Origin of the sequence: Paraburkholderia saeva (genome assembly GCF_907164555.1) — a bacterium.
In the GTDB taxonomy this organism is placed as follows: Bacteria; Pseudomonadota; Gammaproteobacteria; order Burkholderiales; family Burkholderiaceae; genus Paraburkholderia; species Paraburkholderia saeva.
The window spans coordinates 1-173,650 of the sequence record NZ_CAJQZC010000011.1; the positions used below are offsets into that span (position 1 = coordinate 1).

Consider the following 173,650-nt stretch of genomic DNA (forward strand, 5'->3'; position numbering starts at 1 on the left):
CCACCCGCAAAGCCTTGCCACAACTGGCTTCCCGCTTCCCCGCGCCTTCTTCTGAAAGCGCGAAAGAACGAGATTCTAGCCACCTCATCCGCGCCTTGCAAGCGTTATTTTGATAAGCCTGCTTAGCGGTGCTTGAATACGGGTTTGCGCTTCTCCACGAACGCAGCCATCCCTTCCTTTTGATCCTCGGTTGCAAACAACGAATGGAACAGGCGGCGCTCGAAATGCACGCCTTCTGCCAGCGTTGTTTCATACGCGCGATTCACCGATTCCTTCACCATCATCACTGCGGGCAACGGGAACTCGGAAATGACGGCCGCGGCAGCCACCGCTTCGTCAAGCAATGAGGCCGCGGGAATGACGCGCGACACGAGGCCCGCACGCTCCGCTTCGACAGCATCCATGAAGCGCGCCGTCAGGCACATATCCATTGCTTTCGCTTTAGATACGGCACGGGGCAGGCGTTGTGTACCTCCGGCGCCGGGCATGACACCGAGCTTGATCTCCGGCTGACCGAACTTTGCGGTATCGGCGGCGAAGATGATGTCGCACATCATCGCCAGTTCGCAGCCGCCACCCAGCGCGAAGCCCGCAACCGCGGCAATGACCGGTTTGCGGATCGAGCGAACGGCCTCCCAGTTACGAGTGATGTAGTCGCCTTTGTAGACGTCCATATAGGTGTACGTGGCCATCATCCCGATATCGGCGCCCGCAGCAAACGCCTTTTCGCTGCCCGTCACTACGATTGCGCCAATCGCATCGTCGGCGTCGAACGCCTTGAGCGCCGCTCCAAGCTCGTCCATTAATGCGTCGTTCAGGGCGTTCAGCGCCTTCGGACGATTCAATGTCACCAGCCCAACCCGCCCGCGCGTCTCCACCAGAATGTTTTCGTAAGCCATGAATCCTCCTTGTTTTGAATGAAAAGCAAAAACGCTTCTCGGGACCATCTCAATAATGCTAACATTCCCCAACCAACCGGTCGGTCAATTATTCGACAACCGCCTCCTCTAACGTTCAGCATCCCTTCCGCCATGACATATCCCCTATTCACGAAGCACGAAGACACGCTGCAGAAGGCTCTCGCCGCCATTGAGACACGCGGATACTGGAGCCCCTTCACTGAAATGCCCAGTCCGAAAGTGTACGGGGAAACAGCGAACACGGATGGAGAGGCGGCGTTCAAGTCACACCTGAACAGGACGTTCGAACTTGACCAGCCGGCCACCACGGAGACAGTCGGCGCCGAAGTATCGCCATTCGGATTCCCGCTTGGCATCCGTTACCCCAAGGCCGACGTCAACGCCCTCATTGCGGCGTCGACCCGCGCGCAGCGCGACTGGCGTGCAGCCGGTCCGAAGGCCTGGGTCGGCGTGAGCCTCGAAATCCTGTCGCGAGTCAATCGCGCCAGCTTCGAGATCGGTTACGCCGTGATGCATACAACTGGCCAGGCCTTCATGATGGCCTTTCAGGCAGGCGGCCCACATGCGCAGGATCGCGCACTCGAAGCCGTTGTGTACGCCTGGGACCAGTTGCGCCGCATTCCGGCTGACGCGCACTGGGAGAAGCCCCAAGGCAAGAATCCGCCGCTGGCGATGCGCAAGCGCTATACCGTTGTGCCGCGCGGCACGGGCCTCGTGCTCGGTTGCTGCACTTTCCCCACGTGGAACGGCTACCCCGGCCTCTTCGCCGACCTCGCCACGGGCAACACAGTCATCGTCAAGCCGCACCCGGGTGCAATCCTGCCGCTCGCGATTACCGTTCGCATCGCACGCGAGGTGCTGCGCGAAGCGGGTTTTGACCCGAATGTAGCGACCCTCCTTGCGACCGATCCGAACGACGGCGCGCTCGTACAGGATCTCGCCCAACGCCCGGAAATCAGGCTGATCGACTTCACCGGCAGTTCGCAAAATGGCACATGGCTGGAGCGAAATGCCCATCAGGCGCAGGTGTTCACAGAAAAGGCCGGGGTCAACCAGATCGTTATCGATTCCGTCGACGACATCAAGTCCGCCGCCCGCAATATTGCCTTTTCGCTTGCGTTGTATTCCGGCCAGATGTGCACGGCACCGCAGAACATCTACGTTCCACGCGACGGCATCCGGACGTCCGAAGGCCCGCTGAGCTTCGACGCAGTCGCCGGGGCGATCGCCGGCGCAGTGCAAAAGCTCGTGGCCGATCCGGCGCGGGCCGTCGAGTTGCTTGGCGCAATCCAGAACGAAGGCGTCACGCAGCGTATCGACGAAGCCCGCACGCTTGGACGCGTACTCGCCGAGAGCCAGACGCTCGAGCATCCAGCCTTTGCTGGCGCGCGCGTCCGCACGCCGCTGCTGCTGCAACTCGATGCCGCCACCGATGGCGCGCAGTTCACCCGCGAATGGTTCGGTCCGATTTCGTTCGTCATTGCGACTGACTCGACCGCTCAATCGCTCGAGCTTGCAGGAGAGATCGCAGCCGGACATGGCGCGCTCACGCTCTCGGTTTACAGCATTGACGACGCTGTGCTCGAAGCGGCTCACGAAGCATCGATCCGCGGTGGCGTGGCGCTTTCGATCAACCTGACGGGTGGCGTGTTCGTGAACCAGTCCGCAGCGTTCTCCGATTTTCACGGCACGGGCGCCAACCCTGCAGCGAACGCGGCCCTCGCAGACGCCGCTTTTGTCGCAAACCGTTTCCGTGTGATTCAGAGCCGGGTTCATGTTGAACCGAAGGCGGTTCCGGCGTAAGCCGGCCAGACGGCATATGCCATCCGGCCGACTGGAGTCGGAACCGACGTCCCCATAACATGAGTTGACGGTGCGGCCTGCAACACCGGCCGCCATTCACTGGAATCGAACATGACCGACGCCTTTATCTGCGACGCAATTCGCACCCCGTTTGGCCGCTACGGTGGCGCCCTGAAAGACGTCCGCGCTGACGATCTCGGCGCCGTGCCCATCAAGGCACTGATGGAACGCAATCCGGACGTCGACTGGCGCGCGCTCGACGACGTCATCTACGGCTGCGCCAATCAGGCAGGCGAAGACAACCGCAACGTCGCACGCATGTCGGCGCTGCTCGCCGGCCTGCCAATCGACGTACCCGGCGCGACGCTGAACCGGCTTTGCGGATCCGGCATGGACGCCGTCGGCTCCGCCGCCCGCGCGATCAAGGCGGGCGAGGCGCATCTGATGATTGCGGGCGGCGTAGAAAGCATGACCCGCGCGCCGTTTGTCATGGGCAAAGCCACAAGCGCGTTCGCGCGTCAGGCGGAGATTCACGATACGACGATCGGCTGGCGCTTCGTCAATACGTTGATGAAGCGCGACTTCGGCGTCGATTCGATGCCGGAAACGGCGGAGAACGTGGCGGTCGAATTCGGCATCAGCCGCGCGGATCAGGATGCATTTGCGCTGCGCAGCCAGCAAAAGGCCGCACGCGCGCAGCGCGACGGCACGCTGGCGCAGGAAATCGTCGCGGTCGAAATTGCCCAGAAAAAAGGTGACGCCATTCGCGTGAGCGTCGATGAGCATCCGCGTGAGACATCGCTTGAATCATTGGCCAGGCTCAAGGGCGTCGTGCGCACCGACGGCACTGTCACCGCTGGCAACGCTTCGGGCGTGAACGACGGCGCGTGCGCGCTTCTGCTGGCAAATCATGAAGCATCTGAGAAGTACGGGCTGCGCCGGCGCGCACGTGTCGTCGGCATGGCAACAGCAGGTGTGGAACCACGCATCATGGGCATCGGGCCCGCCCCCGCAACCTTGAAACTGCTGAAGCAGACGGGCATGTCGCTCGACCAGTTCGACGTCATCGAACTGAATGAAGCGTTCGCGTCGCAGGGCCTCGCTGTGCTTCGCGCACTCGGTCTGCAGGACGACGACCCGCGCGTCAACCCGAACGGTGGAGCAATCGCGCTTGGGCACCCGCTCGGCGCATCGGGCGCGCGCCTCATCACAACTGCGCTCCATCAACTGGAACGTACGAACGGGCGGTTCGCCCTGTGCACAATGTGCATCGGCGTGGGTCAGGGTATTGCGCTCGCGATCGAGTGCATCTGAACACCTCGGCGTTTGCATTTGCAGTTGCAGGTCGTGGAGACAAACAGGAGACAACCAATGTCCTATGAAACGATCCGTGTCGAGATTGATGCACCGTCCCGCGTCGCCAAAGTGACGCTGAACCGCCCGGACAAGCTCAACAGCTTCACACGGGTGATGCATAAGGAACTCAGTGCAGCACTCGACGAAGTCGAGGCCGCGGGCACGCGGGCGCTGGTACTGACAGGATCAGGCCGCGGGTTCTGTGCAGGACAGGACCTCGCCGATCTCGATTTCACGCCAGGTGCGATGACAGACCTCGGTGGTCTGATCGACGAACACTTCAACCCGCTGATTCGCCGGCTTCAGGCGTTGCCGATGCCGGTCATCGCGGCCGTCAACGGCACCGCCGCTGGTGCCGGGGCCAACCTCGCACTTGCCTGCGACCTTGTCATTGCAGCCCGCTCGGCCAGTTTCATTCAGGCGTTTGTGAAAATCGGCCTCGTTCCTGATTCAGGCGGAACGTGGTTCCTTCCGCAGCGCGTCGGTATGGCGCGCGCGCTTGGGCTCGCCATGACCGGCGACAGGCTTCCCGCCGAAAAGGCCGAAAGCTGGGGCCTTATCTGGCAGACCGTCAACGATGCCGATCTGCAGGAAACCGCAGCGAAGCTGGCCACGCAACTGGCGCAGCAACCCACGCGCGCCATCGCCGCCATCAAGCGCGCCATGCGCGAAGGCGTTACGCAGATGCTCGACGCACAGCTCGATCTCGAGCGCGATCTGCAGCGTGATCTGGGTGCATCGCACGACTACGAGGAAGGCGTGCGCGCCTTCATGGAAAAACGCACACCGCGCTTCGAGGGCCGTTGATATGTCCACCCACCCGCAACACGACGCCACGATGTCACCGGACCAGCTCGCCCGCGCCACCGCTCAGGCGATGTACGAAGCGGATGCCTGCAGTCGCGCGCTAGGCCTCGAGCTTCTGGAGGTGCGCCCGGGATACGCAAGCATGCGAATGCAGGTCCGCCCTGACTTTCTGAACGGGCATCAGATCTGCCACGGCGGCCTGATCTTCACCCTGGCCGATTCGACTTTCGCCTTCGCGTGTAACTCGTACAACATCAACACGGTGGCGTCGGGCTGTTCGATCGAGTTCCTGCGCCCGGTTCCTGGCGGCGAAGAGCTGACCGCCGAAGCCGTCGAGCAGACATTGAGCGGACGCAACGGTATCTACGACATCCGGATAACGAATCGCGCCGGAGAAACTGTCGCGATGTTCCGGGGCAAATCGGCGCAGATTCGCGGCACGGTTATTCCTGTTGCCGACTAACTGAGGCGCCAGGCCGAACACCCGCCGCAGCCTGGCGCTTCGTGGTTCGTTATCCGCAGCACATCTATTCTGAAAAGCAGCAAAGGAGACATTCGCATGACGACCAATCTACCGCTCGACCCGATCGAAACGGCGAGCCGCGACGAACTCGCCGCCCTCCAGTTCGAACGACTGAAATGGTCGCTCACGCATGCATACGAAAACTCGCCCGTGTACCGGCGCAAGTTCGATGAAGCAGGCGTCCATCCGTCTGAGGTGAAAACGCTGGCGGATCTGGCACGCTTCCCGTTCACCACGAAGAAGGATCTGCGCGACAGCTATCCCTTCGGCATGTTTGCCGTGCCGCAGGAGCAGATATCGCGAATTCACGCGTCGTCGGGCACGACTGGCAAGCCGACTGTCGTCGGCTACACCGCGCGTGACATCGACACCTGGGCAAACCTTGTCGCCCGTTCGATCCGTGCGGCCGGCGCCCGACGCGGCGACAAGGTGCACGTCAGCTACGGGTACGGTCTCTTCACCGGCGGACTCGGCGCGCACTACGGCGCCGAACGCGCCGGCCTCACGGTGATTCCATTCGGCGGCGGTCAGACTGAAAAACAGGTCCAGCTGATCCAGGACTTCCGTCCGGACATCATCATGGTGACGCCGAGCTACATGCTGTCGATCGCGGATGAACTCGAGCGGCAAGGCGTCGATCCGGCGAACTGCTCGTTACGCATCGGCATCTTCGGCGCGGAACCGTGGACGAACGATATGCGCCTCGCAATCGAGCAGCGCATGGGGATCGACGCCGTCGATATTTACGGCCTCTCCGAGGTCATGGGGCCAGGCGTCGCATCGGAGTGCGCGGAAACGAAAGACGGCCCGACGATCTGGGAAGATCATTTCTACCCCGAAATCATCGATCCGGACACAGGCGAAGTGTTGCCGGAAGGCGAATTCGGAGAGCTTGTCTTCACATCCCTGACGAAAGAAGCGCTGCCAATCATCCGCTATCGCACGCGCGACCTGACGCGTCTGCTGCCGGGCACCGCACGCACGATGCGGCGTATGGAGAAGATTACCGGCCGCTCGGACGACATGATGATCGTGCGCGGCGTCAACGTCTTCCCGACGCAGATCGAGGAGCTGCTCCTGAAACAGCACGCACTCGCGCCGCACTATCAGATCATCCTCACGAAGGAAGGTCCGCTTGATGTGCTGACGCTGAACGTCGAACCATGTCCGGAAACCGCGCCGGATACAAGTGCGCTCCATACCGCGAAACAGGCGCTCGCCTACGACATCAAGGCGTTGATCGGCGTGAGTGCAGTGGTGAACGTACTGGCGGTAAACGGTATCGAACGCTCGGTCGGCAAGGCCCGACGCGTCATCGACAAACGGTTTTCCGGGCGCTGAGCACCCTGACTAAAAGCTGTGCCGGGGTCGCCAGCGCAAGTCTTATCGACTCGTCCCGTGGCAAATATGTAGAAGCGATCCGCGGCGCCACGCCGCGGATCGAGATGCAAACATGCTGCGCGGCCTCGCGCCCGGTCAGGCGCACGAGTGTCACGCAACACCCGTCCACCCGATCACGAATTAGGCAACAGCAGCCACATGCGACCAGCCTGCTTCATCTTGCCGGCGAGGTCCCCGGCGTCGTCGCCGAGACCCCAGAAATAGTCTGCGCGCACACCGCCCTTGATCGCCGAGCCGGTGTCCTGTGCAAACACCAGACGATTCATCGGCGAATTGGTCAGTGGGCGCGTCGTTTGCAAAAACACGGGTGTTCCGAGCGGAATCGAAGCCGGATCGACAGCAATCGAACGCTCCGGCGTGAGCGGTACGCCCAGCGCGCCAATCGGGCCATCGGCGCCAGCCTGCGACGCCGGATCGCTTGCGGGCATTTCGCGGAAGAACACAAAGCGCGGATTCGTATCAAGCAACGCGTCGACCTTCGTCGGATTAGAACGCGCCCAGCCCTTGATACCCTGCATCGTCGCCTGCGCTGGCGTAATCTCGCCGCGATCCAGCAACGAGCGACCAATCGACTTGTACGGCTGGTTATTCGTGCCACCAAATCCGACGCGCATCACGCTGCCATCTTCCATCACGATTCGCCCCGACCCCTGCACCTGGAGGAAGAACGCTTCGATTGGATCGTCGACCCACACGAGCTCGTTGCCTGTCAGCACGCCCGAGCGCTCAAGCTGCGCGCGTGCCGGCAGCGCGGCGCCAGCGCGGTAGCCCGCCGGCCAGCGATACAGCGCTGTCTGATAGACGCCATGCCTCACCCGCGAACCGCGCAACAGTGGCTCGTAATAGCCGGTCACGAGACCATCGAGCGTGCCGTCGGTATTGGCGAACTGGAACGGCGTGAAATACGTTTCGAAGAACGTGCGCGCACTGGCGACATCGAGATCGTCGAGTTGCATTGCCGCGGCGCAGGCCCGCTGCCAGTTCGGCTGACGCGCGAGCCGCGCGCAGTTCTGCCGGAGCGCCGCGGCTGCACCGATCAGCGAATCGTCCTGCCAACCCGGCACCTGCTGCCATGCGACGGGCGTGAGCCGCGTCGAGGCAATCTGACCCGGAATGATCGCGGCGCCCGTCGGCGGCGAGAGAGGTCTCACCGAGGCACCGCCACCGCACGCAGCCAGCATCGCCGCTACCGCCACCGCGCTGACCCAGCCTGCGGCCGTGCGGACAATACGCATACAATGTTCGTTCTTGATGGAAACCGCCATGTCTGATCTGTTCGACGAATACCCGATGCTGATATTTGCGCTGGAGTCGCTTCTGGCGCTGTTCCTGCTGATTTTCATCGTTGTCTGGACGTCATCCGGCAAGAAGAAGCACGCCCGAAACGCACAACGTGTACAAAAGGCAGCGGGCGATTCCAGCGACAACCAGCAGTCGCAGCCGTAGCAAGCCCTGCGGCTGGAGGCCGGGCCGCCGGCCGGTTCAATGCAGCGTGCGCGGCATGCGCAACATGAACTCGGGCACGGCCGCCTCGAAGCGTTCGCCGTCTTCCGCGACGCAGAAATATTCCCCGCGCATCGTGCCGACGGGCGTTGCGATCAACGCCCAGCTCGTATATTCGAACTGCTCGCCCGGTTTGAGGAGCGGCTGGTGGCCGACCACGCCGAGACCTTTCACCTCCTGCACATGATCTTCGCTGTCGGTGATGACCCAGTGGCGTGCGATCAGCTGAGCCGGCACCTGCCCGCTGTTGCGGATGGTCAGCGTGTACGCGAACGCATACTTGCGACGCTCGGGGTCCGATTCTTCGGGCAGATACGCGACCTGCGCCGATACGCTGAATTCGTACTGGCTCATCCTGGTTCCGGTGTGAAGACGACCTGCGGGAAGCCCACGCGCCAATGGTTTGCGGCCTGTCGGCGGGAAGCGGCTCTGGTTTCGCATTCTGCTTGATGCAGCGAGCGCCCGCAACCAACTATCCCGTCCGGACAGGCGTTTCCCGGCGTGCAAACCGGTAAAATAGCAATTTTCCGGCTGCCACTCCCCACGTCATGACGCAATTCAAAATCGCACCCAGCATCCTGTCCGCCGATTTCTCGCGGCTTGGCGAAGAAGTTCGCAACGTCGTCGCCGCTGGCGCCGACTGGATTCACTTCGACGTGATGGACAATCACTATGTGCCGAACCTGACCATCGGGCCGCTCGTGTGCGAGGCAATCCGCCCGCACGTCCAGGTGCCGATCGACGTGCATCTGATGGTGCGTCCGGTTGACCGCATCGTGCCGGACTTCGCAAAAGCCGGCGCCAACGTGATCAGCTTTCACCCGGAAGGCTCGGACCACATTGACCGCACGCTGTCATTGATCCGCGATCACGGCTGCAAGGCGGGCCTCGTGTTCAATCCGGCCACGTCGCTCAGTTACCTCGATCACGTGATGGACAGGGTCGATCTCGTGTTGATCATGTCGGTGAATCCGGGTTTCGGCGGCCAGTCGTTTATTCCCGAAGCGCTGAACAAGCTGCGCGAGGCGCGCGCCCGTATCGACGCGTACACGGAAAAAACCGGCCGCGAAATCCATCTCGAAGTGGACGGCGGCGTGAAGATCGACAATATTGCGGAAATCGCAGCGGCCGGCGCGGATACGTTCGTCGCGGGTTCGGCCATCTTCGGCAAACCCGACTACAAGACCGTCATCGACCAGATGCGTGCGGCGCTTGTCCAGGTCGAGCATCCGTCGCGCAGCAAATGAGTTTTCACGTATGAAGGGCGCGTGGTTCACGTGCGTGCTTCATGCCCGTCTGCCACGCATTTCCAGCGAGTTCCGAACATGACTGTGACGCCCTCCTTTCCCGCACCGGTTTTCAGCGGCCCCCGCATCGAGGCTGCGATCATCGATCTCGACGGCACGATGATCGATACGGCTGACGATTTCACGGCCGGATTGAACGGCATGCTCGCGCAGCTCGACGCGGCGGAAACGTCGCGCGAGGAAGTGGTCGAATACGTCGGCAAAGGTTCGGAACACCTGATTCGCAGCGTGCTCGCGCCGCGTTTCGAGGCCGGGCACGCGCAGGATCGCTTCGACGAGGCGCTCGCGATCTATCAGGAAGAGTACTCACGGATTAACGGCACGCACACGCGCCTCTATCCCGATGTCGAAGCGGGCCTGAAGGCGATGCGCGACGCCGGCCTCAAGCTCGCGTGCGTGACGAACAAGCCGCGTCGTTTTGCGGTGCAACTGCTCACGCAATACGGGCTGATCGGCTATTTCAGCGTCGTGATAGGCGGTGACACGCTCGCGAAAAAGAAGCCCGATCCGCTGCCAATGATCACCGCGTGCGCCGAAATGCAGGTCGCACCGCAGGCAGCGGTGGCAATCGGCGACTCGGAAAACGATGCGATGGCCGGCCGCGCCGCCGGTCTCGCCACGTTGACCGTGCCGTACGGCTACAACCATGGTCAGTCTGTACAAACAATAAAATCGGATGGTATAGTTGCTTCGCTGCTCGAGGCCGCCAAGGCCATCGCAGCGCACCAATCACCGACTTTATAAGTCCATCATCTTCATGTTTCTGAATAAAAAACGGAGTCTGAGCAGCATCGACCGGGGAGCCTGGCCCTGGCGTCGCTGGTCGCGCTAACCTCGCCTGAGGTACGCTGAAGCCTGGCTTCGGCAACCGTTTTTTACTTCGCTGCGCTTCTCGCGCGCTTCCCGAGTCTTACGCTGGCAACCGTTGCATCGCTTCATCTGGCCTTCGTGTATCCATCGCGGTACCGTTGCGTCATGTGAGCTTGCACGCGTTCCCGGGACAGCACGCACCGGTCGGCCTCTCCCTGTAAGACACAGAAAGCCTGGCCGGCAAGCGCAACGCCCCCGTCTTATCCGAAGCACACCTACGCTGTGCCGGACGCACGAACAGGATCGGAACATGACCGAACTCGAATTTCAGTCCCTCGCGAACGAGGGCTTCAATCGCATCCCGATGATCGCCGAGGCGCTCGCCGACCTCGAAACCCCGCTTTCGCTGTATCTGAAGCTCGCGCAGTCGGAGCGCAACGGCGCCAACTCGTTCCTGCTCGAATCGGTGGTGGGCGGCGAGCGGTTCGGCCGCTATTCGTTCATCGGCCTGCCGGCGCGCACACTCCTGCGCACGCGCAACAGCGTGTCCGAAGTGGTGAAAGACGGCAAGGTCGTGGAGACGCACGAAGGCGATCCGCTCGCGTTCATCCAGCAGTTTCAGGCACGTTTCAAGGTGGCCCAACGCCCTGGTCTGCCGCGGTTTAGCGGCGGTCTGGCCGGCTATTTTGGCTATGACGCGGTGCGCTACATCGAGAAAAAGCTCGCGAACACCGCGCCGCCCGACGATCTCGGCCTGCCTGACATCCAGTTGCTGCTCACCGAAGAAGTCGCGGTCATCGACAACCTCGCCGGCAAGCTGTATCTCGTGGTCTACGCCGATCCGGCCGTGCCGGAGGCGTACACGAAAGCGAAGCAGCGTCTGCGCGAACTGCGCCAGCGTCTGCGCACGACCGTTCAGCCGCCGGTCACGTCGGCAAGTGTGCGCACCGAGATTTTCCGCGAGTTCGCGAAAGATGATTACCTTGCCGCCGTACGCAAGGCGAAAGAATATGTCGCGGCCGGCGAACTGATGCAGGTTCAGGTCGGCCAGCGTCTGACGAAACCGTATCGCGACAATCCGCTTTCGCTGTATCGCGCGCTGCGCTCGCTGAATCCCTCGCCGTATATGTATTACTACAACTTCGGCGAATTCCATGTAGTCGGCGCTTCGCCGGAAATCCTGGTGCGCCAGGAAAAGCGCGGCGAAGACCGCATCGTGACGATTCGTCCGCTCGCGGGCACGCGTCCGCGTGGCAACACGCCCGAGCGCGACGCCGAACTCGCCACGGAACTGCTGAACGACCCGAAGGAAATCGCCGAACACGTCATGCTGATCGACCTCGCGCGTAACGACGTCGGCCGTATCGCGCAAATCGGTTCGGTGGTGGTGACCGACAAAATGGTCATCGAAAAGTACTCGCACGTGCAGCACATCGTGAGCTCGGTCGAAGGCAAGCTCAAACCCGGTGTCACGAATTTCGACGTGCTGCGCGCGACGTTCCCGGCGGGCACGCTTTCGGGCGCGCCGAAGGTCCGCGCGATGGAACTGATCGACGAACTCGAACCTGTGAAGCGCGGGCTTTACGGCGGCGCCGTCGGCTATCTGTCGTTCACGGGCGAAATGGATCTGGCGATCACGATCCGCACTGGCGTGATTCACAGCGGCAATCTGCACGTTCAGGCGGCCGCGGGCATCGTCGCGGATTCGGTGCCGGAATCCGAATGGCAAGAGACCGAAAACAAGGCGCGCGCCGTGCTGCGTGCTGCAGAGCAGGTGCAGGACGGCCTCGATAGCGACTTCTGACCGGAGACAGACCATGCTGCTGATGATCGACAACTACGATTCGTTCACCTATAACCTGGTCCAGTACTTCGGCGAACTCGGCGAAGACGTACGGACTTACCGTAACGACGAAATCACCCTCGACGAAATCGCGAAGCTCAACCCCGAGCGCATCTGCCTTTCGCCCGGGCCGAGCAATCCGCAACACGCCGGCATCACGCTCGACGTGCTGCGCAAGTTTTCCGGCGAGATTCCGATTCTCGGCGTGTGCCTCGGCCACCAGGCGATCGGCGAGGCATTCGGCGGGCGCGTCGTGCGCGCTCAGACGATCATGCATGGCAAGGTGAGCGAGATCGAAACCGACTGCAAAGGCGTGTTCGCCGACCTGCCGAAGCATTTCACCGTCACGCGCTACCATTCGCTCGCGATCGAGCGCGAATCGCTGCCGGATTGCCTCGAAGTGTCCGCGTGGACCGACGACGGTGAAATCATGGGCGTGCGCCACAAGACGCTCAAGGTCGAAGGCGTGCAGTTCCACCCCGAATCGATCCTGTCGGAACACGGCCACGCGCTGCTCGAAAACTTCGTGAAACAGTCGAAGCTGGCTGACACCGCGCATCGCAACGCCTGAACGAGCGAGAAAAGAACATGTCCATCACTCCGCAGGAAGCGTTGCAGCGCACGATCGAGCATCGCGAGATTTTCCACGACGAGATGCTGCATCTGATGCGCCTCATCATGCGCGGCGAGCTTTCGCCCGTGATGTCGGCGGCCATCATCACGGGGCTGCGCGTCAAAAAAGAGACCATCGGTGAAATCGCGGCCGCCGCAACCGTGATGCGCGAGTTCGCCCGGCACGTCGAAGTGGCGGACAACTCGAACTTCGTCGATATCGTGGGCACGGGCGGCGACGGCTCGCACACGTTCAACATTTCCACCGCGACGATGTTCGTCACGGCCGGCGCCGGCGCGAAAGTCGCGAAACACGGTAACCGCGGCGTGTCGAGCAAATCGGGCAGCGCGGACGTGCTCGAAGCGCTTGGCGTCAACATCGACCTGCAACCGGAACAGGTTGCCGCATCGATCGCGGAAACCGGCATGGGTTTCATGTTCGCGCCGAACCATCATCCGGCGATGAAGAACATCGCGCCCGTGCGCCGCGAACTCGGCGTGCGGACGATTTTCAACATTCTCGGGCCGCTGACGAACCCGGCCGGCGCGCCGAACCAGCTGATGGGCGTGTTCCATCAGGATCTGGTCGGCATCCAGGTGCGGGTGATGCAACGGCTCGGCGCGAAGCACGTGCTGGTCGTGTACGGCATGGACGGCATGGACGAAGTGTCGCTTGGCGCCGCGACCACGGTCGGCGAACTGCGCGATGGTCAGGTTCACGAATACGAGATTCATCCGGAAGACTTCGGCATGCAGATGGTGTCGAACCGGACGCTCAAGGTGAACGACGCCGGCGAATCGAAAGTCATGCTGCTCGAAGCACTCGACAACAAACAGGGCGTCGCCCGCGAAATCGTCGTGCTGAACGCGGGCACGGCGCTGTATTCGGCAAATGTGGTGGCATCGATCGCGGACGGCATCCAGCTCGCGCGCGAAACCATCGCGAGCGGCCGTGCACGGGCAAAGGTCGACGAACTGATCCGCTTCACACAGCAATTCAAGAAATAACTTCTGTATCGAGATACCCATGAGCGACATTCTGGAACGCATCATCGCGGTCAAGCGCGAAGAAATCCGCGCTGCGCAAATGAGCGCGCCGCTTGAAGAATTGCGGCTCGAGGCGTCGGCGCGCGACCGGCGCGACTTCGTCGGCGCGTTGCGCGCGAAGCACGCAGCCGGCCTCGCGGCAGTCATCGCCGAAGTGAAAAAGGCCAGTCCGTCGAAAGGCGTATTGCGCGAACACTTCGTGCCGGCCGATATCGCGCGCTCTTACGAGAGCCACGGCGCGGCGTGCCTTTCGGTGCTGACGGACGTGCAGTTCTTCCAGGGCAGCGCGGCATATCTTGAAGAAGCGCGCGCTGCCTGCGCGCTGCCGGTGCTGCGCAAGGATTTCATCATCGATCCGTACCAGATCGTCGAGGCACGCGCGATGGGCGCGGACGCGATCCTGCTGATTGCCGCGGCGCTCGAAACATCGCAGATGCAGGATCTCGAAGCGTTCGCGCATTCACTGGGGCTGGCGGTGCTCGTCGAAGTGCACGACAGCAACGAACTGATGGAAGCGCTCACGCTCAAGACACCGCTGATCGGTATCAACAACCGCAATCTGCGCACCTTCGAAACGTCGATCGAGACGACGATCGGCATGCTCGAATCGATTCCGGACGACCGTATCGTCGTGACCGAATCGGGCATTCTGTCGCGCGTCGACGTCGAGCGGCTGCGCGCGATGGACGTGCACACATTCCTCGTCGGCGAGGCATTCATGCGCGCGGAGCAGCCGGGCGCGGAACTCGCGCGGATGTTTTTCTGAGCGCAGAAAGCGGATCGAAGCGGGCGTGTACGTCGGAGCACCTTCCAGGCCGCCGGGCCGGATCGAATGAGGCACAGCGTGGGCATCGAAAGTGAAATCAAGCTGGCGCTTCCGGCCGGACAGGTCGACGCAGCGACCGCGTTTTTCGTCGCACGCACGGGCGACGCCGGGCGCGACGTCGCGCTCGATAACATCTATTTAGACACGCCCGAACTAACGCTGGCGCGCTCGAAAAGCGCGCTGCGGCTTCGACACACGCCCGACGGCTGGCTGCAGACGTTCAAGACCGCCGGTTCCGCGAAGGGCGGCCTGCACAGCCGTCATGAATGGGAAATGCCCGTCGCGGGCAACGCGCTGGAAATCGATGCGCTGCTGCGCGCATGCGAAGTGCCCGAAATCGCAGAGGCGTTGCGTGAGGCCGCAACAGACCTCATCGAGCTGTTTCGTACGAACTTTACGCGCACGATATGGCACGTGCATCACGAAGGCGCCGACATCGAAGCGGCAATCGATCAGGGCGAAGTGATTGCGGAAGTGAACGGCGAAACGCGTCGCGCGCCGGTTTCCGAAATCGAGCTCGAACTGAAGAGCGGCGAGGAAGCCGCGCTTCACACGCTGGCTCAGGCGTTGTCGGCGAACATTCCGGGGCTCGCGCCGGATGACGTCAGCAAGGCGCAGCGCGGCTACACACTGCGCGAGCAGTAACCAGCCCGGGCTATCGCCCCGCGAAGCGACACGCGGCAAACGCCACCTTGAGCTACACGTCGTTTGCTGCGACACTTCCCCGCCATGACCTCCGCCACCCGCTCCCGCTCTTCTTCGTCGCAGGCTCCGCTTTTCGGCGATGCGCCCGCTTCGCAACCTGCACCGTCCACGCAGCCGGCACCGGCCGCCGCCGCGCTCGAAGCCCAGTTCGACGCATTGCCGCCGGCGTGGCGTCAGCATCTGAAGCCGTTCACCGAAAGTGACGCCTACGTGCTGTTGTGTGCGTTCGTCGACGCTGAGCGCGCGGCCGGCAAAACCGTGTATCCGGCCGACGTGTTTCGCGCGCTGCGCCTGACGAGCCCCGACGACGTCAAGGTCGTGATTCTCGGGCAGGACCCGTATCACGGGGAAGATCGCGGCACGCCGCAGGCACACGGACTCGCGTTTTCGGTGCCGCCGGCCGTGCGTCCGCCGCCGTCGCTACGCAACATCTTCAAGGAAATCGCCGCGAATTTTGGCTATGAACCGCCGCGCCACGGCTGCCTCGACACGTGGGCGCGACAGGGTGTCCTGCTGCTGAACACAGTACTGACGGTGGAGCGCGACTCGGCCGCGAGCCACGCAAAGCGCGGCTGGGAAAAATGCACCGACACGCTGATTCATGAACTCGCGATGCGTCACGAGGGGCTCGTCTTCATGCTGTGGGGCGCGCATGCGCAGGCAAAGCGTGCGTTGCTCGGCGGCCGTTCGCACTACGTGCTCGAAGCGCCCCATCCTTCACCGCTTTCGGCGCACCGCGGCTTTCTCGGTTGCCGCCATTTCGCGCTGGCTAACGAATACCTCGAACAGCACGGCCGGCCGCCGATCGACTGGCGCCTGCCCGACGAAGCGGCCACGCTGGCCTGACTGCACACACTAACGTGCCCGCCGCCTCAATTCGCGCGCAGAAACACAGCCATCCACCCGCTTCAGACGCAAAAAAGCCACGAGGTCGAAAACCCGTGGCTTTTTTATTCCAGCAAGACCAGACATCAGTCTCGCACGGAAGTTGAATCCTTACGCTGCGGCGATCGCTTCGCGCGCGCCAGCGAGTGCTGCGTTCGCGACGTCCGGACCCATGTTCAGGCCTTCAGCGTAGATAAAGTTCACATCGGTCATGCCGAGGAAGCCGAGGAACGTCTTCAGGAACGGCGTCTGGCTGTCGCCCGGCGTGCCAACGTACTTGCCGCCACGTGCCGAAACGACGTGCACCTTCTTGCCGGTCACAAGGCCTTCCGCACCGTTCGCGCCGTACTTGAACGTGATGCCGGCGCGTGCGATGAAGTCGAAGTACGTCTTCAGTTGCGACGACACGCCGAAGTTGTACAGCGGAGCCGCGATAACAACGACGTCAGCAGCCTGCAGTTCGGCGATCAGCGCTTCGCTGCGCGCGGCGATAGCGCTCTGTTCCGGCGTACGTTGCTCGGCCGGCGTAAAGAACGCGCCGAGGATCGCGTCGTCCAGGTGGGGCAGCGGTTCAGCCTGCAGGTTACGGACGACGACTTGCGCGCCCGGGTTCGACTGTTGCAGCTTTGCGGTCAGTTCGTTAGCAAGCAGCGTCGAGTTCGCGCCTTGCGAGCGGGCTGCCGAGTTGATTTGCAGAATCGTGGTCATGGTTGACTCCAGTTGGGGCGCGCAGTGTTGCGCGAGTGCAGCCATTGTGTTTTTTTACCCGCCCGGGAAAAAGTACCTTGCGGGCGACGGATTGTTGCATGGGTAGAACAATCCGCCGTCGTCAAGCCGGAATTTCGTCACTTTCAGGACGCCTGCGGCGCGCCGCTGGCCAGGAGCGCGTTACTTCCCGAGCCAGCGCTCGCGCCAGTTCCGCGCCGCAACGCGCTTGTCCGTGACCGTAAGCGAATAGCGCGCGACGTCCGGCGCATCCAGCTTCACCTGCGTGCTTCGCAGTTCGTCGCGGCGGAACGCGTGCACTTCGACCTTCGCGCCGGGCAGATAACGCGCCAGCAGCGCGTCGAGATTCGAGCCCGTGACGCGCAGGCCGTCGATCGCGATCAGCACGTCGCCGGCCGAAAGACCTGCCTTCTGCGCCGCGCTGCCTTCGTGCACCGCGGCGAGCGTGCAGTCCGCGCCGCCGCGCACGCGCACGCCGAGCGACGGCTTGCCGTTCTTGTCCGGCTCAGGCGCGATGCTCACGCCGAACGGCGCGAGCATCGCCTCGAGCGGCAGGTCGCGCGTGCCGTACGCGGCCTGATCGATGAGACGCGCGACGTTGACGCCGGTCGCCTCGGCGAAAAGCGCCTCGATTTCCGTCTCCGGCACGCCGACCGGCTTGCCGCGGTAGAAATCGCGACCGAAGCGTTGCCACAGCAGGCGCATCACATCGTCGAGCGATTTGCGGTTGCTGGTCTGCGCGCGGATCTCCAGATCGAGGCACAGCGCGACGAGCGAACCTTTCGTGTAATAACTGACGATCGCGTTCGGCGCGTTTTCGTCCTGCCGGTAGTATTTCACCCACGTGTCGAACGAACTTTCGGCGACCGACTGTTTCAGACGCCCGCTGCCGCGCAGCACCCCGCCCACCACCCTGCCGACGAGCCCGAAATATTCGTCCGGCGTGATGAGGCCGGTGCGCACCAGAATCAGGTCATCGTAATAGGACGTGAAGCCCTCGAAAAGCCACAGCAGCGACGTATGGTTCTCGCGCGTCAGATCGTACGGCGCGAACGCGGCCGGCTTGATGCGCTTCACGTTCCAGGTGTGGAAATACTCGTGGCTGCACAGGCCAAGGTACGTCCGGTAGCCTTCGGACGTTTCCGGGCGGCCCGTCACCGGCAGATCGGTGCGGTTGCAGATCAGCGCCGTCGAGGCGCGATGCTCCAGACCACCGTAACCGTCGGTGACCACCTGCGTCATGAACACGTAGCGATCGACCGGCGCCTTCTTCGACTTCGGCTCGAAAAGCGCGATCTGCGCTTCGCAGATCCGCTTCAGGTCGGCGGCAAGGCGCGCCATATCGACGGAGACAGCGCGCCCTGCGATCACGATGTCGTGCGGCACGCCGTGCGCGTCGAACGTGGAAAGCGCGAATTCGCCGAGCGTGACGGGATGGTCGATCAGCTCGTCGTAGTTCTGCGCGCGATACTCGCCGAACCCGTAGCGCTTCGTGCCGCGCGCCTCGGGCAACGCCGTCGCCACGCGCCATTTGCGATACGACTCGCCCGCCGGCTTCTGGATGTCGACCACGCACGGCGCCGCTTCATGGCCAAGCGGCGACAGAAACACGCTCGTGCCGTTGAAAAAGCCTGTTGTATCGTCCAGATGCGCGGCGCGCACCGACATGTCCCACGCATACACCTCGTAGCGCAGCGTCAACTCGCCGTCGACGGGTGCAGCCCGCCACGTCTGCTTGTCGATTTTCTCGACTCGCACCTTGCGTCCCGCCTCGCTGGACGCGCGCAGCGTCACGATATTGCGGGCGAACTCGCGGACCATGTAGCTGCCCGGAATCCAGACCGGCAGCATGAAGGACTGCCCGGCCGGATCGGGATCGGCAACAGTCACAGTCACTTCGAACAGATGGGCGGCGGGTTGCTTCGGGACGATGGTGTAGCGGATCGGCTTCATCGGCGGGACATCCAGACAGTGAACGGAGCGTTAAAACGGCAGGAGGCGCACCATGCGCCTCCTGTTCGACACGTGAAGTGCAATCAATGAACGGCGGACAATTCCTTGTCGAGCCGGTCCGCCGGCACGGCGCCCGGCAGGCGGCGGCCGTCGGCGAGGAACACCGTCGGCGTGCCGTTGACGTTCATCTGCTGGCCAAGCGCGAGGTTCCTGTCGATCGCCGTGGTGTCGCAACCTGTGGCGGCGGTCGGCGCCTGGTGGTCGAGCATCCACGATTCCCACGCCTTCGCGCGATCGGTCGAGCACCAGATCGACTTCGACTTCACCGTCGAATCCGGCGAAAGCACCGGATACAGGAATGTGTACACCGTCACGTTATCGATCGACTTGAGCGTCGTTTCGAGCTGCTTGCAATACGGACAGTTCGGATCGGAGAACACGGCGATCTTGCGCGCGCCGTTACCCTTCACGACCTTCACCGCATTGCCGAACGGCAGGCTCGCGAAATCGATCTTGTTGGTTTCGGCGAGACGCGCTTCCGTGACGTTCGTGCGCGTTTTCGCCTCGACGATGTCGCCGAGCACGAGATAGTCGCCATTGGCATCGCTGTAGAGAATCTGCGAGCCGAGGTTCACTTCGTAAAGGCCGGCAATCGGCGATTTCGAGACGCTCTTGATGGTGGCGTCGCCAAGCCGCGGCTGCAGCGTGGCCTTGAGCTTGTCGGTGGTCTGGTCGGCCTGCGCGGAGCAGCCGAGTGCGGCGGCGGCGACAGCCAGAGCCAGCGTCGCGATGCGGATACGTTTTTGCATGTTCAATTCCTGAGTCGGTTGCACGCGGGCGTGGCGTGCCATTCAAATGTAGGGTGCGGACCGTAAGCGATAGCGCCTTTACCCGAGCGCGGCGGAAACAAGCCAGCGCTTGAGCAGCGGCTGCGCGCCGACGAACGCCATGCCGGTATTGCGCACGGCCCGGGCCACGGTGCCCGGCACGGAAAAGAGTTTCTGCAGGCCATCGGTTGCGATCATCAGCGCGCTGATGTCTTCGCGGCGCGCCCGCTCGTAGCGACGCAGCAGCACGGTGTCGCCGAGATCGCGGAACGCTTCCTTCTTCGCAATGACATCGGCGAGCGCGTCGACGTCACGCAGCCCGAGATTCATACCCTGACCTGCGAGCGGGTGGATCAGATGTGCGGCGTCGCCCACCAGCGCCACGCGCGGCGCGATCAACCGGTCGACCGTTTGCAGCGCGAGCGGAAAGCCCTGCGCCGGCGTCACGCACTCGAGCGGGCCGAGCAGGCTTTGCGTCACGCGCTCAACCTCGGCCGCGAGCTGCGCGGGCGCGAGTTCCAGCAGTTCACGCGCGTGCTCCGTCTGCGCCGACCAGACAAGCGACACGTGTCCGTCAGGCAACGGCAGCAGCGCGATAATCTCGCCTTCCCTGAACCATTGATACGCCGTGTCGCCGTGCGGCCGGCCTGCCTTGAAGTTCGCGACGACGCCCGTCTGTTTATAGTCGCGGCGATCGACCTTCGAGCCGATCTGCGCGCGCACCCACGAGTGCGCGCCATCCGCGCCGACGACGAGATCGGCTTCCAGCACGCTGCCGTTCGCAAGCCCGATGGACGCGGCGTCGGGTTTCACCTCGAGCCCCTGGGCGCGCGAATCGATCCACGTCAGGTTCGGCTGGAAGCGCAGCGCGGCGTCAAGCGCGCGCTCGATCAGCGACGATTCGGCGATCCAGGCCAGTTGCGACACCGAGGCCTGGAACGCGGAGAAATGGAGCTCGGCCGCCGCATCGCCAAAAACGCGCATGTCGTAGACGGGCGCGAGCCGCGCGAGGTCGAGCGCCTGCCAGACGCGCAGACGTTCAAGCAGGGTTTGCGAACTCGCGGAAAGCGCATAGACACGCGCATCGAAGGCTGCGCCGGCGGGAAGCGACGCGCAGGTCTGCGCGAGCAGCGCGACGCGTCTGCCGCCTTGCGTCAGCGCGAGCGCGGCGGTCTTGCCGACAAGCCCGCCACCGATCACGGCAACGTCGAAGGTCTGATGGTGAACAGTCATCCGCTCATTATAGCTGCGGGTGTTCACGGGGACGGATGCGGCACGCACGGCATTTGCCTTGCGTCCTGGGCGCGCATCGCCCGTTCCGTTCCAGCGGCGGATTCGCGCGCGGGCGCTCGAGAAGCGGCACGCGCGGCGGCAGCCGCGCTGACAAGGGTTACAATTGCGGTTTTCGGCGACAGCCGTCACCGGCACAAGACGTCCCGCTTACGCCGTATTGTCCGGCGCCGTCCCGTCCGTGGACGCCCGCCGGCATGCGAAGCCGCTACTGGCTGACCTTCCGCCTGACGGCTGCGCCTGTAATGCACATCATCACCTGCTTTTTAGAGAACCTTCATGAGCCTCCAATGCGGCATCGTCGGCCTGCCTAACGTCGGCAAGTCCACCCTGTTCAATGCGCTGACCAAGGCGGGCATCGCCGCCGAAAACTACCCGTTCTGCACAATCGAGCCGAACGTCGGCATCGTCGAAGTGCCGGATGCGCGTCTGCAGGCGCTGGCTGATATCGTCAAGCCGGAGCGCATCCTGCCGGCGGTGGTGGAATTCGTCGACATCGCGGGCCTCGTGGCCGGCGCGAGCAAGGGCGAAGGACTCGGCAACCAGTTTCTCGCGAATATCCGCGAAACCGACGCGATTACGCACGTCGTGCGCTGCTTCGAAGACGAAAACGTGATCCACGTCGCGGGCAAGGTCGATCCGCTGTCGGACATCGAAGTCATCAACACGGAACTCGCGCTCGCCGATCTCGCGACTGTCGAGAAATCGCTGACGCGTTACTCGAAGGCCGCGAAGTCCGGTAACGACAAGGAAGCGGCAAAACTCGTCGCGGTGCTCGAAAAGGTCCGCGCGCAGCTCGACCAGGCGAAACCGGTACGTGCGCTGGATCTGTCGGAAGAAGAAAACGCGCTGCTCAAACCGTTCTGCCTCATCACCGCGAAGCCGACGATGTACGTCGCGAACGTGAAAGACGACGGCTTCGAGAACAACCCGTACCTCGACGCAGTGAAGAAGTTCGCCGATGCCGAAGGCGCGCCGGTCGTCGCCGTGTGCGCCGCGATCGAAGCGGAAATCGCCGATCTCGACGAAGAAGACAAGGAAGTGTTTCTTGCCGACATGGGCATGGACGAGCCGGGCCTCGACCGCGTGATCCGCGCCGGCTTCAAGCTGCTCGGCCTGCAGACGTATTTCACCGCGGGCGTGAAGGAAGTGCGTGCGTGGACGATCCATATCGGCGACACGGCACCGCAGGCGGCCGGCGTGATCCACACCGATTTCGAGCGCGGTTTCATTCGTGCGCAGACGATCGGCTTTAACGACTTCGTGACCTACAAGGGCGAACAGGGCGCGAAGGAAGCCGGCAAGATGCGCGCCGAAGGCAAGGAATATGTGGTTCATGACGGCGATGTCATGAACTTCCTGTTCAACGTCTGAGGGCTGCGCGGCGCGTTCGCCGCATCCGTGCCAAACCCCGTTTGTCCCTGTGACAGCGGGGTTTTTTCATGCCGCAGCAAACGGCACATCGATGCTCATGAAGGGTAATTGCCGAAGTCATCGACAAAATAAAACCTGACAGGGGACCGCCCGAACCACCATTTTCGGCCGCATAAGAACATGGCCGATGCGGTCCATCTGGATGTCAAATTCCGTTGCGTCAGCAACCGCCCCTTCTGTCGGGGCGCTTCAATTTCGCGGTTGCCGGTGTTAAATTGCCCGTTCCGCCGACCTTACACGCTGAAGGATTACCACCGCGTGACTGTCATCGAACATAACTAGAATCGCGCAACCTCAGTTTGCGCATGATCCGGTCAAGGAGACAATCGATGAGTTGCAAGCCCCTGTTCCGTTCGCTTTCCATTGCCGCGGCACTGGCGTTCGGCGTCAGCACCACGGCCCATGCCGCGACGGAGATCCAGTTCTGGCACGCGATGGAAGCCGCACTGGGCGAACGCCTGAACGACATTGCGAACGACTTCAACGCATCGCAAAGCGACTACAAGATCGTGCCGGTATTCAAGGGCACCTACGACCAGACGCTTGCAGCGGGCATCGCGGCCTACCGCAGCGGCAACGCGCCCGCGATCCTGCAGGTCTACGAAGTGGGCACGGCGACCATGATGCAGGCAAAGAAAGCCGTGATCCCGGTCTCGGACGTGTTCAAGCAGGCGGGCGTGCCACTCGACGAAAAGGCGTTCGTTCCCACCATCGCCAGCTACTACAGCGACTCGAAGAGCGGCCAGCTCATTTCGATGCCGTTCAACAGCTCGACGCCGGTGCTGTACTACAACAAGGACGCGTTCAAGAAGGCCGGCCTCGATCCGAACAAGCCGCCGAAAACCTGGGACGAACTGCAACAGGATGCACAGAAGCTGAAGGCATCGGGCATGTCGTGCGGTTATTCGTCGGGCTGGCAGAGCTGGATCCAGCTCGAAAACTACAGCGCGTGGCATGGCGCACCGTTCGCATCGAAGAACAACGGCTTCGACGGCACCGACGCCCAGCTCGAATTCAACAAGCCGCTGCAGATCGCGCACATCCAGTTCCTGCAGAACATGGCGAAGGAAGGCACCTTCACCTATGTCGGCCGCAAGGACGAACCGGTATCGAAGTTCTATAGCGGCGACTGCGGAATCATCACGAACTCGTCGGGGTCGCTGGCCACGATCAAGAAGTTCGCGAAGTTCAACTTCGGTACCGGCATGATGCCGTACGACGCAAGCGTGAAAGGCGCGCCGCAGAACGCGATCATCGGCGGTGCGAGCCTGTGGGTGCTGGCAGGCAAGGATCCGGCCGTCTACAAGGGCGTGGCGAAATTCCTCGCCTATCTGAGCTCACCGCCCGTCGCGGCCAAATGGCATCAGGACACGGGTTACCTGCCAGTCACCACCGCGGCCTATCAGCTGACGCAGCAACAGGGCTTCTACGAGAAGAACCCCGGCAGCGATACCGCGATCAAACAGATGCTCAACAAGCCGCCCCTGCCGTTCACCAAGGGGCTGCGTCTTGGCAACATGCCGCAGATCCGCACGGTCGTCGACGAGGAACTCGAGCAGGTCTGGACGCAGAAGAAGTCGCCGAAAGAGGCGCTCGACTCCGCGGTATCGCGCGGCGACGAGTTGCTGCGCCGCTTCGAGAAGGCCGGCAGCTAGGCGGCCGGCTGGTTCCTGCGGGCGCCCGTTAAAAAAACAGGCGCCCGCGTGCATCACCCACGGGAAACATCGATGGAAAAGCGATCCCGCTTCGGCGCAGGCGTGTTGCCCTATCTGCTGGTTGCGCCGCAACTCGCGATCACGCTGCTGTTCTTTCTGTGGCCGGCCGGCGAGGCGTTGTGGCAGTCCACGCAAAGTCAGGACGCGTTCGGTACGTCGAGCGAGTTCGTTGGCCTCGCCAATTTCAAGCAGCTCTTCGCCGATCCGCTCTATCTGTCGTCGTTCAACACGACGCTGATTTTCTGCTCGCTCGTCACGGTCGGCGGCCTCGTGGTTTCGCTCGTGCTCGCCGCCTGCGCCGACCGCGTGACGCGCGGGGCAAAGACGTATCAGACGCTGCTGATCTGGCCGTACGCAGTCGCGCCCGCGATCGCCGGCGTGCTGTGGTCGTTCCTCTTCAATCCGAGTATCGGGCTCGTGACCTATGCGCTCGCGAAGAGCGGCATCGTGTGGAATCACGCGCTCAACCCAGGGCAGGCGATGTTCCTCGTCGTGCTCGCTTCCGTCTGGAAACAGGTCAGCTATAACTTCCTGTTCTTCTATGCCGGCCTGCAGGCGATTCCGCGTTCGCTGATCGAAGCGGCCGCGATCGACGGCGCCGGCCCCGTGCGCCGCTTCTTCGGCATCGCGCTGCCACTGCTGTCGCCGGTGAGTTTCTTTCTGCTCGTCGTCAACATCGTCTACGCGTTCTTCGATACGTTGCCCGTGATCGACGCGGCTACCGGCGGCGGCCCCGCGCAATCGACCCGGACACTGATCTACAAGATTTTCGCCGAAGGCTTCCAGGGGCTCGATATCGGCAGCTCGGGCGCGCAGTCCGTGGTGCTGATGGTGATCGTCGTCGCGCTGACTGTCGTGCAGTTCCGTTTCATCGAGCGGAGGGTCCAGTACTCATGATCGAGAACCGACGCGGGTTCGACCTCTTTTGCCACGCGGTACTGATCGCGGGCGTCGTGCTGGTCGTATTTCCGGTGTACATCGCGTTCTGTGCCGCAACGATGAACGAGCATGAAGTGTTCAGCGTGCCGCTTTCGCTCCTGCCCAGCACGCATCTGTTCGAAAACATCGCGAACGTCTGGACGCACGGCAGCGGCAACGCCGCGAGTCCGTTCGGGCGGATGCTGATGAACAGCCTCGTGATGGCGCTCGTCATTTCGATCGGCAAGATCGCCGTGTCGATGATCTCCGCGTACGCGATCGTGTTCTTCCGCTTTCCGTTCAGGAACCTCGCGTTCTGGCTGATCTTCGTCACGCTGATGCTGCCGGTCGAAGTGCGTATTTTTCCGACCGTGCAGGTCGTGTCGTCGATGCATCTGAGCAATACCTACGCCGGCTTGACGCTGCCGCTGATCGCCTCGGCCACCGCGACCTTCCTGTTCCGCCAGTTTTTCATGACGCTGCCGGACGAACTGATGGAAGCGGCGCGCATCGATGGCGCGGGACCGTTGCGCTTTTTCTGGGACGTGGTCATCCCGCTGTCGAAGACCAACATGGCCGCGCTTTTCGTGATCACGTTCATCTACGGCTGGAACCAGTATCTGTGGCCGATCCTGATCACGAGCCAGCAATCGCTGACCACGGCGGTGGTCGGCATCAAGAGCATGATCGCGTCCGGCGATACGGCGACGGAGTGGCATCTGGTGATGACCGCGACGCTGCTTGCCATGCTGCCGCCGCTCGCCGTCGTGCTGACGATGCAGCGCTGGTTCGTGCGCGGCCTCGTGGATGCCGAAAAATAAGCCGACCGGGACAGGTTAAGTACCGAACACCATACAAGACAATTCAACGCGATGGCGCGCGACGCGTGACGCTTGACGCGACGCCCGCGAATGCACGGAAAGGCAAAACGAATGGCTGCGCTGACCCTGAAGGGCGTGAAAAAGACGTACGACGGCAAACAGATGGTGCTGCACGGCATCGATGTCGATGTCGCCGATGGCGAGTTCGTCGTGATGGTGGGGCCCTCCGGCTGCGGCAAGTCGACCTTGCTGCGGATGGTGGCCGGGCTCGAAGGCATCTCCGAAGGCACGATCTCGATCGCGGACAAGGTCGTCAACACGCTGGAACCGAAGGATCGCAACATTGCGATGGTGTTCCAGAATTACGCGCTCTATCCGCATATGAGCGTCGCGCAGAACATGGGCTACGCGCTGAAAATCGCCGGCGAGGATCGCGCGACGATCGACCGGCGCGTCGACGCCGCCGCGAAGATTCTCGAGCTCGAACCGTTGCTCGCCCGCAAGCCGCGTGAACTGTCCGGCGGGCAGCGACAGCGCGTCGCGATGGGCCGCGCGATCGTGCGCGAGCCTGCCGTGTTCCTGTTCGACGAACCGCTATCGAATCTCGATGCGCGGCTGCGCGTGCAGATGCGTCTGGAAATCCAGCGCCTGCATGCGCGTCTTGCAACCACGAGCCTGTACGTCACGCACGACCAGATCGAAGCGATGACGCTCGCGCAGCGGGTGATCGTGATGAACAAGGGCCACGCGGAGCAGATCGGTGCGCCAACCGAGGTCTACGAGCGGCCCGCGACGGTATTCGTCGCGAGTTTCATCGGCTCGCCGGGGATGAATCTGCTGGACGGCGGCGTGTCCGGCGATGGCGCGTTCTTCGAAGTCGCGGGCAACGGGCCAAGGCTGCCGCTCGCAGGCGTGCCGTGTATCGGCCGCGAGGTGGCGGCCGGACGCGAGTGGACGCTGGGCATCCGGCCCGAGCACATGACGCCGGGGCTGACCGACGCCGCGCCCGCGACCCTCACCGTCGATTCCTGCGAGTTGCTGGGCGCAGATAACCTTGCGCACGGCCGATGGGGCAATCGCGATGTGGCGGTGCGGCTGCCGCATGCGCATCGCCCGGCGCGCGGTGAAGCGCTGCAGGTGGCGCTGCCCGGCCAGCACCTCCATTTCTTCGATCCGTCGACGGGCAGGCGCGCTAACTGACGGCACCGATCCATAACAGTGCGGTGTTGTGTCATGTAGCGGCGCGATACATCGAAAAATAACAAACGGTTCTGACCATGACCCCCGGCATTGCTCTGCCTCACCTGCGGCGTAAGACGGCATTCATCGGCGCCCTTGCCGCGAGCCTGCTGCTGGCAGTCATGCCCGCGTGGGCTTACGTGGCGCCCGCTTCCACGCCTGACGAGGCCAGTCTCAGCAACCACAACACGTATCAGAACCGCGACGGCGAGACCGTTCACGCGCCGGCCCGCTCGCTGTCGGGCAAGATTCCCGAAGGCGCCACCGCGCGCTGCCGCGACGGCTCCTGGAGCTTCAGCCGGCATCGTAGCGGAACGTGTTCGCGTCATGGTGGCGTCGCTGAGTGGCTATAGTGCGACTTCGCTGAGCTCGCGTCACCCTGGCCGGATGGCATAGCGACGGCCCGCGACGGTGCTTTCGCCCTGGAGGGCGAAGTACAATGCCAGTTCTCCCTGCGCGCCGGTCGCCGGCGCCGTCCGGGAAACGCATACCCATTCACCCACGCCCGCCCGCCCTTTTCAGTGCGGCCCGCGGCGTCAACGCCTGGTTTTCAAGCAAATGGCCCAATACGTCTTCACCATGAACCGGGTCGGCAAGATCGTGCCGCCCAAGCGCCAGATCCTGAAGGACATCTCGTTGTCTTTCTTTCCCGGTGCAAAAATCGGTCTGCTCGGCCTGAACGGCTCGGGCAAATCGACATTGATCCGCATCATGGCCGGTGTCGACAAGGACATCGAAGGCGAAGCCACGCCGATGCCGAATCTGAACATCGGCTATCTGCCGCAGGAGCCGCAGCTCGACCCGCAGAAAACCGTGCGGGAAGCGGTCGAGGAAGGCCTGGGCGATGTTTTCAATGCGCAGAAGAAGCTCGATGAAATCTACGCCGCGTACGCCGAGCCGGACGCCGACTTCGACGCGCTCGCCGCCGAACAGGCGAAGTACGAAGCGATTCTCGCCACGGCCGACGGCGGCAGCCCCGAGCAGCAGATCGACATCGCGGCCGACGCGCTGCGCCTGCCGCCGTGGGACGCGAAAATCGAGCATCTGTCGGGCGGCGAAAAGCGTCGCGTCGCGCTGTGCAAGCTGCTGCTCGAAAAGCCCGACATGCTGCTGCTCGACGAACCGACCAACCACCTGGACGCGGAATCGGTCGACTGGCTCGAACAGTTCCTCACGCGCTTCCCGGGCACAGTGGTTGCTGTAACCCACGACAGATACTTCCTGGATAACGCCGCCGAGTGGATTCTCGAACTTGACCGCGGTCATGGCATTCCGTGGAAGGGCAACTACAGCAGCTGGCTCGACCAGAAGGAAGAGCGGCTGAAGCAGGAAGAAGCAACGGAATCGGCGCGTCAGAAAGCGATCAAGAAGGAACTGGAGTGGGTGCGCCAGAACCCGAAGGGACGCCAGGCAAAATCGAAGGCACGTATTGCGCGATTCGAGGAACTGAGCAGCCAGGATTACCAGAAGCGCAACGAAACATCGGAAATTTTCATCCCCGTTGGCGACCGTCTCGGCAACGAGGTGATCGAGTTCAAGAACGTATCGAAGGCATACGGCGACCGTCTGCTGATCGACGATCTGAGCTTCAAGATTCCGGCGGGCGCGATCGTCGGCATCATCGGGCCGAACGGCGCGGGCAAGTCGACGCTGTTTCGCATGTTGACCGGCAAGGAGCAGCCGGATTCGGGCGAAATCGTGCAGGGCCCGACCGTGAAGCTCGCGTATGTGGATCAGAGCCGCGATGCGCTGGATGGCTCGAAAACCGTTTTCGAAGAGATTTCCGGCGGTGCGGATGTACTGACCGTGGGTAAATATGAAACGCCGTCGCGCGCGTACATCGGGCGCTTCAACTTCAAGGGCGGCGACCAGCAGAAGAACGTCGGCAACCTGTCGGGCGGTGAGCGCGGCCGGCTGCATCTGGCAAAAACGCTGATCGCGGGCGGCAACGTACTGCTGCTCGACGAACCGTCGAACGACCTCGACGTCGAAACGCTGCGCGCGCTTGAAGACGCGTTGCTGGAGTTCGCGGGCTCGGTGCTGGTGATCTCGCACGATCGCTGGTTCCTTGACCGTATCGCGACGCATATTCTGGCGTTCGAAGGCGAATCGCAGGTGACGTTCTTCAACGGCAACTATCAGGAATACGAGGCGGACAAGCGTAACCGTCTCGGCGAAGAAGCTGCACGGCCGAAGCGCCTCCGCTACAAGCCGATCACGCGATAGGTTTCGCGGGCACGGCGCAGCGGATCGGCTCCGGTCGAAGTCGATGCGTGCGCACCAGCCGGTGGAGGTGCGGGCGGGCCGGGCCCGGCCTCGCTCGCCTCTACCGCGAGACGCCCATCGATCCACACAACAAGGTGCATCGTCCGGTTGCGCGCACGGCGCGGCAACGAGGAGGCAGGCATGCCGATGTCGAAAGGCAGTCGCGTGGCCGTCGCACTGACGGGCCTGGTGGCGATGCTGCTTGTCATGGTCGTGGCTGGTGTTCTGTTCATCCAGCACGAAGTGAAGGAACGCGTCATCGCCGCCCTCGGTCCACTCGGGAGTGCCGACACGATCGATGTTGGCCTCAAAACCATCCGCCTCACCAACGTGCGTCTACGCGCCCCCGCCAACTGGCCCGCCGCCGATCCGTTTCGCGCCGACACGGTTACGCTGGAACCCGACGTTCGCGAACTGATCCAGCGGCGGATTCACGTGCGCAATGTCGAGGTCACCGGATTCAACATGACCGTGCTGCGCACGAAGGATGGCACCGTCCAGTTGCTGCCGAATCTCCGGCAGACACTGAACGAGACCGCGAACACCGGTGCGAGCGATGCCAGTGCCAGCGAAGCAGCACCGCTGCCGCGGGAAAAAATTGTCGATCACGTCGAATTCCAGCGCGGCACGTTCGTGTTTTACGATCTGACGGTCAGCAATCCCGCCTACCAGGTCGCCATTACGGATGCGAGCGCGACAATCGATCACATCCATCTGCCGGATCTGAACGAACCGACGGCGCTCGCTGTCAACGGCTCGATCAAGGGGCCGTCGCATACCGGCACCGTTTCATTTGGCGGCTGGATAAAAATCGCGAGCAAGGATTCGCAGACCACCACCACGATGCGCGGCGTTGACGTCAGGACGCTCGATCCTTATCTGCTCAGGAAAGCCGGCGCGAAGGCGCAGGTGACGGGCGGCACGCTAGACCTGAAAGTGGATTCGACCGTGCGCAATTACCACCTCCACGCGCCTGGCGTCGTGACGGTACACCATCTGCAACTCGCCGATACCGGCAACCCCGTCGACACGTTCCTTTCAATCCCGACCAAAGCAGCCGTCGCCGCACTCAAGAAACATGGCGACGACATCACGCTGCATTTCGTGCTCGAAGGCAATCTGCGAGACCCAAAGTTCTCGCTTAACGAAAGTCTGCTGACGAAAATGAGCAACGGCTTTGCGGAGGCGCTCGGCGTGAGCGTCGCCGGAGTCGCAAAAGGCGCGGGCGAAACGGTTAAAGGGATCGGCAACGCGCTCCTGAACCTGATCGGCAAGGAACCCGCGGATGCGCAGCATCCGTCGCGATCGTCACCGTAACGGCATGACTTGCAGGATGCGCGGCACACCGCTGCGCATCATTGCGCCTTGATCAGACGGGCAAGCCCAGTTCGCGCAGCTTCGCTTCAGTGTGCGCTGCGTCGGTGTGATGCACGCCATGCCAGCCAAGCGAGGTCGCGGCCTCGGCGTTCTTCAGGTTGTCGTCGATAAAGACGAGTTCCGCTGGCTGGATGCCTGGCAGATGGGACTCGATGCGCGTCATCATCTCCGCGAAAATCGCCGGGTCGGGCTTCACGAGTTTCACGCGCCCCGAGACGACGATGTCCCGAAAGCGCCGTAAAACAGGGAAGTTCTCCCATGCATACGGAAACGTCTCAGCCGACCAGTTCGTCAGCCCGAAAAGCGGCACGTTGGCCGCTTCGAGTTTTTCCATCGTCGCGATGCCGTCTTCGAGCACGCCGCGAATCATCTCGTGCCAGCGCTCGTAGAACGCGCGAATCAGTGTCTCGTGTTCCGGAAACTTCGCGACCCGTTCAGCCGTGCCTTCTTCGATCGTCTGGCCGCCGTCCTGCTGGATGACCCAGTCCATCGCGCAGACGTGCGTGAGAAACCAGCGGCGCTCCGCTTCGTCGGGAATCAGCGTGCGGTAGAGGTACTGCGGGCTCCAGTCGATCAGTACGCCACCGAAATCGAAAACGACTGCCTTTATCGCCATGCATACTCCCATGCCAGTGGTCCGGAAAGCGGGCGAGCTGCAACGCAGCCGCCCGCGCAGGCTGTGTGACGTGTTGCGAAGCGCCGTGCGTCAGATCGCCTGCGTGCGCGTTTCGAGCCACGCCTTCGCGTCGCCCGAGACATGCGGCGAAACGCGCGCACGCACCATCTCGTGATACGCGTTGAGCCACGAGCGCTCGTCATCCCGCAATAGCGCGAGATCGACGCAGCGGGTATCGATCGGGCACAACGTCAGCGTTTCGAACTTCAGGAAATCGCCAAACACGGTCTTTTCCGCCTCGCGGTTCAGCACGAGGTTTTCGATCCGGATGCCCCACTTGCCCGGACGGTAAATGCCCGGCTCGATCGACGTGATCATGCCCTCTTCCATCGCCGTCCACGCTTCGGCCGGCGCGTAGTGCGAGATCACCTGCGGGCCTTCGTGCACGTTCAGGAAGTAGCCCACACCGTGCCCCGTGCCATGACCGTAGTCCGCGCCGGCTTCCCAGATCGGCGCGCGGGCGATCGCGTCGAGCATCGGCGAGCGGATACCGCGCGGAAACTGCGCGCGAGAGAGCGCCATCGTGCCTTTCAGCACGGTCGTGAAATCGCGGCGATGCTCGGCGTTGATCGTGCCGATCGGCACGACACGCGTGATGTCCGTCGTGCCGCTCAGGTACTGGCCGCCCGAATCGATCAGCAACAGGCCGTTGCCCTCGATTGTTGCGTGCGAAGCCTGCGTGGCGCGGTAATGCGGCATCGCGCCGTTCGCGTTGAAACCGGCGATCGTGCCGAAGCTCAGCGTGACAAAGCCCGGACGACGCGCGCGCGCCGCGGTCAGACGTTCGTCGATGGTGAGCTCGGTGATCGTTTCGCGACCGAGCGCGCCCTCGAACCACGCGAAGAATTCAGCGAGCGCCGCGCCGTCCTGCTCCATCGTTGCACGCACATGCTCCGCTTCGGCGGGTGTCTTGCGCGACTTCAGGAACGTCGAAGGATTCACGGCTTCGACAATTTTCACGTTCGACGGCACCGCCTGCAACAGGCCGAAAGTAATACGCCGCGGGTCGATCAGCAGCGTCGAACCGGACGGCAGCGCGGCGAGCGCATCGGCTGCTCCTGCGTATGGCTTCACCTGGATGCCGTCGCGCGCCAGCGCATCGGCGAGCGCCTGCGGCACCTTGCCGTCGGCAACAAACAGCGACGCGCCGTCGAGTCCGATCAGCGCATGCGCGACGAACACGGGGTTGTAGCTCACATCCGCGCCCCGCAGGTTCAGGAGCCACGCGAGGTCGTCGAGCGTCGAGATGAAGTGCCACTGCGCGCCTTTTTGCTGCATCTCGCGGCGGATCTGGTCGAGCTTGTCGGCGCGCGTGACGCTCGCGTGCGGTGCCGCGTGCTCGTAGACGGCTTCGACCGGCAGTGTCGGGCGCTGCGGCCAGATCGTGTCGAACAGATCGACGTCGGTTCGCAACGCAACACCGCGCGCCGTCAACGCATCGTTCAACGCGCGCGCCACGGCCACGCCGAGCACGGCGCCGTCGACGCCCACCGCCGCGCCGCCTGTCACGTTCTGCGCGAGCCAGTCGATGTGCGGCGCGGTCTGCTGGCCGCCCATCATCTTCATCAACCGCACGCCGGTGCCGGCGAGTTGTGCCTCGGCCTGCACCCAGTAGCGGCTGTCGACCCAGAGGCCGGCGAAATCTTCGGTGACGACCAGCGTGCCGACCGAGCCGGTGAAACCGGAGAGCCACTCGCGCCCCTGCCAGCGGCCTGGCAGATATTCGGAAAGGTGAGGATCGGCGGACGGCACCAGGTAAGCAGCGAGGTTTTCGCGCTTCATGGCGCCGCGCAGCACGGCAATGCGTTCGGGAATGGACGAAGTTTCGGGAAGTCGGGCGTTCATTGTTTCACCTGCGGGGAATTCATCTTATCGACGGGATAAAAGGCCGACCGTCACGGCGACGGCGATCAGCGCGACGGAGGTACAGGCCAGCCATTCGAGCGTATCACCATCATGGAAGAGACCGGTGACGTTGCCAGCCATCGCGGCGACAACCGCCCCGACGATGCCGGCAACCAGCGCCACCACGATACGCCCGCGGCCCGCGCGTCGCAGCGGATGCAGCCATCCGCCGACCAGCCCCACCACCGCGCCCAGTATTGCGATACCAGCCCAACCCATCAGCGACGGACCTCGAATGATTTAAGACCGCTCTTATAGGGTCGAAGCGTTTGCACAGCTAGCATTTTTGTCTCGTTAACTAACAGGTCAGCACGGCGCCGTGCGCGTAGCGGTTGAGTTTAGGGGCCGGGGTAGCACAAGGCAAGCCGCGGGCCTCGCCTGCGCATATGCCTGGCCGGAATCGCGACCGCATCCCCGACCTCCGGTCGTCCGGGCAGCGGAATGCGCCAGATATGCTGAACGTGCCCCTTATGCGTATTGCGCTCGTCGAGCCCGACCGAAGTCAGGCCAATCTGATTGGTCGCCTGCTGCTTGCCGGCGGCCACGCCTGCGAGCACTTCCCAGCCAGCACGCCCTTTCTGGCGAGCGCCGCCAGCCAGACCTTCGACCTGCTTCTGGCGGACGTCTGGTCTGGCGACCTCGCCGCCGAGGACGTCATCCCGCTTGCCCGCAAGGTGCTGCCCGGCCTGCCCGTCATGGTGCTGATCACCGCGCCCCGCGAAAGCGAAATCGTCTCGATCCTGCACGCCGGTGCCGACGACTGCCTGACCAAGCCCGTGCGCGGACCGGAAATGCTGGCACGCGTCGACGCGCTGCTGCGGCGCGCGGGCGTGCGCCGGCCACGCAACCGGCTGCGCAGCGTTTTCGGCGACTATGCTTTCGACACGGCGCACGATGTCGTCACGTTCCGCGGCCAGCGCGTGGAACTGACGCCAAAGGAGTTCCGGTTCGCCCTGCTGCTGTTCACGAACCTGTCGCGGCCGGTCTCGCGCGCGCACATTCTGGAGGCGGTCTGGACACGCAGCCGCGACGTAAGGTCGCGCACCCTCGACACCCACGCGTCGCGGCTGCGCTCGAAACTCCAGTTGCGCCCCGAACTCGGCTACGCGCTCACGCCCCTTTATGGCTACGGTTACCAGCTTGACCGCGTCGTGTCCTGACCCTGCGCCGGGGCTTCATCCCGGGTATCAGGCACGGTCAATGAAAGATCCCTGGAAACGCTATAATATTGGGCTACACCATAGCGCCGCCCACGCCGCCTACAACAGCGCCCCATGCAGCTTCTAACGATCGGAATCAACCACCACACCGCGCCTGTCGCCTTGCGCGAACGCGTGGCGTTTCCGCTCGAACAGATCAAGCCGGCGCTCGCGACGTTCAAGGACATCTGGCTCGGCCCCGCCGCCCGCCAGGCGCCGGAAGCCGCCATTCTGTCCACCTGCAACCGCACCGAACTCTACTGCGCCACCGACGATCACGCCGCGCGCGAAGCCGCCATCCAGTGGCTCTCGCGCTATCACAACCTGCCGGCTGGTGAACTGGCCCCACATGTGTACGCGCTGCCGCAGTCCGAAGCCGTGCGCCACGCGTTTCGGGTCGCCTCGGGGCTCGACTCGATGGTGCTCGGCGAAACGCAGATCGTCGGCCAGATGAAGGATGCGGTGCGCACGGCGTCCGAAGCCGGCGCGCTCGGCACCTATCTGAACCAGCTGTTCCAGCGCACGTTCGCCGTCGCGAAGGAAGTGCGCAGCACGACGGAAATTGGCGCGCAATCCGTTTCGATGGCCGCGGCGGCCGTGCGGCTGGCGCAGCGCATCTTCGACAAGGTCTCGAACCAGCGCGTGCTGTTTATCGGCGCGGGCGAAATGATCGAGTTGTGCGCAACCCATTTTGCCGCGCAGCAGCCGCGTGAACTCGTGGTCGCCAACCGCACCGCCGAGCGCGGCTCGCGGCTCGCCGAACGCTTCAACGGCCGGGCGATTCCGCTCGCAGATCTCCCCGCGCGCATGCACGAATTCGACATCATCGTGTCGTGCACGGCGTCCACGCTGCCGATCATCGGCCTGGGCGCCATGGAGCGCGCAGTGAAGGCGCGCCGTCACCGCCCGATTTTCATGGTCGACCTGGCCGTGCCGCGCGACATCGAACCCGAAGTCGGCAAGCTCGAAGATGTGTTCCTGTACACCGTCGACGACCTCGGCGCGATCGTCCGCGAAGGCAATGCATCGCGTCAGGCAGCCGTCGCGCAGGCCGAAGCGATCATCGAGACGCGCGTGCAGAACTTCATGCAGTGGCTCGACGCGCGCAGCATCGTGCCGGTCATCCGTCACATGCACACGCAGGCTGACTCGCTGCGTCGCGCCGAACTCGAACGCGCACACAAGATGCTCGCGCGTGGCGAGGATCCGGCCGCCGTCCTCGAAGCACTTTCGCAGGCGCTGACGAACAAGCTGATCCACGGCCCGACGCACGCGCTCAATCGCGCCAGCAGCGAAAACCGCGACAAGCTCATCGAACTGATGAGCGGCTTCTATCACCACGGCGGCGCCTCCGGCCCCGTCGAGCCGTCAGACCCGTCCGACTCTTCGGACCGTTAGCGACGCTGTCGTCGCAGGCGGCACGTCCGCCGCATGCCGGTCATGCCTCGCGCCCGGCATCCGCGAATTTCCCGAATTTTCCATTAGCAGTCGTCCTTTCCGGAGCCCGCTCCGACCCGTCCGATGAAAACGAGCATGCAAAGCAAGCTCGACCAGCTCACCACCCGGCTGGCCGAACTGAACGACCTGTTGAGCCGCGAAGACATCACCGCGAATCTCGACCAGTACCGCAAGCTGACGCGCGAACACGCGGAACTCGGGCCGGTCGTCGAGCAATACGCGCTATGGCGCCAGGCGCTCACCGACGAAGCCACCGCGCAGGGGCTGCTGTCCGACGCGTCGATGCGCGACTTCGCCGAAGAGGAAATCCGCGCCGCCCGCGAGCAGAAAGCGAAGCTCGAAAGCGAACTGCAGACCATGCTGCTGCCCAAAGACCCGAACGACAGCCGCAACATCTTCGTCGAAATCCGTGCGGGTACGGGCGGCGACGAATCGGCGCTGTTCGCGGGCGATCTGCTGCGCATGTATCTGCGCTACGCGGAGCGCAACCGGTGGCAGGTCGAGATGATGTCCGCGAGCGAGTCGGACCTCGGTGGCTACAAGGAGGTGATCGTACGGATCGCCGGCGAAGCGGCATATTCGAAGCTGAAGTTCGAATCCGGCGGCCATCGCGTGCAGCGCGTGCCGGCTACCGAAACGCAGGGCCGTATCCATACGTCGGCATGCACGGTCGCGGTCATGCCGGAAGCGGACGAGATCGCTGAAGTGCAGATCAATCCGGCGGACCTGCGGATCGACACGTTCCGCGCGTCCGGCGCGGGCGGCCAGCACATCAACAAGACCGATTCGGCCGTACGGGTGACCCATCTGCCGACCGGCATCGTCGTCGAATGTCAGGACGACCGCTCGCAGCACAAGAACAAGGATCGCGCGCTCAAGGTGCTCGCCGCGCGCATCATGGACAGGCAGTCGCAGGAACAGCACGCGAAGGAAGCCGCCACGCGCAAGAGCCTGATCGGATCGGGCGACCGGTCGGAGCGGATTCGCACGTACAACTTCCCGCAGGGGCGTCTCACCGATCACCGGATCAACCTGACGCTCTACCGCCTCGACGCGATCATGGACGGCGATCTCACTGAACTCATCGCGGCGCTGGTGAGCGAACACCAGGCGGAACTGCTCGCCTCGCTCGGCGACGCCGACTGACGCACGCCCACGCCGCCGCCATGCAAAATGCCGATACCGCTGCCGCCCTGCTACGCGCTTCCACGCTACCCGTGCTCGAAGCGCGGATCCTGCTCGGGCATGTGCTGGGCTGGCGCCGGACGGAACTGATCACCCGCAGCGACGAACCGCTCGGCGCAGCGTTGATCGAGCGTTATCGGGCGCTGGAGGCACGGCGCCTTGCGGGCGAACCCGTTGCGCAACTCGTCGGCGCGCGCGAATTTTTCGGGCTCGAATTCGACGTCACGCCGCATGTGCTGATTCCGCGGCCCGAAACCGAGTTGCTGGTCGAAACCGCGCTCGAAGCGCTCGAGGGCCTGAAGAAGCCGCGTGTGCTCGACCTCGGCACCGGCACAGGCGCGATTGCCGTCGCGATTGCTTCGGCGCGACCTGACGCGCAGGTCTGGGCGGTCGACCGCTCATCCGAGGCGCTCGCCGTCGCCGTTCGAAACGCCGGCAAGCTGCTTGACGCAGCGCGCCCTGGCGGCGCACCGGTATTTTGGGAAGGCGACTGGTACGATGCGCTGAATGCGAGCGAGGCGCTTCACTTCGACGTCATCGTGAGCAACCCGCCCTATATCGCTAGCGGCGATCCCCATCTGTCACAGGGCGATCTGCGTTTCGAACCGCGCGGCGCGCTCACCGACGAAGCCGACGGCCTCTCCGCCATCCGCGCGATCGTATCTGGCGCGCCCGCATGGCTTGCGCCTCGTGGCGTGCTGTGGATGGAGCACGGCTACGATCAGGCGCAGGCCGTGCGCACATTGCTCGAAGACCGCAGCTTCGGTGAAGTCCGCTCTGCGTGCGATCTCGCGGGCATCGAACGCATCAGCGGCGGGCGGCGTGCGGCGACCTGAACCGCCTTCCCTGATACACGAATCGCCCGTACGAACCGCAAGGCGACGCCCAGCCTGCGCCATCGAATTCCGCTATCATCTGGGTCTATCCCGCAATTTACGGAACCGCAAGGTCAGTCATGGATACGCAACAACGCATCAAGCAAATCGTCGACGAAAACAACGTCGTGCTCTTCATGAAGGGCAACGCGCAGTTCCCGATGTGCGGCTTCTCGGGCCGCGCCATCCAGATCCTGAAGGCGTGCAACGTCGGTGAATTCAAGACGGTCAACGTCCTCGACGACGAAGGCATCCGTCAGGGCATCAAGGAATTCTCGAACTGGCCGACCATTCCGCAGCTTTACGTGAAGGGTGAGTTTGTCGGCGGCTCGGACATCATGATGGAGATGTACCAGTCCGGCGAACTGCAGCAACTGTTCGCGGCTGCGTAATCCTGCTCGCGTGGCGCACGCCATGGAAACCCAGGCTGCGCCCGCCCCGGCCACGCGCCGGCTGATCGTCGCCATTACCGGCGCGACCGGTGCCGTCTACGGCATCCGGCTGCTCGAAACGCTGCGCCGTCTGGGCGGCGTCGAGAGTCATCTACTGATCTCAAGTGCCGGCTGGCTGAACGTCCAGCACGAACTCCAGTTAAGCAGGGAAGACGTGCATCCGCTCGCGGATGTCGTCCATTCGGTGCGCGATGTCGGCGCGAGCATCGCGTCCGGCTCGTTCGCCACGGACGGCATGATCATCGCGCCCTGCTCGATGAAAACGCTCGCGAGCATTGCACACGGTTTTGCCGATAACCTCATCACCCGCGCCGCCGACGTCACGCTCAAGGAGCGCCGCCGGCTCGTGCTGATGGTGCGCGAAACGCCGTTCAACCTTGCGCATCTGCGCAACATGACGGCCGTCACCGAAATGGGCGGCGTGATCTTCCCGCCGCTGCCGGCGTTCTACAACCAGCCGGCGTCGATCGACGAAATGGTCGACCAGACCGTCGCGCGCGTGCTGGATCTGTTCGCGCTCGGTCCCGCACTCGCGCCTGCATGGCCAGGACTGCGCGGAACGCACGACTGAGCGACGGGTCGCGCGTGGCGCGTTCGCTTCCGCGATTACCTACATCCGCGAGACAATCAAATCCGTTTCGCCCTGTTTATCAAACGGCAGTGCGCCTCTATAGTGGTAGCAACGAAACCTTCTGGCCGCTGACCACGCGGCTTCGCTGCCATGACCCGCTTACCCACGCTGTACCTGTCGCACGGTGCACCTACGCTGCCGATCGATCCGACGCTGCCGTCGGCGGAATTCGCGTCGCTTTCGACCCAGCTGCCGCGTCCGCGGGCTGTTCTGATGCTGTCCGCTCACTGGGGTACGGCGCAACCGGTCGCAAGCACGTCGGACGCGCCGGAAACCATCCACGATTTCTACGGCTTCCCACGTCAGCTGTATGAGATCCAGTATCCGGCGCCCGGCGCGCCGGATGTCGCCCGTCAGGTGGCGGCGCTGCTGGGAGAACACGGCATTGCAACGGCGACGCAGCCGCACGGGCTCGATCACGGCGCCTGGGTGCCGATGCTGCTGCTGTTCCCGGAAGCTGACGTGCCCGTCGCCCAGCTGTCGATCCAGCCGCGCATGGACCCGGCGCATCACTTCCGCGTAGGCCGTGCGCTGCGGGCATTGAAGGACGAAGGCGTGATGGTGATCGGCTCCGGCCAGATCACCCACAATCTGCGCGCGGCCGATTTCTCGGCGCGTCCGGAAGACGCGGATCCGCGTGTGACCGAGTTCACCGACTGGTTCGAATCCAAGCTCGCCGCCCGCGACATCGACGCGCTGCTCGATTATCGCGCGCAGGCGCCGCACGGCGTGCTGATGCATCCGACCGACGAGCACCTGCTGCCGGTCTTCTCGGCGCTCGGCGCCGCCGACGACGACTTCACGCTGTCGATCCAGTCGCTCGGCACGTATCAGCGCTCGCTCGCGATGACGAACTACGTGTTCGGCAACGCCTGATCCGTCGCCTTCCAGCCGGAAAAGAAAAGCCCGCCTGAGGTCACCCAGGCGGGCTTTATCGTTGCGTCGGCGCCCCGCACATTCCGCGCGGGGCACCCGTCCAGCTGAAGAGAGCAACCGCGTTACGCGCCGATGCCTTCCAGAATCTCGTCGTGCGATTCGCGCTCGTCGAGGTATTCGGTGCGGTAACCGGTGTGCACGCCCCAGTAGTAGAACACGAGCGAAAACGCGATCACGACGACCATGTCCCAGCCGTACGGCAGAATGCCGCGGCCGCCGAACTGCTTGCTGCCGATCAGCGAAAGCAGCGCCATGATCGGCAGATACGCGACGAGCCACCACGCGGCTTTCAGGTCACGTCCCCAGCCGCCGAAGCCCGACTTCGACTGGAAGTAAAAATAGACCGGCAGCGCGACGATCATCAGCAGAATGATTTCGCCTGTCAGCGGCCACCTCGCCCAGTACAGGATCAGCGACGCACACACGAACGCGAACGGCGCGATTACCGACATCCCGGGAATGTGGAGCGGACGCTCGAGGTCCGTTGCCGCGCGGCGCAGCGACATCAGGCTGATCGGGCCCGTCAGGTACGAAATCACCGTGGCGACCGAGATCACGGCCGCGAGCGAACTCCAGCCCCGGAAGAAGAACAGGAAGATGAACGAGACCAGCAGGTTGAACCACATCGCCTGACGCGGCACACCATAGAGCGGGTGCACGTTGCCGAAGATCTTCGGCATCGTGTTGTTGCGCTCCATCGCGTAGATCATGCGCGTCGTCGTGGCCATGTAGGTCGTCCCGGTGCCGCTCGGGCTCACGAACGCATCCACATACAGCAGGAATGCGAGCCAGTTCAGGTTCAGCGCAAGCGCCAGTTCCGCGAACGGCGACGCGAAGTTAAAGTGGCTCCAGCCTTTCATGACGTCAGACGGGTTTACCGCGCCGATGTACGCGATCTGCAGCAGCACGTAAATGACGAGCGCCAGCAGGATCGAGCCGATCACCGCGAACGGCACGCTCTTCGCGGGGTTGCGCGCTTCGCCCGCAAGGTTGATCGGGCTCTGGAAACCGTTGAATGCGAACACGATGCCGCTCGTCGCGACCGCAGTCAGCACGGCTGACCAGCCGTACGGCGCGAACGAACCAGCGTCGCCGAAGTTTTCCTTGTGGAAGCCGGTCAGCATCAAGCCGAGGATCGTCGCGCCCGGAATGATGAACTTGAAGACCGTAATCGCCGAGTTTGCCTGCGCGAAGAGCTTCACGCCCCAGTAGTTCAGCAGGAAATACACGATCACCAGCGCCGCCGAGAGCAGTAAGCCGGGTGTCGTCAGCGAGCCGTTCACAAAGAGCGCGTGCGCCCAGTCGTATGGCCAGGTGCTCATGTACTGGATCGACGCTTCGGCTTCGATGGGGATCACCGAAACGATCGCGATCCAGTTTGCCCACGCGCTGATAAAGCCGACCAGCGCGCCGTGCGAGTAGCGGGCGTAACGCACCATGCCGCCTGATTCGGGGAACATCGCACCCAGTTCCGCATACGTCAGCGCGATGGCGAGAATGACGATGGCGCCAATCACCCATGCACATATTGCCGCCGGTCCTGCAATTTTTGCCGCCTTCCATGCGCCAAACAACCAGCCCGACCCGATGATGGATCCGAGGCCTGTCAGTAGCAGCGCAACCGGCCCGATGTTCCTCTGAATAGAACTTTTCACGTCTTCTCCTGTTTCGAAAGCATGTGAAGCGCTGTATGGCGAGGCAAACAGCTGAAAATATACGCTTCATTACCCGCACAGGCCGGCTGACAGTCAGACGAAAGGTGCAACCTCTGCACGGGCGCGTAGTTTAGCGGTTGCACCCGGTTAGTGCACCTTTACGCGCTATGACCCCAAAACTGCCACCGCAAACAGGATGTTCAGAGAGCAACAAGCGGACCATTCCGAAAAAACCTGCGAAGAATGGGGGAATTGGGTTGACCTTCGTAAGAAATCGCCGTATAACGTTCGGGCAGGATTTCAAGCGGCGAGTGAAGGTCTTTCGTAGTTCGCCCATCAACGGTACTCCGGTTGGTCCCATTGCCCCTTCCTTGATTTTCATGCACACCCGGGCTTCGGCCTTATTCACCATCTTTAGGAACAAGTAATATGGAAACCGGTACCGTCAAGTGGTTCAATGACGCAAAGGGCTTTGGCTTCATCACGCCGGACGGCGGTGGCGAAGATCTGTTCGCGCATTTCTCGGAAATCCGCGCAGAAGGCTTCAAGTCGCTGCAAGAAAACCAAAAGGTCACGTTTGAAGTCAAGACGGGCCCGAAGGGCAAGCAAGCTGCTAACATCAAGCCGGTGTAAGCAGTACGCTTCCTTCTGGACGCAAAAAAGCCCCGCCTCGGCGGGGTTTTTTTATGCCTGCGTTTTCATGCGCAAACGGCGTTAATCGCGTAATACCGATTATCCGAAAATGCGTCGTGCATGAATCCCGAGACCGGTCGCCACGCTGGCGAGTCGATCGCCGAATACGGCTTCGGCGCCCGGAAAGGCCGCAGCCAGCGCGTTCGACAAAAACGCGAGGCCCGTTGAGCCACCCGTGAAGTACACGGCCGTCACGTCGCGCGGTGCAATGCCCGCAGCCTGCACGGTGTCGCGCGCGGCCTGAACGATGCGGTGCATGTCGTCGTTTCCGGCTGCAACGAGTTGCGCTTCGTCGAATGCGAGACGCAGATCGTCTTCTACCTCATCCAGATCGATCACAGTTTCGCCGCCTGCGGCCACGCCGATCTTTGCTTCTTCGGCGTGCGCGGCCAGCGCGTGCCCCAGACGGCGCTCGACGACGCGCATCAGCCGGTCGTGTTGACGTGTCTCGATATAAAGGTGCCGCATCAGACTGAGTTCGCTCACGCGCTTCGGCGAATAGACCGTGTTGATCAGATGCCACGTCGCGAGATCGAAGTAGACGCGGTTCGGCAGTTCGCGGCCTTCCGGATCGAGCGACTGGTAGCCGAGTTCGCGCAGGATGGTCGCAAGTTCGACGCGCCGGTCGAAGTCGGTGCCGGCAACGTGCACGCCGTGATGCGCGAGTACGTCGTCCTTGCGCTCGATGCGATGCATTCGGTCCGGCCCCACCCGCACGAGCGAAAAGTCCGACGTACCACCGCCGATGTCAGCCACCAGCACCAGTCCTTCCGCAGTCAGATGCGACTCGTAGTCGAACGCGGCCGCAATCGGCTCATACTGGAAATGGATGTCGCGCAGACCCACCGAGCGCGCCGCCGCTTCCAGCTGTTGCTGCGCGAGCTGATCGGCGCGCGGATCGTCGTCGACGAAAAACACGGGGCGGCCCAGCACAGCGCGCTCGATCGATGCGCCCGCGACCTTTTCGGCCTTGCGTTTCAGGTGATCGAGAAAAATACCGATCACGTCGGTGTAGCGGATGGCGGAGCCGTCGCCGAGATCCGTGGTCGTATCGGCAAGCGCGGAGCCCAGAATGCTCTTCATCGAGCGCATCAACCGGCCGTCGAAGCCGTCGATATAGGCTTCGAGCGCTGCGCGGCCGAATTCGCGGGTGTTCTCGTCGGTGTTGAAGAAGACGGCGGTCGGCAGCGTCGTGTAGTCGCCCTCGACGGGAGCCAGGCGCGGCGTCGCACCGTCAGGCAGCGCAACAGCCGAGTTCGAGGTGCCGAAGTCAATCGCGCAGTAGGTCATGGCAGGAATCGCTCACGGTTGGCGCGGACGGAAAGACGGAAATGGACGGGCTTTGTAACACGAAGCGCCCTCAGTATCAACCGGCGCAGCGCGACTTTGCACGGAATGGAATTTGCTGCCGCAATGTCCCAACTCATGCAGGTTAAGCAGGATATGTCGTCAATTTTCGGGAGATCTTGAGGGATGACCGGGCCATCGTCCGCTTCGACACACGAACGGGCCGCCTCGCCGGGCAGCCCGCCGCTGCATGATGACGCGCCTCGCGCCCCCGACGCCCACGCCGGACGGCCGGCGGTCATCGAAACCGATCTGCCGTCGCGGCTCGACCGGCTGCCGTGGGGCCGCTTCCATACGCTGATCGTCTTCGCGCTGGGTGTCACGTGGCTGCTGGATGGTCTCGAAGTGACGCTGGCCGGCGCCGTGGCGAGCGCGCTGAAAACCAGCCCGACGCTACATTTTTCCAACGCCGACGTGGGGCTGACCGGCAGCGCGTATATCGCGGGCGCCGTGCTCGGCGCGCTCGGTTTCGGCTGGCTCACCGACCGGCTCGGGCGCCGGAAGCTCTTCTTCATCACGCTTGCACTCTATCTGGCCGCCACGGCTGCGACGGCGCTCTCCTGGAATCTGGCGAGTTTCATTGTGTTCCGGTTTCTGACCGGCGCGGGGATTGGTGGCGAATACACGGCGATCAATTCGACGATCCAGGAATTCACGCCCGCGCGCGTGCGCGGCTGGACCGATCTCGGCATCAACGGCACGTTCTGGGTCGGCGCCGCGCTCGGCGCGACGGGCTCGCTGGTGTTGCTCGACAACAGCCTGCTGCCCGCCGACTGGGGCTGGCGCGCGTGTTTCTTCATTGGCGCCGCGCTGGCGCTCGTGATCCTGCCGATGCGCGCGTGGATCCCCGAGAGCCCACGCTGGCTGCTGACGCACGGCGAACACGACGAAGCGCGGACCATCGTCGAAGGCATCGAAGCGCGTTTTCGACGTGAGGGGCATACCTTACCGGAGGATGGTCTTCAGCGCCTGCGTCTGCGTTCGCGCGAGCGCACGACGTTACGCGAGGTCTTCCACACGCTCTTTGCGCTGCACCGACGGCGCGCGCTGGTCGGAATGTCCTTGATGACCGCGCAGGCGTTCTGCTACAACGCGATCTTCTTCACCTACGCGCTGGTGCTGACCGACTTCTACGGCGTGCCGGGCGATCACATCGGCTGGTATCTGCTGCCGTTCGCCCTCGGCAATTTTCTCGGACCGTTGCTGCTGGGACGCCTCTTCGATGTAATCGGCCGCCGCCGGATGATTGCGTCGACCTATGCGATATCGGGCGTACTGCTCGCGGTGAGCGGGTATCTTTTCGAGCAGCAGTGGCTCAACGTGACGGAGCAGACGATCGTCTGGATGGTGATCTTCTTCTTTGCATCGGCGGCGGCGAGTTCGGCCTATCTGACCGTCAGCGAATCGTTTCCGCTCGAAATCCGCGCGCTTGCGATCGCGGTGTTCTATGCGTTTGGTACGGCCCTCGGCGGCGTCGCCGGGCCGGCGTTTTTCGGGCGCCTGATCGATACGCATGAGCGTGCGCAGGTATTCACCGGGTATCTGGTCGGCGCGGCGCTGATGGTGGCCGCTGCCGTAATCGCAGCGATATGGGGCATCGATGCGGAAAGAAAATCGCTGGAAACCGTCGCGTCGCCGCTTTCGGCGCTCGATGTGGACCGCTGAGGCCGACTGCAACAACGGCAACTCCGAAAATCAAAACGCGCGGTCATCAAGGCCGCGCGTTTTCGCTGGTAAAGCGTAGCCGAACGCTTACGCCGATATCAGAACGCCTTCTTCCACGCGCCGCCATAAGCGATCTCGCCCAGCGGCTGACGCTGCCGTACCGACTTGTCCCGCTCGCGCAACACCGGGTCGAGCTTGTCGACATCGCCGTAGTGGCCGAGCGAGATCATCGCGATCACGTCGACATCGGCGGGAATCGCAAACGCGCTACGAAACGCGGGGACATCAAAGCCGCTCATCTGGTGTGCAGCGAGACCCAGCGCGTGAGCCTGCAAAACGAGTGCCATTGCTGCCGCGCCCGCATCGTACGCTGCACAGCGGTTGATTTCGCCTTTGCTCGTCAGCTTCTGTGTCGTGACTGCGATCAGTACCGGCGCTGGACCGTTCCATCCCTGGTTGAACGGCACCAGTGTCGCAAAGGCACGCTTGAACGCGACTTCGTCCGTGGTGCGGTCGAACACGATGAAGCGCCACGGCTGCGCGTTATATGACGAAGGCGCCCAGCGCGCCGCTTCGAGCATCGTATGCAACTGGTCGCGGCTCAACGGTTCGCTCGAATACGCGCGCGGGCTCCAGCGGCCAGCAAGAAGTTCGTGGATGGGGACAGTTGTTGGAGCGGGTTTTGTAATCATGCGCTTCTCTCAGTCGTGATCCAGTCGACGGGCAAACGCCCGGGGCCACATAGCATAACCGGCCTTTGTGCCGCGCGCCGCTTGCACTCGCGCATAAGACAGATTGCGTTACCCAGAAAAAACCGGAGCGACATAATCGTCGCTCCGGTTTTTTCGTGTGATGTCCGCTGCGTGGCCGTCGAAGTGCTGAATCGGCCTTACATCATTTAACGCAGTGATGACCGCCTGGAAAGCGTCAAGCCGCCTGCGCGGCAACCGGCCGCTCGCCGCGATTGATTCGCAGCACGATGACGGAGGCCACGAGACACAATCCGCCCGAAATCATCGACGCCACGGTGTAAGTGCCGAGGCTTGCGCGCAGCATGCCGGCGCCAAGCGCCGCGAACGCCGCGCCGAGCTGGTGACCGGCCACGACCCAGCCGAACACGACCGGTGCCGCTTCTTTGCCGTAGACGTCGGTCGCAAGACGCACGGTCGGCGGCACGGTGGCAATCCAGTCGAGGCCGTAGAACACGGCGAAAAGCGGCAGCCCGAAGAAGTCGATGCCAAACGCATGCGGCAGATACATCAGCGACAGCCCGCGCAACCCGTAGTACCAGAACAACAGCACGCGGCTATTGAAGCGATCCGACAACCATCCGGAGAGCGTCGTGCCGAACAGATCGAAGATACCCATCGCGGCGAGCAGCGATGCACCCTGCACTTCGGTCATGCCGTAGTCGCCGCACATCGCGATCAGATGGGTGCCGACGTAACCATTCGTACTCGCGCCGCAGATAAAGAAGCTGAAGAAGAGCAGCCAGAAGTCGCGCGTCTTGCTGGCCATTGCCAGCGTGCCGAACGCGATCGCCAGCGGATTCTGCTTCGTCATGTTCGAGGTGACCGGCGCGTCGTGCGGCTCGCCGTACGGGCGAAGCGCCATGTCGGCGGGACGCTCAGGAAGCAGAAATGCGACGAGCGGCAGCACGATGGCTGCGGCAGCCGCCACCGTGAGCACAACCGGCTGCCAGCCGTGATGTTGCGCGATCGCGGCGAGAAGCGGCAGGAACACGAGCTGGCCGGTCGCCGAACTCGCGGTCAGGATGCCCATCACGAGACCACGATGCGTCGTGAACCAGCGCGTCACCACGGTCGCCGACAGCGACAGCGCCGCCACACCCGTCGAGCCGCCGACCATCACGCCCCAGATCAACACCATTTGCCACGGATGCGTCATCAGCGACGAAAGCGCGACGCCGCCCGCCATCGTCGCAAGCGCGACGAGAAGCGTGGGCCGGACGCCGAACCGTTGCATCGCCGCGGCCGCGAATGGGCCCATCAAGCCGTATAGCGCGATATTCACCGAAATCGCGAGGGAGATCGTCGCGCGGCTCCAGCCGAACTGATGTTCGAGCGGCACCATCATCACGCTCGGTGTCGCCCGCGTGCCAGCAGCCGCAAGCAGCACCAGAAAAACCACCGCCACGGTCAGCCATCCATAGTGGAAGCGCCCCCCAATCAGTCTCGCAGCCCAGTTCATCGGTTTTCTTCTCCAGCCGGGGCGCGGCGCCCGTTTTTGCCGCCCGCGCAAATTGTTACGGTTTCAGTAAAGGACTTGTGACAGATCAGTCACAATGTGTTGCGATCTTAGTTACTGGTCGGTAACATGTCAAGCGTAAGCAACGGGAGGTAGTACGCCATGTCACAGCGCGAAACGGAAAAACGCACGGCGAATCGTCGTGCGCGCACCCAGACGGCGGGCCCCGACGCGCAGGCGCATCTGCTGCGCGCGGCGGATGAACTGTTCTATCGCGACGGCGTGCGGGCTGTGGGTGTCGATACGGTTGTGGAGCGCGCGGGCGTCAACAAGATGAGCCTCTACCGGCAGTTCTCGTCGAAAGACGATCTCGTGCTGGCGTATCTCGACCGCAAGGACGAACAGTTTTTCAGTTACGTCGAAAAGAGCTTCGCGAAGCATCCGGGCGAGCCGGCAAGGCAGCTGCAGCAGTACTTCGACGATCTGGTCGTGCGAGCCTCGGTGGATGACTATCGCGGCTGCCCGTTCGTGAACATCGCCGTCGAGTTTCCCGACGTGACGCATCCTGCGCGCCAGTTCGTCATCGACAACAAGGCGAGGCTGATGGCACGACTCCTTTCGCTCGCAACGGAAGCAGGTGCGGACGATCCCGAAGCGCTCGCCAACGCGCTCGGACTCGTGATCGAAGGTGTCTATGCGGCGAGCCAGACGTATGGCCCGGGCTGTGGGCCCGTGCGCGCCGCGCCGAACGTGGCGGCACAGCTGATCGCCGCGGCCTGCAAAGGCGCGGCCGGCTGAAGGCCGCCCGCACAGATCCGCAGGAGATCGATCCAGCGCCGCAACGCCCGCGCGAACACTGCCGGCGACGCCGTTAAAATACGGCTTTCCACGTTGCCCTTCCGCCATGCCGCTGTCTGCCGAAACCCGCGAATCGATTCTTTCCGCCACCCGTCACTGGCTGACGCGGGCGGTCATCGGGCTGAACCTGTGTCCGTTCGCAAAGAGCGTGCATGTGAAAGGCCAGATCCGCTACACAATCAGCGAAGCCACGAACATGGAAGGTGTGCTCGTCGATCTGGAAGCCGAACTGCAGACGCTGGCGGACACCGATCCCGCCGACATCGACACCACGCTTCTGATCATTCCGGACGCGCTCGGCGATTTCCTCGAATACAACGACTGCCTGTTTTTCGCGGACCGGATGTTGAAGCAGATGCGTCTCGAAGGCGAATTGCAGATCGCGAGCTTTCATCCGCAGTATCAGTTCGAAGGCGCCGGGCCGGACGATATCGAAAACTACACGAATCGCGCGCCGTATCCCGTTCTGCACCTTCTGCGCGAAGCGAGCATCGAGCGGGCCGTCGATGCGCTTCCCGACGCGGCCGATATCTACGAACGCAATCAGGAAACGATGCAGCGGTTGGGCCTTGAGGGCTGGCGCAAATGGATGAGCGAGCCGGCCAAAGACTGACGTCCGGAATGCCGGAGCGCATCACCCGAGCGTGAACGCATGCACCCGACGCGCCTGCTCACGGTACACGCCACGCAGATCAAACCACTTCCGGCACAAAGAACCGCTCACGCAGCTCACCGAGCCCGAGCGTCTCCATGACTTCATTGAGCCGTTCCGCCGGCCGGCGGCGCGGCAGATCCTTATAGTGGGCAATGATGAGTTCGTTCTTCATCGAATGTTCCCAGCCGACGAGTTCCGTCACGCTCACCTGATAGCCATGCGCTTCGAGTTGCAGGCAGCGCAGCACGTTCGTGATCTGGCTGCCGAACTCGCGCGTATGCAGTGGATGGCGCCAGATTTCCGTCAGCGCATGCCCGAGCGAGCGGCTCTTGTTGCTGCGCAGCACGCCCGCCACTTCCGCCTGACAGCACGGCACCACGACGATGTACTTTGCCTTTTTCTCCAGCGCGAAGCGGATTGCATCGTCGGTGGCGGTGTTGCAGGCGTGCAGCGCCGTGACGATGTCGATTGCGGCCGGCAGACGCTCCGACGTGATCGACTCCGCCACCGACAGATTCACGAACGACATCCCGCCGAAACCTAGCCGCGCCGCCAGTTCTTCCGATTTCGTGACGAGGTCTTCGCGCGTCTCGATGCCGTAGATGTGCGATGCGTCCTGTTGTTCCTTGAAAAACAGGTCGTACAGGATAAAACCCAGATAGGACTTCCCCGCGCCGTGATCGACGAGCGTAAGGCTGCCCTGCGAATCCTTCAGATCTTTCAGGAGCGGCTCGATGAACTGGAACAGGTGATAGACCTGCTTCAGCTTGCGCCGGCTGTCCTGATTCATCGTGCCGTCGCGCGTGAGGATGTGCAGCTCCTTCAGCAACTCGATCGACTGATTCGGACGGATTTCGTGAGTTTTCGCCGCTTTCGGCGGCTTTGCGGAACTGGCGGATCGGGTAGACATCGAATTTGTGCAGCGCCAACTGCACCGCGAACGTGCGACAGATGACGGAAGGATTGAAAAGATACTGCCAGTTTACCGAAAAGCGCAGACAGGAACCGGGTGCGTCCGCGCGAAGAGCGAGAAAACCGCCGCAGACACATCGTGCGCCGGGAACGCTTCATGCCGAATGTGACGTATCGCGCGCGTAGAACGCGGCGACGCGCCCACGGTCGGCATTTCCGCTTCGCCCTGACGGGGAGCGGCACAAATCATCAACACAAGCAGCTGCTCTGAGCGGAACAGCTAGCGGGTGGGAGGTCGGTACCGGAATCCCGGGCCGGACGTTACGTAACCTGCAGCGCGCCGTGACCGGACAAGAAGCACGCTCAGACGAAAATGAGGCTGCAATGGACGCGATACCGAACGGAAACGCGGAGCAGAAGTTCCAGGAGATGATGACGAAACTCCTGACCACGCCCGCGTGGACAGAGAAACAGCAGATCGAACTCGAAATGGCGCGCGACATCTCGGTGGAGATGCTGCGAATTGCCGAGTTGATGCGTGATGGCGCCGTCGACATGGAAACCTGTCTGACGCTGCTCAAATACGCAAAGGTACTCGACTTCGTCATGACGACGCTGGCTTCGCGGCGTGACATCAAACCCCAGACACTCCGCGTGATCTTCAAGCTCGCCGGCCTGAAGGTCGATGAGGAGTACCCGGGTTGACGGAACTGACCGTTTCGATCTGCCCCTGAAGGCGGCGCGCGGCGGGCTGCCTTCAGCCTCAGGTTTTCATCGTCGTACGCGCGTCATCAGACGCGCGTACGACGCTTTCAGATGTCGCTGGACTGCCGCATGCGCCTGCACGGGATCGCGTGCTTCGAGCGCTTCCAGAATGGCGCGGTGTTCATCGAGCGCGGCCGCCCACGTATCTTCCCCTTCAAAATGCACCCGCAGCTTCGACGACAACGGGCTGTGCCGTTCGTCGAACAGCTCGGCGATCGTCTTCACCAGCACGTCGTTATCCGACATCTGCGCGATGCACAGGTGAAATTGCCGGTCGGCTGCGAGCGGAATCTGGCCGGCGGCGACTTCCGACGCCATCCGCTCGTACAGGGCGCGCAGCGTCCGGAGCGCCTTCGGTTTCGCGAACGGCGCGACGCTCGCCGCGATTGCGCCTTCGATCAGCGAGCGGGCGTCCATGATTTCGCGCGGGCTTTCGCCGAGTGCGCCCGAATCGGATGTGAGCGCGGCCGCTGTAACGGAGGCCGGGCGCGAACTGACATACACGCCCGACCCCATGCGGATTTCCACACGCCCTTCCAGCTCCAGCGCAACGAGCGCCTCGCGCACCGACGGACGCGACACGCCCAGCGTCTGCGCCAGTTCGCGCTCGGACGGCAGGCGTCCGTTCGGCGCAAATCCCTGCTGGCCGATCAGGTCGCGCAGCTTGTCAGCGATCTGGAGATACAGACGACGCGTTTCGAGGGGTTTGACTGACAAGCGTGGCTCCGGGCGGCTAGACGGTTCGATGGCGGCAAAGCGTGGATTGTAACCAGCGAGACGACGGGCGATCTGGCGCTTCGCCATCCCGTGTATGCGCAGATCAAACTGGCTTGACCAGATTAGCAACACACTTCTATGATCGGCAACTGGTCAGGCCGAAATAACGTCCCGCTGGTATCCGGTACTGCTCGGTCCCACGATCAAAAAGTCCAGCTGGCGATGAGCCCCGCCCGGACACAACGCGCTCCGTCCCCCGCATAGACGAAACAACAGAGGTTTCCCATGTCGAGCCCAACGCTTGCAACCCCCGGCAGCGCCACCGCGCACGCCGTGATCCGCCTGCATCCAAACGACGACGTCGTGATTGCGACACGTCAGCTCGTCTCAGGCACACGGATCGACGCCGAAGATCTCGTCGTCTCGGGGCTGATTCCGCCGGGCCACAAGATCGCGACGCGCGCGATCACGAAGGGCGAACCGGTCAAACGCTACAACCAGATCATCGGCGTCGCGCGGGAGAACATCGCGCGCGGTCAGCACGTGCACGTGCAGAATCTCGGCATGGCGGATTTCTCGCGTGATCACGCGTTTGGCGTCGACCAGCATCCCACGGCATATACAGGCGAGCCGGCGCACTTCATGGGCATTCGCCGCGACGACGGCCGCGTCGCGACGCGCAACTACATTGGCGTCTTGACGAGCGTGAACTGCTCGGCGACGGTTGCACGCGCGATCGCCGATCATTTCCGGCGCGACGTGCATCCGGAGGCGCTCGCGGATTTTCCGAACGTCGACGGTGTGATCGCGCTCACCCACGGTCTCGGCTGCGGCATCGACATGCAGGGCGAAGGCATCCGCATCCTGCGCCGCACGCTCGCGGGTTATGCGATGCATCCGAACTTCGCGTCGGTGCTGTTCGTCGGCCTTGGCTGCGAGACAAACCAGATCGGCGGCGTGCTTGAAGCCGGCGGACTGCGCGACGACAAGCCGCGTCTGCGCAGCTTCACGATCCAGGACAGCGGCGGCACGCGCAAGACGATCGAGCACGGTATCGCGATGGTCCGCGAGATGCTGGTCGACGCGAACCGCGCGACGCGCGAACCACTGCCTGCGTCGCACATCGTCGTCGGCCTGCAATGCGGCGGCTCGGACGGCTATTCCGGCATTTCGGCGAACCCGGTGCTCGGCGCGGCTGTCGACCGTCTGGTGCAAAACGGCGGCACGGCGATCCTGTCGGAAACGCCGGAAGTTTATGGCGCCGAGCATCTGCTCACGCGGCGCGCGGTGAGCCGCGAAGTCGGCGAGAAGCTGCTCGCGCGCATCGCCTGGTGGCAGGACTATTGCGAGCGCAACGGCGCGGCGCTCGACAACAATCCGTCGGCGGGCAACAAGGTCGGCGGCCTCACGACGATCCTCGAAAAATCGCTCGGCGCGGTTGCGAAAGGCGGCACGACGAATCTCGTCGAAGTGTACGAATACGCGCAGCCAGTCACGGCGAAAGGCTTCGTGTTCATGGATTCACCGGGTTATGACCCGATGTCGGCGACGGGCCAGGTGGCGTCGGGCGCGAACCTGATCTGCTTCACGACCGGGCGCGGTTCCGCGTACGGCTGCGCGCCGTCGCCATCGCTAAAGCTCGCGACGAACACGCCGCTGTGGGAGCGTCAGGAAGACGACATGGACATCAACTGCGGCGGCGTGATCGACGGCACGGCGAGCATCAACGAACTCGGCGAAGCGGTGTTTCGCATGATGCTCGACTGCGCGTCGGGCAAACCGTCGAAGAGCGAACTGCACGGATATGGCCAGAACGAGTTCGTGCCCTGGCAGGTGGGCGTCGTGACCTGAAACCGTCTGGCAGGCGCGACGCGCCGCTGCCCGCGCGTTTGCTCCGCTTCGCCGTGGGTGTGAAAATGGCGCACCTCGCGTCCTCGCACGCTTCTCTCTCTTCTTCGCCCCCGCTGCATGTCCCCTTCGCACGATTCTGTTTCTGTCGCCGTCATCGGCGGCGGCCCGGCCGGTTTGATGGCCGCCGAGGCGCTCGTCCGGCGCGGCGTGCGCGTCGACGTGTATGACGCGATGCCTTCCGTCGGCCGCAAGTTCCTGATGGCCGGCAAAGGCGGTATGAACATCACGCACGCCGAGCCGCTCACACCGTTTCTCGGCCGCTATGGCGCGCGCCGCGAGCAGATCGCGCCGCTTCTCGGCGCGTTCGGCCCCGACGCGCTGCGCGCGTGGCTGACGGAACTGGGCGTTTCGACGTTCGTCGGCAGCTCCGGACGTGTGTTCCCGACCGACATGAAGGCGGCGCCCATGCTGCGCGCGTGGCTGCACCGGCTGAAAGAAACCGGCGTGCGGTTCCACATGCGCCACAAATGGACAGGCTGGGACAGCGACGCACAGTCGCCCGGCACGCCGAAGCACGTGCTGCGCTTCACGACGACCGGCGACGACGGCGAGCATCACGTAACAGCCGATGCGGTCGTCTTCGCGCTCGGAGGAGGCAGCTGGCCGCGGCTTGGATCGGACGCTGCGTGGGTGCCGCTGATGCAGGCACGCGGCGTTTCGATCGCGCCGCTGCTCCCGTCGAACTGCGGCTTCGACGCCGACTGGAGCGTGTATTTCCGTGAACGTTTCGCCGGCCAGCCGGTGAAACCCGTCGCCATTTCCGCTATCGATATAGACAAAAAAGTCCATTATCGAAAAGGTGAGTTCATTTCGACAGAAACCGGGATCGAGGGCAGCCTGGTGTACGCGCTTTCGTCGGTGATCCGGGATCGTCTGCTGGCGGATGGCGAGGTCGTCATTCACCTCGATCTCGCGCCCGCACACTCCGCCGAACGCGTCGCGGACGAGGTCACGCGGCCGCGCGGATCGCGCTCGATGTCGACGCATCTGCATGGCCGGCTCGGCATTTCGGGCGTCAAGGCGGGTTTGCTGCGGGAGTGTCTGTCGAAGGAAGCGTTCGCCGATACACACATTCTTGCGCACGCGATCAAGGCGCTGCCGCTGCGCCTGACACGCGCGCGGCCCATCGACGAAGCGATCAGCAGTGCGGGCGGCATTCCGTTCGAGGCGCTCGATGCGCACCTGATGCTGCAGCAGATTCCGGGCGCGTTCTGCGCCGGCGAAATGCTCGACTGGGAAGCCCCGACGGGCGGCTACCTGCTCACGGCCTGCTTTGCGAGCGGCCTCGTCGCCGGGCAAGGCGCGGCAGATTATGTCCGGGCACCGGCATCAACGCCGGAGTAAGAACCCGACGCCGCAACACTCGACATCAGCGCGCCTGCAGACGCCACAACGACGTGACCTCTTTCGCGCGTGCCGCGTGCAGCGGATCGTTCGCGTCGGTCGACTTCGGATGTCGCGGCTTGATGTCTTCGCGTCCAACGAGCTTGAGCCCCGCCTGATCGATCGCCGCGAGCAGGCTTTCGCGCGTGCGCAGACCCAGATGTTCGGCGAAATCGGACAGGATCAGCCAGCCTTCGCCGCCTGGTGAAAGATGCGCGGCGAGCCCGTTCAGGAAACCGAGCAGCATGCGGCTGTCCGGATCAAACACCGCGTATTCGATCGGCGATGCGGGCCGCGCCGGCACCCACGGCGGATTGCAGATCACGAGCGGCGCACGGCCTTCGGGAAAGAGATCGGCCTGCACCACCTTGACCTGGGCGTCGTAGCCCATGCGCTTCAGGTTTTCGGTGGCGCATGCGAGCGCACGCGGATCCGAATCGGTCGCGACGATCTTCTTCACGCCGCGCTTTGCCAGCACTGCGGCCAGCACGCCGGTCCCGGTGCCGATATCGAACGCCTTTTCAAGCGTCGGCAACGGCGTGCGCGCCACCAGATCGACATACTCGCCGCGCACCGGCGAGAACACGCCGTAATGCGGGTGGATGCGATCCGCGAGCACGGGAATCTCGACGCCCTTCTTGCGCCATTCGTGCGCACCGATCAGGCCGAGCAGTTCACGCAGCGAAACCACCGAAGCCTCGCCGGTCACGGCACCATACGTCTCGGCGCACGCCTCGCGCACTTCCGGCGCGCGGCGCAGCGGGATCGTGTAATCGCCTTCCAGCGGGATCAGCACCATGCCGAGCACGCGCGCGCGTTGCGACTGCGCCTGACGGTGAAAGTTGAACGCCTCTTTCAGCGAGGTTGCCGCCTTGCGCGGATTGCGCTCGACCCGCCGCGTCATCGCCTGCAACAGCTGACGCGCGTTCTGAAAGTCGCCGCGATACAGCAGCGCCGTGCCTTCACACGCGAGGCGGTAGGCGGCATCGGCGGTGAGCCGGTCGTCGGCGATGGTCACGCGCTTTGGCGGCGGCACGGCCGCCTCGGAACGCCAGAGGACGACGCGCGGGCCGTCGTCTTCGGGAAGGGTGATCGTGGCGGAAGTGGTCATGGATAAGCGAGGAAGAAACGGGGCGGCCGCAATACGGTCTGCGCCGGCAGCGGTATGGCCGCTCACAGCTTTGGCGCGATAGTACCGCTCACCTCGACGCGCGTCTTGCTGTATTTCCGCCCGCGACGGATTCCGCACGGCGCGTCGCGCGTCTATTTCCGCTGATGTGCATGAGCGCGCGTCATCACCCGCCTGGGTCGCGCGCGGGCAGCAGCGTCGCGGCGTGCGTCGAATGCGTCTGCATGGCGATGTCCTGCGCCGTCAGTCCGCGATTGTCGCGCAGCGCCGGATTCGCGCCACGGGCGAGCAACAGCTGGATGGTGTCCGCGCGATCGTAGCCCGCAGCCCACATCAATGCCGTGAGGTCGTTCTTGTACAGACGGTTGACGTCGACGCCCGCATCGAGCAGCAGCTGCACTGCCGCCGTTGCGCCCTGACCAGCGGCATATTCCATCGCGGTTTTGCCGATGCGGTCGGTGGCCGTCGTGTCCGCCTTGTGTTCCAGCAGCAGCTTCACGATCGCGTCGGAGCCGCCATACGCAGCGGCCATCAGCGGCGTGATGCCGGAGACGTCGGCCTGGTTCACATTTGCGCCGTGATCGATCAACGTGCGCGCCATGCTGAGCGAGCCTTTCTTGCAGGCCGTAATTAACGCGGTATCGCCGATGCGGTTGCGCGAATCCGTCGACGCCCCGGCGGCAAGCGCAGCGTTCACGCCGGCTTCGTCGCCGCTTCGCGCTGCGTTCAGCAATTGCTGGTTGATCCCCACGTCGTCATCGGCGACGCCCGGCGCAGGCGCGCCGCCGAGCGCGACCGCGATCACCGCGGCACCCACCGCTGTCCACGCACGCTGCGTTCTTTTCATCGTCGTGTCTCCCCTCGAAGCGCTGTATCGATTGTGTGGCGACCGTTATTCGCATCCGCACGGGCGTTACTGCAGGTTCGCGATGTACGCCGCCAGATTCATGATGTCGTCGTCGGTCAGGCCTTTCGTGACGCTCGTCATGTTGCCGGCGTCGTTCGTGCGCCGGCGTTCGCGGAAGTCCTGCAACTGTTTGACGATGTACGCATACTGCTGCCCGGCGACACGCGGAATCTCGTTCTGCCCGGTGAAGCCGCCCAGATGACACATCGTGCACAGCACCTCGGCCGCCTTGCGACGCCCCGCTTCGACGCGCACCGGGTCAGCCTTGTAGGGCATCGCCGCGGGCTTCTGCGCGGCAAAATAGTCGGCGAGATCGAGCATGTCCTCGCGCGACAGGTTCGCCGCCATCGGCGACATGCGCGGGTCCGAGCGGCGGTCCTCCTTGAAGTCGCGCAGTTCGAGATAGATATAGCGCGCGCTTTGCCCCGCGAGAATCGGGTAATCCGAACTCGTCGAATTACCCATCGGCCCATGACACGCCGCGCAAACCTGCGCCTTCGCCTGGCCGGCTTCGGCGTCGGCATGCGCGACGCCCGGCAGCGCGCTTCCGAGGCCGGCGCACACCATCGACGCGGCGGCCCACGCGCGCCAGGGAAGGCGGCGTGGGCGGATCACTGCGATAGCGATCACCATGCGCGTCACTGCAACGCGAACACGATGACGGAATTACCCCGCTTGAAGTCGAGTTGCGTATTGCCGCCCGCCGCGACGGCCACGTACTGCTTGCCGTGCACGGTGCCCTGGTGGCGCTCGTTACTGATGCGGTAACTGGCGAACCGATGAGCCTGCATCGGACGTGGATCTGCGCCGATGGTCGCAAAGCCGACATTGACCCGCAGCGTCTGCTACTGGGCGGGCATCGCAAACAAGGTGGCGTGATCCGTATGTGGCCGGACGAAAGCGTTACGACCGGCCTGGGCATCGCCGAAGGCATCGAGACGGCGTTGTCTCTCGCGTGGGCCTATGCACCGGTGTGGGCGTGCATTGACGCTGGAAACCTGAAGGCGTTGCCAGTCCTGCCGGGAATCGAGAGCCTCGTTATTGGCGCGGACAACGACCCCGCTGGAATTGACGGCGCTCACGCGTGTGCTCAACGGTGGGCCGCCGATGGCGTCGAAGTGCACATGACAAAGCAGACAGAAAACGACCTTAACGACGTGCTCAAGGAGGTCGCATGAATGCGCCTGCCGAGATCATGCGTGATGTGCTCGCAAACGCCGAGCGAATCGTGAAGCCTGAGGTTCCGCGCGATGGTGTCCTCTTGGTCAATGGCTCTGAACTGAAACCTGTGCCTGTACGCTGGCTGTGGGATGGCTGGCTCGCAATGGGAAAGGTGCACATCCTGGCCGGCGCCCCTGGGCAAGGCAAGACCACTATTGCCATAGCCTTCGCTGCAACCGTAACGAGCAGCGGGCGCTGGCCCGATGGCTCGCGATGCGCGCGGGGGAACGTGTTGATTTGGTCCGGCGAGGATGACCCCGCCGACACATTGTTACCGCGGTTGCTGGCATCTGGCGGCGACCCGAGCCGGGTTTATTTCGTGACCGGTGCGCGCGTCAATGGCGAGGTCGATTCGTTCGACCCGAGCCGCGACATGCTGGCGTTGCAGGAGCAGGCCGAGCGCATCGGGAACGTACGGTTAATCATCGTTGACCCGATTGTGTCCGCCGTCACTGGCGACTCACACAAGAACACGGAGACCCGTCGGGCGCTGCAACCGCTCGTTGATCTCGCCGCAAGTATGAACGCGGCGTTGGTCGGTATCACTCATTTCAGTAAAGGCGGGCAAGGCGGCGAAACGCTGGTGAGATCGTCATGGATGGCGCTCTCGTCGACGTCGAGGCGACGCACGCGAAGATGGCGCGATACCGAAGAGGCGGGTCACCGTTGACGGGAAAGCGCGTGAGCGGGGTGCTGCTTGGCGCCGCCGCGCCGGAAGAGAAAGTGATCCTGCCCGATGAATCACCCGAGCAGGCAGCGGAGCGGATTATTGTCGCGCTCGGGCCGAACATGGACTTCGAGGAGGCGCGCCGGGTGAAGGAGAACTATCTCGCCCTGAAAGCCCAGCTGGAGTACGACCGGGACTCCGGCCAGGTTGTTTTGGTCGAGGACGTCACGAGGGCTGTCGGAGCGGAGTATGCGAAGGTGCGCACCCGGCTTCTGGCAATCCCCTCCAACCTGGCGCCACACCTAACCAGGCTTAACTCGGCCAACGAGATGTGCGACGCAGTAGAGAAAGCAATCGTTGCGGCGCTGGAAGAACTGACAGTCGCTGCGAGCGAGCACTAGACCGAATAGCCCCGGCCGGAGGTGGGCAGAAACACCGGCACTTGCCGACGAAACGTAAGCGGAGACCTCTCCCGTGCTCATACGGGCTCAACCGCGACGGGCGGCAATCAGATAACCGAACAGATGGGGCACGATAGAAACTAAAAAGCCGGCGAATCTGCCGCCGCTCGTGCCGCGCTTCGAAACGTAAATACCCGATTTGCGGGTATTAAGATGAATCGCACACTTTTCGGAACAACCATACTTTGCGCACAGGACGCTTAATGTGCTGTCCCGGCGTTATCCCAGCCAACGCCGCAACTGATCAATGCGAACGCCATACGAGTGGCGCAGGCAATTGAGATCACCGGCACAGTCTCGACGTACAGCGTGCCAATCGTTCTGATCCGATTCCAACTTCGCCGGATTGGCGGTGCGTTTCGCCGCCGCAGCATATTCTGCCGCCATCTCGACGTCCACGGCTGCTAGTCCCGCATCGCCGCAGATTGCTGCGAGCGATATTCCCGGTCGCCGTGGTCACCGGCTAGCGATGCCGTTTAAGTCAGCTACCGGTTAGCGGACGAATTGTGGTCATAGGGCTGTATAGCCGCGTTACACCGACATGCACAATGTCGTGTAACGGCCCCAATGTTCGAATATCGGTAGATACCGATACGGCTAGAAAGCCACTCGGGGCGCCTACGATGCCCCCACGGGCGCCCCTTGCAACTGTCCGCTATCACCCCCTCAACTCTTCGCCGGTTACTCGGGAGCGAATTGCGCGACTCCTTGTACCAAGAAGCTGATCGTGAGCAGAAGCAACCCGGTACGTTGAAGCAATTGTCTCCGATCGTTGCCCTTCTTCACCTCCGCCAGCAATGCCACACTCATATACGCTCCAGGTGCCACCAGGCCGAACGTCCCCCGGTACATCAGGGCAGTTCCGAGGCAACCAGCTACTGCGCTGGCGATATTCAAGGCTTTGGTGAGATTCATAGGCTGGGGTGTCTCGGGCTGGCCGGGCTACTTGCACTGCGGCGTGACTGTTGGCTTAGGCTTTGGCTTCGGTGCTGGCGGCGTTGGAACTGCACAGCACCTAATGCAGCAGCATCTGGGTGCAATCGTCTCCTTCATCAGCGCAGTGTTTTGCTGGACGATTGCGATCACCTCGCTCGCACCGTTTTGCGCTAATGCCTTGCTGAGATCGGTGTTTTGTTGAACGAGGGACAAGATATGCGATTTTGCGAAATCTAATACAGCAATACGCTCACTCGACAATCGGTCGCCCTCGCCCCTTTGCCTGTCCCGCTCGTGATCCCACGCATTCATTGCGACGTAGCACACGAGCAGCGCCAACAAGACTGGAAGTATCAACGTGCCTTGAATCAACCCTCGAATATAGTTTAAGCGACTGTCTGGTTTTGCGTCGCCAGCGCTCGAGGACCCACCGCGCGCGCCGGCGCCGACGAAGTTCGCTCGCGCTGATTCAAAGCCGGATGCATTCGCAATGATCGAGCCCTCCGGAAGCATAAACGTTTCTTGAAATCCGGAAGCGACATACGTTTCCGTCAGAGCTATAAAGAGATCGAAATTTTTATCAAGTAGCTGGGCAAGGTCGTTGACCCCGGTGGCGGTAATGGAAAGGAGCGCGCTCCCGTAGTCGACGACGCGAACTTTGAATGCGTACTCAGCTTCCGCGTCCAGTGCTGCAGTGGTGTTGTATTCGGAGATTCGGCGACGGCGCGAACTAAAACTGCGCGTCAGCCGACTTGGCAACGCAGTTTCAATGATGGATTCACCTTGGTCAGGAGTAATCCCAGAAACGCTTCTTGCGACTCTTTCGACTTGCGCCCAGAATCGCGTGCGCCGATCCACTTCGCCCCGGCGCCCGAACGGTACCGAAATTGTATCGTCATCATTTCTTGGCCTGACAGTCACGCGCACATAGAACGTGCATGAGTTTGGTCGTTCATCTTCCTGCGCATCGCCGACCATGTCTGCTCCCGTTTTCGGTTTCAGACGACCACCGTAATAGGGCTGAGAGTAGCGCTCTGTGCAGTGGCAAACGCTTGAATGTAAGAACTCTTTCTGAGAACGGAGGAAAAGAGCCACCCAGCATTCAAGAGACGGAGCCGGTGATTACGCTTCCGATCCACGATCTTGAAATTTATACCGTACCTTGCATATAACTAAAAAATGGGGCGCCATTAATATTACAAATTCGTAAGACGAAACGTCGCCGTGAACAATTCCGTGGCCGGACCGGACTAAAGGAGAAGAAATGAGCGCCGTCACGCTATACGCCTGGGCCGTTCCGGCATACTTTCAAGGGTCGGTCGTCGATCATACGTGGGTAACCACGTACGACAGTCGTGTTAAGGTATTTTCCAAGATTGCGGACGTGCTCGCCGCGGGTGAGCACTACTGGTACAGCTGGGGTAGCTTTCATGCACAGGGTGGAACGCCCACCATACCTGATGGTTTTCTGGCGCTCGGGCCAGCGAATCTGCCCTATGCTTGTTGTCTATGTAAGCCCGACGTCGACTCGAACCTGGACCGTGCCGCGAGGGGAACGATTTTTAACTATGGTCGCGATGGCGTATGTCACCAGTTGGCGAACCAGATTTTATGGGCGACAGGCCAAAGTGGCATGAGTCCTGCGACAGTTCGGCGGGCGCGGGGCTATTGGTTGAGCAATGCGCTGTTCGGAACGTATGGTAAACAGCACGCAGCTTGGGCCAGCAGGAAGCTTCAGTGCGCAAGCTCAAGCGGGAGTATCACGATGAACACAGGACATGCGGACCCAGATGTAGATGACTTTCAAGAGCATCTCGAAACCACCTTGAAAGGCAGGGGCGCGGACGGCAAGATTAAATCGTTGATGGACCATCGGCGCGCCTTCATGGTGCAGGTCGAGCGGATGCAATATGCCGCGCCCGCCGGCGACGCGCCATCTGCCTCCGAACTCAACCGGCTATATTCATCTTTTCTCCATGACGCTGCGAGCATTCTTGGAGAAAAAGACTTCGAACTCGTTTTCGGCGAACCCCCGCAAGGTGAGATGAACGTAGTCAACCCTTCGATATACGAAGCAAGCGTTCAACGCCCCCAAGAGCAGTAGTGCATCGCGTGCGTTATGCGGCGGACGCACTTTGCGCCGTATAACGCCATCGAACAGCGCTGGCCCGGCAACCATCTCAATTACCCGCCATCAATCCGCCAACGTTAAGCAGTTGGCAATTTCGTTGATTGTTCGCGCTCGTTAAGGGCAGGCAGTTCTACCGCTTCCAAAATGACGTCGCCCGCCTCCATTATGAGCTTCCAATTCTCACGGACAGTTGCCGCAGTTGACTCCTCACGATCCGGAACATTCACCAACGACCTGTGGCTGGCGGCGGCGAAATATGCGCGATTAAAGGCCTCTCGGACCTGCGGCTCCAGATATAGCGCGTTATGTTCCCACCATGTTTGGCACTCGACAATAACTTCTCCGACGCGCTCACTATGTGCGAAGGCCATCAGGCCACGCCATAGGGTGAATGCCTCCTGATGAGCTTGCAGGCGCTTATCTATAGCCGCTACACGAAGTTGCTGGCGCGACTTCAGTTGTTCGAGCAAGAGGCCGTTTTGATGTGTCAGATTCGCGAGCGAGACTGCGTTCTCAGTCTTAATTGACTCAACCGTCCGAGTAAGCCGATCGATGTCTTCGGCTGTCGCGCGGTTCTTGCCCTTTTCCTGCCAGTAGGCAACGCCGTACCCGCCGGCGACGATCAGTAGTGTGATGATCGGCGAAGCGAGCGATAGCCAATCTGTGCGATGGAAGGAACTCATGCGCTGCGCGGCTTCTTTTTCTTTTCCCGCGTATCCAGTACCTGGCCGACCTTTTCTGCGAATAGGTCTAGGGTGTACTCGTCGATCGGTGGCGCCTTTTCTGCCTTCTGACCGCCGAAGCTCTCTTCCAAACGTGCAACCACCTCCGCGGTCATAGATCGCTTGTTTTTCTCCGCCGCCTTATCGATCCGGTCTTTCAGATCAGCGGGGATACGCAAATTAACTTGGGGTTCGTCTCGGGCCATGCGTACATCATCGCATAGCACGGTGCTTGCAATCAATAGAGCACGGTGCTACATTGAATGTGTGCATCGCGATCAACGTCGATCAACCGAGGGAACCACCATGAACCGAATTGATGCCGTGAAACCCGTTTCATTCCCCGCAGCAGGCGTCGAGGCTGCACGCCGCTGGCTGCTCTGTCCGAGCGCGAGCATGGCCGACTACCGCGACAGCGTCCTGGCCGATTTGCTGAATGCATGCGATAAGGCGCAGCACGTCGCAGAGCACACGCGTGAGTTCCGCGACGGCTTTGCCGCGCGTATCGCGCAAGAGATTGCAATCCGGTCGACCGACGTCCACTGTCGGGCTCGGAAGGTTCCGCAGAGCTCCAGCCGATCGACTCGTCTGTGTTCGCCCCATTCAGCAGCGGGATGCGGGAAAGTCCCAAATACCTCAATTCACCAAGGCGATCGCGTCCGGAGCATATGGCTTCGCCGCATGGGAACCGCGGTCAAGATCTATTCAGACGGTTCTGCTGCTGTCTGTTGGGACGATGGCGACCCGCAGCCAGAAGGCCTTGCACACGGAAGGATGCCGCGACGCCTGCTCGAACTGATCGAGCCGCTGGCCCCCGCGCGGCAGGCGCAGTTGGCGGCAGTCAGCTGAGGCGTAGCGTAGGAACCGCGCCGGTCTTCGGCGCGCGTCTTAGCCTGATAGGAGAAATACCATGGACAAGAAATATGATGCGATTGCAGAGGACAAGAAAGAAGACGCACGGCGGGCGCCCCGCCAACTCACTGCACTGCTGCTCAATTTCAGCGGTGATCCGTCGATGCTTGAGGACCATCTCGATGGGCGAAGGGAGGCAATGTACATTTTGCTGTCGGACCTCAGCATCAAAGTTGAAGCTGCACTTGTGGAGGCCCTAAATGACTGAAACCCTGAACAGCGAATTGCGAGCGGCCGAGTCCACGACTGCCGTTGGACTGGCGATGCGCGCACAGCAAGAGTTGGCGGCCGCAATGGTTGCTCTGCAGCACGCTGGGGCATTGTTTGCTGCCATCGAAGAAGCTGCCGGCCCAGATGCGAACTTTAGCCAGGCGTTTTTGCTCGCACAGATCGGCGTTGAAACAACTGGCTATCAGATGGAGCGCGCTGAATCGGGAAGCGACTTCTTCAGGAGGGAGACGGGTCATGGCCGGTAACCAGTACGAATACGCTATCGGTCAGGCTAGCAGCGACCTGCACAACGCATCTTTGCTTTTTCTGAACCTCAGCACGCTCATGGGGTGTGCGTCCGACCTACTTGAGAAGGAAAATCAGAACGACATCCACAAAGCACAGGCGCTCATTCAGATCGCGCAGGAACTGGCCGGCGTGAAGTCAGAATTTATCTCGGCAACAGTGGATCACCTGAAGGAGGTTCGTCATGCATAAGGCTCCAGTTATAAGACTCATTCCGCGGTCAGATCGCAGTGGTCCGACACCGGTTTCCTCGTCGATTACCGTGACGCTCCACGACAACGGTCTCATCGATCACGAAATAGACATCGATCCGAAGCATGTCGAGCAGCTCACTGACGTTCTTCTTGTGCTGATGCGAAAAATGCGGAAGCTTTCGGCGACTGAGCCGGTCGCGGAGCAGCGAAAGGCCGATGCTGCAACCTACATCGAATATGTGCTGAGCAGCTCCGCCGCATTCGTCGAGGAGGCGCGTCATGTTTAATCTCGACCACCAAGATCGCGCAGATGCGATCGTTCAGAAGTTGAGCGCGATGCTTACGGTGACATGTGGTGAATGTGGTGAGTCTTTTCGGATGATGGCCGACCGCATTCAAGATAACTACATGTGGGCATGCGCTGACATGGCGCGCGAGCTGCAGCATTTGATATTGGACACAAGTGCAGCGCAACAAGCGACCCCGGAGAACGACCATGCATAACGATGCCAAACATTTCACAGAACACGAAACGTCGGTTGTGGGCGGAGAGCGGCCTAGCGAAACTCACGATGCAGGTGGCCTTATCCAATTCCTTTGGAATCAGACGGATGCAAGTAAATCGACTGACAAAGAACTGGAATGGCTCTCTTACACATGCGACCAGACCGAGTTGATGGCTTTAAATCTACGCAAAACGCTTTCCGGGGTCGCTTCGTTGCTAGCTTGGGAGATCGACAGCAAGGGAATGAAGAGCGGGGCCTTTCAACCACACGATTTACCCGAACTCCTGTATGGCGCTGCCGACATGTTGAAGGTCATTGAGGAAATGACTCACATTGGTATAGATGCGAACTTTGAACTCAGGGAGCGATACAGGAAGCGCGCCGAACAGAATGGAGGCGAACGGTGAACGATAGCGTGAAGATCGGTCGTCGCGCTTGCGACGCTGCAATGGAAGCTGCCGACAAGATGGAAAGTCTGTTTTCTGCGATTGAACGTCTAGCCGACGACGACGCAGATAAAGCGACCATGTCCGGCCTTGCAGGCATCGGCAGGGCTATTGCAACGGAGTTGTCCACGCGCATGGATAACGACGAAACCGCCCTAATGCGTTTGGATCGATCGCCGGGAGAAGCGCCCGGCACTAGCTAGAGGAAATCACCGTGCAAGAAGAACAATTTCTCATCCGCGATCGTGCATACGGTGTATGGCATCGACCGCGATCGATTAATCGTTTCCTCGGTCGTCGTACTGCACAGTCGCTCACGATGGCCGATCTGGACAGCGTGCTGTTCGTCGAATATGGCTACTCCGGCAAGTTGCCGTTAGCGCTCGTCGAAGTCGCACAGGACATCGGCCAGGAGAAACCAACCGGCGTGATTCGCGAACTTGCGAAGATGGCAAACCTGCCGGCGTACGTCTCGCTATACACGCCCGCTGCACGAGCCAATCCAGCAAGCCCTGCGTGGCACGACATCGAGCACTTCAGGGTGAAGCGGGTTTGGCCAAAGCCCGAGCCAAGTTGGCGCACCTTGTCACCCGGCGAATGGGCTAACGCTCTCGTACAGATCCGTGACTGGCAATTGCGGCGCTTCTCGTCGATGCCAGCCGCAAACGATGGAGCCTATTAACTTCCGCTCGAAGAGATCGCAAGATATTCTGCGGCATCTGCGGCCTCTTTTGTCCGTCCGACGATATATCTCGCCCGATCGCGCAGACTGGCGAAGTCAAGGTTGTCGTCACCTATCGCCTGGGGCTCACCGAACTGCCCAATAAAATGTCTGCGCAACGTTCTCGCATTGGCGCGAAGATCAAATATCATGCCGAGACGAAGTGCATTTGTCTCATCCCCCTCCACGGCGCGCAGGCGGGCCATGAGGTCTTCAAGCGCGAGCCCATCGAGTCGGTAGTACTGGTTACCGCGCCCTCCGGACTGCTTCCCCATCTGCTCAAGCATAAACAGATAATCATGCGCTAGCGCGTTTATACGTCGAGCGATCGCAGCGTTTCGCTCTGCGTCTTGGACTCGCTTGACGGCGGCTTCATTGTGCCTTTGACGCGCCGGAATGATGAAGGCTGCGGCGATTGCCAATCCCGCGCCAATAGCTTGAATCCAGGCAGCGGTACCTTGATGAATATCGACCCAATCGATGAAGCCCATCAGGACAACTCGCCGGGATCACCGCCCAGCGCCCGCAGCAGGTCCTCCAGATAGTCTTCCTCTACCGCTTGCCATTCAAGCGACCCGTATGAGCAGTCTTCTGGGTTCTTTTTGCCCTGCGCCTTTCGGACGACTCGCACCATATTTTCGAGCGCCTGCGCCTCGTCATACCGAGGATGTTCAGGGCCGAGCGGGATGTCTTTTTCGTTTTCCATGCTTCAGATGTCGGCCGCCCGCTCGCGAACTTTAACGGCTGGTCAATTGCTCTGAAGGGGCTTCCGCTCGCTCGCCATTTTCAGTGGCCGTGTCCGCCTCCTCCGTGTCCACCGTGTCCACCGCGTTCTCCACCGCCTCCTTCCCAATGGCTGCCTCCGTGGCCGTAGCCATGGCCATAACCACCGTGGTAGTAGCCACCGCGGCCGTGGTAATACGGACTACCGTATCCGCCGCCGCCCGCCCACACGTTGATACTTCCATAGCCATACGCAGGTACATAGCCAGGGCCATAAGCGTATCCCGGGTCGGCGTACCCATACCCCGCGGGATATGCGACGCATCCAGACAGCGCGGCGAATATTCCGGTTATTAACGCGAGTCGGATCATGATGTGCTCCTATTCTCATTGGAATAGGTTCACGTGATCGAAGTTCGTAAGGATTTGTGACCGCAGTTTACGCGGCCCTCACGATTCTCCGCACTTGCGCTGAAGAAGACGTGCCACGCAGACATCATGAATACCGCGAACAACGAATGATCGATAGCATGACGGCTTTCTACGAGGTGCAGCCTGACTAATGCTGCCCTGCATTCAACAACATCCAGATTTGGCGCGCCGATGGACTAGTCAGAGGCGCCCGACTCGACGGCTCTGAGCGCACTAATAGCCTCATCGTTGAGATTGTTTGCGATTTGCCGCCACCGATCGCTGTTTTGTTCGAGTTGCACATCCAAGCGCTTGCTTTCTGCATTCCATCTAGGACCTTGCCGGTCGTGTTGCCGCACAAGTTCCCGAACTTCAGTCAACAAGGCGCGCATGCCAAACAAAATGGCAAGCCGATGTTTGTTGAATTCGTTTTGCTCTACGGCAACGACACGCTGACTGAGATCGGAGAAGGGTTCTACTTCTGCACCAACGCCGCCCTTGTTCCAATTTTCCGGGGCGCGCGCAATGCTGTTGTGTATGAGTATCGCCGTGTCTGCCGCCAGCGTTCTAACCTGTTCCGCCTGTTGCCGCGAACGGGCAGCCCGTTCGTCTGCGAGTCGCTTCTCGGTTGCACGTCGCTCTCTCAGGGGCACCCATACAGCAATACCGATTGCCGCGAGGGACCCTAATGCCTGGACCCAAGAAGCGGCAGAGGCGCTATCGGTCGGGGGATATTTGACAAACCAACCAACCGCAATTCCTGCAAAAAAACCTGCAGCAAAAAGCGTAGCCCCAGTGAGGCGCCCCATGTGTAATCTCCCGATTTTGTTTTATTGGGCGATGGTGCGTCGCTCGACGGCCGCGCGCATGACGAATTTCCGGAGATGGAATGAGCCGTGCTTCACTACTCCTGAAAGGCATTCGCTTCGTCGCGAATTTTCTTCGCCGCTTCCGCCAGGCGCGCCTCCCATTTCGTCCAGGGAGCACCGTACTCTTGGTTGCCGGGACCATCGATGCCTCGGTCGCGGGACGCCTCGTGGCAAGCAGCGGCAAGTTCGCTCCTCGCGCGGATCAATTGCTGAGCAGCCTTGAATGTCGGAATGGTATGGATCGGCAGGCTAACCAGTGCGTCCATCGCTTCTGTCAGGTCGCTCCGATGTTTTTTGCGATCGGCATCTCGCTCGACGCGCGCGACGTCGTTTCTAGCATCGGATATGTCGGCGACGACTCTGTACGCCCTTCCCACGAACGCAGTCGCAATGTTCAGCACCCGGCGCGCCTCGGTACGTTCCTTTTCTGCTGCACGGCGCCTTTCCAAGCGGTGCTGCAAGAAGACAACTCCAAAGGCCCCAATGACCGCAGCAGTGGAGGCGACGGCTTGCGCGAACGACAACCAATCTTGGTGATTCCAGCTCATGCGTGAACTTCCGATCTTATTTCTGGCGCGATGGTACGTGCACCGCTTGACGGCCGCAAGACGCCGAAGCTGGGGCGCCGCTCGTTATCGCGGGTGACGTGCACCGGGCTGTTCAATTGGCATGAGCCACCCATGGACTTCAACGTCGAGTGCGGGCGTCACGCCGGGAAAAGAAAACCTCCAGGAGACGGGGGGAAATCAGAATCGGCTGCGGCTGGACCGTTCGCGGCGCCAGCGATTGAACTTGCTGGTGACGAGATAGGCTACGAACGCAAGCCCAAACGCCAGAAGGCCGACGAGTAATCCAATCGGATGGCATCGACGGTCGCAATGGTAGCCACTTCCGCGCGCGAAGACATCGAGGCCATACAGAAGAACGCAAATACCCCAGAGGCTGCGAAGGGCAACCATCCACCCGCGCCTTCTCATCATTGCCAGCCGGCGGTTTGTCTTCACGTACATGCGAAGATGAGTTCGGCCTCCTGTGGCGTCCAGCCGCGAACACCATGCGTTTGCATGTCGACCTGATGCATCTGCTTGCCGTGCTGCCGGCAGTATTCGTCAGCCTGCTTCAGGCTAGAAGCCGTGATTTCGCCCCACGACGTCATACCGCCGCGAACCTGAGTGGTGACCGTGTAATGTCCGTCGCCGGCTGGCGTAATGTCCGATACCGTCGTGCACCCGGCGAGCGTCGCCAACACTAACAGTGTCATTGTCTTTCTCATTCTTCCCCCGATTTGGCCTTGTTCGTTTTTCCCGGCTTGCTCTGGCGTCTGCGCTGTGCAGCTTAGACGTCCGAAACCCGGGATGCAGGGGCGATATTTTGACACCTTTCACTACGATTTCGCCTACTGATTCTCCCTCAGCCGCACCCGTTTCTTCGGGCGTTACATTTTGCGAAAACGTGTGCTCTCCGCAAGGGAAGCGCGACCTCCTAACGATTTTCCTCTGATTGCCGATATATGAGATGGCTGCGAAAGACCTCTCTTTCGCTCCAATTTCCCTCTGCAAAACCACCACCCATGCCGAAGACCACGAAAAAGCTTAAGCAAATCTATAGGTTTCTCGAAAAAAACCACTCATGGAATGAAGCATTCCAACTCGCCGAATACAAGAAGGCTCTCACGTCTTGTTTGACCGCAGAACAGCGATTGATAGCCCTGATGCATATGGTCGTGCACTCACAGTCGTCCCCGCCGCTCACTCTGCTTGCTCCATTTTGGGAGCATATGCATCGTGCGCCTTGGCAAGAGCGGCGACCAACCCTGCTTGAACTGACAACGTATATCGAGAGCCTGAGCCCCCGTCGCTCTGCGAGTGTCGGCCCTTGGGATCGTCTGTTTCGTTCGTTGGAGAGCGTGAAAGGATGGGGGCCGAAAACGGCCGCCCTCTTCGTGAAATGCGTGGTGAAGTTGCACCGCTCTGATCTTTCCGATCTTTACTTTCTTCAGGATCCACAAACGGCCTGCGCGATCGAAAGCAACGACCGGTTGTACCTTCCTGTCGACAAGGTGATCCTTAAGATTTTCGATTCAATCAACGTCACCGACCTCGGAGACAAACTGCATCCGATAAACGACTCCCTACACGCCGCAGGCTACGGTGTCGAAGAAACACTGGTGTGGGACGACCTATGGTTCTGGGGCTTCTTCACGCAGAACTCAAGCGCGGCAGGGAGAGTCTTCGGCTGGAACGCTGGTCGCTTCTGGGGACAGCTATCTTCGCCGAAATCCGACATCGTCACGATTCAGAAAAAGTGTCAGCAGTTCCTGGGAATGCTTCAAGAATGAAAGTCTAAGTGGAAGGCGAAGCTCGGCCGAATCCGGTTACACAGCGGTTACACGGAAGCCAGAAACGAAAAGGGGTTACAAGCGAAAACGCTGTAACCCCTTGATATTACTGGTGCCCCCTGTCTGATTCGAACAGACCACCTCATGATTACAAGTCAAGTGCTCTACCAAATGAGCTAAGGGGGCATCGGACGGCGATTTTACTTCATTTCACGACCTTGAGGTGACCTCTTCCGCCACCTTTTGATCCGTCGTCGTCTGGTTTCGGTGAATCGACCGCGTCGTCGGACTTTTGCGCCGCAGCAGCGTCCTGCAAACCGGCCGGAACCGCCGCCGGCGCACCGCCGCCGATCGTCACAGGTGCATCGACTGCCGATCCCGCGTCATCTTCTTCGCTGGAATCCGCCGCTTCGCCACCCGGGGAATCGACCGGGAACGCCATGCCCTGCCCGTTCTCGCGCGCATAGATCGCAAGGACGTTCGCGACCGGCACTTCGATCCGGTGCGACTTCCCCGAAAAACGCGCGTTGAACTCGACGAGTTCATTGCCCATCTGCAGCTGGCTCGTGGCCTCGAAACTGATGTTCAGCACGATTTCGTTGTCGCGCACGAACTGGCGCGGCACGCGTGTCTGGTTATCTACCCGTACAGCGATGTGCGGCGTGTAGCCGTTATCCGTGCACCATTCGTACAACGCGCGCAGCAGGTAAGGCTTCGTGGAAATCTCTTGCATCAACATTCCTCGTACCGGATGAAAGACGCCGCGCAATCAGCACGACACCACGACGCTTTCACCCTGGAGCCAGACTCAACGACGCATCACCTTTTCCGAAGGCGTCAGCGCTTCGATATAGGCCGGACGGCTGAAAATGCGTTCGGCGTACTTCATCAGCGGTGCGGCGTTCTTCGACAGTTCGATGCCATAGTGATCCAGACGCCACAGCAGCGGCGCGATCGCCACATCGAGCATCGAGAACTCCTCGCCGAGCATGTACTTGTTCTTCAGGAAGATCGGCGCGAGTTGCGTCAAACGGTCACGAATCGCGATACGCGCCTTTTCGTGATTCTTCTCGGCGGCCTTGCCCTTTTCGTTTTCCAGCGTGCCGACATGCACGAACAGCTCCTTCTCGAAGTTGAGCAGGAACAGACGCGCGCGCGCACGTTGCACCGGATCAGCCGGCATCAGCTGCGGGTGCGGGAAGCGTTCGTCGATGTACTCGTTGATGATGTTCGATTCGTACAGAATCAGGTCCCGTTCGACGAGGATCGGCACCTGACCATACGGATTCATCACCGCGATGTCTTCCGGCTTGTTGAACAGGTCGACGTCGCGAATCTCGAAGTCCATGCCCTTTTCGAACAACACCAGCCGGCAGCGCTGGGAGAAGGGACAAGTCGTGCCAGAGTACAGAACCATCATGTTTACATTTCCTCAAAAAGCTGAAGGGCCAGCGCGGAAAAACCGCCTCGCGGTTTTTCCTTGCGCCGGCCCCACGCCGGTCAGGGCGTGATTATTTGATATCTTTCCAGTACGCGGCGTTCAATCGCCAGGCGAAAAAGCTCAGGATGCCGAGGAACATCAGCACCCATACGCCGAGGCGCTTGCGCGTCTGCTGCGCGGGTTCGGACATCCACGACAGGTACGACACGAGGTCGGCAACAGCAGAATCATAATCTACTGGAGACATCGTTCCCGGCGTGACCTGCTGGTAGCCGACAAACTTGCGGATCTTTTCGCCCGTCCTTTCGTCAGTGTCGTCCTCGAACTTCGCGGTTCGCTGGCCCTGAAGCTGCCACAACACGTGCGGCATGCTCACGTTGTCATACACCATATTGTTCCAGCCTGTCGGCCGTGTGTCATCGCGGTAAAAACTGCGCAGGTACGTATACAGCCAGTCCTTGTTGCGCGCCCGCGCTTCCACCGACAGATCCGGCGGCTGCGCCCCAAACCACGCCTTCGCGTCGTCAGGCCGCATCGCCACAGACATCGTGTTACCGACCTTGTCGGTCGTGAACAACAGGTTCTTCTCGATTTCCTTCTGCGAAATGCCCAGATCCTGCAGGCGGTTGTATCGCATCAGGTTCGCACTATGGCAATTCAGGCAATAGTTTACAAACAATTGCGCGCCATGCTGCAGGGAGGCGAAATTGTCCGCGTTATCGGGCGCGCGGTCGAGCGGGAAATTCTCGTCCGCGTGCGCCGGACTCACCATCAGCGCGAAAGCCATGGTCGAAGCGGCGCCGAAGAGCGCGAGCGTCGAAAGCAGTTTTTTCATTGTGGGTTCTCCTGGCGCGCGTTAGTGAGGCTTGAACCGGACCCGTTCGGGCGGTTGTTTGAACCGTCCGAGCCGTGTCCAGAACGGCATGCCGAGGAAGAACGCAAAGTAAACCAGTGCACAGATCTGCGCGATCAGCGTCGACGCAGGCGACGGCGGCTTCGTCCCGAGGAATCCCAGCGTCAGGAACGCCAGCACGAAGATCCCGTAGAACACCTTGTGGAAGAACGGCCGGTAGCGGATCGACTTCACCGGCGACTGGTCGAGCCACGGCAGGAAGAACAGCGACACCACCGCCGTTCCCATCACGACGACACCCCAGAACTTCGATTCGGTGAACGCCATCGCCAGAATCACCAGCACGGCGAGCACCGGCAGGCCGAGCTTCCACTTGCCGCGCGCACGCACCAGCGCAAGCAGGCCCAGCAACGCGATCACGACCATCAGGACGATCTTGAACGGATCGGTCGTGGCACGCAGCATCGCGTAGAACGCGGTGAAGTACCAGACCGGCGCAATTTCGGGCGGCGTCTGCAGCGGGTTCGCCGGGACGAAGTTATTCGCCTCGAGGAAGTACCCGCCCATTTCCGGCGCGAAAAAGATGATCGCGGCGAAGATTAACAGAAACACGGCGACGCCCAGAAAATCGTGGACCGAGTAATACGGATGAAACGGGATGCCGTCGAGCGGGACGCCGTTCGCGTCCTTTTTCGCCTTGATCTCGATGCCGTCCGGGTTGTTCGAGCCCACTTCGTGCAGCGCCACGAGGTGAGCGACCACGAGCCCGAGCAGCACGAGCGGAATCGCGATCACGTGAAACGCGAAGAAGCGGTTCAGCGTGACGTCGGACACCACGTAGTCGCCGCGAATCCACAGCGAGAGATCCGGCCCGATAAACGGAATCGCCGAAAACAGGTTGACGATCACCTGCGCGCCCCAGAACGACATCTGGCCCCACGGCAGCAGGTAGCCGAAAAAGGCCTCGGCCATCAGGCACAGGAAAATCGCGCAGCCGAAGATCCACACCAGTTCGCGCGGCTTGCGGTACGAGCCGTACAGCAGCCCGCGAAACATGTGCAGATACACGACGACGAAGAACATCGACGCGCCCGTCGAGTGCATATAGCGGATCAGCCAGCCCCACGGCACCTCGCGCATGATGTACTCGACCGAAGCGAACGCGAGCGTTGCGTCGGGCTTGTAGTTCATCGTGAGGAAAATGCCGGTGACGATCTGGTTCACCAGCACGAGCAGCGCGAGCGAGCCGAAGAAGTACCAGAAGTTGAAGTTCTTCGGTGCGTAGTACTCGGAGACGTGCTGCTTCCACGTCGAGGTCATCGGAAAACGGCGGTCGATCCAGCCGACCAGCCCGGTCGTCTCTACTTCTTTTTCGATCGCCATTTTTACGCTTCTCCTTTCTCGTCCTTACCGATCAGGAGCGTGTTGCCCGTGAACATATAAGGCGGAATGTCGAGGTTCTGCGGAGCCGGTTTGTTCTTGAAGACGCGGCCGGCCATGTCATAGGTCGAGCCGTGGCACGGGCACAGGAAGCCGCCTGGCCAGTCGTCGGGAAGATTGGGCTGCGCGCCCTCCTGGAAGCGCGGCGTCGGCGTGCAGCCCAGATGGGTGCACACGGCAACGGCGACGAAGATGTTCTTGCGATCGGCGCGGGAGCGGTATTCGTTTTTGCAGTAATCCGGCTCCGGCATCGTGAAGGGTTTTTTGCTGTCCGGATCAGCGACTTCCTGATCCGCTTTCTTGACGTCGGCGAGCATCTTGTCGGTGCGGTTGATGATCCATACCGGTTTGCCACGCCATGCCACGGTCATCATGTCGCCGGGCTTCAGGTTGCTGATATCGACTTCGACCGGGGCGCCTGCTGCCTTGGCCTTTTCAGATGGTGCAAACGAACTAACAAAGGGCACTACAGTGGCAACTCCTCCTACACCACCTGCTACGGTCGTCGCAATCAGCCAGGTACGACGGCTGCCGTCGACGCGTTCATCTTCCTTGTCTCGCATCACACGCCCCACTTCTGAGTTGGATTTTTCCGTCAAGCCAGTTCTACCGCCGCTAGTTTGCTCGAATGGAGTCGGCATTTACAAGGGCCGAATACCAAAAAGCGTGCGAAGTCTTTGATAAATCAGGGTATTCCCGCACGAATCGCAAACATTTTTATGCGGTTTCTTAAGCGTTCCCTCCGTTATCCAGCCTTTTTGTTCACTAATTAGCCAAAAATCAGACCGGATTATGGATATCGATAAAGAGATGTTCGAGATCGAACGTCTCCGACAGATGCGCGCCGATGGCCTGGACGCCGAAGCGCTCAGTGGCGTGATGGCCCGCGGCGAGGAACGCGACGCCACTCTCGGCGGCCGCGTGGGTGGTCGATTCCGAGATCTCGCCGGTGAGGAAGACGTCCGCGCCGGCCTCGATCGCGGCGTCGAAGTAGCTTTGCGCGGCGCCCGTGCACCACGCGACGCGGCGCAATTCGCGGTCCGGGTCACCCAGCACGAGCGGCGTGCGGCCCAGCGTCTGCTCGACCTGCGCGGTGAAGTGCGCGAGCGTGACTGGCGTCGGCAGCGTGCTCAGCCAGCCGAGGTTCGAGTCGCCGAAACGGGCTTCGTCGGGGATCCAGCCCATTTTTGCGCCCAACTGCGCGTTATTGCCGAAATCCGGGTGATCGTCGAGCGGCAGATGGTAGGCGAACAGGTTCAGGTCGTTCTGGATCAGCAGCTTGATGCGGCCGTGTTTGCGACCGGTAATCTGTGGCGCTTCATTGCGCCAGAAGTAGCCGTGATGGACGAAAACGGCATCCGCGCCCCACTCGATTGCCGCCTCCAGAAAGGCCGCCGAGGCGGTCACACCGGTCGCGATCTTTTTTACGCGGCGGCGCCCTTCAACCTGTAGGCCATTAGGGCAATAGTCCTTGAACCTCGCGGTTTGCAGAAGATTGTTCAAGTACAATTCCAGTTCGATCCGATCCATATAAACCTCTAATATCTTCAGATGCTTAGACGCTTTTGGCTGTTCTTCGCCCAGGCGGTGACGGTACTGCTGGCGCTGATGTTCATCATTGCGACACTCAAGCCGCAATGGCTGCAGCGCCAGGGACAGTTCGGCAAGCAGCTCGCCGAACCGATCGTCGCCCTGCGTGAAGTGGCGCCAGGCATCGGCGGGGGCAGCGGCCCCGCGCAGGCTTCGTACGCCGATGCGGCGCACAAGGCCATGCCGGCGGTCGTCAACGTGTTCTCCAGCAAGGACGGCTCGCTTCCCCCCGACCCGCGCGCGAAAGATCCACTCTTTCGCTACTTCTTCGGCGACAGGAACAACAACCGCAAGCAGCAGGAACAACCCGCGGCCAATCTTGGCTCGGGTGTCATCGTGAGTTCGGAAGGTTACATTCTAACGAACCAGCACGTCGTGGACGGCGCGGATCAGATTGAAATTGCGCTCGCCGACGGCCGCACGACGAACGCCAAGGTGATCGGCGTCGATCCGGAGACGGATCTGGCCGTGCTGAAGGTCAACATGACCAACCTGCCGACGATCACGCTCGGCCGCATGGACCAGACGCGTGTGGGCGACGTGGTGCTCGCGATCGGCAACCCGTTCGGCGTTGGCCAGACGGTCACAATGGGCATCGTCAGCGCGCTTGGGCGCAATCACCTCGGTATCAACACGTTCGAAAACTTCATCCAGACCGATGCCGCGATCAACCCGGGTAACTCGGGCGGCGCGCTGGTCGATGTGAACGGCAACCTGCTGGGCATCAATACAGCCATTTATTCGCGCTCGGGCGGCTCGCTCGGCATTGGCTTCGCGATTCCGGTTTCGACGGCGCGCAGCGTGCTGGAAAGCATCATCACGACGGGTTCGGTGACGCGCGGCTGGATCGGCGTCGAACCGCAGGACGTCACGCCGGAAATTGCGGAATCGTTCGGGTTGCAGCAAAAATCGGGCGCGATCGTCGCGGGCGTGCTGCAGGGCGGCCCCGCCGACAAGGCCGGCATCAAGCCAGGCGACATCCTGCAAAGCGTGAACGGCGAGGACATCACGGACACCACGCGCCTTCTGAACGTCATCGCGCAGATCAAGCCGGGGACGAACGCGAAGGTCCATCTCGTGCGCAAGAACAGGGAGCTGGATGTCGACGTGATGATCGGCAAGCGCCCCCCTCCACCAAAGCAGCCCGCCGAAGAAGGCGACGATCAGGGCGACGATGGCGGTTGAGCGGCGATAAACGGCCATGACCCTCGCGGCCGTTCAATTCAGACCGACCAAAGCAAAAGGGCAACCGCTAGTTGCCCTTTTGCTTTTCAGCCAACGCCGCGCTGGCGCCCTGGACCAACTGGATCAGCTCGTCGGCGAGCCTTCCTCTTCCTTCGCGACCGTCTGCTTGCCGACGATCAACCGCGCCGCGATGATCCCGGCTTCGTACAGGACGATCAGCGGAATCGCGAGGATCAGCTGCGAAAACACGTCTGGCGGCGTCACGACCGCCGAAACCACAAACGCGCCGACGATCACATACGGACGGATTTCCTTCAGCTTCTTGATCGACAGAATGCCCATCCGCACGAGCAGCACCACGACAATCGGCACCTCGAACGTCACGCCGAACGCGATAAACATCGTCAGCACGAAGCTCAGGTAGTTGTCGATGTCCGTGGTCATTTCGGCGCCGAGCGGCGCGTTGTAGTGCGCCATCACGCGGAAAATCGTCGGAAACACGACGAAGTACGCAAACGCCATCCCGCACAGAAAGAGCGCATAGCTGCTGCCGACGAGCGGCATCACCAGCTTCTTCTCGTGCTGATACAGCCCCGGCGCGACGAACGCCCAGATCTGGTACAGCACGACCGGCAGCGCGATCACCAGCGCGACGAGCATCGTCACCTTCATCGGCACGAAGAACGAGCCGGTGACGTCGGTGACGATCATCTTGCCGTCCTTCGGCAGGTTCTGCATCAGCGGACGCGCGAGCAGCCGGAAGATATCCGGCGCCCAGTAGACCAGCCCGAGAAAGACGACGATGACCGAGATGCCCGCCCGGATGATGCGATCGCGTAATTCGACGAGATGCGAGATGAAGGTTTCTTCAGGGGCTTCGCCCTGGTTTTGCTGGGGGTCGCTCACGCCGGCCCTCTGTTGAAGTGTTTCGCTGGGAACATCAGAAGAAGCGGGTCGGACGACGCAGGCTCACCGGCGTGTGCCGCGCGACGCGCGCCGCGCCCGACTGCACGCGTGTGCGGCGCAAGGTGGCGCGCTTGTACCACGTCGGCGCCGCCGACTGCTTGACGCGCCAGTTCTTGCGTTTCGGGCTGGAAGTGATCGTGCTGCGCCACGAGCTGTTACCGGCGGAAGCCGCGTCGTACTCCGACGCGCCGCCGGCGATGCTCGGCGACACCGACGTGCCGGCGTTCCACGCGTCGTTCAGTTCGGATTCGTGCTTGCGCAGATTGTCGTGAATGGTGGTCTCGACGTTGCTGGCAGCCGATTCGAACTCCGTCTTCATGCGACGCAGTTCGTCCAGTTCGATCTCGCGCGTGACTTCGGACTTCACGTCATTGATGTAACGCTGCGCGCGCCCGAACAGCGCGCCCGCCGTGCGTGCGACACGCGGCAGGCGTTCCGGCCCGAGCACGACCAGTGCGACGACGCCGATCAGCGCCATCTTGGTTAGACCGAGGTCCAGCATGGGATGAGCTTTCCGTCAGTGCGGGGCTGCCGCGTTTTTAGCGGGAGTCGCCGGAATGCGGCGCTTTTTCCTTGGCGTCGACATCGACGGTGCCCGTACGCGGCAGTTCGCGTGCCTGCGCATCGGCGGGCGTTTCGGCTTCCTTCATGCCTTCCTTGAAACCCTTCACCGCGCCGCCCAGATCGGTACCAATGTTGCGCAGTTTCTTCGTGCCAAACACCAGCGCCACAATCAGCAACACGATCAGCCAGTGCCAAATACTCAACGAACCCATGAAAACTCTCCTTAACCCCGTCGCCGCTTCTGTACGCTCATCCGCGGCGAACACCGTCTGCCTTACGGCATGATTCGAAGCGCTCGCGCCCCATGTCTACGATACCGCCGAAAACCGCTGGCAGCACGCTGCGCCTCATTATGAATGGATCAACACGTCCGCGTTATTACATTCCGGCATGTTGAGCACCACTTTAGCCCGCCCGCCATTGTGCGCGGCCAAAATCCCGCCGCGAAGCGCGATTGTGGCCTGGCGGCGCGTTCACCCCATGCGTTGCCAGGGGCGCGGCCCAGCCAGAATGTGCGCATGCAGGTGATACACCTCCTGTCCGCCGCCGGGGCCGGTATTGATCACCGTGCGAAAACCGGTTTCGCCGCCGGTGTACGCGACCCCCAGCTTGTCGGCAAGCCGCGCGACCAGAACAAGCATTCTACCAAGCAGGGCCGAGTCGTCCTCCGTGCAGTTCGACAACGTATCGATGTGCTTGCGGGGAATGACGAGCACATGCGTTTCGGCCGCCGGACGGATGTCGCGAAACGCGACGAATTCGTCGTCCTCATACACTTTGGTCGAGGGAATATCGCCAGCGGCGATCTTGCAGAAGAGGCAACTAGAAGTGTCGTGGCTCATGGTCTCTATGAAACGCTGACGCGGGTGGCCTTAAGGACGGATACGGTCAGAACCACGCGCGCGGATTCGTCAATGGCTTGCTGTCGTACAGATACAGCCAGCCTTTGATAATACGGTACAACATCCAGATGGCGACAGCCCACAGGATCGGCACGCCGATCAGCACGATGAAAAGCGCCACGCCGATCACATGACCGAGCACGCCCCACCAGAAAGTGCGAATCTGCCAGTCGAAGTGAGCTTCGAAGGGCGTGCCGGCCACGTCGGACCGTTTCACATAGTTGATGATGATCGCGATCAGCGCGGTGAGCCCGCCGGTCAGCCAGTAGATTGCGTAGAGGCCGTACAGGATATGCGTGAGTGTACGGAGGCTCCGCTGGCGATCGATTTCGGTTGCTCTCTGGTAAGACGGAGGCGGATATCCGCCCTGCGACTGTTCCATCTCTGCGTCTCCTTCTCAGTCCAACTGGCCAGCGCCGGCACATGCCGGCCGCGTGCTGCGGGTCTGACTACGATCCCTGGCTGCGGATCCTGCCGTCCTAGTCGCCGTTCTGCTCGCGCTCGCGGCTTTTCCGCAGTGCTTTTTCCTCGATACCCGAGGTGCCTTCGCGACGCTCGAGTTCAGCGAGCACATCCGCCGGGCTCAGATCGAAATGCGACAGCATCACGAGACAATGAAACCACAGATCGGCCACTTCGCCGACGAGCGCCTTCGGCGCGCCGCCGTGCCGTGTGTCCTTGGCGGCGAGCACGACCTCGGTCGCTTCCTCGCCGATTTTCTTCAGCACCGCGTCATCGCCCTTGTCGAACAGGCGCGAGACGTACGACGTGTCCGGGTCGCCGCCCTTGCGGCTGTCGATGATGGCAGCGAGGCGCAGCAGCGTATCGGTCGTCGTGGGGGATTGCGTGGATTGCGTCATTTGTAGATGTGTTCGGGATCTTTCAGCACCGGTTCGACGGCAACCCACTCGCCCTCGTCAGCCGAGCCTTCGAATTTCTGGAAAAAGCACGAATGGCGGCCGGTGTGGCACGCGATGCCCGACACCTGCTCGACCTTCAGCAGCACGACGTCTTCGTCGCAGTCGAGCCGCACTTCGTGCACGTTCTGGACGTGCCCTGACTCCTCACCCTTGAACCACAGACGCTGGCGCGAGCGCGAGAAATACACGGCGCGGCCCAGTTCGATGGTTTTGGCGAGCGCCTCGCGGTTCATCCACGCGAACATCAGCACGTCGTTCGTCGTGGCTTCCTGGGCGATGACCGGCACGAGGCCGTTCGCGTCCCATTTGACTTTATCCAGCCAGTTTTCTGCGGACGCGTTCACGTCAACCTCACCGAAATGCCCTGATCGGCCATGAAGCGCTTGGCTTCGCCGACAGTATGTTCGCCATAATGGAAGATGCTGGCGGCCAGCACGGCGTCCGCATGGCCATCCGTGATGCCGTCGGCCAGATGCTGCAGCGAACCGACGCCGCCCGAAGCGATCACCGAAACCGGCACCGCGTCCGATACCGCGCGCGTGAGCGCCAGGTCGAAGCCGCTTTTCGTGCCGTCGCGGTCCATGCTGGTCAGCAGGATCTCGCCCGCGCCGAGTTCGGCCATCTTGCGCGCCCATTCAATCGCGTCGAGCCCGGTGGCCTTGCGTCCGCCGTGTGTGAACACTTCCCAGCGCGGCGCCTCGCCTTCCAGTGAGACGCGCTTCGCGTCGATCGCGACGACGATGCACTGCGAGCCGTATTTGTCCGTCGCGTCGCGCACGAGCTGCGGGTTCGCGACCGCCGACGAGTTCATGCTGATCTTGTCCGCGCCCGCGTTAAGGAGCCGCCGCACATCTTCGACCGCGCGCACGCCGCCGCCGACCGTCAGCGGGATGAACACCTGCGACGCAACCGCCTCGATGATCGGCAGGATCAGGTCGCGCTGGTCGGAGGTCGCGGTGATGTCGAGGAAGGTGAGTTCGTCGGCGCCCTGATCGTCGTAGCGACGCGCGATTTCGACGGGATCGCCCGCATCGCGCAGTTCGACGAAGTTGACGCCTTTGACCACGCGTCCAGCCGTGACGTCGAGACAGGGGATGATGCGTTTAGCTAGAGCCATGATCGTGCAAATTCTTGCCAGTGCCGCTGATGAAGCCGCTCGCCCCGAGCGGCTGGGTGCCCCGTTGCCGGATCTCGCGGCGGCATATTCGGCCTCCGCACCGGCAGCGGCGCACGGAAGACGCGCCGCGTTTCAGGCATCGTCGGATTCGCGCAGCCGGTCCGCGAGCGTCTGCGCGGCCGCGAAATCGAGGTCGCCAGAATAGATCGCGCGCCCGCAGATCACCCCTTCGATACCCTCGTCTTCGACTTCGCACAGCGATTCGATATCGGTGAGGTTCGACAGACCACCGCTCGCGATCACCGGAATCTTTACCGCACGCGCGAGGCGCACCGTCGCTTCGATGTTGATGCCCTGAAGCATGCCGTCGCGGCCGATGTCGGTGTAAATGATCGATTCGCAGCCGTAATCTTCGAACTTGCGGCCCAGATCCACGACTTCGTGGCCGGTCAGCTTGCTCCAGCCGTCGGTGGCGACCTTGCCGTCTTTCGCGTCCAGCCCGACGATGATGTGGCCGCCGAACGCTGTACAGGCGTCCTGCAGAAAGCCCGGGTTCTTCACCGCCGCCGTGCCGATGATGACGTACGACAGACCATCGTCGAGATAGCGTTCGATCGTGTTCAGGTCGCGGATACCGCCGCCCAGCTGGACGGGAATCTCGCCGCCGACTTCCTCGATGATCGCGCGGATCGCGTCTTCGTTTCGCGGCTTGCCGGCGAACGCGCCGTTCAGATCGACGAGATGCAGGCGCCGTGCGCCGCGGTCGACCCAATGTCGGGCCATCGCCGCCGGCTCCTCGGAGAAAATCGTCGCCTGGTCCATATCGCCTTGTTTGAGGCGTACACACTGACCGTCTTTCAGGTCGATGGCCGGAATCAGCAGCATAGCAATCGGGTGTTGTCTGGGAAGAAGTGGAATGTCGGCGCGGGCCCGCGGACAGGAAGCCCGCACCAGCGCCGTCTCGCTAGTTTAGTACAAGTCTTTCGGCACCCTTGCTGGCATTGAGCGGGGTGCCCGCGATGCCGTGACGTCCGCGGCGGGTAAGGCGCCATGGACGGCCGGGAAGCCAGAGCACGTTCACGGGCTCCAGTGCACGAAGTTGCGATACACGCGCAGGCCCGTGTCGGCACTCTTTTCCGGGTGAAACTGGGTCGCGAAAATGTTGTCCCGCGCCACCGCCGACGTAAAAGGCACACCGTACACGGTTTCGCCCGACGTATGTGCAGCATCGTCCGGCACCACGTAATAGCTGTGCACGAAGTAGAAGAAGCTGTTGTCCGGCACGCCGTCCCACAGCGGATGCGGCTGCGCCTGACGTACGCGGTTCCAGCCCATCTGCGGCACCTTGAAGCGCGAGCCGTCGTCCTGCAGCTGGCCGTCCAGCTCGAAGCGCACGACCTTGCCCGGCATCAGCCCAAGCCCGCGCGTGTCGCCCTCGGCGCTCCAGTCGAACAGCATCTGTTCGCCGACGCACACGCCCATCAGCGGCTTCGAGCGCGACGCCTCGATCACGGCTTCCTGCAAGCCGGATTCGCCGAGCGAGCGCATGCAGTCACGCATCGCGCCCTGGCCTGGCAGCACGACGCGGTCGGCCGAACGGATTGCTTCCGGCCGTTCGACGATCGCGACGTCCGCTTCGGGCGCGGCTTTCTTCAGCGCCTGCGCCACTGAGCGCAGGTTGCCCATGCCGTAATCCACAATTGCAATTGAAGTCTTCATCTCAAGTTCGGCAGTAATGCCTTTAATCCGTCGACGATGAATTCCACCGCCAGTGCCGACAACATCAAACCCATCAGCCGCGTGCCGATATTGATACCCGTGCGACCCACCCAGCGGGCGATCGGTTCAGCCAGCCGCAGCGAAAAGAAACAGATCGCCGCGAGCACCGCGCCGATAGCCACAAGACTAACCCGGTCGTACCAGTGATGTGAACTGGCCGAATAGACGATGACCGTGCTGATCGCACCGGGCCCCGTCAGCAGGGGAATCGCCAGCGGCACGACCGCGATGTTGTCCTTCAGCTCGGCTTCGTGGCGTTCTTCCGGCGTCGAGCGGCTGTTGCCGATCTGCGCGTTCAGCATGTTGATCGCCATCAGCAGCATGATGATGCCGCCGCCCACTTCGAGCGAACCCACCGAAATGCCGAAGAAGCTGATGATCTGCTGGCCGAGCATCGTCGTCACGCCGATCACGCAGAACACCGAAACCGATGCGATACGAATTGTGCGGCGCCGCTCGGCGTCCGACTGTTGCGACGTGAGGCTCAGAAAGAACGGGATGGCGCCGACCGGATTGATCAGCGCCAGCAGCGAAATAAACGACTTGATGATATCCATCGCTAGCCGGCGCGCATGAGAGCGCCGCCGGTCCGGTGTGTCTTTACAGACTTCCCTTGGTCGACGGAATCTGCCCCGCCGCGCGTTCGTCCATCTCGACGGCCATTCGCAGCGCCCGGCCGAAAGCCTTGAACACGGTTTCCATCTGGTGATGGGCGTTCAGGCCGCGGAGGTTGTCGATATGAAGCGTCACGCCTGCGTGGTTCACGAAGCCGCGGAAGAATTCGATGGAAAGATCGACATCGAACGTGCCGATGCGCGCACGCGTGAACGGCACGTGGAATTCGAGACCCGGACGACCGGAAAAGTCGATCACGACGCGCGACAGCGCTTCGTCGAGCGGCACATACGCATGGCCGTAACGGCGAATGCCCTTGCGGTCGCCGATGGCCTTCGCGACGGCCTGGCCGAGCGTGATGCCGGTGTCTTCGACCGTGTGATGGTCGTCGATATGCAGGTCGCCATGCGCCTCGATGTCGAGATCGAACAACCCATGCCGCGCGATCTGGTCGAGCATGTGGTCGAGAAACGGGACGCCGGTGGCGAGCTTCTGCACGCCGGTGCCGTCCAGATTGATCTTCACACGGATCTGCGTTTCGCTGGTGTTGCGAACGACTTCCGCCTGGCGCATGGGAATTCCTTGAATCGAGCTAGAAAAATGGATGCTGAAAATGCGTGCGCTGGACGCTGGCGGTCAATGCAGCACGAGCTTCAATGCGGCGAGCAACTGCGCGTTTTCTTCGGCCGATCCGACCGTCAAACGCACACAATTGGCCAGCAATGGGTGCATTTTACTCACGTTTTTGATCAATACCCGCGCCGTCAGCAGCGTCTCGAACAGGATTGACGCGTCCGGGACACGCACCAGCAGGAAATTGCCGGCGCTCGGGAACACCTCGGCGCCCGGCAGCGCGGCTACGGCTTCGGCCAGTTTCGTGCGCTGCGCGCGCAGTTCGGCGGCCTGTGAATCGAGCACGTCGATGTGGTCCAGCAGAAAGCTCGCGGCCGCCTGCGTCAGCACATTCACGTTGTACGGCGGGCGCACCTTGTCGATTTCGTTCAGCCACGTGGAGCGGCCGGCCAGATAACCGAGCCGGATACCGGCGAGGCCGAGCTTCGACACCGTCCGCATGACGACGACGTTGTCGAACTGGTCGGCGCGCGGCAGCCAGCTTTGCTGCGCGAACGGCTGATACGCCTCGTCGATCACCACGAGGCTTTTGTTCGCCGCCGCGATGATGCGCTCCATGTCGGCGTCGTCGTAGAGCGTCCCGGTCGGGTTGTTCGGGTAGGCCAGATAGACGATGGCCGGCTGATGTTCGGCGATTGCGGCAATCATCGCGTCGGCATCGAGCGTCATATCGGGTTTCAGCGGCACGCCCACGAACTCAAGATGTGCCAGCTTCGCCGACATCTGGTACATGACGAATCCCGGCACCGGCGCGAGCACTTTCGCGCCCGGCTTCGCGCACGCCATCGAGATCATGCTGATGATCTCGTCCGAGCCATTGCCGAGCAGCACGTCGCACGCAGCGGGCGCGCCCATCGCGCGCTTGATCTTTTCGATCAGCGCTTCCGGACGCGGCGCCGGGTAACGGTTCAGCGCGACGCCAGCCAGGTGTTCACCGAGGTGCGCGGCCAGCACGGGCGGCAGCGAAAACGGGTTTTCCATCGCGTCCAGCTTGATGAAGCCGGTGGCGTCGGGCACGGGATAGCTCGTCATCGCGAGCACGTCGCGGCGAATGATGTCTTGTGGTGTCGTCATGGTGGGGTGGGCTGGCGCACGGCGCGCCAGCCGTACACGGGCGGCATGCGCCGCCCTGGTTGGCCAGTATTCTTCTTGTGGTACCCGCGTGGGTTGCGTTGCTACGCGGTGGTGCGCTCAGCCGTTATGTCTCATCCGGTACTCGGCACTACGCGCATGGGCTGGAAGGCCCTCGCCGTATGCCAGTTCCGCCGCGATCTCGCCCAAGGTCTGCGCGCCTTCCGCACTGACCTCGATCACGCTCGACCGCTTGAAGAAATCATAGACGCCGAGCGGCGACGAGAACCGTGCGGTACGAGACGTAGGGAGCACGTGATTCGGCCCCGCGCAGTAGTCGCCGAGGCTTTCGCTCGTGTAGCGGCCAAGGAAGATCGCGCCAGCGTGACGGATCAGCTTGCCCCATTGATGCGGCTCGAGCGCGGAGATTTCCAGATGCTCCGGTGCAATGTCGTTCGCGATCGCGCAGGCTTCGGCCATGTCGCGCACCTTGATCAGCGCGCCGCGGCCTTCGAGCGATGCGCGGATCACGTCCTGACGCGGCATGGTGGGCAGCAGTTCGTCGATCGCTTCCTTCACGCGCGCGATGAACGCGTCGTCCGGACACAGCAGGATCGACTGTGCGAGTTCGTCGTGTTCGGCCTGCGAGAACAGGTCCATTGCGACCCAGCGCGGGTCGGTGGTGCCGTCGCACAGCACGAGGATTTCCGACGGGCCGGCGATCATGTCGATGCCGACCGTGCCGAACACGCGACGCTTCGCCGAAGCGACATAGGCGTTGCCCGGGCCGCAGATCTTGTCGACGGGCGGCACGGTTTGCGTGCCGTACGCCAGCGCGGCCACGGCCTGCGCGCCGCCGATCGTAAACACACGATCGACGCCACCCAAAAGCGCTGCCGCCAGCACGAGCGGGTTCTTCACGCCGTCCGGCGTAGGCACGACCATGACGATCTCGCGCACGCCGGCGACGCGCGCCGGAATCGCGTTCATCAGCACCGACGACGGATACGCCGCCTTGCCGCCCGGCACATAGATGCCCGCGCGGTCGAGCGGCGTGACCTTCTGTCCTAGCACGGTGCCGTCGGCTTCCGTGTACTGCCAGCTATGACTGCCGCATTCGATTTTCTGCTTCTCGTGATACCCGCGCACCCGTGCGGCGGCCGCTTCGAGCGCCGCGCGGCGCTTCGGCTCCAGACCTTCGAGTGCGGCTTCAAGTTCCGACATCGGCAGTTCCAGCGCGGCGACGCTCTTCGCGTCGAGCCGGTCGAAGCGGTTCGTGTAGTCGAGCACGGCGGCATCGCCGCGCGACTTCACGTCGGCCAGAATCTGCGCGACCGAGCGCTCGATCACTTCGTCCTCGCTCGCCTCGAACGCGAGCACCGCGTGCAGCGCCTTGCGAAAATCGGCGGCGCTGGAATCGAGTTTGCGAATCTTGATAGACATACGGGTATCCGTTTCGGTAAAGCGCGTGTACTGCTCGTGCGGGTTCTTCAGATGCTGCGCGGTGTTGCTCGTTAAGTCATGTGTTGCGTGATGCGATATATCGTCTGCGGTTGAACGCCTGCGTCACGCGGCCGCGTGATGACTGCGCGACGCGCGTTCGAACGCATCGAGAATCGGACGTAGTGCCGCGCGCTTGAGCTTCAGCGCCGCCTGATTCACGACCAGGCGCGACGAGATCTGCATGATCTCCTCGACTTCAACCAGGTTGTTCGCGCGCAGCGTGCCGCCCGAACTCACCAGATCGACGATCGCATCGGCGAGACCGACGAGCGGCGCCAGTTCCATCGATCCATACAGCTTGATCAGGTCGACGTGCACGCCCTTCGCTGCAAAATGCTCGCGCGCCGTTTCGACGTACTTCGTGGCCACGCGCAGACGCGCGCCCTGGCGCACGGCGCTCGCGTAATCGAAGCCGCCCTTCACCGCCACCGACATCCGGCAACGCGCGATATCCAGATCGATCGGCTGGTACAGGCCGCTGCCGCCGTGTTCGAGCAGCACGTCCTTGCCGGCCACGCCGAAATCGGCGGCGCCGTATTCGACGTACGTCGGCACGTCGGTGGCGCGCACGATGATGACGCGCACGTTCGGATCGTTCGTCGGCAGGATCAGCTTGCGGGACGTTTCAGGATCTTCGGTGACCTCGATGCCGGCCGCGGCAAGCAACGGCACGGTTTCTTCGAAGATACGCCCTTTCGACAGCGCGAGCGTCAGCGGCGCGTTCACCGCCGGCGACGAAGACGTCTGGGGCACGGAACTCATGCCTGGCTCCCGTGGATACGGCTCACCTTCGCGCCGACGGCCGTCAGCTTGGTTTCCATCCGGTCGTAGCCGCGATCCAGGTGATAGATGCGGTCGATCAGCGTTTCGCCATCGGCGCACAGGCCCGCGATCACGAGACTCGCCGACGCGCGCAGATCGGTCGCCATCACCTTCGCGCCCGACAGCTGGTCGACCCCGTTCACGAGCGCCGTGTTGCCGTCGATCGTGATGTTCGCGCCGAGACGGTTCAGTTCCTGCACGTGCATGAAGCGGTTCTCGAAGATCGTTTCGACAACCTGCGACGTGCCGTTCGCAATCGTGTTGAGCGCCATGAACTGCGCCTGCATGTCGGTCGGGAACGCCGGATACTCCGACGTGCGCACGCCCACGGCATTTGGACGCTGGCTCATCTTCACGCGCATCCAGTCGTCGCCTTCCTCGATCGTGACGCCGGCTTCGCGCAGCTTTTCCGTCACGGCTTCGAGAATCAGCGGACGCACGTGGCGCAGCACCACATCGCCGCCCGCCGCCGCGACCGCGCACAGGAACGTGCCCGCCTCGATACGATCCGGAATGACCGTGTGCTTCGCGCCGTGCAGCTTCTCGACGCCCTGGATGACCAGACGATCCGTGCCGATGCCTTCGATCTGCGCGCCCATCGCGACGAGCAGTTGCGCCAGATCGCCCACTTCCGGCTCGCGCGCCGCGTTCTCGATCACTGTTTCGCCTTCGGCGAGCACGGCGGCCATCAGCAGGTTTTCCGTGCCGGTGACGGTGATCATGTCCGTGACGATGCGCGCGCCCTTCAGACGCTTCGCGCGCGCTTCGATAAAGCCGTGTTCGATGTTGATCTCGGCGCCCATCGCCTGCAGGCCCTTGATGTGCTGGTCGACCGGACGCGCGCCGATGGCGCAGCCGCCCGGCAGCGACACCTTTGCTTCGCCGAAACGCGCGAGGAGCGGCCCGAGCACGAGAATCGACGCACGCATCGTCTTCACGAGTTCATACGGCGCGACGAGGTTATTCACATTCGATGCGTCGAGCGCGACACGGCCGCCGCTTTCTTCGGTGCGCATGCCCATCTGGCGCAACAGCTTCAGCATCGTGCGCACGTCCTGCAGGTCGGGCACGTTGTCGAGATGAACCGGATCGGCGCTCAGCAAGCCTGCGCACAGGATCGGCAATGCCGCGTTCTTTGCACCGGAGACAACGATCTCACCCGCGAGCCGCTGGCCCCCAACGATAACGAGTTTGTCCATGCCTGTCTGTTCCTGATCTGCCCGGACCTGTGCCGGAGCTGCCTGGTTGATGATGGCGGCGCCGCTACCGGCGCCGCGTGTTTCTTGAGTAATTCGCACTGACTTTCCAGATTACGCGTTTTGCCATTCGGCGGGCGTCAGCGTCTTCATGCTGAGCGCGTGAATTTCCTGTTTCATGCGGTCGCCGAGCGCCGCATAAACGAGTTGATGGCGCTGGATCAAACGCTTGCCTTCGAAGCTCGGCGATACGATCGTCGCAAAGAAATGCTGACCGTCGCCTTCGACTTCGAGATGCTCGCATGCGAGCCCATTGGCGATGTAGTTCTTGACCTGTTCGGGAGTCGGCAACATGGAATGCTCCTCGTCAGTGGCGCAGCTTGTAGCCGGTTGCGAGCATGCGCAACGCCAGCACAGCCAGCACCACAAAGAAACCGCTGACAATCGCGAGGCTCACGAGCGGATTGATATCCGACATCCCGAAGAAACCGTAGCGAAAGCCGTCGATCATGTAGAAAAAAGGATTCAGCCGCGATACTTCGCGCCATACCGGCGGCAGCGTGTGCGTCGAGTAGAACACGCCCGAGAGGAACGTGAGCGGCGTGATCAGGAAGTTCTGGAACGTCGCGAGCTGGTCGAACTTCTCGGCCCAGATACCGGCGATCAGGCCAAGCGTCGCGAGAATCGCCGCGCCGAGCAGCGCAAACGCGACGATGTAGAACGGCGCCACGAAGCTGACCGGAATGAAGCACACGGTCACGACAAACACGCCGAAGCCGACCGCGAGGCCACGCACGAGCGCCGCCAGCACGTAGGCGCCGAACATCTCGCCATGCGAGAGCGGCGGCAGCAGCACGAACACGAGATTGCCGGTGATCTTCGACTGGATCAGCGAGGAAGAGCTGTTCGCGAACGCGTTCTGCAGCACACTCATCATCACGAGACCGGGAATCAGAAAGCTCGTGTAGCCGACGCCCGGATACACCTGAACGTGATCGCGCAGCGCGTGGCCGAAGATCGTCAGATACAGCAGCGCGGTCACGACCGGCGCGAGCACGGTTTGAAACGCGACCTTCCAGAACCGCAGGATTTCCTTGTAGAACAGCGTACTGAATCCGCTATAGCCGCTCATGCCAGCCCCTCGATCACTTCCGGACCGTTCATCACCTGAACAAATACGTCTTCGAGATCCGCCTTGCGGACCTCGATTTCTTCGAATGTGCAGCCTGCCGCGCGGCACTGCGCGAGAATCTTCTCGACGTCGTCATAGCTCGCGAGGCGCAGCAGATGCTGGCGACCGTGCACGTTGCCCGGATCGACTTCGAGCGGCCACAGGTCGGCCGGCAACGCGCCTGTAGCAAATCGCACGTAAAGCTGCAGGCCGGCGAAGCGCTGCAGCAGCGTGCTCGTGCGTTCGAGCGCGACGACTTCACCGCGACGCAGCATCGCGATGCGATCGCACAGCGATTCGGCTTCTTCCAGATAGTGCGTGGTCAGCACGATCGTGTGGCCTTCGCGATTCAGACGCGAGATGAACTTCCACAGTGTCTGGCGCAGTTCGACGTCGACCCCGGCGGTCGGCTCGTCGAGCACGATCACGGGCGGACGGTGCACGAGCGCCTGCGCAACGAGGACGCGCCGCTTCATGCCGCCCGACAGCGCACGCATGTTGGCGTCGGCTTTTTCGGTGAGGTCGAGGTTGGCCATCACTTCGTCGATCCACGCGTCGTTATTGCGCAGGCCGTAGTAGCCGGACTGGATGCGCAGCGTCTCGCGCACGGTGAAGAACGGATCGAACACGAGTTCCTGCGGCACGACGCCGAGCGCGCGGCGCGCTTCGCGGAAATCGTCGACCACGTCATGGCCGCGCACCGCGATGTTGCCTTCGTCGGCACGCGCGAGGCCCGCGAGGATGCTGATAAGCGTTGTCTTGCCCGCGCCGTTCGGACCGAGCAGTCCGAAAAACTCACCTTCTTCGACTGTGAAATTGACGCCCTTGAGCGCCTGCAGATCCTTGTAGCGTTTCTTGACGTTACGAATTTCTATGGCTGGCATGACTGTGCGCCGCTTTGGCAACGGCGCCGTATGGGTGCTAGGGATGCGGGGAAATGCGGGAATTGGGGCCGGTTGCAAGCCCCAAAAAACGTTTGATTATAGGGCAAAGTGTGACCGGCCAACCTGGCCCCGCAGAAGCGGGGGCGACGCGTTGAGCGTCAATGTCGCGCGGACAGGAGGGTATCGACGCCGTACGCTTGCGCGAGACTGGCGAGACCAGCCGGCAGATTGATGATGTCGAGCGAGGTACCACGGGCGCTCGCCGCACGCTGCCATGCGAGCAGCACGGCAAGCGCGGATGAGTCGAACTGGGCGAGCGGCGCGCAGTCGACGCTGGTCGCGCCGCCTGCGATGCGGGCGAGACCCGCCGCGAGCGCGGCTTTCGCGCTGGCGTGGGTCAGCGTCGTGCCGGTTTCGAAGCGGCTCGCCGAAAGGCCCGCCGTCGGGCCCGTAGCAGCAGCGCTCGCCGAGCGGTTCACGACGTCGCTCACGACGCCTTGCCCGCGGCCAGTTGCTGGTTACGCTGCGTGAGGAACTGGATCAGTCCGTCCACGCCCTTCTGCTGGATCTGCTCGTTGAACTGCTGCTGGTACGCCTGGATCAGCCACGCGCCAAGCACATTGATGTCATAGACACGCCAGCCCTGCGGCGTCTTGTAGAGACGATAGTCGAGTTCGATCGGCTGGCCGTTGTTCATCACCACCGAGCGCACCACGACGTCGGTATCGTCAGGATTGGCGCGGAACGGCTTGTACTGGATCTGCTGGTCCTTCACCTGGGCCAGCGCACCCGAATACGTGCGGATCAGCAGCATCTTGAACTGCTCGACGATCTGCGTTTGCTGCTCGGGCGTCGCCGTGCGCCAGTTGCGGCCCATCGCAAGTTGCGTCGTGCGGCGGAAATCCGTGTATGGCAGGATTTTTTCGTTGACGAGCTTCGTGATGTGGCCGATGTCGCCGGCCTGGATCGACTTGTCGCTGCGCACGGCGTCCATCACCTGGTCGGTGGCGGTCTTGATCATGCCGTCGGGCGAGCTGGTATCGACAGTTTGCGCAAACCCGCCCGTACTGAACGAAAAGAATGCAGCAAACAACGGAATCAGAAAGAATTTTTTCATTTCAAGCCCTGCGTTAAAAATTACGGCAACCTTTTGAGCTGACGATAGCACGCGAGTTCATCCGCAATCCATCGTGAAACTGCGAGAGTCGTTTCCAGGTGTTACGGAGCCCGACTCCCACAACACAACAACTCAGCGCAGCCGGAACGACGGGAAATTCAGCTTTGGCGGCACGATCTGCCCAGCCGGCACCTGGGTTTCCGGACCACCCGGGCCCTGATTTTCGCCTTCCGCGCCCGATGCGGGCACGGAAGGCGCTGCGCTCGGCGCAAGGCCATTGAGCGCCGCGCCGCCGGAAGCAGCCGGCACACCCGAAGGCGTCGCGCCGCTCGCCGGCGCGGGCGTGGCCGCAGCACCGGCTGCCGGCCCCGTCGCGCTACCTTCATCGACATCCTCGTACTTCGGCAACGGCGCACTGTCGCCATAATCCGGCACACCGGCACCCGCCGCCGCGGACGAGTCATCCGAAATCAGATAGCGGCGACGTTGCAGGTACGCGTTACGCACGAACGAATACTTGTCGAGCGCGGCGCCCTCGAGCACGTCGCTCGCGCCGAGCAGATTGGCGCGCGTGCTGACAATGTTCAGACCGTACAGCGCCCAGCTCAGGCCATCCGGATGAATGTACGAGAGCGGATTCACATAATAGTTACCCACCGAGCCGACCGCATCGCGCACCGTGCTCGGGCCAAACAGCGGCAGCACCAGATACGGACCCGGCGGCACGCCGTAATGCCCCATCGTAAGCCCGAGATCCTGATTGTGCTTCGGCAGCTTCGCGAGCGTCGCCACGTCGAACAGGCCGCCCACGCCGAAGGTCGTGTTGATCACGATCCGCATGATGTCCTCGACACCATCCGTGATCTTCAGCTGCAGCAGGTTGTTCGCTGCGGTGTACACATCGCCGATATTCGAGAAGAAGTTGGTGATGCTGTCACGCAGCGGCTGCGGCGTGATGTACACATAGCCCTGCGCAACCGGTTTCAGCGCGTACTGGTCGACCTTGTCGTTGAATGTGAAGATCGTCCGGTTGAAGCCTTCCAGCGGGTCTTCCTTTGTGGGCGTCTGGACGGTTGCACATCCCGTCAGCGTCGCCGCCGTCAGCGCAAGCGTGAGCGTGCGAGCGCGCATGGTCTTCATTTTTATTCTCCTTATTGGCCTGCCGCGCCGGAGGCGGGCGATGCCGGCACCGGTGACGCAACAGCCGGGGCGGCCGGCATCGCCGGTGACGGCGCCGCAGCCGCGCCGGCGGACGAGCCCGCCTTCGACGCGCCGGAGTCCGCCGCCTTGCTATACAGGAACTGTCCGATCAGGTTTTCCAGCACGATCGCCGACTGCGTCATCGCGATCGTGTCGCCGGCCTTCAGCATTTCGCTGTCGCCGCCCGGCTCCAGCCCGATGTACTGCTCGCCGAGCAGGCCCGACGTCAGGATCTTGGCGGAGGTGTCTTTCGGAAACGGGTATTGACGGTCGATATCGATCGTAACGACAGCCTGATAGGCGTTGCTGTCAAAACCGATCGACTCGACACGGCCGACGGTCACGCCCGCGCTCTTCACCGGCGCACGCGGCTTCAATCCGCCGATGTTGTCGAACTTGAGCTTGACCGGGTAAGTCGCCTGAAACGAAAACGAGCTCATGTTGCCAGCCTTCAGCGCGAGGAACAGCAACGCCACGAAACCCAGCACCACGAACAGGCCAACCCAGAAGTCGAGAGCAGTTTTTTTCATCGTCATCCCAAAGAGAATCCGCCGCCGCGCGACGCGTCCGCGCGGCACGCCGAATGCGCGCCGCCCCGCGGATGCATCCCGTGCGGTCTTAGCTGAACATCAGTGCAGTCAGCAGGAAATCGAGGCCGAGAACGGCGAGCGACCCGTACACGACAGTTTTTGTCGTCGCGCGGGAAACGCCTTCCGGCGTGGGCTGTGCTTCAAAGCCCTGGAACAGCGCGATGAACGTCACCGCGAAACCGAACACGATACTCTTGATCACGCCATTACCGACATCACGCCACGCATCCACGCCAGCCTGCATCTGCGACCAGAACGCCCCGGCATCGACGCCGATCATCAGCACACCCACCACATAGCCGCCGATCACGCCGACCGCGCTGAAAATCGCGGCCAGCACCGGCATTGCGATGATCCCGGCCCACAGGCGCGGCGCAATGACGACCTTGAGCGGATCGACCGCCATCATTTCCATCGCGGTCAGCTGCTCGCCCGCTTTCATGAGCCCGATCTCCGCGGTCAGCGACGTGCCCGCGCGCCCGGCGAACAGCAATGCGCTCACCACCGGCCCGAGTTCACGCACGAGCGAAAGCGCGACGAGGAGCCCCAGCGCCTGCTCGGAGCCGTAACGGTTCAGCGTGTAATAGCCCTGCAATCCCAGCACGAAGCCGACGAAGAGCCCCGACACACCGATGATCACCAGCGAATAATTGCCGACGAAGTGAATCTGCTTCGTGACCAGCCGCGGACGGCGCAACAGCGGGAAAAATTCGAGTACGAGACGCAGGAACATGCGCGTCGCGTAACCGGCGGTGCCAAGCCCTGCGATTACCGAGCGCCCAATCGCACTGATCATGGCTGACCTCCGCCGATGCCGAAGTCCGCCGCAAGGGGCGTTGTGCTCGGGTAGTGAAATTTGAACGGGCCATCGGGCGCGCCGTCGATGAACTGGCGCACGGTCGGATCGGTCGACGCGCGCAGCTCCGCAGGTGTGCCTTCGGCATGCACGCCGCCGTTGGCGAGGAAATAGACGTAGTCGGCGATCGCGAACGATTCGGGCACATCGTGCGTGACGAGAATCGACGTGGCGCCGAGCGCGTTGTTCAACGCGCGGATCAGGTTCGCCGTGATGCCGAGCGAGATCGGATCGAGTCCGGCGAACGGCTCGTCGTACATCATCAGTTGCGGATCGAGCGCGATGGCGCGGGCCAGCGCGACGCGACGCGCCATGCCGCCCGAAATCTCCGAAGGCGCGAGGTCACGCGCGCCGCGCAGACCGACGGCGTTGAGCTTCATCAGCACGAGGTCGCGGACCAGTTCTTCGGGCAGATCGGTGTGTTCGCGCAACGCGAAGGCGACGTTCTCGAACACCGACATGTCGGTGAAGAGCGCGCCGAACTGAAACAGCATGCCCATCTTGCGGCGCAGGGCGTACAGGCCGTCGCGCGACTGCGCGCCGATGTCCTGCCCCTGGAACAGCACCTGGCCGCGCGTCGCACGCACGAGGCCGCCGATCAGACGCAGCACCGTGGTCTTGCCGCACCCCGAGCCGCCCATGACTGCAACCACCTGGCCGCGCTGAAAGCGCAGGTTCAGGCCGGACAGGACGAGCCGGTCGCCATAACCGAAGTCGACGTCGCGAAGCTCGAGGAGGGTCTCGGAAGAGGAAGGCACGAAGCTGACAGTCCTTTTACGGGGATACAGAAGGCCGGATTATAGGGCCATCGTGAAAAAGCTGCCGTGACGTGCCCTGTCCCCGATAAGGGTATCCCCCAATTATTGCAGAAAGGCGTGTTGCAGCGCAGAAACAGCCGCAGCCGGGTCCGTGGCGTCCGTGACGGCGCGCACCACCGCGGCGCTGCCCACGCCCGTCGCCACCACGTCAGGCAGCACCTGGCCGTCGATGCCGCCAATCGCCACCAGCGGCACGACGCCATCCAGCAGCTGCACGTAGCGCGCGAGACGCGCGAGTCCTTGCGGCGCGGTCGGCAATGTTTTGGTCGTGGTCGCGAATACCGCGCCGAACGCGAGATAGCTCGGACGGAAATGCAGCGCAACCAGCATCTCGTAGTAGCCGTGCGTCGACAGGCCGACGCGGATGCCCGCAGCGTTCAGTTTTTGAAGGTCGGCAGTGTGGAGGTCTTCCTGACCGAGGTGGACACCGTAAGCGCCCGCGTCGAGCGCGGCCTGCCAGTGATCGTTGATGAATACCTGCGCATCGTGTTCGCGTCCCGCCGCGACGCTGCGCGCGATGTCGCCCGCGAGGCCGGCGTCAGCGGCCTTGTGGCGCAGCTGGACGGTCTTCACGCCGAACCCCAGCACGCGTTCGACCCACTTCGCGTCCGGCAGCACGGCATACAGGCCGAGCCGGTCCGGACAGCGCGGGAATGGCTGCGCCGGCGCCGGCGGCAGACCCGGCACGCGCGGAAAACGCGACAGTTCGACGGGCCACGCATCGGCGCTTGCCGTTTCGTCGCCGTCGCGCCAGGCCATCGCGAGCACCAGCGCGTTGTGCGGCTCGAATCCGCAATCGAGGAACGCGGCGAGCGCGGCGATCCAGTCGTCGGAAAGATGGCCTTCGAGCCGGTAACGCTCGCCGCAAAGGTGCAGCGTGGCCGCGTTGTCGGAGGCTTCGATCACGCCCGCGCCCTGCACCAGCCATTTCGCGACATGTTCGCCGTGATGCTGGAGATCGGCGACGATGATGAGGTCGCCGCCGTTCGGCGCGTCCGGCGCGGTCAGGCAGAGGCGCCACGGCGCGTGCGTGGGCGGCCAGTCGCCCAGACGGGCGCGGATGCGCTCGGCCGCTTCGGTGAGCTCATCGGCTGGCGGCCAGAAGAGGTCCCGTCCCGACAGCGGCAGCGCCTGCGTCATGCGGCGCTCCCGTCCTGATGCCAGAACGGCATGCCGACGACCGGCGTGCTCGCGTGCGCCGTCTCGCGCTCGGCCATCGGGCCCGCGACGTACGCGCTGCGCCCTGCTTCGACGCCGAGCGCGAACGCGCGCGCCATCGCTTCGGGATGCGTCGCCTGCGAAACCGCCGTATTGAGCAGCACGCCGTCGAAGCCCCACTCCATCACCTGGCACGCGTGCGACGGCACGCCGAGCCCGGCATCGACGATCAGCGGCACATCGGGCAGCCGCTCACGCAGCACGCGCAGGCCGTACGGATTTACGACGCCCTTGCCAGTGCCGATCGGCGCGCCCCACGGCATCAACGCTTCGCAGCCGGCGTCGAGCAGTCGACGGCCGATCACGAGATCTTCCGTGCAGTACGGCAGCACCTTGAAGCCGTCCTTGATCAGCTGCGCGGCGGCTTCAATCAGACCGACCGGGTCCGGCTGCAGCGTGTAGTCGTCGCCGATCAGTTCGAGCTTGATCCAGTCGGTTTCGAAGATTTCGCGCGCCATGTGCGCCGTCGTGACCGCCTCGCTGACCGTCTGGCAGCCTGCAGTGTTGGGCAGGAGCGGCACGCCGTGGCGCTTTAGCAGGTCGAAGAAACCGGTTTGGCCGCCGCCTTCATTCATCTGCCGGCGCAGCGCGACGGTCACCATGCCGGGCCTTGCGGCGTCGATCGAATCCGACAGCGACTGCAGCGACGGATAGCGCGACGTGCCGAGCAGCACGCGGCTCGCGAAAGCCTGACCGTAGAGCGTGAGTGCGTCGGCGGGTGCGGGAGCGAGGGAAAGCGAAGTCATGTTGAAGTCCTTGCGTCTGACGGATTGCGCGTGCGTCGGGCGTGTTTCTGGGGGCGCCATGGAGGCTGACCGCCGGGTCGCCCGTTCAGCCGCCTGCTACCGGTTGCACGATGTCAAGCCGGTCGCCCGGCTGCAATGCGCGGGCCGCATGCTGCGTGCGCGCGACGAAATCGCCGTTCAGCGCCACCGCGAAGGGCGGGCGCGCGCCGAAGGCAGACAGCGCGTCGGCAACCGTCGCGCCTTCGGGCAGCGAGAGCGGCTTCTGGTTGATATGTATATCCATGAGTTCAGCTTCAGTCAGTGGCAGCGTGGCGTCGTTCACACCAGCGCCTGCCGGGTATCCAGGTGAAAAAGCTCGGTCCAGCGCGCGTCGCGACGCCAGTCCTCGAAAGCATCGGTATCGGCAATGCGCCCGTCGAGCAGCGCACCGGCGAAGCGCACGGCTTCGTCCGCGACTTCGGGCGCGATCATATAGCCGTGCCGGTACAGGCCGTTCACGCGCAGCATGCTGGCGCCGTCCCACAGGAGCGCCGGGCGGTGATCCGGCAACGTCGGCCGGCATTGGGAATTCAGCTCCAGAATGCGCGCCTCGCCGAACCCCGGATGCACCGAAAATGCCGCGCTCAACAACTCCAGCGCCGAGCGCACGGTCACGGGCGACATGTCCTCGCCTTCGATTTCCGTCGCGCCGATGACGTACAGATCGTTCTCTTTCGGCGCGATGTAAAGCGGGTAACGCGGATGCAGCAATCGAACAGGACGCGCAAGCGCGATGCCCGGCGCGTGAACCCGCGCCACTTCGCCGCGAATGCCGCGCAGCGTCGGCAATGCGGGCTTCGCGCCCAGCCCGCGGCAATCGATCGTCACGCGCGCGGGCGGCAGCGCGTGGTCGTCGACAGGGGTATTCCAGTGCGTTTCGACACCACGTTCAACGAGCCCGGCGGCGAGCGCCGTCAGCACCTGACGGTTGTCGAGCTGGCCTTCGTGCGGTAACAGCCAGCCCTGTGTGAAGCGGCCGGCCAGCGCAGGTTCGGCTTCGCCCACCTGGGCGCCCGACAGCTTCACGAAACCGCCTTCGACGAGCTCCGCAGGCGCGTTCGCCCGCACACGACGCTCGAAGAGCGGCGCTTCGTTACGATCGGAGTGATGCCAGACGACGAGCGTGCCGTTGCGCTGGAAAAACACCGGCTCGGGCAATTCGGACAGCAGGCGCGGCCACGCAGCAAGCGATGCTTCGCCGAGGCGGGTAATCAGCAACTCGGCGCTGGCAGCTTCGGCGAGCGGCGCGAGCATCGCGGCCGCCACCCACGCAGCAGCGCCGGTGCCCGCCGCGTCGCCGCGCTCGTACAGCGCCACGCGATGTCCGGCGCCGGCCAGCCGCCACGCGACGAGGCGTCCGCACAGACCACCGCCGATCACGGCGAAGTCGGGTTCCCGGGCGCGCGCCTTCATTGCCTCGCTCCCGGCGCGCGGCCAGTCATCAAGGCACGAATGAAGCTGAACACGAAACTAATAACTGAAGAATGAGCGGTCATCGAATCCTTTCCGTACGGCAAAAAGCGCACGTACCCAAGGACGAAACCGGCGGGCGAGCCGGCCGGGCGTCACGCACATCCAGTGACGGATGGCGCCCGGCGGGGAGTGGAAGAATTGACAACTTCCGGAAACTTCCCGCGCCGGTATTACCCGGATCGGGTGCGAAGGGTCTCTCTCAGCCTCGCCACAACTCCATGGAAGCCCATGCAGCCCGCACGCGAAGCACCCCTGTTTCGTCAAAAGTCATTAGACCATAAAAGCCGCGGCACCCGCAAACCAGCCGGACGCCCGCAATGGCGGCAAATCCGCAGCAAATCAATACGGTCACGGGCACCGGTCTGGCACAATGGCGCGTCAACGGGGATGCGCGGTGCGTCACCACAGGTCCTGCCTGCAGGGCTTCTGTCAGCCAGCCGCGCCTTCGATCATTTAAGTTCAGGTTAAGCCAGGGTCGGGACAATCCGGCCCCAGAGCGAACGTGCGCGCCTTTCGTCACCGGACGTGCCCGTGCGTAGCGCCATTCCGTTTTAAAGGACGCTTATGACTGAAAAACCGACAGGCTCCGCGGATACCGATATCACCGCGTGGGGGCTCATCAAGCCATACTGGGTGTCCGAGGACCGATGGCGCGCGCGAGGCCTGCTCGCACTCGTGATCGCGATGAACATGACAATGGTTGCGGCCAACGTCTGGTTCAACAGCTGGCAGCGCATCTTCTTCGACGCCATCCAGCAATACAACTACCCCGTCTTCAAGTCGTCGCTGCTGCAGTTCACCGTCATCGCCATGGCGCTGATCCTGCTCGGTTCGTATCGCACGTACTTCCGGCAGATGCTCGAGTTCCGCTGGCGGCAGTGGCTCACCACGAAATATCTGCACGACTGGCTCGGCGACCGCGCGTATTACCGGATCGAGCGCGACCGCCTTGCGGACAACCCCGACCAGCGGGTTTCCGTCGACCTTCAGGCGCTGGCGAGCGCGACGCTGAACCTGTCGCTCGGCCTGCTCTCGACGACCGTCACGCTCTTCTCGTTCATCGTCATCCTGTGGAATCTGTCCGGCGCGCTGGCGTTCCACCTGTTCGGCACCGAGTTCAGTATTCCAGGCTATATGGTCTGGGCCGCGCTGGTCTACGCGGCGATCGGTTCGTACGTCACCCATAAGGTCAACCATCCGCTGGTATCGATCAACTATCAGCAACAGCGCGTGGAAGCAGACTTCCGTTTCTCGCTGATCCGCATCCGTGAAAACGCCGACCAGATTGCCCTCTATCAGGGCGAGCCCGCCGAAGAACAGGCGCTCAAAGGCGTGTTCGGACACATCCGCGACAACTGGCGCCTGATCATGCGCTTCACGCGACGCTTCAACATCGTCGTGATCAGCTATTCGCAGCTGGCGATCGTGTTCCCGTATATCGCCGCCGCGCCGAAGTACTTCTCGAAGAGCATCACGTTCGGCATGTACCAGCAGGTGACGGGCGCGTTCGGCACCGTCAGCGATTCGTTCTCGTGGTTCATCAACAATTACGATTCGCTCGCCGAATGGCGCGCTACCGTGAACCGTCTGCGGGAATTCCATCGCGTGATGGGCGACCAGCATCTGCGCGAATCGGTATCCGGCGGCACTTATCACGGCGGCATTAACGTGCGCATGACCGACACGCGCACGCTCACGATCGACGACCTGCGACTGCAGCATCCGGATGGCACGCCGCTGTCAAACATCGGCTCGTTCGACATCGCACCGAAGTCGCGGTGGCTCGTGCGGGGTCCGTCGGGTTCGGGCAAGAGCACGTTGATGCGTTCGCTCGCCGGCCTCTGGCCGTTCGGCGAAGGCACGATCGACGCCCCCGCCGGCGCGAAGCTGATGTTCGTGCCGCAGCGCGCCTATTTGCCGATCGGCACGTTGAAGGCAGCGCTTGCCTATCCGTCCGACGAGTCCGTGTTCACCGACGAGGCCTGTCGCGAAGTGCTCACGGCGTGCAATCTGCCGGAACTGGCCGACCGTCTCGCGGAAGACGCGCATTGGGAACGCACGCTGTCGCCGGGTGAACAGCAGCGACTTGCGGCCGCGCGCGTGCTGCTGCAAAAACCGGACTACCTGTTCCTCGACGAAGCCACGAGCGCGCTCGACCCGGACAACGAAACGCTGATCTACACCGTGCTCAACGAGCGCCTGCCGGACACAGCGATTGTCAGCGTCGCGCACCGCAAGTCGCTCGAGGCGTTCCACACGCAGACGATCCTCGTCGAGCGCGCGCTGGAGCGGGCCGCGGCGTGAGCACCGCATCGTTCGACCGTGTCGTGCTGATCACCGGTGCCGGGTCCGGCATCGGCGCCGCGCTCGCTCGACGCATCGCCGCGCCACGCGTTGCGTTGATGCTGCATGCGCGTGGTGCGGATGCAGCGTCGCGCGCACGGCTGGACGCGGTCGCCGCCGACTGCACGTCGAACGGTGCGAACTGCGCGACCGTGTATGGCGATCTCATCGAACGCGGTGCCGCGGAACATGCGGTGCACCAGACGCTCGCAACGTTCGGCGCGCTCGATCAACTCGTCGCAAACGCGGGCCACGCACAACGGCAGACGCTCGGCTCGCTCGATGCCGACGCGCTCGCCGCGGCGTTCGCCGCAATGCCCGGCGCGTTCGCTGCGCTCGTCAAACGCGCAACGTCTGCGCTCGAGACGTCGAACCATGGACGCGTCGTTGCCGTGAGTTCGTTCGTCGCGCATCGCTATCGCGCGGACGCGCCGTTCGCCGCGACGGCGGCGGCGAAGGCCGCCGTCGAATCGCTGGCGAGAACGGCAGCAGCCGAACTCGCGCCGCATGGCGTGACCGTCAATTGCGTCGCGCCCGGGTTCACCCGCAAGGAGCGCGGGCCGAGCGCCGACAACGCATCCGCATGGACCCGCGCCACCGAAGCGACACCGCTGGGCCACGTCGCTGAACCCGCGGATATCGCGGCGCTGATCGCGTTTCTGCTGTCGGACGAGGCCAGGCATATCACCGGCCAGGTGATTCACGTCGACGGCGGACTGACGCTTGGCTAGCAACCGCCGCCGCGGCCTCGCCCTGTTGCAATGACCGGTTTGCCCTTCCTGTTGCACCCACAACCTTATTGATCTCCGCTGGTTCGACGCCCGGACGCGCCGTAAAATACGGCCGATCCGCGGTTCGCCCGACGAACTGCGCCCGACAGCACAGCAACCATCTTGCATGGCACCAGAGTCAGCGCTCTGCATGGGACCGGCATAACGCGCCAATGCGGAACGCCGTTCGACAGCTGATGCGCGAACGCTGATCGACAGAGGAGACACAATGCGGTCATTCGACTGGTTCACGGAACTGACGACGCGCGAGCGCCGCACGCTGTACGCCGGCTTCGGCGGTTACGCGGTCGATGCGTTCGATTTCATGATCTACTCGTTCCTGATCCCAACCTTGATCGCGACGTGGGGCATGTCGAAAAGCGAGGCCGGCATGATCGCCACAAGCTCGCTGATTTCCTCGGCGATTGGCGGCTGGCTCGCGGGCATTCTGGCGGACCGTTACGGACGCGTACGCGTGCTGCAATGGACGATCGCCACGTTCGCGGTGTTCACCTGTCTGTCCGGCTTCACGAACTCGTTCTGGCAACTGCTCACCACGCGCACGCTGCAGGGCATCGGCTTTGGCGGCGAATGGTCCGTGGTGACGATCATGATGGCAGAGACGATCCGCTCGCCGCAGCACCGCGCGAAAGCGGTGGGCACCGTGCAGAGCAGCTGGTCGTTCGGCTGGGGCGCTGCGGCAATTCTTTACTGGGCGTTCTTCGCGCTCCTGCCGGAACAGTACGCGTGGCGCGCATGCTTCTGGATCGGGCTGCTGCCGGCGCTGTGGATCTTCTACATCCGCCGCAACGTGAGCGATCCGGACATCTACATCGCGACACGCCGCGCGCGCGACAGCGGCTTCGATACGTCGCATTTCCTGCAGATCTTTTCCGGCCCGCTGCTCAGGACGACGCTGCTCGGCAGCGCGCTGTGCACCGGCATGCTCGGCGGCTACTACGCGATCACGACCTGGCTGCCGACATATCTCAAGACCGTGCGCCATCTCTCGGTGTTCAACACGAGCGGCTATCTGATCGTGCTGATCGTCGGGTCGTTCACCGGGTACATCGTCGGCGCGATTCTCTGCGACAGGATCGGGAGACGCGCGTCGTTTGTGCTGTTCGCTGTCGGCTCGTTCGCGCTCGGCATGGTCTACACGATGCTGCCCATCACCGACACGATGATGCTCGCGCTTGGTTTCCCGCTCGGCATCGTCGTGCAGGGGATTTTTGCGGGCGTCGGCGCCTATCTGTCGGAGCTATACCCGAACGCGATTCGCGGCTCGGGCCAGGGCTTCTGCTATAACCTCGGGCGCGGTCTCGGCTCGTTCTTCCCGATCCTCGTCGGCACGCTTTCGCAGACGATGACACTCGTCAAGGCGATGGGCATCGTCGCCGGTGCGGGCTATCTGCTGGTGATCGTTGCCGCGATCTGTCTGCCGGAGACGAAGGGCAAGTCGCTTGCGACGCCCGCGCCGACTTCGACTGCATCCTGAATTCCGTACTACCGAAATGAAAACGATTGTTCTGGGCGGCGGCGTGATTGGCGTCGCCACTGCGTTTCATCTGCGCGAGCAGGGCTGCGACGTCACGGTCATTGAACGCGAACCGGATGTCGCGCTCGCCACCAGTTTCGGCAATGCCGGCGTGATCGCGCCGGGCTACGTGACGCCGTGGGCCGCGCCCGGCATGCCGGCGAAAATCCTCAAATACCTGTTCAAGACCAACTCGCCGCTGATCTTCCGTCCCACGCTCGATCCTGCGCAGTGGCGCTGGATCGCACGTTGGCTGCATGAATGCGACCTCGCGCGCTTCCGGGTGAACAAACAGCGGATGCAGCGCGTCGCGTACTACAGCCGCGCGTGCCTGCACGAATTCGGCGCGCGCTATCCGTTCGACTACGGTCAGAGTCACGGTTACCTGCAACTCTTTCGCAGCGAGTACGACGTCGAACTCGCGCAGCCGGCGCTGGCCGTGCTGCGCGATGCGGGTATCGTGCATCGCGAGGTCAGCGCGCAGGAATGCGTGCAGATCGAACCTGGGCTGCAATGGGCGCGACAGGCACCGCTATCCGGCCTTTACCTGCCCGCCGACGAAGCCGGCGATTGCGCCCGCTTCACCCGCGAACTGCGCGCCATCTGCGAAAAGAACGGCGTGATGTTCCGTTTCGACACGCATGTGAGGGCGCTCGACGTGCAGGGGGGCGCCGTCACCGGCGTGCAGGTGACGGGCGAACGCGGCGCCGAGGTGCTCGCAGCGGATGCCGTCGTGGTTGCGCTCGGTGTGGAAAGCGCGGAACTGCTCGCGCCGCTCGGCGTAAAAATTCCGCTCTATCCGGTGAAAGGCTATTCGGCGACGCTGCCCGTCACCGACGAACAGAAGGCGCCGCGTGCCGCATTGATGGACGAATCGCTGAAGACGGCCATCACGTGCTTCGGCCCTAACCTGCGCGTGGCGGGCACGGCGGAACTCGGCAACCGTCAGACGACGTTGCGCGAACAGGCGTTGCAGACGCTGATGAAAGTGCTCGACGACTGGTTTCCGCATGCGGCGAATCCGTCTTCGGCGCAATTCTGGGTCGGTCACCGCCCGATGACGCCCGATGGCGCGCCGCTCCTCGGGCCGAGCGGAATCGATCGCCTGTGGGTGAACGTTGGCCACGGATCGACAGGGTGGGCGATGTCGATGGGATCCGGCCGCGTGGCCGCCGATCTCGTGACCGGCCGCACGCCGGAGATCGATCTCGATGGCCTGACGCTAGCGCGATACCGGCGTTAGCCGTCAGCTGGCCTGTTTTGCCCGACGCGGCGGTTGCGGGTTATGCCAGTGGGACGCTGGCGAGTGCGCTGTACCGCGCGCCGTGTCGCGCGAGCGTGCTGGAGTACAGCACCAGCGATTCAAAACGCGCGGCGACTTCCGGCGCCGCCATGCGGACGTCGCCGACTGGCGCGGCGTCGCGACCAAATCTTGCCAGGGTGATGTGCGGACGGAACGCGCGGGCGTCGACCGGCAAACCCAGTTCCAGCATCAACGAACGGATGCGCCAGTCCAGCGCGACAAATTCATCCGACATCGCGAGTGTCGCCACAGTCAGTCGTGGCCGGTTCGCGTTCGGCCAATGCTCGACGCGCTCGATCCTGGCGGGTGACATCGGCACGGCGCGAGCCGCCAGTTCGTGGCCAAGCGCCTCACCGTGCGCGGCCGGCAGTGCACCGATGAACGTCACCGTCAGATGCAGCTGTTCATACGGCACGCGCCGCGCCGTGGGGGCGACCGGCACCGCCGCGAGCGCGTCGCGCGTCGCGGCATCGGGCGCAAGGGCGATGAAGCAGCGTTGCCAGCCGTCGGTCATGACGTGATCCGGTGTCGATTATTCAGCGTTGTTGCGGGCAGACGGGTCAGGTGCATTTTCCGCTTTAACCCGCGCCGCCGCAGGAAGACCGACGTTAAAAAACCGGGTCGCCCTTCCGGGCGCCCGGTTTTCCGTTACCGCTTTGTCGTCTCCACCTCTTCCTGCATCAATGCTGCGTCGACGCGATGCCGCAGCATACCAGCCGCGTCGGCGTGGAAAAAAATTACCGCGGCAGTTCCGTATGGCCCATCAGGAACGCGTCGACCGAACGTGCGCACTGACGGCCTTCGCGGATCGCCCAGACGACGAGCGACTGGCCACGACGCATATCGCCCGCCGTGAATACCTTGTCCACCGACGTGTAATAGGCCTTGTCGCCTTCAGTCGAAGCACGCACGTTGCCACGCGCATCCTTGTCGACGCCGAACGCTTCGAGCACCGGCGAAACCGGCTGCGTGAAGCCCATCGCGAGCAGCACGAGGTCGGCCTTCATTTCGAACTCGGAACCCGGCACTTCCTGCATCTTGCCGTCCTTCCATTCGACGCGCGCCGCGACCAGCTTCTCGACCTTGCCGTTCTTGCCTTCGAGACGTTTGGTGGCCACCGCCCAGTCGCGCTCGCAGCCTTCGTCATGCGAAGACGACGTGCGCAGCTTGACCGGCCAGTACGGCCACACGAGCGGCTTGTTCTCTTCTTCCGGCGGTTGCGGCAGCAGTTCAAACTGCGTGACGCTCTTCGCGCCATGACGGTTCGACGTGCCGACGCAGTCTGAGCCCGTATCGCCGCCACCGATCACGACCACATGCTTGCCCTTCGCGAGCAGCTGGTCGGGAACCTTGTCGCCGGCGTTGACCTTGTTCTGCTGCGGCAGGAATTCCATCGCGTAATGGATGCCTTCGAGCTCGCGGCCCGGCACCGGCAGATCACGCGGCGTTTCCGAGCCGCCCGCGATCACGACCGCGTCAAACTGCTCTTTCAGTTCGTCCGGCGTGATGGTTTCTTTTGCCGTGTTGCCGATCCAGGCCGGCAGCGAATCTTTTTTGCCGACGAACACGTTCGCGCGGAACGTCACGCCTTCGGCTTCCATCTGGCGCATGCGGCGGTCGATCAGCCACTTTTCCAGCTTGAAGTCGGGAATCCCGTAACGCAGCAGACCGCCGATACGGTCGTTCTTTTCGAACACGGTGACATCGTGCCCCGCGCGCGCGAGTTGCTGCGCGACAGCCAGACCCGCGGGGCCGGAACCGACAACCGCGACCTTCTTGCCCGTCTTGTGCTTCGGCGGCTGCGGTGCGACCCAGCCTTCCGTCCACGCCTTGTCGATGATCGCGTGTTCGATCGACTTGATGCCAACCGGATCGTCGTTGATGCCGAGCGTGCACGCCGCTTCGCACGGCGCCGGGCAGATGCGGCCCGTGAATTCCGGGAAGTTGTTCGTCGAGTGCAGGACTTCGATCGCGTTCTTCCAGTCCTGATGGAACACCAGGTCGTTGAAGTCCGGGATGATGTTGTTCACCGGGCAGCCGTTGTTGCAGAACGGAATGCCGCAGTCCATGCAACGTGCGCCCTGGATTTTGGCTTCATCGTCGGTCAATGCCGCGACGAACTCCTTGTAGTGCTTCACACGCGTGAGCGGAGCTTCGTACGCCTCATGGCGGCGTTCGAACTCGAGAAAACCGGTTGCCTTGCCCATATGGTTCTCTTCTCTATCTTTATCAGGTGGGGTGATCCGCGCCCGCCGCTTCAAAGCGGCGGACGCCTGTTGCTGCTTTCGCAGTGCTGCTGGCCGTAACGCGAAGACTTTAAGCGGCGAGTACTTCCTTCGCTGCCTTCTTCGCGCCCATTTCGCCCAGCGCGCGCTTGTATTCCGTCGGGAATACCTTCACGAACTGGCGTCGCGCGGCGTCCCAGTTTTCGAGCAGCGCCTTTGCACGCGGCGAGCCCGTGAACTGGAAGTGGCGCTCGATGAGACCCTTCAGCAATGCTTCGTCGGTCTGGCTCGTGTGCCACAGTGCGCGGTCGACAGTGCGTTCCTGTTCGGCCTGTTGCAGCACCGGTTCGAGCGCGACCATCGATTTGTTGCACTTGCCGGCGAACGTGTTGTCCGGATCGAACACGTACGCGATACCGCCCGACATGCCGGCCGCGAAGTTACGGCCCGTTTCGCCGAGCACGACCACCGTGCCGCCCGTCATGTATTCGCAGCCATGGTCGCCCGTGCCTTCGACAACTGCCGTCGCGCCCGAGTTACGCACGCAGAAGCGCTCGCCTGCGACACCGCGGAAAAACGATTCGCCCTCGATCGCGCCGTACATCACCGTGTTGCCGCAGATGATGTTTTCCTCCGACTTGCCGCGGAAATCGTTCGTCGGACGGATGATGATGCGGCCACCCGACAGACCCTTGCCGACGTAGTCGTTGCCGTCGCCGACGAGGTCGAGCGTGATGCCCCGGGCGAGGAACGCGCCGAAGCTCTGGCCAGCCGTGCCTTTCAGCTGGATGTGGATCGTGTCGTCAGGCAGACCGTCGTGGCCGTACTTCTTCGCGATCGTGCCGGACAGCATCGCACCGACCGTACGGTTCACGTTGCGCACCGGCTGGATGAACGAGACGTGCTCGCCTTTCTCGATTGCCGCCTTCGCCTTCTCGATCAGCACGTGATCGAGGGCGCGGTCGAGACCGTGGTCCTGAACGTCGACATGCTTGCGCGCGACTTCCGCCGCAACCTGCGGCTGGTAGAACACGCGCGAGAAGTCGAGACCCTTCGCCTTCCAGTGCTCGACGCCCTTCTTCATGTCGAGCAGTTCGGCGTGACCGATCAGGTCGTCGAACTTGCGGATGCCCAGTTGCGCCATGATTTCGCGCGCTTCTTCAGCAACGAAGAAGAAAAAGTTGACGACGTGTTCCGGCTGGCCCTTGAACTTCGCGCGCAGCACCGGATCCTGCGTCGCAACGCCGACCGGGCACGTGTTCAGGTGACACTTGCGCATCATGATGCAGCCTTCGACGACGAGCGGCGCCGTCGCAAAGCCGAATTCATCTGCGCCGAGCAGCGCGCCGATCACGACGTCGCGGCCGGTCTTCATCTGGCCGTCAGCCTGCACGCGGATACGGCCGCGCAGCTGGTTCAGCACGAGCGTCTGCTGCGTTTCGGCGAGACCGAGTTCCCACGGCGTGCCGGCGTGCTTGATCGACGACAGCGGCGAAGCGCCCGTGCCGCCATCGTGGCCCGCGATCACGACGTGATCGGCCTTCGCCTTCGCGACACCCGCGGCAACCGTACCGACGCCCGATTCCGACACCAGCTTCACCGAGATGCTGGCTGCCGAATTCGCGTTCTTCAGATCGTGGATCAGCTGCGCCAGATCTTCGATCGAGTAGATGTCATGGTGCGGCGGCGGCGAAATCAGGCCGACGCCCGGCACCGAGTAACGCAGCTTGCCGATGTACTCGGACACCTTGTGACCCGGCAACTGGCCGCCTTCGCCCGGCTTCGCGCCCTGCGCCATCTTGATCTGGATCTGGTCGGCCGAGGCGAGGTATTCCGCCGTCACGCCGAAGCGGCCGGACGCCACCTGCTTGATCTTCGAGCGCAGCGAATCACCATCCTTCAACGGGATGTCGACGATCACTTCATCGCCGATCACCGACTTCATCGTGTCGCCGTTCTTGATCGGAATGCCGCGCAGTTCGTTGCGGTAACGGTTCACGTCCTCGCCGCCTTCGCCCGTGTTCGACTTGCCGCCGATGCGGTTCATCGCGACTGCCAGTGTGGCGTGCGCTTCCGTCGAAATCGAGCCGAGCGACATCGCGCCAGTCGCAAAGCGCTTGACGATGTCCTTCGCGGATTCGACTTCGTCGAGCGGAATCGCTTTGGTCGGGTCGAACTTGAATTCGAACAGGCCGCGGAACGTCATATGACGCTTCGTCTGATCGTTGATCAGATGCGCGTATTCCTTGTACGTCTGGTACGAGTTGCTGCGCGCCGAGTGTTGCAGCTTGGCGATCGCATCCGGCGTCCACATGTGCTCTTCGCCGCGCACGCGATACGCGTATTCGCCGCCTGCGTCGAGCATCGTCGCCAGCACCGGGCTGTCGCCGAATGCTTCGCGATGCAGGCGAATCGCTTCTTCCGCGACTTCGAAGAGGCCGATGCCGCCAACCTTCGACGACGTACCGCGGAAATACTTCAGCACGAGATCTTCAGCCAGACCGACGGCTTCGAAAATCTGCGCGCCGGTGTAGGACATGTACGTCGAAATGCCCATCTTCGACATGACCTTCATCAGGCCCTTGCCGACCGCCTTCGTGAAGTTGTAGACGGCCTTGTCCGCCGACAGGTCGCCCTTCATGCCAGCGGCAAGCTGCGAGAGCGTTTCCATTGCGAGGTACGGGTGCACGGCTTCCGCGCCGTAGCCCGCGAGCAACGCGAAGTGATGCGTTTCACGCGCCGAACCTGTTTCGACGACGAGACCCGTGCTCGTGCGCAGACCTTGTTGCACGAGGTGCGTGTGGATCGCCGACGTAGCGAGCAGCGCCGGAATCGCGACGTTGTCGCGGTCGGTGCGGCGGTCGGACACGATCAGCATGTTGTAGCCGGACTTGACCGCATCCACGGCTTCCGCGCACAGCGACGCGAGACGCGCCTCGATGCCTTCCTTGCCCCAGGCTACCGGATAGCAGATATTCAGTTCATACGAACTGAACTTGCCGCCCGTGTACTGATCGATCGCGCGGATCTTCGCGATATCACGGAAGTCGAGCACCGGCTGCGACACTTCGAGACGCATCGGCGGGTTGATGTTGTTCGTGTCGAGCAGGTTCGGCTTCGGACCGACGAACGACACCAGCGACATCACCATGTTCTCGCGGATCGGGTCGATCGGCGGGTTCGTGACCTGCGCGAACAGCTGCTTGAAGTAGTGATAGAGCGTCTTGTTCTTGTTGGACATGACGGCGAGCGGCGAGTCGTTGCCCATCGAGCCGACGGCTTCTTCACCGGCCTGCGCCATCGGCGCCATCAGGAACTTGAGGTCTTCCTGCGTGTAGCCGAACGCCTGCTGACGATCCAGCAGCGCCGCCGCTTCGCGGCGTTCCGTGACGACGTCTTCCGCCTTCGGCTCGATCTCGTCGAGCTTGATGCGCACCGCATCGATCCAGCTCTTGTACGGCTTTGCGTTCGCGAGGTTGTCCTTCAGTTCCTTGTCGTCGATGATGCGGCCGTGTTCCATGTCGATCAGGAACATCTTGCCCGGCTGCAGACGCCACTTCTTGACGATCTTCGACTCGGGAATCGGCAGCGTGCCCGCTTCCGACGCCATGATGACGAGATCGTCGTCGGTGACGATATAGCGCGCCGGACGCAGACCGTTACGGTCGAGCGTCGCGCCGATCTGACGACCGTCGGTGAAGGCGATGGCGGCAGGGCCGTCCCACGGCTCCATCATCGCGGCGTGATATTCGTAGAACGCGCGGCGGTTGTCGTCCATCAGCGTGTGCTGCTCCCACGCTTCCGGAATCATCATCATCATCGCGTGGACGAGCGGGTAGCCAGCCATCACGAGCAGCTCGAGACAGTTGTCGAACGACGCCGTGTCGGACTGACCCGGATAGATCAGCGGCCACAGCTTCGGCAGGTCGTCGCCAAGCACGTGCGACGCGATCGCGCCGGTACGGGCGTTCAGCCAGTTGACGTTGCCCTTCACCGTGTTGATTTCGCCGTTGTGGGCGATCATGCGGTACGGGTGAGCCAGTTCCCACGCCGGGAACGTGTTCGTCGAGAAGCGCTGGTGCACGAGCGCGAGCGCCGACACGGTGCGGTCATCCTGCAGGTCGCGGTAGTACACGCCGACCTGGCCCGCCAGCAACAGACCCTTGTAGACGACCGTGCGCGCCGACATCGACGGCACGAAGTACTCCTTGCCGTGCTTCAGCTTGAGCGCCTGGATGCGGTGGCTCGCGGTCTTGCGGATCACGTACAGCTTCCGCTCGAGCGCATCGGTCACCATGATGTCCTTGCCGCGACCGATGAAGATCTGGCGGATCAGCGGCTCGCTCGCCTTCACGGTGGGCGAAATCGGCATCGTGTGGTCGACCGGCACGTCGCGCCAGCCGAGCACGACCTGGCCTTCTGCCTTCACCGTACGTTCGAGTTCCTGTTCGCACGCGAGACGCGATGCATGTTCCTTCGGCAGGAAGATCATGCCGACGCCGTACTCACCTTCCGGCGGCAGCGTCACGCCCTGTTTCGCCATTTCCTCGCGGTAGAAGCCGTCCGGCACCTGAATCAGGATGCCCGCGCCGTCGCCCATCAGCGGATCGGCGCCGACGGCGCCCCGGTGGTCGAGGTTTTCGAGGATCTTCAGGCCTTGCTGAACGATTTCATGACTTTTCTTGCCCTTGATATGGGCGACGAAGCCGACGCCACAGGCGTCATGCTCGTTTTGCGGGTCGTAGAGCCCTTGCTCGGCGGGAACCGAAGACGTCGGTTGCAGGTGGTCGTTCATGGGGACACCGTCTGTAGGGGGCCGATCGGCCGTTGAACCATTTTTCTGTTGCCTGCGGCGGGCGCGCCAGCCGCACGGCGGGTCGATTTTCCAGAGTGGTGCACGCTCGGAATTCGCCGGAAATCGAAATATACGCGACGAATCAACGGAATAGCAAATAAAACCCTGTGGTACGACCCCTATTATCAGATTGGTGCATTGCGTCGTTTTTTTATTGGTGCCATATCAAAAAGGTGCAAAAGAAAACGGCATGCGAAGATGCCGTCGGTTTTGCAGACTATTGATCTGAAAGGCTTATTGCGTCTGCGGCGTTTCGCGAACCTTCCGCGGACGACCGCGCGGCAGCGGCGACACGCGGCGGTTCGCTGCACGCGCCGCCCACTCTCGATAGGTCTCGCTGCCGAGTACCCAGCCCTTCAATGTGGCTTGCTGAAGCTGGTTTGTTTCGCGTTCGTCGAGCGGTTGTTCGCAGAGTTCGCGATACGTGCGTTGCCGTTCGAACGGCGTATTGCCGAGCGACCAGTACAGCGGGTGATCGGTGATGAGGCTGTCGAGCGTGAGGCCGATGTGATGACGGTAACTCGACCAGCGATAGTCCTCCGGCGCGCTCACGAGCTGCATGCGCACCGGGCACATTTCCACGACGCGACTTGCGAGCAGAAAGTACCGCTCGCCTTCGATCACGGTCGCGCGATAGCGGCCTTCCCATAGCGTGCCGCGTCGCGCGTAACGACGGTTGAAATGCGCCACGTAGCGACGGCCGACAGCCTGCATTGCCTTCGGCAGACTCGACTCTTCGGAGGGCGTGACAAGCAGTTGCACCGCGCCTGGCATCAGCACGTACGCGTGTATCGCCAGGCGATGGTCGCGCGATGCTGCCTTGAGGCAATCGATGAAGAGCTCGTAGTCCTGGTCGTCGACAAATGCGGGCTGCTGGTCGAGTCCGCGCAGGATCACGTGCTGCGGCTGGTCGGGGACATAAAGACGTGCTAGCCGTGCCATGCTGGATTATCCATTAGACGCGTTGGTGATTACCCGAGGGGTCCGTGAAGCCATGCGACGCAGGGTCCGATGCCGCCTGGCTTCGCCAGAAACCGCGCGGAGCTTAGGGAGAAGCCTCTAACGGCCGCGTATGGTTTGTTTGAAACGTTGTGGTCATAATGAGCGGGCTTTTTCAGGAGGAGCACAGATGAAATTAAAACAAGCCATTACGGGGATGGCTGCGCTGGCTTGCATCACGACAGCACATGCACAATCGGCCGGCACTTTTTACGTTACAACGGGCTGGTTTCACATCGCCCCTCAGGACAGCAGTCATCCGCTTAAGGAAACAAGCGTCGGCGGTTCACCCGTCAACATCGAAATTCCAAACACAGGCGCCAGTCTGAGCGACGCCGACACTGCAGGCTTCACCGCTGGATACTTCGTCACCGACCATATCGCGACTGAACTCGTGATGGGCATTCCGCCCACGTTCGACCTCAACGGCACGGGTCAGTTTGCAGCGTTCGGCAAGCTCGGCGAAGCGAAACAGTGGAGCCCGACGCTGCTCTTCAAGTACTACTTCCGCGAGCCCCAGGCGCAGTTCCGTCCGTATCTCGGAATCGGTGTGACCCGTACGTGGTTCACCGACGAACACATCACGAACAGCCAGTTCGAACAGGGCGTGCTGCATGGTCCGACATCGGTAACTACGGATAGTTCGTGGGCACCCGTGTTCAATGCCGGCTTTACCTTCGCGTTTGACCAGCACTGGTTTGCAGGCGTCTCGGTCTCGTACCTGCCGCTCAGCACCACTGCCAAGCTCAATACCCAGGCGACGACGCCGATCGGCAAGCTCACGGTTGCTTCGGAAACGAAGATCAAGCTGAACCCGATCGTCACGTACATCAATGTCGGCTACCGCTTCTAGGCTAAGCGTAGTCGAGATTTGGGGGCTTGAACAAGAAACGCCGTCATGATTTATTCATGACGGCGTTTTGTCTTTGTTGGCTGACTGTTTGCGGGGCGTCTGGCAAGGTTTGTAATTTTGACCTGCGACGTGCAATGTAGCCGGCCTCGCGGGCGCGGCAAAAGGCTGCAATCGTCTGCTGGAACGGGTTGCCGGGTTGGGCACTGAAGTTGCGTGAGAGCGTGTTTCCCGCACGATGACGCGGGATTTCTGCCTATCCATCATCGACGGAGCCACCATGGACGCACTACCGAATACGCGAGACGCCATTGGAGATTCGCTGAACTCGACAGGTCGCCGGGCGCGCCGCATCGCACGCCACGGTCGTCACGCTGCTGAAGACATTGGCACCGAATTGCGCTCACTGCTTTCGGAACTCGAGGAAACGCTGGCCGACGGCACGTCGGCGGATGCTGCCGCGTTGCGTGCCCAGATGCGCAAGCGTCTTGACGCAGCACGGGCACGGCTCGACGGCACCCGGCTCGCCGTACGCGAACGCGCTGAAGTCGCAATGGCCGACGCCGACGAATATGTGCACGACAATCCCTGGAAGACCATCGCCATTGTCGGCGGCATTGCACTCATCGCGGGGGCGTTGCTTGGGCGCAGCAATATGCGTTAGAGCTGGCGCTAGAGGATTGCGCCAGGGAGGCCGCGGCGCGCACTTTCAGCGCGCCGCCGGCTTGCGCTAGTTGTCGTCGATCACGAACAGGCGCCGATATTCCTTCAACGCGTACCGATCGGTCATACCCGCGATGTAATGCGCGATCAGCCGGGGCTGCGTCGCGTCCTGCTTCGCTTGATAGGCCGGCGGTAGCAGACGCGGATCTTCGGTGAACGCATCGAAGAGGCCCGCCACGACCCGGCGCGCCTTGTTCGCCATCCGCATCACGCGATAGTGGCGATACAGATTCCTGAACAGGAAGCGCTTGAGCGATGCGGCCTGCGCAGCGACGTGTTCGCTATGCGCGACGAGCGGCGGTGCGCTACGCACGTCGTCGAGCGAACGCGGTGCATGTTCGGCGAGATTGCGCGTGGTGGTGTCGATCAGATCGACAATCAGTGTATTGATGATGCGCCGGACAGTTTCGTGGACGAGCCGTCGCCCGTCGATATCCGGATACTCGTGGTGCGCCGCTTCGTAGTGCGTTTGCCAAAGCTCGACTTCGGAGAGCTGCGCGATTGTCAGGAGACCGGAGCGCAGGCCATCGTCGACATCGTGATTGTTGTAGGCGATTTCGTCGGCGACGTTTGCGATCTGCGCTTCGAGCGACGGCTGACGCCCTTCGAGAAAACGCTCGCCGAGCGCGCCGAGCTTGCGCGCGTTTTCACGCGAGCAGTGCTTCAGGATGCCTTCGCGGGTTTCAAAGCAGAGGTTGAGCCCGTCGAAGCCGCCATAGTGTTCTTCAAGATCGTCGACGACGGCGAGGCTTTGCAGATTGTGTTCAAAGCCGCCATGCTCGCGCATGCATTCGTTGAGCGCATCCTGACCCGCGTGACCAAACGGCGTATGTCCGAGATCGTGAGCGAGCGAAATCGCTTCGACGAGATCCTCGTTCACACGCAGATTGCGGGCGACCGAGCGCGCGATCTGCGCGACTTCGAGACTGTGCGTGAGGCGCGTGCGAAACAGGTCTCCTTCGTGATTCACAAAAACCTGCGTCTTGTACTCCAGGCGCCGAAATGCCGTGGAATGGACGATCCGGTCGCGATCGCGCTGGAATTCGGTGCGTGCGCTGGGCGGCGGTTCCGGATAGCGACGCCCGCGTGACTGGGCCGAATGCGCCGCATAGGGCGCGAGATGATGTTCGAGTGCAGCAGGTGAAGGAAGCGGCGCCACGCCCGGAGCCTGGCTACCGCGTGGATCGGTCGACATGTCGCTGCGCGTTTCGCTCACCGGTCTCTCCAGCTCATGGACGACGCCGACGCAGGCACGTGCGGTCTGCGCTCAGACCGCCGCCGCGAGGGTTGCGCGAACGACGTCGTCAGGTGCCTCGCTGATGAGCGTGTCGCCGAAACGCTTCAACAGGATGAATTTGATTGCGCCGGCCTGGGCTTTCTTGTCGACCTTCATGAGGTCAATGTAGCGCGCATCGCCGAGTGTGGGTGCGCGGGTGGGCAGATGCGCAGCCACGATGACGTCGACCAGACGCCTGCGCGCCCCTTCGTCGAGATGGCCGAGCCGCACCGACAGGTCCGCCGCCATCACCATCCCGCAACCAACCGCTTCACCGTGCAGCCACTCGCCATACCCGAGACCCGCCTCGATTGCGTGCCCGAACGTGTGCCCGAAATTGAGAATCGCGCGCAGCCCGCCTTCTCGCTCGTCAGCCGCGACCACCGATGCCTTGATCTCGCACGAGCGCTTGACGGCCTCGGCGAGCGCCTGCGGTTCGCAACGGTTGAGTGCCTCGATGTTTGCTTCGATCCAGTCGAAGAAAGCGGCGTCGGCGATGGCGCCCGTCTTGATGACTTCGGCGACGCCGGCCGCGAGTTCACGCGCCGGAAGCGTACGCAACGCGCCGATGTCCGCGATCACCGCCTGCGGCTGGTAGAACGCGCCGATCATGTTCTTGCCGAGCGGATGATTGATGCCCGTCTTGCCGCCCACCGACGAATCGACCTGCGACAGCAGCGTTGTCGGCACCTGGATGAACGGCACGCCGCGCATGTAGCATGCGGCAGCAAAACCGGTCATGTCGCCGATCACGCCGCCACCGAGCGCGACAAGCGTGGTCTTGCGATCGGCGCGGGCGGTCAGGAGCGCGTCGAAGATCAGGTTGAGCGTTTCCCAGTTCTTGTGCGCCTCCCCATCCGGCAGGACGACCGTCGAAACCTGCTTGCCAAGCGGCGCCAGCGCGCGGCGCAGCGTGTCGCCGTACAGCGGATCGATGGTGGAATTGGTGACGATCGTGACGGACGCGCCCGCGATATGCGGTGCAAAAAGCGCGGTCTGGCCGATCAGATCGGCACCGATATGGATGGGATAGGCGCGGTCGCCCAGTTCGACGTTGACGGTAATCATGCTTGACATTATGACGCAGGATGTCTGGCGACGCCGGCCATCTCGAGCTGCATCAGCACCATGTTGACGAGCCCGTTGACCGACGGGCGGCCAGTTTCGATGACGAAATCGGCGCATTCGCGGTAAAGGGGATCGCGCACTGAATACAGCGCTTCGAGCCGACCCTTTGGATCTTCGGTTTGCAGGAGCGGGCGGTTCTTGTCGCGGCGGGTGCGCAGCCAGAGGTCGTGCGGATTGGCTCGCAGATAAACGACGAGGCCCCGGCTGCTCAACACTTCCCGGTTTTCGGGACGCAGCACCGCGCCGCCGCCCGTTGCGAGCACAATTTTGTCGCGGCCGGTCAGATCGGCGATGGTGTGCGCTTCCCGGTCGCGGAAACCCGCCTCACCTTCGAGTTCGAAGATGGTGGCGATGCGCGCGCCCGTGCGCGCCTCGATTTCGTGGTCGGAATCGAAGAAGGGGCGGTCCAGCCGGCGCGCCACCGCCCGGCCCACGGTGGTTTTACCCGCCCCCATGAGCCCTACAAAAAATACATTGGCGTTTGCGTCCCGCGGTTGCAACGGTGTCCTCTGGCTAATCCGGTATGGTTCGTGCCGCAGCTTAAAGGCAAAGCGACTGCCTTGTCGAGCCTGCGGCCGGACGCTGCGGCAGACCGTCAATTCGTCTGCACAACGCGCGGCGTGATGAAAACGACCAGTTCGCTGCGCTGGTCGCGGTGCGCCGTATGCCGAAAAAGCGCGCCTAAAAGCGGTATTTTGCCCAGGAGCGGCACCCGCGTCACATCGTTACGGTCGTCGGACGCGTAAATGCCGCCAATCGACACGGTCCCGCCGTCTTCCACCTCGACCCGTGTCTGCACGTGTTTGGTGTTGATCGCCGGCCCCGCGTCGGTTTGCTCGCCGACGCTGTCTTTCGCCACATCCAGGTCCAGAATCACCCGGCCGTCGGGCGTAATCTGCGGTTCGACCTCCAGTTTGAGCGTCGCGCGGCGAAACTGCACGCCGGATACGCCCTGCCCGACTTTCGCCTGATACGGCAGCTCCGTACCCTGCTCGACAACTGCTTTCATGCGGTCGGCTGTCACGACGCGCGGACTCGACACGATCTGGCCGTGCCCTTCCGCCTCCAGCGCGCTCAACTCGATGTTCAGGAGCCGCGTGGCGTGAGCCGCAAATAACGTCAGTCCGGCCGTCGCCGCATCGAACCCCGCAATCGGGCGCGCCGACAGGTCGTAGACGGCACCTTCCTTGCCGCCGCTCAATCCGCGCGACGTGCCGTCCGTGTTCGTGGCACTCATCGAGAGCCGTACGCCCAGATTGCGCGAAAACCCCTGTTCGCCTTCGATGATGCGCGCCTCGATCAGCACCTGCCGCGTCGGCCGGTCGAGCGACGCAAGCAGATCGGCTATCTGCGCGAGGCGCCCCGCGATATCGGTGACGAACAGCAAATTGGTGCGCGGATCGGCCATCACGGAGCCGCGTTTGGACAGCACGCGCTGCGCACCCGAGGCACTCAGCAGTTTCCGGATGTCTTCGGCATGGGCATAGTGCAGCTCGAACATGCGGCTCGCGAGCGGCTCAAGATCGGCGGCCCTCGCGTGGGCTTCGAACCGCTGCTTCTCGCGCGCGGCGAGGTCCGCGACGGGTGCGACCCAGATGACGTTGCCGCGCCGCTCCATCGCAAGGCCGTTGACGTCGAGCAGCGTATCGAATGCGGCGCGCCAGGGCACCTTGTCGAGCCGCAGCGATACGAAACCGCGCACCCGCTCGCTGGCGACGATGTTGAGACCTGTGAACCGCGCGAACGCGTCGAGCACGGCGCCAAGCTCTGCATGCTGGAAGTTGAGCGTGATCGGGCGAGCGGCCTCTTCCGTGTCGCCAGTTTCTGCGGAGGGCGGCTGGCTCATCCGCTGCGGCGATGCCAGCGGGACTGGCGGCCCTTCCAGCGCCGGTTGAGTGCTCGTATCAGTGCTACCGGCCGATTTCAGTGGCTGGCTTCCGGAAGTCGCGGCCTCCTCAGATTGCTCGCCTTTCAAATCGTCGTCTGGCACATAGGCAGTTTTCGAATCATCTCGCGCGCTGGCAGACAATGGGCTTTCCGACCCGATACCCTCGTCGAACAGGCTCGACGCACCTGCGTTCACGCTCCCAGGCAACGGCGGCAAGCCGTAGGGCGCAAGCGCGTCGTCCATCGGCATGGATTCGGGCAGCGGCGGCAACGACGCATGCGCCAACGTCGCTGCTAAGCCCAGACAAAGATAGAGACACAGGCGACGCAGCATCCCGGTCATGACGTCACCTCCGCGAACGTCAAAGTGCGCGTCTGGCCGTTTCGTGAGAGACCGACGCCTGGCGCCTCGATGCGCGTCACCCGCTCGACACCCAGGTGGTCGCCGACCGCGACTGCTGTAACGCCGCCCGCCGTTTCGACCAGCGCGAGACCGCGAAACGAATTGCGCAACATGCCAACCAGACGCAACGACGGATCTTCCGTCATTAACGGTCGGTTCACGGGTGAAAAGGGATCGAAGAAAAGGTAGTCGTCCGCCTCTTCGTCTGCTTCAGTGCCCGACTTCCCCGCATCCTGCGCAGACACCGGACGCAAAGCCGGAAACGATTCGAGCGTCGCGTTGATCATGAGCGTGTCGGCTTGCCGCTTGATCGTCACGTCACCCGGCACGACAAGTGTCGGGAGGCCGGACAGGCCACGCAAAAATCCCAGCCACTCGGCGAAATCGGCGCGCGCCGTGAGACGCAGCGGTCGCGTTGCTGTAATTCCGGCGCCGGCCAGGGGTTGCGGCTCCAGCGTCAGCAGTTCGACGCCGTGCCTGCCGGCTAGCTGCGATACCGCACGCAGATCATCCGCGGACGTCCAGCTTGTTGCATCGCGCAGTGCCGACGCATTCGCGCCGGCAAGGCGTAATGCAGGCAATTGAGTCGTCGCGTGCCGCGCGCTGGCCAGATTGTGTTGCGCGTGCTCAAGGAGCGACTGTTTCAACTGTGCACCGCCCAGATCAATGCGTTGCCACGCATAAGCGCCAGCGAGAAAGACGGCGAGCGCAACAAGAAAAGCGACAGTGAATCGACGACGCCCACTCCACGCTTCGGGCGGAAGACGCGCCTGAGCGAGCAATGTCGCGACGAAACCACCACTGTCCGTACTGGCGAGGCCACCAGCGATCGCACTGTTCATCTCTCACCTCCCGTTTTGTTTGTCTGCACGTTCGCGGATGAAGTCCCACTCTTCGTGTCTCGCAGCCCTCCGGCCCAGCGCACGTGCGCGCCGAATTCCACCGCGTCACGCGTAGCTTGTGACGTGATCTGGCCGTTTCCCGGCAACGTTCGATGTAGTTCTTTCATCTCAACGTCCTCCGCGCCCGGCACCGTCGTCAGTCGTTTCAGCCACGCAGCCGGCGCGACGTGATTGACCGCCATCGCGCGAAATTCGGTTTCGTGCGGACGATGTCGAATTTCCTGCATGACGACACCGTCGCTATCGGGCGTGTCGTCTTCGCCCAGCACCGCCATCAGATCAAGCAGATGCGTGAGCGACGCAGACGAAATCACTGCTTGCGCGTCACGCGCTTCGCGTTCCCGCGCATCGTGAAGAAGCGCTGCATGCTCGGCGAGCGGAGCTGCAAGCTGCGCGAGCGAGCGCTCCACAGAAGCACGTTGCGCGTCGAACCGCATGCCCTCGTACGCGTACCAGCCGGCCAGCATCAGCGCGACAACGGCACCGGCGACTGCCGCACCGGACCATTCAAGCGCGCAGCGTCGTCGCGCAAGACGTCTGTCGCGCTCGCGATACGGCAAAAGGTTGAAGCCGCCCGGTTTCACGCGTCGCGCCGCTGCTTTGCGCGGCGAGAAGATCTGGAGAAGTCGCACGCGAATCACTCCATGAGCCCACGCAACGCGAGACCCGATGCAACGACAAATGCGGGCTCTTTCAGCAGATCTTCACGAAGATGAGAACCACCCTCGGCGAGCGGCACGCATTCGAACTGAAGCACCATGCAACCGAGCACATCGCCCAGATCAGCGACCGTAAAACCAATGCTCTGAAGCAGGGCGAGTTGCCCGCCAAGGACCGCACATCTCGCACCTTCGCCGACGAGTTCGCGGAGTGCTTCGACGAGATCGGCATGTTCAAGCGCCGGAAAGCGCGTTTCCGCGACGACCGATTCGTCGACGATGCGCCAGCCATAGATGCCTTCGTCGCCGACCCAGATCGCGACGTAAGCGTCGGATTCGCCGACTTCGAGCGTTGCCACGTGACGCAGCGCCCGCAACGCAGCGTGCGGTTCGCCGTCGATTGTGGTGAGTGTGATGCCCGCGGCCGCGGCGCATTCCATGCGCGCTTCGAGGCGCGCTCTGGTCGTTGCCGCGATGGTTACGCAGCCGCTGCGCTGCGGCGAGTCATCGGCGAACCAGTCGACCGCGAGCGCGTGCCGTTCAATGCCCGCGACGCGTTCCGCTTCGGCCATGACGGCCGGCTCGAGTGCGGCAAGCGCGGGATCGCCCGCCAGCGACCGACGGGGTGCGGCGAGATTCGCCATGGGCACCGAGATTGTCATCGTGGCCGATGCGGGCAACGCCATCGCACACCGGAACAGATGCGTGCTGATATCCCGGGGCAGTTGTGCAAAGAGTGCGCGCAACGCGGTAGCCACCGACGCGCGATTGACGATCTCCGCGCCTGCCAGCGCCCCCGCGAACAACGGTTCAACGGCGATGAACTCGAGCCGCACGGGACGGCCGTTTCCCGCACGCTGGCTCAACACGACGAGCCTGATTTCCTGCTGGCCGATATCGATGCCCGCCGCAAAACGGCGCATCACCGGCATCCACGAATTTCTGAGCGCCATGACGCCTCCCTTCAGAACCGCGCGCCGAACCATTCGGACGCAACGACAGGAGGCATTCTGCTCAGCGGCCACCTCGCGCGACACTCGGCCGGATGGCTAACGTGGCCTCGCGCACGCCCCGCGCGCGGGCAAAACGGCTACAGTTAGATCATCCCCTGCGCGGCGCGCCGTCCGGGCGTAAGCACGCCGAAAGCTTCCGGTCCGGGCAGCTATAATCGCGGGACTGTTTTCTGGTATTCATATGCAATCTCCCTCGCCTACGTCCCCGCCGCCCGTCCCGCCGAAGCGCAAGCGCCCGCTCTGGCTCACGATCATCTTCGGCTTCGTGGGTCTCATCATTGCGGGCATCGTGAGCGCCGGGCTCGTGCTGGGCTATGCGCTCGTCGTCGCCACACCGAACCTGCCTTCGCTCGAAGCGTTGACCGATTACCGGCCCAAGGTGCCGTTGCGCATCTACACGGCGGATCACGTGCTGATCGGTGAGTTCGGTGAGGAACGGCGCGACATCGTGCACATTCAGGATGTGCCGGACAGCCTGAAGAAAGCAGTGCTCGCCATTGAAGACGCGCGCTTTTACGACCATGGCGGCGTCGACCTCGCGGGCATCGCGCGGGCGGGCTTCGTCGCGCTGTCGAACGGCCATGCCACGCAGGGCGCAAGCACGATCACGATGCAGGTCGCGCGCAACTTCTTTCTGTCGAGCGAGAAAACCTACACGCGCAAGATCTACGAGATGCTGCTCGCCTACAAGATCGAGTCGAAACTCACGAAAGATCAGATTCTCGAGGTGTACATGAATCAGATCTATCTCGGTCAGCGCGCATATGGTTTCGCGAGCGCGGCGCGCGTGTACTTCGGCAAGGACCTGAAAGACCTGTCGCTCGCCGAATCGGCCATGCTTGCGGGACTGCCGAAAGCGCCGTCCGCGTACAACCCGGTCGTCAATCCGAAGCGTGCCAAGGTGCGTCAGGAATACATCCTCACACGCATGCTGGAACTGCACTACATCACGCAGGAACAGTACGACGCCGCGGCAAAACAGCCGCTCATCGTAAAGGGCGCCGGCAAGGAGTTCAGCGTGCACGCCGAGTACGTCGCGGAAATGGTGCGGCAGATGATGTACGCGCAGTATCGTGAAGAAGCCTACACGCGCGGCTTCAATGTGGTGACCACGATCGATTCGGCCGATCAGGACGTCGCGTATCGCGCACTTCGTAGAGGCCTGATGGACTACGAACGGCGTCACGGCTATCGCGGGCCTGAAGCGTTCATCGAGTTGCCGTCGGACGCCAGCGAACGCGAACAGGCCATCGACGACGCGCTGCTCGAGCATCCGGACAACGGCGAAATCATCGCTGCCGTCGTTACGTCGGCGAATCCAAAGCAGGTGCAGGCCACGTTCATCGATGGCAACTCGATCACGATCCAGGGCGACAACCTGCGCTTCGCTTCGTTCGCCCTTGGCTCGCGCGCGCAGCCGAACCAGCGCGTGCGGCCCGGTGCAATCATCCGCGTCGTCCGGAACGAAGATGACAGCTGGTCGATCACGCAGTTGCCGCAGGTCGAAGGCGCGTTCGTGTCGGTCATTCCGCAGGACGGCGCGATCCGCGCACTGGTCGGCGGCTTCGATTTCAACAAGAACAAGTTCAATCACGTCACGCAGGCGTGGCGTCAGCCGGGGTCGAGCTTCAAGCCGTTCATCTATTCGGCTTCGCTCGAAAAGGGTCTTGGGCCGGCAACGATCATCAACGATGCCCCGCTCTTCTTCAGCGCCGCCGAAACCGGTGGCCAGGCGTGGGAACCGAAGAACTACGGCGGCGGATTCGATGGACCGATGACCATGCGCACCGCGCTGCAAAAGTCGAAGAACCTCGTGTCGATCCGCATCCTGAACCACATCGGCACGAAGTACGCGCAGCAGTACATCACGCGGTTTGGTTTCGACGCGGACCGTCACCCGGCCTATCTGCCGATGGCGCTCGGTGCCGGGCTCGTGACGCCATTGCAGATGGCCGCTGGCTATTCGGTGTTTGCAAACGGCGGCTACCGGATCAATCCTTATCTGATCGCCGAAGTGACCGATCAACGCGGCGCAGTCGTCGCACATGCACAACCGCTCGTCGCGGGACAAAGTGCGCCGCACGCCATCGAACCGCGCAACGCCTATGTGATGAACAGCCTGCTGTTGAGCGTCGCACAGCACGGCACCGGAGCGAAGACAAACGTCCTCAAGCGCACGGATCTCGCCGGCAAGACGGGCACCACGAACGATTCGCGCGACGCGTGGTTCGCCGGCTACCAGCACACGCTGACCGCAATCGCATGGATCGGCTACGACAACCCGCGCAGCCTCGGTGACAAGGAAACGGGCGGTGGCCTTGCGTTGCCGGTATGGGTCGACTATATGGGCCGCGCGCTAAAGGGCGTGCCGGAGTACAAGCTGCCGATGCCGGATGACGTGGTGTCGATCGGCGACGAACTGTACTTCGACGAGTTCACGCCCGGACACGGTTTTATTTCAACCGTGGGCGTCAGTCAGGCAACGCTCGACGAAGCAAGTGGCGCATCGCCCGCGGCTCCCGAACAGGTGGGTGAACAGGAAAAGAAGGACATCATGAACCTGTTCAAGGGACATTGACGCTCGCGCTCGCGCCTTGAATAAGTCCGGCTCATTCAAGGCTGCCGGCGGCATGCTCCTCTGGAAGCCGCCGGCACCACACGGTGCGGCGGCTTTTCCATTCTGAACGTCCAGCAGGGCACGATGTCCCTCGACTCAAGCTTGAGCATCACGCCGGGGGCTCAGGGCTGGAACGTCACCGTCTCGCCGGCCTGCTGCGTCGCGTATTCCGATAGCGCGGAGAAAAACTCGGTGCCATTGCGTGTGTCGCGCCACGCGTTATCGGTGAAGCGGAAATGAAATCCGCCCGCTTTCGCGGCGATCCAGATCTCGCGCATCGGCGGCTGAAGATTCACGATGATCTTCGTCTTGTTCTCGAATTCGAGCGTCAAAACATTGCCGCTTCGTTCGAATTCGATATCGGCGTCGGTGTCGTCGACGGCGCGCTCCACAGCGGCCAGAACGGCCTCGGCGCGGGTCAGGTATTCACTGTCGGACATGCTAAACTCCAGCGATTAATCATTCAGGGACGGTCATGCGAGTCGCATTCAGGATGAGCGCGGCGGCGCCCCGCGCGATTGTAGCGGCTTTAGCCATTTTCGCAGGCGCAGTGCTCGGTGGATGCGGTCAACGTGGCGCGCTCTACCTGCCTACAGTACCGCCATTGCCGGCAAAACCCAACGAGCAGACGCAACCGCCTTCACCCGACGAAGTCCGCCCCACGGCAGAAACCGCGTCGGGCGACATGTCGACGTCGAAGGGGGGCGTCGGCACTGTACCCGACACGTCGGGCGATCCGCTTTCGCTGTCACCGGATAGCGAACTTCGCACGACACCCAGTGCGGGCTCATCGCCTGCAACAGCGCGTCCGGCTTCCGGCGCCACTTCCGATCAATAAGACCCTCGCATGACTTCATCTGCATTTGCCTACGTCGACGGCGTACTTCACGCCGAGGGCGTCTCTGTCGTTTCACTCGCGGAGCAGTTCGGCACGCCGCTCTACGTCTATTCCCGCGCCGCACTCACCGAAGCGTGGAACGCGTATGCCAGCGCATGCACCGGCCGCCGCGCGAAGGTTCACGTCGCGGTGAAAGCGAACAGCAACCTCGCGGTGCTCAACGTGTTCGCGCGCCTGGGGGCGGGTTTCGACATCGTGTCCGGCGGCGAACTCGCCCGCGTACTCGCGGCGGGAGGCAAGGCGGAAAACGTCGTGTTTTCGGGCGTCGGCAAAAGTGCAGCCGAAATGCGCGAAGCGCTCGCGGCCGGCGTGAAATGCTTCAACGTCGAATCGATTCCCGAACTCGACCGCCTCAACGACGTGGCTGGATCCATGGGCAAGAAGGCGCCCGTATCGCTGCGCGTGAACCCGGATGTCGATGCGAAAACGCACCCGTACATTTCCACCGGTCTCAAGTCGAACAAGTTTGGCGTCGCGTTCGATGATGCACGCGCCACGTACCGCGCCGCCGCTGCGATGCCGAACCTCGACGTGATCGGCATCGACTGCCACATCGGCTCGCAGATTACCGAAGTCGCGCCGTATCTCGACGCCATCGACAAGCTCCTCGAACTTGTCGACCAGATCGAAGCCGATGGCATGACGATCCGTCACGTCGATGTAGGCGGCGGACTCGGCATCACCTACGACGACGAAACGCCCCCGGACATCAGCGGCTTCGTGCGTACATTGCTCGATCGCATCGAAGCGCGCGGTCATGGTCATCGTGAAGTGTATTTCGAGCCGGGCCGCTCGCTCGTCGGGAATGCGGGCGTGCTGCTCACGCGCGTCGAATTCCTGAAGCCCGGCGAAGAAAAGAATTTCGCGATCGTCGACGCGGCGATGAACGATCTGGCGCGCCCGGCGATGTACGAAGCGTTCCACCGGATCGAAGCAGCCGTGAAGCGTGACGGCCAGCCCGCGCACGTGTACGACGTCGTCGGCCCGATCTGCGAAAGCGGCGACTGGCTCGGTCGTGACCGGCAGCTTGCCGTGGAACCGGGTGATCTGCTCGTGATCCATTCGGCAGGCGCCTACGGATTTGCGATGAGCTCGAACTACAACACGCGTCCGCGCGCGGCCGAAGTGATGGTCGACGGCGACAAAGTGCACATCGCGCGCGCCCGCGAAGAAGTGAAAGACCTCTTTGCTGGCGAGTCGCTGCTGCCGGACTGATTGCGTCTGGGCATCGGGCTGTCGCCCATAGAAAAATCGATGCCTGACGGGCATCGATTTTTTTTCGTTCACGCCGTTTAGCGTTATCGCGAGGTTTCGCGTTTTGTGAGCCGCTCCCGCAGCCACACGAGCAGACGCCAGCCCAGCAGCGCAATCACGATCGCGCCGTAAATCTTCGGCAGCAAGAGGTCGTGCTTGCCGGCCTTCATCCACCAGAAATGCAGGATCGCGAGCGCAGCGATTGCGTAGATCGCGCGATGCAACGTCTGCCACCGACGTCCGAGCTTGCGCACCATCGCTTTTGGCGAAGTGACCGCGAGCGGAATCAGCAGCACGAACGCCGCAAAACCAACGGTGATGAACGGCCGCTTGCCGATGTCCTTCAGGATTTCGGCGATGTCGAACCACTTGTCGAACCAGATGTAGGTCGTGAAATGCAACGCGGCGTAGAAGAACGCATAGAGGCCAAGCATCCGCCGAAAGCGCAGCACCGCGTTGATGCCTGTCAGCCGGCGCAGCGGTGTCACAGCCAGCGTGATGCACAGAAGCACGAGCGTCCACAGACCCGTCGAACGCGTGATGAACTCGATCGGATTCGCGCCGAGCCGGTCCGTCAGCCCGAAGAACACGATCCGTGCGAGCGGATACCACGCCGCGACAAAGACAGCGACCTTCGCGGGCACGATCCAGCGGTTGCCCGTAGCAGCGGTCGGCCTGCGCGTCGCCGCGCCCGAAGCGGCAGACGAAGCCGAACCCGAAGCGCGACCGCGTCGTACGGTGGAGTCTGAAACAGACTGTGTATCGGAAGCCATGTTGTCGATGCTCAGAAGTTCTTCTTGAGGTCCATGCCCTGATACAGCGATGCAACCTGGTCGCCGTATCCGTTGAACATCAGCGTCTTGCGCTTCGGCTGGAAGAAACCGTCTTCACCGATGCGCCGCTCGGTCGCCTGGCTCCAGCGCGGATGATCGACGTTCGGGTTCACGTTCGAATAGAAACCGTATTCCGTCGGCGCGTACGTATTCCAGCTGGTCTTCGGCTGTTTGTCGACGAAACGGATTTTCACCAGCGACTTCGCGCTCTTGAAACCATACTTCCACGGCACGATGACGCGCACCGGTGCGCCGTTCTGGTTCGGCAGCACTTCGCCGTAGACGCCCATTGTGAGCAGCGTCAGCGGATTCATCGCTTCGTCCATGCGCAATCCTTCGGAATACGGCCAGTCGAGGATCGGCGTGGACAACCCCGGCATCTGCGAAGGATCAGCCAGCGACACAAACTCGACGTATTTCGCATTGCCCGTGGGCTGCGCGCGCTTGATCAGCTCGGCGAGCGGCACGCCGATCCACGGAATCACCATCGACCAGCCCTCGACGCAACGCAGCCGGTACACGCGCTCTTCGAGCGGCGCGAGCTTCAGCAACTCGTCGATATCGTAGACCTTCGCGTTCTTGACCTCGCCTTCCACGCTCACGTGCCACGGGCGCGGCCGCAACGTGCCCGCGTTGTGCGCAGGATCGCTCTTGTCGGTGCCGAATTCGTAGAAGTTGTTGTACGTCGTGATGTCCTTGAACGGCGTGACCTTGTCGGCGGCGACGAACTTTGCGTTCGTCGTGGCCTTCAGCTTCTGTGCACGGCTGTCGGGCGCGGCAAACGCGGCCAGCGCCTCACCATTGACGCCAATCAGGCTGCCCAGCGCCGCGGCGCCTGCCGCCTGCAATATGCGCCGCCGGTTCTCGAAAATCGGGCGCGGCGTGATCTCGCTGCGCGGGATGTCGTCACCGTTGAGCTGAATCGTGTCGCCTCGTTTGATCCACATGTCCTGCTCCTCAATGGCCACACAGGCCAAGTTCCTCATCGTTCGTCCGACGCTGCCTGCCAATGCCCTATCCAGACAAACAGGCTGGATTCGCGAAAATTCCGCGCCGCCATAAAAAAACCGCCGGTGCAGAGCATCCGGCGGTTATTCAGTCGGGCGAAACCCGAAAATCTTACAGCTTTCCGTAGCTGTGCAGCCCGGAGAGGAACATGTTCACGCCGAGGAACGCGAACGTCGTAACCAGCAGGCCGGTCAGCGCCCACCAGGCGGCGATATGGCCGCGCAGGCCCTTCATCAGGCGCATGTGCAGCCACGCCGCGTAGTTCAGCCAGACGATCAGCGCCCACGTTTCCTTCGGGTCCCAGCTCCAGTAGCCGCCCCACGCTTCCGCGGCCCACAGCGCGCCCAGAATCGTCGCGATCGTGAAGAACGCGAAGCCGACGGCGATCGACTTGTACATGACGTCGTCGAGCACATCGAGCGCCGGCAGACGATCGGCCAGCACGCCGCGCTCCTTCATCAGATACGCGACGCCCACCATCGCCGACAGCGCGAAACTGCCGTAACCGATGAAGTTCGCCGGCACGTGAATCTTCATCCACCAGCTTTGCAGCGCGGGGACGAGCGGTTGAATCTGCTGCGCATCACGCGCGATCGAATACCACATCAGGAAACCGACCGCCGCGCTGATCACGAGCAGCACGAACGCGCCGAGTGCGCGCGTGTTGTAGTGCTTTTCGTAATACAGATAGAAAAGCGCGGTGATCAGGCTGAACAGCACGAACACTTCGTACAGGTTCGAGATTGGAATATGGCCGACGTCCGCACCGATCAGATACGACTCATACCAGCGCACCATCAGGCCGACGAAGCCCATCAGCACCGCAGCCCACGTCATCTTCGAGCCAATTGCGGCACCCGTTGGCGAACGCGTCAGCAGGCCGATCCAGTAGAACACCGTGGCAAGCACGAAAAGCGCGCTCATCCACAGAATGGCGGACTGGCTCGACAGGAAATACTTGAGGAAGAACGCGCTATCGGCGCGCGCAAGATCGCCGTGATAGAGCTGGATCGAAAACAGCGACAGCACCGCGATTCCCGCGATCAAGAGCCGCGCCGGCTTCCAGCGCCAGCCGAGCACGACAAACACCGGCACCGCGCACACCAGCACCAGTTTGTCGTAGTAATTCATGAACGGGTAATAGCGCGACAGCGCGAAACCCGCGCCCGCGACCATCGCGAGTGCGAACAGCCAGTCGGTGACGCCGAGGCGCTTCAGGAACGGACGTTCGTCGAACAATGCCGCGTGCGACGCCTGCTCGGCGGGCGCATTCTTGCGCGAAGGGGAGGAGGAAACCTGAGACAAGTCCATGATCTTACCGGGTCGAATCCTGTGAGCCTGCCGACGGGTGCGCGCCGGAAGGGCCGGCGGCGTCGGATGCATCGGTGGGTTTGACGCCCAGCGCGGCGCCGACTGAGTCGCGCGTCTGGGCAAATTCTTTCTCGAAATCGAGGGTCTTGCGGGCGCTCGACATCGCCATCACGACGTTCACGCCGTGCTCAGTATCTTTGAGCCAGAACCACAGGCGTCGTTCACGGACGTAGAACATCGAGAAGATGCCCAATACGAGGAGCAGGCTGCCAAGATACACGACTTTTTTGCCCGGCGCGCGCGTGAGCTGGAATACCGAAGCCTGGATCTGTTTGAACGAGTCAAGCTGCAGGTAGACCGGCGATCCGTACAGAAAGCTGTCCGAAAGCGCATTGATCGCGCTCTGGACGAAGCGGCTGCTGTCCGTGTCGGCCTTGAGGTCGGCCTCGCCGGCCCGTTCCCGGGCAAGTTGCCACACGTCCCACATCGAGCCTTCCAGCATGCGCAGAAGCAGGCCTGCGGCCTTTTCCTGCTCGCCCTTCGGCACGGAGTGATCGATAAAGCCGGCGATCGCCTGGAAGCCGCCCGCCACCTGACCGTTGGGCGCCTTGCTGCCCGCATCGTCCGCGCCAGCAAAGAGGGTCAGGACGCGCGATGCGCTTTCCTCCAGATGCTGCTGCAGTTCCTGATTCGAGCCGGGCACTGAGCGCTGCGCGAAACGATGCGCAGCTTCGGCGCGGATTGCCGGATTTTCGAGCGCCGCACGCAGGTTCATCCACTCCTTGACCGAGCCCCCGGCATCGGCGGGAATGCGCAGATAGCGGAACGGATCGTCGGGATTCAGACGCATGCCGGCGAGGAACATGCGTTCGCCGTTCACATCGACGGGCAGCATGTAGTTGTTGTACTCGCGCGCCTGGCCGTCCTTGCCACGCACCTTGTACTGAACCGACGGGCCGACGTTGTGCAGATCGACCGGCTTCGACGTCTTCGCGCCGGAACCGAGACGCTCGTCGAACGCTTCCTTGAGCGAGCGGTGAGCCGCGACGCCGCGCGCGTCATTCGCACCGTTGGCGTTCGACGTGTTCTCGACGTTGATCGCGCGGAAATCGGTAAATTCGACGGTCTCGCCGTCCGCGCCAGGAATCGCTGCCGTGAGCGGCGCCGTGCCGCCAATCGGACCGCCGAACGGCACGGTCTTCACGGTGTCGCCGGTCATCGGAAACGCGGTCATCTGCATCTGCGAACCACCGTCCTGAAAGCTCGACTGGTAAATCGATACGCCATCGTATTCAAACGGCTTGTTCACCTCGACGCGCGCCGGCACGCGGACGCCCGTCTTGTGGTCGATCACGACGATGTCGCTCGCGAAGAGCTTCGGCATGCCGGTCGAGTAGTAATCGACGATGAACTTGTTCAACTCGATCGAGAACGGCAGGTCCTGGATGAGCGAGCCGTCCTGCTGGTTCAGGATCGCCGTCGACACGTGCTGGCCTTCCGGCACCCACGCATAACCGCGGAACGTCGGATTCGTCTGCGACAGGCGATGCTCTTCGGGAATGTCGTTGATGACCGTATTGCTACGGATCGGCGTCTTGTCGAAGAGCCACATCTGCAGCTTGATCGGCAGATTGCTGTCGAGCAGGCCGCCAATACAGATCACGACAATCGCGATGTGCGCGGAGATGTAGCCGAGCTTTGTCATCGCGCCGCGCTTGGCGGCGATCAGCGTCGCGCCTTCGGTCTCGCGCACGACGAATTTATAGCCGAGCTTGCCGGACAGTTTCGCGAGCAGCGCAGTGGTCTGGGCCCGCGTGCCGTGCACGGCGAACTCACCCTTGTGATGGAACGCGCGCAGGCTGCCTTCACGAACCTTGTCCTTCCAGCTCTTCATGTCGGCGATCATCTTCGGCGCATTGCGGATCACGCAAAGCGAGACCGACACAACGAGGAACCCGAGGATCAGCATGAACCACCACGCGCTGTACACGTTGTACAGGCTCAGCGAACGGAAGATATCTGCCCAGAACGGGCCGAACTGGTTGACGTAATTGGGATACGGATCGTCCTGCGTGAGCACCGTTCCGATGATGCTCGCGATCGACAGGATCACGAGCAGTGCGATCGCAAAGCGCATCGAACTCAGCAACTCGACCGCACGACGCATCGCGCGTTGACCCGACTTCAACTCCAGACCCGACGTGGTAACGCTCATTCATACTCCGACTGAACAGCAAAAAAGGGTGAAGGGCTATCGTCACGCGACGACGCCCCCACCCTTTTCTTGTTTTTCACCGGCCTCGGCGGGCCGGTTGTACCTGCAAGCGGACCGCTTAATGCAGACCCGCGATGTAATCCGCTACTGCCTTGATCTCGCTATCCGACAAACGGTTCGCGATGGTGTGCATCGCCTCGTTGTTGTTGCGTGCACCCGGCCCCTGCGTGAACGCGGTCAACTGCGTCACCGTGTAATCTGCCCACTGCCCCGACAGTCGCGGATACTGCGACGGAATGCCCTGGCCCGTCGGACCGTGGCAGCTCGCGCAAGCCGGAATGCCCTTGTCGGCAATTCCTCCGCGATAGATCTTCTGCCCGAGCGGCACCGTGTTCTTGTTATGCGCGTAGCCGGGCTTCGGCACCTGCGTAGCGAAATACGCGGCTACGTTGATCATGTCCTGATCGGATAGCGCGGCGGCCATGCCCGCCATGATCGCATTGTTACGCGCCGGCTGTTTTGCACCCGCCTGCGTCTTGAAATCCATGAGCTGCTTGACGAGATACTCGGGATGTTGACCCGCGAGCTTCGGATACGCGCCGCCGGCACTGTTACCGTCTGCCCCGTGGCACGAAGCGCAAACCTGCGCTGCGATTGCCTGCCCCCGATTCACGTCCGGCTTTGCCGGATCTGCTGCTCTCGCCTCGACTACCAAACCTGAAAGACCTGCCGCAACTTGAAGCACCATCAGAGACTTGAACAGTCGATTCATTCGCACACCCTGTTTCGTCTTGTGGGAATTAGAGGTTTTGCAAAATACGACGGTGATGCTTTTACTGCGATTCCTTACTGTCGAGGCCAGTGCCCACGGCCACCTTGCGGTGACACTGGAAGGCACGCTCCTTGCCTCGCCGGTCTTCAGTAAACCGCCGTATTGTACAATAACTCGCTAATCGCGAAGACGCCAGTCGGGCTTGTCCCGTCCCCACTCCGGGCTACCGGGCGTCTCACATCCTGGTTCCCTCATGTCCTTCCTGCTCCACCAAGCCCGTTTTTTCACGACAGTGAACCACCTGCGTGATCTGCCGGCCACGTCTCAACCCGAAGTCGCCTTTGCCGGGCGCTCCAATGCCGGGAAGTCGACCGCCATCAACCTGCTGTGCAACCAGAAGCGGCTGGCCTTCGCCAGCAAGACACCCGGGCGCACGCAGCACATCAACTACTTCTCCGTCGGCCCCGCTGACGAGCCGGTCGCGCATCTTGTCGACCTGCCGGGCTATGGCTACGCAGAAGTGCCGGGAGCCGCGAAAGCCCACTGGGAAGCGCTACTGTCGTCCTACCTGCAGTCGCGAGCGCAGTTGCGCGGCATGATCCTGATGATGGATTCGCGTCGTCCGCTGACTGAACTGGACCGCCGGATGATCGAGTGGTTTGCGCCGACCGGCAAGCCGATCCACACGCTCCTCACGAAGTGCGACAAATTGACGCGCCAGGAAAGCGTCAACGCCTTGCGTTCCACGCAGAAAGGTCTCGCCGAGTACAGCGCTTCTGGCTATCAGGGTGAATTGACCGTCCAGCTCTTTTCGGCATTGAAGCGCGTCGGGCTCGACGAGGCACACGCACTCCTCGAAAGCTGGCTGATTCCCGCCGCGAACGAAGGCGAAGCCCCGGCGGCTTAAGCCTCGCGGTACTGGCTGAGCGTGTTTTCCGGCCGCCCATAAAAAAACCCGCCGCTAGAGACGGCGGGTCAAACAGCCTAATCGAAAAACGACAGGCACCCGCTCAGGGAGGAGAAGCGGGGAGGTCAGCGCATGGCGCCTTGCTCGATCGGTATGATATACCATTGTCTCAAAAAGGTTTGGCAAGGCGGCGGGCAGGCTTTATTCGACATTCTCCACGCACGATACTGACATGAGCTTTTATCCGCACCACCGTCCGCGCCGCATGCGCCGTGACGACTTTTCGCGCCGCCTGATGCGCGAACACATTCTTACCACCAACGATCTGATCTACCCCGTTTTCGTCGTCGAAGGCACGAACGTGCGGCAGCCCGTCGCGTCGATGCCGGGCGTCGAGCGTGTTTCGGTTGATCTGCTGATGGGCGTTGCCGAGCAGTGCGTTGCGCTCGGCGTGCCCGTGATCTCGCTCTTTCCGGCGATCGAGCCCTCGTTAAAGACGCCCGACGGGCGCGAAGCCACGAATGCGGCAGGCTTGATTCCGCGCGCAATCCGCGAGCTGAAGAAGCGCTTTCCCGAACTGGGCGTACTGGCCGATGTCGCGCTCGATCCGTACACGAGCCACGGGCAGGACGGCGTACTCGACGAAGCGGGTTACGTGATTAACGACGAAACGGTCGAAATCCTGCTCGAGCAGGCGCGCGCGCAGGCTGAGGCCGGCGTCGATATCGTCGCGCCGTCGGACATGATGGACGGCCGTATCGGCGCGATCCGCGAAATGCTCGAGAGCGAGGATTACATCCACACGCGGATCATGGCGTACGCGGCCAAATTCGCTTCGGCGTTCTACGGCCCATTCCGCGATGCCGTCGGTTCCGCGACGAATCTGGGCAAGAGCAACAAGATGCAGTATCAGATGGACCCGGCTAATTCTGACGAAGCGCTGCGCGAAGTGCGGATGGACATCGAAGAAGGCGCGGACATGGTGATGGTGAAGCCGGGGATGCCATATCTCGACATCGTGCGTCGCGTGAAAGACGAGTTCCGCTTTCCGACGTACGTGTATCAGGTAAGCGGCGAGTACGCGATGCTCAAGTCGGCGGCGCAAAACGGCTGGCTCGACCACGACAAGGCGATGATGGAATCGCTGCTGGCGTTCAAGCGCGCCGGCGCGGATGGCGTGCTGACGTACTTCGCGCTCGATGCGGCGCGCATCCTGAAGTCGCAGAAATAAGCGACGCGGCTCACTCTGATTGTGTAGCTTTCAGGTGACAAAAGCGCTTCGCGACTGCGAAGCGCTTTTTTTCGACCGCGATGACGCGTGCCTGCGGTTACGGATGTGATTGCAGCTGTGCCTTGCCGAAGGACCCGCCCGCGTTCGAGCGGCTTGTTACGACTTCGCCGCCGCGGCGCGATCCAGACTGCGAAGAAACACGTCCGCCGATTCATAGCCGACCACTCGCAGCACCTCGTTCCCGCCATGATCGAAAAAGATGATCCCAGGTGGCCCGAATAACTTGAAGCGTTTGAGCAGCGTCTGATCGTCGGGATTGTTGGCCGTCACGTCGGCGCGCAGCAGATTGAGTTGCTGCAACCTGGCGTGCACACGCGGGTCGCTGAACGTAAACTTTTCCATCTCCTTGCAGCTGACACACCAGTCGGCGTAAAAGTCGAGCATGGCCGGCTGGGCGGCCGTTTTGACAGCCTGATCGAGTTGCCCTGACGAACGTACCGGTGCAAACGTCAGCTGTCCCGCAGGCGCGCCCGCTGTCGGTGCCCCGCCGCGCGCAGCGAGTACCGCGAGCGGACGCAGCGGATCCGACGATCCGGCTGCAAGACCCACCAGCAGAACAGCGGCCCAGATCGTCAGTGCCGCACCCACGCCACGCCCAAGCCGACGCCACACCGAATGACCGCCCGCAGCCGGGGTGAACAGCCCGAGCGCAGCTGCGGCGATCAACAGCCACAGCGCTCCCAGCAGCATCTGCACACTGGCGCCGAGTGCCGGCCACACTATCCACAAAGCGGCCGCCAGCAACACGACCCCGAAAAATACCTTCACGCCGTCCATCCACGCGCCCGCGCGCGGCAGAAGTGTTCCGGCGCCAAAACCGATGATCAGCAACGGCACGCCAAGGCCGATTCCCATCGAAAATAGCGCGGCGCCGCCCAGCAGCGCGTTGCCCGTGTGCGCAATGAACGCGAGAACGGCGAAGAGCGGCGCCGTCATGCATGCGCCCACCACCAGCGCCGACAGCGCGCCCATGCCCGCCACGGCGGCAAATTTTCCGCCAGAGGGGCCTTGCGAAACGCGAGCAGCGCCGTCCTGCCAGCGCTGAGGCAGCGCGATATCGAAGCCAGCGATCAGCGTCAGAGCGAACACGGTCAGCAGGACGCCAAACACGCCGAGTACCCACGGGTTCTGGAGCCACGCGCCGAGGCTCTGCCCGACCAGCGCCGCCGCGATGCCAAGCGCGGTATAGACGAGCGCCATACCGACCACATACGCCAGCGACAGCGAGAATCCGCGCACCCGCGTGACCCGCGCGCCCTCGCCAATGATGATCGCCGAGAGAATCGGAATCATCGGATACGAACACGGCAACAGGCTCAACACGACGCCCGCGACAAAATACAGACCGACAATCGCGAAGAATCCGCCACCCTGAAGCAGCGACGCTGCATAGTCAGCGCTGGTTGCACGCTCGTACCACGACGTTTCGCCGCCCTGAGCTTGTCGTGACGACTGGGAAGCTTCCGGCGCAGGCGCGACGAGCGCCGCCGCACCACCGGCGCCAGCCCCCTGCAGCGCCGCACCCTGCACGTGATAGACGCGCTCCATCGGCGGATAGCAGATGCCAGCGTCCGCACACCCCTGGGACGTCACGGCGATGTCGAACCCGCTTGCCGCCGACTTCACCGGAACGCGGATCGTCAACTCGCCTCGATACGTTTCGACGTTTTTCTGGAAGGTCTCGTCGAATTTGACATGGGCCGCCGGAAAAACGGCGTCGCCAAGACTGACCGTACCGTTGCGGGTCGCGAACGCAAAGCGCTCGCGGTACATGTAATAACCATCGGCGATCCTGTAATGTACGTCGACCTCGCCGGGCTGCTCCGTTGCGCTGAATTTGAAGGCAACATCGGGATCGAGGAAATCGTCGGCCGCTGCAGCGGACCGCCCAAATGCCATAACAAGCAACAGAAGCAACGACATGGCGACGGCGCGCAGTGGACCACGCGCGAGTCGGTTGGAACAGTTAAACATGTAGTGTGCGTTGAGTTTCAGCGTTGACCCACTGCCCGTAAGCCACCGATGCAGTGGCCTGCCACGACAGGATTTCGGGGATGTCGTACGGATGGTGAGTTTGAATGTACTGCTCGAGCTCCAGTGCCCGTGCGACGCTCGTCTTGAAGAGCAACTGGATTTCGTCGCCCGATTCGATCGAGTTCTGCCAGTGGTAGCTTGAATGCACGGCGCCAAGTTGCGTAACGCATGCGGCGAGACGCGCGTGCAGCGCGCCCGACGCCAGTTTTTCCGCCGATTCCGTGTCAGGCGCGGTCGTCAGCATCAAGGTCACGATTGCGCTCACAGCGTGCTCCAGCAAACAGGTATCCCGATCACGCTATCGTATCATCGCGGCCCATAACCTCGCTGGCGGTACCCTGCGCGTCGTTCAGCCGCAGAAAGCAAAAAAGCCAGGCGTTTGCCTGGCTTTTTTGCTAATGCTGGGAGCTTATTCCGCTTCCTGGATGTCGTCTGCTTCTACGATTTCCGGGCGGTCCATCAGTTGGACCAGCGCCATCGGAGCGTTATCGCCGACGCGGAAGCCGAACTTCAGGATGCTCGTGTAGCCACCCGGACGGTTCGCGTAGCGCGGGCCGAGGACTTCGAACAGCTTCGTGACCGAGTCACGATCGCGCAGGCGGTTGAACGCCAGACGACGATTTGCCAGCGACGGCTTCTTGCCGAGCGTGATCAGCGGCTCGACGACTTTACGGAGTTCCTTCGCCTTCGGCAGCGTCGTCTTGATGACTTCGTGCTCGATCAGCGAGTTGGACATGTTACGGAGCATTGCCAGACGGTGGCTGCTCGTGCGGTTCAGTTTCCGCAGACCATGACGGTGACGCATGTTAATTCCTTTGATTCAGAGTTTTGATCCAGCTCTTCTATCGCGCTTCGTGCTGCCTGAAGACAGCCGAGCACACGGGCCGGTAGTAAAAAAGACAAGACGCGGATTTTAAAGGAAAATCCGCGTCTTTGCCAGTCGCGGTACAACTGCGATTCTTTCTCGTCTTACTTGTCGAGACCAGCCGGCGGCCAGTTTTCGAGCTTCATGCCGAGCGTCAGGCCACGCGAAGCGAGTACTTCCTTGATCTCGTTCAGCGACTTGCGGCCCAGATTCGGCGTCTTCAGCAGCTCGTTTTCCGTGCGCTGGATCAGGTCGCCGATGTAGTAAATGTTCTCGGCCTTCAGGCAGTTCGCGGAACGAACCGTGAGTTCGAGGTCATCCACCGGACGCAGCAGGATCGGATCGATCTGCGGCGCACGCGACGGCGCTTCAGCCGTTGCCTCGGTGCCTTCCAGAGCCGCGAACACCGACAGCTGATCGACCAGAATACGCGCCGATTGACGGATCGCTTCTTCAGGCGAAATCACACCGTTGGTTTCGATGTTCATGACGAGCTTGTCGAGGTCGGTACGCTGTTCGACACGCGCGCTTTCAACGGCGTAGCTCACGCGGCGAACCGGCGAGAACGACGCGTCGAGCACGATACGGCCGATGATCTTGGCCGACTCTTCGCCATAACGACGCACATTGCCCGGCACATAGCCACGGCCCTTCTCGACCTTGATCTGAACGTCGAGCTTGCCACCCTTCGACAGATGCGCAATCACGTGATCCGGGTTGATCACTTCGCAGTCGTGCGCGAGTTCGATGTCGCCAGCAGTGACAACGCCTTCGCCTTCCTTGCGCAGCGTAACGGTGACTTCGTCACGGTTGTGCAGCTTGAATACGACGCCCTTCAGGTTCAACAACAGGTTGACTACGTCCTCTTGCACACCGTCAAGCGTTGAGTATTCGTGCACGACGCCTGCGATCGTCACTTCGGTCGGCGCGTAGCCCACCATCGACGACAGCAGTACACGCCGAAGCGCATTACCCAAGGTGTGGCCGTAACCGCGTTCAAACGGTTCCATGACCACTTTCGCATGGCTGTCGCCAAGCGATTCAACTGCGATGATCTTGGGCTTCAACAAACTGGTTTGCATAGGTTTTCCTTTTCAATACCCTCGGCTCGTTACACCGATAAGGCTGACCGGTAACAACCTGAAAATAAACAGCCGGGACGCCCCCTTGCGTAACGCAATCAGGGTGCCCCGGCCGTCAATCCGATTACCGCGAATACAATTCGACGATCAGGCTTTCGTTGATATCGCCAGCGATGTCGCTGCGTTCCGGCTTCTGCTTGAACGTGCCTTCGAATTTCTTCGAGTCGACAGCAACCCAGCTCGGCAGACCGCCTTGCTCGGCCAGCGACAGCGCTTCGAGAATACGAGCCTGCTTCTTGGCCTGTTCGCGAACCGCCACCACATCGCCTGCCTTCACTTGCAGCGACGGGATGTTGGTCACAACGCCGTTCACCGTGATTGCCTTGTGGCCGACCAGTTGACGTGCTTCAGCGCGCGTCGAGCCGAAGCCCATGCGATACACGACGTTGTCGAGACGCGACTCGAGCAGTTGCAGCAGGTTTTCACCCGTATTGCCCTTGAGACGGTCAGCTTCAGCGAAGTAACGGCGGAACTGGCGTTCGAGGACGCCGTAGATGCGCTTTACTTTTTGCTTTTCGCGCAGCTGCGTGCCGTAATCGGACGTACGTGCACCCGACGTGCGGCCATGTTGGCCCGGCTTGCTGTCAAGCTTGCACTTGTCAGCGAGCGAACGACGTGCGCTCTTCAGGAAGAGGTCAGTGCCTTCACGGCGGGAGAGCTTGGCCTTGGGGCCGATATAACGTGCCACGTTGATTCCTTCTCTGATTGATCACGTGAATCTGGATTCACGCTAGTCCGAACCCTTTGGGTCGAACGGTGGGCTTAGTCAATTCAATAACGCAAGCAGCCCGTCGGCGCACGAGGCGTCAACGAGCGCTAGCAAAACGGCGTCTTAGATACGACGACGCTTCGGCGGACGGCAGCCGTTGTGCGGGACCGGCGTCACGTCGGAGATCGCGGTGATCTTGATACCAAGACCATGCAGCGCGCGCACCGCGGACTCACGGCCAGGACCGGGGCCCTTGATCCGCACTTCGAGGTTCTTTACGCCGTATTCCATCGCCACGCGACCAGCCGACTCAGCTGCAACCTGAGCTGCAAACGGCGTCGACTTACGCGAGCCCTTGAAACCCTGGCCACCCGACGTCGCCCAGGCAAGCGCGTTGCCTTGACGATCGGTGATCGTGATGATGGTATTGTTGAACGACGCGTGAACGTGAACCACGCCCTCGGCGACGTTCTTCTTGACCTTCTTGCGAACGCGTTGCGCCGCGGAGTTGTTCGAAGCCTTAGCCATTACGTTTTCCTGTAACTGTCAGTTCCGCTTACTTCTTCAGCGATTGCGCTGCACGACGCGGACCCTTGCGCGTACGGGCATTCGTACGCGTGCGCTGGCCACGCAGGGGCAAGCCCTTGCGGTGACGCACGCCACGGTAGCAGCCGAGATCCATCAGGCGCTTGATGTTCATCGTCGTTTCACGGCGAAGATCGCCTTCAACGATGAACTTGCCGACTTCTTCACGCAGCTTTTCGAGGTCTGCGTCGTTCAGGTCCTTGACCTTCTTCGAAAATGCCACACCAGCAGCGACGCAAATGTCGCGCGAGCGCGTGCGGCCGATACCGTAAATTGCCGTGAGGCCGATTTCAGTATGCTGGTGATTCGGGATGTTAACCCCTGCGATACGAGCCATTGTTTTTCCTCAAACAAAAAGCGCAAGCAAAAGCGCGGCGTTCAGCCTTGACGCTGTTTGTGGCGCGGATCAGAGCTGCAAATCACGCGCACAACGCCCTTGCGCTTGATGATCTTGCAATTGCGGCAAATGCGCTTAACCGATGCCATCACTTTCATGATATTACCCTTTTTTCAAATCACTTCGCCCGGAACACGATCCGCGCACGCGACAGATCGTAAGGCGTCAATTCAACCGTCACCTTGTCGCCCGGCAGGATTCGGATGTAGTGCATCCGCATCTTGCCGGATATGTGTCCCAATACGACATGGCCGTTTTCCAGCTTTACCCTGAAGGTAGCGTTAGGCAGGTTTTCGATAACCTCACCCTGCATCTGGATTACATCGTCTTTGGCCATAAGTCCTTTCAACGCATCGGGACGCCGCCGCCTTTGAAATTGGCTTTCTTCAGCAGCGATTCATACTGTTGCGACATAACGTACGACTGCACCTGCGCCATGAAGTCCATTGTGACGACGACAATGATCAGCAGCGACGTTCCACCGAAATAAAACGGCACATTCCAGCGCAGTACCAGAAACTCAGGCAGCAGACAGACGAACACAATGTAGATCGCACCGGCCAGCGTCAAACGCGTGAGGATGCGGTCGATATATCGAGCCGTCTGATCGCCCGGACGGATACCCGGAACGAAAGCGCCGCTTTTCTTCAGGTTGTCGGCCGTTTCCCTGCTGTTGAACACCAATGCGGTGTAAAAGAAGCAGAAGAACACGATCGCCAACGCGTACAACAACACGTACACCGGTTGACCCGGTTTGAGCGCCTCAGCCACGTTATGCAGCGTGTCGCCAAACCAGCTGGTACGCGACCCCGAACTGAACCAGTTCAGGATGGTTGCCGGGAAGAGAATGATCGACGACGCGAAGATCGGCGGAATCACACCCGACATGTTCAGCTTCAGCGGCAAATGCGAAGACTGGCCGCCGTAAATCTTGTTGCCCACCTGCCGCTTCGCGTAGTTCACAAGAATCTTGCGCTGGCCGCGTTCGATGAACACCACCAGATACGTCACAGCAGCAATCAGCGCGACGACGATAATCGCCGACACCGGGCCCATCGAGCCGGTTTGCACCAGCGAGAACAGACCACCGATTGCATTCGGGAAACCCGCTGCAATACCGCCGAAAATGATGATCGAGATGCCGTTACCCAGTCCGCGCTCCGTGATCTGCTCACCCAGCCACATCAGGAACATCGTACCGGTCACCAGCGTCACAACCGTCGTGAGGCGGAACACCATACCCGGATCGATGACGAGTGCCGGCTGATTTTCAAGCGCTACGGCAATGCCGAACGCCTGGAAAGTAGCAAGCAGTACGGTAAAGACCCGCGTGTACTGCGTAATTTTCCGCTGCCCCGCCTGTCCCTCTTTCTTCAACGCTTCGAGTTGCGGCGAAACAATCGCCAGCAACTGCATGATGATCGACGCCGAAATGTACGGCATGATCCCCAGCGCGAAAATCGTGAACCGCGAGAGTGCGCCACCCGAGAACATGTTAAACATGCCAAGGATGCCGCCCGACTGGCTCTGAAACAGCTTTGCCAGTTGGTCCGGGTCGATACCCGGCACCGGAATGTGCGCGCCGATACGGTAGACGATCAGCGCCAGCAGCAAAAATACTGCTCGCCGACGCAGATCGCCAAACTTCGCCGCGCTTCGACCGGGCTTTGCGAGACTCGGGCTGTTAGCCAAGTACCTTCTCCGATGCAAATGCTAGTGACGGCAATCGACTTGCACGTTACTCGGCAAAAGAGCCACCTGCTGCTTCGATAGCAGCACGTGCACCCTTCGTCGCACCCAGACCCTTCACAACGATCTTGCGCTTCAGCTCGCCCGTCGCGATGATCTTGGCGCTCTTGATCAGCTCGCCGACCAGGCCGGCTTGCTTCAGAGCCAGCAGATCGATTTCGTCGACCGGCAGCTTTTCCAGATCCGAGAGACGCACTTCACCAACGAATTCCTTCGTCAGCGAGGTGAAGCCACGCTTCGGCAGGCGACGTTGCAGAGGCATTTGACCGCCTTCGAAGCCAACCTTGTGAAAGCCGCCCGAACGCGACTTCTGACCCTTGTGACCGCGACCTGCGGTCTTGCCGAGTCCAGAGCCGATACCACGACCGACGCGACGCTTTGCGTGCTTCGAGCCTTCTGCCGGCTTCAGGTTATTCAATTCCATTATCAACTCCTTGAGTCCTGGTCAGCCGCTTAGCTGATGACCTTAACGAGGTACGAAACCTTGTTGATCATGCCGCGCACAGCCGGCGTGTCCTGCAGCTCGCTAACCGAGTTGAGTCGGCGCAGGCCCAGACCACGTACCGTTGCACGGTGCGTTTCGCGGGTCCCGATCAGGCTCTTGACGAGCTGAACCTTGACAGTTTTTTCAGACATGGTGACCACCTGGCTTAGCCCAAAATATCTTCGACGGACTTACCACGCTTCGCCGCGATATCGCCCGGGGTGGACTGCTTGCGCAGGCCGTCGAGCGTCGCACGGACGAGGTTGTAAGGGTTCGTCGAACCGTGGCTCTTGGCCACCACATTTTGCACGCCCATCACGTCGAACACTGCGCGCATCGGGCCGCCAGCGATCACGCCCGTACCATCCTTCGCCGGAGCGAGGAGGACTGCGGATGCGCCGTGCTTACCGTGCACTTCGTGCTGCAACGTACCATTCTTGAGCGGCACCTTGAACATGTTGCGGCGAGCCTGTTCCATTGCCTTTTGAACAGCAACCGGAACTTCCTTCGCTTTGCCCTTGCCCATGCCGATGCGGCCATCGCCGTCGCCAACAACGGTGAGTGCGGCGAAGCCGAGAATACGGCCACCCTTCACCACCTTGGTCACGCGGTTGACCGAAATCATCTTTTCACGAAGGCCGTCGTCGCGTTCGTCAGCCTGAACTTTCGCTTGCATCTTTGCCATGACGAATTCTTCCCTTAGAACTTGAGTCCGGCTTCGCGCGCCGCATCAGCCAGCGCTTTCACGCGGCCGTGGTAACGGAAACCCGAACGGTCGAAGGCGACGGATTCGATGCCGGCAGCCTTAGCCTTTTCTGCAATGCGCTTGCCGATCAGCGTAGCAGCGGCGACGTTGCCACCTTTGCCGGACTGGTCAGCCAGTTGCGCACGCACTTCGGCTTCGAGCGTCGACGCGCTGGCGAGCACCTTGGTGCCGCACGGCGAGAACACTTGTGCATAGATGTGCGTGTTCGTGCGATGCACGGCGAGACGCGCGACCTGCAGCTCAGCGATCTTGATACGCGTCTGACGAGCGCGGCGCAGGCGAGATTGAGTCTTATCCATGATTGCGCACCCTTACTTCTTCTTCGTTTCTTTGAGGATCACAACCTCGTTGGCGTAACGCACACCCTTGCCCTTGTAGGGCTCCGGCGGACGATAGCCGCGCACTTCTGCAGCGACCTGGCCAACTTGTTGTTTGTTGATCCCCTTGATCACGATTTCGGTTTGCGACGGGGTTTCAGCCTTCACGCCTTCCGGCATCTGGTGCACCACCGGGTGCGAGAAACCCAGCGACAGATTCAGCTTGTCGCCTTGCGCCTGTGCGCGGTAACCGACGCCAACCAGCGTCAGCTTGCGCTCGAAACCCTTCGTCACGCCGTTCACCATGTTCGCAACCAGTGCGCGCATCGTGCCCGACATCGCATTCGCTTCACGGCTTTCGTCAACCGGCTCGAACTTCAGCGTGCCGTTGTCGTTCACCACTTTCACGAGGCGATTTGCAGCTTGCGTAATCGTGCCCAGCGGACCCTTGACGGTAATACGTTCGTCGCTCAGGGCCACTTCTGCGCCTTGCAGCGCGATCGGGCTTTTACCTACTCGAGACATGTTTCCTCTCCTTTCGGCCTTAAGCGACGTAGCAGATGACTTCGCCGCCAACGCCCGTAGCGCGCGCCTTGCGGTCCGTCATCACGCCCTTCGGCGTCGACACGATTGCCACGCCAAGGCCATTCATGACCGTCGGGATGTCGTTACGACCGCGATATACACGCAGACCAGGCTTCGAAACGCGTTCAAGGCGCTCGATAACCGGACGGCCCGCGTAGTACTTCAACGCGATGTTCAATTCAGATTTCGCACCTTCAGCCTTCACTGCAAAATCATCGATATAACCTTCGTCCTTCAGGACCTGCGCAATCGCAACCTTCACTTTTGACGAGGGCATTGTCACCGAAACTTTCTCAACCATCTGCGCATTGCGGATGCGAGTCAGCATATCGGCGATAGGATCACTCATGCTCATTTACGTTTCTCCTATTACCAGCTCGCCTTGGTCAGGCCAGGGATCTCGCCGCGGAACGCGATTTCGCGAATCTTGTTACGCGCCAGCCCGAATTTACGGAACGTACCGCGCGGACGACCAGTGATCGCGCAACGGTTGCGCTTACGGGTCGGGTTAGAGTTGCGCGGCAGTTGCTGCAGTTCCAGACGGGCTGCATAACGCTCTTCATCCGACTTGCTTTGGTCGTCGATGACTGCCTTCAGCTCAGCGCGCTTGGGAGCGAACTTGGCTGCGAGGCGTGCACGCTTCTTTTCACGTTCGATCAGTGCCAGTTTAGCCACGGTAACCTCAGTTTCTGAACGGGAACTTGAAGCTGGCGAGCAGAGCCTTTGCTTCGTCGTCGGTCTTCGCAGTCGTCGTGATGCTGATGTTCAGCCCACGCAGCGCGTCGATTTTGTCGTAGTCGATTTCGGGGAAAATGATCTGCTCTTTCACACCGATGTTGTAGTTGCCGCGACCATCGAACGCACGACCCGACACGCCACGGAAGTCACGCACACGGGGGAGCGCGACCGTCACGAAACGGTCCAGAAATTCGTACATTGCCTGACCACGCAACGTGACCATTGCACCGATCGGATAGCCCTGGCGGATCTTGAAGCCAGCGATTGCCTTGCGTGCCTTCGTGATCACCGGCTTCTGGCCAGCAATCTTCGTCAGGTCGCCAATGGCGTTCTCGATGACTTTCTTGTCCGCAATCGCTTCACCCACACCCATGTTCAGGGTGATCTTGGTGATGCGCGGCACTTCCATCACGGATTTGTAACCGAACTTCTCGACGAGGCCGGGTACAACCTTCTCTTTGTAAAATTCTTGCAAACGAGCCATTTTTTACTCCGCAGCGTCAGGCGCTCAGCTCAGCACCGGTCGTCTTGAGGAAACGGACCTTCTTGTCTCCATCGACCTTGATGCCTACACGGGACGCCTTGCCATTCGCGTCGACCAATGCGACGTTCGAAATTTGCAGCGGCATCGTCTTGGCTTCCACGCCGCCCGTCGTACCCTTCATCGGGTTCGGCTTGACGTGCTTCTTGACGAGGTTGATACCCTCGACAATCACTTTGCCTTCGTCAACGGACAGCACGACGCCGCGCTTGCCTTTATCTTTGCCGGTGATGACGATAACTTCGTCACCTTTGCGAATCTTGTTCATCGCGACTCCTTACAGCACTTCAGGTGCCAGCGAAACGATCTTCATGAATCGTTCGCTGCGCAACTCGCGCGTGACAGGCCCGAAAATACGGGTGCCAATGGGCTCGAGCTTGGCATTCAACAGCACAGCTGCGTTGCCGTCGAACTTGATCAGCGAGCCGTCTTGACGACGCACGCCCTTGGCGGTGCGAACCACCACGGCGTTATAAATTTCGCCTTTCTTCACGCGCCCGCGCGGCGTTGCTTCTTTGACGGTCACCTTGATGATGTCGCCAATGCTGGCATAACGACGCTTCGAGCCGCCGAGCACCTTGATGCACATGACTTCACGCGCACCTGTGTTGTCGGCCACTTCAAGCCGAGTTTCGGTCTGGATCATGGTTTATCTTTCCCAACTTAATCCGGTCGCACCACCATGGCGCACCCGGTCAGTCTTGGTCCCGTCAGCCAATCGGCTGCTTGGGTTAGAACAGCAGCGACGGCAAACGAAACCCGCCATCGCAATCCGGTGAATCATTCGGAACAGACTGGCGCCCGTACCGCTTCCCCCACCAACTTCGCCCGCGACGGGGCTCCCATAAAAGAGGGAAGACCGAGATTATAACAAATAATCTCGGTCTTGCAAGCGAAACTTACTGCGATTTCAACTACTTCTACAACTTGCGGCGTCAGATGACGCGAGCAGCCTCAATCAGGCGAGCCACGGTCCAAGCCTTCGTCTTCGAAATCGGACGGGTCTCCTGGATTTCAACGAGGTCACCCTCGTTGTACGTGTTCGCGTCGTCGTGTGCGTGGTACTTCTTCGAGCGCACGACGTACTTGCCATAGATCGGGTGCTTCACGCGGTGCTCGACCAGCACGGTGACCGTCTTGTCCATCTTGTTGCTGACGACCTTGCCGACCAGCGTCCGCTTGAGCGAGGTTTTTACGCTATCGTTCATTTCTGGTTCGCCTTCTCAGTCAGGACGGTCCGCACACGAGCGATATCGCGACGAACTTTCTTCAGCTGGCTCGTGTTCGTGAGCTGCTGGGTCGCGAGTTGCATGCGCAGGCCGAATTGCGCCTTCAACAGGTCCGACAGCTCCTTGTTGAGCGCGGCCTGATCTTTCTGGTGAAGTTCGGAAGCCTTCATCATCTACTCCTTAGGCGCCGAGCTGACGAACGATAACGGTCGTCTTGAGCGGCAGCTTCGCTGCAGCCAGACGGAACGCTTCGCGTGCCAACTCTTCGGTTACGCCGTCCATTTCGTACAGCATCTTGCCCGGCTGAATCTCCGCGACGTAGTACTCAGGGTTACCTTTACCGTTACCCATACGTACTTCCGCCGGCTTGTGCGAGATCGGCTTGTCCGGGAAGATACGGATCCAGATGCGGCCACCACGCTTGATGTGACGCGTCATTGCACGACGCGCCGCTTCAATCTGGCGCGCGGTCAAACGACCACGACCGATAGCCTTCAGACCGAACTCACCGAACGACACCGCGTTGCCGCGGGTTGCGATACCGGTGTTACGACCTTTCTGCTCTTTGCGATACTTTCTGCGTTTCGGTTGCAGCATCGTTATTCTCCAGTCTTCCCGTCGCCGCCGGCACCGCCAGCACGACGAGGAGCGCCACGGCGTGCACCTGCCGGGCCACCACCTTCACCATCGCGACGCGGACGGCGATCGCCACCCGGACGTGCGTTACGGCGCGGGCGCTTTTCTTCGGCGACTTCTTCAACCACCGGAGCATCGTTACGACCAAGCGTGTCGCCCTTGTAGACCCACACCTTGACGCCAATGATGCCGTACGTGGTCTTCGCTTCCGACGTTGCGTAGTCGATGTCAGCGCGCAGCGTATGAAGGGGCACGCGACCTTCGCGATACCATTCCGTACGGGCGATTTCGATACCATTCAGGCGGCCAGCGCTCATGATCTTGATGCCCTGGGCACCCAGACGCATGGCGTTTTGCATCGCACGCTTCATCGCGCGGCGGAACATGATCCGGCGCTCGAGCTGTTGCGTAATCGAATCCGCGATCAGTTGCGCATCGGTTTCCGGCTTGCGGATTTCTTCGATGTTGACGTGGACCGGAACGCCCATGCGGCGTTGCAGTTCCGACTTCAGCAGTTCGATATCCTCGCCCTTCTTGCCGATGACCACACCCGGACGCGAGCTATAAATCGTGATGCGCGCGTTTTTCGCCGGACGCTCGATAACGACGCGACCAACCGAAGCGTTCTTCAGCTTCTTCTTCAGGTATTCACGAACACCGATGTCTTCCTGCAACATCGCCGCGAAATTGGTGTTGTTCGCGTACCAACGCGACGCCCAATTACGGCTGACGGCCAAACGGAAGCCAGTCGGATGAATTTTTTGTCCCATCGTATGACCCCTTAATTCCCGACCGTCACAGTGATGTGACAGGATTGCTTCTCGATGCGATTACCGCGGCCTTTAGCGCGCGCAGTAAAACGCTTGAGAGAGGCGGCCTTGTCGATGTAGATGCTCGTAATCTTGAGCTCATCGATATCGGCGCCTTCGTTGTGCTCCGCATTCGCGATCGCCGACAGCACGACCTTTTTCACGATTCCCGCAGCCTTCTTCGGCGAGAACGTCAGAACGTTCAGCGCCTTGTCGACCGGCAAACCGCGGATCTGGTCAGCCACAAGGCGCGTTTTCTGCGCCGAGATGCGGGCACCGCGATGAATTGCTTTCACTTCCATCTTGATACCCCTTATTTCTTGGCCTTCTTGTCGGCCGCGTGACCCTTAAACGTCCGGGTCAGTGCGAACTCGCCAAGCTTGTGGCCGACCATGTTTTCCGAGATGTACACCGGAACGTGTTGACGGCCGTTGTGCACGGCAATCGTCAGACCGATGAAATCCGGAAGAATCGTCGAACGACGCGACCAGGTTTTGATCGGCTTCTTGTCACGCGCAGCAGCTGCCGACTCGACTTTCTTCAGCAAATGGGCGTCGCAGAACGGACCTTTTTTTACAGAACGTGCCATTGCTTACTCCTTAGCGCTTGTGACGGCGCTGGACGATCATGCTCGTCGTGCGCTTGTTGCTGCGGGTACGATAACCCTTCGTCGGCGTGCCCCACGGGCTCACCGGATCGCGACCTGCAGCCGTCTTGCCTTCACCACCACCGTGCGGGTGATCGACCGGGTTCATTGCAACGCCACGCACCGTCGGGCGGATACCGCGCCAGCGGTTCGCGCCAGCCTTACCGATTTGACGGAGGCTGTGCTCTTCATTGCCAACTTCACCAATCGTCGCGCGGCATTCAACGTGAACGCGGCGGATTTCACCTGAGCGCAGGCGGACCTGTGCGTAGATGCCTTCACGAGCCAGCAGCATCGCCGATGTACCAGCCGAACGCGCCATTTGCGCGCCCTTGCCCGGCAGCATTTCGATGCAGTGAATCGTCGTACCAACCGGAATGTTACGGATCGGCAGCGTGTTACCGGCGCGGATCGGAGCTTCCGAACCCGACATCAGTTGCTGGCCAACCGTCACACCCTTCGGCGCGATGATGTATTTGCGCTCGCCGTCTGCGTACAGAACCAGCGCGATGTTTGCGCTACGGTTCGGATCGTACTCAAGACGTTCGACCTTCGCCGGAATACCGTCCTTATTGCGACGGAAATCGACGATACGATATTGTTGCTTGTGACCACCGCCCTTATGGCGCGTGGTGATGTGGCCGTTGTTGTTACGGCCGGCGGTCACGCTCTGCGAATCGAGCAGCGGTGCGTACGGCTTGCCCTTATGCAGATCCTTGTTGACCACCTTGACCATCGCGCGGCGGCCCGGCGAAGTCGGCTTAACTTTAACGATTGCCATGATTACTTGGCCTCCGCTTCAAAGTTGATTTCCTGACCCGGCTTCAGGCAGACGTACGCCTTCTTCACGTCCTTGCGCTTGCCCATGAAGCGACCAAAGCGCTTTGCCTTGCCCTTCGCGACCAGCACGTTGACGGAATCGACTTCCACCTTGAACAGCAGCTCGACAGCAGCCTTGACTTCCTGCTTCGTAGCATCCGGCGCAACTTCGAACACAACCTGCTCGTTCTTGTCGGCCACCAGCGTCGCCTTTTCGGAGATCACCGGCGCGAGCAGAACCTGCATCAAACGATGATCGTTCTTGCGAATCTCGCTCATGACAGCAACTCCTCGATCTGGGCGACCGCAGCCTTCGTGATCAGGATCTTCTTGAAGTAGATCAGCGAGAGCGGGTCGGCGTAACGCGGCTCGACAACTGCCACGTGGGCGAGGTTGCGCGACGCGAGGTACAGGTTTTCGTCAACCGTGTCGGTAATCACCAGCACGGAGTCGAGACCCATCGCCTTGAATTTTTCGGCCAGCAGCTTCGTCTTCGGCGCTTCGAGCGTCAGCTCGTCAACCACCGAGATGCGGCCTTCGCGGGCCAGCTGCGAGAAGATCGAGCAGAGACCTGCGCGATGCATCTTCTTGTTAACCTTGTGCGAAAAGTTTTCTTCCGGCGAATTCGGGAAGATACGGCCACCGCCGCGCCACAACGGGCTCGACGACATACCGGCACGAGCGCGGCCCGTACCCTTCTGGCGCCACGGCTTCTTGGTCGTGTGCTTGACCTGCTCACGATCCTTCTGCGCGCGGTTGCCGCTACGGGCATTCGCCTGGTAGGCCACCACGACCTGGTGAATCAGGGCTTCGTTGTAGTCACGGCCGAACACGACGTCCGACGCGCTAACAGCTGCGCCTTCCTGACCATTGGCATTCAGGAGCTTAAGTTCCATTATTTCGCTCCTTTCACGGCGCGCGTCTTCACAGCCGGCGTCACGAATACCTTGCCGCCCTTCGCACCCGGAACGGCGCCCTTGACCAGCAACAGCTTGCGGTCAGCGTCGATACGAGCGATTTCGAGGTTCTGCACGGTTACAGTGTCGTCACCCATGTGACCGGTCATGCGCTTACCCGGGAAAACACGACCCGGATCCTGCGCCATACCGATCGAACCCGGCACGTTGTGCGAGCGCGAGTTACCGTGCGATGCACGGCCAGATGCGAAGTTGTAACGCTTGATGGTACCGGCGTAGCCCTTACCAATCGACACGCCTTGCACGTCGACTTTCTGGCCCACTTCGAAGAGGTCGGGACCGACCACGGTGCCGTTCGACAGCTCGGCAGCCTTGGTGGCATCGATCTTGAATTCTTTGAGGACTTCACCGGCTTCGACGCCTGCTTTGGCAAGGTGACCTGCCAGCGGCTTCGTTACACGCGATGCACGGCGGGTACCGAATGCAACCTGAACGGCGGTGTAGCCGTCGGTTTCAACAGTCTTGATCTGCGTCACGCGGTTGTCGGACACGTCCAGCACGGTTACGGGAATTGAATCCCCGTCAGCCGTGAAGATACGGGTCATGCCAACCTTGCGACCTACGAGTCCAAGGCTCATCGTTTTCTCCATTCCCGACTGCGATTGGTCGGGGCTAATTTACAAAATGCCGGTGTTTTTCGAATTGAACCGCACCGGCTTTTTTGCGCAAATGCGCGAAAAGCCTTGCATTATAGCGAGGCTTTTCGTTTTCTGCAAGCAATCAATGACTTAGCATCGTCCGACGTACCGGACGCCGCCCGAAAGCCTTATTGCAGCTTGATCTCAACGTCCACGCCAGCCGGCAGGTCGAGCTTCATCAGCGCGTCAACCGTCTTGTCCGTCGGATCGACGATGTCCATCAGGCGCTGGTGCGTACGGATTTCGAGCTGATCACGCGATGTCTTGTTGACGTGCGGCGAACGCAGGATGTCGAAACGCTGGATGCGGGTCGGCAGCGGCACCGGACCACGAACGATGGCGCCAGTCCGCTTGGCCGTATCGACGATTTCAGCTGCCGATTGATCGATCAGACGATAGTCGAAGGCCTTCAGGCGAATGCGGATTTTCTGGTTCTGCATGACGATTCCTTAAAAAGAGCGAGGCAGCTTTGCGCCGCCAGACAATAAAAGAGCGTAGAGCCGGACACCCACCGCGGGCGGGCGCCCGGCTCCGGGCACCACATCTACTACGACTGCAAACCCTCGATTTTACTCGAGGATCTTTGCAACGACACCGGCGCCGACGGTACGGCCACCTTCACGGATGGCGAAGCGCAGGCCTTCTTCCATCGCGATCGGGTTGATCAGCTTCACCGTGATCGACACGTTGTCGCCCGGCATGACCATTTCCTTGTCCTTCGGCAGCTCGATCGAGCCCGTCACGTCCGTCGTACGGAAGTAGAACTGCGGACGGTAGTTGTTGAAGAACGGCGTATGACGGCCGCCTTCGTCCTTGCTCAGCACGTACACTTCAGCCGTGAAATGCGTGTGCGGGTTGATCGAACCCGGCTTGGCCAGCACCTGGCCACGCTCCACGTCTTCACGCTTCGTGCCGCGCAGCAGGATGCCCACGTTGTCGCCTGCCTGACCCTGGTCGAGCAGCTTGCGGAACATTTCCACGCCCGTGCACGTCGTCTTCACCGTCGGCTTGATACCGACGATTTCGATTTCTTCGCCGACCTTCACGACGCCGCGCTCAACGCGACCCGTCACCACCGTGCCGCGACCCGAGATCGAGAACACGTCTTCCACCGGCATCAGGAACGCGCCATCCACCGCGCGCTCCGGCGTCGGGATGTACGTGTCCAGCGCGTCGGCCAGGTTCATGATCGCCACTTCGCCCAGCTCGCCCGTGTCGCCTTCCAGCGCCAGCTTGGCCGAACCCTTGATGATCGGCGTGTCGTCGCCCGGGAAGTCGTACTTCGACAGAAGCTCGCGCACTTCCATTTCGACCAGCTCCAGCAGCTCGGCGTCGTCCACCATGTCGCACTTGTTCAGGAACACGATGATGTACGGAACGCCAACCTGACGCGCCAGCAGGATGTGCTCACGCGTTTGCGGCATCGGGCCGTCAGCGGCCGAGCACACCAGGATCGCGCCGTCCATCTGCGCTGCGCCCGTGATCATGTTCTTCACATAGTCAGCGTGGCCCGGGCAGTCGACGTGTGCGTAGTGGCGGTTCGCCGTTTCGTACTCAACGTGCGCCGTGTTGATCGTGATACCACGCGCCTTTTCTTCCGGCGCCGCATCGATCTGGTCGTATGCCTTCGCTTCGCCGCCAAACTTCTTGGTCAGCACCGTCGTGATCGCTGCCGTCAGCGTGGTCTTGCCGTGGTCAACGTGACCGATCGTGCCGACGTTCACGTGCGGCTTGGTCCGTTCGAATTTACCTTTAGCCATGTTTCTCTTCTTTCAAAAAAGTTGATCGTTGAATGACTTGCCGCGCGATTACTTCGACTTCGCGTTGATGATCGCTTCCGACACGTTGCGCGGTGCTTCGGCGTAGTGCTTGAACTCCATCGTATACGTTGCACGACCCTGGGTCAGCGAACGCAGCGACGTCGAGTAGCCGAACATTTCCGACAGCGGCACTTCGGCGCGAACGATCTTGCCGCCGCCAACCATGTCATCCATGCCCTGAACAATGCCACGACGACCCGACAGGTCACCCATCACGTTGCCCATGTAGTCTTCCGGCGTTTCGACTTCGACGGCCATCATCGGTTCGAGGATGACCGGCTGGGCCTTGCGCATTGCTTCCTTGAACGCCATCGAACCGGCCATGCGGAATGCGTTTTCGTTCGAGTCAACGTCGTGGTACGAACCGAACGTCAGGTGAACCTTCACGTCAACGACCGGGAAGCCTGCCAGCACGCCGGCCTTCAGCGTTTCCTGGATACCCTTGTCGACTGCCGGGATGTATTCACGCGGAATCACGCCACCCTTGATTTCGTCCAGGAACTCGTAACCCTTGCCCTGCTCATTCGGCTCAAGCGTAATGACCGCGTGACCGTACTGGCCGCGACCACCCGACTGCTTGACGAACTTGCCGTCAACGTCTTCCGCCTTGCCGCGGATCGTTTCACGATACGCAACCTGCGGCTTGCCAACCGTTGCTTCGACGCCGAACTCACGCTTCATCCGGTCGACCAGAATTTCCAGGTGGAGCTCGCCCATGCCCGAAATAATGGTTTGACCCGATTCTTCGTCTGTTTGAACGCGGAACGACGGATCTTCCTGAGCCAGGCGGTTCAGCGCCAGACCCATCTTTTCCTGGTCCGGCTTCGTCTTCGGCTCAACAGCCTGCGAAATCACCGGCTCCGGGAAAATCATGCGTTCGAGCACGATCGGGTGTGCCGGATCGCACAGCGTGTCGCCCGTCGTCGCGTCTTTCAGGCCAACTGCAGCGGCGATATCGCCCGCGTGCACTTCCTTGATTTCTTCGCGCTGGTTTGCGTGCATCAGCAGAATACGACCGAGACGTTCCTTCTTGTCCTTGGTCGCGTTCAGCAGCGTGTCGCCCGACTTCGTCGTGCCCGAGTACACACGGAAGAAGATCAGCTGGCCGACAAACGGGTCGGTCATGATCTTGAACGCGAGCGACGAGAACTTCTCGTCGTCAGCTGCGCGACGCTCAGCCTTTTCACCGTTTTCGAGTTCGCCCGTAACCGGCGGAATATCGATCGGCGACGGCAGGAAGTCGAGCACGGCGTCCAGCATCCGTTGCACGCCCTTGTTCTTGAACGCGGTACCGCACAGCATCGGCTGGATTTCGCAGGCGATCGTACGGTCGCGAAGACCCTTGATGATTTCGTCTTCGGTCAGTTCACCCGACTCGAGGTACTTGTTCATCATTTCTTCGTTCGATTCGGCCGCTGCTTCGACCATCTTCTCGCGCCATTCATTGCACGTGTCGACGAGCTCTGCCGGGATTTCTTCGTACGAGAACTTCGTGCCCTGGGACGCTTCGTCCCAAATGATCGCTTTCATCTTCAGCAGATCGACCACGCCCGTGAACGTTTCTTCAGCGCCGATAGGCACCACGACCGGAACCGGGTTTGCCTTCAGACGCAGCTTGAGCTGGTCGTAGACCTTGAAGAAGTTCGCGCCGGTACGGTCCATCTTGTTGATGAACGCGAGACGGGGAACCTTGTACTTGTTAGCCTGACGCCACACCGTTTCCGACTGGGGCTGCACGCCACCCACAGCGCAGTAAACCATGCATGCGCCGTCGAGCACGCGCATCGAGCGCTCAACTTCAATCGTGAAGTCAACGTGACCCGGGGTGTCGATGATGTTGATACGGTGCTCGGCGCGATCGCCTGCCATGCCTTTCCAGAAGGCGGTCGTAGCAGCCGACGTAATCGTGATGCCGCGTTCCTGCTCCTGCTCCATCCAGTCCATGGTTGCTGCGCCGTCGTGCACTTCACCAATCTTGTGGTTCACGCCGGTGTAGAACAGGATGCGCTCGGTCGTCGTCGTTTTGCCGGCGTCGATGTGAGCGCTAATACCGATGTTGCGGTAGCGCTCGATAGGTGTCTTGCGAGCCACTTTGATCCTCTATTGGGATAACGCGATGCGAGAAAATACCCATCGCGCTGTAACACAAACGGGCGAGGCGCTTTGTAAGCGCACCCGCCCGGAATTTCTTTCCGCTTTTCCTGCTAACCCGGGGTCGGGAAGCTTAGAAACGGAAATGCGAGAACGCCTTGTTGGCTTCTGCCATCCGGTGAACTTCGTCGCGCTTCTTCATCGCGCCGCCACGGCCTTCTGCCGCTTCGGAAAGTTCACCTGCCAGACGCAGGGCCATCGACTTCTCGCTGCGCTTCTTCGCAGCCTCACGCAGCCAACGCATCGCCAATGCCATACGACGCGACGGACGCACTTCGACCGGAACCTGATAGTTCGCACCACCAACGCGACGGCTCTTCACTTCGACCACCGGCTTCACGTTGTTGAGCGCTACCGTGAACACTTCCAGCGGGTCCTTGCCACCCTTGGTCTGGATCTGTTCAAAAGCGCCGTACACGATGCGCTCAGCAACCGACTTCTTGCCGGACAGCATCAGCACGTTCATGAACTTGGCTACATCTACGTTACCGAACTTCGGATCCGGCAACACTTCCCGCTTGGGGACTTCGCGACGACGCGGCATGTTTCTTCCTTTACTTTTTCAGTTGGAGCTCTGCTGAGCCCCGCGGCCACCAACTAACCCGATTCATCTCTAACGACTTACCAGCCTGGTCGGGTGACCACTTACTCGACAGCACCGGCGAATCCGGCACCACCGCTATTACCGCCTTTTAAGGCGACCTGAAACTACTCGACCGGCTACTTACTTGCCAGCCTTGGCACGCTTCGCACCGTACTTCGAGCGAGCCTGCTTGCGATCCTTGACGCCCTGGGTATCCAGCGAGCCGCGAACCATGTGGTAACGCACACCCGGCAAGTCCTTCACACGACCGCCGCGAATCAGCACGACCGAGTGTTCCTGCAGGTTGTGGCCTTCACCACCGATGTACGAAATAACTTCGAAGCCGTTCGTCAGGCGCACCTTGGCGACCTTACGAAGTGCCGAGTTCGGCTTCTTCGGCGTCGTGGTGTACACACGGGTGCACACGCCGCGACGCTGGGGGCAGTCCTGCAAGGCCGGGCTCTTGCTCTTCACAGTTTCCGAAGCGCGGCCTTTGCGAACCAGTTGATTGATGGTTGGCATTGTTTATTCCTGAAATTGAACAAAATCGACGCAATCATTTCCGGGCAAAGCAGAAACGATTGCGAATCGAACTCCGAAACCCTGATGCCATGGCGCAGATTGACTCCGCGTGCAGGCATTCCAAGAACCGGAACCTAGCATAATATTCCGAAAATGCTAAGGGAGTCAACAGCTTGCGAAGTCCCGCGCCCGCGCCGGCGACGCAAAGCGTCAGTCCGCAGCGACGACTTCGAGCAGTTCTTCGCCAAAACGGTCGAGCTTGCGTACGCCCATGCCCGGAATATGACGAAGATCCTCGATCGTGTCCGGGCTGCTGCGGGCAATTTCCGCGAGCGTCGCATCGTGGAAGATGACGTAGGCGGGCACGCCATCGCTCTTTGCCGTTTCCGTACGCCACGTGCGCAGTCGCTCCCAGCGGGCACGCTCTCGCGGCCCCATGCCGAGGGTCGGATCGGCGCGCTCGCTGGTGCGTCCCGACGACTGACGCGTACGCGTCGGTTTCACGTAGCGGCGCAACGTGACCTGCTGCTCGCCCTTCAGCACTGCCTTGCTTGCTTCGGTGAGGACAAGCGATCCATAGCCCTGATGGTCCACGGTCAGGAACCCAAAGGCGACGAGTTGCCGGAAAATCGCCCGCCACTCGGGCTCCGATAGCGCCGCACCAATCCCGAACGTACTCAGCTTTTCGTGGCCGCGCTGCAGGATCTTTTCACTGCGGTTACCGCGCAGGATGTCGATCAGATGACCCGCTCCGAAATGAAAACCGCTCGCGCGTTGCGCCCGGAACACGCACGAAAGCGCCATTTGCGCCTCGCGCGTCGCATCCCATGATGCCGGCGGTTCGATACAGGTATCGCAGTTGCCACACGGCTGACTGGATTCGCCGAAGTAGGCGAGCAGCCGCACGCGGCGGCAGGACGCCGTCTCGCAAAGCCCCAGCAACGCATCGAGCTTGCCGGTCTGCACCCGTTTGTGGGCCTCGTCCGCGTCGGATTCATCGATCATCTTGCGTTGCTGCACGACGTCGCCAAGGCCGTACGCCATCCACGCATTCGCGGGCATGCCATCGCGACCCGCGCGGCCCGTTTCCTGGTAATAGCCTTCGACGCTTTTCGGCAGATCCATGTGTGCGACAAAACGCACGTCCGGCTTATCGATACCCATGCCGAATGCGATCGTCGCGCACATCACGATTCCTTCTTCGCGCTGGAACATCTCCTGATGCTTTTGCCGTATCTCGAATTCCATCCCTGCGTGATACGGCAGCGCCCGCACGCCCTGCCCCTTGAGCCATTCGGCAGTTTCCTCGACCTTCCGACGCGACAGGCAATACACGACGCCGGCGTCCGTCGTGCCGTCCGCTCGCGAATGCTCGGCACGGATGAAATCGAGCAATTGCGCGCGCGCGTTGTCCTTTTCGGCAATGCGATAACGGATATTCGGCCGGTCAAAACTGGACACGAAGATGCGGGCGTCGTCGAGGGCGAGGTTGTGGACGATTTCATCGCGGGTGATCGCATCGGCGGTTGCCGTCAGGGCAATGCGCGGCACCGTCGGGAAGCGCTCGTGCAACACCGACAACTGGATATATTCTGGCCGGAAATCGTGACCCCATTGCGATACGCAATGCGCTTCGTCAATCGCGAAAAGGCCGATGCGTGAGCGCTCGAGCAATTCGAGAAAACGAGGTGTCATCAGGCGTTCCGGCGCGACGTAGAGCAGATCGATCTCGCCGTCGCGCAGCGCGCGCTCGGTCGCAGCCGCCTCGGCGCCGGACAGCGTGGAGTTCAGATACGCGGCGCGAACGCCGACCTCCTTCAGCGCGGCAACCTGATCCTGCATCAGTGCGATCAGGGGCGACACGACGATGCCGGCGCCAAAACCTGCCTCGCGCCTGACGAGCGAAGGAATCTGGTAACACAACGACTTGCCGCCGCCCGTTGGCATCAACACCAGGGAATCGCCCCCCGCAGCGACGTGTTCGACGATCTCGCCCTGCTGCCCGCGAAAAGCGGGATAACCAAAAACTTCGTTGAGAATTTCGAGCGAACGGGACATTTAACAGGGCAGATTAATAGGGCGGAGACAGAGACAGAAACAGGAAGAAAATCAGCGCGATGGCGTGCACACGAATTTTACCAACGCATTCGGGTTACGCCCGATCGATGTTGCAACGTTAGCCATCCGGCCGGCCCAAAAGCCCTGAATACACGCGAAAAAAAAGCCGCCCAGTCGAAACTGGACGGCTTTGCAGGCTGACAGCCCAGGCGGCTTGCGCCGCGCTGAACTTATTCGCCTGAGTGCTGCTGTTCGGCTGCCGGGGTTTCCGGCGTACCGAATTCGAACGACTCTTCCGCTGCGATCTGGTCGAAACGCTCGCGGTCGGACAGTTCCTTGCTCTTGCGTGCCTTGTGGAACGCGAGACCGGTACCCGCCGGAATCAGACGGCCGACAATCACGTTTTCCTTCAGCCCGCGCAGATCGTCGCGCTTGCCCATGATCGCCGCTTCGGTCAGCACGCGAGTCGTTTCCTGGAACGACGCCGCAGAGATGAACGAATCGGTCGACAGCGACGCCTTCGTGATACCGAGCAGCACGTTTTCGTACGTTGCCGGACGCTTGTCTTCCGCGATCATCCGGTCGTTCTCGTCGAGCATGTCCGACCGCTCAACCTGTTCGCCCGGGATGAAACGCGTATCGCCGTTGTCCGAAATCTGCACACGGCGCAGCATCTGACGAACAATCACTTCAATGTGCTTGTCGTTGATCTTCACGCCCTGCAGACGGTACACGTCCTGCACTTCGTCCACGATGTAACGCGACAGCGCCTCGATACCCTGCAGACGCAGGATGTCGTGCGGATCCGCCGGCCCGTCGACGATCATTTCGCCCTTGTTGACGACCTGACCATCGTGCACCAGAACCTGCTTTTCCTTCGCGATCAGGAACTCGTGCTGGTTGCCCTCGAGGTCCGTGATAACGAGACGTTGCTTGCCCTTCGTGTCCTTGCCGAACGACGTCGTGCCCGTGACTTCCGCCAGAATGCCGGCGTCCTTCGGCGAGCGCGCTTCGAACAGTTCGGCCACACGCGGCAGACCACCGGTAATGTCACGCGTCTTCTGCGATTCAACCGGGATCCGTGCGAGCACTTCACCGACCTGCACCTGCTGACCGTCCTTCACGGTGATCAGAGCGCCGACCTGGAAGCCGATCTGCACCGAGTGTTCGGTGTTCGGGATCTTGACTTCCTCGCCGCTCGCATCGAGCAGTTTCACCTGCGGACGCACGCTCTTCGAAGCCTGCGAGCCACGACGCTTCACGTCGATCACGACCAGGGTCGAAAGACCGGTCACGTCATCGATCTGCTTCGCGACCGTCACGCCTTCCTCGACGTTTTCGAACTTCACCGTACCGCCCCACTCGGTGATGATCGGACGCGTCAGCGGATCCCACGTGGCCAGCTGCGTGCCTGCCTTGATCTGCGCGCCGTCGAGCTGCAACAGCGTGGCGCCGTACGGCACCTTGTGACGTTCACGCTCACGACCGTGGTCGTCAGTGATCATTGCTTCGCCCGAACGCGAGATGACGATCTGCTCGCCCTTCGCGTTGGTGACGTAACGCATCGTCGCCGTGAAACGCACCGTACCGTTCGACTTCGCTTCAACCGACGAAGCCACCGCCGCACGCGATGCCGCACCACCAATGTGGAACGTACGCATGGTCAGCTGCGTGCCCGGCTCACCGATCGATTGAGCAGCGATCACGCCGACTGCTTCACCGACGTTCACCGACGAGCCACGACCCAGGTCGCGACCGTAGCAGGCTGCGCACAGGCCGTAACGCGTTTCGCAGGTCAGCGGCGTGCGCACGCGCACTTCATCGATGCCGAGGCGTTCGATTTCTTCCACCGAGTCTTCGTCGAGCAGCGTGCCCGATTCGTACAGCGTTTCCTGCGTTTCCGGATTGACGACGTCCGCCACCGCAACGCGACCGAGAATACGATCACGCAGCGCTTCGACGACTTCACCGCCTTCAACCAGCGCCTTCATGGCGACGCCGTTCGACGTACCGCAATCGTCCTCGACCACGACCAGATCCTGCGTCACGTCGACGAGACGACGCGTCAGGTAACCCGAGTTAGCCGTCTTCAGTGCCGTATCAGCCAGACCCTTACGTGCACCGTGGGTCGAGATGAAGTACTGCAACACGTTCAGGCCTTCACGGAAGTTCGCCGTAATCGGCGTCTCGATGATCGAGCCGTCCGGCTTCGCCATCAGGCCACGCATACCGGCCAGCTGACGAATCTGCACTGCGGAGCCGCGAGCGCCCGAATCGGCCATCATGTAGATCGAGTTGAACGATTCCTGGCGCGTTTCCTTGCCGTCGCGATCCGTGACCGGTTCCGTCGACAGCTGCTCCATCATCGCCTTGCCGACCGCTTCCGACGTTGCCGACCAGATGTCGACCACGTTGTTGTAGCGTTCCTGCGCGGTGACGAGACCCGACATGTACTGACGGTCGTATTCCTTCACCTTCTTTGCGGCGTCGCCGACGATGGTTTCCTTCTGCGGCGGCACGAGCATGTCGTCGACGCAGATCGAGATACCAGCACGCGTTGCCAGACGGAAACCCGACTGCATCAACTGGTCGGCGAAAATCACCGTTTCGCGCAGACCGCACTTGCGGAATGCCGTGTTGATGAGGCGCGAGATTTCCTTCTTCTTCAGCGGCTTGTTCAGCACCGAGAACGGCAGTCCCGGCGGAAGGATTTCCGACAGGATCGAACGGCCGACGGTCGTCGCATACAGCGTGATCTTCGGCACGAACTTCGGTGCGCCTTCCGACGTGTCTTCGTTGTGGACCATTTCCGTGATCCGCACGTTGACGCGCGAGGCCAGCTCGACTTCCTTGTTCTCGTACGCACGCAGCGCTTCCGACACGCCCGTGAATGTCAGGCCTTCGCCCTTGCCGTTCACCGCTTCACGCGTCGCGTAATACAGGCCGAGCACGATATCCTGCGACGGCACGATGGACGGATCGCCGTTGGCCGGGAACAGGACGTTGTTCGACGCCAGCATCAGCGTGCGCGCTTCCATCTGCGCTTCGAGCGACAGCGGAACGTGAACAGCCATCTGGTCACCGTCAAAGTCGGCGTTGAACGCCGCGCAGACGAGCGGGTGCAGCTGGATCGCCTTACCTTCGATCAGCACCGGCTCGAAAGCCTGAATGCCCAGACGGTGAAGCGTCGGCGCACGGTTCAGCATGACCGGATGTTCGCGAATGACCTCTTCGAGAATGTCCCACACCACCGGCGTCTGGTTCTCGACTTCCTTCTTCGCAGCCTTGATGGTGGTAGCGACACCCATCACTTCCAGCTTGTTGAAGATGAACGGCTTGAACAGTTCGAGCGCCATCAGCTTCGGCAGACCGCACTGATGCAGCTTGAGCGTCGGGCCGACCACGATGACCGAACGGCCCGAGTAGTCGACGCGCTTACCCAAAAGGTTCTGACGGAAACGACCGCCCTTACCCTTGATCATGTCGGCGAGCGACTTCAGCGGACGCTTGTTCGCACCCGTCATGGCCTTGCCACGACGACCGTTGTCGAGCAGCGAATCGACGGCTTCCTGCAGCATCCGCTTTTCGTTGCGGACGATGATTTCAGGCGCCTTCAGTTCGAGCAGACGCTTCAACCGGTTGTTACGGTTGATGACGCGACGATACAGGTCGTTCAGGTCCGACGTCGCGAAACGGCCGCCATCCAGCGGCACCAGCGGACGCAGTTCCGGCGGCAGCACCGGCAGCACTTCGAGCACCATCCAGTCAGGCTTGATGCCCGAACGCTGGAATGCCTCGAGCACTTTCAGGCGCTTCGCGTACTTCTTGATCTTCGCTTCCGAACCCGTGTTCTTGAGTTCGGTACGGAGCATTTCGACCTGTTCGTCGATGTTGATCGCGCGCAGCAGCTCGCGAACGCCTTCCGCGCCCATTTCGGCACGGAATTCGTCACCGTACTCTTCGACCTTGTTGTAGTAATCCTCTTCCGTCATGATCTGCCGCGCTTTCAGCGGCGTCATGCCCGGATCGATCACCACGTATGCTTCGAAGTACAGCACGCGTTCGATGTCGCGCAGCGTCATGTCGAGCACCATGCCCAGACGCGACGGCAGCGACTTCAGGAACCAGATGTGCGCAACCGGCGAGGCCAGTTCGATGTGGCCCATCCGTTCGCGACGCACCTTCGCCAGCGTGACTTCAACGCCGCACTTCTCGCAGATCACGCCGCGGTGCTTCAGGCGCTTGTACTTGCCGCACAGGCATTCGTAGTCCTTGATCGGCCCGAAAATCTTCGCGCAGAACAGACCATCGCGTTCCGGCTTGAACGTCCGGTAGTTGATGGTTTCCGGCTTCTTCACTTCACCGAACGACCACGAACGGATCTTGTCTGGCGAGGCCAGACCGATCTTGATCGCGTCAAAAACTTCTTCTTGTTGGACTTGCTTGAATAGATCGAGCAGAGCTTTCATTGCCTTCTCTCCGTAGTCCGATTAGTTGCGGTCGAGGTCGATGTCGATACCCAGCGAGCGGATTTCCTTCACGAGCACGTTGAAGGATTCCGGCATGCCAGCATCGATCACGTGATCGCCCTTGACCAGGTTCTCGTACACCTTGGTCCGGCCTGTCACGTCATCCGACTTCACCGTCAGCATTTCCTGCAGCACGTACGATGCGCCGTACGCTTCGAGCGCCCACACTTCCATTTCACCGAAACGCTGGCCACCGAACTGCGCCTTACCACCCAGCGGCTGCTGCGTGACGAGCGAGTACGGACCGGTCGAACGTGCGTGCATCTTGTCGTCGACCAGATGGTGCAGTTTCAGGTAGTGCATGTAGCCCACCGTCACCGTACGTTCGAACATTTCGCCCGTGCGGCCGTCGTACAGACGAACCTGATTCTTCGACGGCGTCATGCCGAGGTTCTTCGCGATGTCGTCCGGGAAGGCCAGATCCAGCGCGCGCGACATTTCTTCTTCCGTCGCACCGTCGAACACCGGGGTGGCAAACGGAACGCCTTCGCGCAGGTTCTTCGCCAGTTCGACGATTTCGTCGTCCGTGAAGGTATCCAGCTCTTCAGCGCGGCCCGACTCGTTGTAGATCTTGGTCAGGAATTCGCGCAGTTCAGCGATCTTCGCCTGACGCTGCAGCATTTCGCCGATACGCCAGCCGAGACCCTTCGCGGCCCAACCCAGATGCACTTCGAGAACCTGACCCACGTTCATCCGCGACGGCACGCCGAGCGGATTCAGCACGACGTCAGCCGGACGGCCATCGGCCATGTACGGCATGTCTTCGATCGGAACGATCTTCGACACGACACCCTTGTTACCGTGACGGCCGGCCATCTTGTCGCCAGGCTGCAGGCGGCGCTTGACTGCCAGATACACCTTGACCATCTTCAGCACGCCCGGCGGCAGTTCGTCGCCTTGCGTGAGCTTCTTGCGCTTTTCTTCGAAAGCGAGATCGAACTGGTGACGCTTCTGTTCGATCGAGTCCTTGATGGCTTCGAGCTGTGCCGCTGCTTCTTCGTCCGCGAGGCGGATGTCGAACCAGTGGTAGTGGTCGAGATCTTCCAGGTAAGCCTGTTCGATCTTCGTACCCTTCGCGAGCTTCTTCGGACCACCGTTCGCGACCTTGCCGGTCAGCATCCGTGCGAGACGCTGGAACGCGTCGCCTTCCACGATACGCAGCTGGTCGTTCAGGTCGAGGCGATAACGCTTCAGTTCATCGTCGATGATCTGTTGCGCACGCTTGTCGCGCTGGATGCCTTCACGCGTGAACACTTGAACGTCGATGACCGTGCCGCTCATGCCCGACGGCACGCGCAGCGACGTGTCCTTCACGTCCGAAGCCTTCTCACCGAAGATCGCGCGCAGCAGCTTTTCTTCCGGCGTCAGCTGGGTTTCGCCCTTCGGCGTGACCTTGCCAACCAGCACGTCGCCTGCTTCGACTTCTGCGCCGATGTAGACGATGCCCGACTCATCGAGACGGCCGAGTTGCACTTCAGCCAGGTTCGAGATGTCGCGCGTGATTTCTTCCGGTCCGAGCTTCGTGTCGCGAGCGACGACGTTCAGTTCTTCGATGTGGATCGACGTGTAACGGTCGTCCGCAACCACCTTCTCCGAGATCAGGATCGAGTCTTCGAAGTTGTAGCCGTTCCACGGCATGAACGCGACCAGCATGTTCTGGCCAAGCGCCAGTTCGCCGAGGTCGGTCGATGCACCGTCAGCCAGCACGTCGCCACGCGACACGATATCGCCGACCTTCACGATCGGGCGCTGGTTGATGTTCGTGTTCTGGTTCGAACGCGTGTACTTGATCAGGTTGTAGATGTCCACGCCGACGTCGCCAGCAACGGCTTCGTCGTCGTTCACGCGGATCACCATGCGGCCTGCGTCGACGTAATCCACCACGCCACCGCGGAACGCCTGAACCGTCGTACCCGAGTCGACTGCCACCGTGCGTTCGATACCTGTACCGACCACGGCCTTTTCAGGACGCAGACACGGCACAGCCTGACGCTGCATGTTCGAACCCATCAATGCGCGGTTCGCGTCATCGTGCTCAAGGAACGGAATCAGCGAAGCCGCCACCGACACGATCTGCGACGGCGCCACGTCCATGTACTGGATGCGGTCCGGCGTGACCATCAGCGTTTCGCCTGCTTCACGCGACGAAACCAGTTCGTCGGTCAGCGTGCCGTCTTCAGCAACCGCAGCGTTCGCCTGCGCGATAACGTAACGGCCCTCTTCGATCGCCGACAGGTAATCGATCTGATCCGTCACCTTGCTGTCCACGACCTTGCGATACGGCGTCTCGAGGAAGCCGTATTCGTTCAGGTGCGCATACAGTGCGAGCGAGTTGATCAGGCCGATGTTCGGACCTTCCGGCGTTTCAATCGGGCACACGCGGCCATAGTGGGTCGGGTGCACGTCGCGGACTTCAAAGCCAGCTCGCTCGCGCGTCAAACCGCCCGGGCCAAGAGCCGATACACGGCGCTTGTGGGTGATTTCCGACAGCGGGTTGGTCTGGTCCATGAACTGCGACAGCTGCGACGAACCGAAAAACTCGCGAATCGCCGACGAAATCGGCTTCGAGTTGATCAGGTCGTGCGGCATCAGGTTTTCGCTTTCAGCCTGACCCAGACGTTCCTTCACCGCACGCTCGACACGCACGAGACCTGCGCGGAACTGGTTTTCCGCCAGTTCGCCGACGCAACGCACGCGACGATTGCCAAGGTGATCGATGTCGTCGACTTCGCCCTTGCCGTTACGCAGCTCGACGAGAATCTTGATCGTCGCGAGGATGTCGTCGTCCTGCAGCGTCATCGGCCCGATGATTTCATCGCGGCCAACGCGGCGATTGAACTTCATACGACCCACCTTCGAGAGGTCGTACGCGTCTTCGCTGTAGAACAGACGGTTGAACAGCGCCTCGACTGCTTCTTCAGTCGGCGGTTCGCCCGGACGCATCATGCGATAGATCGCGATGCGTGCAGCCATGCGGTCGGCGGTTTCGTCGATACGCAGCGTCGACGAGATGTACGGACCTTGATCCAGATCGTTCGTGTAGAGCGTCTGGATGTCCTTCACCTTCGATTCGCGCAGCTTTTCCAGCACGGTCTCGGTGATTTCGTCGTTCGCGTTCGCGATGACTTCACCGGTTTCGCCGTCGACGACATTCTTCGCCAGCGTGCGGCCGAGCAGATAGTCTTCTGGAACCGAGATGAATTTTGTCTTCGCGTTTTCGAGGTCGCGAATGTGCTTCGCGTTGATCCGCTTGTCCTTCTGGACGATCACGTTCCCATCACGATCCGTGATGTCGAAACGCGCGACTTCACCACGCAGACGCTCCGGCACGAATTCCATCTGCGCGCCTTCCGGCATCAGCGTGAAATTGTCGAACACGAAGAAGTTCGCGAGGATCTGTTCCGGCGTGAGGCCGATGGCCTTCAGCAGAATCGTGACCGGCATCTTGCGGCGACGGTCGACGCGGAAGTACAGCACGTCCTTCGGATCGAACTCGAAGTCGAGCCACGAACCGCGGTAAGGAATGATACGTGCCGAAAACAGGAGCTTGCCCGAGCTGTGCGTCTTGCCCTTGTCGTGTTCGAAGAACACGCCCGGCGAACGGTGCAGCTGCGAAACGATCACACGCTCCGTGCCGTTGATGACGAACGAACCGGTCGGCGTCATGAGCGGAATTTCGCCCATGTAAACTTCCTGTTCCTTCACTTCCTTGACGACCGGCTTGCTCGGCGATTCCTTGTCGAGCAGCACCAGACGCACTTTCGCGCGCAGGGCCGAGCAGTACGTCAAACCGCGCTGCTGACATTCCTTGATGTTGAATGCCGGCGGCGACAGCATGTAGCTGACGAACTCTAGACGAGCGAAACCGTTATGGGAAACAATAGGGAAAACCGACGTAAACGCGGCTTGCAAACCTTCCGGTTTGCGTTGCGTCGACGACGTGTCAGCTTGCAGAAACGTGCTGAATGATTCAAGCTGGGTAGCCAGCAGGAAAGGAACCTGGTGAACGATGGGGCGCTTCGCAAAACTCTTGCGAATACGCTTCTTCTCGGTGAAGGAATATTGCATACGATCTCCGAATCACGGCGGGCATTGTTGTCGAGGCAGGATACCTTGATGAGACAACCCGAGTGTTCACCGACTGAGACCCGATGGCCGTCCGATGATGGCTTGAACGAGCCTGAAAGCTTGGTGGTTGGCCGCTACCAACCGCTGGCTGACGGCAGCGGATGCCTGTGTTGCCCGCTACCCGACCAAACTTGCCTTCTGCAGTCGCTTCAGAAGACAAAGAAAAACGCCAGTCAACGCTACCGAAGGGCGATTTTCTTTGGCTTCTGGGGCCGCATTCTTGCCGAAAACCATCGGCACGAACTTTGTCCCCAAAAAGCACAAAAAGGCCGGCGGTGGAAAACCGCCAGCCTTCGCACAGCGCGCTGAAACTTACTTGATTTCAGCCTTCGCGCCGGCTTCTTCCAGCTTCTTCTTGGCTTCTTCAGCAGCAGCCTTCGGTACCGATTCCTTAACAGGCTTCGGTGCACCGTCGACCAGGTCCTTCGCTTCCTTCAGGCCGAGACCCGTCAGTTCACGAACAGCCTTAATGACCGAAACCTTGTTCGCGCCGACTTCCGTCAGGTTGACCGTGAATTCGGTTTGCTCTTCAGCAACGGCTGCAGCGCCGCCGCCTGCCGGGCCTGCCACTGCAACAGCAGCTGCCGACACGCCAAACTTCTCTTCGAACGCCTTGACCAGTTCGTTCAGTTCCAGAACCGACATCGAGCTTACGGCTTCGAGGATGTCATCTTTTGCGATTGCCATTTGAAATACTCCTAAATTGAATTCGGATACAGCCAGCGATCAGTTACGCCCAACTGAAATGCGTTAAGCCGCTTCGCCTTGTTTCTTTTCAGCCAGCGCGGCCAGAGCGCGCGCGAAGCCGGAAACAGGTGCTTGCATAACGTAGAGCAGCTTGGAGAGCAGTTCTTCGCGGCTCGGAATGTTGGCAAGCGCTTGCACGCCAGCCTTGTCCATCACGTTGCCGTCAAAAGAACCAGCCTTGATGATCAACTTGTCATTGCCCTTCGCGAAGTCATTGACGACCTTCGCAGCAGCAATCGCATCTTCCGAGATGCCGTAGATCAACGGGCCAGTCATCTGCTCTGCCAGCGGAGCGAACGGGGTACCTTCGACAGCGCGACGCGCCAGCGTGTTCTTCAACACGCGCAGGTACACCTGTTGCTCACGCGCTTTCGCGCGCAGCTTGGTCAGATCGCCAACCGCAATCCCACGATACTCAGCCAGAACGACGGTCTGGGCTTTCGCGACTTGCGCGGAAACCTCAGCGACGACGGCCTGCTTACTTTCTTTGTTGAGTGGCACGGTTAGCCTCCAGATTCGATACACGTGGCGGTTGCCTTGTGTATCGCGTTCAACAACGGCGTCCGACGTGTCAGGAGTATTTCAGCCAGTTGGGTGCTCGCAGCGTTGCGAACGACAACCGGCATCACCACTACAAAACTATTTCGGGTTCGCCATCTGCGTTGGCTTTGCATTAAGGGAACGCTCGCCTGCCGCGATCCCGCCAACGGTCTTTGATAACCGGCCGTTCGATGCAGACTGCCATCTCACGACCGCCCAAAGCCCATAAACCCGCTGCGGCTTGCGCCACAGCGGAAGAATTCTTTACTGCGCCGCGATTGTTGCCTGATCGACGCGGACACCCACGCCCATCGTGCTCGACAACGCAACTTTACGCAGGTACACGCCCTTGCTCGTGGCCGGCTTGGCCTTCTGCAGCGCATCGACCAGCGCGTTCAGGTTGCTGCGCAGAGCCGTCGGTTCAAACGAAGCGCGACCGATCGTTGCGTGGATGATACCGGCCTTGTCGACGCGGAACTGGACTTGACCAGCCTTCGCGTTCTTGACGGCTGTCGCCACGTCCGGCGTAACCGTGCCGACCTTCGGGTTCGGCATCAGGCCACGCGGCCCGAGAATCTGACCGAGCGTACCAACAACGCGCATCGTGTCCGGGGAAGCGATCACGATATCGAAGTTCAGGTTACCGGCCTTGACCTGTTCTGCCAGGTCTTCCATACCGACGATTTCCGCGCCGGCCGCACGAGCCTGCTCAGCCTTCTCGCCTTGTGCGAACACAGCAACGCGAACCGACTTACCGGTACCGGCGGGCAGAACGACCGAGCCGCGAACGACTTGATCCGACTTCTTCGCATCGATACCGAGTTGCACAGCGACGTCGATCGACTCATCGAACTTCGCGCTTGCGCATTCCTTCACGAGCGACAGGGCTTCGTCGATCGCGTACAGCTTCTGGCGATCAACCTTGGCTGCAAATGATTGCAGACGCTTCGAAAGCTTGGCCATTTACACGCCCTCCACGGTGATGCCCATCGAGCGGGCGCTACCAGCGATCGTACGGACCGCTGCGTCAAGATCAGCTGCCGTAAGGTCAGGCATCTTGGTCTTGGCGATGTCTTCAGCTTGAGCACGCGTGATCTTGCCGACCTTGTCGGTGTGCGGCTTGGCCGAACCCTTGTCGATCTTCGCTGCCTTCTTGATCAGAACCGTAGCCGGCGGCGTCTTCAGAACGAACGTGAAGCTCTTGTCGGCGAATGCGGTGATCACGACCGGAATCGGCAGACCCGGTTCCATCGCTTGAGTCTGCGCGTTAAACGCCTTGCAGAACTCCATGATATTCAGGCCGCGCTGGCCCAGTGCCGGACCGACCGGCGGCGACGGGTTGGCTTTACCTGCAGGAATCTGCAGCTTGATAAAGCCGATGATTTTCTTTGCCATTTTGAAAACCTCATTGGAACGCGCGAGCGTTCAGGTGAGTAGTAGCGCGCTTTCGCCGTGAATCAGGCTACTGACGCTCCTCAACGGTCATTACGCGGACCGTAAGCGCGAAATACGAGCCGCGTCGAATGATGCGCCTCGCAGAAATCTGAATTAAAGCTTTTCGACCTGGCCGAATTCGAGTTCGACCGGCGTTGCCCGCCCGAAGATCGTGACGGACACACGGACGCGCGACTTTTCGTAGTTCACTTCTTCGACGCTGCCGTTGAAATCCGTGAACGGGCCATCCTTCACACGGACCATCTCGCCGACTTCGAACAGGGTCTTCGGACGCGGTTTTTCCACGCCCTCCTGCATCTGCGACATGATCTTTTCGACTTCGCGCGGAGAAATCGGACTCGGACGGTTACGCGCACCGCCCACGAAACCGGTTACCTTCGCCGTGTTCTTTACGAGGTGCCATGTTTCGTCGGTCATTTCCATCTCGACGAGCACGTAGCCCGGAAAGAAACGACGTTCAGTAACCGACTTGTGGCCACCCTTCACTTCCACGACTTCTTCAGTCGGGACGAGGATTTGACCAAACTTGTCTTGCATGCCGGCGCGGTCGATGCGCTCCTGAAGCGCACGTTGCACGCTCTTCTCCATGCCGGAGTAGGCGTGCACGACGTACCAACGTTTACCACTCGGGGATGCCGGCGTATCGCTCATATCATTTCCAACCCAGAATCACCGAGAAAATCGCCCATTCAATGGATTTGTCGCTAATCCAGAGAAACAGCGCCATAACCAGCACAAAGCCGAAGACCACGAGAGTCGTCTGCGTCGCCTCTTTGCGAGTCGGCCAGACAACCTTGCGCACTTCCTTGTACGAGTCCTTGGCGAAGGCAATGAAACCCTTACCGGGGGCAGAGACAAGACCGACTGCGACACCAGCGATAGCGCCAACAGCAAGGGCCGCTCCGCGGATGTACCATTCCTGGCCGCCAAGCCAGAAGAACCCCACGAACCCGGCCAAGACCAGCAATACGCCAGCGATCAACATCAGCTTGTCGCCAGAAGTATTTACAGTTTCGACGGAAGGATTCGCCATAACACCTTAATGTGCGCCACACGCGACGCAAGAATTTGGCAGGGGCAGAGGGAATCGAACCCCCAACCTTCGGTTTTGGAGACCGACGCTCTGCCAGTTGAGCTATACCCCTAAACCATTTTGGGGTTGACGGCATCGCCAACCCCGAAAACATCAAGACCTACGAGAAGTAACTGGCTTACTCGAGGATCTTTGCAACGACACCGGCGCCGACGGTACGGCCACCTTCACGGATGGCGAAGCGCAGGCCTTCTTCCATCGCGATCGGGTTGATCAGCTTCACCGTGATCGACACGTTGTCGCCCGGCATGACCATTTCCTTGTCCTTCGGCAGCTCGATCGAGCCCGTCACGTCCGTCGTACGGAAGTAGAACTGCGGACGGTAGTTGTTGAAGAACGGCGTATGACGGCCGCCTTCGTCCTTGCTCAGCACGTACACTTCAGCCGTGAAGTGCGTGTGCGGGTTGATCGAACCCGGCTTGGCCAGCACCTGGCCACGCTCCACGTCTTCACGCTTCGTGCCGCGCAGCAGGATGCCCACGTTGTCGCCTGCCTGACCCTGGTCGAGCAGCTTGCGGAACATTTCCACGCCCGTGCAGGTCGTCTTCACCGTCGGCTTGATACCGACGATTTCGATTTCTTCGCCGACCTTCACGACGCCGCGCTCAACGCGACCCGTCACCACCGTGCCGCGACCCGAGATCGAGAACACGTCTTCCACCGGCATCAGGAACGCGCCATCCACCGCGCGCTCCGGCGTCGGGATGTACGTGTCCAGCGCGTCGGCCAGGTTCATGATCGCCACTTCGCCCAGCTCGCCCGTGTCGCCTTCCAGCGCCAGCTTGGCCGAACCCTTGATGATCGGCGTGTCGTCGCCCGGGAAGTCGTACTTCGACAGAAGCTCGCGCACTTCCATTTCGACCAGTTCCAGCAGCTCGGCGTCGTCCACCATGTCGCACTTGTTCAGGAACACGATGATGTACGGAACGCCAACCTGACGCGCCAGCAGGATGTGCTCACGCGTTTGCGGCATCGGGCCGTCAGCGGCCGAGCACACCAGGATCGCGCCGTCCATCTGCGCTGCGCCCGTGATCATGTTCTTCACATAGTCAGCGTGGCCCGGGCAGTCGACGTGTGCGTAGTGGCGGTTCGCCGTTTCGTACTCAACGTGCGCCGTGTTGATCGTGATACCACGCGCCTTTTCTTCCGGCGCCGCATCGATCTGGTCGTATGCCTTCGCTTCGCCGCCAAACTTCTTGGTCAGCACCGTCGTGATCGCTGCCGTCAGCGTGGTCTTGCCGTGGTCAACGTGACCGATCGTGCCGACGTTCACGTGCGGCTTGGTCCGCTCAAACTTGCCTTTGGCCATTTTCGACTCCTAAGAGGATTTTTCCGTACGTTGCGCCGGGCGCAAACAATCACCGATTACAGCTGGTGCCCATGGGCAGGATCGAACTGCCGACCTCTCCCTTACCAAGGGAGTGCTCTACCACTGAGCCACATGGGCGCTACTTCTTGACGCTGGAGCGGGTGAAGGGAATCGAACCCTCGTCGTAAGCTTGGAAGGCTTCTGCTCTACCATTGAGCTACACCCGCACGGGCCCATCGATTCCCAACTGCTTCAACTTGCATTCTGGTGGAGGAGGTTGGATTCGAACCAACGTAGGCGTAAGCCAACAGATTTACAGTCTGCCCCCTTTAGCCACTCGGGCACCCCTCCGCAGAGAACTGATGATTATGGGGGAACAACATCCTATTGTCAAGCGCCGCTTGACTGTTCCAAACCCACGAGCTCTCACTTATAAGTGATCGCCGTAAACGCCGAAACCCCACTTTTGGGGTGGGGTTTCGGATGCTGCTGGGGAGCCTGACGATTACCTACTTTCACACGGGCAATCCGCACTATCATCGGCGTGGAGTC

Annotated in this window: 190 protein-coding genes, 5 tRNA genes and 1 riboswitch; of the genes, 63 read left to right on the plus strand and 132 right to left on the minus strand. The window is 61.8% G+C overall.

Translation table 11 applies throughout. The features are described 5' to 3' along the window. Positions 1–122: 122 nt before the first annotated feature. Positions 123–899 carry an enoyl-CoA hydratase gene (locus LPA36_RS24055; RefSeq protein WP_228882691.1) on the minus strand — a complete coding sequence of 259 codons (777 nt, stop codon included), beginning with the start codon at positions 897–899 and terminating at the stop codon, positions 123–125. 132 nt (positions 900–1,031) lie between these two features. On the opposite strand from LPA36_RS24055, the gene paaN reads away from it, so the two are divergent. The 5 genes from paaN (at position 1,032) to paaK (ending at position 6,750) form a co-directional block, all read left to right on the plus strand. Further along, the gene (gene paaN / locus LPA36_RS24060; RefSeq protein ID WP_228882390.1) at positions 1,032–2,723 is read left to right on the plus strand and encodes a phenylacetic acid degradation protein PaaN; all 1,692 of its coding nucleotides are present in this window, start codon (positions 1,032–1,034) and stop codon (positions 2,721–2,723) included. A 111-nt stretch (positions 2,724–2,834) separates the two neighbouring features. After that, the gene (pcaF, locus tag LPA36_RS24065) at positions 2,835–4,037 is read left to right on the plus strand and encodes a 3-oxoadipyl-CoA thiolase (RefSeq protein WP_228882393.1); all 1,203 of its coding nucleotides are present in this window, start codon (positions 2,835–2,837) and stop codon (positions 4,035–4,037) included. A 57-nt stretch (positions 4,038–4,094) separates the two neighbouring features. Further along, complete coding sequence (gene paaG / locus LPA36_RS24070) at positions 4,095–4,886, plus strand: 2-(1,2-epoxy-1,2-dihydrophenyl)acetyl-CoA isomerase PaaG (protein WP_228882394.1); 792 nt, start codon at positions 4,095–4,097, stop codon at positions 4,884–4,886. A gap of 1 nt (position 4,887) precedes the next feature. Further along, positions 4,888–5,349: a hydroxyphenylacetyl-CoA thioesterase PaaI gene (paaI, locus tag LPA36_RS24075; RefSeq protein ID WP_228882396.1), complete on the plus strand. Its 462-nt coding sequence runs from the start codon at positions 4,888–4,890 to the stop codon at positions 5,347–5,349. A 96-nt stretch (positions 5,350–5,445) separates the two neighbouring features. After that, positions 5,446–6,750, plus strand: a complete 1,305-nt coding sequence (gene paaK / locus LPA36_RS24080; protein ID WP_228882398.1) for a phenylacetate--CoA ligase PaaK — start codon at positions 5,446–5,448, stop codon at positions 6,748–6,750. A gap of 173 nt (positions 6,751–6,923) precedes the next feature. On the opposite strand, the gene mltA is transcribed toward paaK, so the two are convergent. Next, the gene (gene mltA / locus LPA36_RS24085) at positions 6,924–8,153 is read right to left on the minus strand and encodes a murein transglycosylase A (RefSeq protein WP_228882401.1); all 1,230 of its coding nucleotides are present in this window, start codon (positions 8,151–8,153) and stop codon (positions 6,924–6,926) included. Here mltA and LPA36_RS24090 point away from each other — a divergent pair. Beyond that, positions 8,074–8,256, plus strand: a complete 183-nt coding sequence (locus LPA36_RS24090) for a hypothetical protein (protein WP_228882404.1) — start codon at positions 8,074–8,076, stop codon at positions 8,254–8,256. The genes mltA and LPA36_RS24090 overlap by 80 nt on opposite strands. Positions 8,257–8,292: 36 nt before the next feature. Here the strand turns inward: LPA36_RS24090 and apaG are convergent, their stop codons facing one another. Then, positions 8,293–8,667, minus strand: coding sequence for a Co2+/Mg2+ efflux protein ApaG (gene apaG, locus LPA36_RS24095; RefSeq protein ID WP_090537419.1), 375 nt, complete (start codon positions 8,665–8,667; stop codon positions 8,293–8,295). A 194-nt stretch (positions 8,668–8,861) separates the two neighbouring features. Here apaG and rpe point away from each other — a divergent pair, with 194 nt between their 5' ends. The 8 genes from rpe to LPA36_RS24135 all read left to right on the plus strand — a co-directional run bounded on the left by rpe (position 8,862) and on the right by LPA36_RS24135 (position 16,309). After that, complete coding sequence (gene rpe, locus LPA36_RS24100; protein ID WP_228882406.1) at positions 8,862–9,560, plus strand: ribulose-phosphate 3-epimerase; 699 nt, start codon at positions 8,862–8,864, stop codon at positions 9,558–9,560. A 78-nt stretch (positions 9,561–9,638) separates the two neighbouring features. After that, complete coding sequence (locus tag LPA36_RS24105; RefSeq protein ID WP_228882408.1) at positions 9,639–10,364, plus strand: phosphoglycolate phosphatase; 726 nt, start codon at positions 9,639–9,641, stop codon at positions 10,362–10,364. A 376-nt stretch (positions 10,365–10,740) separates the two neighbouring features. Beyond that, entirely contained in the window at positions 10,741–12,234 is a 1,494-nt protein-coding gene (gene trpE / locus LPA36_RS24110; RefSeq protein ID WP_228882409.1) for an anthranilate synthase component I, read from the plus strand. 13 nt (positions 12,235–12,247) lie between these two features. Beyond that, a complete protein-coding gene (locus LPA36_RS24115) occupies positions 12,248–12,844 on the plus strand; it encodes an aminodeoxychorismate/anthranilate synthase component II (RefSeq protein WP_228882412.1) in 597 nt (198 codons plus the stop codon). Positions 12,845–12,861: 17 nt separating this feature from the next. After that, positions 12,862–13,893 carry an anthranilate phosphoribosyltransferase gene (trpD, locus tag LPA36_RS24120; RefSeq protein WP_228882415.1) on the plus strand — a complete coding sequence of 344 codons (1,032 nt, stop codon included), beginning with the start codon at positions 12,862–12,864 and terminating at the stop codon, positions 13,891–13,893. 19 nt (positions 13,894–13,912) lie between these two features. Beyond that, the gene (trpC, locus tag LPA36_RS24125) at positions 13,913–14,698 is read left to right on the plus strand and encodes an indole-3-glycerol phosphate synthase TrpC (RefSeq protein ID WP_228882416.1); all 786 of its coding nucleotides are present in this window, start codon (positions 13,913–13,915) and stop codon (positions 14,696–14,698) included. A gap of 78 nt (positions 14,699–14,776) precedes the next feature. Then, entirely contained in the window at positions 14,777–15,403 is a 627-nt protein-coding gene (locus tag LPA36_RS24130) for a CYTH domain-containing protein (RefSeq protein ID WP_228882417.1), read from the plus strand. A gap of 84 nt (positions 15,404–15,487) precedes the next feature. Further along, positions 15,488–16,309 (plus strand): uracil-DNA glycosylase, encoded by an 822-nt coding sequence (locus tag LPA36_RS24135; protein WP_228882418.1) that lies wholly within the window; start codon positions 15,488–15,490, stop codon positions 16,307–16,309. A 150-nt stretch (positions 16,310–16,459) separates the two neighbouring features. Here the strand turns inward: LPA36_RS24135 and LPA36_RS24140 are convergent, their stop codons facing one another. The 4 genes from LPA36_RS24140 to LPA36_RS24155 form a co-directional block, all read right to left on the minus strand. Beyond that, positions 16,460–17,056, minus strand: a complete 597-nt coding sequence (locus tag LPA36_RS24140; protein ID WP_228882419.1) for an FMN-dependent NADH-azoreductase — start codon at positions 17,054–17,056, stop codon at positions 16,460–16,462. Positions 17,057–17,236: 180 nt separating this feature from the next. Beyond that, positions 17,237–19,027, minus strand: a complete 1,791-nt coding sequence (locus tag LPA36_RS24145; RefSeq protein ID WP_228882421.1) for a M61 family metallopeptidase — start codon at positions 19,025–19,027, stop codon at positions 17,237–17,239. Positions 19,028–19,110: 83 nt separating this feature from the next. Continuing rightward, a complete protein-coding gene (locus LPA36_RS24150; RefSeq protein ID WP_228882423.1) occupies positions 19,111–19,836 on the minus strand; it encodes a DsbC family protein in 726 nt (241 codons plus the stop codon). A 78-nt stretch (positions 19,837–19,914) separates the two neighbouring features. After that, entirely contained in the window at positions 19,915–21,087 is a 1,173-nt protein-coding gene (locus LPA36_RS24155) for a UbiH/UbiF family hydroxylase (protein WP_228882425.1), read from the minus strand. A gap of 336 nt (positions 21,088–21,423) precedes the next feature. Here LPA36_RS24155 and ychF point away from each other — a divergent pair, with 336 nt between their 5' ends. The 7 genes from ychF to ettA all read left to right on the plus strand — a co-directional run bounded on the left by ychF (position 21,424) and on the right by ettA (position 29,497). Continuing rightward, positions 21,424–22,518: a redox-regulated ATPase YchF gene (gene ychF / locus LPA36_RS24160; RefSeq protein WP_228882427.1), complete on the plus strand. Its 1,095-nt coding sequence runs from the start codon at positions 21,424–21,426 to the stop codon at positions 22,516–22,518. A 389-nt stretch (positions 22,519–22,907) separates the two neighbouring features. Then, the gene (gene ugpB, locus LPA36_RS24165; RefSeq protein WP_228882430.1) at positions 22,908–24,233 is read left to right on the plus strand and encodes a sn-glycerol-3-phosphate ABC transporter substrate-binding protein UgpB; all 1,326 of its coding nucleotides are present in this window, start codon (positions 22,908–22,910) and stop codon (positions 24,231–24,233) included. A 72-nt stretch (positions 24,234–24,305) separates the two neighbouring features. Next, positions 24,306–25,190, plus strand: a complete 885-nt coding sequence (gene ugpA, locus LPA36_RS24170; protein ID WP_228882431.1) for a sn-glycerol-3-phosphate ABC transporter permease UgpA — start codon at positions 24,306–24,308, stop codon at positions 25,188–25,190. Beyond that, positions 25,187–26,032: a sn-glycerol-3-phosphate ABC transporter permease UgpE gene (ugpE, locus tag LPA36_RS24175; protein WP_228882433.1), complete on the plus strand. Its 846-nt coding sequence runs from the start codon at positions 25,187–25,189 to the stop codon at positions 26,030–26,032. Before ugpA ends, ugpE begins: the two co-directional genes overlap by 4 nt. Before the next feature lie 111 nt (positions 26,033–26,143). Then, positions 26,144–27,232 carry a sn-glycerol-3-phosphate import ATP-binding protein UgpC gene (locus LPA36_RS24180; RefSeq protein ID WP_228882435.1) on the plus strand — a complete coding sequence of 363 codons (1,089 nt, stop codon included), beginning with the start codon at positions 26,144–26,146 and terminating at the stop codon, positions 27,230–27,232. Positions 27,233–27,309: 77 nt separating this feature from the next. After that, positions 27,310–27,624, plus strand: coding sequence for a DUF3761 domain-containing protein (locus LPA36_RS24185; protein ID WP_228882437.1), 315 nt, complete (start codon positions 27,310–27,312; stop codon positions 27,622–27,624). A gap of 205 nt (positions 27,625–27,829) precedes the next feature. Next, positions 27,830–29,497 carry an energy-dependent translational throttle protein EttA gene (gene ettA / locus LPA36_RS24190; protein WP_228882439.1) on the plus strand — a complete coding sequence of 556 codons (1,668 nt, stop codon included), beginning with the start codon at positions 27,830–27,832 and terminating at the stop codon, positions 29,495–29,497. Here ettA and LPA36_RS24195 read toward each other — a convergent pair. Continuing rightward, positions 29,476–29,679, minus strand: coding sequence for a hypothetical protein (locus LPA36_RS24195; RefSeq protein WP_228882440.1), 204 nt, complete (start codon positions 29,677–29,679; stop codon positions 29,476–29,478). The genes ettA and LPA36_RS24195 overlap by 22 nt on opposite strands. Between LPA36_RS24195 and LPA36_RS24200 the strand changes: the two genes are divergently transcribed. Then, entirely contained in the window at positions 29,678–30,853 is a 1,176-nt protein-coding gene (locus LPA36_RS24200; RefSeq protein ID WP_228882441.1) for a DUF748 domain-containing protein, read from the plus strand. The two genes, LPA36_RS24195 and LPA36_RS24200, sit on opposite strands and share 2 nt — an antisense overlap. 52 nt (positions 30,854–30,905) lie before the next feature. Here LPA36_RS24200 and LPA36_RS24205 read toward each other — a convergent pair whose 3' ends face one another. The 3 genes from LPA36_RS24205 to LPA36_RS24215 form a co-directional block, all read right to left on the minus strand. Beyond that, positions 30,906–31,529: an HAD family hydrolase gene (locus LPA36_RS24205; protein ID WP_228882442.1), complete on the minus strand. Its 624-nt coding sequence runs from the start codon at positions 31,527–31,529 to the stop codon at positions 30,906–30,908. Between the two features lie 90 nt (positions 31,530–31,619). Then, positions 31,620–33,434, minus strand: coding sequence for an aminopeptidase P family protein (locus tag LPA36_RS24210; RefSeq protein ID WP_228882443.1), 1,815 nt, complete (start codon positions 33,432–33,434; stop codon positions 31,620–31,622). A 24-nt stretch (positions 33,435–33,458) separates the two neighbouring features. Then, on the minus strand, positions 33,459–33,713 hold the full coding sequence (locus tag LPA36_RS24215) for a hypothetical protein (protein ID WP_228882444.1): 255 nt from the start codon (positions 33,711–33,713) through the stop codon (positions 33,459–33,461). 251 nt (positions 33,714–33,964) lie between these two features. On the opposite strand from LPA36_RS24215, the gene LPA36_RS24220 reads away from it, so the two are divergent. From LPA36_RS24220 to LPA36_RS24250, 7 genes are all read left to right on the plus strand, one after another. After that, positions 33,965–34,654, plus strand: coding sequence for a response regulator transcription factor (locus LPA36_RS24220; RefSeq protein ID WP_228882693.1), 690 nt, complete (start codon positions 33,965–33,967; stop codon positions 34,652–34,654). A gap of 114 nt (positions 34,655–34,768) precedes the next feature. Beyond that, positions 34,769–36,091, plus strand: coding sequence for a glutamyl-tRNA reductase (hemA, locus tag LPA36_RS24225; RefSeq protein WP_228882446.1), 1,323 nt, complete (start codon positions 34,769–34,771; stop codon positions 36,089–36,091). 123 nt (positions 36,092–36,214) lie between these two features. Continuing rightward, the gene (gene prfA, locus LPA36_RS24230; RefSeq protein WP_228882449.1) at positions 36,215–37,297 is read left to right on the plus strand and encodes a peptide chain release factor 1; all 1,083 of its coding nucleotides are present in this window, start codon (positions 36,215–36,217) and stop codon (positions 37,295–37,297) included. Between the two features lie 20 nt (positions 37,298–37,317). Next, positions 37,318–38,172 (plus strand): peptide chain release factor N(5)-glutamine methyltransferase, encoded by an 855-nt coding sequence (gene prmC, locus LPA36_RS24235; protein ID WP_228882451.1) that lies wholly within the window; start codon positions 37,318–37,320, stop codon positions 38,170–38,172. A gap of 119 nt (positions 38,173–38,291) precedes the next feature. Continuing rightward, the gene (gene grxD / locus LPA36_RS24240) at positions 38,292–38,603 is read left to right on the plus strand and encodes a Grx4 family monothiol glutaredoxin (protein WP_228882454.1); all 312 of its coding nucleotides are present in this window, start codon (positions 38,292–38,294) and stop codon (positions 38,601–38,603) included. 22 nt (positions 38,604–38,625) lie between these two features. Next, the gene (locus LPA36_RS24245; RefSeq protein ID WP_228882456.1) at positions 38,626–39,234 is read left to right on the plus strand and encodes a UbiX family flavin prenyltransferase; all 609 of its coding nucleotides are present in this window, start codon (positions 38,626–38,628) and stop codon (positions 39,232–39,234) included. Positions 39,235–39,384: 150 nt separating this feature from the next. Further along, a complete protein-coding gene (locus LPA36_RS24250) occupies positions 39,385–40,170 on the plus strand; it encodes a DODA-type extradiol aromatic ring-opening family dioxygenase (RefSeq protein ID WP_228882458.1) in 786 nt (261 codons plus the stop codon). 122 nt (positions 40,171–40,292) lie between these two features. Here LPA36_RS24250 and LPA36_RS24255 read toward each other — a convergent pair whose 3' ends face one another. Then, on the minus strand, positions 40,293–41,885 hold the full coding sequence (locus tag LPA36_RS24255; protein WP_228882460.1) for an APC family permease: 1,593 nt from the start codon (positions 41,883–41,885) through the stop codon (positions 40,293–40,295). Between the two features lie 429 nt (positions 41,886–42,314). Between LPA36_RS24255 and LPA36_RS24260 the strand changes: the two genes are divergently transcribed. After that, the gene (locus LPA36_RS24260; protein WP_090537350.1) at positions 42,315–42,518 is read left to right on the plus strand and encodes a cold-shock protein; all 204 of its coding nucleotides are present in this window, start codon (positions 42,315–42,317) and stop codon (positions 42,516–42,518) included. A 99-nt stretch (positions 42,519–42,617) separates the two neighbouring features. Here LPA36_RS24260 and LPA36_RS24265 read toward each other — a convergent pair whose 3' ends face one another. Beyond that, complete coding sequence (locus LPA36_RS24265; protein ID WP_228882462.1) at positions 42,618–43,868, minus strand: Hsp70 family protein; 1,251 nt, start codon at positions 43,866–43,868, stop codon at positions 42,618–42,620. A 183-nt stretch (positions 43,869–44,051) separates the two neighbouring features. Here LPA36_RS24265 and LPA36_RS24270 point away from each other — a divergent pair, with 183 nt between their 5' ends. Next, positions 44,052–45,590 (plus strand): MFS transporter, encoded by a 1,539-nt coding sequence (locus LPA36_RS24270; protein ID WP_228882464.1) that lies wholly within the window; start codon positions 44,052–44,054, stop codon positions 45,588–45,590. Between the two features lie 98 nt (positions 45,591–45,688). Here the strand turns inward: LPA36_RS24270 and LPA36_RS24275 are convergent, their stop codons facing one another. Both LPA36_RS24275 and LPA36_RS24280 read right to left on the minus strand, forming a co-directional pair. Continuing rightward, positions 45,689–46,282: a nitroreductase family protein gene (locus LPA36_RS24275; protein ID WP_228882466.1), complete on the minus strand. Its 594-nt coding sequence runs from the start codon at positions 46,280–46,282 to the stop codon at positions 45,689–45,691. Between the two features lie 235 nt (positions 46,283–46,517). Beyond that, the gene (locus tag LPA36_RS24280) at positions 46,518–47,801 is read right to left on the minus strand and encodes an MFS transporter (protein WP_228882468.1); all 1,284 of its coding nucleotides are present in this window, start codon (positions 47,799–47,801) and stop codon (positions 46,518–46,520) included. Between the two features lie 159 nt (positions 47,802–47,960). Between LPA36_RS24280 and LPA36_RS24285 the strand changes: the two genes are divergently transcribed. Next, a complete protein-coding gene (locus LPA36_RS24285; RefSeq protein WP_228882469.1) occupies positions 47,961–48,596 on the plus strand; it encodes a TetR/AcrR family transcriptional regulator in 636 nt (211 codons plus the stop codon). A 106-nt stretch (positions 48,597–48,702) separates the two neighbouring features. Then, positions 48,703–49,269 carry a DUF1415 domain-containing protein gene (locus LPA36_RS24290; RefSeq protein WP_228882471.1) on the plus strand — a complete coding sequence of 189 codons (567 nt, stop codon included), beginning with the start codon at positions 48,703–48,705 and terminating at the stop codon, positions 49,267–49,269. A 79-nt stretch (positions 49,270–49,348) separates the two neighbouring features. Here the strand turns inward: LPA36_RS24290 and LPA36_RS24295 are convergent, their stop codons facing one another. Next, positions 49,349–50,221, minus strand: coding sequence for a class I SAM-dependent methyltransferase (locus LPA36_RS24295; protein WP_228882473.1), 873 nt, complete (start codon positions 50,219–50,221; stop codon positions 49,349–49,351). Between the two features lie 386 nt (positions 50,222–50,607). Between LPA36_RS24295 and LPA36_RS24300 the strand changes: the two genes are divergently transcribed. Then, positions 50,608–50,928 carry a DNA-binding protein gene (locus tag LPA36_RS24300; protein ID WP_228882475.1) on the plus strand — a complete coding sequence of 107 codons (321 nt, stop codon included), beginning with the start codon at positions 50,608–50,610 and terminating at the stop codon, positions 50,926–50,928. Between the two features lie 66 nt (positions 50,929–50,994). On the opposite strand, the gene LPA36_RS24305 is transcribed toward LPA36_RS24300, so the two are convergent. Beyond that, the gene (locus LPA36_RS24305) at positions 50,995–51,705 is read right to left on the minus strand and encodes a FadR/GntR family transcriptional regulator (RefSeq protein WP_324250968.1); all 711 of its coding nucleotides are present in this window, start codon (positions 51,703–51,705) and stop codon (positions 50,995–50,997) included. 285 nt (positions 51,706–51,990) lie between these two features. On the opposite strand from LPA36_RS24305, the gene LPA36_RS24310 reads away from it, so the two are divergent. Both LPA36_RS24310 and LPA36_RS24315 read left to right on the plus strand, forming a co-directional pair. Continuing rightward, a complete protein-coding gene (locus LPA36_RS24310) occupies positions 51,991–53,556 on the plus strand; it encodes a UxaA family hydrolase (RefSeq protein ID WP_228882477.1) in 1,566 nt (521 codons plus the stop codon). A gap of 117 nt (positions 53,557–53,673) precedes the next feature. Further along, positions 53,674–54,960: a TIGR03862 family flavoprotein gene (locus LPA36_RS24315; RefSeq protein ID WP_228882479.1), complete on the plus strand. Its 1,287-nt coding sequence runs from the start codon at positions 53,674–53,676 to the stop codon at positions 54,958–54,960. A gap of 25 nt (positions 54,961–54,985) precedes the next feature. Here the strand turns inward: LPA36_RS24315 and LPA36_RS24320 are convergent, their stop codons facing one another. The 4 genes from LPA36_RS24320 to LPA36_RS24335 form a co-directional block, all read right to left on the minus strand. Further along, the gene (locus LPA36_RS24320; protein WP_228882481.1) at positions 54,986–56,110 is read right to left on the minus strand and encodes a methyltransferase; all 1,125 of its coding nucleotides are present in this window, start codon (positions 56,108–56,110) and stop codon (positions 54,986–54,988) included. 184 nt (positions 56,111–56,294) lie between these two features. After that, complete coding sequence (locus LPA36_RS24325; protein WP_228882483.1) at positions 56,295–56,975, minus strand: ankyrin repeat domain-containing protein; 681 nt, start codon at positions 56,973–56,975, stop codon at positions 56,295–56,297. Between the two features lie 66 nt (positions 56,976–57,041). Continuing rightward, on the minus strand, positions 57,042–57,602 hold the full coding sequence (locus LPA36_RS24330) for a c-type cytochrome (protein WP_228882698.1): 561 nt from the start codon (positions 57,600–57,602) through the stop codon (positions 57,042–57,044). A gap of 71 nt (positions 57,603–57,673) precedes the next feature. After that, a complete protein-coding gene (locus LPA36_RS24335) occupies positions 57,674–57,826 on the minus strand; it encodes a hypothetical protein (protein WP_228882710.1) in 153 nt (50 codons plus the stop codon). Between LPA36_RS24335 and LPA36_RS24340 the strand changes: the two genes are divergently transcribed. The 3 genes from LPA36_RS24340 to LPA36_RS24350 are packed head-to-tail and all read left to right on the plus strand — an operon-like array spanning position 57,779 to position 59,324. Continuing rightward, positions 57,779–58,213: a toprim domain-containing protein gene (locus LPA36_RS24340; RefSeq protein ID WP_456095334.1), complete on the plus strand. Its 435-nt coding sequence runs from the start codon at positions 57,779–57,781 to the stop codon at positions 58,211–58,213. The genes LPA36_RS24335 and LPA36_RS24340 overlap by 48 nt on opposite strands. Further along, positions 58,210–58,926: an AAA family ATPase gene (locus LPA36_RS24345; RefSeq protein ID WP_324250969.1), complete on the plus strand. Its 717-nt coding sequence runs from the start codon at positions 58,210–58,212 to the stop codon at positions 58,924–58,926. The genes LPA36_RS24340 and LPA36_RS24345 overlap by 4 nt, the downstream gene beginning before the upstream one ends. Positions 58,927–58,937: 11 nt before the next feature. Beyond that, positions 58,938–59,324 (plus strand): hypothetical protein, encoded by a 387-nt coding sequence (locus LPA36_RS24350; protein ID WP_228882487.1) that lies wholly within the window; start codon positions 58,938–58,940, stop codon positions 59,322–59,324. A gap of 741 nt (positions 59,325–60,065) precedes the next feature. Here the strand turns inward: LPA36_RS24350 and LPA36_RS24355 are convergent. Together LPA36_RS24355 and LPA36_RS24360 are read right to left on the minus strand one after the other, a co-directional pair. Beyond that, on the minus strand, positions 60,066–60,299 hold the full coding sequence (locus tag LPA36_RS24355; RefSeq protein ID WP_228882490.1) for a hypothetical protein: 234 nt from the start codon (positions 60,297–60,299) through the stop codon (positions 60,066–60,068). A gap of 27 nt (positions 60,300–60,326) precedes the next feature. Then, positions 60,327–61,298: a hypothetical protein gene (locus LPA36_RS24360; protein ID WP_228882493.1), complete on the minus strand. Its 972-nt coding sequence runs from the start codon at positions 61,296–61,298 to the stop codon at positions 60,327–60,329. A 286-nt stretch (positions 61,299–61,584) separates the two neighbouring features. On the opposite strand from LPA36_RS24360, the gene LPA36_RS24365 reads away from it, so the two are divergent. Continuing rightward, positions 61,585–62,424 carry a hypothetical protein gene (locus LPA36_RS24365; protein ID WP_228882495.1) on the plus strand — a complete coding sequence of 280 codons (840 nt, stop codon included), beginning with the start codon at positions 61,585–61,587 and terminating at the stop codon, positions 62,422–62,424. Between the two features lie 104 nt (positions 62,425–62,528). Here the strand turns inward: LPA36_RS24365 and LPA36_RS24370 are convergent, their stop codons facing one another. Continuing rightward, complete coding sequence (locus LPA36_RS24370) at positions 62,529–63,134, minus strand: hypothetical protein (protein WP_228882498.1); 606 nt, start codon at positions 63,132–63,134, stop codon at positions 62,529–62,531. Further along, positions 63,131–63,379, minus strand: coding sequence for an Arc family DNA-binding protein (locus tag LPA36_RS24375; RefSeq protein WP_228882499.1), 249 nt, complete (start codon positions 63,377–63,379; stop codon positions 63,131–63,133). Before LPA36_RS24375 ends, LPA36_RS24370 begins: the two co-directional genes overlap by 4 nt. 100 nt (positions 63,380–63,479) lie before the next feature. Here LPA36_RS24375 and LPA36_RS24380 point away from each other — a divergent pair, with 100 nt between their 5' ends. The 9 genes from LPA36_RS24380 to LPA36_RS24420 all read left to right on the plus strand — a co-directional run bounded on the left by LPA36_RS24380 (position 63,480) and on the right by LPA36_RS24420 (position 66,429). Continuing rightward, positions 63,480–64,022, plus strand: coding sequence for a hypothetical protein (locus tag LPA36_RS24380; protein ID WP_228882501.1), 543 nt, complete (start codon positions 63,480–63,482; stop codon positions 64,020–64,022). A gap of 61 nt (positions 64,023–64,083) precedes the next feature. Next, complete coding sequence (locus LPA36_RS24385) at positions 64,084–64,293, plus strand: hypothetical protein (RefSeq protein ID WP_228882502.1); 210 nt, start codon at positions 64,084–64,086, stop codon at positions 64,291–64,293. Further along, on the plus strand, positions 64,286–64,561 hold the full coding sequence (locus tag LPA36_RS24390; protein WP_228882503.1) for a hypothetical protein: 276 nt from the start codon (positions 64,286–64,288) through the stop codon (positions 64,559–64,561). The genes LPA36_RS24385 and LPA36_RS24390 overlap by 8 nt, the downstream gene beginning before the upstream one ends. Further along, positions 64,551–64,793, plus strand: coding sequence for a hypothetical protein (locus tag LPA36_RS24395; RefSeq protein ID WP_228882504.1), 243 nt, complete (start codon positions 64,551–64,553; stop codon positions 64,791–64,793). Before LPA36_RS24390 ends, LPA36_RS24395 begins: the two co-directional genes overlap by 11 nt. Beyond that, positions 64,786–65,082: a hypothetical protein gene (locus LPA36_RS24400; protein WP_228882505.1), complete on the plus strand. Its 297-nt coding sequence runs from the start codon at positions 64,786–64,788 to the stop codon at positions 65,080–65,082. Before LPA36_RS24395 ends, LPA36_RS24400 begins: the two co-directional genes overlap by 8 nt. After that, positions 65,075–65,299, plus strand: coding sequence for a hypothetical protein (locus LPA36_RS24405; protein WP_228882507.1), 225 nt, complete (start codon positions 65,075–65,077; stop codon positions 65,297–65,299). Before LPA36_RS24400 ends, LPA36_RS24405 begins: the two co-directional genes overlap by 8 nt. Then, positions 65,292–65,708, plus strand: a complete 417-nt coding sequence (locus LPA36_RS24410; protein ID WP_228882509.1) for a hypothetical protein — start codon at positions 65,292–65,294, stop codon at positions 65,706–65,708. The genes LPA36_RS24405 and LPA36_RS24410 overlap by 8 nt, the downstream gene beginning before the upstream one ends. Further along, on the plus strand, positions 65,705–65,950 hold the full coding sequence (locus LPA36_RS24415) for a hypothetical protein (RefSeq protein ID WP_228882511.1): 246 nt from the start codon (positions 65,705–65,707) through the stop codon (positions 65,948–65,950). The genes LPA36_RS24410 and LPA36_RS24415 overlap by 4 nt, the downstream gene beginning before the upstream one ends. Before the next feature lie 11 nt (positions 65,951–65,961). Next, complete coding sequence (locus LPA36_RS24420; protein WP_228882513.1) at positions 65,962–66,429, plus strand: hypothetical protein; 468 nt, start codon at positions 65,962–65,964, stop codon at positions 66,427–66,429. Here LPA36_RS24420 and LPA36_RS24425 read toward each other — a convergent pair. From LPA36_RS24425 to LPA36_RS24445, 4 genes are all read right to left on the minus strand, one after another. After that, positions 66,426–66,959, minus strand: coding sequence for a hypothetical protein (locus LPA36_RS24425; protein ID WP_228882514.1), 534 nt, complete (start codon positions 66,957–66,959; stop codon positions 66,426–66,428). The genes LPA36_RS24420 and LPA36_RS24425 overlap by 4 nt on opposite strands. Beyond that, positions 66,959–67,174 carry a hypothetical protein gene (locus LPA36_RS24430; RefSeq protein WP_228882516.1) on the minus strand — a complete coding sequence of 72 codons (216 nt, stop codon included), beginning with the start codon at positions 67,172–67,174 and terminating at the stop codon, positions 66,959–66,961. The genes LPA36_RS24425 and LPA36_RS24430 overlap by 1 nt, the downstream gene beginning before the upstream one ends. Before the next feature lie 625 nt (positions 67,175–67,799). Next, on the minus strand, positions 67,800–68,411 hold the full coding sequence (locus LPA36_RS24440; RefSeq protein WP_228882518.1) for a hypothetical protein: 612 nt from the start codon (positions 68,409–68,411) through the stop codon (positions 67,800–67,802). 95 nt (positions 68,412–68,506) lie between these two features. Beyond that, complete coding sequence (locus tag LPA36_RS24445) at positions 68,507–69,019, minus strand: hypothetical protein (RefSeq protein ID WP_228882519.1); 513 nt, start codon at positions 69,017–69,019, stop codon at positions 68,507–68,509. Positions 69,020–69,151: 132 nt separating this feature from the next. Here LPA36_RS24445 and LPA36_RS24450 point away from each other — a divergent pair, with 132 nt between their 5' ends. Beyond that, positions 69,152–69,322 carry a hypothetical protein gene (locus LPA36_RS24450; protein WP_228882520.1) on the plus strand — a complete coding sequence of 57 codons (171 nt, stop codon included), beginning with the start codon at positions 69,152–69,154 and terminating at the stop codon, positions 69,320–69,322. Positions 69,323–69,471: 149 nt separating this feature from the next. On the opposite strand, the gene LPA36_RS24455 is transcribed toward LPA36_RS24450, so the two are convergent. Beyond that, positions 69,472–69,732, minus strand: a complete 261-nt coding sequence (locus tag LPA36_RS24455) for a hypothetical protein (RefSeq protein ID WP_228882521.1) — start codon at positions 69,730–69,732, stop codon at positions 69,472–69,474. 309 nt (positions 69,733–70,041) lie between these two features. Between LPA36_RS24455 and LPA36_RS24460 the strand changes: the two genes are divergently transcribed. Next, positions 70,042–70,809: a hypothetical protein gene (locus LPA36_RS24460; protein WP_228882522.1), complete on the plus strand. Its 768-nt coding sequence runs from the start codon at positions 70,042–70,044 to the stop codon at positions 70,807–70,809. A 110-nt stretch (positions 70,810–70,919) separates the two neighbouring features. On the opposite strand, the gene LPA36_RS24465 is transcribed toward LPA36_RS24460, so the two are convergent. From LPA36_RS24465 to LPA36_RS24495, 7 genes are all read right to left on the minus strand, one after another. Next, positions 70,920–70,995, minus strand: a tRNA-Thr gene (locus tag LPA36_RS24465). 19 nt (positions 70,996–71,014) lie between these two features. Continuing rightward, positions 71,015–71,542 (minus strand): ClpXP protease specificity-enhancing factor, encoded by a 528-nt coding sequence (locus tag LPA36_RS24470; protein ID WP_228882524.1) that lies wholly within the window; start codon positions 71,540–71,542, stop codon positions 71,015–71,017. Between the two features lie 75 nt (positions 71,543–71,617). Beyond that, positions 71,618–72,229 (minus strand): glutathione S-transferase N-terminal domain-containing protein, encoded by a 612-nt coding sequence (locus LPA36_RS24475; RefSeq protein ID WP_090537322.1) that lies wholly within the window; start codon positions 72,227–72,229, stop codon positions 71,618–71,620. A 91-nt stretch (positions 72,230–72,320) separates the two neighbouring features. Continuing rightward, the gene (locus tag LPA36_RS24480; protein WP_228882526.1) at positions 72,321–73,085 is read right to left on the minus strand and encodes a cytochrome c1; all 765 of its coding nucleotides are present in this window, start codon (positions 73,083–73,085) and stop codon (positions 72,321–72,323) included. Between the two features lie 21 nt (positions 73,086–73,106). Further along, positions 73,107–74,486 carry a cytochrome b gene (locus tag LPA36_RS24485; RefSeq protein WP_228882528.1) on the minus strand — a complete coding sequence of 460 codons (1,380 nt, stop codon included), beginning with the start codon at positions 74,484–74,486 and terminating at the stop codon, positions 73,107–73,109. Positions 74,487–74,488: 2 nt separating this feature from the next. Next, positions 74,489–75,106, minus strand: coding sequence for a ubiquinol-cytochrome c reductase iron-sulfur subunit (gene petA, locus LPA36_RS24490; protein WP_228882529.1), 618 nt, complete (start codon positions 75,104–75,106; stop codon positions 74,489–74,491). Between the two features lie 217 nt (positions 75,107–75,323). Beyond that, entirely contained in the window at positions 75,324–76,073 is a 750-nt protein-coding gene (locus LPA36_RS24495; protein WP_228882531.1) for a Nif3-like dinuclear metal center hexameric protein, read from the minus strand. A 21-nt stretch (positions 76,074–76,094) separates the two neighbouring features. Between LPA36_RS24495 and LPA36_RS24500 the strand changes: the two genes are divergently transcribed. After that, complete coding sequence (locus LPA36_RS24500; RefSeq protein WP_228882532.1) at positions 76,095–77,318, plus strand: Do family serine endopeptidase; 1,224 nt, start codon at positions 76,095–76,097, stop codon at positions 77,316–77,318. Positions 77,319–77,441: 123 nt separating this feature from the next. On the opposite strand, the gene tatC is transcribed toward LPA36_RS24500, so the two are convergent. The 29 genes from tatC to LPA36_RS24645 form a co-directional block, all read right to left on the minus strand. Next, the gene (gene tatC / locus LPA36_RS24505; RefSeq protein WP_228882534.1) at positions 77,442–78,224 is read right to left on the minus strand and encodes a twin-arginine translocase subunit TatC; all 783 of its coding nucleotides are present in this window, start codon (positions 78,222–78,224) and stop codon (positions 77,442–77,444) included. 34 nt (positions 78,225–78,258) lie between these two features. Then, positions 78,259–78,786, minus strand: a complete 528-nt coding sequence (gene tatB / locus LPA36_RS24510; RefSeq protein WP_228882537.1) for a Sec-independent protein translocase protein TatB — start codon at positions 78,784–78,786, stop codon at positions 78,259–78,261. A 37-nt stretch (positions 78,787–78,823) separates the two neighbouring features. Beyond that, positions 78,824–79,060, minus strand: a complete 237-nt coding sequence (tatA, locus tag LPA36_RS24515) for a Sec-independent protein translocase subunit TatA (protein ID WP_228882539.1) — start codon at positions 79,058–79,060, stop codon at positions 78,824–78,826. A gap of 261 nt (positions 79,061–79,321) precedes the next feature. After that, entirely contained in the window at positions 79,322–79,690 is a 369-nt protein-coding gene (locus LPA36_RS24520; protein WP_228882541.1) for a histidine triad nucleotide-binding protein, read from the minus strand. A gap of 46 nt (positions 79,691–79,736) precedes the next feature. Further along, positions 79,737–80,132, minus strand: a complete 396-nt coding sequence (locus LPA36_RS24525; RefSeq protein WP_228882543.1) for a DUF4870 family protein — start codon at positions 80,130–80,132, stop codon at positions 79,737–79,739. 97 nt (positions 80,133–80,229) lie between these two features. After that, positions 80,230–80,610 (minus strand): phosphoribosyl-ATP diphosphatase, encoded by a 381-nt coding sequence (locus tag LPA36_RS24530; RefSeq protein WP_228882545.1) that lies wholly within the window; start codon positions 80,608–80,610, stop codon positions 80,230–80,232. Next, positions 80,607–81,014, minus strand: coding sequence for a phosphoribosyl-AMP cyclohydrolase (gene hisI, locus LPA36_RS24535; protein WP_228882547.1), 408 nt, complete (start codon positions 81,012–81,014; stop codon positions 80,607–80,609). The genes LPA36_RS24530 and hisI overlap by 4 nt, the downstream gene beginning before the upstream one ends. After that, positions 81,011–81,787, minus strand: a complete 777-nt coding sequence (gene hisF, locus LPA36_RS24540; RefSeq protein WP_228882549.1) for an imidazole glycerol phosphate synthase subunit HisF — start codon at positions 81,785–81,787, stop codon at positions 81,011–81,013. Before hisF ends, hisI begins: the two co-directional genes overlap by 4 nt. A 132-nt stretch (positions 81,788–81,919) precedes the next feature. Then, positions 81,920–82,672: a 1-(5-phosphoribosyl)-5-[(5-phosphoribosylamino)methylideneamino]imidazole-4-carboxamide isomerase gene (hisA, locus tag LPA36_RS24545; RefSeq protein WP_228882551.1), complete on the minus strand. Its 753-nt coding sequence runs from the start codon at positions 82,670–82,672 to the stop codon at positions 81,920–81,922. A gap of 192 nt (positions 82,673–82,864) precedes the next feature. Beyond that, on the minus strand, positions 82,865–83,506 hold the full coding sequence (gene hisH, locus LPA36_RS24550; protein ID WP_228882553.1) for an imidazole glycerol phosphate synthase subunit HisH: 642 nt from the start codon (positions 83,504–83,506) through the stop codon (positions 82,865–82,867). Then, positions 83,503–84,123: a YchE family NAAT transporter gene (locus LPA36_RS24555; RefSeq protein ID WP_228882555.1), complete on the minus strand. Its 621-nt coding sequence runs from the start codon at positions 84,121–84,123 to the stop codon at positions 83,503–83,505. Before LPA36_RS24555 ends, hisH begins: the two co-directional genes overlap by 4 nt. 43 nt (positions 84,124–84,166) lie before the next feature. Then, positions 84,167–84,754 carry an imidazoleglycerol-phosphate dehydratase HisB gene (gene hisB, locus LPA36_RS24560; RefSeq protein WP_228882557.1) on the minus strand — a complete coding sequence of 196 codons (588 nt, stop codon included), beginning with the start codon at positions 84,752–84,754 and terminating at the stop codon, positions 84,167–84,169. A gap of 63 nt (positions 84,755–84,817) precedes the next feature. Further along, the gene (gene hisC, locus LPA36_RS24565; protein ID WP_228882559.1) at positions 84,818–85,888 is read right to left on the minus strand and encodes a histidinol-phosphate transaminase; all 1,071 of its coding nucleotides are present in this window, start codon (positions 85,886–85,888) and stop codon (positions 84,818–84,820) included. Positions 85,889–86,005: 117 nt separating this feature from the next. Beyond that, positions 86,006–87,328, minus strand: coding sequence for a histidinol dehydrogenase (hisD, locus tag LPA36_RS24570; RefSeq protein WP_228882560.1), 1,323 nt, complete (start codon positions 87,326–87,328; stop codon positions 86,006–86,008). Between the two features lie 123 nt (positions 87,329–87,451). Continuing rightward, entirely contained in the window at positions 87,452–88,150 is a 699-nt protein-coding gene (gene hisG / locus LPA36_RS24575) for an ATP phosphoribosyltransferase (RefSeq protein WP_228882562.1), read from the minus strand. Continuing rightward, the gene (murA, locus tag LPA36_RS24580) at positions 88,147–89,409 is read right to left on the minus strand and encodes a UDP-N-acetylglucosamine 1-carboxyvinyltransferase (protein ID WP_228882564.1); all 1,263 of its coding nucleotides are present in this window, start codon (positions 89,407–89,409) and stop codon (positions 88,147–88,149) included. The genes hisG and murA overlap by 4 nt, the downstream gene beginning before the upstream one ends. A gap of 111 nt (positions 89,410–89,520) precedes the next feature. Then, entirely contained in the window at positions 89,521–89,760 is a 240-nt protein-coding gene (locus LPA36_RS24585) for a BolA family protein (RefSeq protein WP_228882566.1), read from the minus strand. Positions 89,761–89,773: 13 nt separating this feature from the next. Continuing rightward, on the minus strand, positions 89,774–90,538 hold the full coding sequence (locus tag LPA36_RS24590; RefSeq protein ID WP_228882568.1) for an ABC transporter permease: 765 nt from the start codon (positions 90,536–90,538) through the stop codon (positions 89,774–89,776). Continuing rightward, positions 90,535–91,461: an ABC transporter ATP-binding protein gene (locus LPA36_RS24595; protein ID WP_228882569.1), complete on the minus strand. Its 927-nt coding sequence runs from the start codon at positions 91,459–91,461 to the stop codon at positions 90,535–90,537. The genes LPA36_RS24590 and LPA36_RS24595 overlap by 4 nt, the downstream gene beginning before the upstream one ends. Positions 91,462–91,619: 158 nt before the next feature. Next, complete coding sequence (locus LPA36_RS24600) at positions 91,620–91,940, minus strand: STAS domain-containing protein (protein WP_228882699.1); 321 nt, start codon at positions 91,938–91,940, stop codon at positions 91,620–91,622. 8 nt (positions 91,941–91,948) lie between these two features. Then, the gene (locus LPA36_RS24605; RefSeq protein WP_228882571.1) at positions 91,949–92,578 is read right to left on the minus strand and encodes an MlaC/ttg2D family ABC transporter substrate-binding protein; all 630 of its coding nucleotides are present in this window, start codon (positions 92,576–92,578) and stop codon (positions 91,949–91,951) included. Positions 92,579–92,710: 132 nt separating this feature from the next. After that, on the minus strand, positions 92,711–93,718 hold the full coding sequence (locus tag LPA36_RS24610; protein WP_228882573.1) for an MlaA family lipoprotein: 1,008 nt from the start codon (positions 93,716–93,718) through the stop codon (positions 92,711–92,713). A gap of 11 nt (positions 93,719–93,729) precedes the next feature. Then, a complete protein-coding gene (gene mlaD, locus LPA36_RS24615) occupies positions 93,730–94,308 on the minus strand; it encodes an outer membrane lipid asymmetry maintenance protein MlaD (RefSeq protein WP_228882575.1) in 579 nt (192 codons plus the stop codon). An 88-nt stretch (positions 94,309–94,396) separates the two neighbouring features. Next, positions 94,397–95,164, minus strand: a complete 768-nt coding sequence (mlaE, locus tag LPA36_RS24620; RefSeq protein WP_228882578.1) for a lipid asymmetry maintenance ABC transporter permease subunit MlaE — start codon at positions 95,162–95,164, stop codon at positions 94,397–94,399. Continuing rightward, a complete protein-coding gene (locus tag LPA36_RS24625; protein WP_228882581.1) occupies positions 95,161–95,982 on the minus strand; it encodes an ABC transporter ATP-binding protein in 822 nt (273 codons plus the stop codon). Before LPA36_RS24625 ends, mlaE begins: the two co-directional genes overlap by 4 nt. Before the next feature lie 102 nt (positions 95,983–96,084). Further along, the gene (locus tag LPA36_RS24630; RefSeq protein ID WP_228882583.1) at positions 96,085–97,182 is read right to left on the minus strand and encodes a thiamine phosphate synthase; all 1,098 of its coding nucleotides are present in this window, start codon (positions 97,180–97,182) and stop codon (positions 96,085–96,087) included. Then, complete coding sequence (locus tag LPA36_RS24635) at positions 97,179–98,006, minus strand: thiazole synthase (protein WP_228882585.1); 828 nt, start codon at positions 98,004–98,006, stop codon at positions 97,179–97,181. Before LPA36_RS24635 ends, LPA36_RS24630 begins: the two co-directional genes overlap by 4 nt. 85 nt (positions 98,007–98,091) lie before the next feature. Continuing rightward, positions 98,092–98,289 (minus strand): sulfur carrier protein ThiS, encoded by a 198-nt coding sequence (thiS, locus tag LPA36_RS24640; protein WP_228882586.1) that lies wholly within the window; start codon positions 98,287–98,289, stop codon positions 98,092–98,094. A 35-nt stretch (positions 98,290–98,324) separates the two neighbouring features. Beyond that, a complete protein-coding gene (locus LPA36_RS24645; RefSeq protein WP_228882589.1) occupies positions 98,325–99,458 on the minus strand; it encodes an FAD-dependent oxidoreductase in 1,134 nt (377 codons plus the stop codon). A gap of 199 nt (positions 99,459–99,657) precedes the next feature. Then, positions 99,658–99,782, minus strand: a riboswitch (TPP riboswitch). Between the two features lie 300 nt (positions 99,783–100,082). Here LPA36_RS24645 and LPA36_RS24650 point away from each other — a divergent pair. From LPA36_RS24650 to LPA36_RS24665, 4 genes are all read left to right on the plus strand, one after another. Continuing rightward, the gene (locus LPA36_RS24650) at positions 100,083–101,822 is read left to right on the plus strand and encodes an ABC transporter ATP-binding protein/permease (protein ID WP_228882591.1); all 1,740 of its coding nucleotides are present in this window, start codon (positions 100,083–100,085) and stop codon (positions 101,820–101,822) included. Continuing rightward, positions 101,819–102,592, plus strand: coding sequence for an SDR family NAD(P)-dependent oxidoreductase (locus tag LPA36_RS24655; RefSeq protein WP_228882594.1), 774 nt, complete (start codon positions 101,819–101,821; stop codon positions 102,590–102,592). The genes LPA36_RS24650 and LPA36_RS24655 overlap by 4 nt, the downstream gene beginning before the upstream one ends. A gap of 268 nt (positions 102,593–102,860) precedes the next feature. After that, positions 102,861–104,129 carry an MFS transporter gene (locus LPA36_RS24660; RefSeq protein WP_228882596.1) on the plus strand — a complete coding sequence of 423 codons (1,269 nt, stop codon included), beginning with the start codon at positions 102,861–102,863 and terminating at the stop codon, positions 104,127–104,129. Positions 104,130–104,145: 16 nt separating this feature from the next. After that, entirely contained in the window at positions 104,146–105,411 is a 1,266-nt protein-coding gene (locus LPA36_RS24665) for a D-amino acid dehydrogenase (protein WP_228882598.1), read from the plus strand. 40 nt (positions 105,412–105,451) lie between these two features. Here LPA36_RS24665 and thpR read toward each other — a convergent pair whose 3' ends face one another. The 4 genes from thpR to LPA36_RS24685 all read right to left on the minus strand — a co-directional run bounded on the left by thpR (position 105,452) and on the right by LPA36_RS24685 (position 113,493). Continuing rightward, positions 105,452–105,985, minus strand: a complete 534-nt coding sequence (thpR, locus tag LPA36_RS24670; protein WP_228882600.1) for an RNA 2',3'-cyclic phosphodiesterase — start codon at positions 105,983–105,985, stop codon at positions 105,452–105,454. A 223-nt stretch (positions 105,986–106,208) separates the two neighbouring features. Beyond that, positions 106,209–107,678 (minus strand): glutamate synthase subunit beta, encoded by a 1,470-nt coding sequence (locus LPA36_RS24675; protein ID WP_228882602.1) that lies wholly within the window; start codon positions 107,676–107,678, stop codon positions 106,209–106,211. Positions 107,679–107,787: 109 nt separating this feature from the next. After that, positions 107,788–112,491 (minus strand): glutamate synthase-related protein, encoded by a 4,704-nt coding sequence (locus tag LPA36_RS24680; protein WP_228882605.1) that lies wholly within the window; start codon positions 112,489–112,491, stop codon positions 107,788–107,790. 294 nt (positions 112,492–112,785) lie between these two features. Then, a complete protein-coding gene (locus tag LPA36_RS24685; RefSeq protein ID WP_228882606.1) occupies positions 112,786–113,493 on the minus strand; it encodes a transposase in 708 nt (235 codons plus the stop codon). Positions 113,494–113,680: 187 nt separating this feature from the next. Between LPA36_RS24685 and LPA36_RS24690 the strand changes: the two genes are divergently transcribed. Both LPA36_RS24690 and LPA36_RS24695 read left to right on the plus strand, forming a co-directional pair. Continuing rightward, positions 113,681–114,403, plus strand: a complete 723-nt coding sequence (locus LPA36_RS24690; protein WP_228882608.1) for an OmpW/AlkL family protein — start codon at positions 113,681–113,683, stop codon at positions 114,401–114,403. 277 nt (positions 114,404–114,680) lie between these two features. Continuing rightward, positions 114,681–115,064 (plus strand): DUF883 family protein, encoded by a 384-nt coding sequence (locus LPA36_RS24695; protein ID WP_228882610.1) that lies wholly within the window; start codon positions 114,681–114,683, stop codon positions 115,062–115,064. Positions 115,065–115,130: 66 nt separating this feature from the next. On the opposite strand, the gene LPA36_RS24700 is transcribed toward LPA36_RS24695, so the two are convergent. The 7 genes from LPA36_RS24700 to pilM form a co-directional block, all read right to left on the minus strand. Further along, positions 115,131–116,318 (minus strand): deoxyguanosinetriphosphate triphosphohydrolase, encoded by a 1,188-nt coding sequence (locus LPA36_RS24700; protein ID WP_228882701.1) that lies wholly within the window; start codon positions 116,316–116,318, stop codon positions 115,131–115,133. Between the two features lie 72 nt (positions 116,319–116,390). After that, on the minus strand, positions 116,391–117,467 hold the full coding sequence (gene aroB, locus LPA36_RS24705; RefSeq protein ID WP_228882703.1) for a 3-dehydroquinate synthase: 1,077 nt from the start codon (positions 117,465–117,467) through the stop codon (positions 116,391–116,393). An 8-nt stretch (positions 117,468–117,475) separates the two neighbouring features. Continuing rightward, positions 117,476–118,027 (minus strand): shikimate kinase, encoded by a 552-nt coding sequence (locus tag LPA36_RS24710; protein ID WP_228882612.1) that lies wholly within the window; start codon positions 118,025–118,027, stop codon positions 117,476–117,478. 95 nt (positions 118,028–118,122) lie between these two features. Next, entirely contained in the window at positions 118,123–119,757 is a 1,635-nt protein-coding gene (locus LPA36_RS24715) for a type IV pilus secretin PilQ (RefSeq protein ID WP_407674330.1), read from the minus strand. Next, positions 119,754–120,659 carry a hypothetical protein gene (locus tag LPA36_RS24720; protein ID WP_228882614.1) on the minus strand — a complete coding sequence of 302 codons (906 nt, stop codon included), beginning with the start codon at positions 120,657–120,659 and terminating at the stop codon, positions 119,754–119,756. The genes LPA36_RS24715 and LPA36_RS24720 overlap by 4 nt, the downstream gene beginning before the upstream one ends. Next, positions 120,656–121,351, minus strand: a complete 696-nt coding sequence (locus tag LPA36_RS24725) for a fimbrial assembly protein (RefSeq protein WP_228882616.1) — start codon at positions 121,349–121,351, stop codon at positions 120,656–120,658. Before LPA36_RS24725 ends, LPA36_RS24720 begins: the two co-directional genes overlap by 4 nt. 5 nt (positions 121,352–121,356) lie before the next feature. After that, the gene (gene pilM, locus LPA36_RS24730; protein ID WP_228882618.1) at positions 121,357–122,331 is read right to left on the minus strand and encodes a type IV pilus biogenesis protein PilM; all 975 of its coding nucleotides are present in this window, start codon (positions 122,329–122,331) and stop codon (positions 121,357–121,359) included. Positions 122,332–122,572: 241 nt separating this feature from the next. Here pilM and LPA36_RS24735 point away from each other — a divergent pair, with 241 nt between their 5' ends. Then, complete coding sequence (locus LPA36_RS24735; RefSeq protein ID WP_228882620.1) at positions 122,573–124,969, plus strand: penicillin-binding protein 1A; 2,397 nt, start codon at positions 122,573–122,575, stop codon at positions 124,967–124,969. Positions 124,970–125,130: 161 nt separating this feature from the next. Here LPA36_RS24735 and cyaY read toward each other — a convergent pair whose 3' ends face one another. Next, positions 125,131–125,448, minus strand: coding sequence for an iron donor protein CyaY (cyaY, locus tag LPA36_RS24740; protein ID WP_228882621.1), 318 nt, complete (start codon positions 125,446–125,448; stop codon positions 125,131–125,133). Between the two features lie 35 nt (positions 125,449–125,483). On the opposite strand from cyaY, the gene lptM reads away from it, so the two are divergent. Then, positions 125,484–125,846 (plus strand): LPS translocon maturation chaperone LptM, encoded by a 363-nt coding sequence (gene lptM, locus LPA36_RS24745; RefSeq protein WP_228882623.1) that lies wholly within the window; start codon positions 125,484–125,486, stop codon positions 125,844–125,846. 9 nt (positions 125,847–125,855) lie between these two features. Next, positions 125,856–127,121: a diaminopimelate decarboxylase gene (lysA, locus tag LPA36_RS24750; protein WP_228882625.1), complete on the plus strand. Its 1,266-nt coding sequence runs from the start codon at positions 125,856–125,858 to the stop codon at positions 127,119–127,121. 83 nt (positions 127,122–127,204) lie between these two features. Here lysA and msrQ read toward each other — a convergent pair whose 3' ends face one another. The 5 genes from msrQ to LPA36_RS24775 all read right to left on the minus strand — a co-directional run bounded on the left by msrQ (position 127,205) and on the right by LPA36_RS24775 (position 133,299). After that, a complete protein-coding gene (gene msrQ, locus LPA36_RS24755; protein WP_228882627.1) occupies positions 127,205–127,933 on the minus strand; it encodes a protein-methionine-sulfoxide reductase heme-binding subunit MsrQ in 729 nt (242 codons plus the stop codon). An 11-nt stretch (positions 127,934–127,944) separates the two neighbouring features. Then, positions 127,945–128,940: a protein-methionine-sulfoxide reductase catalytic subunit MsrP gene (gene msrP, locus LPA36_RS24760; RefSeq protein WP_228882629.1), complete on the minus strand. Its 996-nt coding sequence runs from the start codon at positions 128,938–128,940 to the stop codon at positions 127,945–127,947. Positions 128,941–129,112: 172 nt separating this feature from the next. After that, positions 129,113–130,312: a c-type cytochrome biogenesis protein CcsB gene (gene ccsB / locus LPA36_RS24765; RefSeq protein WP_228882631.1), complete on the minus strand. Its 1,200-nt coding sequence runs from the start codon at positions 130,310–130,312 to the stop codon at positions 129,113–129,115. Between the two features lie 4 nt (positions 130,313–130,316). After that, positions 130,317–132,527: a cytochrome c biogenesis protein ResB gene (locus LPA36_RS24770; protein ID WP_228882633.1), complete on the minus strand. Its 2,211-nt coding sequence runs from the start codon at positions 132,525–132,527 to the stop codon at positions 130,317–130,319. A gap of 118 nt (positions 132,528–132,645) precedes the next feature. After that, positions 132,646–133,299 carry a c-type cytochrome gene (locus tag LPA36_RS24775; RefSeq protein WP_228882635.1) on the minus strand — a complete coding sequence of 218 codons (654 nt, stop codon included), beginning with the start codon at positions 133,297–133,299 and terminating at the stop codon, positions 132,646–132,648. Positions 133,300–133,552: 253 nt separating this feature from the next. Between LPA36_RS24775 and yihA the strand changes: the two genes are divergently transcribed. Continuing rightward, positions 133,553–134,206: a ribosome biogenesis GTP-binding protein YihA/YsxC gene (gene yihA, locus LPA36_RS24780; RefSeq protein ID WP_228882636.1), complete on the plus strand. Its 654-nt coding sequence runs from the start codon at positions 133,553–133,555 to the stop codon at positions 134,204–134,206. Between the two features lie 232 nt (positions 134,207–134,438). Continuing rightward, positions 134,439–135,437, plus strand: a complete 999-nt coding sequence (gene hemB, locus LPA36_RS24785; protein ID WP_228882638.1) for a porphobilinogen synthase — start codon at positions 134,439–134,441, stop codon at positions 135,435–135,437. A gap of 156 nt (positions 135,438–135,593) precedes the next feature. On the opposite strand, the gene dsbD is transcribed toward hemB, so the two are convergent. From dsbD to LPA36_RS25030, 49 genes are all read right to left on the minus strand, one after another. Next, positions 135,594–137,471, minus strand: a complete 1,878-nt coding sequence (gene dsbD / locus LPA36_RS24790) for a protein-disulfide reductase DsbD (RefSeq protein ID WP_228882640.1) — start codon at positions 137,469–137,471, stop codon at positions 135,594–135,596. Continuing rightward, positions 137,464–137,775, minus strand: a complete 312-nt coding sequence (gene cutA / locus LPA36_RS24795; protein WP_228882707.1) for a divalent-cation tolerance protein CutA — start codon at positions 137,773–137,775, stop codon at positions 137,464–137,466. The genes dsbD and cutA overlap by 8 nt, the downstream gene beginning before the upstream one ends. 165 nt (positions 137,776–137,940) lie before the next feature. Continuing rightward, positions 137,941–138,336, minus strand: a complete 396-nt coding sequence (rplQ, locus tag LPA36_RS24800; protein WP_090537209.1) for a 50S ribosomal protein L17 — start codon at positions 138,334–138,336, stop codon at positions 137,941–137,943. 164 nt (positions 138,337–138,500) lie between these two features. Next, positions 138,501–139,478, minus strand: coding sequence for a DNA-directed RNA polymerase subunit alpha (locus LPA36_RS24805; RefSeq protein ID WP_090537207.1), 978 nt, complete (start codon positions 139,476–139,478; stop codon positions 138,501–138,503). Between the two features lie 124 nt (positions 139,479–139,602). Beyond that, positions 139,603–140,226: a 30S ribosomal protein S4 gene (rpsD, locus tag LPA36_RS24810; protein ID WP_228882643.1), complete on the minus strand. Its 624-nt coding sequence runs from the start codon at positions 140,224–140,226 to the stop codon at positions 139,603–139,605. Between the two features lie 144 nt (positions 140,227–140,370). Continuing rightward, complete coding sequence (gene rpsK, locus LPA36_RS24815) at positions 140,371–140,775, minus strand: 30S ribosomal protein S11 (RefSeq protein ID WP_006052224.1); 405 nt, start codon at positions 140,773–140,775, stop codon at positions 140,371–140,373. Between the two features lie 28 nt (positions 140,776–140,803). Further along, positions 140,804–141,169: a 30S ribosomal protein S13 gene (gene rpsM / locus LPA36_RS24820; protein ID WP_006052223.1), complete on the minus strand. Its 366-nt coding sequence runs from the start codon at positions 141,167–141,169 to the stop codon at positions 140,804–140,806. A gap of 41 nt (positions 141,170–141,210) precedes the next feature. Further along, positions 141,211–141,327 (minus strand): 50S ribosomal protein L36, encoded by a 117-nt coding sequence (gene rpmJ, locus LPA36_RS24825; protein WP_004199844.1) that lies wholly within the window; start codon positions 141,325–141,327, stop codon positions 141,211–141,213. A 20-nt stretch (positions 141,328–141,347) separates the two neighbouring features. Then, a complete protein-coding gene (infA, locus tag LPA36_RS24830; protein WP_004521905.1) occupies positions 141,348–141,566 on the minus strand; it encodes a translation initiation factor IF-1 in 219 nt (72 codons plus the stop codon). Positions 141,567–141,574: 8 nt separating this feature from the next. Further along, complete coding sequence (secY, locus tag LPA36_RS24835; RefSeq protein WP_228882645.1) at positions 141,575–142,921, minus strand: preprotein translocase subunit SecY; 1,347 nt, start codon at positions 142,919–142,921, stop codon at positions 141,575–141,577. Between the two features lie 46 nt (positions 142,922–142,967). Next, positions 142,968–143,402, minus strand: a complete 435-nt coding sequence (gene rplO, locus LPA36_RS24840) for a 50S ribosomal protein L15 (RefSeq protein WP_074301421.1) — start codon at positions 143,400–143,402, stop codon at positions 142,968–142,970. Between the two features lie 29 nt (positions 143,403–143,431). Further along, positions 143,432–143,614, minus strand: a complete 183-nt coding sequence (gene rpmD / locus LPA36_RS24845; RefSeq protein WP_006052220.1) for a 50S ribosomal protein L30 — start codon at positions 143,612–143,614, stop codon at positions 143,432–143,434. Positions 143,615–143,628: 14 nt separating this feature from the next. After that, the gene (gene rpsE, locus LPA36_RS24850; protein WP_007180127.1) at positions 143,629–144,147 is read right to left on the minus strand and encodes a 30S ribosomal protein S5; all 519 of its coding nucleotides are present in this window, start codon (positions 144,145–144,147) and stop codon (positions 143,629–143,631) included. Positions 144,148–144,161: 14 nt separating this feature from the next. Beyond that, positions 144,162–144,527 carry a 50S ribosomal protein L18 gene (gene rplR, locus LPA36_RS24855; protein WP_008923336.1) on the minus strand — a complete coding sequence of 122 codons (366 nt, stop codon included), beginning with the start codon at positions 144,525–144,527 and terminating at the stop codon, positions 144,162–144,164. Positions 144,528–144,539: 12 nt separating this feature from the next. Then, positions 144,540–145,070, minus strand: coding sequence for a 50S ribosomal protein L6 (rplF, locus tag LPA36_RS24860; protein WP_228882647.1), 531 nt, complete (start codon positions 145,068–145,070; stop codon positions 144,540–144,542). A gap of 19 nt (positions 145,071–145,089) precedes the next feature. Next, the gene (gene rpsH, locus LPA36_RS24865) at positions 145,090–145,485 is read right to left on the minus strand and encodes a 30S ribosomal protein S8 (RefSeq protein WP_090537196.1); all 396 of its coding nucleotides are present in this window, start codon (positions 145,483–145,485) and stop codon (positions 145,090–145,092) included. A gap of 14 nt (positions 145,486–145,499) precedes the next feature. Further along, positions 145,500–145,805 (minus strand): 30S ribosomal protein S14, encoded by a 306-nt coding sequence (gene rpsN, locus LPA36_RS24870; protein ID WP_133661207.1) that lies wholly within the window; start codon positions 145,803–145,805, stop codon positions 145,500–145,502. A 7-nt stretch (positions 145,806–145,812) separates the two neighbouring features. Then, positions 145,813–146,352, minus strand: a complete 540-nt coding sequence (gene rplE, locus LPA36_RS24875) for a 50S ribosomal protein L5 (protein ID WP_090537192.1) — start codon at positions 146,350–146,352, stop codon at positions 145,813–145,815. Between the two features lie 16 nt (positions 146,353–146,368). Beyond that, complete coding sequence (gene rplX / locus LPA36_RS24880) at positions 146,369–146,677, minus strand: 50S ribosomal protein L24 (RefSeq protein WP_228882649.1); 309 nt, start codon at positions 146,675–146,677, stop codon at positions 146,369–146,371. 9 nt (positions 146,678–146,686) lie between these two features. Next, a complete protein-coding gene (rplN, locus tag LPA36_RS24885; protein ID WP_006052212.1) occupies positions 146,687–147,055 on the minus strand; it encodes a 50S ribosomal protein L14 in 369 nt (122 codons plus the stop codon). A 289-nt stretch (positions 147,056–147,344) separates the two neighbouring features. Then, positions 147,345–147,617, minus strand: a complete 273-nt coding sequence (rpsQ, locus tag LPA36_RS24890; RefSeq protein ID WP_228882652.1) for a 30S ribosomal protein S17 — start codon at positions 147,615–147,617, stop codon at positions 147,345–147,347. Beyond that, positions 147,614–147,808 carry a 50S ribosomal protein L29 gene (rpmC, locus tag LPA36_RS24895; protein WP_007180130.1) on the minus strand — a complete coding sequence of 65 codons (195 nt, stop codon included), beginning with the start codon at positions 147,806–147,808 and terminating at the stop codon, positions 147,614–147,616. The genes rpsQ and rpmC overlap by 4 nt, the downstream gene beginning before the upstream one ends. A gap of 10 nt (positions 147,809–147,818) precedes the next feature. Further along, entirely contained in the window at positions 147,819–148,235 is a 417-nt protein-coding gene (rplP, locus tag LPA36_RS24900; RefSeq protein WP_228882659.1) for a 50S ribosomal protein L16, read from the minus strand. A 2-nt stretch (positions 148,236–148,237) separates the two neighbouring features. Further along, the gene (gene rpsC, locus LPA36_RS24905) at positions 148,238–149,044 is read right to left on the minus strand and encodes a 30S ribosomal protein S3 (protein WP_228882661.1); all 807 of its coding nucleotides are present in this window, start codon (positions 149,042–149,044) and stop codon (positions 148,238–148,240) included. A gap of 11 nt (positions 149,045–149,055) precedes the next feature. Beyond that, positions 149,056–149,385, minus strand: a complete 330-nt coding sequence (gene rplV / locus LPA36_RS24910; RefSeq protein WP_011490054.1) for a 50S ribosomal protein L22 — start codon at positions 149,383–149,385, stop codon at positions 149,056–149,058. Between the two features lie 11 nt (positions 149,386–149,396). After that, the gene (gene rpsS, locus LPA36_RS24915; RefSeq protein WP_054036552.1) at positions 149,397–149,672 is read right to left on the minus strand and encodes a 30S ribosomal protein S19; all 276 of its coding nucleotides are present in this window, start codon (positions 149,670–149,672) and stop codon (positions 149,397–149,399) included. Between the two features lie 10 nt (positions 149,673–149,682). After that, positions 149,683–150,510, minus strand: a complete 828-nt coding sequence (rplB, locus tag LPA36_RS24920) for a 50S ribosomal protein L2 (RefSeq protein WP_228882669.1) — start codon at positions 150,508–150,510, stop codon at positions 149,683–149,685. A 2-nt stretch (positions 150,511–150,512) separates the two neighbouring features. Then, positions 150,513–150,827 carry a 50S ribosomal protein L23 gene (rplW, locus tag LPA36_RS24925; protein ID WP_090537179.1) on the minus strand — a complete coding sequence of 105 codons (315 nt, stop codon included), beginning with the start codon at positions 150,825–150,827 and terminating at the stop codon, positions 150,513–150,515. After that, entirely contained in the window at positions 150,824–151,444 is a 621-nt protein-coding gene (rplD, locus tag LPA36_RS24930; RefSeq protein ID WP_090537177.1) for a 50S ribosomal protein L4, read from the minus strand. The genes rplW and rplD overlap by 4 nt, the downstream gene beginning before the upstream one ends. Next, positions 151,444–152,103, minus strand: a complete 660-nt coding sequence (gene rplC, locus LPA36_RS24935; protein WP_228882670.1) for a 50S ribosomal protein L3 — start codon at positions 152,101–152,103, stop codon at positions 151,444–151,446. Before rplC ends, rplD begins: the two co-directional genes overlap by 1 nt. A gap of 188 nt (positions 152,104–152,291) precedes the next feature. Then, positions 152,292–152,603 (minus strand): 30S ribosomal protein S10, encoded by a 312-nt coding sequence (gene rpsJ / locus LPA36_RS24940; protein ID WP_006998489.1) that lies wholly within the window; start codon positions 152,601–152,603, stop codon positions 152,292–152,294. A 129-nt stretch (positions 152,604–152,732) separates the two neighbouring features. Next, on the minus strand, positions 152,733–153,923 hold the full coding sequence (gene tuf / locus LPA36_RS24945) for an elongation factor Tu (RefSeq protein ID WP_063497539.1): 1,191 nt from the start codon (positions 153,921–153,923) through the stop codon (positions 152,733–152,735). Positions 153,924–153,971: 48 nt separating this feature from the next. Further along, on the minus strand, positions 153,972–156,074 hold the full coding sequence (gene fusA, locus LPA36_RS24950; RefSeq protein ID WP_228882671.1) for an elongation factor G: 2,103 nt from the start codon (positions 156,072–156,074) through the stop codon (positions 153,972–153,974). Between the two features lie 133 nt (positions 156,075–156,207). Further along, complete coding sequence (gene rpsG / locus LPA36_RS24955) at positions 156,208–156,678, minus strand: 30S ribosomal protein S7 (protein ID WP_006053291.1); 471 nt, start codon at positions 156,676–156,678, stop codon at positions 156,208–156,210. Positions 156,679–156,858: 180 nt separating this feature from the next. After that, positions 156,859–157,239 (minus strand): 30S ribosomal protein S12, encoded by a 381-nt coding sequence (rpsL, locus tag LPA36_RS24960; RefSeq protein WP_035935550.1) that lies wholly within the window; start codon positions 157,237–157,239, stop codon positions 156,859–156,861. 210 nt (positions 157,240–157,449) lie between these two features. Then, positions 157,450–159,297 (minus strand): DNA helicase RecQ, encoded by a 1,848-nt coding sequence (recQ, locus tag LPA36_RS24965; RefSeq protein ID WP_228882672.1) that lies wholly within the window; start codon positions 159,295–159,297, stop codon positions 157,450–157,452. A 230-nt stretch (positions 159,298–159,527) separates the two neighbouring features. Beyond that, positions 159,528–163,766, minus strand: a complete 4,239-nt coding sequence (rpoC, locus tag LPA36_RS24970) for a DNA-directed RNA polymerase subunit beta' (protein WP_228882673.1) — start codon at positions 163,764–163,766, stop codon at positions 159,528–159,530. Positions 163,767–163,787: 21 nt separating this feature from the next. Next, positions 163,788–167,894 (minus strand): DNA-directed RNA polymerase subunit beta, encoded by a 4,107-nt coding sequence (gene rpoB / locus LPA36_RS24975; RefSeq protein WP_228882675.1) that lies wholly within the window; start codon positions 167,892–167,894, stop codon positions 163,788–163,790. A gap of 372 nt (positions 167,895–168,266) precedes the next feature. Then, the gene (gene rplL / locus LPA36_RS24980) at positions 168,267–168,641 is read right to left on the minus strand and encodes a 50S ribosomal protein L7/L12 (RefSeq protein WP_228882677.1); all 375 of its coding nucleotides are present in this window, start codon (positions 168,639–168,641) and stop codon (positions 168,267–168,269) included. Between the two features lie 63 nt (positions 168,642–168,704). Continuing rightward, the gene (gene rplJ, locus LPA36_RS24985) at positions 168,705–169,202 is read right to left on the minus strand and encodes a 50S ribosomal protein L10 (protein ID WP_228882685.1); all 498 of its coding nucleotides are present in this window, start codon (positions 169,200–169,202) and stop codon (positions 168,705–168,707) included. Between the two features lie 303 nt (positions 169,203–169,505). After that, complete coding sequence (gene rplA, locus LPA36_RS24990; RefSeq protein WP_228882687.1) at positions 169,506–170,204, minus strand: 50S ribosomal protein L1; 699 nt, start codon at positions 170,202–170,204, stop codon at positions 169,506–169,508. Then, a complete protein-coding gene (gene rplK, locus LPA36_RS24995) occupies positions 170,205–170,636 on the minus strand; it encodes a 50S ribosomal protein L11 (protein ID WP_025496715.1) in 432 nt (143 codons plus the stop codon). A 153-nt stretch (positions 170,637–170,789) separates the two neighbouring features. Further along, complete coding sequence (nusG, locus tag LPA36_RS25000; RefSeq protein WP_027797944.1) at positions 170,790–171,347, minus strand: transcription termination/antitermination protein NusG; 558 nt, start codon at positions 171,345–171,347, stop codon at positions 170,790–170,792. Position 171,348: 1 nt separating this feature from the next. Beyond that, complete coding sequence (gene secE, locus LPA36_RS25005) at positions 171,349–171,729, minus strand: preprotein translocase subunit SecE (RefSeq protein ID WP_228882689.1); 381 nt, start codon at positions 171,727–171,729, stop codon at positions 171,349–171,351. A 36-nt stretch (positions 171,730–171,765) separates the two neighbouring features. Continuing rightward, positions 171,766–171,841, minus strand: a tRNA-Trp gene (locus tag LPA36_RS25010). 66 nt (positions 171,842–171,907) lie between these two features. Then, entirely contained in the window at positions 171,908–173,098 is a 1,191-nt protein-coding gene (tuf, locus tag LPA36_RS25015; protein WP_063497539.1) for an elongation factor Tu, read from the minus strand. Between the two features lie 63 nt (positions 173,099–173,161). Further along, positions 173,162–173,236 (minus strand) — tRNA-Thr (locus LPA36_RS25020). A gap of 15 nt (positions 173,237–173,251) precedes the next feature. Continuing rightward, a tRNA-Gly gene (locus LPA36_RS25025) sits at positions 173,252–173,325 on the minus strand. Between the two features lie 38 nt (positions 173,326–173,363). Next, positions 173,364–173,449 (minus strand) — tRNA-Tyr (locus LPA36_RS25030). Between the last annotated feature and the right edge of the window lie 201 nt (positions 173,450–173,650).

Coding starts and splice junctions, on each gene's coding strand:
- rplO (WP_074301421.1), bottom strand. CDS start 143,402: ATGGAATTGAATAACCTGAAGCCGGCAGAAGGCTCGAAGCACGCAAAG.
- LPA36_RS24140 (WP_228882419.1), bottom strand. CDS start 17,056: ATGACCACGATTCTGCAAATCAACTCGGCAGCCCGCTCGCAAGGCGCG.
- LPA36_RS24645 (WP_228882589.1), bottom strand. CDS start 99,458: ATGAAGGCGCGCGCCCGGGAACCCGACTTCGCCGTGATCGGCGGTGGT.
- hisC (WP_228882559.1), bottom strand. CDS start 85,888: ATGACGACACCACAAGACATCATTCGCCGCGACGTGCTCGCGATGACG.
- pilM (WP_228882618.1), bottom strand. CDS start 122,331: ATGGCGCTCAGAAATTCGTGGATGCCGGTGATGCGCCGTTTTGCGGCG.
- LPA36_RS24180 (WP_228882435.1), top strand. CDS start 26,144: ATGGCTGCGCTGACCCTGAAGGGCGTGAAAAAGACGTACGACGGCAAA.
- paaI (WP_228882396.1), top strand. CDS start 4,888: ATGTCCACCCACCCGCAACACGACGCCACGATGTCACCGGACCAGCTC.
- trpC (WP_228882416.1), top strand. CDS start 13,913: ATGAGCGACATTCTGGAACGCATCATCGCGGTCAAGCGCGAAGAAATC.
- tuf (WP_063497539.1), bottom strand. CDS start 153,923: ATGGCTAAAGGTAAATTCGAACGGACCAAGCCGCACGTGAACGTCGGC.
- rpmD (WP_006052220.1), bottom strand. CDS start 143,614: ATGTCTGAAAAAACTGTCAAGGTTCAGCTCGTCAAGAGCCTGATCGGG.
- nusG (WP_027797944.1), bottom strand. CDS start 171,347: ATGAGCGATACGCCGGCATCCCCGAGTGGTAAACGTTGGTACGTCGTG.
- rpsE (WP_007180127.1), bottom strand. CDS start 144,147: ATGGCAAAGATGCAAGCGAAAGTTCAGGCTGACGAACGCGACGACGGC.
- LPA36_RS24185 (WP_228882437.1), top strand. CDS start 27,310: ATGACCCCCGGCATTGCTCTGCCTCACCTGCGGCGTAAGACGGCATTC.
- LPA36_RS24215 (WP_228882444.1), bottom strand. CDS start 33,713: ATGGGTTGGGCTGGTATCGCAATACTGGGCGCGGTGGTGGGGCTGGTC.
- LPA36_RS24440 (WP_228882518.1), bottom strand. CDS start 68,411: ATGGGGCGCCTCACTGGGGCTACGCTTTTTGCTGCAGGTTTTTTTGCA.
- LPA36_RS24370 (WP_228882498.1), bottom strand. CDS start 63,134: ATGAGTTCCTTCCATCGCACAGATTGGCTATCGCTCGCTTCGCCGATC.
- rplD (WP_090537177.1), bottom strand. CDS start 151,444: ATGGAACTTAAGCTCCTGAATGCCAATGGTCAGGAAGGCGCAGCTGTT.
- LPA36_RS24770 (WP_228882633.1), bottom strand. CDS start 132,527: ATGAGCGTTACCACGTCGGGTCTGGAGTTGAAGTCGGGTCAACGCGCG.
- LPA36_RS24145 (WP_228882421.1), bottom strand. CDS start 19,027: ATGAAGCCGATCCGCTACACCATCGTCCCGAAGCAACCCGCCGCCCAT.
- LPA36_RS24525 (WP_228882543.1), bottom strand. CDS start 80,132: ATGGAACAGTCGCAGGGCGGATATCCGCCTCCGTCTTACCAGAGAGCA.
- ychF (WP_228882427.1), top strand. CDS start 21,424: ATGAGCCTCCAATGCGGCATCGTCGGCCTGCCTAACGTCGGCAAGTCC.
- grxD (WP_228882454.1), top strand. CDS start 38,292: ATGGATACGCAACAACGCATCAAGCAAATCGTCGACGAAAACAACGTC.
- rpsJ (WP_006998489.1), bottom strand. CDS start 152,603: ATGCAGAACCAGAAAATCCGCATTCGCCTGAAGGCCTTCGACTATCGT.
- petA (WP_228882529.1), bottom strand. CDS start 75,106: ATGCGAGACAAGGAAGATGAACGCGTCGACGGCAGCCGTCGTACCTGG.
- msrP (WP_228882629.1), bottom strand. CDS start 128,940: ATGTGGATCAAACGAGGCGACACGATTCAGCTCAACGGTGACGACATC.
- hisF (WP_228882549.1), bottom strand. CDS start 81,787: ATGGCTCTAGCTAAACGCATCATCCCCTGTCTCGACGTCACGGCTGGA.
- ccsB (WP_228882631.1), bottom strand. CDS start 130,312: ATGGACTTGTCTCAGGTTTCCTCCTCCCCTTCGCGCAAGAATGCGCCC.
- LPA36_RS24630 (WP_228882583.1), bottom strand. CDS start 97,182: ATGACGCAGGCGCTGCCGCTGTCGGGACGGGACCTCTTCTGGCCGCCA.
- LPA36_RS24270 (WP_228882464.1), top strand. CDS start 44,052: ATGACCGGGCCATCGTCCGCTTCGACACACGAACGGGCCGCCTCGCCG.
- LPA36_RS24445 (WP_228882519.1), bottom strand. CDS start 69,019: ATGAGCTGGAATCACCAAGATTGGTTGTCGTTCGCGCAAGCCGTCGCC.
- LPA36_RS24610 (WP_228882573.1), bottom strand. CDS start 93,718: ATGAAGACCATGCGCGCTCGCACGCTCACGCTTGCGCTGACGGCGGCG.
- LPA36_RS24310 (WP_228882477.1), top strand. CDS start 51,991: ATGTCGAGCCCAACGCTTGCAACCCCCGGCAGCGCCACCGCGCACGCC.
- LPA36_RS24105 (WP_228882408.1), top strand. CDS start 9,639: ATGACTGTGACGCCCTCCTTTCCCGCACCGGTTTTCAGCGGCCCCCGC.
- hisB (WP_228882557.1), bottom strand. CDS start 84,754: ATGCGCCAGGCGGAAGTCGTTCGCAACACCAGCGAAACGCAGATCCGT.
- hisH (WP_228882553.1), bottom strand. CDS start 83,506: ATGAAGACTTCAATTGCAATTGTGGATTACGGCATGGGCAACCTGCGC.
- LPA36_RS24400 (WP_228882505.1), top strand. CDS start 64,786: ATGCATAAGGCTCCAGTTATAAGACTCATTCCGCGGTCAGATCGCAGT.
- LPA36_RS24150 (WP_228882423.1), bottom strand. CDS start 19,836: ATGCAAAAACGTATCCGCATCGCGACGCTGGCTCTGGCTGTCGCCGCC.
- hisA (WP_228882551.1), bottom strand. CDS start 82,672: ATGCTGCTGATTCCGGCCATCGACCTGAAAGACGGTCAGTGTGTACGC.
- rplX (WP_228882649.1), bottom strand. CDS start 146,677: ATGAACAAGATTCGCAAAGGTGACGAAGTTATCGTCATCACCGGCAAA.
- LPA36_RS24690 (WP_228882608.1), top strand. CDS start 113,681: ATGAAATTAAAACAAGCCATTACGGGGATGGCTGCGCTGGCTTGCATC.
- LPA36_RS24245 (WP_228882456.1), top strand. CDS start 38,626: ATGGAAACCCAGGCTGCGCCCGCCCCGGCCACGCGCCGGCTGATCGTC.
- rpsK (WP_006052224.1), bottom strand. CDS start 140,775: ATGGCTAAGGCTTCGAACAACTCCGCGGCGCAACGCGTTCGCAAGAAG.
- trpD (WP_228882415.1), top strand. CDS start 12,862: ATGTCCATCACTCCGCAGGAAGCGTTGCAGCGCACGATCGAGCATCGC.
- ugpE (WP_228882433.1), top strand. CDS start 25,187: ATGATCGAGAACCGACGCGGGTTCGACCTCTTTTGCCACGCGGTACTG.
- rpmJ (WP_004199844.1), bottom strand. CDS start 141,327: ATGAAAGTGATGGCATCGGTTAAGCGCATTTGCCGCAATTGCAAGATC.
- hemA (WP_228882446.1), top strand. CDS start 34,769: ATGCAGCTTCTAACGATCGGAATCAACCACCACACCGCGCCTGTCGCC.
- rplK (WP_025496715.1), bottom strand. CDS start 170,636: ATGGCAAAGAAAATCATCGGCTTTATCAAGCTGCAGATTCCTGCAGGT.
- LPA36_RS24365 (WP_228882495.1), top strand. CDS start 61,585: ATGAGCGCCGTCACGCTATACGCCTGGGCCGTTCCGGCATACTTTCAA.
- yihA (WP_228882636.1), top strand. CDS start 133,553: ATGTCCTTCCTGCTCCACCAAGCCCGTTTTTTCACGACAGTGAACCAC.
- cyaY (WP_228882621.1), bottom strand. CDS start 125,448: ATGTCCGACAGTGAATACCTGACCCGCGCCGAGGCCGTTCTGGCCGCT.
- hemB (WP_228882638.1), top strand. CDS start 134,439: ATGAGCTTTTATCCGCACCACCGTCCGCGCCGCATGCGCCGTGACGAC.
- rpoC (WP_228882673.1), bottom strand. CDS start 163,766: ATGAAAGCTCTGCTCGATCTATTCAAGCAAGTCCAACAAGAAGAAGTT.
- rpe (WP_228882406.1), top strand. CDS start 8,862: ATGACGCAATTCAAAATCGCACCCAGCATCCTGTCCGCCGATTTCTCG.
- LPA36_RS24590 (WP_228882568.1), bottom strand. CDS start 90,538: ATGAGCGGCTATAGCGGATTCAGTACGCTGTTCTACAAGGAAATCCTG.
- rplN (WP_006052212.1), bottom strand. CDS start 147,055: ATGATCCAGACCGAAACTCGGCTTGAAGTGGCCGACAACACAGGTGCG.
- LPA36_RS24500 (WP_228882532.1), top strand. CDS start 76,095: ATGCTTAGACGCTTTTGGCTGTTCTTCGCCCAGGCGGTGACGGTACTG.
- LPA36_RS24385 (WP_228882502.1), top strand. CDS start 64,084: ATGGACAAGAAATATGATGCGATTGCAGAGGACAAGAAAGAAGACGCA.
- LPA36_RS24700 (WP_228882701.1), bottom strand. CDS start 116,318: ATGTCGACCGATCCACGCGGTAGCCAGGCTCCGGGCGTGGCGCCGCTT.
- LPA36_RS24345 (WP_324250969.1), top strand. CDS start 58,210: ATGAATGCGCCTGCCGAGATCATGCGTGATGTGCTCGCAAACGCCGAG.
- ugpB (WP_228882430.1), top strand. CDS start 22,908: ATGAGTTGCAAGCCCCTGTTCCGTTCGCTTTCCATTGCCGCGGCACTG.
- rplR (WP_008923336.1), bottom strand. CDS start 144,527: ATGGATAAGACTCAATCTCGCCTGCGCCGCGCTCGTCAGACGCGTATC.
- mlaD (WP_228882575.1), bottom strand. CDS start 94,308: ATGAAAAAAACTGCTCTCGACTTCTGGGTTGGCCTGTTCGTGGTGCTG.
- LPA36_RS24680 (WP_228882605.1), bottom strand. CDS start 112,491: ATGAACGACCACCTGCAACCGACGTCTTCGGTTCCCGCCGAGCAAGGG.
- LPA36_RS24090 (WP_228882404.1), top strand. CDS start 8,074: ATGTCTGATCTGTTCGACGAATACCCGATGCTGATATTTGCGCTGGAG.
- LPA36_RS24330 (WP_228882698.1), bottom strand. CDS start 57,602: ATGGTGTGCGCCGGCCTCGGAAGCGCGCTGCCGGGCGTCGCGCATGCC.
- LPA36_RS24475 (WP_090537322.1), bottom strand. CDS start 72,229: ATGATGGTTCTGTACTCTGGCACGACTTGTCCCTTCTCCCAGCGCTGC.
- LPA36_RS24650 (WP_228882591.1), top strand. CDS start 100,083: ATGACTGAAAAACCGACAGGCTCCGCGGATACCGATATCACCGCGTGG.
- LPA36_RS24720 (WP_228882614.1), bottom strand. CDS start 120,659: ATGAACAGTGCGATCGCTGGTGGCCTCGCCAGTACGGACAGTGGTGGT.
- LPA36_RS24425 (WP_228882514.1), bottom strand. CDS start 66,959: ATGGGCTTCATCGATTGGGTCGATATTCATCAAGGTACCGCTGCCTGG.
- LPA36_RS24735 (WP_228882620.1), top strand. CDS start 122,573: ATGCAATCTCCCTCGCCTACGTCCCCGCCGCCCGTCCCGCCGAAGCGC.
- LPA36_RS24320 (WP_228882481.1), bottom strand. CDS start 56,110: ATGACCACTTCCGCCACGATCACCCTTCCCGAAGACGACGGCCCGCGC.
- LPA36_RS24405 (WP_228882507.1), top strand. CDS start 65,075: ATGTTTAATCTCGACCACCAAGATCGCGCAGATGCGATCGTTCAGAAG.
- LPA36_RS24530 (WP_228882545.1), bottom strand. CDS start 80,610: ATGACGCAATCCACGCAATCCCCCACGACGACCGATACGCTGCTGCGC.
- LPA36_RS24265 (WP_228882462.1), bottom strand. CDS start 43,868: ATGACCTACTGCGCGATTGACTTCGGCACCTCGAACTCGGCTGTTGCG.
- secE (WP_228882689.1), bottom strand. CDS start 171,729: ATGGCGAATCCTTCCGTCGAAACTGTAAATACTTCTGGCGACAAGCTG.
- LPA36_RS24605 (WP_228882571.1), bottom strand. CDS start 92,578: ATGAAAAAATTCTTTCTGATTCCGTTGTTTGCTGCATTCTTTTCGTTC.
- LPA36_RS24055 (WP_228882691.1), bottom strand. CDS start 899: ATGGCTTACGAAAACATTCTGGTGGAGACGCGCGGGCGGGTTGGGCTG.
- thpR (WP_228882600.1), bottom strand. CDS start 105,985: ATGACCGACGGCTGGCAACGCTGCTTCATCGCCCTTGCGCCCGATGCC.
- LPA36_RS24275 (WP_228882466.1), bottom strand. CDS start 46,282: ATGATTACAAAACCCGCTCCAACAACTGTCCCCATCCACGAACTTCTT.
- hisG (WP_228882562.1), bottom strand. CDS start 88,150: ATGAGTTCCGTGCCCCAGACGTCTTCGTCGCCGGCGGTGAACGCGCCG.
- prmC (WP_228882451.1), top strand. CDS start 37,318: ATGCAAAATGCCGATACCGCTGCCGCCCTGCTACGCGCTTCCACGCTA.
- LPA36_RS24250 (WP_228882458.1), top strand. CDS start 39,385: ATGACCCGCTTACCCACGCTGTACCTGTCGCACGGTGCACCTACGCTG.
- LPA36_RS24595 (WP_228882569.1), bottom strand. CDS start 91,461: ATGCCAGCCATAGAAATTCGTAACGTCAAGAAACGCTACAAGGATCTG.
- rpoB (WP_228882675.1), bottom strand. CDS start 167,894: ATGCAATATTCCTTCACCGAGAAGAAGCGTATTCGCAAGAGTTTTGCG.
- LPA36_RS24155 (WP_228882425.1), bottom strand. CDS start 21,087: ATGACTGTTCACCATCAGACCTTCGACGTTGCCGTGATCGGTGGCGGG.
- tatB (WP_228882537.1), bottom strand. CDS start 78,786: ATGCTGGACCTCGGTCTAACCAAGATGGCGCTGATCGGCGTCGTCGCA.
- LPA36_RS24380 (WP_228882501.1), top strand. CDS start 63,480: ATGAACCGAATTGATGCCGTGAAACCCGTTTCATTCCCCGCAGCAGGC.
- rplC (WP_228882670.1), bottom strand. CDS start 152,103: ATGAGCCTTGGACTCGTAGGTCGCAAGGTTGGCATGACCCGTATCTTC.
- lptM (WP_228882623.1), top strand. CDS start 125,484: ATGCGAGTCGCATTCAGGATGAGCGCGGCGGCGCCCCGCGCGATTGTA.
- LPA36_RS24660 (WP_228882596.1), top strand. CDS start 102,861: ATGCGGTCATTCGACTGGTTCACGGAACTGACGACGCGCGAGCGCCGC.
- cutA (WP_228882707.1), bottom strand. CDS start 137,775: ATGCTGACGACCGCGCCTGACACGGAATCGGCGGAAAAACTGGCGTCG.
- ettA (WP_228882439.1), top strand. CDS start 27,830: ATGGCCCAATACGTCTTCACCATGAACCGGGTCGGCAAGATCGTGCCG.
- rplP (WP_228882659.1), bottom strand. CDS start 148,235: ATGCTGCAACCGAAACGCAGAAAGTATCGCAAAGAGCAGAAAGGTCGT.
- murA (WP_228882564.1), bottom strand. CDS start 89,409: ATGGACAAACTCGTTATCGTTGGGGGCCAGCGGCTCGCGGGTGAGATC.
- pcaF (WP_228882393.1), top strand. CDS start 2,835: ATGACCGACGCCTTTATCTGCGACGCAATTCGCACCCCGTTTGGCCGC.
- rplV (WP_011490054.1), bottom strand. CDS start 149,385: ATGGAAGTGAAAGCAATTCATCGCGGTGCCCGCATCTCGGCGCAGAAA.
- paaN (WP_228882390.1), top strand. CDS start 1,032: ATGACATATCCCCTATTCACGAAGCACGAAGACACGCTGCAGAAGGCT.
- rplE (WP_090537192.1), bottom strand. CDS start 146,352: ATGGCTCGTTTGCAAGAATTTTACAAAGAGAAGGTTGTACCCGGCCTC.
- LPA36_RS24335 (WP_228882710.1), bottom strand. CDS start 57,826: ATGCAGGCTCATCGGTTCGCCAGTTACCGCATCAGTAACGAGCGCCAC.
- LPA36_RS24555 (WP_228882555.1), bottom strand. CDS start 84,123: ATGGATATCATCAAGTCGTTTATTTCGCTGCTGGCGCTGATCAATCCG.
- LPA36_RS24295 (WP_228882473.1), bottom strand. CDS start 50,221: ATGTCTACCCGATCCGCCAGTTCCGCAAAGCCGCCGAAAGCGGCGAAA.
- LPA36_RS24775 (WP_228882635.1), bottom strand. CDS start 133,299: ATGAATCGACTGTTCAAGTCTCTGATGGTGCTTCAAGTTGCGGCAGGT.
- LPA36_RS24410 (WP_228882509.1), top strand. CDS start 65,292: ATGCATAACGATGCCAAACATTTCACAGAACACGAAACGTCGGTTGTG.
- lysA (WP_228882625.1), top strand. CDS start 125,856: ATGACTTCATCTGCATTTGCCTACGTCGACGGCGTACTTCACGCCGAG.
- rplW (WP_090537179.1), bottom strand. CDS start 150,827: ATGAGCGAGATTCGCAAGAACGATCATCGTTTGATGCAGGTTCTGCTC.
- LPA36_RS24300 (WP_228882475.1), top strand. CDS start 50,608: ATGGACGCGATACCGAACGGAAACGCGGAGCAGAAGTTCCAGGAGATG.
- prfA (WP_228882449.1), top strand. CDS start 36,215: ATGAAAACGAGCATGCAAAGCAAGCTCGACCAGCTCACCACCCGGCTG.
- ugpA (WP_228882431.1), top strand. CDS start 24,306: ATGGAAAAGCGATCCCGCTTCGGCGCAGGCGTGTTGCCCTATCTGCTG.
- LPA36_RS24695 (WP_228882610.1), top strand. CDS start 114,681: ATGGACGCACTACCGAATACGCGAGACGCCATTGGAGATTCGCTGAAC.
- rplF (WP_228882647.1), bottom strand. CDS start 145,070: ATGTCTCGAGTAGGTAAAAGCCCGATCGCGCTGCAAGGCGCAGAAGTG.
- apaG (WP_090537419.1), bottom strand. CDS start 8,667: ATGAGCCAGTACGAATTCAGCGTATCGGCGCAGGTCGCGTATCTGCCC.
- LPA36_RS24495 (WP_228882531.1), bottom strand. CDS start 76,073: ATGGATCGGATCGAACTGGAATTGTACTTGAACAATCTTCTGCAAACC.
- LPA36_RS24360 (WP_228882493.1), bottom strand. CDS start 61,298: ATGGTCGGCGATGCGCAGGAAGATGAACGACCAAACTCATGCACGTTC.
- LPA36_RS24455 (WP_228882521.1), bottom strand. CDS start 69,732: ATGACACTGTTAGTGTTGGCGACGCTCGCCGGGTGCACGACGGTATCG.
- LPA36_RS24460 (WP_228882522.1), top strand. CDS start 70,042: ATGCCGAAGACCACGAAAAAGCTTAAGCAAATCTATAGGTTTCTCGAA.
- LPA36_RS24390 (WP_228882503.1), top strand. CDS start 64,286: ATGACTGAAACCCTGAACAGCGAATTGCGAGCGGCCGAGTCCACGACT.
- mltA (WP_228882401.1), bottom strand. CDS start 8,153: ATGAAAATCAGCAGGAACAGCGCCAGAAGCGACTCCAGCGCAAATATC.
- tatA (WP_228882539.1), bottom strand. CDS start 79,060: ATGGGTTCGTTGAGTATTTGGCACTGGCTGATCGTGTTGCTGATTGTG.
- LPA36_RS24480 (WP_228882526.1), bottom strand. CDS start 73,085: ATGAAAAAACTGCTTTCGACGCTCGCGCTCTTCGGCGCCGCTTCGACC.
- LPA36_RS24205 (WP_228882442.1), bottom strand. CDS start 31,529: ATGGCGATAAAGGCAGTCGTTTTCGATTTCGGTGGCGTACTGATCGAC.
- LPA36_RS24805 (WP_090537207.1), bottom strand. CDS start 139,478: ATGCAAACCAGTTTGTTGAAGCCCAAGATCATCGCAGTTGAATCGCTT.
- rplL (WP_228882677.1), bottom strand. CDS start 168,641: ATGGCAATCGCAAAAGATGACATCCTCGAAGCCGTAAGCTCGATGTCG.
- rpsM (WP_006052223.1), bottom strand. CDS start 141,169: ATGGCTCGTATCGCAGGGGTTAACATCCCGAATCACCAGCATACTGAA.
- infA (WP_004521905.1), bottom strand. CDS start 141,566: ATGGCCAAAGACGATGTAATCCAGATGCAGGGTGAGGTTATCGAAAAC.
- mlaE (WP_228882578.1), bottom strand. CDS start 95,164: ATGATCAGTGCGATTGGGCGCTCGGTAATCGCAGGGCTTGGCACCGCC.
- rpsG (WP_006053291.1), bottom strand. CDS start 156,678: ATGCCGCGTCGTCGCGAAGTCCCCAAGCGGGAAGTGTTGCCGGATCCG.
- rplA (WP_228882687.1), bottom strand. CDS start 170,204: ATGGCCAAGCTTTCGAAGCGTCTGCAATCATTTGCAGCCAAGGTTGAT.
- LPA36_RS24200 (WP_228882441.1), top strand. CDS start 29,678: ATGCCGATGTCGAAAGGCAGTCGCGTGGCCGTCGCACTGACGGGCCTG.
- LPA36_RS24520 (WP_228882541.1), bottom strand. CDS start 79,690: ATGAGCCACGACACTTCTAGTTGCCTCTTCTGCAAGATCGCCGCTGGC.
- LPA36_RS24395 (WP_228882504.1), top strand. CDS start 64,551: ATGGCCGGTAACCAGTACGAATACGCTATCGGTCAGGCTAGCAGCGAC.
- recQ (WP_228882672.1), bottom strand. CDS start 159,297: ATGTCCCGTTCGCTCGAAATTCTCAACGAAGTTTTTGGTTATCCCGCT.
- rpsC (WP_228882661.1), bottom strand. CDS start 149,044: ATGGGACAAAAAATTCATCCGACTGGCTTCCGTTTGGCCGTCAGCCGT.
- aroB (WP_228882703.1), bottom strand. CDS start 117,467: ATGATTACCGTCAACGTCGAACTGGGCGACCGCGCCTATCCCATCCAT.
- LPA36_RS24285 (WP_228882469.1), top strand. CDS start 47,961: ATGTCACAGCGCGAAACGGAAAAACGCACGGCGAATCGTCGTGCGCGC.
- LPA36_RS24325 (WP_228882483.1), bottom strand. CDS start 56,975: ATGAAAAGAACGCAGCGTGCGTGGACAGCGGTGGGTGCCGCGGTGATC.
- LPA36_RS24635 (WP_228882585.1), bottom strand. CDS start 98,006: ATGACTTCGCTTTCCCTCGCTCCCGCACCCGCCGACGCACTCACGCTC.
- LPA36_RS24675 (WP_228882602.1), bottom strand. CDS start 107,678: ATGGGCAAGGCAACCGGTTTTCTCGAGTTCGAACGCCGCCATGAGGCG.
- rplQ (WP_090537209.1), bottom strand. CDS start 138,336: ATGCGTCACCGTCATGGTCTGCGGAAACTGAACCGCACGAGCAGCCAC.
- LPA36_RS24470 (WP_228882524.1), bottom strand. CDS start 71,542: ATGCAAGAGATTTCCACGAAGCCTTACCTGCTGCGCGCGTTGTACGAA.
- hisD (WP_228882560.1), bottom strand. CDS start 87,328: ATGTCTATCAAGATTCGCAAACTCGATTCCAGCGCCGCCGATTTTCGC.
- rplB (WP_228882669.1), bottom strand. CDS start 150,510: ATGGCAATCGTTAAAGTTAAGCCGACTTCGCCGGGCCGCCGCGCGATG.
- LPA36_RS24280 (WP_228882468.1), bottom strand. CDS start 47,801: ATGAACTGGGCTGCGAGACTGATTGGGGGGCGCTTCCACTATGGATGG.
- rpsS (WP_054036552.1), bottom strand. CDS start 149,672: ATGGCACGTTCTGTAAAAAAAGGTCCGTTCTGCGACGCCCATTTGCTG.
- LPA36_RS24220 (WP_228882693.1), top strand. CDS start 33,965: ATGCGTATTGCGCTCGTCGAGCCCGACCGAAGTCAGGCCAATCTGATT.
- LPA36_RS24135 (WP_228882418.1), top strand. CDS start 15,488: ATGACCTCCGCCACCCGCTCCCGCTCTTCTTCGTCGCAGGCTCCGCTT.
- LPA36_RS24485 (WP_228882528.1), bottom strand. CDS start 74,486: ATGGCGATCGAAAAAGAAGTAGAGACGACCGGGCTGGTCGGCTGGATC.
- LPA36_RS24355 (WP_228882490.1), bottom strand. CDS start 60,299: ATGAATCTCACCAAAGCCTTGAATATCGCCAGCGCAGTAGCTGGTTGC.
- dsbD (WP_228882640.1), bottom strand. CDS start 137,471: ATGTTTAACTGTTCCAACCGACTCGCGCGTGGTCCACTGCGCGCCGTC.
- LPA36_RS24195 (WP_228882440.1), bottom strand. CDS start 29,679: ATGCCTGCCTCCTCGTTGCCGCGCCGTGCGCGCAACCGGACGATGCAC.
- LPA36_RS24260 (WP_090537350.1), top strand. CDS start 42,315: ATGGAAACCGGTACCGTCAAGTGGTTCAATGACGCAAAGGGCTTTGGC.
- LPA36_RS24430 (WP_228882516.1), bottom strand. CDS start 67,174: ATGGAAAACGAAAAAGACATCCCGCTCGGCCCTGAACATCCTCGGTAT.
- LPA36_RS24115 (WP_228882412.1), top strand. CDS start 12,248: ATGCTGCTGATGATCGACAACTACGATTCGTTCACCTATAACCTGGTC.
- rpsL (WP_035935550.1), bottom strand. CDS start 157,239: ATGCCAACCATCAATCAACTGGTTCGCAAAGGCCGCGCTTCGGAAACT.
- paaG (WP_228882394.1), top strand. CDS start 4,095: ATGTCCTATGAAACGATCCGTGTCGAGATTGATGCACCGTCCCGCGTC.
- tuf (WP_063497539.1), bottom strand. CDS start 173,098: ATGGCCAAAGGCAAGTTTGAGCGGACCAAGCCGCACGTGAACGTCGGC.
- LPA36_RS24210 (WP_228882443.1), bottom strand. CDS start 33,434: ATGAACGCCCGACTTCCCGAAACTTCGTCCATTCCCGAACGCATTGCC.
- LPA36_RS24685 (WP_228882606.1), bottom strand. CDS start 113,493: ATGGCACGGCTAGCACGTCTTTATGTCCCCGACCAGCCGCAGCACGTG.
- rpsQ (WP_228882652.1), bottom strand. CDS start 147,617: ATGAACGATAGCGTAAAAACCTCGCTCAAGCGGACGCTGGTCGGCAAG.
- LPA36_RS24375 (WP_228882499.1), bottom strand. CDS start 63,379: ATGGCCCGAGACGAACCCCAAGTTAATTTGCGTATCCCCGCTGATCTG.
- rpsH (WP_090537196.1), bottom strand. CDS start 145,485: ATGAGCATGAGTGATCCTATCGCCGATATGCTGACTCGCATCCGCAAT.
- trpE (WP_228882409.1), top strand. CDS start 10,741: ATGACCGAACTCGAATTTCAGTCCCTCGCGAACGAGGGCTTCAATCGC.
- LPA36_RS24665 (WP_228882598.1), top strand. CDS start 104,146: ATGAAAACGATTGTTCTGGGCGGCGGCGTGATTGGCGTCGCCACTGCG.
- LPA36_RS24585 (WP_228882566.1), bottom strand. CDS start 89,760: ATGTTGCCGACTCCCGAACAGGTCAAGAACTACATCGCCAATGGGCTC.
- rpmC (WP_007180130.1), bottom strand. CDS start 147,808: ATGAAGGCTTCCGAACTTCACCAGAAAGATCAGGCCGCGCTCAACAAG.
- LPA36_RS24450 (WP_228882520.1), top strand. CDS start 69,152: ATGGACTTCAACGTCGAGTGCGGGCGTCACGCCGGGAAAAGAAAACCT.
- msrQ (WP_228882627.1), bottom strand. CDS start 127,933: ATGGCTTCCGATACACAGTCTGTTTCAGACTCCACCGTACGACGCGGT.
- thiS (WP_228882586.1), bottom strand. CDS start 98,289: ATGGATATACATATCAACCAGAAGCCGCTCTCGCTGCCCGAAGGCGCG.
- LPA36_RS24290 (WP_228882471.1), top strand. CDS start 48,703: ATGCCGCTGTCTGCCGAAACCCGCGAATCGATTCTTTCCGCCACCCGT.
- paaK (WP_228882398.1), top strand. CDS start 5,446: ATGACGACCAATCTACCGCTCGACCCGATCGAAACGGCGAGCCGCGAC.
- LPA36_RS24315 (WP_228882479.1), top strand. CDS start 53,674: ATGTCCCCTTCGCACGATTCTGTTTCTGTCGCCGTCATCGGCGGCGGC.
- LPA36_RS24715 (WP_407674330.1), bottom strand. CDS start 119,757: ATGACCGGGATGCTGCGTCGCCTGTGTCTCTATCTTTGTCTGGGCTTA.